The sequence below is a fragment of the Lichenibacterium ramalinae genome (genome assembly GCF_004137085.1).
Classification (GTDB): domain Bacteria; phylum Pseudomonadota; class Alphaproteobacteria; order Rhizobiales; family Beijerinckiaceae; genus Lichenihabitans; species Lichenihabitans ramalinae.
In genome coordinates this window covers 1-227,207 of the sequence record NZ_QYBC01000003.1, presented here as the reverse complement: position 1 = coordinate 227,207, position 227,207 = coordinate 1, and the positions used below count along the sequence as shown (strand labels likewise).

The window sequence follows — 227,207 nt, the reverse complement described above, 5'->3', positions numbered from 1 at the left end:
CCAAGGCGACCGTGCGGCGCTGGGTCGAGGAAGCGCTCGAGCGGCCCGTGCCGGCGGCGAGATGGCCGGAGCTCGCGAGCCAGGGCCCGGCCGCCTTCGCGGCGGCGCCGGAGGTCCACGAGTACCTCTTGTGGCGGTTCGAGCCCGTCACGAGCCTCGTCGCCGAGATCCGCGAGCGCGCCGCGCCCACCACCGACATCCTGACGATCGACCTCGAGGATGGCTGGCTCGGGGGCAGCGACCTCGGGGCGGTGACCTCCGTCTGCGATGGCGCGATCCTGTGTGCCTACGACATGAGCCCCGAACGGGTATCGGCGATGCTGCACGCGGGGCGGGCCACGGTGGGGCCCGACAAGTTCCTCGGCACCGGATTCAGGCTCGTGGTGCCCGAGATGCGGGGCGCCGCCGACGTCGCCGCCCGCACCGCCGCCGCGATCGCGGCAGGCTGCGACGGGATCAACTACTACAATTACGGTCTCGTCCCGCGGGCGAGGCTCGACTGGATCCGGCAGGGGCTCGACCGCGGCCTCGCGTCGTGACGGCGTCCGGCCATGCCGCGCGGGTCAGGCGATCCGCCGGTCCCCGCCCGCGTGGCCCAGGCGACGCGCATGCGCGACCAGGAGCGACAGACAGCGCTTGCGCTGCATCGCGTCGCTGTCGACGGGAAGGACGATGCACAGCGTCAGGTCCGCCCGCCCTTCCCGTCCGAGGATCGGCACGGCCTGGCACCACGTGAAGCTGCTGGCGAGTCCGGTAGTCTCGGAGAAGCCGTCGCGGCGGGCCTGGGCGACGTCGTCGAGGAAGCGCTGGACCGGCAGGGCGCTCCCGTCCGGGAGGCGGAAATCCTCGGGAGGGATGAAGGAGCGGATTTCCCCATCCGACAGGTGCCCCAGAAGCACGCGCCCCGAGGCCGTCCAGGGCAGAGGAACCTCAACGCCCACGTCGCTGGTGATGTGGAATATGCCCGTCCCGTCGCGGCTGTCGAGCACCACGTACTTGTTGCCGCGCAGGGCACAGCACTGCACCGTGGCACCCGTCTCCGCCGACAGCGCGTCGAGCGCCTCGCCGGCGCGTCGCAGGCCGGCATCGCCCTCGAGGTAGGCGGCGCCGAAGAGGTGCATGGTCCGGCCGAAGAACACCTGCCCGCCGGAACCGACCGGCTCCAACATCCGGGCGTCGGTCAACCGCTTCACGATCTCGTAGACGGTGGACCGCGGCGCGCCGAGGTGTCGCGCGATCTCGCCGGCGCTCATCGGTTGCCGGCGCACCAGCAGCAGTTCGAGCAGCCCGATCGCCCGATCGATGCCGCGCTGGCGATCGATCGAGGACGACGATGTGCTGGGACGGGAGACGTCCACCTCACGATCCTGTCCCGTCCGTCGCGGCATTCTCGCAACCTCTGTTTTCGTCGCGAAAGCTCTTGCGAGCCCTCAAGGACGCGTCTAGCATCCAGCTGTCTAATATACAGAATGAGTGTCCGATATTTCGGACGGCGTCAAGATCTGACCCAACTGGCGCCCGAGCTGCGGCGCCGGTCGCCATATTCGCTCAGCTTCCGTGCAGACCGAGGGACGTTCATGTCGAAGATTTCTGTCGTTTCAGCCGTCGTCGCAGTATCTGCTCTCATGTCCAGCATCGACTGCGCACAAGCAGCCAGCAAATGCGTCAAAGGTGAGCACAAACCGCCATTTTCTCTCGGTTGGGCCAACATCTATTCGGTGCCGACCTGGATGAAGCAGACGACGGACACGATCACCCAGGAAGTGGACCAGCTCAAATCTCAGGGACTCGTGTCGAAACTCATGATCACGGACGCGCAGGGCAACGCCAACACGCAGATCCAACAGATCCAGTCGATGATCGACGCCAAAGTCGACGCCATCCTGATCGACGCCGGATCGGCCACGGCCCTCAACCGCGTCATCGCGGACGCCTGCGGCAAGGGCATCGCGGTGCTGAACTTCGACAGTCTCGTCGACACGGACGAACTCACCGCCAAGATCGACACGGACCAGCTCGAATGGGGCCAGGCAGCCGCGGACTGGATGGTCAAGCAGATCGGGGGCAAGGGCAAGATCATCGTGATGAATGGCCCAGCTGGCATCTCGGTCAGCGACGACAGGCGAAAAGGGGCCGAGAGCGTGCTCAAGGCCCACCCGGACGTGACCGTGCTGGCGGAAACCAACACCGAGTATAACGTCGCGCCAGCCCAGGAAGCGATGACCAACCTGCTCTTCGCCAATTCCGACATCGATGGCGTGCTGGCGCTCGGCGGGTCTCTCTCGGCTGGTGCCGTGCTGGCGATGGACAAGCAGGGACGAGCGCTCGTCCCCATGACGGGGGAGAACTACCGGCAGTTCCTGGAGCTTTGGAAGGACAAGGGGCTGAAGGGCTGGGCCACCATGCAGCCGAACTGGCTCGGCGCGCTCGCCGCCTATACGGCCGTCCAGGCGCTGCAGGGCAAGGACGTCCCCGCCTTCGTCAAGGTGCCGTTGCCGGTCATCGACGACGCCAGCCTGGCGAGCTACATCGACCGCGCCAAGGACTTCCCGTCGGACGGCTACATCTACTCGCGCTACGACCAGGCGATGTTCGCCAAGCTGTTGGCCCAGAAGTAGGCGGCGGCGCCGTGGCACCGCCCATTCTCGAAGCCCGCGAGGTGTGGAAGGGTTTCTTCGGCAATCCCGTGCTGAAGGGTGTCTCCATCGCGCTGGAGCCGGGCAGGGTCCACGCGCTCCTGGGCGAGAACGGCGCCGGCAAGTCCACCCTGATCAACATCCTGTCGGGAGCGCTGTCGCCCGATGCCGGCAGCCTGCAGCTCGACGGGCGTGCCGTGTCGCTGACACCCGCGGCGGCCCGCCGCCACGGCATCGCGGTGGTGCAGCAGGAACTCAGCCTGACCACGCACCTGTCGATCGCCGAAAACATCGGCCTCGGCGCCTATCCCCTGCGCTTCGGCCTCGTCGACTACCGGGCCCTGGCACGGTCCGCCGACGAGCTGTGCCGCAGCGTCGGCCTCGACGAAGATGTCGCGCGGCCGGTCGGCGAGCTGTCGCTCGGGCGGCGGCAACTCGTCGAGATCGCCAAGGCGCTGTTCCGCAAGCCGCGTGTGCTGATCCTCGATGAGCCGACCTCTTCGCTGTCGGCGCACGAGACCCGAACCCTGATCGGTCTCGTGACTGCGCTCAAGCGCGCCGGCACCGCCGTCCTCTATATCTCGCACCGGCTGGCCGAAGTCACGGAGATCTGCGACCACGTCACGGTCCTCAAGGACGGGGCCTGCACGGCGGATCGGCCCCTCGCGGGCGTCGACGCGGCCGGGCTCGTGCGGCTGATGGTCGGTCGCGATCCCGGAGACCTGTTCCCGCGCTGGGACGCGTGCCCGGCTGCGCAGCCGGCGGTCTCGGTGCGAGGTTTCTCGGCGGGGCGGACCATGGAGGTCGACCTCGACATCCACCCTGGCGAGGTCCTGGGCGTCGGCGGGCTCGTGGGCCAGGGGCAGGAAGACCTGCTGCTCGGGCTCTACGGCGCCATCCCGGCATCGGCCGCGAGCGCGGTCTTCGCGGGCCGGCCGGGCCTGCCAGGCGGCGTCACGCGGGCGAACGCGCGCGGCGTCGCCTACATTCCGGCCGACCGCAAGCGTGAGGGCGTCCACCTCACCCATTCGATCGCCGACAACCTGCTGCTTCCCGGCCTCGCCCGGGGCGCCGGCTGGCGGCGACGGGCGCGCGGTGCGGAAGCCCGCCTCGCCGCCACACTGGCCGGCCGCCTGTCCGTCAAGGGCGACCTCGACCGACCCGTGCAGGCGCTGTCGGGCGGCAATCAGCAGAAGGTGGCGCTCGCCCGCTGGATGCCGCTCGACCCCGGCATCCTGCTGCTGAACGACCCGACCCGGGGCGTCGACATCGAGACCAAGCGGGAGATCTACGCCATGCTGCGCGGCTTCGCCGCCGAGGGGCGGGCCATCCTGCTCGCCAGTTCCGACACGCCGGAATTGGTCCACCTATGCGACCGCGTCGCCGTGATGCGCGACGGCCGCATCGTCGCGATCCTGGAACGTCGCGACATCTCGGAGGAGCGCATCGTGGCGCTGGCCATGGCGGCCGACGGCGTCGGGAGGGCCGCATGACCTCGGCTTCGGCTGCAGGCCCCCGGCGGAGCCTCTACTGGTCGGTCCAGGCCCGGCGGAACCGAGGGATCCGCGGCCTCGCGGTCGTGGTGGCGGGCTTCCTGGCGCTCTACGCGGCGCTCTTTCCCGGGCTGCTCACACTGGCGGGCTTCGCCAAGTTCAGCCAGACTTGGTTTCCGCTGGCGCTGACCGGCATGGCGCAGGCCATGCTGATGCTGGCCGGCGGGATCAGCCTGTCGATGGGCGCGACCGTGAGCCTCGGCGCCGTGGTGGCGGCCAGCGTCATGGCGGGGTCGCTCGGGGTCGCGGGTGGCATCGCCGCTGTGGTAGCGACCGGACTCCTCGTCGGCGCCGCGACAGGCTTCATCGCGGTGCGCCTGCGCCTCCCCGCCATCATCGTGACCCTGGCGGGCTCGTTCATCGTCGGGGGCGCCGCCCTGCTTGTCCTGCCGCGGCCCGGCGGGAGCGTGCCGCCCTGGCTGTCGGACCTGTTGGCGGGCAGCACCCCGACGGCTTTCGCATTGCTCGTCGTGGTCATGCTGCTGTGGAAGCTCTACGCCGCGACGCCGCTGGGCCTCAGCCTCTACGCGGCCGGCGAGAACCCGGTCGGGGCCCATCGGTCCGGCGTGCCGGTCGAAGCCGCGCTGATCTGCGCCTATGCGATCAGCGGCACCCTGGCGGCTTTGGCTGGCCTGTTCGTGGCGGCCCAGACGGGGTCGGGCGATCCGGTCATCGGCCAAGCCTTCACGCTGAACTCGATCGCTGCCGCGGTGCTCGGCGGGGTGGGGTTCCTCGGCGGCCAGGGGACGATGCGCGGCGCCGTGATGGGCAGCCTGCTGCTCACCGCGATGATCAACGTGATGTTCTTCCTCGGTCTGCCTCCCGTGGCGCAATACATCGCCCAGGGACTCATCATCGTGGGTGCCGTGGCGCTGCCGCAGGTCGCGGAACGCCTGCGACGCCCCCGCAAGCGGAGGTCGACATGACGGTTCGGGATCGACACCGGGCGATGCTTCCGGGCCGGCCCGCCGCGGGACTCGCTGTTCTGTCGCGCAACCGCCCTTTTCTGACGCTGCTGATCGTCGCCGCGGTCTGGCTCGTGGCCAGCGCCACGAGCCGCGGTTTCGGCAGCTGGGGCCACCTGCGCTACCTCGTGGAGCTCGCCGCCGTCATCGGCATCGTCGGGGCGGGGCAGACGCTGGTGATGATCGGTGGCGGCATCGACCTGTCGGTCGGCGCCATCCTCACCGTGACGGCGGTCGGGCTGCCTCTGCTGTCCAGCGGCGCGGATCCGAGCGGCATCGTGGCCATCCTTGGCATTCTGGGCCTCGCGTCGCTGATCGGCGCCGTGAACGGCGCCGGCGTGGTCTACCTTCGGGTTCACCCGATGATCATGACGCTCGCCACCGCGACCTTCCTGCAGGGAGCCCTCATCCTGCTCGCCGGTGGTAGCGCCGTGACGGTGCACAATCCGGCCGTGTACCTGCTCGGCAATGCGCGTCCATTGGGGGTGCCGGCCGGCGTGGTGCTCTGGGCCGTCGTGGCGCTGGCGACCGTCGCGGTTCTGCGCTGGAGCCGGTTCGGAGCCCGCGTGTATGCGCTCGGCGCCAATCCCCTCGCCACGGCCCTGTCGGGGGTGAACGTGCCGGCTACGAGCGTGGCGCTCTACGCGGCCAGCGGGCTGGCGGCCGGCCTCGCCGGAATCCTGGCGCTCGGCATGAACGGCCAGGGCTACGTCGGTATCGGCGACCCCTACGTGCTCACCTCGATCGCCGCGGTCGTGCTCGGGGGCACGTCCATCCTGGGTGGCCTTGGCGGCTATGCCGGGACCGTTCCGGGCGCCGTTCTGCTCGTCACCATCTCGGGCCTCATCACGGTGGTCAACGCCTCGCCGGGTTGGCGCAGCATCCTGTTCGGCAGCCTCATCCTTGTGTTGCTGCTCGTGTCAGGGCGCGAGGTGCCGCGCCGGTGAGCCGATACCATGCAGCCCGTAGGTCCGCGCCGCCGTTCCACAGAAGAGCGCGTGCTGCTCCTCAGCCGACAGGTCGGCGGTGATCGTGCGGAAGGCGTCCCAGACCTCGTCGAAGGTGGCGTGGAGCCCCGCCACGGGAAAGTCGCTGCCCAGCATGGCGCGGGCCGGCCCGAAGCAGTCGAGACAGGTGAGGGTCACCTCCGCCAAGCTGTCGATGGTCCACTCGTGATCGTAGGCCACGAGGTCCGACAGCTTGATCCGCAGGTTGGGCAGTCGGCCGAGGGCCGCCAGCCCGTCGCGCCAAGCCCCCAGACCAGCCCGGGTGCGGTCGATCGGGCTGCCGCAATGGTTCAGAACGAAGATCTGATCCGGAAAGTCGGCTGCGAGCCGGGCCGCCTCGGGCAGCTGTGGGGCGAAGACCATGAGGTCGAAGGCCAAGCCGTGGGCGGCGAGGCGCCCGAGGTTCGCCCGCCATCTGGGGTCCCCCATCAGGTCTCCTCGCGCCGCGAAGCGTCGCCCCGGGTCCTCGTCCCAGCTCAGGATGTCGCGGATCCCGACGACGCGCGGGTGGGCGGCGAGCCGGGCGATGAGCTCCGGCGCCGTCTCGTCGGCGAGCGCCACGCGGGCGACGTAGCGTGCCGCGATGCCGCCGGACTTATCGAGGCCGTCGAGCCAGAGGATCTCGCCGAAAGGATCGGAGGCGAGCCACCCGGCCTCGACATGGACCGTGGCCACGATCCCGTGCCGGTCCGCATCTCGGGCGTAGTCCACGGGCAGGTAGTCTCGCTGCAGCGGCGCGAGATCGCCGAGCCCGCCGCGCGCGCCGGCTTGCGGGGCGAGCCAGGGATGACAGCCGAGCCGAAGGTCCCAAAGGTGGTGGTGGGCGTCGACGATGGGGCCGGCATAGGGGTGGGACATGGGCTCACCGACGACATTCCGATGCCGGAACCCTGCCACGATCCGCCCGGCATCGTCCAACCCGGCTGCCGCCGTCCGCCCGCGGCGACGCCCTCACGAGGAGGATCACCATGCATTCCGGTATCCGTCACACGCTTGATTTCGAGGCCGACGGGAGACAGTCGGGGGTCTTGAGCGTGCCGCTCTCGGTCGACCGGTCGCCCTACTTCCACGTGCAGGTGCCGGTCTGCGTGATGCGCAACGGCGAGGGGCCCCGCATCCTGCTCATGGCCGGCAACCACGGCGACGAATACGAGGGCGAGTTCTGCTTGACGCGGCTGATCCGGCGGCTCGATCCGGCCCTGCTGCGCGGCACCGTGACGATCCTGCCCCTCGCCAATGCGCCGGCGGTACGGGCCGGCAAGCGGTGCTCGCCCATCGACGGCGGCAATCTCAACCGCGCCTTTCCCGGCGATCCCCGGGGCTCGGCCACGAGCCGCATCGCCCATGCTCTGGAGCACGACCTCTTCCCGCGGCACGACGTGGTCTTCGACCTCCATTCCGGCGGGACCTCGATGGCTCACCTTCCCTGCGCCCTGATCGAGAGCCAGGACGACGCGGCGCGGCAAGGCCGGGCCCTCGACCTTATGGGGAGCCTCGGCCTGCCGTTCGGCTTCGTGGCCGAGAACGGGCGCGATGCCCCGACCACCATGGGGGCGGCCCGGCGCGCCGGCATCGTCGGCATCAGCGGCGAGTTCGGTGGCGGCGGCACGACCACGCCAGCGACGATGAGGGCGACGGGCCGGGCGATCGACGCACTCCTCCTGCGTCTCGGGGCCATCGCGCGCCCGATCCTGGTCGACAGCCCTCAACCGCCCACCCCGCCGATGCAAATCCTGTCGCTGGCGCGCCACAGTCAGGCCGTCTATGCGTTCCGGGGCGGTTGGTTCGAGCCTGCCGTGGACCTCGGCGCCCGCGTGGCGGCCGGCGACTTGGCCGGCTGGTACCACGATCTCGAACGCCTGGACACGCCCGAGGAGCCGCTACGCTTCGAGGAAGGCGGGATCGTGATCTCCCACCGGCTCCACAGCCACGCCGTGGCGGGCGACTGTCTCATGCAGGTCGCCGAACCAGTTTTCCTTTGAGGATCCGAACCACAGGGGCGGCTCCCGCTTCGGTCACGTCAGACCATTTTCCTGCGATGGGGGTACATACTACACAGACTACGGTCCATTCAGATTTTCCAGGTCGATATCCTTCTAGGTATGAGAACGTTCGGAGGAAACGGGCCGTAAACTATGCATCGAAGCATCGCGCAACTGTACGGCAACGTTGACCCCTTTGGGGCGCACCCCAACAGGCCCGCTTGGACATACACAAAACCAACCGCTCCGACGGCTTTCATGTGTGGAGGCCCATCCGACCGATCCTGGGATGCACGGCGGGGAAGCTGCCGTCGGACGGCGGCGACGGCGCCCCGAAGCGCTCAGGGCGAGGCCGGAGGTCCGCCCTGTCGAAATTCCTGCGCCCGGAAAGGCGAACGCTCAGGCGGCTGCCCCCCGACCCACGAGCGTGGCGGCGAAGTCGCGGTAGGCGTGTAGCGGGCGGCCAAGGAGACCGGTCAGGCGCTCGCGATCACCCTCGTCAGGGATCATGCCGTCGCTGACGTAGCGCTCGGCCATGACGCGCATCTCATAGGCCATCCATCGAGGCATGAACGTCGCCATATTGGCCTCGAACCCGCTCGGATCGTCGCCGCCGTAGACGACCGGGCGGCCGAGCAGGTCGGTCCAGATCGCGGCGAGATCCGCGCCGGTGAGCGTGTCGGGGCCGACGAGGTTGATCGTCGTGATCGGTGGCCGGCCCGGTGCCTGGTCGCGGCGGATCAGCTCGATCGCGGCGACCTCGGCGATGTCGCGCGTGTCGACCATGGCGACGCCCTTGGATCCGATCGGCATCGGGTAGACGCCGTGGTTCACGATCACGTCCTTGATCATCACCTCATTGTCGATGAAGTAGGACGGGCGCAGGATCGTGGCGCTGAAGTCCAACTGCCCGAGCATGCGCTCGGCACCGAACTTCACGGCGAAGTGCGGGACGTTGACGGCCCGGTCGGCGTCGAACACCGACAGGTACACGACGCGATCGACACCCGCCGCACGGGCGATGTTCAGCGTGATGATCGCCTGGGTGAATTCATCGCCCGTCACCGCATTCAGCAGGAACAGCGTGCGGGTGCCGGCCAGGGCGCTGCGCAGCGCGTCGATGTCGAGGAGGTCGCCCTTCACGACCTCCACGCCCTCGGGAAAGCTGGCCTTGTCGGGGTCGCGGGTGAGGACGCGGACGCTCGCGCCGCGCTTGGCGAGCTGTTCGACGACGTTGCGGCCGACGCGGCCGGTGGCACCGGTGACGAGGATGGTCATGGGGATCGTTCCTTCGGGTTGAGCCATTGGGCTGACCCGAAGATGAGTGATCCACCTCGATGGCAATAGCTGCCATATCTGGACGCTCCGTCCCACGGGTGGAACACCATGGATCTGCTTGCCCTCGCCGACTTCATCCTCGTCGCCCGTCACGGTGGGATCGGAAAGGCCGCGCGGGCCGCCGAACGCCCGAAGGCGACGCTGTCGAGACGCGTGGCCGAGCTGGAAGCCAGCCTGAGATTGCGCCTGTTCGAGCGAGGAGCGCGCGACCTGAAGCTGACGCAGGAGGGACGGGCGCTGTTCGAGCGGGCCGGTGCGCTCTTGACCGAACTCGACGAGACCGCCGTGGTGATCGCGTCGGGAGGCGAGCGGCCCAGGGGGCGCCTGCGGATCAGCGCTCCCTTGCTGTTCTGCCAGACCGTGATGGGGAAGCTCGCCGCCAGCTTCGCCCTCGCCTACCCGGATGTCCGGCTGGAGGTCACGACGGAAGACCGGGCCGTCGACATGATCGAGGAAGGCTTCGACCTCGTGATCCGGGTCAACCCCGATCCGGACGAGCGCCTCGTCGGTCGCGTTTTCCTGCGTGACCGCCTGGTGGTGGTGGCGAGCCCCGACCTCGCCCGGCCCACCGAAGGCACGCCCGTTCCGGCCGTGGTGAGAAGAGCCGGCGACCGCGCGGATTGGCGGATCAAGAGGCCGACCGGCCACGGCACGATCGCGGTCGAGCCGGTTCTCGGCCTGGCATCGCTCGTCATGGTGCGCGATGCCGTGCGGGCAGGCGTGGGCGCGGGGCTCCTGCCCGTTTCGCTGGTGAGCCACGACCTCGCCGCCGGCAGGCTGGTCCACTGGGGCGACGTCGACGCGCCGGACGTCGCGCTGTGGACCCTCTACCCGACGCGCCGGCTGCTCAGCACGCGCGTCTCGGCCTTTCTCGACCATCTGAAGCGGGCCTTTCCCAACGGCACACCGGACGAGCTGGCCTCCTACGCCGAGGAATGAGGCCGCCCACACGGGGCACGTGCCCGTCCGGAAAGCGCGGGCGCGCCCGCCATCCCTTGAACGTCCGCTCTCGTGACACGAGGGCCACCTCGCCCAGGCGCTTTCGGATCGTCACCAGCCGGACGTCCCCTGTCCCTCGACGTGCCGGCAGGAGACCGCCGCAGACGGGCTCCGCGGGAGTTTCCCGATCGGTTCGCTTTGGGTCCACCCACAACGGACCAACGCCGCTTTACCGTTGGACGATTGCCAACCGATGCCTCACCGCCCGCCCATCTCCACACCTTTCCACGCTCAGAATGATGTCGACCCGGAAAACCTGAACGGACAATGGTTTGAAGTAGCAGACACGCCATCGCAGGGAATTGGGGCACGCCTGTCTATCCGATCTGCGTCGCCCTCCTTCATATGTGGAGGTGATAGGACACCACTTCTGGGGATCTTCAGGCCGAGACCGTCGTTCCGAGTCTGCGCGACGCTGACAGTGCATGATGCAAAAAGCGTCAACGCTGCCCATGCGAACTTCATCATGTGTCTCCTGATTGTGATGCTGACAGAGCCTTCAGCGACTACAACCCTCATGGGTTCGATTTTATGACGCCGTGAATGCGATCATGCGAGGCTGGGCTCGGACCATCACCACGACGGCGCTCTTCACGGTGTAGACCAGACGCCGCGGGGGCGACCGGCTCCTGGCCTTCACCGCATTTCCGGCCTGGGTCATGCCAACCAACACCGCCTGCGAACGTGATCTGCGGCCCGCCGTGCTCCAACGCAAAAACGCCGACGACTACGGCGCCGTGTGGTCTCCCGTGGGCGAAGCCGACGTCCGTACCGTGGTGCCACCGCGCGCCTGACCTGCGATGCCGGCACGTTCACCACCGTGCGGGGAACCATCAGCACCTGAGGACGCTCGGCCGAGATTCGCACGCCGTGGGCATCTTTCAACGTCCGGTCCTCCCTTCTCGTCGTGCGCTCGGGTGACGTCGAGGCAATGAGCCGCATCGCTCCCGCAAGCGCCGTCAGCATCGCTGCAGATGCTAGGCCGCAGGCAATCACCACGCCGTCCTTCCCATCGGGCACCCGCGTGGGATCTCTGTGCGGACAAGCTCTGGCGAGCTTCAAAACGACGCCCTGGCCCCGCAGGCGCGGGCGTTGCATCATGGCGGCATGATTCAGTCTTCCCGCATCAAGGTCCTGAAGGACGGCCCCGAGAACCCGAAGGGCCGCTACGTGCTCTATTGGATGGGGCTGTCCCAGCGCGCCGTGTTCAACCCCGCGCTGGAACACGCCGTCGACGAGGCCAATGCGCGGAACCTGCCCACGGTCGTGTGCTACGGCATCGCCGAGGGCTTCCCCGAGGTGAACGCCCGGCACTGGACCTTTCTGCTGGAGGGCCTGGCGGAGATCGGGCCGGCGCTGGAGAAGCGCGGCATCGGCTTCGTGGCCCGGCGCGAGGGGGGGCCGGTCGGGACGGCGCTGGCCTATGCCGCCGATGCCGCCCTCGTCGTGCTGGACCGCAACTACCTCAAGCCCATCCGGGCCTTCTACGAGGACTTCGTCGCCCGCGCGCCCTGCCGCGTGGTGCAGGTCGAGGGCGACGTCGTGGTGCCGGTCGAGACCGCGTCGCCCAAGCACGATTACGCGGCCCGCACGCTGCGGCCCAAGATCTATCGCCTGTGGGAGCCGTATCTCGAGCCGCTGGCGCCGCGGAAGCCGCGCCGTCCCGCGCGGGGCCTCGGTCTCGCCGGCACGCTCGACCTGTCCGACATCCCGCGCCTCGTCGCCGGCCTCAGGTGCGACCAGGGCGTCCGGCCGGTTAAGCGCTTCAAGGGCGGCCACGGCGAGGCGGAACGGCGGCTGAACGCCTACCTGGCCGGGCCCTTCGCCCATTACGCCACGGTGCGGGGCCGGCCCGAGGCGGGGGCGGCGTCGCATATGAGCCCCTACCTGCACTACGGCCACATCTCCCCCGTCGCGATCGCGCTGGCGGTGAAGGCCGCCGAACGCGGCGACGCCGAGGACCGGGCCGCCTACCTCGAGGAGCTGGTGGTGCGGCGCGAGCTCGCCATGAACCACGTCTTCTACGAGCCCGCCTACGACGACCTCGCGGGCGTGCCGGACTGGTGCCGCAGGACGCTCGCCGAGCATGGCCGGGACAAGCACCCGCATCTCTACACGCGCGAACAGTTCGAGGCCGGCGAAACGCACGACCGCTACTGGAACGCCGCCATGCAGGAGATGCGCGAGACCGGCTACATGCACAACCACATGCGCATGTACTGGGGCAAGAAGATCGTGCAATGGTCGCGCTCGCCGGAAGACGCCTGGGACATCGCGCTGCGGCTGAACAACAAGTATTTCCTCGACGGGCGCGACGCCAATTCCTTCACCAACGTCGGCTGGCTGTTCGGCCTGCACGACCGGCCCTGGGGCGCGCAGCCGGTGTTCGGCACGGTGCGCTCGATGAGCGAGGCCAGCCTGAAGAAGTTCGACGCCGACGCCTATGTGGTCGAGGTCGCGGCGCTGGCCGCCGCCGAGCGGGACGAGGCGTGAGCGCGCCCTTCACCTTCGCCATCGCGCTGACGCCGCGGGCCAATGCCCGCGACTGGGCGCGCGTCGAGGCGTTGCTCGACCTGACGCTCGCCTCGCTGCGGGCCCAGACCGACCCCGACTGGCGCGCCCTCCTCGCCGTGCACGACCGGCCGCGCATCGCCGTGCCGGACCCCCGGGTGGAGCTCGTCGCGGTGGATTGGCCCGTGACGCCGCCGGGGCCGCACAACGACGATTCCGGCCGCAAGAAACACCGGCTTTCCGACATCGTCCGCGACCGCGGCGGCGGCTTCCTGATGATCCTCGACGCCGACGACTGGGTCGATCGCGACATCGTGGCGGCGGCGCGGGCGACGGTGGGGGAGGCGCATGTCGGCGCCCTGGTCGAGGACGGGCTGGCGCTGGACTTCGCGACGCTCCGCGCCGCCCCCCTGCCCCATCCCGCGCTGGAGGGCCTGCCGTTCCACCGCTTCTGCGGCTCCTGCGGGGTGGCGCTGATCCGCCCCGGCGCCGGACCGGAGATCCGCCGCGACCCCTTCGCGGTGCTGCGCTCCCACCACCGCTGGGTGGAGGTGGCGGCCGAGCACGGCGCCGCCCTCGCCCGCCTGCCGGTGTCGGGCGCCTACCTGGTCAACACGGGGGAGAACCATTCGGACCTCCACGGCCCCCATGCGGACTGGCGGCGCGGGTTCGTGGCCCGGGTCAACGCCGTGGGGGCGCGGCTCGACGCCCGGGGGGCGGCGCGCTTCGGGCAGGACCTCGCGGCGCTGCAGGTCGCGGCGGACCGGTTCGGGCCGCGGTGACGCCGCGCCCGCGTCAGCTCCGCGGCTTGAGGTTCTCGGGGTCGTAGAGCGCCGTGTAGCCCACGGCCGCGACTTCGACGGGGAAGCGGTCGCCGAAATATTCGACGTCGAGCCGGCGTCCCTGCTGGGCGTGGGACCAGGGCAGGTAGGCGAGCGCGATGGTCTTGCCGACGCTCGGGCCGTAGGCGATCGAGGTGGTGAAGGAGCGGCGGCCGAGCGCGTCGACCAGGGTCTCGCCGGTGTCGGGATCGAGGACCGGCAGGATGCCGACCGGGTAGCGGGCCACGCCCCTGCCGTCGCGGTTGTCCGTCATCACCAGCGTGCAGAGCATGGCGGGCTGGTGGGGGCGGGCGCGGTGTTCGAGGTGCTTCGCCTTGCCGCGGAAATCCGCCTCCTTCACCTTGGGGCGGGCGAGGCCGGCCTCGAGGAGGTTGTAGTCGGTCAGGAGGTCGGCGTTCTGCAGCCGCAGGCTCTTCTCCAGGCGGCGGCTGTTGGCATAGGTCTCGATGCCGACCGCGATGGCGCCGGTGGAGCGCAGCGCGTCCCACACGGCGAGCCCGTCCTCGTAGGCCATGTGCAGTTCCCAGCCCTGCTCGCCCACGTAGGAGATGCGGAAGGCCGTGACGGGCTTGCCCGCGATGGTGACGGGCCGGATGGCGGCGAAGGGGAAGGCCTGCGGGGCGAGGCCGTCCGGGTCGTCCACCACCTTCTGCAGGTTGACGCGGGCGTTGGGGCCCCAGATGCCGATGGTGACGTAGCGCTCCGACACGTCCGTCACCGTGACGTCGAAGCCGCGGTCCTGGGCGACGCGGCGCAGGTAGAGGTCGTCGCGCGGGCCGGCGTCGGCGCCGTCCACCACGCGGCAGCGGTCGGCCATGCGGAACACGGTGAGGTCCGCCCGCACCATGCCGTCGTCGTCGAGGAAGTGGGTGTAGATGCCCTTTCCGACATTGGCGTCGCCGCCGATCCTGGCGGCGCAGACCCATTCCATCATGGCGACGTGGTCCGGGCCCGCGACGTCGAGGATGGCGAAATGCGACAGGTTGACGAGGCCGCAATCGTCGCTCATCGCGAGTTGCTCGGCGTTGGACACGCGCCAGAAGTGGCGGTTGTCCCACGCGTCGGGCCGCACCGGCACGCGGTCGGCGTAGCGCTCGATGAGGTGGGCGTTGGCGGCATAGCCGTGCGCCCGCTCCCAGCCGCCGAGTTCCATGAAGTGGCCGCCGAGCGCCTTCTCCCGCTCCCAGAAGGGCGAGCGCCGCACGTCGCGGCCCGTCGCGAAGGGCTCGCGCGGGTGGATGCCGGGGTTGTAGACCTTCTGGGCGGCCTCGGCGCAGCGGCCGGCGATGAACTCTTCCCCGAGCTGGTGCGGGTAGAAGCGCGCCACGTCGATGCGGGCGTGGTCGATCGGCGTCCGGCCGTCGGTCATCCAGTCGGCCAGGAGCTTGCCCATGCCGGGACCGTCCTTGACCCACACCCCGACGCAGTACCACAGGCCGCGATGCTTCCGGCTCTCGCCCACCATGGCGTTGCCGTCGGTCGTCACCTGCAGGAGGCCGTTGAAGGAGCGCCGCTCGTCGTAGCCGAGCTGCCCGAGGATCGGCGTCAGCTCGATGGCGCGCTCGAGCGGCGCCATGATGTGCTCGAGGTCGAGGTCCCGCTGCGAGGGCGAGATCCGCGCCTCGGCCTTGCCCAGCAACTCGCGCGGGTGGACGAGGCGGGGCGCGTGCTCCTCGTAATAGCCCCACTCGATCATGCCGCCCTCGGACGTCGTCGGGTCGCCCGTGTCGCGCATGTAGGCGGAATTGCCCTGGTCGCGCAGCAGCGGCCAGCCGATGTCCTTGCCGGTGCCGGCGAAGGCGTCGAAGGGCCCGAAGAACATCAGCGGGTGGTCGATCGGCATCACGGGCAGGTCCTCGCCCGCCATGGCGGCGACGGTGCGGCCCCAGAGCCCGGCGCAGACGACGACGTGCTCGGCCATGATGGTGCCGCGCGGCGTGACGACGCCGCGGATGCGACCGCCCTCCAGCACCAGCGCGGTCGCCGGCGTGTTGGCGAAGCTGCGGAGCGCCCCGTTCCGCTCGGCCCCGTCGACCAGCAGCCCCGCGACGGTCTGCGACCGCGGCACGACGAGGCCGGCATCGGGGTCCCACAGCCCGCCCTGGACCATGCTTTCCTCGACGAGCGGGAACTTCTCCTTGATCTCGGCGGGCTCCATCAGGCGGGCCCGCGTGCCGAAGGCCTTGCCCGACGACACCTTGCGGCGGATCTCCGTCATGCGCTCGTCGTCGCCGACCCTGGCCACCTCGATGCCGCCGATGCGCGCGTAATGGCCCATCGTCTCGTAGAAATCGATCGAGTACAGCGTCGTCCAGCAGGACAGGAAGTCGTGGCTGGTGGAGTAGCAGAAATCCGAGGCATGGGCGGTCGACCCGATGTCGGTCGGGATGCCGGACGCGTCGATGCCGACGATGTCGGTCCAGCCCCGCAGGGCGAGGTGATGCGCCACCGAGGCGCCCACGATGCCGCCGAGACCGACGATGACCACTTTCGCGTGTTCGGGGAACGCTGCCACGCTGGAATCCTCAGCTTCGTCGGGGTGGCCCGATTGAACAGCCGCACCGCCGCCGTGCATGCCGCCGTGAGACCGTTATTGACCCGCCCCCGACATGCCTCGCTCGCCATCGGCCGCACGGCACCGCGCCGCACGGCATCGCGCCGGGGTCGCCGGCACGGCGCCGCCTCAGCTGTTCGGGAAGGGCGTCCCCGTGAGCGTCAGCACCCCGCGGTAGACCACCGTGCCGCTGTCGTCGCGCACGCTGCAGACGACCTGGCGCTCGTCCGTGTCGCGCGGCTCGCTGGAGAAGACCGCCACGAGGGCCCGCAGCACCTCCGAGCGGGCGGCTTCGGCATCCTTCAGGTCGCAGCCGTCGATGTCGCGGGTCGTGTAATCGCCGTCGATGAAATCAAAGAAGAACATCGCCAATGATCCCTCTGCGGCGCTTCGGGGGGTTCAATGCCACGCTTCGGGGGCCCGCTTCGGGTCGCTTGCAGGTCCAGGCAGGGGCGGCGGCGCGCGATGCTGGAGAAGGCAGGCCGGTCGCTGCAGCGTCGGACACGCCATCCATCACATCACCTCACGGCCCCGTGCGCCGGGCAGGCGCGCGCGACGCCTGGTCGCCCGCTCGACCCTATACCCATCGCCTCCGGGGAACCAAGCGCAAAGGCGCCCCCGACGCGCTCGCCGCCCCCCCTCTATCGGTCGCGCCCGCCCGCGCCCGCCCGCGCCAGGACCGCGCCGACGAGCGGCGCCGAGGTTTCGAGCCGGCTCCACTCGGGTTGCCGGAGTTCGCCGCCCATGAAGACGTGCGGGCGCCGCAGCGTCGCCGGGCTGTCGGAGGGTTGCAGGGCCGCGAAATGGATCTCCTTCGGCCGGGCCCCGGCGACGATCCGGGCGACGTTGCGCTCCGTGATGCCGCCGCCCGGCATCACGATGACGCGCTCGCCGGCCCGCCGCACGAGGTCGGCGATCAGCGGCAGGCCCTCGAGCACGCTCGCTTCCTGGCCCGAGGTGAGGATGCGCTGCACGCCGAGGTCCACCAGGGTTTCGAGCGCGGCGACGGGGTCGGGCGTCATGTCGAAGGCGCGATGGAACGTGACCGACAGGGGCCCGGCGGCCGCCATCAGGGCCCGGGTGCGCGCGACGTCGACGCGCCCGTCGGCCTCCAGCACGCCGATCACGACCCCGTCGGCCCCCTCGGCCCGCGCCGTCTCGACGTCGGCCAGCATGGCGGCCATCTCGTCGTCGTCGAAGACGAAGTCGCCGCCGCGCGGCCGGACGATGACGTGCAGCCCGATGCCCGCCACCGTCCTGGCCTGGCGGATGGTGCCGCGCGAGGGCGTGATGCCACCCTCGAAGAGGTCGGCACAGAGCTCGACCCTGTGGGCGCCCGCCGCCTGCGCGGCCCGCACGCCCGCGACGGAATCGACGCAGATCTCGAACTTCATCCCGGCTCTCCCGCCCCGGCGCGACCGCGCCGTCCCGGTCTACCGGCAGGGCCACGGGCCGTCCACGCCCGCGGCCGGATCAGGGGGCCTGCAGGCCGCTCAGCCAACGGTCCGCCGAGCGCTGGAGGTGGCGGCGCATCGCGACCTCGGCGAGGAGCGGGTCGTTGGCGTCCAGCGCCGCCAGGATGGCCTCGTGTTCCGACAGGGCGGCCGCCCAGGTGTCGCGGTTCTCGAACCGCGTGCTGATCCGCGTCGACAGGCGGCTGTGGCGGCCGTCGAAGAGGTCGCCGACGATGCGGGCCAGCAGCCCGTTGCCGGACTGGCGCGCGATGGTCACGTGGAACAGGCGGTCGTCGGCGGCCGGGTCGTCGCCGCTCGCGACGGCGGCGCGCATGCGTTCCAGCGTGCCGCGCAGCGCCGCCAGGGTCGCCGGGGTCATGCGGGCGCAGGCCAGCACGGTGACGGGCCCCTCGATCGTCATGCGCCCGTGCATCAGCTCGGAGGGGCTTTCCCCCATGGCGAGCGTGGCGCCGGGCGCCCGGTCGGGGCCGGCCGTGACGTAGACGCCCGCGCCGAGCCGGATCTCGACCGTCCCCTCGATCTCCAGCGCCACCAGGGCTTCGCGCAGCGAGGGCCGCGACACGCCGAGCTGCAGCGCCAGGTCCCGCTCGGCCGGCAGCCGCGCCCCCATGGCGAACCGCCCGCCGCGGATCAGGGCCCGGATCTCGTCGGCGACCTGCTGGTAGATGCGGCGCGGATCCTGCCGCCGGCCTTCGCCCATGCCACCCTCCCGCGGCCGCACCAGCCTTGCGTCGATCTTCGCAGCTTTCGCCCGCTCGGCTTTCGGGTCGACGCAGCCCGAACCGGGGCACGGCGCGATCCCGCACCGCCAGGATACAACGGCCGGTCTGTCTGGCCAATCCCTGATTGGCTTGACAGTGCGGCGGGCGGCCGGGATAGTGGACGCAAAGGGTCGAGCCGACGCCGCCCGGCGTGGAACGGACCGGGAGGGGACGATGCTGACCGTCATCTGCGAGGCGCCTGGCGTCCTGAAGTCTGCCGACAGGCCGGCGCCCCAACCCGGCCCAGACGAGGTGCTCGTCAGGATCCGGCGGATCGGCGTCTGCGGCACCGACCTCCACATCTTCGAGGGCAACCAGCCCTACCTGTCCTACCCCCGCGTGATGGGCCACGAGCTCGCCGGCATCGCCGAAGCCGTGCCCGACGGCAGCCACGTCCGGGTCGGCGACGTCGTCTACATCATCCCCTACCTGTCCTGCGGCGGCTGCAGCGCCTGCCGGGCCGGCAAGTCGAACTGCTGCCGCAACCTCGAGGTTCTCGGCGTCCACCGCGACGGCGGCATGGCCGAATACGTCAGCCTGCCGCAGCGCTTCGTGCGTCCGGCGGCGGGGCTCGGGCTCGACGCCGCCGCCATGGTGGAGTTCCTGGCCATCGGCGCCCATGCGGTGCGGCGCAGCCAGGCCCGCGCGGGCCAGCGCGGCCTCGTGGTGGGGGCCGGGCCGATCGGCATCGCGGTGGCGCTCTTCGCCCGGCTCAGGGGCGTCGACGTGACGATGCTCGACGCCCGCCAGGACCGGCTGGACTTCTGCGCCGGCAGCCTCGGCCTGTCCTCGACCGTGAGGGTGGGGCCGGACGACGCGGACAGGCTGGCGGCGCTGAGCGGCGGCGACATGTTCGACCTCGTCTTCGACGCCACGGGCAGCGCCCGCGCCATGGAGCGGGGCTTCGGCTTCGTGGGCCACGGCGGCACCTACGTGCTGGTGTCGATCGTCCCCGGCACCATCGGCTTCTCGGACCCGGAGTTCCACAAGCGGGAAACGACCCTGCTGGGCAGCCGCAACGCCACGGAGGAGGATTTCGAGACCGTGGTGGCGGCGCTGCGCGACGGGCGCATCCCGGTCGAGCGGCTGAACACGCACCGCATGGCGCTGGCGGAAGCGCCGGCCGGCTTCGCCGGCCTGCTCGACCCGCGGGCCGGCGTCGTCAAGGCGCTGATCGAGGCGTGACGTTTCCCGGCCGGCGCCGCCGGGCCGCCTTTCCAACTCCGTGCCGCGGCGCGGCCCATCCTTCAAGGCGCCGCAGAGCGTCCCACGCGACCCGAACCTGAGGAAACCGACATGAAAGCGCTCGCCACCGCCACCACCGTCCTGCTCGCCATCGGCGCCGTCCCGGCTTCCGCGGCCGAGACCAAGGACATGAAGATCGCCCTGTCCAACAACTTCGCCGGCAACAGCTGGCGCCAGGCCATGCTGAAGAGCTGGGAAACCGTCACCAAGCAGGCCGTGGCGGACGGCGTCGTGGCGGAGGCGCCCGCCTTCACCACGTCGGAGAACCAGGCCACCGAGCAGGCGGCCCAGATCCAGAACATGATCCTGCAGGGCTACAACGCCATCGTGATCGACGCGGCCTCGCCCACGGCCCTCAACGGCGCCATCCGCCAGGCCTGCGACGCCGGCATCGTGGTGGTGACGTTCGACGGCATCGCCACCGAACCCTGCGCCTACCGCATCGCCGTCGACTTCAAGAAGCTCGGCGGCATGCAGGTCGACTACTTCAAGAGCCGCGGCATCAAGGGCAACCTGCTCGAAGTGCGCGGCCTCGCCGGCGTCTTCGTCGACGACGAGATCCACGACGGCATCGAAGCCGGCGTGAAGGCCGACCCGGACCTCAAGATCGTCGGCAGCGTCCACGGCAACTGGACCCAGACCGTGGCCCAGAAGGAGGTCGCCGGCATCCTGCCGACCCTGCCCGACGTGGCCGCCGTGGCCACGCAGGGCGGGGACGGCTTCGGCACCGCCCAGGCCTTCAAGGACGCCGGCCGCAAGACCCCGGTCATCTTCCTCGGCAACCGCGAGGACGAGCTGAGCTGGTGGAAGCAGCAGAAGGACGCCACCGGCTACCAGACCATGTCGGCCTCCATCGCGCCCGGCTCCTCCACCTTCGCGTTCTGGGTCGCCAAGAAGCTCCTGGCCGGCGAGAAGCTGCCCCAGGACATGGTGCTGCCCATCACGGTGGTGACGCAGGACAACCTCGAGGACCAGCTGAAGCACACCGAGAAGGGCAGCGTCACCAACGTCGAGTACAAGGAAGCCGACGTGTCCGGCCTCCTGGCCGGCCTCAAGAAGTGACGGCGGCCGGCGGGGGCGCGGCACCGGCGGCGCCCCCCGCCGGTGCGGCCGCGGAGGTCTTCGTCGACCTCCGCGGCATCGCCAAGAGCTTCGGGGCCATCCGGGCCCTGCGGCCCGTCGACGTCGTGGTCCGCCGCGGCGAATGCCTGGGGCTCGTCGGCCACAACGGCGCCGGCAAGTCGACGCTGATGAACATCCTGTCGGGCGCCCTGTCGGCGAGCGCCGGCACGCTCGCCATCGCGGGCGAGGACCTCACGGGGCGCTACGACGTGCGCGGCGCGCACCGGGCCGGGGTGCGCTGCGTCTTCCAGGAGCTGTCGCTCTGCCCCAACCTGTCCATCGCCGAGAACGCCCGCATCGCCCACCCGGCGCTGCACGGCTTCGGCTGGCGCCGCCGCGCCGCCGCGCTGATGCAGGCGGCGCTCGACGGCATCTTCCCGGGCCACGGCCTCGGCATGGGCGACGTCGTGGGCTCGCTGTCGATCGGGCGGCGCCAGATGGTGGAGATCGCCCGCGCCTTCACCGAGACGGAGGAGAGGGCCCGGCTCGTGATCCTGGACGAGCCGACATCCTCGCTCGACGCCACGGCGGCCGACCAGCTCGTCGCGGCGGCGCGGCGCTTCGCGGCCGCGGGCGGCAGCACGGTGGTGATCTCCCACAAGATCAACGAGATCCTGGCCGTGGCGGACCGCATCGTGGTCATGAAGGACGGGGCCGTGGTGGACGACCGCCCGCGCGCCGCCTTCACCCGCGAGGGCATCGTCGACGCCATGGGCCACGCGGTCGAGCGGGCCCGCTCGGTGCGGGCCTCGACGGCCACGGCCGAGACGATGGTCGAGGTCCCGGCTTCGCGCCGCGACGGCCTGACGTTCCGGGCGGCGCGCGGCGAGATCATCGGGCTCGCCGGGCTCGCCGGCCATGGCCAGACCGACCTGCTGCTCGCCGTCCAGGCGCGCCGGCGGGGAACGCGCGTCGCCGGGGACGTCGCCCTCGTGCCGGGGGACCGCAGCACCGACGGCGTCTTCCCGCTCTGGTCGATCGAGCGCAACATGTCGGCGCGCTGGCTGCCGCACCTGCGCCGGGGCGGCCTCATCGACCTCGGGCGGGAGCGGGCCGAGGCCGGGGCCTGGCGCGAGCGCCTGGCCCTCAAGACGCCCGATCTCCGCAATCCCATCCTGTCGCTGTCCGGCGGCAACCAGCAGAAGGCGCTCTTCGCCCGCGCGCTCGGCGCGCCGGCCCGGATCATCCTGATGGACGATCCCATGCGGGGCGTCGACATCGGCACCAAGCAGGACGTCTACGCCATGATCGCGACCGAGGCCGCCGCCGGCCGGACCTTCCTGTGGTACACGACCGAGATGGACGAGCTCTTCCACTGCGACCGCACCTACGTGTTCCACGACGGGTCGATCGTCGCGGAACTGGCGGCCGCCGAACTGTCGGAGACCGCCGTCGTGCAGGCGTCCTTCAAGGACCATTCCGTCACGGACCATGCCGTCAAGGATCCCGCTTGATGCCGCGCTTTCTGTCCTGGTCCGCCGCCGAACGCCTGCTGCCCGCCCTCACCCTCGCCGCCCTCCTGGCCGGCATCTTCCACCAGCAGCCGCGCGCCATGTCGTATTTCGGGCTCGACCTGCTGCTCAACCTGTCGATCCCCATCATCTTCGCGACGCTCGCCCAGATGATGATCATCGCCATCAACGACCTCGACCTGTCGATCGGCGCCTTCGTGTCGCTCGTCGCCTGCATCGGCTCGACGCTGCTGACGACGGAGCCGGTGCTGGGCGTCCTGGCGCTGCTCGCCGGCATCGCCGCCTACGGGCTCGTCGGCGCCCTCGTCGAATGGCGCCGCCTGCCGTCCATCGTGGTGACGCTCGGCCTGTCCTTCGTGTGGCTCGGCCTCGCCGTCATCGTGCTGCCGACGCCGGGCGGCCGCGCCCCCGCGGTCCTGTCGACGCTGGTGCGGGTGAAGCCGCCCTTCGCGCCGCTGCCCGTCTATGTGGCGGCCGTGGTGGCGCTGCTCGGCTGGCTCGCGGTGTCGCGGTCCTCCATGGGCGTCGTGCTGCGCGGTGCCGGCGGCAACCCGCGCTCGGTGGCGCGGGCGGGCTGGTCGATGCTGGCGATCCGCGTCTCCGTCTACGCCACGGCGGGCGTGCTCGGCACGCTGGCGGGCCTGTCGCTGTTGGGGCTCACCACGTCGGGCGACGCCAACATCGCGTCCCGCTACACGCTGGTGTCGATCGCCTCGGTGATCCTCGGCGGCGCGTCCTTCACGGGCGGCCGCGTGTTCCCGGTGGGCGCCGTGCTGGGCGCCATGACGCTGACGCTCGCCGCCTCGTTCCTGACCTTCATGCGCATCAGTCCGGACTGGCAGATCGGCGCCCAGGGCTTCATCCTCATCGCCGTGCTGGCGCTGCGGGCGCTGCTGACGCGCTGGAAGGAGACGAGCTGATGCTGGCCGCGCTGCGCGGGCGGATCGCCGCCGCCCCCTGGATCTGGTCCTTCCTCGGCACGGCCGCCACCTGGCTGGTGACGGTGTCGATCTCGGGCGGGCGCGGCGGGGAAGAGATCATCTCGGCCGCCCTCACCTTCTCGGCCTTCACCGTGCTGGTGTCGCTCGGGCAGATGATGGTCATCACCACGGGCCCCGGGAACGTCGACCTGTCGATCCCGTCGGTCATCGCCCTGTCGAGCGCCGTCGCCATGCTGGTCATGGACGAGCGGGCCGGCATGATCGTGCCGGGCCTCGCCGCCGCGGTGGCGGCGGGCCTCGCGGTCGGGGGCGCCAACTACGGCCTGATCCGCCTGCTGCGCATCCCGCCCATCATCGCCACGCTGTCGTCGAGCCTCGTCGTCATGTCGGTGGCGATCGTCCTCGGCCGGGGCCTGAAGATCAAGCCGCCGCAGGTCTTCGCCGATGCCGTGACGACCAAGGTCGCCGGCGTGCCGCTGCTCGCCATCGTGGCCCTGGCGGCGGCGGTGGCCATCGCCTTCGTGCTGGAGCGCACGCTCTACGGCCGCACCGTCTCGGCGATCGGCCAGAGCCGCCGCATCGCCCGCCTCGCCGGGCTCGACGTCGAGCGGGCGAGCCTCCTCACCTACATGCTGTCGGGGGGGCTGGCGGGCCTCACCGGCGCCCTCATCGCCGGCTTCTCGGGCGGCAACTCGCTCGACCAGGGCGCCGAATACCTGCTGTTGACCATCGCCGTCGTGGTGATCGGCGGCACCTCCGTGTCGGGCGGGCGGGCCAGCGTGCCGGGCATCTGGGGGGCGGCGCTCTTCATGTTCCTCATCGTCACCATGCTCAACGCCTCGGGCGTGTCGCCCGGCCTGCGCATGCTCATCACCGGCCTCATCATCATCGGGGTGATCGCGGTCGGCGGCAGCGAGCGCGCCCCGCGCTGACGGTGGCGGCGGCGTGGCGGCGTCCGCTCGCCGGCTCGCCATCTCGGCCGCATGTGCCTCCGGGGGCTCCACCCCGACGCCACCGGCCTGCGTCGGGGCGCCGCAACCGGGGACGGCGGTCGCCGCCGGCCGCCGCTGGTATGACGGGGGCCGAGCCGTCCGAGTCCGGGGGCCGGGAGGTCGGCATGAAGGTCGGGATCATCGGGGCGGGGCTGGCGGGGCTCAGTTGCGCGGCGCGCCTCGCCGCGGCCGGCCACGCGGTGGCGCTGTTCGACAAGGGCCGGGCCCCGGGCGGCCGCCTGTCGACGCGGCGCGCCGAGACGCCGCTGGGCCAGGCCCGGTTCGACCACGGCGCCCAATACTTCACGGCCCGCGATCCGGAGTTCGTCCGGCAGGTGGAGGCCTGGGCGCGCGACGGGCTCGCGGCGCCCTGGCCGGCGGCGGGCGAGGAAGCCTGGGTGGGGACGCCCGGCATGAACGCCCCCGCCCGCGCGCTGGCCTCCGGCCTCGCCGTGCATCGGTCGGCCCGCATCGCCGGCCTGCACCGCGCGGCGGCCGGCTGGCAGTTCCGCGGCGACGGCGTCGACGCCGGCCCCTTCGATGCCGCCGTCGTGGCGCTGCCGGCCGAGCAGGCCGGCCCGCTCGTGCAGAGCTGGAGCGCGGATTTCGCCGCCGCGGCCGCCGCCACGCCCGCAGCCCCCTGCTGGACCGTGATGGCGCTGTTCCCCGCGCGCCTGCCGATCCCGGAAGACGTCGTGACGCGGCAGGGTCCCATCGGCTGGGCGGCACGGGACTCGGCCAAGCCGGGGCGCGGCGGACCGGAATCCTGGGTGGTGCAGGCCAGCCCCGAATGGTCGCGCCAGCACCTCGAGGAGACGCCGCAGGCCGTCGCCCCGGCACTGCTCGCGGCGCTGGCGACCGTGGCGGGCCCGACCGCGGTGCCGGCGGCCTGGTCGGCGGCCCATCGCTGGCGCTACGCGCGCTCGGGCACGCTCGGGCGGGACGCGCTGTGGGACGCGAGCCTCGGCCTCGGGCTCTGCGGCGACTGGCTGCTCGGCCCCCGCGTCGAATGTGCCTGGCTGTCCGGCCACCGCCTGGCCGGGACGATGCTGGCAGGCTGAGCGGCGGCGCCGCCCGCGCCCGCCGTCAGCCCTTCTTCTTGGTCGAGATCGGCTCGGTCTGACCCTTGGACATCAGGCTCGCGGCCGGCACCGCGGCCGTCTTGGCCTTGGCGTCCTTCTTGGGCTTCTTCTTTTCCTTGTTGCTGCGCTGCTCACCACTCGCCATGGCGGACCTCCCTCGCGGATCATCTAGGGCCGGCTGATCCCTCGCCGAAACGCCACCATAGGCCGAGGGCGCGCAACCGCGCCAGGGGTCACGTTCCGTCCGGCGCCGGCCGCACCACGCCCGATGCGGTCCGGCCCGCGGCGGAGGCGGTTGCAGGCCCGGGCGGCGCGGCGCGGCCTGCTCGCCCGGGTGGAACCCGCGTGCGACGGCGCCCGTCCCCCTTCCCTCCCGCGCCGCGGCGGCGCAGAACATCGACCTGCAACGGCAGCCTCGAGGCTGCGGCACGGGAGGACGGACATGGCCAAGGAACGGATCGGCTTCATCGGCGTGGGGCTCATGGGCCACGGCATGGCCAAGAACATCGTCGAGAAGGGCCATCCCCTGACGGTCCTGGGCCACCGCAAGCGCGACGCCGTCGACGACCTCCTCGGGCGGGGAGCCACCGAGGCCGACAGCCTCGCCGACCTCGCGCGGCGCTCCGACATCGTGGTGCTCTGCGTCACCGGCTCGCCCCAGGTCGAGGCCGTGCTGACCGGCCCCGGCGGGCTCGCGACGGCGGAGCGGCCGGGCGGGGCGCCCCTGATGGTCATCGACTGCTCGACCTCGGAGCCGGCCGTGACGCGGCGGCTGGCGGCCGCGCTGGCGCCGCAGGGCATCACGCTGATCGACGCGCCGCTGAGCCGGACGCCGAAGGACGCCTGGGAGGGCACGCTCGACGTGATGGTGGGGGGCGACGACGAGGCCCTGGCGCGGGCCACGCCCGTGCTGTCGTGTTTCGCCGGTCGCGTCGTCCCGACCGGCCCGGTCGGCACCGGCCACACGATGAAGCTGCTCAACAACTTCCTGTCGATGGGCTATGCGGCGCTGTATTCCGAGGCCCTGATGATCGGCGCCAAATCCGGCCTGACGCCGGCGGTCTTCGACAGCGTCATCGCGGGCGGGCGGATGGACTGCGGCTTCTACCAGACCTTCCGGCGCTACGTGATCGAGCGCGACCCCGAGGCGCACCGCTTCACGCTCGACAACGCCCTCAAGGACGTGACGTACCTGGCGGGCTTCGCCCAGGCGCTCGGCGTCGCCAACCCGGTCGGCGCCGCCGTCCGCAACGCCTTCGCCCAGCCGGTGGCGGCCGGCCACGGCCAGGACTACGTGCCGACCCTGTCGGACCGCATCGCCGAGGCCAACGGCACCTCGCTCACGGCGAATCGCTCCGGGAGCGTCTGATCCGAAAGGCCGAGCCCCGTCAGGCGCCGCGCATGGCGGCGATGACGGCGGCCAGCTTGGCCTTGCCGCTGTCGGTGAAGGCGGCGCGCTCGCCCTTCTTCTCGGCGAGGCCGGCGGTCTCGAGTTCCTCGATGGCGGCAGGGTCGGCGGCGTGCCCGGCCCCGTCCTTGAGGACCACGTCGACCACGGCGTCGCCCGAGGACAGCTCGTGATAGGCGGCGAAGGCGAAGACCGCGATGGCCTTGTCGCTGAGGCTGCTGGACGCCATTGGAGTTCCCCTGCGTTCGATTGCTGATGCCAGCGGCAATGCCGCGGCGCCCCGCTTGGTTCGGCGCCGCGGCCCGGCGCGTTGCCGCAGTTGCGGGGCCGGGGCCGCGGCGCCAGATCAGGCGCATGACACCGCGGCGCGAAGACTTCCCGATATGAGGCGCGACGGCGAGGGACGAGGGCCGCCCCCGCCCCGGCCGGCCCCGGTCTGCCCGCTCTGCGACCGGCCCATCCCACCCGGGGCCAAGGCGAGCCGGCACCATCTCGTGCCGAAGCTGAAGGGCGGCGCCAAGCTCGGCACCATCCATCTCCACCAGTTGTGCCACAGCGCCATCCACGCCCGCTTCTCCGAGGCCGAGATCGCGCGCCGGCTGAGCGACGTCGAGAGCCTCAAGGCCGACCCGGAGCTGGCCGAGTTCCTGGCCTGGGTCCGGACCAAGCCGGACGACTTCCACGCCCCGACCCGCCTGACGCGGGACCGCCGCGACGGACGGGGCCGGCGCCACCGTTGAACCCTCGGGACGCGGCCCGCCGCAGTCGTGGCGGCGGCGCATCCTCCGCTGTACTTGCGCGGTGCTCCACCGTCGCAATGCGGCTGCGTCTCGGCCCCGGCCTGCGGGCCGAGATGCTGCCGAGGCTCCCGCCGCAGCCCTGTGGAGAGCGGGTTCGCCCGCGCGAAGCTCCGCGGCCGGCCCCGCCCCGGCGCCGGTCGAGCCCCGGCAACGCAGTCTCTCATTATCCACAGTGGAGTCGCGCCTAGACTATCGGGCGCCATGTCGACGATGATATCTTGCGTGACGAGATCAACTCTCCTAAATTCAGTACATTCCAGCTTCCCAGAACCAAGAGGCGCGCTCCCGAGTGCTCGCGCGGATGGCGAGACGGCCGGTCCTCAAAAGTGTGACAAAGATGAAGTTTCAACCCAAAAGGTTTACAGTCGAAGTGAAGCGCGGCACGAGTCGCGCGGCGTTCTCTTCGGCCGATGCCGGCCCGGACAAGTTCGGCGCCGCCGAAGCCATGCTGTTCGGCGCTGCGCCCAAGCCCCACACCGCCGAAGCCTCGCAGAAGGCCCGCCCCGCCGCACCGCCCCGCCGCATCCTCGAATCCCTGGCCGAGGCGCCGGCCATCCCCGTGATGCTGGCGGACGCGGAAGAGGAGGTCGAGCGTCCGCGCCGCGGCCGGAAGCCCGGCTCCAAGAACAAGCCGAAGGTCGCCGCCGCCGCCCTCGCGCCGACCCAGCCCGTGCTCAGCGCGGCGGCCCTGGCCTTCATGAAGGCGCCTGCCGCGGCGGCACCGGCCGCGCCGCTGCGCGCCGAGGCCGACCCGGCCCCCGTCGCGGCCCGGCCCGAGCCCATCCTGCTGCGTGAAGCCCGCCCGGCGGAATCCGCCGACGGCGAAAGCCGCCGCAGCCGCCTGCGCGAACGCTCCAGCATCATCCAGCGTTACGTGCTCGGCACGGCGCCCCAGCCCGGCCAGACCGGGTCGCTGCGGGCGCGCAAGCTGGCCCGCGCCGCGGCGTCGGCGCGCTGAAGCCCCCTCGGGCCCGCCCGGGAACCGGGCGGGCCCGCTGATGCCCATTGCGCCCGCCCGGGAACCGGGCGGCCCGCTGATGCCCATTGCGCCCGCCCGGGAACCGGGCGGCCCGCTGATGCCCATTGCGCCCGCCCGGGACCTGGGGGGCCGCTTCAGGCCCCGATGCCGCCGAGGCACAGGAACTTGATCTCGAGGTAGTCGTCGATGCCGTATTTCGAGCCCTCGCGGCCGAGGCCCGAGGCCTTGACGCCGCCGAAGGGCGCGACTTCCGTCGAGATGATCCCCTCGTTGATGCCCACCATGCCGACTTCGAGCGCCTCGGCGACGCGGAACACGCGGCCGACATCGCGGGTGTAGAAGTATCCGGCGAGGCCGAACGGCGTGTCGTTGGCCATGGCGATGGCTTCCGCCTCGGTTCCGAAGCGGAACAGCGGCGCCACGGGCCCGAAGGTCTCGTCCGAGAAGATGTCGGCGTCGCGCGGCACGTCGGCCAGCACCGTCGGGTCGTAGAAGGTGCCGCCGAGGGCGTGCCCGCCGCCGCCCGTCAGCACGCGGGCGCCGCGCTTCACCGCGTCGTCGACGTGGCGCTGCACCTTGCCGAGCGCGTTGCGGCTGATGAGCGGCCCTTGGGTGACGCCGTCCTCCGTGCCGTCGCCGACCTTGAGGGCGCGCACCGCCTCCACCAGCTTGGCGGCGAAGGCGTCGTAGATGCCGTCCTGCACGAGGAAGCGGTTGGCGCAGACGCAGGTCTGCCCGGTGTTCCGGTACTTGGACGCCATGGCGCCCGCCACGGCGGCGTCGAGGTCGGCATCGTCGAAGACGATGAAGGGGGCGTTGCCGCCGAGCTCCATGCTGGTCTTCTTGATGGTCGGGGCGCACTGCGCCAGCAGGATGGCGCCGACGCGGGTCGAGCCCGTGAAGGACAGCTTGCGCACCAGCGGGTTCGCGCAGAGTTCCTTGCCGCTTTCGGAGGCGTCGCCCGTCACGATGTTGCACACGCCCGGCGGCATGCCGGCGCGCTCGGCGAGGACCGCGATGGCGAGGGCCGAGAAGGGCGTGTCGTCGGCCGGACGGATGACGCCCGTGCAGCCCGCCGCCCAGCCGGGGCCGGCCTTGCGGGTGATCATGGCGGTGGGGAAATTCCAGGGCGTGATGGCGGCGAAGACCCCGATGGGCTCCTTCTGCACGATGATACGCCGGCCCGAGACGTTCTGCGGGATGGTGTCGCCGTAGACGCGCTTGGCTTCCTCGGCGAACCATTCGATGAAGCTCGCCGCATACAGGATCTCGCCCCGCGCCTCGGCCAGCGGCTTGCCCTGCTCCGCCGTCATGATGCGGGCGAGGTCCTCCTGGTTGTCGATCATCAGCTCGAAGAGCCGGCGCAGCACGGCGGCGCGCTCCTTCGCGGTCCTGGCGCGCCACCCCGCCTGGGCGGCATGGGCCGCCGCGACCGCGTCTCCGATCTCGGCGCGCGACAGCGACGGCACGTGGCCGAGGAGCGCGCCCGTGGCCGGGTTTGTCACCGCGATGGTGGCGCCGTCCCTGGCCGTGATCCAGCGCCCGCCGACGTGGTTGGCTTCGCGGAACAGGCCCGGGTCCTTCAGCGGCAGCGGCGCCGCGCTCGTGCCGTCGGTCGCATGGGTCATGCTGGCTGTCTCCGCGGATCTGTTGACGGCCCTCGGTCGGTCGCCGCCAATGGGGCTCGACACCCATGATCCATGCCGCGGCGGAGCGCAACGCATGACACCCTTCACGTTTCAAACCTGCCCCAACCTCGTCTTCGCGCCGGGGGCGGCGGCCCGCATCGGGGAGATCGTCGGGGAGGCCGGTGCGCGGCGCGTCCTGCTGGTGACCGACGCGGGCGTGCGCGGCGCCGGCCTGACGCGCGACGCCGAGGCGGCCCTGGCGGCGGCCGGCGTCGCGCTCTCGGTCTTCGACGGCGTGGTGGCGGACCCGCCGGCCGCCGTGGTGGAGGCCGCCGCCGCGCAGGCCCGGGCGGAGGGGATCGACCTCGTCCTGGCGATCGGCGGCGGTTCCGCGCTCGACACCGCCAAGCTCGTCGCCTACCTGGCGCGCTCCGGCGAGGCGCTCGAAACGCTCTACGGCGTCGACATCGCCAAGGGGCAGCGCCTGCCCCTGGTGCTGGTGCCGACCACGTCCGGCACCGGCTCCGAGGTGACGCCGATCGCCATCGTGACGACGCCCTCCGAGGAGAAGAAGGGGGTGGTGTCGCGCCGCCTGCTGCCCGACTGGGCCATCCTCGACCCCACGCTGACCCTGGGCCTGCCCGCCCCCGTCACGGCCGCCACCGGCATCGACGCCATGGTGCATGCCATCGAGGCCTATACCAGCCGCCACCGCAAGAACCCCATCTCGGACCAGCTCGCCCGCCAGGCCTTGGCGCTGCTGTCCGGCAACCTGCGCGCCGCGTGCCGCGACGGGCGGGACCTCGCGGCACGCTCCGCCATGCTGCTCGGCGCCTCGCTGGCCGGCATGGCCTTCGCCAACGCGCCGGTGGCGGCCGTCCATGCCCTGGCCTATCCGATCGGCGCGCTGTTCCACGTGCCGCACGGCCTGTCCAACGCCCTGGTGTTGACCGGCGTCATGCGCTTCAACCTGTCGGCGGCGGCGCCCCTCTATGCCGAACTCGCCCCCCTCCTCGATCCCGCGGCTGCGGGCTGCCCGGTGCCGGAGGCGGCCGAGCGTTTCGTCGCGGCGCTCGAAGACCTCTGCCGCGACTGCGGGGTGCCGGCATCGCTGGCGGCGGTCGGGATCGGCGCCGGCGACCTCGACCGGCTGGCAGGCGACGCCATGAAGCAGACGCGCCTGCTCGTGAACAACCCGCGCGACATGACGCTCGGCGACGCCAGGGCCATCTACGCGGCCGCGCTGGGGACGGGCTGACGCGCCGTCACGGCCGTGTCGTGCCGCCGGTCAACGCCGGAAGCGCCACACGCCGCTGCGCTTCACGTCGGCATCCTCGAGCGAGCGCATGACCGGCACGTCGTAGGCGGCGAGGCTTTCGAAGCGCGCCGCGTCGAAGTAGCTGCGCCCGGGGTCGCCCACCAGCACGCGCGCGCCGCGGGCCGCCAGCCCGGCGAGCCAGGCCGTCACGGCGCCGGCCGTGTCGCGCTCGTAGAAGATGTCGGCCGCCAGCACCACGTCCCAGCCCTCGTCGCGCCCCACGAGGTCGTCGCCCCGCGGCGCCACCGCCACGCCGTTCAGCGCCGCGTTCATGGCGATGGCGTCGAGCGCGAAGGCGTCGATGTCGGCGGCCTCGACGGCGAGCGCCCCGGCGCGGGCCGCCGCGATCGCGACGAGGCCCGAGCCGCTGGCGAAGTCGAGCACGCGGGCGCCCCGCACCGCCTCGGGACGGTCGACGAGGTAGCGGGCCAGCGCCTGGCCGCCCGCCCAGGCGAAGGCCCAGAAGGGCGGGGGCAGGTCGAGGAGGCCGAGGTCGGCCTCGGTCTTCTGCCACAGCTCGGTCGCGTCGTCGGCGAGGTGCAGGCGGATCTCGGGCACCTGCGGCACCGGCAGGACGCGGGTGTTGCGCCGGATGAAGTCCGCCCGGTCGCGGAGCGGCGTCATCGCGGCGCCCCCACGAGGCCGCGGTAGACGGCGACGAAATCGGCCGCGACCCGCGCGGTCGTGAAGCCGTCGAGCACCCGGGCGCGGGCGGCCCCGGCGAAGCGTTCGACCAGCGCCGGGTCGTAGGCCAGCGTCACGAGCGCGTCGGCCAGCGCCTCGGGATCCTCCGGCGGCACCACGAAGCCCTCGATGCCGTCGCGCGCGAAGGTGGCGCAGCCCGGCGTCGCCGTGGTCAGCACGGCGCGGGCCGCGGCGGCGCCCTCCAGCAGGGCGCGCGGCAGGCCCTCGCCCCCGCGCGAGGGCACCAGCACGACGTGGTGGCGGCGCCACACGGCGGCGATGTCGCCCGCATGGCCGTGCCAGGCCACGCCGGGCTCCTCGGACCAGCGGCGGAGCTGCTCCTCGGGGATGGCGCGCGGGTTCTCGGGATCGGGGACGCCGAACAGCGAGAGTTCCACCGGTGCCCCCGCGGCCCGGGCCCGGCGCAGCGCTTCCACGGCGACGTCGACGCCCTTCGAGTGGACCATGCGGGCCACCAGGGCCGCCCGGAGCGGCGGCATCGGCGGGAGGGGCTGGGCGAGCTCGCGCTCGGGATCGATGCCGGCGCCGCCCACCACCGTGACGCGGGGGCCGGCCGGGTCGAGCCCCAGCAGGGCGGGATCTTCCCGGTTCTCGAAGACGAAATGCGCCCGCCGCCCGCCGAGCGGCCCGCGCAGCAGCCAGCCCAGCGCCCCGCGGGCCAGGCGCGCCTTGACGGTCCGGCTCGCGCCGAGGAGCCCCAGGCCGGTGACGGCCTGCACGCGCCGCGGCACGCCCGCCAGCAGCGCGCCGAGGCCGGCCAGCACGATGAGCCGCACCGACACGAGGTGGACGATGTCGGGCCGCTCGGCCCGGAACAGCCGCGCGAAGGCCCGGGCATGGCCCACCATGGCCAGCGGCCCGAACTGCCCGCGCTCGTGGGCGGACGGGATGACGCGGACGCCCTCGGCCTCGATGCGGCGCCGCAGCGCCTCGTCGCGGAGCCGCACCGTCACGGCCACGTCGAAGCCCGCGCTCCGCGCCGCCGCCGCCACGGACAGGAAATGCGACACGAAGAACCAGTCTTCCGTGACGACGAAGAGCAGTCGGGGCGGTCGCGTCATCGGGGAACCGGCTGCGGCGGGGATGCCGCCCGGGCCTTGTCGAGGGATTTCGCCGCCAGCGTCAAGGCCGGGCCCGGCCCGGCCAGGCCCGGGCCGGGCGAATGCGCCCCGGCGGGTGGGGAACTTCGCTCGTGGCCTGTCGTTTCGCCAGTGTCGAAACTGTGCTGCTGCTCATCATCGTCGGCGGGCCAACCCTCCGCGCCAGAAGGGATTCAGCTTTTGGACAGACCCGTCTCGGTCAAGCTCGTGCTGCGCGCCGGTGCCCTCAACGGCGAGCGACCCGGCTGGGACGATCGCCGCGGCAAGCTCTTCTGGGTCGACATCCGCGAACCCGCCCTGCATCTCCTCGATCCCGCCTCCGGCGAGGACACGGCCTGGGAGTTGCCGGCCTGGATCGGCTGTTTCGCGCTCGACCGGGCGGGCGATGTCGTGGTGGCGCTGGCCACCGGGCTCTACCACCTGCGGCTCGAGACCGGGGCGCTGCAGCCCCTCGCCCACGCGCCCTTCGACCCGCGCCGTTTCATCTTCAACGACGGGCGCTGCGACCCGCGCGGACGCTTCTTCGCCGGCGCCATGTACCTGCCGCTGAAGCCCGGCGACCAGAGCGGCGAGCCCGCCGGCTCGCCGCTGTGGCGCTACGACGGCGGCGGGCGCTGGACCGCCGTGACCGACCCGGTCAAGACCTCGAACGGCCTCGCCTGGAGCCCGGACGGGCGCACCATGTACCATGCCGACACGGACCCCAAGGTCATCTGGGCCTACGATTACGACCTCGACAGCGGCACGCCGTCCAACAAGCGCGTCTTCGCCCGCCTCGACGTCGCCGACACCCAGGGTGGGCCCGACGGCGCCTCGGTCGATTCCGAGGGCTTCTACTGGACGGCGGTCTTCGCCAACGGCGCGCTGCTGCGCTTCGACCCCGACGGCCGGCTGGAGCGCCGCGTCCCCATGCCGGTGACCTATCCCACCATGCCGGTCTTCGGCGGGCCCGACCTGCGGACGCTCTTCGTCACCTCGGCCAACTGGCCGAAGCCGCCCGCCTGGCGCGCCGCCCATCCCGACGAGGGCGGCGTCTTCGCCCTCGACGCGCCGGTGCCGGGCCTTCCCCCCAACCGTTTCGACTTCGGAGCTCTCACGCCATGACCATGACCGTCGGCGATTTTCTCATCGAGCGCCTGCACGCCTGGGGCGTGCGCAAGATCTTCGGTTATCCGGGGGACGGGATCAACGGCGTGTTCGGCGCGCTGCAGCGCTGCGGCGGCAAGATCGAGTTCATCCAGGTGCGCCACGAGGAGATGGCGGCCTTCATGGCCTCGGCCTATGCCAAGTTCAGCGGCGAACTCGGCGTCTGCATCGCCACCTCCGGCCCCGGCGCCTCGCATCTCCTCACCGGCCTCTACGACGCCCGCATGGACCACATGCCGGTGCTGGCGCTGGTCGGCCAGCAGGCCCGCACCGCGGTGGGGGCGCATTACCAGCAGGAACTCGACCTCAACGCCATGTTCAAGGACGTGGCGGGCGCCTTCGTGCAGACCGCCATGGCCCCCGCCCAGGTGCGCCACCTCGTCGACCGGGCGATCCGCACCGCCGTGTCGGAGCGCGTCGTGACGGCGCTGATCCTGCCCAACGACCTGCAGGAACTGCCCTACGAGGAGCCCAAGCGGGCCCACGGCAACACCTTCTCGGGCGTCGGCTATGCCCGGCCCAAGACCGTCCCCTACGACCGCGACCTGCGCCAGGCGGCCGATATCCTCAATGCCGGCCAGAAGGTCGCCATGCTGATCGGCGCCGGCTGCGTCGACGCCGTCGACGAGGTGATCGCCGCGGCCGAGAAGCTCGGGGCGGGCTGCGCCAAGGCGCTGCTCGGCAAGTTCGTCCTGCCCGACGACCTACCCTGGTCGACCGGCACCATCGGGCTGCTCGGCACGGAAGCGTCGTCCAACATGATGGCGGAATGCGACACGCTGTTCATGGTGGGCTCGGGCTTCCCCTGGGCCGAGTTCCTGCCCAAGGAGGGCCAGGCCCGGGGCGTGCAGATCGACCTCAAGGGCGACATGCTGTCGATCCGCTACCCGATGGAATGCAACCTGCACGGCGACGCCGCCGAAACACTGCGGGCCCTGCTGCCTCTGCTCGAGAAGAAGACCGACCGCGCCTGGCAGGAGAAGGTCGTCGGCTGGACGAAGACCTCCTGGGACCAGGCGGCGGCCCAGGCCAAGAAGAAGGCCAACCCCGTCAACCCGCAGCGCGTCACGTCGGAGCTGTCGCCGCGCCTGCCCGAGCGCGTCATCGTCACGTCGGATTCCGGCTCCTGCGCCAACTGGTACGCCCGCGACCTCAAGGTGCGGCGCGGCATGATGGGCTCGCTGTCGGGCTCGCTGGCCTCCATGGGGGCGGCCGTCCCCTACGCCATCGCGGCGAAGTTCGCCCATCCGGACCGGCCCGTCGTGGCGCTGGTCGGCGACGGCGCCATGCAGATGAACAACATGGCGGAACTCATCACGGTGTCGAAGTACCACCACCTCTGGTCCAACAAGACCTGGGTGGTCTGCGTCTTCAACAACGAGGACCTGAACCAGGTGACCTGGGAGCAGCGCGTGATGGAGGGCAACCCGAAGTTCGTCGCCTCCCAGCAGATCCCCAACGTGCCCTACCACAAGTTCGGCGAGCTGATCGGCTTCAAGGGGCTCTACGTCGACGACCCCGAGATGCTGGGCGAGGCCTGGGACGAGGCCCTGCGCTCGGACAAGCCCGTGGTGCTGGAGGTGAAGACCGACCCAGAGGTGCCGCCGCTGCCGCCCTTCATCACCTTCCAGCAGGCCCGCAACTTCATGACGACCCTCGCCAAGGGCGACCAGCACGAGGGAAGCGTCATCATGGGCGCGGCACGCCAGCTCATCGGGTCGCTTCTGCCCGGCCACGCCGACAAGTGAACGACAACGCCCGGCAGGGCGCCGTGCCGGCGATGGGCGCCGCGCCGGCCATCGGCGCCGTGCGGGCCTCGGCCTTCACGGTGCCGACCGACGGGCCGGAAGCCGACGGCACCTTCGCCTGGGACAGCACCACGCTGGTGCTGGCCGAGGTGGAGGCCGGCGGCGAGACCGGGCTGGGCTTCTCCTACACGGGGGCGGCCGCCGCCGGCCTCGTCGCCGGCCCCCTCGCGGCGTCGGTCCGGGGCCTGTCCGCCTTCGATCCCCCCCGGGCCTTCGCGGCCATGCGGCACGCGGTGCGCAACCTCGGCCGCGCGGGGCTCTGCGCCACCGCCATCTCGGCCCTCGACCTCGCGCTCTGGGAACTCAAGGCCAAGCTGCACGGGCTGGCGCTGGCGACCCTGCTGGGGCAGGCGCGCGATGCCGTGCCGATCTACGGCTCGGGCGGCTTCACGAGTTACTCGGACGCACAACTCGAGGCGCAGCTCCGCTGCTGGGTCGAGCGCGACGGGTGCCGCTGGGTGAAGATGAAGATCGGCACCGATCCGTCGGCCGACCCGCACCGCGTCGCGGTGGCGAGAAGGGCCATCGGGGAGCGCGAACTCTTCGTCGACGCCAACGGGGCCTTCTCGGTGAAGGGTGCGCTGCGCTTCGCCGACATCGCCGCCCACCAGGGCGTGGCCTGGTTCGAGGAGCCCGTGACGTCGGACGACGTCGACGGGCTCCGGCTGGTGCGCGAGCGCGCGCCGGCCGGCATGGACATCGCCGCCGGCGAATACGGCTACACGCTCGACGACGCGCGCCGCCTGCTGGCGGCCGGCGCCGTGGACTGCCTGCAGGCCGATGCGACGCGCATCGGCGGGCTCACCGGTTTCCTGCGCGTGGCCGCGCTGTGCGAGGCCCATCACATCGACCTGTCGGGCCATTGCGCGCCCGCCATGCATCTCCACGCCGCAGCCGCGGCGCCGAACCTGCGCCACCTCGAGTGGTTTCACGATCACGCCCGCATCGAGCACCTGCTGTTCGACGGGGCGCCGCACCCGCGGGACGGTGCCGTCCGGCCGGATCCGTCGCGGCCCGGCCACGGCCTCTCCCTCCGCGCCGCCGACGCCGAGCCCTTCCGCGTCCATTGAAGGATCACGCCATGTCCGGCCCCACCCGCGCGGCGGATTTCGCCGACCTCGCCGACGATCCGGCGCCCGCCCACGTGGCCCGCGAGCCCGCGGGCCGGGACGGTGAGGTCCGAGGCCGGCGGGCCGCGCCGGCCTGGGCGGAGGCGCGCTTCGGCCTGCCGCTGCACGCCCCGGCGACGGGCGTCGCGATCGGCCCGGTCCGCATGATCCACGGCGCCGCCGCCATGCTGGCCACGTCGGTGCTGGCCGACAGCGGCATCGAGCACGACCGGGGCCAGTACCACAACCCCGCGATGTTCCTGCCGCTCGTGTCCTCGACGCTGTCGATCCTGGCGAGCCTCGACGGCGCGACGCGCGACGAGAAGCGGGCGCACCCGCTGCGCCTCGCCTCCTACGGCATCGCCATGACGGTGGGCCTGTTGGGCACCGGCTTCCACCTCTACAACATCACCAAGAAGCCGGGCGGCATCTCCTGGGAGAACCTGTTCTACCAGGCGCCGATCGGCGCCCCGGCCGCCCTGTCGCTGTCGGGCCTGCTCGGCCTCGCCGCCGAGGGCATCCGGCACGAGACGGCGGACCGACCCCCGACGCTGCTGGGACTCCCCGCCGCCCCGGCCCTCGCCGCCCTGACCAGCCTCGGCCTTCTGGGGACGACCGCGGAGGTGGCGCTGCTGCATTTCCGCGGCAACTTCCAGAACCCCGCCATGTACCTGCCGGTGCTGCTGCCCCCCATCGCCGCCGCCCTCACCGGGGATGCGGCCCTGCGGCCGGACCGGCGCGCGCGGCCCCAAGCCAAGCTGTGGCTCGGCATCACGGCGGCGCTCGGCGTCGCCGGCGTGGCGTTCCACGCATACGGCACGTCCCGCTACATGGGCGGCTTCAAGAACTGGCGGCAGAACGTGCTCGACGGCCCGCCCCTGCCCGCGCCGCCGAGCTTCTCGGGCCTCGCCCTCGCGGGCCTCGCCGCCCTGGCACTCCTCGAAAGGCACGGCGATGACTGAGCGCTCCTTCCCCGGCTACGACGTCCTCGACAAGCGCGACACGCCGTCCTGGAACGACGCCACGCGCAGCGCCATCGACGCGCGCCTGGCGGTGCCGCGCGAGCCGCGCTTCTTCTCCTCGGACGAGTTCGCCACGCTGGAAGCCGTGTGCGACCGCATCCTGCCCCAGCCGGCGGACCGCCAGGACCCCGTGCCGCTCGCCGCCTACGTGGACGCCAAGATCTTCTCCGGCCAACTCGACGGCTACCGCTTCGACAAGCTGCCGCCGCAGGGCGAGGCCTGGAAGATCGGGCTCGCCGCGCTCGATCACGAGGCGCGGGACCGCCACAACGCGCGCTTCCGCGACCTCAGCCGCGCCGACCGGGACAACATCCTGCGCGAGATGCAGCAGGGGCGCCTGGAGGGGGACCACTGGCAGGGCATGCCGTTGAAGCTGTTCTTCATGAAGCGCGTCGTCCACGACGTGACGGACGCCTATTACGGCCACCCCACGGCCTGGAGCGAGATCGGCTTCGGCGGGCCGGCGAGCCCGCGCGGCTACGTGCGCATGGACAAGAACCGCCGCGACCCGTGGGAAGCCGCCGAAGGCAAGCCCGGACAGGAAGAGCGCGCCCTCGTGGAGAACAAACATGTCGTCTGATCCCTTCGAGCGCCCCCGCGCCGCGAACGGCAGGGCGCCGGACGTCTTCAAGACGGGCGGCTGGATCCCGATGCGGCAGCACCGGGACGTCGACGAGGTGGACTTCGCCATCGTGGGCACGGGCGCCGGCGGCGGCACGCTGGCGGCGCGCCTGGCCGAGAAGGGTTTCTCCGTCGTCGCCTTCGACGCCGGCCCCTACTTCCGGCCGCTCGAAGACTTCGCCTCCGACGAGACCGCGCAGGAGAAGCTCTACTGGAACGACCCGCGCGTCGTGCAGGGCGCCGACCCGATCGTCATGGGCGGCAAGAACTCCGGCAAGACGGTCGGCGGCTCCATGGTGCATTTCGCCATGGTGTCGCTGCGCTTCCGGCCCGAATGGTTCAAGGCGAGGAGCACGCTCGGCTACGGCGCCGACTGGCCCATCGGCTGGGAGGAGATGTGGCGCTACTACGACCAGGTCGAGCGCGACCTTTCCATCTCCGGCCCCATCACCTATCCCTGGGGCCCGCCCCGGCCCCGCTACCCCTACCGCCCGCACCCGATGAACGCGGCTGCCGAGGTGCTGGCGCGCGGCTGCGAGGCCATGGGCATGAAGTGGACGCCGACGCCGCTCGCCACCGTGTCGGCGCCGCGCGGCGAAGCCCACCCTTGCGTGTACCGCGGCTTCTGCCGCTTCGGCTGTTCGACCAACGCCAAGCAGAGCACGCTGAACACCTACATCCCGCGCGCCATCCGGGCCGGCGCCGAGATCCGCGACCTCGCCATGGTGGGCCGCATCGAGACCGATGCAGGCGACCGCGCCACCGGCGTCCACTACCACCGGGACGGCCAGTGGCGCTTCCAGAAGGCCCGCAACGTCATCGTGGCGGGCTACGCCGTGGAATCGCCGCGCCTGCTGCTCAACTCGGCCACGGACCGGCACCGCGATGGGCTCGCCAACTCGTCGGGCCTCGTCGGCAAAAACCTGATGACCCAGCCCAACCAGGCGGTCTACGGCAAGTCGAAGGACGAGATCCGCTGGAACAAGGGCCCCCCGTCGCTCGCCATCACGGAGCACTGGAACTACGACGACGAGAAGGACTTCCACGGCGGCTATTGCTGGATGGGACAGGGTCCGCTGCCGATCGAGTGGGCCAAGACCATGACGACGTCGCGCGGGATCTGGGGCGACGAGCTGCGCCTGGCCATGCAGGACTATAACTACCAGGTCGGCGTCAAGATGGTGGGCGAGTGCCTGCCGAGCGAGAACAACCGCGTCGAGCTCGCCGACCAGAAGGACCGCTACGGCCTGCCGGTCGCCAAGATCACCTTCGGCTGGAGCGAGAACGACAAGGCGCTCATCCGGCACGCCCTCGACCAGATGGAGATGAGCATGGAGGCGGCGGGCGTCACCGACCTGTTCCGCCAGGAGGAGGACGCCAACCATCTCGGCGGCACCGTGAAGATGGGCGACGACCGCCGCAGCTCCGTGTTGGACGCCGACTGCCGCTCCTGGGACGTGCCGAACCTCTTCGTCTGCGACGGCTCGGTCTTCCCGACGGTCGGCGGCGTCAACCCCTCGCTCACCATCCAGGCGATCGCGCTGCGCACGGCGGACCGCATCGAGCAGCTGGCGGCCCACGGCGACCTGTGACGCCGCCGGGCCGCGGGCGCTCCGGGGCGGGAGCGCCGGCGCTCCCGCCCCGAAGTCCTCGAGCCTGCCCGCAGGCTCGCCGTTCAGGGCTCACATGAAGAGCCGGTCCTTCGGCATGCCGGCGTAGAGGGACGCCACCTGCTCCCCGTAGCCGTTGTAGATCACGGTCGGGCGGCGGTCGTCCGTGCCGATGACCTCCTCGGTGGCCTGGCTCCAGCGCGGGTGCGGCACCTCGGGGTTCACGTTGGCCCAGAAGCCGTATTCTTCGGGCGCCAGCGCCGCCCAGGTGGTCTCGGGCTGCTTGTCGGTGAAGGCGATCTCGACGATGGATTTCACGGATTTGAAGCCGTATTTCCACGGCACGGCGAGGCGCAGCGGCGCCCCCATCACCTTGGGCAGCGGCTTGCCGTAGGCGCCCGTCACCATGAAGGCGAGGTCGTTCGTGGCTTCCGCCATGGTGAGGCCCTCGACATAGGGCCATTGCAGGATGAAGCTGCGCTGGCCGGGCGCCATCTTGGGGTCCTTGAAGGTCTTCATCACCATGTATTTGGCCGAGCCGAGCGGCTTGGCGAAATCAACCAGCCGCTTCACCGGAAAGCCCGTCCAGGGCACCTGCATGGCCCAGGCCTCGACGCAGCGGTGCCGGTAGAGCCGCTCCTCCAGCGTCATGGCCTTGAGCAGGTCGTCGATCCCGACCTCCCGGGGCTGCTCGACGAGGCCGCTGAACTTCACCGTCCAGGGCCGCACCTTGAGCATCTGGGCGGCCTCGGCGACGTGCTTGGACGTGCCGTATTCGTAGAAGTTGTTGTAGTCGGTGTTGACCTTCTCGGGCGTCACCGGCCCGGAGATCTTGAAGGCCGGGTTGGCCTTGGCGGGATACAGCGCCGCCGAGGGATCGGGCGCGTCGGGGGCCGCGGGCGCGGCGCCGCTGCCGAAGCCCCAGGCCCGCGCCGGGGCAGTGCCGAGCGTGCCGGCCCCGAGCGCCGCCGCGCCGGCCAGGAGGGCGCGGCGGTTGAGGAAGACGTGTTCGGGCGTCGCGTCCCGCTCGGGGATCGCCCAGGACGGGCGGTTGCGGATCAACATGGGCTTCACTCCTGCTGGGACGGCGCCCGGCGCCGGGTCTGCCGAGACATATGGGGCCGGTGAGCCTGGAAAGCCCGGGGCGCTGCGGCGAAACGCCCGGTGCTATGGCGGAGCGAAACATTGCGATAGGTTCGCCGCGCCAGGTTCACCGAGGACGCCATGCACAGTGTCAAGCTTTCGGCCGACGTCACCGTCGCCAGCCAGCCCCATCTCCCGGAATTTCGCGACATCGCGGCCGAGGGTTACGTGGCGGTGATCAACAATCGGCCCGACGGCGAGGACCCGACGCAGCCCGGCTCCGAGGCCGAGGAAGCCGCCGCCGAGGAGGCCGGCCTCGCCTATGCCCACATCCCCATGGGCCACGGGCCGCTGGCCGAAAGCGACGTGCGGCACTTCCAATCCGTCGTGAAGGGCGCCGCCGGGCCGGTCCTCGTGCACTGCCGCTCGGGCACCCGCTCGGCCAACCTGTGGGCCATCGGCGAGGTGCTGGACGGCCGCATGGCGGTCGGCGACCTCGCGCCGCTCAGCCGCCAGATCGGCCTCGACCTGTCGGGCGCGGCGGGCTGGCTGCGGCAGCACGACGCCGACGGGGCTTAGCCTTTCCAAAGCTTCACATGCGCGGCGGTCATCTTTCCGCTTTGATCCGCCCCGACGAGGATGACGCCTCGCGGTGCCGCGACGACAGCCCGCATCCCATCGACGACCGGACGCGCCCCGGTCCCGCAAAGGTTGAGCCATGACGCATTTCGTCCAGGACGTGAAGGACATCTGGCGCCTCGCGGTCCCGTATTTCAGGCGCAAGGCGCCGGGCGAGATCCACCTCTGGTTCGTCGGGCCGGTCCGCATGCCGGAGAACTGGATCGGCATCGGCCTGCTCGCCTGCGTGGTGGCGCTGGAGGTCGGCGCCTCCTACATGGCGAAGCTGCTCAACAACTGGTCGCAGGGCTTCGGCGACGCCATCCAGGGCAAGGACTGGCACGCCTTCCTGGCCTCGTTGGGCGACTTCACCCTGATCGTCACGCCCTACCTGCTCGTCTATTCGCTGAACAACTACATCAACCAGGTGCTGCAGATCCGCTGGCGCAAGGCCATGACGGACGACTTCGTCGGCCGCTGGCTGTCCCCCGCCCAGCACTACCGCATGCGCCTCGTCGCCGGGCAGGCCGACAACCCCGACCAGCGCATCTCGGACGACATCCACCAGTTCGTCGGCAACACGATGGTGCTGGGCGTCGGCTTCTTCGGCAATTTCCTGCGGCTCGCCATCTTCCTGCAGGTGCTGTGGGTGCTGTCGACCGCCTTCCCGATGACGAGCTTCGGCCTGTCCTTCAACATCCCGGGTTACCTCGTCTGGCTCGCCGTGATCTACGCCGGCCTCGGCACCGCCATCACCTACCTGATCGGCCGCCAACTGGTGAACCTGAAGTACAACCAGGAACGGTTCGAGGCCAACTTCCGCTTCGGCATGGCGCGCATCCGCGAGAACTCAGAACAGATCGCCCTGCTGGGCGGCGAAGCCGCCGAGCGCAGCGCCCTCGACGAGCGCTACCAATCCATCCTGGGCAACGTCTACGGGGTGATCCGGCTGACGCTCAAGCTCAACTTCTTCTCGTTTTTCTTCGGGCAGTTCTCCAACATCTTCCCCTACCTGCTGCTGGGGCCGGCCTTCTTCTTCGGGACGGCGACCTACGGCACGCTGATGCGCAGCGTGTCGACCTTCGGACGGGTGCAGGACGGGTTGACCTGGTTCGCCGACAGCTTCCAGCAGCTCGCCAACTACCGCGCCATCGTGCAGCGCCTCGTGAGCTTCGAGGAGGTGATGGCCAGGAGCGACGCGGCGGCGGCGGCCAAGCCCAACATCGTGACCCGCCCCGGCACGGCCGAGGCCTTCGCGGCCGAGGGCATCGTGGTGAGCCTGCCCGACCGCACGCCGCTGACCGCCGTCCCCTCCTTCAGCCTGGCGGCAGGCGACCGCGTGCTGCTGTCGGGCCGCTCGGGCTCCGGCAAGACGACCCTGCTGCGCGCCTTCTCGGGCGTGTGGCCCTATGGCGACGGGCGCATCGACGTGCCGGACGGCACCCGCAGCCTGGTCCTGCCCCAGCGCTCCTACTTGCCGCTCGGCACGCTGCGCCAGGCCATCTGCTATCCCGACACGCTCGACGCCTACGCCGACGCCACGGTGCGGGACGTGCTCGGCGCCGTCGGCCTCGGCCACCTCGCACCCGAACTCGACCGCGCCGACAACTGGCCGCAGCGCCTGTCGGGCGGCGAACAGCAGCGCCTCGGCATGGCCCGGGCCATCCTGTCCAAACCCGACTGGCTGTTCCTCGACGAGGCCACCTCGGCGCTGGACGCCGACGCCGAGATCGCCCTCTACGACGCGCTGATCGACCGCCTGCCCGGCGCCGGCATCGTGTCCATCACCCATCGCCCGACGCTCGACGGCCTGCACAACCGCCGGGTGGAGATGACCAAGGGCCCGGGCGGCCTCTTCCAGGCCGGGGAAGCGCTCCCGGCCGCCGCCGAGTGACGGGCCGGGGCGGTGCCGTGACGGCGCGGTGGCCGCGCCGGGGTGGCGCCCCCGCCAGGAGCGTCCCGTTAGGAGCGCGGGCAGGAGCGCGGGCGCCGGTCAGCGACGGGGCAGCAACTTCTGCACTTCGGCCGCCGTGTCCTTCACGGCGGCGTCGGGCGTGGCGGTCCCTTCCACCACGCGCGACAGGTTGTCGACGATGGCCTGGGTGACGCGCACGCTGTTGGCGCCGGGGAAGGAGTACCAGGGGATCATGCGGTCCATCTGGTCGAGCCCGGCCCGGTAGAGCGGGTGGGTGGCGTAGAAGTCGCCGAGGTACTGGGGCGAGGTGGCGGCGAGGGCGTTGTTGGGCACGTAGCCGGTGCCCGGCACCACCACCGAGGCGCCGTAGGGGCCGGCGGCGAACTTGGCGAAGCGCCAGGCGGCGTCACGCTTGGCGGGGTCCTTGGTGAGGATGACGACGGCGTTGCCGCCGGTCGGCAGGCGGCCGTCCTTCGGGTCGAGCAGCGGGATCGGGGCGGTGCGGAGCTCGAACTTCCGGCCCACGTTGTCGATCGTGTTGCGCAACGCGCCCGTGGTCTGGAACTCCAGCCCGACCTTGCCGGCCACGAAGGCCTGCTCGCCCGCCGGCTTGGTGAAGGCCGGCATGCCGCCCTCCTTCACCATGCGGCCGACCAGCGCGAAGGCGGCCTGGCCGGCCGGCCCGTCGAACGTCACGGTCTTCTCGTCGGGCGACAGCATCGTGCCGCCGTCGCCGAACAGCAGCGCCGAGAACATCCAGTCGTCGCCCTGCCAGCGGAAGTCGATGCCGGCGTCCCCGTCGCCGAGCGCCTTGATCCTGCCGCCGAGCGCGATCACCTCGTCCCAGGTCTTCGGCGGGTGGTCGGGGTCGCCGCCGGCCTTCCGGACGAGGTCGGCGTTCATGTACATGATGGGGTTCGAGGTCGCGAAGGCGAGGCCCGCCTGCCGGCCGCCCCAGCGCGCCAACGACAGGATGTGGTCGGTGAAGCCGAGCTTCTCCATGTCGCCTTCCTGCGCGATCAGCGGCTGGAGGTCGGCCACGATATTGCGCTCGGACAGGATGCGCAGCCGGTTCAGCCCCACGAAGCTCACGTCGGGCAGGTCGGCGGTGCCGGCCTCGCGCAGGATCAGCTGCAGCCCGTCCTCGTAGGTCGGCGAGGGCGTGGCGAAGGCGATCTTCACGTCCGGGTTCTCGGCCATGAACTTCGCCGCCACCGTGTCCATCACGGCCTTGAAGAAGCCCGGCATCGGGTAGTGGACGGTGAGCGTCGTCTCGGCGCGGGCCTGCGGGCCGCAGAGCGCCGCCATCGCCAGTGCGAGCGCCGCCGCGGCGTTTCTGATCCTCGACATGCTGGGTCTCCTGTTGGACGGGCGCCCGTTATTTCAGGCCCGTCATGGTGATGCCCTCGACGAAGCGCCGCTGCGCGAACAGGAAGGCGAGCACGAGGGGAAGCGTGATGACCAGCGTGGCGGCCATGAGGGCGCCGTAGTCGGAGCCCGATTCCGCGGCGCGGAACGCGAAGAGCCCGAGCGGCGGCGTCGCCACCCGGTTGTCGGTGACGACGATCAGCGGCCAGAACAGGTCGTTCCAGTGGGCCACCACCGAGAAGATCGCGAAGGCCGTGACGGCCGGCCAGGAGTTCGGCACGACCACGCGGGCCACGATGCCGGCCTCCGACATGCCGTCGAGCCGCGCCGCGTCGAGCAGGTCGTCCGGCAGGGCGCGGAAGAACTGCAGGAACAGGAAGATGCCGAAGACCGAGACGGAGAAGGGCGCCACCAGCCCCGTGTAGGTGTTGACGAGGTCGAGCCGCCGGAACGCCACATAGAGCGGCAGGGCCGTAGCGTGGATCGGCACCAGCAGGCCGAGCAGCACCAGCCCCATCATGAGGCGGGCCGCGCCGAAGCGCAGTTTCGCCATGGCGTAGGCACAGGGGATCGCCACGGCGACCTGGATGACCAGGATGGCCCCGCAGACGACCGCCCCGTTGATGAGCAGCGTGCCGATGGGCACGCGGTGGAACGCTTCGCGCAGGTTGTCGAGCAGCGCCCAACGGTGCGGCAGAAGCCGGAGCGAGGAGGAGAAGATCTCGTCCCGGGGCTTGGACGCCACCGAAACCATCCACAGGTAGGGCGCGACCGTGACGAGCGCGGCGGCGGACAGGGCGGCAAGGCGCAGCGCGCGGCCGGCCGACAGGGCGGGCGCGCTCATGCGTAATGCGTCCTGCGGTCCTGGATGCGGTATTGCAGCAGCATCAGGCCGACGAGCAGCAGCAGGAACACCACCGTCATGGCCGAGGCGGCACCCACCCGCAGGTACACGAAGCCCTCGCGGTAGATGGTGAAGAGCAGCACCTCGGAAGCGCGGTTGGGGCCGCCCTCGGTGAGGGTCTGCACGGTCTCGAAGACCTTCACGGCGTTGATGATGCTGATGGTGACGACGAACAGCGTCGTGGGCCCGAGCATCGGCCAGGTGACGAGGCGGAAGCGCTGCCAACCGCTTGCCGCGCCATCCACCGCGGCGGCGGCGTAGAGGTCCCGCGGGATGGCGGTGAGCCCCGCCAGGAACAGCACCATGTTGTAGCCGACCGACTGCCACACGCCGATGAGCGCCAGGCTGGCCAGCACGGTGTCGCTGCTGCCGAGCCAGTTGGGCCCCGGCAGGCCGACGAGGCGCAGCAGCTGGTCGACGGGGCCGATGGTGGGGTGCAGCAGGTATTGCCACACCGTCGCCATGGCGACGATGAGCGACACCACGGGCAGGAAGAACAGCGTGCGGAACAGGGCGCGGCCGCGCGTCTCGGCCTCGATCAGCAGGGCGAGGCCGAGCCCGATCAGCACCGAGGCGGGCGTCACCAGCGCGGCATAGACCATGGTGTTGCGGAGCGAGCCGCGGAACCCCGCATCGCCCAGCAGGTCGCGGTAGTTGTCGAGGCCCACGAAGACCAAGGCGTCGTCGCCGAGCTGGTAATCGGTGAGGCTGAGCCCGAAGACGGCGAGCGTCGGCAGGATCACGAAGAGCAGGAGCAGCACCAGCGCCGGGGCCGACAGCGGCAGGGCGCCGCCGGCAGCGGGGCGCGGCGCCGGCCGGCGCGCCCCGCTGGGTCGGCCCGGCGCGCGTGCCGCGGATCGCAGGGCCTCGGCCATCAGCGGCCCGCCCCAGCGGCGATGCGGGCCGGCGCGGGCGCCGGCAGGCGGGCCCCGTCCGCCGCGAAGGCGAGCGCGGCGCCGGGCGCCGGCGCCAACGCCACGGGACAGCCCGGCCGCAGCCCGGCGGCGGCGGCGGGCGACATCTTGGCGACGGCTTCCTCCCCGCTCCCGGCGAGGCGGACGAAGACCAGGACTTCTGAGCCCAGGAACTCCAGCCGCGACACCGCCGCGGCGGCGACCTCCGGGCCGCAGGCGCGCAGGCCCAGCGCCTCGGGCCGGATGCCGAGCGTCACGCTCCCGGGCCCAGCCTCCTGCGGCGCGGCGGGGGCCAGCACCGCCGCGCCGTCAGCCGCGAGCCGGCCCGGCAGCAGGTTGATGCGCGGGTTGCCGACGAAGCGCGCCACCTCGACATGGGCGGGGTCGTCGTAGATCGCCTGGGGGGTGCCGATCTGCAGCAGCGTGCCGCCGATCATCACGGCGACCCGGTCGGCCATGCTCAACGCCTCGGCCTGGTCGTGGGTGACGTAGAGCGTCGGCACGCCGGCGCGCCGGTGCAGCTCGACAATCTCGCCCCGCGCGTGGACGCGCAGGTTGGCGTCGAGGTTGGACAGCGGCTCGTCCATCAGGAAGGCGCCGGGCTGGCGCACCATGGCGCGGGCGAGGGCCACGCGCTGGCGCTGGCCGCCCGACATCTGGCCGGGCTTGCGGTCGAGCAGGCCGTCGATCCTGAGGGAGGCCGCCGTGGCGGCGACGCGGCGCGCGATGTCGGCCCGGCGGGCGCGGCCGCCCGGCACCAGCGGGCCGAGGAGCGGCATGCGCTGCGCGCCCGACAGCTCCCGCATGGCCAGCGGCACGGCGATGTTCTGCCCCGCCGTGAGGTGGGGGTAGAGCGCATAGGACTGGAACACCATGGCGACGTCCCGCCCGGCGGCCGGCACGGCAGTGACGTCGCGCCCGCTCATCGAGACCGTGCCGGCGTCCGGACGGTCGAGGCCGGCCGCGATGCGCAGCAGGGTGCTCTTGCCGCAGCCCGACGGCCCCACGAGGGCGATGAACTCGCCCTCGGCCGCCTCGATGGTGACGCCCTTCAGCACCGCCTGGGCACCGTGGGCCTTGGCGATGTCCCGCAGCGCGAAGGCGCTCATGGCCGGGCCGGTGGGCCGGCGCCACCGTGGGGGTCGATCCAGGGATAGACCTCGCCCACCACGTCGTCGAGCCGGTGCGGCGCGAGTCCCGGCACCGCGACCGTCTCGCTGCTCACGGCATCGCCGAGCAGGTGCAGCACGGCGCCGAGGGTGCGGCGCCCCGGCATGTCGCGCTCCATCGGGCCGACCGTGAAGGAGGAGGCCGGCGCCCAGACCAGCGCGGTGCCGTCGAGCCGGCCCGCGAAGGCGACGTGGAGGTGGCCGCTGGCGAACAGCGCCACGTCGTGCCGGGCCAGCAGCGCGCGCAGGGCGCGGCGGGGCGCCGGCGGGACGCCCCAGTACCCGGTGTCGCCCTCCTCGGGGTCGTCGACGAAGAGCGGCTGGTGCGAGAACATCGCCACCCGCCGCCCGGCCCGTCCCTTGAGGCAGCGCGCCAGCCAGGCGGATTGCTCGGCCTCTTCCTCGCCGCCCGAGCCGCAAAGCAGGCTGTCGATGCCGACGATGCGCCAGGCGCCGTGGTCCTCGGCCCAGCGGTCGGGTCCGACGATGCGGCGCCAGCGGGCCAGCCGCGCGGCGTCGACGGGCTGGCGCGTGCCGGGCAGGTGGCCGATGTCGTGGTTGCCGGGCAGGCACAGCACCGGCACGGGCAGCCGCCGCACCAGCGCGGCCGAGAAGGACAGGTCCGCATCGTGGTCGGCACCGTCGACCGACAGGTCGCCCGTGTGGACCACGAGGTCCGGGGCGAGGTCGGCGATCCAGCGGGCGAGCGGCTCCCAATTGTCGTTGAAATGCGGCTTCGACGGGCTGAGATGCGTGTCGGTGATCTGGAGGAGCTTCATCGGGACCGCGGTGAAAGCGCTGCGCGGCGCCCGCGATCGGGCCCGCGCCGGCTCCGGTCCATAGGACCGTCTCATCTCAGTCTTGCGACAGGCGAGCCGATCGGGCTCATGCGGCCGCCGTGGCGGGATCCAGCCCGAGCCGGCCCGCGTTGTCGGACGATTCGCCGGCACGGCCGGCACCGCGGGGGAGCTTGCCATGGATTATCGTCGCCTCGGAGCCTCGGGCTTCACCGTGCCGGCCCTGAGCTTCGGCACCGGGACATTCGGCGGCAAGGGCGAGTTCTTCCAGGCCTGGGGGGCGACCGACGTCACGGAAGCCCGCCGCCTGATCGACATCTGCCTCGACGCCGGCCTCAACATGTTCGACAGCGCCGACATCTACTCGGCGGGCGCCGCCGAGGAGGTGCTGGGCGGCGCCATCAAGGGCCGGCCGCGCGATTCCATCATCATCTCGACCAAGGCGACCTTTCGCCTGGGCGACGGGCCGAACCAGGTGGGGTCGTCGCGTTACCACATCGTCGACACGGTGCACAAGCAGCTGAAGCGCCTCGGCACCGACTACATCGACCTGTTCCAGCTGCACGGCTTCGACGCCATGACGCCCGTCGAGGAGGTCTTGTCGACGCTCGACCAGCTCGTGCGCGAGGGCAAGATCCGCTACACGGGCGTGTCCAACTTCTCGGGCTGGCACCTGATGAAGTCGCTGGCCGCCGCCGACCGCCACGGCTTCCCGCGCTATGTCGCCAACCAGACCTATTATTCGCTGGTGGGCCGCGACTACGAATGGGAGCTGATGCCGCTCGGCCTCGAGCAGGGGGTCGGCGCCGTGGTGTGGAGCCCGCTCGGCTGGGGCCGCCTCACCGGCAAGATCCGGCGCGGCCAGCCGCTGCCCGAGACGAGCCGCCTGCACAAGACCGCCGATGCCGGGCCGCCGCTCGAGGACGAGTACGTCTACAAGGTGGTGGACGCACTCGACGCCGTCGCGGCCGAGACCGGCAAGACCGTGCCCCAGGTGGCGCTCAACTGGGTGCTGGGCCGCCCCACCGTCTCCTCCGTCATCATCGGCGCCCGCAACGAGGAGCAGCTGCGCCAAAACCTCGGCGCGGTCGGCTGGTCGCTGACACCCGAGCAGGTGAAGCGCCTCGACGACGCTTCGGCCAGGCCCGCCGCCTATCCCTACTGGCACCAGGCGGGCTTCGCCGAGCGGAACCCAGCGCCGGTCTGACGCGCCTTCAGCGCTCCCGGAACTGCGCCACGTGGTGCAGTTCCACCCGGGGCACGTCGCCCTCGTCGTGGAGCCAGCTCGCGATGGCCTCGAAGACGGCGCGGTGGCGCTGGAACCGGTCGACCAGCGGGTCGTCGTCCTCCGGGTCGAGGTCCTCGATGGCGCCCTCGTCGACGAAGCACTCGACCTCGGCCTCGCCGTCCCGCATGATGAAGCGGACCTCGAAGCGCTCCTCCTCGGCGGGCAGCCGGGTCGGTTTCAACGGCATGAGGGCCTCCGGGCTCGCGTGTCGACGCCGCGACGCGTAGCACGGCGGACGACGGGCGTCATGGCGGAGCGGCATGGGCGCCGGCGGGTGGCGGGTAGGCCCCCTGTCGCCGCCCACCCCGATCCGGTGTAGGACCGGACCCGACCGCCACGGACCCGACCGCCACGGACCCGACCCTCACGAGGCCCCCCATGCCGCTTCAGACCCGCAACGCCGTCGTCACCGGTTCGACCAGCGGCATCGGCCTCGCGATCGCCCGCGCGCTGGCGCGGGACGGCGCGGGCGTGATGCTGAACGGCTTCGGCGATGCCGCCGAGATCGAGGCCATCCGCGCCGCCCTGGCCGAGGAATGCGGCGTCGCCGTGCTGCATTCGGCCGCCGACATGGCGAAGCCCGCCGAGATCGCCGCCATGATGGCGGAGGCCGAGGCGAAGCTCGGCAGCGTGGACGTGCTGGTCAACAATGCCGGCATCCAACGCGTCTCGCCCATCGAGGACTTCCCGCCCGACGCCTGGGACGCCATCATCGCCATCAACCTGTCCTCCGCCTTCCACACGATGCGGGCCGCGATTCCCGGCATGAAGGCGCGCGGCTGGGGGCGGATCATCAACACGGCCTCGGCCCACTCGCTTGTGGCGTCGCCCTTCAAATCCGCCTATGTGGCGGCCAAGCACGGCATCGCGGGGCTCACAAAGACGGCGGCGCTCGAACTCGCCACCCACGGCGTCACGGTCAACTGCATCTCGCCCGGCTACGTCTGGACCCCGCTGGTCGAGAAGCAGATCCCCGACACCATGAAGGCCCGCAACCTCACCGAGGCGCAGGTCATCAACGACGTCGTGCTGGCGGCGCAGCCCACCAAGCGCTTCGTCACCGTGGAACAGGTGGCGTCCTTCGCCCTCTACCTCACGACGGAGGCCGCCAGCCAGATCACCGGCGCCAACCTCACCATGGACGGCGGCTGGACGGCGGCCTGATGCACGGCGGCCATCCCACTACGGAACTCGACGGCGGCGACGCGCATTAAAGCTTCGTTAAGCCGCCGCGACGCCGCGGCTCCGGGAGGACCGTGCCGTGACCTTCATCGCTCCCATGCCGTCCCTCGGGGCCCCGGCCTTCCCGTTCCTGGGGTTGCGCAAGCTCGCCAAGTCCCGCGTCATCCGGATCGGCGACGAGGCCAGTGCCCGCGCGGCGCTCGGCGCCGACGGCTTCGCGCCGACGCTGGCGAGCCCCGGCCGTTCCCTGGAAGATCTCGCCCGCATCGCTCTCGGCTGACATCGCGAGCAGGTCCGACGTCTCGTCGGCCCGGCCCTCCGCCTGCCTGAGGCCGAGGGCCGGGCCGTTCGGGGTCACATGCCGAGCTGGGCCATTTTGTAATAGCCGCTGTCGACCAGCACCTGCTTCCAGTTGGCCTTGGTGACGAGCACCGGGTCGAGCAGGTAGGTGGGGACGACCTTCTTGCCGTTGTCGTAGCTCTTGGTGTCGTTGATCTGCGGCTGCGAGCCCGTCAACAGCGCATCGACCATGCCGACCACGACCTTGGCGAGGTCGCGCGTGTCCTTGTAGATGGACGAAGTCTGTTCGCCGGCGATGATGGATTTCACGGACTGGATCTGACAGTCCTGGCCCGTGACGACCGGTAGCTTCATCCCGCCCGAGCCGTAGCCGACCCCCTTCAGCGACGAGATGATGCCCACGGCGAGGTTGTCGTTGGGGGCCAGCACAGCGTTGAGCGTCTTGCCGGTGTAGTAGGCCGACAGGAGGTTGTCCATGCGCGACTGTGCCGTCGCGGCATCCCACTTCGGTGTCGCCACCACCTTCATGCCCACCTGCCCGCTCTGGACCACGAGCTTCTTGGCGTCGATGTGGGGTTCGAGCACCGACATGGCGCCGTTGTAGAAGAAGTAGGCGTTGTTGTCGTCGGGAGAGCCGCCGAACAGCTCGATATTGAACGGGCCCTTGCCGTCCTTCAGGCCCAGCGCGTCGACGATGCTGGTGCCCTGCAGGGCGCCGACCTTCAGGTTGTCGAAGGTCGCGTAATAGTCGACGTTGGGCGAGTTGCGGATGAGCCGGTCGTAGGCGATGACCTTGATGCCGGCGTCATGGGCCTTCTGCAGCACGTCGGTCAGCGTCGTGCCGTCGACCGAGGCGATCACCAGCACCTTAGCGCCCTTGGTGACCATGTTCTCGATCTGGGCGAGCTGGTTGGGGATGTCGTCGTCGGCATATTGCAGGTCGACCTGGTAGCCCTTGTCCTGGAGCTGCCGGACCATGTTGTTGCCGTCGTCGATCCACCGTTGGGTGGTCTTCTCCGGCATGGCGACGCCGATCAGCCCCTTGCCGGCCGCCGAGGCCGCCCGCAGCCCGGCCGCGGAAGCTGCCACGCTGCCGAACGCGAGCGTGCCGAATGTCCTTCTCGTGATCATGCGATTCTCCCTGAAGACCGTGCGAGCGTTGTTCGACTCTTTGATCGCCGATGACGGCCACCTTGCCACTGCGTAGCAGTTTGAGGTACGTACTGCAACGAGTTCAAAACGGCGCCCGTCTTCGGGGCCGACTTCGAGCCGTTCGCGCGTGGCTTGCCAGGGCAGCACGACCTGCTCCGGCGCCCCAGGTTCCTGAGCGGCGTACATCAAGAAGGACACATCATGAGGCGGGGGCGGCCGGCGACGGCGGGAGACGTGGCGGCGGCGGCCGGGGTCAGCCTCGCCACGGTCGACCGCGTGCTCAATGGGCGCCCCGGGGTGCGGAGCGCCACCGCCGAGGCCGTGCGGGAGGCCGTGGAACGCCTCGGCTTCCGCCGGGACGTCGCGGCGGCCAGCCTCGCCCGCGGGCGGCGCTACCGCTTCCGCTTCCTCGTGCCCCGCCTGCCGCAGAACAGCTTCATGCAGGCGGTGCGGCGCGAGATCGACGCCGCGGCGCTGGGCGGGCTCGACCACCGCACCGCCATCGCGGTCGACGATTACGCCGCCTTCGATCCCGCCGACCTCGCCCGCCGGCTCGACGCCTGCCGGCGCGGGGAGGCCATGGGCGTCGCCGTCGTGGCGGTGGACGCCCCGGAGGTGCGCGCCGCCGTGGCGCGGCTGGCCGACGAGGGCGTGGCGGTCGTCACGATGGTGTCGGACGCGAGCCCGTCGCGCCGCACCTGCTTCATCGGGCCCGACAATGTCGCGGCCGGCCGGGTCGCCGCCACCCTGCTGGGCCGCTTCGGCGGGGGACGCCGCGGCCGCATCCTCACCGTGGCGGGGCGCATGACGCTGCGCGACCATGCCGAACGCCGCCTCGGCTTCGCGCAGGTGGTGGAGCGCGACTTCCCGCACCTGTCGCTGCTGCCGGTCGCCGAGGGCCTCGACGACTGGTCCGTCACCGGGCCGATGGTGGCCGAAGCCCTGCGGGCGGCGCCCGACCTCGTCGGCATCTACAGCATGGGCGCCGGCAACCGCGGCATCGTGGCGGCCCTGGTGGCGGCCGGGCGCGGCGCCGACGTCGTCGCGATCGGCCACGAGCTGACGCCTTTCATGCGCGAAGCCCTGCTCAGCGGCACCTTCGACGCCTGCATCAACCAGGACCCCGGCGACGAGGTCCGCCGCGCCGTGCAGACCCTCCGGGCCCTGGCCGACGGCGACCGCGACTTCCGCCCGGATCCCGTGCGGATCGACATCTACGTGAAGGACAACCTGCCGTGACGCTCTTTTCCGACCTGCCGACCGTCCGCTTCGAGGGGCCCGAGACGACGAACCCGCTGGCCTACCGGCACTACGACCCGGACCGGGTCGTGCTCGGCCGGACGCTGCGCCAGCACCTGCGGCTCGCCGTCTGCTACTGGCACAGCTTCGTGATGAACGGGGCCGACCCGTTCGGCGCCCCCACCATCGCGCGCCCTTGGATGACGGGCGAGCCGATGGCCGCCGCCCGCGCCAAGGCCGATGCCGCCTTCGACCTGTTCCGCGTGCTGGACGTGCCCTTCTACACGTTCCACGACCGCGACATCGCGCCGGAAGGCGATGGCTTGGCGGCGACGCTGCGCAACACGCGGGCGGTCGGCGACTACCTCGGCGAGAAGCAGGCGGCGAGCGGCGTCGCGCTGCTCTGGGGCACCGCCAACCTGTTCAGCCATCCGCGCTTCATGGCCGGCGCCGCCACCAACCCGGACCCGGACGTCTTCGCCTGGTCGGCCGCGACCGTGAAGACCGCCCTCGACGTGACGCACCAGCTCGGCGGCGCCAACTACGTCATGTGGGGCGGGCGCGAGGGCTACGAGACGCTGCTCAACACCGACCTCAAGCGCGAGCTCGACCAGATGGGCCGCTTCCTGTCCCTGGTGGTCGACTACAAGCACCGCATCGGCTTCGCCGGGCCGATCCTGATCGAGCCCAAGCCCAAGGAGCCCACCAAGCACCAGTACGACTTCGACGCCGCCACGGTCTACGGCTTCCTCCGGCACTACGGCCTCGAGAAGGACGTCAAGCTGAACCTCGAGGAGAACCACGCGCTGCTCGCCGGCCACAGCTTCGAGCACGAGGTCGCCGTGGCCAATGCCTACGGCATCTTCGGCTCGCTCGACGTCAACCGCGGCGACCCGCTGCTCGGCTGGGACACCGACCAGTTCCCGAGCGACGCGTCCCAGCTCACCCTGGCGTTCCACGAGATGCTGAAGGGCGGCGGGCTCACAACCGGCGGCCTCAACTTCGACGCCAAGATCCGCCGCCAGTCGATCGATGCCGAAGACTTGGTGCACGCCCATGTCGGCGGCATCGACATCTGCGCCGAGGCCTTCCTCAAGGCGGCGCGCCTGGTCGAGGGCGGCGGCCTCGCCGGGCCGGTCAGCGAGCGCTACGCGGGATGGTCGGCGCCCGACCACGCGGCGCGCGGCGCCACGCTGGAGGAGGTCGCCGCCGCCGCGGAAGCGCGCGCCGTGTCGCCCCAGCCGCGCTCGGGCCGGCAGGAGCGGCTGGAAACCGTCGTGGCCCGCGCCTAACCGGCACGGGACACGCCGGCCGGGTCCCAGGCCGCCCACCAGGCCACCGAAGCCGCCGGAGCCGCGCTCAGCGCCCCCTGTCCGGGACGGGGCGCGGCCCCTGGCTCAGCGAGCGCGCCGTCTCCCTGACGAGCGGCCCGAAGCGTTCGGCGAAGGCTTTCGGGGACCAGTCGACCGTCGAGGCCGCGATGTGGACGGCGGCGACCGGCTGTCCCGCCGCGTCGATCACGGCGGCGCCGGCCGTGATCTCCCCGGGCGTGGTCTCCTCCACAGCCATGGCGAAGCCGTCGGCCGCCGCCGTCCGGACCCGGTCCATGATGGCATCGGGATCGCAGATCGTGCGCGGCGTCAGGGGCGCGAGGTCCGACCGCGCGACGATCGACCGGGCCGCCGCCTCGGGGAGGCGCGACAGCACGGCCCGCCCGCCGGCGGTGCAGAACACCGGGATGCGGCGGCCGATCAGCGTGGCGGCGAAGTATTCCCGCTTGGTCTGCTGCCGGATCGCGTAGATCATCGTCGTATCGTCGTGCAGCGACAGGTTGGCCCGCTCGCCGCAGGCATGCCGCAGCTCGATCAGCGCCGGCGTCGCCCGTTCGACGAGCCCGTCCACCCGCAGGAAGTCGAAGGCGGCGTCGAGCACGCGCTTTCCCAGGCGGAACCGCCGCGTCCGCTCGTCCTTGTCGAGATAGCCGAGGCGCCACAGCGTGTGGGCGAAGCGCTGCGTCGCGCTCCTGTCGAGCCCCGACAGCTCCGCGAGTTCGGCGAGCCCGAGGTCGCCGCTCGCGCGGCCGAAGGCGTCGATCAACCGGAAGGCCTTGGCGACGGAAGCGACCTGGAGCGGGTCGTCGCGCGAGGGCTTGGCCGAAGGGTCGGCCGCGGGATCTGCCGAGGGTGGAGACCGACGCTCGATTGACACTTCGACCCCCGTCAAGCTACACTCGATATCACAATGCGATATGTAAGATCGCATTGCAAGCTGATTGTGCAGCGTGATGACCGATCAGGCAGGAGTGCTCCCGATGACGCTCACCTCCGCCAGGCCTGCCCCGGCCGCCGCCGTGACGGTCCACGACAGCCGCCGCGCCGTCCGGGCCGCCGTGATCGGCAACGTGCTCGAATGGTACGATTTCGCCGTCTACGGCTATGTCGCCACCACCATCTCGAAGACGTTCTTCCCGAGCGGCGACGAGGTCGGGGCGCTGCTGGCGACCTTCGCGACCTTCGGGCTCGGCTTCGTCGCCCGCCCCCTCGGCGGCATCGTCCTCGGCCGCATGGGCGACACGCGCGGGCGCAAGGCCGCGCTGCTGTTCACCATCTTCGCCATGGCGATCGGCACCGTGGGGGTGGGGCTCATCCCGGGCTATGCCACGATCGGCATCGTGGCGCCGCTGCTCCTCGTGGCGTGCCGCCTGCTGCAGGGCTTCGCGGCCGGCGGCGAATGGGGCGGCGCCACCGCCTTCATCGTGGAATGGGCGCCGAAGCACCGGCGCGGGTTCTATGCCAGCTTCCAGCAGGCCAGCGTGGCGGCCGGGCTCGTGCTCGGCTCCGGCGTGGCGGCGCTGCTCAGCACGGCGCTCAGCGCGGACCAGGTGGACGCCTGGGGCTGGCGCATCCTGTTCCTGCTCGGCGGCGCCCTGGTGCCGGTGGGCTTCTACATGCGGCGCAACATCGACGAGACCCCGGCCTTCCGCGCCGCCCATGCCGAACCCGCGCCACCGCCGGCCCGCGCCTGGGTGCTGGCCGCCAAGGCCTTCGGCTTCACCATCCTTTGGACGGTCTCGTACTACGTCATCCTCTACTACATGCCGACCTTCACCCAGAAATACGCCGGCCTGTCGCGGGTCGCGGCCCTGTGGTCGAACACCGTCGGCCTGGTGGTCCTGGTGGCGGCGGTTCCCGTGATGGGGCTCTGGTCGGACCGGATCGGCCGCAAGCCGCTGCTCCTCGCCTGCTGCGCGGCTTTCGCCCTGTTCACCTATCCGCTCTTCGCCCTCATGCTGTCGGGCGCCTCCCTCCCCGGCATCATCGCCATCCAGGTCCTGTTCGGGCTGATGATCGCCATGTTCTCGGGTCCGGGGCCGGCCGCCATCGCCGAGATCTTCCCGACGGCGTCGCGCTCCACCTGGATGTCGACCGGCTACAGCCTGGCGACCTGCATCTTCGGGGGCTTCGCGCCCTTCATCGCCACCTGGCTGATCGGCGTCACCGGTTCCCCGATCGCCCCCACCTACTACCTCATCGTCGCCGCGGTCGTGTCCCTGATCGTGATCGCGACCCTGCGCGAGACCGCTCATGACGACCTCCTCTGACACGAACGCCCCTGCCCTCACGACCCCTGCCCTGGACTTCTCCGGCCGCACCGTCGCGGTCAGCGGCGCCGCCGTCGGCTTCGGGCGCGCCATCGCGGACCGCTTCGCCGCCGCCGGTGCCCAGGTCTTCGGCTGCGACATCGCCGGGCGTGAGGGCGGCGACCCGCGCGTCGTCCTGGACGAGGTCGACCTCACCGACCGCGCCGCCGCCGCCGCCTGGATCGCCGCCGTCGAGGACCGCGCCGGCCGCGCCATCGACGTGCTGGTGTGCAACGCGGGCGGCGTCGCGGGCCAGACCGACCGGCCGATCGAGGAGGTGGCGGATGCCGATTGGGACCGCGTCGTCGCCGTCAACCTCGGCTCCACCTTCGCGCTCTGCCGCGCGGCCGCGCCCGGCATGAAGCGGGCGGGGTCCGGCGCCATCGTGACCATCACGTCGGGTGCCGCCCTCCAGGCCTCGCTCACCGGCATCCAGAGCTATTGCTCGGCGAAACACGCCGTGCTGGGCCTGACGCGCCAGCTCGCCCACGAGCTCGGCCCCTTCGGCATCCGGGTCAACAGCGTGGCGCCGGGCTTCGTGCGCACCAACCCGGCGACCGAGCGCCAATGGCTCTCCTACGGGCCCGAACGCCAGCAGCAGCTCGTCGACGCCATCGCGCTGAAGCGCCTCGGCACGGCGGACGAGATCGCCAAGGCCGTCCTGTTCTTCGCCTCCGACCTCGCGAGCTTCGTCAACGGGCAGATCCTGTCCGTCGACGGCGGCCGCTGAGGCGCCGGCATCCGACAACCATGCGGGGCCCGGCGGGCCCGGAGGAGGTCCCCATGAACGACGACGCGACGGGTCCGGGCGAGCCCTGGCAGTGGGAGGAGGCGCATTGGCGCCGCCTCGTCGACCAGGTGCGGGCCGGACGGCGGCTGGCGCCCGGGCGCTGGAAGGACGGGGCGCGCTGCGCCGTGGCGTTGTCCTTCGATTCCGACCACGAGACCAACGAGCTGCGCGAAGGCGGCAAGTCCATCGGCCGCATGGCCTGGGGCCAATACGGCAACCGCGTGGGCGTCCCGCGCATCCTGGAGCTGCTCGGCCGCCACGGCGTGAAGGCCAGCTTCTATGTCCCGGCCGTCGCGGCGCTGCTGCACCCGGACGAGCAGCGGCGCGTCGTGGCGGAGGGCCACGAGATCGGCATCCACGGCTGGATCCACGAGCTGAATTCCGTGCTGCCCTACGCGGTCGAGCGCGACCTGATGTTCCGGGCGACCGACACGCTGGAAAGCATCACCGGCATCCGCCCGGTGGGCCTGCGCACGCCCTCCTGGGATTTCAGCCCCAACACCTTGCGCATCGAGGAGGAGCTCGGCCTGCTCTACGACTCGTCCCTGATGGCCGACGAGGACTGCTACGACCTTCTGCTCGACGGCCGGAGCACCGGCATCGTCGAAGTGCCGGTGGAATGGATCCGCGACGACGCCGTGTATTTCATGATGCACCGCTTCCAGTCGCTCCGGCCCTACACGCCGCCGCAGGACGTCCTCGACATCTTCCTGCGCGAGTTCGAGGCCGCCCACGCGGCCGGAGGGCTGTTCCAGCTCACCATGCACCCGCACATCATCACGCCGCGCTCGCGCATCTGGATCCTCGAGGAGGTGATCCGGCACGCCAAGGCCAAGGGCGACGTCTGGTTCGCCACCCACGCGGAGGTCGCCGCCTTCGTCCGGACGAACGCGGCGGGCGAGGCGTGATGGACGCCGAAGGGCCGCACCGGCCCAAGCCGGCGCCCATGCCGATCTCCATGCCGATGTCCATGCCGACCGCCATGCTCGACACCCTCGCGTCCTGGGTCCGCACCGAAAGCCCGACGCACGACAGCGCCGGGGTGAACCGGATGGTGGACCTCGTGGCGGCGCAGGCCCAGGGCGCACCCGTCGCCGTCGAGCGCCTGCCCGGCCGGCAGGGCCTCGGCGACGCCCTCGTGCTCCGCGCCGGCCCGGCCACCACCGAGCCCGGCATCCTGCTGCTGGTCCACCTCGACACCGTGCATCCCCTGGGGACGCTCGACCGCCACCTGCCGCTGCGCCTCGAGGGCGACCGGCTCTACGGCCCGGGCGTCTACGACATGAAGGGGGGCGCCTGCCTGGCGCTCGAAGCCTTCCTGGAGGTCGCGCGCGCCGGCACCGCCCGCCGGCCTCTGGTCCTCCTCGCCACCCCCGACGAGGAGATCGGCTCGCCGACGAGCCGGGACCTGATCGAGGACCACGCCCGCCGCTCCGCCTATGCCCTCGTCGCCGAGCCCGCCCGCGACGGCGGCCGGATCGTCACGGCCCGGAGCGGCGTCGGCCGCTTCGACGTCGAGGTGCGGGGCCGCGCCGCCCATTCGGGCACGCGCCACCGCGACGGCCGCAACGCCGTCCACGAGGCCGCCCGCCAGATCGCCGCCATCGCGGCCATGACGGACTACGATCGGGGGGTGACGACGGCGGTCTGCACCATCGAGGGCGGCACGGCGGTCAACACGGTGCCGGCGCTCTGCCGCTTCACCGTCGACCTCAGGATCGCCAGCGCGGCGCAGGGCGACGCCATCGTCCCGGCCATCCTGGGCCTCGCCGCCACGCAGCCGGACTTCGCGGTCTCGGTCTCGGGTGGGCTGAACCGACCACCCTACGACAGGACGGCGGAGATCGACCGGCTCTTCGCCCAGGCCAAGGGTCTCGCCGCCGAGATCGGCATCGACCTCGCCTCCGTGCCCCGCGTCGGCGGCGGCTCCGACGGCAACTTCACGGCGGCGCTGGGCGTGCCGACCCTGGACGGGCTCGGCATCGACGGCGACGGGGCCCATACGCACGACGAATACGGCCTGGTCTCGTCGCTCGAGCCGAGACGGCAGCTGATGCGGCGCCTGCTCGAAACGCTGTGAGGCGCGGCGGACAAGGCCCCGTCGACGCCGCGACGGCGCCGACGGGGCCTCAAAGGTCGTGAACGCTCAGTCCCCGTCGTAGCCGTAGACTTCCGGCAGGATGAAGATGGCGGCGAGCAGCCCGCAGAGGGGGAAGATGCACACGAACAGCGTCGCGCCCGCCTGCCCCACCGCGTTGAACAGCTGCGGGAACAGGAAGATCGACAGGAAGGACGGCAGCTTCACGAACATGTAGGCGAAGCCGCTGGCCGTGCCGCGATATTCGGGCCGTGCCACCATGGTGGGGATCGTCATGCAGTTGGATGCGTCCCAGTAGTGGCCCCACAGCATGGCTGCGGCGGCGAAGGGCAGCACCAGGTTGTGGCCCGTCCAGATCGCCCAGGCCGCCACCAGCAGCGACACCAGCACGATCGAGAAGCCCGCGATGGAGATGCCGCGGTGGCCGATCTTGGGGGTGAGCAGCGGCCCGACCCAGCCCGACACGGCGGCGAGGCTGTAGAGGCCCATCAGCGCGAAATTGTTGCCGAGGACCGTCGACACCCCGACGGTGGCGAAGATCACCGGCAGGTAGAATCCGAAGGTGGCGAATTCGGACCCCTGGGCAAAACACGCGATCCAGCCGAAGATCGTGGCCCGCCAGCGGATCGGGTCCCGGCGCAGGTCGGCCAGGAAGGCGCTGGGGCGGGGCTTGGGCACCGCCACGTCCTCGTCGGGCAGCATCGGCAGGTCGTCGCCGTACATGGCGGCCGCGGTGCGCTTGGCTTCGCGGAAGCGGCCGTGGCGCACCAGCCAGACCGCCGTCTCGGGCAGGTCGTGGCGCATCAGCAGGATGATCAGGGCCGGCAGGGCGCCGAGGCCCAGCGTGATGCGCCACACGAGCTGGTGGTCGAGGTTGGCGAGCAGGAACACGGCGATGACCGCCAGGGTCAGCACCTCGCCCACCGCGAACATGAACTGCCAGCGGTTGCCCATCACCTCGCGCACGCCCTTGGGCATGGACTCCATGATGTAGGTGTAGCCGTTGGAGATGTCGGACCCGAGCGGGATGCCGAGCAGCAGCCGCACCACGACGAGCCACTCGACGCTGGTGACGAAGGCCTGGGCCACGGCGAGGACGATGAACATCACCATGGTGGTGAGGAACATGATGCGCCGGCCGACCTTATCGGCGAGCCACCCGCCCACGATCGCCCCGACCAGCGCGCCGCCCTGGGTGCCGGCGGCGGCGAGGCCGAGCAGCGCGGCGCTCGGGTTGTACTGCTCCTTGATGAAGATCAGCACGAAGGCGATGGAATAGAGGTCCCAGGCCTCGACCAGGATCGACGACAGCATCAGCCAGCCGACGCGGTTGCCCTTGGGATTGTAGTTCGACACGAGGTGCTTGACGGCACCGTCCATCACCGCCTTCTGCGGTATCGCCATCGACACGTGGTGTCCCCCCTCGGCTCGTCGGATGCCGGGTTCGGCCCGGCCTTGTCAGCAGGAGAAGGCCCGCGATGGACTGTTTCTGTCAAGACGCCTGGGACCGCCCGCGCCGATCGGGCGGGGGATAGCCGGCGAGCCCCGGCCGGCACCGGTGGCGTCAGATGTGCAGCGCTTCGCCGAGCGCCTTGAGGCTCGCCTCCGCGAAGGCCTCGCCCAGCGTCGGGTGGGCGTGGACCGTGCCGGCGATGTCTTCGAGCCGCGCCCCCATCTCGATGGCGAGGCCGAAGGCGGCGGCGAGTTCGGCGACGCCCCGGCCGGTGGCCTGGATGCCCAGGACCACGTGGTTGTCGGCCCGCGCCGTGACGCGCACGAAGCCCTCGTCGTCGCCGAGCGTCATGGCGCGGCCGTTGGCGGCGAAGGGGAAGAGCCCGGTCTTGACCGCCTGCCCGGCGGCCTTGGCCTGCTCCGGAGACAGGCCGGCCGCGACGATCTCGGGGTCGGTGTAGACCACGGCCGGGATGGTGCGGGGGTCGAAGACCCGGCGCCTGCCCGCCACGATATCCGCCACGGTCTCGCCCTGCGCCATGGCCCGATGGGCCAGCATGGGTTCCCCGGTGACGTCGCCCACCGCCCACACGCCCCGCATCGAGGTGGCGCAGCGCTCGTCGATGCGGATGAACGGCCCTTCCATGTCGAGGTCGAGCCGCTCGAGGCCCCAGCCCTCCGTCCGGGGCCGCCGCCCCGCCGCGACGAGGATCCGGTCCGCCGGCACCGCCCGGCGCCCCGCGGGCGTGTCGACGAGCAACGCGTCCCCGTCGCGGCCCGCCGCCCTTCCGCCCAGCATCAGCGTCACGCCATGGGCGTCGAGGCTGCGGCGCAGCGGGCGGACGAGTTCGGCGTCGTAGAGCGGCAGGATGCGGTCCGCCGCCTCCACCACCGTCACGGCGGCGCCGAGCTTGGCGAAGGCCATGCCGAGTTCGAGCCCGATATAGCCGGCCCCCACCACGGCGAGGCGCCGCGGCACCTCGGTCAGCGACAGGGCCTCGGTCGACGAGATCACGGGGCCGCCGAAGGGCAGGCCCGGCAGGTCGGCGGGCCGCGAGCCGGTGGCGAGGACCACGTGTTCGGCCCGCACCGTGTCGGTGCCGACGTCGGTGTCGACCCGGCAGGTCTTGCCGTCCAGCATGGTGCCGCGGCCCCGCAGGATCTTGACGCCGTTCTTCTTCAGCAGGGCGGCGACGCCGGCGTTGAGCCGCGCCACGATGCCGTCCTTCCAGGCGACGGTGCGGGCGAAGTCGAGCGTCGGCGTGCCGGTGCTGAGGCCGAAGGGCGAGCCCGATGCGTGGCGGAGTGCCAGGGCGTAGTCGCCGGCGGCGTGGATCAGGGCTTTCGACGGAATGCAGCCGACGTTGAGGCAGGTGCCGCCCACCTTGGTGTCCTCGACCAGCACGGTGTCGACCCCGTGGTGGCCGGCGCGGATCGCCGCCACGTAGCCGCCCGGGCCGCCGCCCAGCACCAGGAGTTTAGCGGCGATCTCCGCCATGGCGTCACGCCTCCATGAAGAGCAGGGCCGGGGTTTCCAGCAGCGCCTTCACGGCCTGGATGAAGGAGGCGGCCTCGTGGCCGTCGACCACGCGGTGGTCGAAGGAGGAGGACAGGTTCATCATCAGCCGCGGCACCACGCCCCCGCCGATCCACATGGGCCGCATCACCTGCCGGTTCACGCCCACGATGGCGACCTCGGGCCGGTTGACGACCGGCGTCGACGCGATGCCGCCGAGCGCGCCGAGCGACGTCACCGTAATGGTCGAACCCGAAAGCTCGTCGCGCGCCGCCGTGCCGTCGCGGGCGGCTTCGGCGAGGCGGCGGACCTCGGCGGCGCAGTTCCACAGGTCGCGCGCCTCGGCGTGGCGCAGCACCGGCACCACGAGGCCGCCGGCCGTCTGCGCCGCGATGCCGACGTGGACGGCGCCGAAGCGATGCACCACCTCGGCCTCGTCGTCGTAATGGGCGTTGAGGCCGGGGAAATCCGGCAGGGCGCGCACCAGGGCCTGGACCAGGAAGGGGATGAGGGTCAGCTTCGGCCGCGCCGCGCCGTGGCGCCGGTTCAGCGCCGCCCTCAGCTCTTCCAGCGCCGTCACGTCGACCTCCTCGACGTAGGAGAAATGCGCGACCCGGCGGGTCGACTCCGCCATGGCCCTGGCGATGCGGCGGCGCAGCCCCCTCACGGCGACGTCCTCGACGCCGGTCCGCTCCCGCGACCCGGCCGCCGGGGTCGGGGCGGCGTCGGCGCGCGCGACGGCGTCGAGGTCGTCGTGGGTGATGCGGCCCGCCGGGCCGGTGCCGCGGACCTGGCGCAGGTCGATCCCCGCCTCCAGCGCCCGGCGCCGCACGGCCGGCGCGGCCAGGGGCTTCTCGCCGGCCGCGCGCGCCATCCCGGCCGGCACCGGCCGGGGCGGAGGCCCCCGCAGGCTTGGGGGCGGCGACGGCAGGGGGCGGGGCGGCACTTCGGCGGGCGCCAGGACCGGCGCCTCGGGCGGGCGCGGCGGCGGCGGGGCCTCGGGCGCGGCGAGCCCGTCGGCGACGGGCTCGTTGGGAGCCTCGGGCGTGCCGCCCCCCACCTCCAGCCGCACCAGTTCGGAGCCCACCGCCAGCACGGTGCCGGCCGCGACGCCGAGCGCCGTGACGGTGCCGTCGGCGGGTGACGGGATCTCGACCGTCGCCTTGTCGGTCATCACGGCGGCCAGCACCTGGTCCTCGCGCACGGCGTCGCCGACCTTGACGTGCCATTCGACGACCTCGGCCTCGGCCACGCCCTCGCCGATGTCGGGGAGCTTGACGCTGCGGGTCGCCATGTCAGGCCTCCACGATCTGCAGCAGCGCCCGGGCCACGCGGACGGGGCCGGGGAAATAGTCCCATTCCTGCGCGTGGGGATAGGGCGTGTCCCAGCCGGTGACGCGCAGCACCGGCGCTTCGAGGTGGTAGAAACAGGCGCCCTGCACCAGGGCGGCGAGTTCGGCGCCGAACCCCGACGTCAGCGTCGCCTCGTGCAGCACGATGCAGCGGCCGGTCTTGCGCACCGAGGCCTCGATGGCGTCGAGGTCGAGCGGCACCAGCGTGCGCAGGTCGAGGATCTCGGCATCGACGCCGCAATCGGCCGCCGCCGCCTCGGCGACATGCACCATCGTGCCATAGGCCAGCACCGTCACGGCGGCGCCCTCGCGCCGGAGCGCGGCGCGGCCGAGCGGCACCGTGTAGTGCCCGTCCGGCACCTCGCCGAGCGGGTGTCGCGACCACGGCGTCACGGGCCGGTCGTGGTGGCCGTCGAAGGGGCCGTTGTAGATGCGCTTGGGCTCGAGGAAGATGACGGGGTCGTCGTCCTCGATGGCGGCGATGAGCAGGCCCTTGGCGTCGTGGGGGTTCGACGGCACCACGGTCTTGAGCCCCGCCACATGGGTGAACAGCGCTTCCGGGCTCTGGCTGTGCGTCTGCCCGCCGAAGATGCCGCCGCCCGCCGGCATGCGGATGACGAGCGGGGCGGTGAAATCGCCGTTCGAGCGGTAGCGCAGCCGCGCCGCCTCCGACACGATCTGGTCGTAGGCGGGGTAGACGTAATCGGCGAACTGCACCTCGACGCAGGGCCGCAGCCCATAGGCCGCCATGCCGACGGCGGCGCCCACGATGCCGAGTTCCGAGATGGGGGCGTCGAAGCAGCGGTTCGCCCCGAAGCGCTGCTGCAGGCCCTGGGTGCAGCGGAACACGCCGCCGAAATAGCCGACGTCCTCGCCGAAGACGACGACGTTGTCGTCCCGCTCCATCGCCACCGCCATGGCGTCGCGGATGGCCTCGATCATGGTGCGGCGGCTCAATAGCCCGCCTCCTGGCGCTGCCGGCGCAGGTGCGGCGGCATGGTGGCGTAGACGCCCTCGAACATGTCGCGCGCCGAGGGCCGGGGGCCCGAATGCAGCGTGCCATGCGCCTCGGCTTCCCGCTGCGCCGCCAGGATCGTGTCGAGGATCTCGGCCTCGCCCTGGCGGTGCCGCTCCTCCGACCAGGCGCGGCGGGCGATGAGGTGGCGCTTCAGCCGCTCGACGGGGTCGCCCAGCGGCCAGGCGTCGAACTCGGCCTTGGGCCGGTAGGCGGACGGGTCGTCCGAGGTGGAATGGGCTCCGGCCCGATAGGTGACGTATTCGATCAGCGTCGGCCCGAGGTTCGCGCGCGCCCGCTCGGCCGCCCAGCGCGCCACGGCGTGGACGGCGAGGTAGTCGTTGCCGTCGACGCGCAGCGCCGGGATGCCGAAGCCGTGGCCGCGCGCCGCGAAGGTGGCCGAGGAGCCGCGGGCCAGCCCCGAGAAGGTCGAGATCGCCCATTGGTTGTTGACGACGTTGAGCATCACGGGCGCCCGGTAGGTCGAGGCGAACACCAGCGCGGCGTGGAAGTCCGGCTCGGCCGTGGCGCCGTCGCCGATCCAGGCGGCCGCGATGCGGGTGTCGCCCTTGATGGCCGAGGCCATGGCCCAGCCCACCGCCTGGATGTATTGGGTGGCGAGGTTGCCCGAGATGGAGAAGAAGCCGAAGGCCTTCGACGAATACATGATGGGCAGCTGCCGCCCGTGCAGCGGATCCTCCGCGTTGGAGAAGATCTGGTTCATCATCGTGGTCAGGGGATAGCCGGCCGCCACCAGCAGCCCCGCCTGCCGGTAGGTCGGGAAGTGCATGTCGCCCGGCTCCAGCGCGCGCTGGACGGCGCAGGACACCGCCTCCTCGCCGAGGTGCTGCATGTAGAACGAGGTCTTGCCCTGGCGCTGCGCCATCAGCATGCGGGCGTCGAAGGCCCGCAGCGTCATCATGTGGCGCAGGCCCTCGAGCGCCTCGGCGTCGTCGCGCGTGCCGGCCCAGGGCCCGACGGCGCGGCCCTCGTCGTCGAGCACCCGGATGATGGCATAGGCGAGGTCGCGGATGTCGTCGGCCGCGACATCGATCGGCGGGCGGCGCACCGCGCCGGCTTCCGACGTGGCGATGTCGGCGAAGACCGGCGTCCCGCCGGGGCGCACCGCGGGCTCGGGGACGCGCAGGGTCAGGGGCCGGACGTCCGCCATGGGTTGCCTCCCGGTATTTCGGCGAGCCTAGGACGGGGCGTGGGGGAGATCAACGGGGGGTTCATCGCGCGCCGGCGCACCGCCGGCTCGCGTCGCGCTCAGGCGATCGGCACCGCCAGGGGCAGCAGGCGGTCCCGCGCGGCCCGGAGCAGCCGCTCCATGGCGCGCGACGCGCGCTCGGGATCCCGCGCCAGGATGGCGGCCCTGACGGCGTCGTGGGCCGCGAGGCTCTCGGCCGGGCGGATCGCATGGCGCTGCAGCATCTGCGACGACACCCGCAAGGCGGATTTCAGCGTGCTGCCGACCGTGACGAAGAGCCCGTTGTGCGAGGCCTGGATCACGGCGAGGTGGAAGGCGAGTTCGGCCTGCGCGGTCGCCTCGATGGCGAGGTTGGTTTCGAAGGCCTGAGCCAGTTCGCGGTAATGGTACTCCACGGCGGCGAAATCCTCCGCGGTACCGTCGCGAGCCGCCAGGTGGGAGGCACGAGGCTCGAGGCACAGGCGCATCTCGAAGATGTCGGCGACGATCTTGGCGTCGAACTGGGCCGACAACCGCCAGGTGAGCACGTCGCGGTCGAGCAGGCTCCACTCCGCGAACGGCAGCACGCGGGTGCCGACCTTGGGCGACACCTCGATGAGCCGTTTGGCCGAGAGATTCTTGACCGCCTCGCGCACCACCGTGCGGCTCACGCCGTAGGCGCGGCACAGTTCCGCCTCGACCGGCAGCGTGTCGCCGGGCCGGAACTCACCACCGACGATGCGGGCGCCGAGCAGGGCGGCGATCTGGGCCGACATGGTCCCGATGGGAATCAGCTCGCGTTCGAACATCCCGGGCCGTCCTTCCTTCGCTGGTAATTGCTATCGGTGGCTGAAAACCGGATTGACAAGGCCAAAGTCGGCCGACAGAATATCCATCATAACATAATATGAAAGACACGGCCTCGCAGCCTGCCTCGGGTAGGCGAGCTGGGCGGGCGCGGCCATCCCAGGGCCGGATCGGTGTCGGGAGAAACGCTATGGCAAGATGGACACGCGCGGCGGCCGCGTCGGCCTTGGCAATGCTCGCGCTCGGCGCAGGGGCAGAAGCCAAGACCAAGGTAACGTGGTGGGACTTCCTGTCCGGCGGCGACGGCCTGCGCATGAAGGCCATGATCCAGGCCTTCGAGAAGGACAATCCCGACATCGAGATCGATGCCACGACGCTCGAATGGGGCATCCCCTTCTACACGAAGGTACAGACCGCCGCGGCGATCGGGCAGGGTCCGGACATCATGACCTACGCTCTGTCGCGCATCCCACTCGGCGTCTCGACCGGGTCGCTGAGACCGTTCTCGGACGCCGAGTTGAGCAGTGTGGGGCTGGCCGCGAAAGACTATGTCCCGTCGGATTGGGACGCCGCGCATGTCGACGGCAAGCTGTATGCCGTGCCACTCGATATCCACTCGATCATCCTCTACTACAACAAAGACCTGTTGAAGAAAGCCGGGCTACTCGGCGACGACGGCAGGCCCAAGGGCCTGGACGGGCTGACAAACTTCGACGCCGCCCTCGCGAAGCTGACCGACCCCGCGAGCGGCCGATACGGTCTTTCGATCCACGACGGCCAGCCGGACGGCAGTTCGGTGTGGCGGATCTTCTATACGCTGCTCAAGCAGCAGAGCGGCACGTTCCTGAAGGACGGCAAGGTCCTCGAGGGCGAGAACGGCACCAAGGCCGAGACGGCGCTCGGTGCCATCGCCGACTGGGTGGGGCGGGGCTGGGCTCCGAAGGCGACGAGCTATCCGGCCTCGCTGGCGCTCTTCACGTCCGGCAAGGCCGCGATGCACGTCAACGGCGTCTGGGAGGTGCCGACGATGGTCGACCTCGCCAAGGCCGACAAGCTCGGCTTCGCGTGGGGCGCGGTGCAGTTCCCGACACTGTTCGACCGCCCCGCGACCTGGGCCGACAGCCACGCCTTCGCGGTCCCGGCCCGCAAGGGCAACGCCGTCTCCCCCGAGACCATGAAGGCCGTCATGACGGTGATCGCCTGGATGGACCGGCACGGCATCGACTGGGCGTCGGCCGGCCACATCCCGGCCTACAGGCCGGTGACCGACGGTCCGGCCTTCCTCGCGCTCAAGCCCAACGCCGATTATGCGGGGCTGGCCAGAACGGCGGAGTTCGACCCGAAATCCACCGTCACGGGCGTGGCATCCCCCACCTACGACGCAGCCACGAACTTCATGGAGCCGGCCGTCAACGGGCAGCTCGATGCCAAGAGCGCGATCGCTCAGACCCGCGATCAGATCCAGGACGCGCTGCAGTAGCCCGCCCCGGCGCGCCGGTCGGCGACCCGCCCCGGCGCTCCTCCGCTCCTCCGCTCCTCCGATCTCGGACAGAATCCGATGCCAGCTCCCCGCAGACGCGGCCAGGTTCGGGACGCCCTGATCTTCACGGGCCCCTTCGTGGCCGCCTATCTTGTGCTGTTCGTCTATCCTACGGCGAGGATGGTGTTGATGAGCTTCACCGACGCGCCGCTCGTGGGCGACGGCGGGTGGGTCGGTTTGAACAACTACTTCCGGCTCGGGCGAGACGCGCTGTTCCTGAAATCGGTCGGTCACACCTTCTACTTCGTGGCCCTCACCGTCGTCCCCACCACGCTGCTCGGCCTCCTGATCGCCATGGGCGTCCTGCGCCTCAGGGGAGCGCTGCAGCGCATCGCGCTCGCCGCCTTCTTCCTGCCTTACGTGCTGCCGGTTTCGGTGGTGTACCGCATCTGGGAGTGGATGCTCGATCCTCAGTTCGGCATCGTGCAATATCCGGTGCGGCTCATCATCGGCCACCCAGTCGCCATGTGGGCGGACCCACTCTGGGCGATGCCGAGCGTCGCCTTCATCACCATCTGGTGGACCAACGGCTTCAACGTCCTGCTCTTCGTCGCGGGCCTGCGCAACATCAGCCAGGACGTCCTCGACGCCGCAGCGCTCGACGGTGCCCGCGGCTCCGCGCGCTTCCGCCACATCGTCTGGCCCCTGATCTGGCCCGTCACCGCGCTGGTCCTGACCATTCAACTGATCCTGCAGCTGAAGATCTTCGATCAGATCTACCTCATGACGCAGGGCGGCCCGTTCAACTCGACCTATGTGGTCGTGCAGTACATCTACAGGCAGGCGTTTCAGAGCAACCATGGCGGCTACGGCGCGACCGTGGCGGTCGTGCTCTTCGCCGTCATCGCGGCCCTGTCGACGCTGCAGTTCCAGGCCGTGCGGGCGCGGCCGGCATGAGGCGGATCCGGCCTTTCCTCCTCACGGCCCTCACCCTCACCGCGGCCGGCTTCTGGTTCTTCCCGCTGTACTGGGCGGTGGTGACGTCGCTCAAGCCGGAGGACGAGGTGGTGCAGCCCGGCCTGGCTCTGCTGCCCCACACCTGGTCGCTGGGCTCCTATGCCTACGTGTTCCGCCACACCGCCATCCTGCGCTGGTACATCAATTCGACCGGGACGTCGGCGATCATCACCCTGGCGGTCATCGGCCTCAGCTCGTGCTGCGGCTATGCTCTGTCCCAGCTCCGCTTTCCGGGACGAGCCCTGCTCTACGCCACCATCCTCGCCAGTTTCATGGTGCCGATCCAGGCGATGATCGTCACGCATTTCGTCCTGATGAGCGACTTCGGCCTCATCGACAGCTGGCTCGGCGTCATCCTGCCTCAGCTCATCGTTCCCGTGACGGTGATCATCTACAAGCAGTTCTTCGACCAAATTCAAAAGGAGTTCCGCGAGGCGGCCTTGCTCGACGGCGCCAACGAGATCCAGATCTTCGCCCGCGTGTACATGCCGATGAACTGGGGCGTGACGACCGCGCTCGCCATCATCACTTTCATCGGGGCCTGGAACAACTTCCTGTGGCCGTTCCTCGTGGCGAATTCCAACGACAGTATGACCGTCACGGTCGGCATCACCCAGGTGCACGACAACTTCGGCGTCCAATACGCCCGCAATCTCGCCGGGGCCGTCATCGCGGCCCTGCCGGTCGCGGTCGCCTACCTCCTGTTCCAGCGCCGCGTCACCGAGGCCCTGATGCTTTCGGCGGGCATCAAGGGCTGAAATTCTTCTCCGATCGGAACCGTCCCATGATCCGTGCCAGAATCACCGTCGACCTCGACTTCGTGCTGTCCGACCTCGACCGCCGGGTCTTCGGTGCTTTCGTCGAGCATCTCGGGCGCTGCGTCTACGGCGGGATCTTCGAGCCCGGACACGCCACCGCGGACGAGCGCGGCTTCCGCGGCGACGTGATGGAACTCACCCGGGAACTCGGCGCCACGATCATCCGCTACCCGGGCGGGAACTTCATGTCGGGCTATGATTGGGAGGACGGCGTCGGGCCCGTGGCGGAGCGGCCGACGAAGCTCGATCTCGCCTGGTTCTCCACCGAGACGAACCGCTTCGGCACCAACGAGTTCATCGATTGGTGCAAGGCCGCGGGCGTCGAGCCCATGCTCGGCGTCAACCTCGGCACGCGCGGCATGGACGAAGCCCGCCAGTACCTCGAATATTGCAACCACCCGGGCGGCAGCCACTTCGCCGAATTGCGCCGCAGCCACGGCTACGAGGCGCCGCACGACGTGAAGTTCTGGTGTCTCGGCAACGAGATGGACGGCCCCTGGCAGATCGGCGCCAAGACGGCGGCGGAATACGGCCGCCTGGCGCACGAGACCGCCAAGGCAATGCGCTGGATCGACCCGACCCTGGTCCTGTCCGCCTGCGGCTCGTCGCACCGCCAGATGCCGACCTACGGCGCCTGGGAATACGAGGTGCTCGACCGCTGCTTCGAGGAGGTCGACGTCGTCTCGCTGCACACCTATTTCGCCAACAAGGCGGACGAGATCGACGAGTATTTCGGCGTCATCGACAGGATGGACCTCTTCATCAAGGAGGTGGCGTCGATCTGCGACGCCGTGGCGGCGAAGCGCCGCTCGTCCAAGCGCATCATGCTGAGCTTCGACGAGTGGAACGTCTGGTATAAAGCCAACACGATCGAGCACATGCGCAAGCCCGGCTGGCCCGTCGCGCCCGCGTTGCTGGAAGAAGTCTACAACATGGAGGACGCCCTGATCGTCGGCGGCGCCCTGATCACCTTGATGAACAACGCCGATCGGGTGAAATGTGCCTGCCTGGCGCAACTCGTCAACGCCATCGGGCCCATCATGACCGAGACAGGCGGCCCCGCGTGGCGGCAGACCATCTTCCACCCCTTCGCGCTCGCGGCGCGCCACGGCCAAGGGCGCGTGCTGCAGACCAAGATCGAGACGCCGACCGTGGCGACCAAGACGATCCAAGACATGCCGCTGCTTCTCGCCTCGGTGACGGAGGACCCCGCGACGGGTCGCCTGTCGATCTTCTCGCTGAACCGCTCGCCGACCGAGACGATCGAGGTCGACGTGGACCTCCATGGCTTCGATGCACGGATCGAACTCGTGGAAGCGCTCGAACTCCACCACGCGAACCTCAAAGCCACCAACTCCAAGGCGGCACCGGACACGGTCGTCCCCCTGCGCAACGACGAGGTCCAGGTTTCGGGCACGACGCTGCGGGCGAGCCTCAAACCGTTGTCCTGGAACGTCCTGGTGCTCCAGCAGGTCCGGACCACGCAGCCGGGGCCCGGACAGCACGCCCATCCTTAGGACAACATCGGCCTTCTTGAGGCCGCCTTGGCGGTCTCCAGCCGATGACACTGCGCCCGATTCGGCGCTGGCGACGTCTTCGGCCCCATCCGCCCGGCCAGCACCCTGGTGCAGGTCGTCGCCCTGACGCCCGGCATTGCCCGGGCCGAACGGCCTCGAGGGTGCCGGACGGCGGCCCCGTCCGCAGCGGGCCGCATCAGTTCGATGCGGTTGCCGAATGGGTCGTCGACACCGAAGCGCTCGTAGCCGGCGAGGGGCTGGTCGTCGACAGGTCGGCAGCCGCTGTCCGCCAATCGGGCCACCAGGAACGGGAGATGGGTCACGAAGGCCGGATGCGCCGGAGCCGAAACGGCGACGGTCGTCCGACGATCCCGCCCGAACAGAGGCGCGTCGCGCGTCGCAGGCGCACCATGCGCTGAACCGCCGGCCGCCCGGGCCGTTGTCGTGCCGGCCCCGCCACGGGAGCCGGCGAGGATCACCAGGCATGACGACACGGCCAGCAGCGCGACGCTTCCCCATGGGCGCGGAGATCCTCGAAGGCGGAGTATCGTTCCGCGTCTGGGCGCCCGACCACGACGACGTGACGCTGGTGCTGGAGGGCGGGGGCGAACATCGCCTGGCACCGGATGCGGACGGCTATCACGCCGTGCTGGTGCCCGGCGGCGGGGCCGGCGCCCGCTACCATTACCGGCTTGGTGCGGACGCGACCCTCTACCCCGACCCCGCCTCGCGGTCGCAGCCCGAGCGGCCCATGGGGGCATCCGAGGTCGTGGATCCGGGTGCCTTCGCCTGGACGGACGGCGCCTGGAAGGGCGTTACCATCGCCGGCCAGGTGCTCTACGAGATGCATGTCGGCACCTTCACGCCGGAGGGCACCTGGGCGGCCGCGGCTGAAAAACTGCCCTTCCTCAAGGACCTCGGCGTCACCGTGGTCAACATGATGCCGGTGAACGAGTTTCCCGGCCGCTTCGGCTGGGGCTACGACGGCGTCGACCTTTTCGCCCCGACCCACCTCTACGGCCGGCCGGACGACCTGCGCGCCTTCATCGACCGCGCCCACGCGCTCGGCCTCGGCGTGATCCTCGACGTCGTCTACAACCACATCGGCCCCGACGGGAACTTCCTCAAAGCCTTCGCCAAGGACTATTTCAACGACCTTCACTCGACCGAGTGGGGCGAAGCGTTGAACTACGACGGGCCGAACGCCATCGGCATGCGCGACCTCGCCATCTCCAACGCCGCCTATTGGATCGCCGAATACCACTTCGACGGGCTGCGGCTCGACGCCACCCAGAACATCTACGACGACTCGGACGATTACGTCGTGGCGGCGCTGGGGCGGGCGGCGCGGGCGGCGGCGGCGGGCCGCGACATCATCATCGTGGCGGAGAACGAACCGCAGGATTCCGACCTCGTGCGCCCGCTGGACCGGGGCGGCGCCGGGCTCGACGGCGTGTGGAACGACGACCTGCACCATTCCGCCATGGTGGCGGCGACGGGACGCAACGAGTTCTACTACGCGGACTTCGAAGGCACGCCGCAGGAGTTCATCTCGGCCGCCAAATACGGCTACCTGTTCCAGGGCCAGACCTATGGCGGCCACAACGGGCCGCGCGGCATGCTGGCGCTGGACCTGTCGCCCGACGCCTTCGTGACCTTCGTGCAGAACCACGACCAGGTGGCCAATGCGGCCCGCGGCTGGCGCCTGCACCAGTTGACCAGCCATCCCCGCGCCCGGGCGCTGACGGCGCTGTCGCTGTTGATGCCCGGCACCCCCATGCTGTTTCAGGGACAGGAGTTCTGGGCCTCGAGCCCGTTCCTGTACTTCGCCGACCACCGGCCGGAGCTCGCCAAGCTGGTGCGCGAGGGCCGCCACGCCTACATGGCCAACTTCCCCAGCATGGCGACGGAGTCCGGCCAAAAGCAGCTCGCCGACCCCGAGGCCGAGGACACGTTCACCCGCTGCAAGCTCGACTGGGCCGAGGCGGAGCGCAATGCCCCCATCCTGGCGCTGCACCGCGACCTGCTGGCGCTGCGCCGCAGCGACCCCGCCTTCAGCGCCCACCGCCGCCCGGCCGCCGACGGCGCCGTGATCGGGCCGGACGCCTTCGTGCTGCGCTTCTTCGAGGCCGAGGGCGACGACCGGCTGCTCATCGTCAACCTCGGGCGCGACATCGACCGCAAGAGCTTCCCCGAGCCGCTGGTGGCGCCCCCGCGCGGCCGCCGCTGGGAGGTGCTGTGGTCGAGCGAGGAGCCCGACTACGGCGGCACCGGCACGGCCGTGTTCGAGACCGCCAAGGGGTGGCACCTGCCCGCCAACACCGCGCTGGTGCTGAAGGGCACGCCCCTCGGTGACGGTGCGGGGCCCGGCGCGACGGCCTGAAGCAGTCCGCGATCAGGTCGATTCACCTGATCGCGTGAAGGTTCTGACAAAGACAACGAGCTGGAGCTGAAGCCGCGAGCCAGGGCGAGCCGCGACAGTTCTGGAAGGGACGCATCGCGTTCGCCCGAGGACCCCATCATGACCGAACCCCCGTCCCTGCGCGTGCTCGTCACCGGCGCTGGCGGCAATCTCGGGCGCAAGCTCGTCGCCCACCTCGCCGATGCCCCGTGGTGCACCGGCGTCGTGGCGCTGGACCTCGCGGCGCCGGGCGATGCCCCCCACCCCAAGGTCCGTCCCGTGGCGGCCGACCTCGCCCGCCGCTCGCCGGCGCTCGACGAGGCCATGGCGGGGGTCGACGCCGCCGTCCACCTCGCCGCCCGCAACCCCTACCCGGACGCCGATTGGGAGGACGGCGCCGCCTCCTTCGACATGACCCTGCAGGCCGTCGCGGCGCTGGCCCGCGGCGGCGGGGCGAAGCGCTTCGTCTTCGCCTCGTCGAACCACGTCATGGGCGGCTACAAGGAGGATGGCCTCGCGCCCGGCACGCTGTCGACCGCCCTGCCCCCGCGGCCCGGCACCCGCACGGGGCCCGGCGACGTGCCCCGCGCCTACGCGGCCGCCAAGCTGATGGGCGAGCGGCTCCTCGCCGCCCGGGCGGAGCACGGCGGGCTCACGGCCGTCAGCCTGCGGATCGGCTGGTGCCAGCCCGGCGACAACCGGCCCGAAACGCTCTCGGCGGCCGGGGTCCCCGGCGCCGCCGTCGGGACCGCGCCCGCAACGCCGGAAGCGGCGCGCGACCTCGCCTGGTTCCGGGCCATGTGGCTGTCCAACGCGGACTTCCTGCGCGCGGTCTCGGCCGCGCTGACGGCGGAGGCCGCGCCCTGGCCCGCCCCCGCCATCGTGGTCAACGCCATGTCGGACAACGGCGGCATGCCCTGGGACCTGGCGGAGACCCGGCGGCTCATCGGCTACGCCCCCCGGGACGATTCGGCCGCCCTGCTCGCCGGGGGCCGGGCATGACGGGCACGAGCCGCTTCCACGGGCTGCGCTGGGTCCGCATCATGGCGGTCTTCGGCTCGGAGGGCGTGTGGCAGATGGACGGGACCGAGGGCATGCTCGACGACCTCCCCGTGCCGACCGCGCTGCGCGACCGGATCGACGCCTGGCAGAGCCATTACGACGCCCACGACGACATGGACCCGGAGGCGCCGCCCCTCGACGTCGACCGGTTCACCGCCGAGGGCCTCGCCATCGCCCGCGCCGTCAAGGCCGCCCTGCCGGACTGGACCGTGGTGTTCCACGACGAGGCCAAGGCCCGGCGCGGCCTGCCGCGCGCCGCCTGCGAGGCGGAGGTGGCGGCTCCGGCGCGGTGAGGCCGGCAGGGCCGGCGGCATCGAGCTCCGGTTTGCCTGCCCCGGCGGGCTCTGGCAGAACGGCACCATGCTGGCCCTGCGCTCCGCCCTGTTCAATGCCCTGTTCTACGGCCTGCTGATCGGCCTGATGCTGATCGGCCTGCCGACCCTGGCGCTCGGCCGGCGCTCCATCCTGCGCCTCGCCAACGTCTGGGCTCGCGCCTCGCTGTGGCTGCTGCGAACGGTCTGCGGCACCCGCGTGGTGTTCCGCGGCCGCGAGCACATCCCGGACGGGCCCTGCATCCTGGCCGCCAAGCACCAGAGCTTCCTCGAGATCATCGCGCTGTGCAGCCTGTTCCCGGATTTCAGCTTCGTGTTGAAGCGGGAACTGACCCGCATTCCCCTCTTCGGCTGGTACCTGTCGGTGAGCCGGCAGATCGCGGTCGACCGCGCCCGCGGCCGCGCCGCACTGACGGAGGTGAGCCGCCGCGCCGTCGAGGTGCTGCGGGACGGCCGCACGCTCTTCATCTTCCCCGAGGGGACGCGGCGCCCGCCCGATGCCCTGCCCGAGTACAAGGCCGGCATCGCCTTCATCTACGCGGAAACGCAGACCTGCTGCCTCCCGGTGGCGATCAACACCGGGCTGTTCTGGCCGCGGCGCTCCTTCCGCCGACGCCCCGGCACCGCCGTGATCGAGTTCCTGCCCGTGATCCCGGCCGGGCTGCCGCGCGACGTCTTCCAGGCCCGCATGCGCGACACCATCGAGGGCGCCAGCCTTGCCCTGATGGCGGAAGCCGTCGAGGCTGACCCGAGGCTTGCGTCGGTGGCTCCGGAAGGCGCCGTTCCGGCGGCGTGACCGCTTTTCGCACGGGATAACGGTCGGGCGCCGGGTTGACCGTGACGGCCCAAAGGTTCTACCTTTGTTCTCACCAGACGCGGGGAGAACAAAGATGCAACATCAGGCCGTCGCCGCATTCTCCCGGCTCGAAGCTTCCCGCCTCGACGCCCCCGTCTTCGATGCGCCCCGCCGCGACACGTCCCGTCTCGTCGCGGCCTCGGCGGCGCCCCTGGCCGGCCTCGCCGGCACGGCGCTGGCCCGCCGCTTCCGCCACTGGCGCGGTGGCAGCGGCAAGCGCCACCTGTTCTCGGTCTTCCCGCTCGGCGCGCCCTGCCCGGGCGAGGAAGCGCCGCGTTTCGCCGATGCCGTGGTGCTGGCCGTGGGGCGGGACGCCGCCGGCGAGCCGTGCATCCTCGCCATGGACGAGACCGGCCCGCTGCCGGAGCTGTTCTACGACAGCGCCCGCTTCCGCGCCGCGCTCGCCGCGGGCGCCCACGAGGTGCACGTCCACCTGCTCACCGACAGCGCGGCCGGCCGTGCCGCCGTCCTGCGCGACCTCGAAGCCGCCTGACGGCCGAACCAGGACCGGCTCTCGAGCGGAGCGGATCCTCAGCCTTCCCCGGCCAGCGCCCGCGCCACGGCCGCCTCCAGCGGGCCACCCGTGTAGAGCAGCCCGCGGATCCCGGCCGCCCGCGCCGCCGCGACGTCGCTGGGCTTGTCGCCGATCATCGCGCTGCGGGCCGGGTCGACGGGCCAGGCGGCCATGAGGTCGACGATCATGCCGGGCCCCGGCTTGCGGCAGGCGCAGTCGCGCCGATAGGCGGCGAGGGGCGCGTCGGGCAGGTGCGGGCAGGTGCGCATGTCGTCGAAATGCGCCCCCTCGCCGGCCAACAGCCCGGCCATGTGGCGGTGCAGCGCCGCCACGTCGTCCTCCGTGTAGAACCCGCGCGCCACCCCAGACTGGTTGGTGACCAGGAAGGTGAGCGCCCCCGCCGCGGAGGCGGCCCGCACCCCGGCGGCCGCCCCGGGGAGCAGCACGAAGCGCGACGGGTCCCCCACGTAGCCGAGGTCGGCGTTGATGACGCCGTCCCGGTCGAAGAAGACCGCGGGCCGCAGGGGTCGACCGTGGCGCGGCCCGTCCGCCCTCATGGCGCCGGCGCGGCGCCGAAGATCTCGGCCTCGGCGAGCAGGCACAGGATGTGGCCGATGGTGATGTGCACCTGCTGGATCAGGAAGGTGCGCTCGCTCGGCACCCGCACCACCACGTCGCAGCAGCCCGCCATGGCGCCGCCGCCCGCGCCCGTCAGCCCCACGGTGGCGATCCCCATGTCCCGTGCCGCCGCGCAGGCCCGCAGGACCGAGGCCGAGTTGCCCGAGGTGGAGATGCCGAGGAACAGGTCGCCCGGCCGCCCGAGCCCCCGCACCTGGCGCTCGTAGACGTGGTCGAAGCCGTAATCGTTGGCGACGGCGGTGAGGATGGACGTGTCGGTGGTCAGCGCGATGGCGGCCAGCGGCGCCCGGTCGAACAGGAAACGGCCGACGATCTCCCCGGCGATGTGCTGGGCGTCGGCGGCACTGCCGCCGTTGCCGGCGACGAGCAGCTTGCCGCCGGCCTTGAGCGTGGCCGTGAGCGCGGCGGCGGCGCGCTGCACCGCCTCCAGCAATGCCGCGTCCCGCAGGCTCGCATCCATGAGGTCGCGCGTCTGTTGCAGCGTCTCGACGATGCGGCGCGCATCCCGGTCGGTCATGGCTCTCTCCTGCCGCGGGCGGCGCCGCCCTGCCCGGGGAGCGATGCCATCTCGCACCCGCCGCGGCAAGCTGCGGCATCGCGGACAGGAGGCTTCGGGGCCGCAACATCGGCGGCCCTGATCCGTTGTACCTGGTTCGCCCGTCCGGACAGCCCCTGGAGCCGACCGCCGCCATGTCCCATCCCGCGCTGACCGCCGGCCTGCTCGCTTCGGCCGCCCTGCTGGGCGGCTTCGCGCCGGCCCGGGCCGCCCCGCCCGAGGCGTTGACCCAGGCGGGCATCGACGGGGCCACCTTCGCGCCCCTGCCCGACGCGCCCGGCCGCGCCCCCGTGCCGGCCGTGGTCAAGGCGGAAGTCCTGCTCGACCGGGCCCGCTTCTCGCCGGGCGTCATCGACGGCATCGACGGCGAGAACTTCCGCAAGGCGCTGGCGGCCTACCAGCGACAGATGGGCCTGCCCGTCACGGGCCGGCTCGACCGGGCGAGCTGGGACAGACTGACGGCGGGCGCGCCGGCCCCGCTCAAGACCGCCGACGTGACCAAGGCGGAGGCGGACGGGCCGTTCACCGCGCAGATCCCGCGGGACTTCGAAGCGCAGTCCAAGCTCAAGCGCCTCGGCTATCACGACAGCACCGAGGCCCTGGCCGAGCGCTACCACATGGGCGAGGCGCTGCTGCGGGCCCTCAACCCGCACCGGCGCTTCACGGCCGGCCAGCGCATCCTCGTCGCCGACATCGACGGGGCCAGGCCGAGCGACAAGGTCGCCCGGATCGTCGTCGACAAGAGCGGCCACGACGTCGAGGCCCTGGCGGCGGACGGGCGGCTGATCGCCTATTACCCGGCCTCGATCGGCTCCGCCGAGAAGCCGGCCCCCACGGGCGACTACGTCATCCAGCGCATCGCCCACAACCCGGATTACACATACTCTCCGCGATATCACTTCAAGGGCGTGTCGGCGAAGACCGCCTTCACCATCGCACCCGGCCCCAACAACCCGGTGGGGCTGGTGTGGATGGACCTGAGCGCCGAGGGCGGCTACGGCATCCACGGAACGCCGGACCCGGATGCCGTCGGCAAGACCCAGTCCCACGGCTGCATCCGACTCACCAACTGGGACGCCCTGGACCTCGCCGCCATGGCCGACAAGGACACGCCCGTGACCTTCGGCGACGTTCCGGGATCGACGGGCCCGGTCGCGCCCCCGATGCCGGCCACGCTGCCCACCGCGGCCGCTCCGGCTCCACCGGCGGCGGCGCCCCCCGCCACCACGGCGGCGGCGGCGACCCCGTCGGCACCGGCAGCCTCGCCGCCGCCCTCAGCCCCCGAACCCCCGACCGCAGCCGCCGGGGCGCCGAAGCCCCAGCCCTGAGATTTGGAGAACGGCGCCGCACGGCGACGGCCGGGGGCGCGGCGGCGGACCGCCACGCCCCGCTCCGGCTCAGCCCTTGAGGTCGTCCGGCACCTTGCCGCCGTTCTCGGCGAGCTTCTTCATCACCTGGCTGTGCAGCCACACGTTCATCGCGGCGGAATCGTTGGTGTCGCCCGAATAATGCAGCTCGGTCGCCAGCTCCTTGCGGGCCGAGAGGCTGGAATCGAGGTCGAGCAGCTTCATCATGTCGACGATGGAGTGGCGCCAGTCGAGCTTCTGCGGGTTCTTGGCCGCGAGGCCCTCGAGCACGGCGGCGACGTCGACGCCCTGGACCGAGGCAGCCGCACCCGAGGCGGGAGCCGCCGCGGCGGTCGGGCTGCCGGCGGCCGGCGGGGTGGTGGCGCCGGCGCCCGCCGGGGCCGGATCGGAGGTGGTGGCGGCCGAAGCCGGGGCATCGGCCGAGGCGGAAGTGTCGGCCGAGGCGACCTGGGTCGGCGCGGCGGCGTGGTGGAAGAGCTTCGAAACGATGTTGCCGAAGATGCTCATGGGGCGATGTCCTGTCGTTGGAGTGGCCGCCGTCAACGCCGCTTGTGCCGAAAGGTGGCGTCGACGCCGCCGCGCGGCGGCACCGCGGGCCGGGTCGCCGGGAGACGGGAAGCCCGGTCCGCCGGTGCAGAGCTGCCGAGCGTCAACGGCTTGTCGCTTGCCTGACTTACGCGGCCGTGCTCGACATCGGTCCAGACGCGCCCGGGCGGGCACCGGCTGGCATGCCGCGTGCCTCCCGGGTCCCGCATCGGAGCCGCAACCCGCAACCCCGAACAGAAAGCGCATGCCTCATGACGAGTCGCGTCATCCCCGTCGACCCCTTCACCCTCGTCGTCTTCGGCGCCACGGGCGACCTCGCGCGGCGCAAGCTCCTGCCCGCCATGCTGCACCGTGACATCGCCGGCCAGCTTCCCTCCCTGGCCCGCATCATCGGCGTCGCCCGCCGGGAGATGGACCGGGGCGAGTACCAGGCCATGGCGCGGGAGGCCGTGAAGGGCGTCGACGCCGACGGCGCGCTCGATGCCTTCATCGAGCGGATCTTCTACGTCGCGGCCGATGCCGAAAGCGACGAGGGCTGGGACACGCTCACCGCGCTGGTCAACGAGCGCGAGGACGACACGGTGGTGTACTACCTGGCGACGGGCCCGGACCTGTTCGTGCCCATCGCCGAGAAGATCGGCACGCACGGCCTCAACCAGCCCCGCACCCGCATCGTGCTCGAGAAGCCGATCGGCAAGAACGCCGCCTCGGCCCTCACCGTCAACGAGGGCATCGGGGCGGTCTTCCCCGAGGCGTCGATCTACCGGATCGACCATTACCTCGGCAAGGAGACGGTGCAGAACCTCATGGCGCTGCGCTTCGCCAACGCCCTGTTCGAGCCGCTGTGGAGCGCCGCCCACATCGACAGCGTGCAGATCACGGTGGCGGAGGAACTCGGCGTCGAGGGCCGGGCCGGCTATTACGACAAGGCCGGCGCCATGCGCGACATGGTGCAGAACCACATGCTGCAGCTGCTCTGCCTCGTCGCCATGGAGCCCCCCTCCTCCATGCGGGCCGACGCGGTGCGCGACGAGAAGCTCAAGGTGTTGAAGGCGCTGAAGCGCATCGACACCTCCAACGCCGCCTCGGTGACGGTGCGGGGCCAGTACAAGGCCGGCGCCTCGGCGGGCGGCGCGGTGGCGGGCTACCTCGACGAACTCGGCGAGCCCAGCCAGACCGAAACCTTCGTGGCCATCAAGGCCGAGATCGGCAACTGGCGTTGGGCGGGCGTGCCCTTCTACCTCCGCACCGGCAAGCGCCTGCCGTCCCGCGTGTCGGAGATCGTGGTGAGCTTCCGCCAGGTGCCCCACTCGGTCTTCGACGGCGAGACGCCGCGGCCCAACCGGCTGCTGATCCGCCTGCAGCCCGACGAGGGCATCAAGCTGTTCCTGATGATCAAGGATCCCGGCCCGGGCGGCATGCGGCTGCAGCACGTGTCGCTCGACATGAGCTTCGCGGCGGCCTTCCAGGTGCGCAACCCCGACGCCTACGAGCGGCTGATCCTCGACACGGTGCGGGGCAACCAGACGCTGTTCATGCGGCGCGACGAGGTCGAGGCGGCATGGGCCTGGGTCGACCCGATCATCGAGGCCTGGCAGGCCTCCAGCGAACCGCCGCGCAGCTACACGGCCGGCACCTGGGGCCCCTCGGCCGCCATCGCCCTCATCGAACGCGACGGCCGCAGCTGGAGCGAAGGCGACGTCTGAACCGCCCGCCGGCCCGTTCCCGCCATGGCGACGTCGCGATTGACAGGCACGGGCCGGCCCTCTATCAACACGCCACGTTGGGGCTGTAGCTCAGATGGGAGAGCGCTGCAATCGCACTGCAGAGGCCAGCGGTTCGATTCCGCTCAGCTCCACCAGCGTTCCAAACTGTCCCTGAGAGAACCGCGTCCGATGGCGCTGTCGTGCCGGCACGACAGCAAGTGCTCGGACGTCTCCGCAACCTCCTGCCGCCGTCTCCGACAGACTGGGACGTCGATCCAGAGCGATCGCTTTCCGGACAGGTTGCGAGCCGTGGCATCGAGATCCGCATCACGGCAGGGGTGAAACGTGCAGGCCGGGTGCCGTGCACCCTTTGTGCCGTGCACCCTTGGTGCCGTGCACCCTTGGTGCCGTGCACCCTTGGTGCCGTGCACCCTTGGTGCCGTGCACCCTTGGTGCCGTGCACCCTTGGTGCCGTGCACCCTTGGTGCCGTGCACCCTTGGTGCCGTGCACCCTTGGTGCCATTCGTCTTCGGAGATCCTCGCCGGCCAGTGCCAGGCACGTCGTCCATCGGCTTGCGCCCGATCGGGCGCGAGCCGGCCTTCGGCCCGGCGGCTGAGGTCCGGGACGCGCCTGATGCGCGCGTGTGCGAAGGAGTGCGTCCGGTCAGGACATGGCGCTGGACGTTGCTAGGCGGCCTCGCGGCAGGATCTCGTCGTAGACGTCCATCGTATCGCGGTTCATGCGCTCCACCGTGATGTCGTCCGTATCGGCGGCGGCGGCGGCGGCGAGAGCGTGTCGTTTGGGCTCATCGTCGATCAGGTCGAGCAGCGCTGCGGCGAGGCTGTCGGGATCGGCAGGCGGCACGAGCATGCCCTTGGCTCCATGCCACAAAGCTTCGGGGATCCCGTCCACCCGCGTCGCCACGATCGCGCAGCCCATCTGCCGCGCTTCGCCCAGGACGAGAGGAAACGGGTCCTGGAGCGACGCCAGCGCGAAGATGTCGGTCGAGGCCAGGACCGACCGCGGATCGTCCAGATGGCCCGTAAAGTGGATGTGGGCGGCGCTCTTCTGCCGTGCCGCCAGGCTCTCATAGGCGTCACGCCGGGGCCCCTCCCCGACGATGTAGAGGTGGGCGTCGCTCCGGTTCTGGAAGACCTTCTCGAACGCCAGAATGAGGTCGCTGATGCCCTTGCGGTCATGAAGCCCCGCCACGGTCGCAACGGCCGGGTGCTCGAGTTTCACGATGTCCGTAGGGTAGTGGCTGCGTCGTCCGCCGCCGATCGTGCCGTTTCGGACGACTCGGAGCTTCCGCTCCGGTATGCCGCGGGACATCATCTGCAGCCTGACGGCCTCGCTGACGGCGATGGCGCGATCACCGACGCGCATGAGGCTGGATTGGCGATCGAACGCATTGTGGATGGTCGTCACCAGTCCGAATGGCGACAGGATCTGGACGAGCTTGGCGGCAAGTGCGGCAGCGACCATGTGGGCGTTGATCACGTCGGGCCTGAGACGCCTCACGATGGGGTGGAGGTCCTGCGCCATCTGGAGAACGCGAAAGGCTCCCTCCGCCTCTCGGACCTCATGAAACGTCACCCCGTGGCTGGCCAGGACGGGGCGGAAATCACAGCGACCGCTGACGAAGTGGACGTCGTGCCCCGTTCGAGCCTGCTCGCAAGCGAGATCGACGGCGACTGCGACGTGCCCGTTGGCCGTATGCGCATGGTTGAGGTAGTGCACGATCTTCATGTCAGCCATCCAAGGACACGCGGGCGGCGAGGAGGCCGAAGCAGAATTAATTTCCGCATCAACTGCCCAATGTGTTTCACGTTTCTCAGGAAATGAATTCGGCCGTTATTTTGTGTTGATTCGGGGTCATCGGCCATAATCGAGCAGGCTAGAATTCCGGCACTATAATGCCGGCTTGCGCGACATGGTAGCTCTTTGTCGGAGGGCGAATGAAAGCTCGACTCGCCGCTGCGGGGTCGGGCGGCGTGCACGGCGTTGTGGCCTGCACCGGGATGTCCTGTGGTCCCCGGCCCTCGGCGAGCCGTTCGACGCGGTGTTCCCGCTCCTCATGGTCGCGGCCCGCACCGTCACGCCTCTCCGGCACCTTCCCCAGGGCGCTTTCGCCATCGGCGAACCCGCTCCAGCTCCGAATCGACAGCGGTGTCATCGGCTTCGAGCCGCCAAGGCGGCTCGGAGAAGGCCCATACGGCTCCAGGCGGGGTTCGTCTTGGCTGTCGTGGCCAGGACATCACTCGAGGCCGCGGGGGCGGACTGGCTCACCGCGGCGACGAACGCGAGCGCTTGCTTCGATGCGCTGCCCCTCGGCGTGCCGGCCGCCATGCCCATCCCTGGTCCCGACAGGCCTCGAGATTGGCGGCCGCATTTCGAGGCGTCGGCTTGGTAGCCTGCCACCTGCTCGGCTATGTGGGATGGGTCCTCATGCGACGGGCATCGCCACCTCGACGGCCGCGACGATGTCGGCCGGCAGAACTCCGGGCACAGTCCCGCGCGGACTGCTCCCGTTGCTCGGCAGCCTCGGCATGTCGTCCCACGGTCAGTATCTGCTGCAAGCGATCACGTTCCGTCTGCTGCCTCGGGCCGTCTTCCAACTGAACGCGTCATCCGGGTGGCACCACTCATGGCCTGGGCCAGCTTGGTCCCCTTCGAACGCCCGGTCGAGCGCATGCCGCGCCACCACGCTCCGGCATGGCTCGTCGGCCGCAGTCCTGCATGAGCCGATCCACGATCGCGTGCTGCCGTGGACTCCTGCGAGATCTGTGGCGTTGAGCCCGTGATGGCGTTCCATTCCGCACCGGGATGGACGATCGACTTGGACCTTGCTGATGTGGTTTTGATGTGTCCTAAGCTCGCCCGATGCAGCCGGCTCCATCTCGACGGACGCCGTCACGACGGTATTGGTCCTGAAGGGCTTCTCACGGTGTGACGGGGAACTGCGGCTCGGCGTAGGAGGCCCAGGATGACCGCTCACCACCACGCCATCGGCCCCCATGAGCTCCGCGCCTTCACGCTCGTGGCAAGCCTGTCGTTCGTCTTCGTCACCAGCGCCGCCGCCCTGATGCTGCGGCCGCGATCCCGTCGGCGCCGCTGACGCCGCGCGCCGGAGCGGCAGGCTGCCCCCGACACACGCGGGGTGTCGCACGCGGGCCCGATCACCGGGCTTGAAGCGACATCGACGGTCCCGGAGCCGCATCGGCGTTCGCAGCCGATGGGCCTGCTCACGGTTCGGAAGGGGGAGCGACGTCGCCGAAGGCGAAAGCGCTCCAGCGACGGGGAAGCCGCGTCCGTTCCGGCCTCCCCCGTCGCCTCACACGCGAATCCGGGCTTCAGCGCTCGCCATGCCGCGACGCGAAGGTGCGCTGGAACTCGTCGATGATCGTGTCGTGGAACTTCGACAGCCAGCCTTCCGCCACCTTGGCGCGGTTCTCAGCCGCATCGGCGCGCTTCTCGGCGGCGACGATGCGGGTTTCCATGACCTTCACCTGGTCGGCATGGCGTTGCATCATCTCGGCCTGGTACTCTTCCGAGGCTGCCGCGCGCTCGTCCGCCATGCGGATCGCCTCGAAGGCCTCGCTGACGAGGTCGAGCGCCGAGGACCAGTCGCGCTTGCCTGCGTTCGCGCCCTCGGCGGCATTCTGGAGCAGCCTGTCCTTCATCGAGGACGAAAAATCCACCACACGGTCGGACGACACCCCGACGGGCATCACGACCAAGGCGGTGCCATCGGCGTCATCACGGCTCTGCATCACAGCGTCCACCATCGTACTCTCCTCAGGCAACTGGGGTCGAACTCTTCGGCCCGAACGACTCGGCCGTCACGCGCCCGCTTCGGGCGGCGTGAAGGCCATGACGTTGCTATCTGGGGGCCGGCCGGCCTCGAGTGCAGGAGCGTCGTCGTTCGTGCGCGTGTCGGCGCCGCCGGTGCGGCGTTTCAACTCGGTGTATTGGGCGAGCAGCGAGGACCGGCTCCGGCGCGCGATGTCGAGCGCGCCATGCGCCAGCGAACGCTCCGCCCGCTCGTTCTGCAGTTCCTCGATGGTGCGCCGGTGGGTGGCCTCGAACTCCGAACGCTCGAGCGCGAAGCGGGCGTTGATGCTCTCGATGCGGTCGAGCAGGCTGGCCGCCTTGCGGTTGGCGGCGTCGAACGCCCCGTCCTTGGCGGCCAGCGCCTTGGCGAGCATGTCGGCGCGGCTGGCGAGTTCGGCACCGGATCGCTGCGCATCCCCGAGCTGCGCGGTGTTGCGCGCCGAGGCTTCCAGCGCCGAGTCGAGCCGGCGCTCCAGCGACAGTCTCTCGGCGGCGGCATCGCGCGAGGCCTTCTCGGCGGCGCGAAACGCTTCCGACTTGTCGTGGAGCTGGTCGCGGAGATGGGCGATCAGCTTGTCGGTGTTGACGACATGGGCGTTCAACCCGTCGATCTTCATCGATTGAGAGGCCAGCTCCATCTCATGCGCGGCCCGCTCGGCCTCCCGCGCCGCCTCGCTTTTCTGCCGGGCCGCTTGTTCCACGGCGTATTTGCCCTGGACCAGCGCCGCCGTGCTGCGCGCCATCTGTAGCTGCGGCTCCAGGTCCGCCACGGTGCGGCTGAGGCCCGAGATCCTGAGCGACAGGGATTCCGCCAAGGCCTGCAGGCGGGACGCCTCGGCTTCCGTCAGCCCCAAGGTTTCGCGCGTCTCGGCGAGATCGCGATCACTGGCGACGCGCGCTTCCTCGGCCCTCGCCAGCTCGCCGCGCAGCGCGGCATTGTCGTCCGTCAGTGCTTTGGCGCGGTCCGCCTCGACGAACAGACGCGCCTCCAAGCTGTCGGCATGGCTCTTGAGGTCGGCGCCGCGGATGCGCAATTCGGTCACCTGCACGTCCTGGCGGCGCACGACCTCCTCGCGGTCGGACAGAGCCGACAGCGCGTCCTGGAAATCACCGAAGGTCTTGGCGCTGGTGAGCTGCAGGACGCCCAGCTCGGCCCGCACGGCGGCGCCGATCTCGCGCTCGCGCGCCAGCAGCGCTTCCACTTCCATTAGCCGCGCGCGGGACGCCGCGTGTTGGTCGACGAACCCGTTGAGCGGGCCGACGATGAGGTCGAACTCGGCCGACAGCGAGCGCAGTTCGTCGAGGCGCGTCGCCATGCGGTTCACGCGGTCGCGAACGTTTTCGCTCTGCTGCCCCAGCGCGTCGAGCGGTCCGCCGGCGGCGAGATGCACGGGCTCGTCGTCCGGCCCGGAAACAGCGGGTTGCGGCCGAGTCACCTCTCCCGTGGGCGCCTGCCTCCGCTTCAGGGACCAGCCTTCAAACATGACTTTCACGGGCTCCGCACGTCATCCGGTGCTGCTTTGCGGGCTCATACGCCTGACACGTCGTCCATCGCGACGAGAAGCGCCTTGTGAGCGCTCGAACTGCGTCCGAAGGCCGTCATGATCTTGGAATGCAGGCCCTGGGAGATGTCGAGCGCCTCGGCGGCTTGGCGCTCGGCCGCTTCCACGCGGTCACGCTCGGCCGCGAACTGGCTCTCGGCGCGTTCGGCGCGCTGCTGCATGGCGGCAAGGCGACGCTCCAGGTCCTGGACCTGGTCTTTCAGCCCGGCGGCCACCTGCTGCCAGTCGAGCATCTTGGCCTGCGCCGACACCACCGCCCCTTCGGCCCGCAGCGAGACGTCCTCGATCGTGGCTTCGAGCTGGTCGCGCCGGTCGTAGAGGATCTCCAATGCCTTGGCGGCACATTCGAGCAGGCTCAGAGCCGTCTCGTAGTTGCGCGGCGTCAACGCGACCGACTCGGCAGGGTCCGGCGTGGGCAGGCGTTCGAAGCGTCCTGGTCCGATCGACGCCTCGGAGGCACCGCCCGTGAAGACCGAGATCGCGCCCCGATCTGGCCTCAGCGGTGTCACCCTCAGAGCGGACGGAACGTTGGTCACTACGCGATCTCCGGTGCCTGCGCCGTTATCCAGCACCTTACGTTGAGATTGCGTGACTTGTATATGCGAAGGGTTCAGCCATCCTCGCCCATACGGCCCCTTGAACAGGTTTCGGAGCGCCCGACGCGCCGGATCGGCGGGTCGCCCGCGCCGGACCGACGCCATGACGCTGCGGCGGGATCGCGGGGTCGGACAGCGGGAGCAGGCTCCGCGGCGAGGGTCGCTTGTCGCGTCTGCGGTCTGGCGTGTGTCCGCTACGGCATGCCGAACGCGGAGAACCTTTCCGTCGATCTCGACCGATCGACAGCTTCCGGGCTCAGTGAGCGACGGCGCTGCTCCTGCGCCGTTGGCGCTTGACGCGCTTGCCGAGGCGGGTGCGGCATGCGTCGATCCTGGTCGCTTTGCCGCGGCCGAGCCTCAGTGCGGGATACACTCGCGCTAGAAGGTCGATGTAGTCCTGCAAGTCCTGGCACCGCCGGTGCAGTGCGCCTTCATCGGCCTTCGTAGCCGACTCGTCTCTCGTCAGGACGGTGGCGCGATGCAGCGAGTTCAAGGCTTCCAACTGTATGCTGTACTGGACCGACCGCAGCCTCTCATTGTCCAGGCACTGAAACACCTGATCGACCTTATCGAGCGCAGCGCTGAGGTCTTGGACCGTCAGGGCTCCGACTTCTCTCAACTGCTCAGGCGCGACGCGCGCACGGGAATTGTCGCGCGACACGAAGCCGAGAAATCGGTTCATGAACTGATTGATCTCTTCCTGTGCAGAATATGTCTCGCCGTCGTGCTGCAACTCTCTCCCGGCCTGAAATGCACTCATCATCGTTCTTCCATGGACGAGGCTGGAATCAACTATTGGCTGAATGCATTTCAAGGCAGGCAACAAGCACGACCCGTATCAGACATGCTTTCGGCCGAGTTCACCGAGCACCTTCTGGGTCGGGGAGCCGACGCCGAAAATGGTGAAGATGCCGTCGTGAAGCGTCCTGCTGACCTCCTCGAGTTCTTTGACACGCACCCTCGTCTCGTGCAGCGCCTGCTCGATCTGGCGATTGTTGTCCTCCAGATTGGCGGCACGGGCCGTTTCGGCGATCACGCGATCGGCGAGCTCAGCGCTTTCCTTTTCGGATTCGTCGCAATGCCGCTTCGAAACTTCAAGATCGTACTGCAGCTGCTGGATGATCTGATTCTGCCGCTCGACGTCGGCGTTCAGCTGCTCTTTGTTGCGCTCGGATTCCTGGAGTCTGTTGTAGACATCGGCAAACCCGGCGTTGACGTTCTCCAGCATGCCCAAGGCAGCGCCGTAGTTGCTGACGAAATCGCTTCGCTTGTCTGTCTCCGCTTCCGAGACGGAGGGTCGAAGGCTGTTGTTGTCCCTGGCGGCATCGATCCTGCGATGGATGTTGGCCGCCACCCCGAGTGAGCTGGAGATGTCGATCCTCGGAGCGAGGTTCTCTTCGGAGGCGCTGCCGCGTCCGTCCAGCATCCGCGATGCGTAAAACTTCGTCATTCCAGACATGTCTTAACCCCCTCGACTGAGAGGGTTAATAACCGATGAATGGTTACCCGAACGTTAACGGCCAAAAAAACACAAACGATCGCCGGATCGGTCGTGCCTGCCGTGGCATCGGATGAAATTCCTCAACGGCAGGAAGGTTGCACCGTGGCGCTTCAGTGATGGGCGGAGCCGACGATGCAGGCTGGAGAGCTCGGATCTACTCTCACGGTGATGGGAGCCGCGAGGGATCGGGTGTCGGCCATCGTCCAGGTGAGGCGCGGCGGTTCGGGCGGCACTGGACGAGCACCCACGCACCCGGCCTTCGCCTGAGCGGCTCGACGTCGTCGACCGCGCCAAGACCGGGACGGACTTGCCGGCCCATGTCGGGCGGGTCTCGCCCCTCGGGGTCTGAAGCTGGCGCGTGTCGCCAAGGGCCCGACACACGCTGCAGCGGTATCGGCTTTCGAGGTCGCCTCGACGACTCCGAACCGGTGAAACTGCTCTCGTGGCGAGAGTTGGAGCGCCTTCACCCACGACGGAAGCACTTCAGTCAGGCACTGGCGCTAGGACATCCAGACTGGAGCGTTCGAAGGGGCAGGACAGAAGCGCCTCACGGGCATGTCGCGAGGTCCCGCTGAAAGGCCATCACCATCTCGATCTCGCGTAACCGATAGAGGTTGCCGACATGTCTCATGATCGAGCCCTCCCGCAGCCATTCCAGCCGATGGAAGGTCTGACACGCCGCGTCTAGATAAGCTTTGGGATCTTCGAACAGCAGCGCCGAATGGATGATAGCGGCCAGCTTCGAATCTTTGACCTTGACGTCAAAATTCATGTGAAGTTTTGGCATGCCGACTATCACCCGTGTGGGATCGCAAGATGCATCGAATAGCCAGACTGGCTTAAGATCGCGTAAAAAGGCGCCGAACAGGCGTTCGACCATTCTGCACCGTCGGAGGTAACGGACGCGATCAGCCGCGGCAGAGCCGCCATCGAGCCCGGTTCCGCACCACGGCGGCGGCAACGACGTCGGATGTGATGTCGGCGACGGTGGTGTCACGCGGGTCGACCCTGGGGCGCGGGCAAACATCGACGGGCGGAACTGCGATTTTCCGTGCATCGGGACGCTTCGGTGCAGAGCTTACGCAGCGATCCTCACCGGCCGGCGCGCGACTTGCTCCGCAGGCGGCACCCGCCCGAGGTCCTCATCATGCCGTACCGCTTTCGACCCTTACCGCCCCATCGCGGCACAGCCGCTCACGACCTGTCCTTGCCTGAGATCGCGGTCTCGATCCTTCCCGCGGTCTTGGGCATGGCCGCAGTGGGCCTGATCGCACTGTTGATGTTGCTGTGACGCGAGACGTCGTGATGGCAGGAGAGCGCTTTCGCCTTCCGCTCCACGTCGCGTGCAGCCGGCGCGGTAACTCAATTTCGGCGTGGGGCTGTCGTTTCGGCGATTTATACTGTGAGGTCGTTACGGTCGCGTTGCGTCGCGATCTCCAGCGTGAGCGTCCCCATGATCTATGAACACACCACTCAGAAGCGCCACTTCGTCATCGAATGGGCGAGGCCGAACGCCTGGGGCGAGAATGGGGAGGGCAAATGGGTGGCGAGCTGCAACGGCGCGCAGCTCGTGGCCGGCGGCCATCCCGCGGCGGTCCTCAAAGCCCTGCTGAACGGCGACTGCATGCCGGCCCTGGACGGCGCCAACCCCGCGACCCTCGAACTGCCGCCTCACCTCGACGGATGGTCGACCGCCCGGTGAGCTCCGTCCTGCCGCGTCCTTCGGCCTTCGGCTGCCGGACCGGCACCGCCACGTGAAAGGTCGTGCTCGAAGATGGGTCCGGGCACGGCTTTCTGTCCGAAGTCGATGCAGGCTTGCCGAACCGGCGGTGCCACCTCATGCGATGGCTCCGCCTGGGTACGATGGCCCCCGACGGGGCGGGTGCGGGGCTGCGACCCGCCGAGGGCTCAGCCTTCCATGGGCTCCGTTTCGCCGAACTCGCGACACAGCGCCCGGGCGAAGGTCATGGCTTCGTCCCGATTGCCGTCGTCGTTGCTGCGGTTCGGATGGTTGACGCTGATCGTCAGGCCTGACGCCTCCCCGTTGCGGGCCAGGTGAAAGTCGCTGACGACGAGATCGGAATCGGCCACATGCCGGCCGATCGACAGCCAGATGACCTTGATTGGGTTCGTGTCCATCCTGCGTACTCCATGCCCGTCGCCGTTGTGGTGCACCAACTGGCGAGAGAGCAGGATCGTTCATCGCAACGAGCGCCAGAGTGGCGCGGGCGATCGGCCGAGCTTGGAGCAGGGCCGCCGAGCGGTCGAGGTGCCCGGCGGGGCTGCGGACGTCGAAGGCGAGAACGCTCTCGTCCGCGGCCCCGCTCTCGTTGTGGCGCGCGGCGTCGCGGCGGTTCACCGTCCGCCGGCCAGCCTCGTCCAAACGGATCGACGATGACGTCGGCGCCGGCATGGGGTTGCGGAAAGACGGTCCGACGTCGGACTGTCCCCCGTCAGATCGCGTCAGTCCGGAGATGCACCATGGTCGAAACGGTGACGATGCCCAGCATGGAGCTGCGCTTCCTCCAAACGCCGGAGACGACGCGAGGCAGCCTGACCATGTTCGAGATGCACCTGTTCCCCGGCAGCCGGATGCCGGTTCCCCACCACCACCGTGATTGGGAGGAGACAGTCTACGGCCTGACCGGGACGACGACCTGGAGCGTGGATGGTCAAAGCGTCGACGTCGGCCCCGGCGAGACCCTGCACATCCCGCGCGGCATCGTTCACGGCTTCACCAACGCAACCTCGGAGACCGCCGTCTGCGTCAGCGTCCTCACGCCCGGCGTGCTCGGCCCCGATTATTTCCGCGAGATGGCGGCGCTTGCCCAGGGCGGCAGACCCGATCCGGCGACGATGAAGCAGACGATGCTCCGCCACGGCCTCGTGCCGAAGGAGGGTTGATGCGGGTCCCGGCGGCGGCCCTCGCGGCGCCGAAGGGTGGCGGCGGGGCTGGACGACAGCTGGGGACGAGCGCCCGACCTTGACCCCGCCCAACTCGGTCTTCTCATCGCTCGCCCACTGGACCGCCCGGCAGATGGGGCGAGGCTCGACCTTCGCCCTGGCTTGCCTGACCGTCATGGGGTGGGCCGCCGTGGGGCCGGTCTTCGGCTATTCCGACACCTGGCAACTCGTCATCAACACGGGCACCACCATCGTGACGTTCCTGATGGTGTTCCTGCTCCAGCATGCGCAGAACCGTGACGCGGCGGCGATCCAGCTCAAGCTCGACGAGTTGATCCGCGTCGACCGCGACGCCCGCAACAAGATGCTGGCGCTGGAAGACCTCAGCGAGGCGGAGCTCGATCGGCTCAAGGCCGCCTTCTCCAGACTCGCCACGGGTGCCGGGACCGATATCGACGCGGCGCGCGGGGAGCTGGAGGATGCGAAGGACGGCATCGAACAGGCCCAAAGCGCCGTCGGCCGATCGAAAGGGATCGAGCCGTGAGACCGCCCGCCTGACGACGTCGGGCGATGCGCTCAGACGGGGTCGTCCCGCAACGACCGCCTGGGCTCCGAGGATAGGCCCGGCATCGTCGGCATCTCGACGACACGGTAGGGCGTCGACGCGATGCGGATGCCGGCCCCGTCGAACCGGTCCAACACTTCGCGGGCGATGAGGTCCTTGATGGCGCGAGTGCCGTGGTCTCGCGACATGAACCGCAGGTTCAGTTCCAGCCAGTTGGGCGTCAGGCGGTAGAAGACGCGGGGTTCGAAGTCGAGCCGTTGCAGTTCGAAGCGACGCTCGAGCGTCTTCGCCGCTTCGCTGGAGATCTCGGCGGGGTCGACGGCGTGGCGCCGCGCCGCGTCGAGCAGGACCGTCTCGACGAGGGCCCGGTCGTCCTCGTAGCGCACCGTGACGCTCATCTCCTCCCAGATGAAGGGGAACTCTCGCGTGTAGTTGTACACGGGCTCGTCGAAGATCTTGGCATTGGTCACGGTGACGATCCGCCCCGTGAACTGGCGGCTCTTGACCCAGACCGAAGGGCCGGCGTCGCTGCCGGGCGCGACGCCCATCTCCATCAGGGTCGTCTGGATGAAGCCCAGCGACAGCACGTCCCCCCGCACCCCGCCCATCGAGATGCGGTCGCCGACCGTGAAGGTGTCGCCGCGCAGGATGACGATATAGCCGGCGATGGCGGTCACGACGCGCTGCAGCGCGAAGGCCAGTCCGGCGCCGAACAGTCCGAGGGCGGTGGCCAGACGCGCCGGGTCGCTGAACCAGATCGACATCAGCCCGAAGACGATGACGACCGAGGCGACGAGGTTCAGTCCCTGGTGGGTCCAGAAGCGCGCCTGGCGGGCACGGTCGCCCTGAAGGAGGCTCCGCACGCCACGGCGCAGACCCGCTCGCAGGAGCAGCACGACCGCGACGAAGAGGATCGACAGGACCAGGCGCCGGCCGTTCTCGGCCGTGACCCCGACCCAATGCACACCCAGAAGATCCAAACGCCCGCTCCCATGCTCGCCGCCGCACCGCACGATAGAGCAACCCGGGCCGCTGCGATGTCCATGGCCCGCAGAAACAGGGCGTCGCCTTCACGCTCGTGCAAGCAGGGGGGCCGAACGGCATCGGCAAGGCGAGCCGGCCCTCGGATCGGCAGGGTCGTCGGCTCGCGCGGCGATTGCGTTCACGCTCCGCTCGGCCCAACGTGTTGCCGAAGCGGTCGACGCCGTCCTCGGGGACGGCGCCCCCCGTGGGCGTCGAGCGGCGCGACGCATCTCCAGACGAAAGGCGATCCCATGGTCCATCGGGACGACGACGGCCCGCAGGCGGTCCGGGCGCGGTATCCCCTCGCACACCTGCGCCAAACGCTTCAGGATGCCAGGGAGGCCGACGATGCCGACCGCATCCATCTCGCCCTGATCGAAGCCGTGGACGGCCTCGTCACCCATGCCGAACGGCAGGCCAGAGCCATCGACGAGCTGCGGAGCGACCTCCTCCACAAGCAAGGCATCGTCACCAGGATCGGCGGGGGTGACTTCCAAGCTGCGGCCCCGACCGACAAGCTCCGGGAGTTTGCATCGAGCTCGAACGGGGACCGGTGGTTCCTCGGCCGCGACGACGCGACCGGGGTCGCCCATGTCGTGCATCGTGCCAACCAGCCCTCGGGCGGCGCCGTGACCCACATCGAACTCGGTGCCTTCCTGAACCGCGGTCCATCGGCGCCCGAGATGCTCGGCCTTCTGAAGCTCATCGGGAGCCTCGTCGGCTGACCTCGATCCGCCCTAGTCGCCGATGGGCAGGCCGTCATCGCCGGTGGTCAGCCGCATCGGCCCGAGATTCTCTTCGGACTCGGCCACGTCGGCCGTCCTGGCGTCGGCCGCCGCCTTGGCGCAGGCTTCGAGCGGACCCGTGGCCTCGATGGTCTCATCGTAGAGCCTGTGGCCTGCCTCGTCCGCGACCGTGACCTTGAACTTCGGCATATCGAAAACTCCAGGCGATCAATGCGCCAGCCCAGGCCCTGTCCGGAGCCGGTGCCTGCCCGGGGCGCCTGCGAAGGGCGCCCCGTCTCGGATGCGATGGGACCGGCGAACTCACCCAAGCTCACCGGCCCTGTCGGTCGGGTTGGATCAGAACCGCTGGCCACCGCAGTTCTTGCGCTCCAGCCTCGTGGAGCGCTCGTTGTACGAGCAGGTGAAATGACCCATCTCGCGCCGCGCGATCGGCCGCGGGCTACGCATGGGAACCGTCGCCTCGTCCTGCAATGCGTAATACGGACTTCCGGCAAAGGCCGGCGCTGCGAGCCCGCATGTCGCCGAGACGGTGGCGACCGCGATCGCGGCAGTGAGTAGATTGCGCATTGAACGTCCTCGAACCGAAGGCGGTGGTTCCGCCTCCCGCTCGCTGAACGCAGCGTCCTGGAGCCGGGTTCACCTTCGACACGCGACCTCGTCGCCTACGTGACGCCGCATGCCGGCGCGACCGTCGAGGGGGGTCGCCCGGCGCGCTTAACCTCGATGCGGTCGATCAAGGTTTAACGGTATCGTTGACGATCGATGAAACACCCGACCCGCTTACCCGCTGGCGCCTCATGCGGCATGGTGAGCCTGGGTTTCGGAAAATCGATCACGCGACGATTTCATCGCTCCAGAGGCTTCCGTCGATGCTCAAGACCATCGCACTCTATGCGCAGACGACTTTCGAGGTTCTCATGTTCTTTGTAGAATACTGAGCGACGCACGCCGTATGTTCGTCGCGCGACGAGGCCGTAGCCGAGCCGTGGTCAAGCCTTGCCGATCCGCATGAGATGTCGGACGAGACCGCAAGTCGGGGCTCCGCTGCGACGACCGCCCGGCGCATCCTGACGGCGCATCGGCGTCCTCGGCGCCATCCCGGCGCTCCCAAGCTGGCGCGAGACCTCCGAAGGCGAAGGCACTCCGGACGAAAGGCGTCATCGACGTCTCGGCGGCTGCCGCCCGGGGACGGGGGCCGATCGAGCGAGGCTTCGTCGACCGCGGCACCGCGATCGCCGGTCCTCCGGTGATTTTGGGACACTTGGACAGGTTTTTGGGACGCTCGGGCCTGGACCGGACGGGCCATGGGACGCACGCTCGCCGCATGAGTCCCTCCCCCACAACAGCCGAGACCATCCGCGTGAGGTTTCTTGTCATCGCCGGCCTGATGGCCGCCCTATCGGCATCGCAGGCGCGGGCCGCCGAGCCGGAACTGTCCATCGACGCCAAGCGGATGCTGTCCTACGGCGCGCTCGCCGTCATGACGGGCATCTGCAAACCCGACCTCACGACGAGACAGACCGCCGAGATCCAGAAAGGCCTGCAGACCTCGGCGGAAGCCCAGCACGACCTGACACAGGCTCAGTTCACCGACCTGATGAAAGCCGTCGGCACCCAGGTCGGGCAGAACAAGGACCAGACCTGCGCCGCCCTCACCCCTGCATTCATCGACACCAGCCTCAAGAGCGCCGCCGACGGCAATTGACCCCGGTGGGGTCGACGCGGCCGCGCGATGCGACAGGGCCGCGGAAGGCGGCCGCGGTGCCGCCAGCTCAGGCCGGCCGGCGGACCACGAGGTCGATCTCGACGAGCGCGTCGTAGGCCAGGCCGGTCACGCCGACGCAGGTGCGGGCCGGCAGGCGACCCGGCGCGAAGTAGGAGCGCCAGGTCTCGTTCAGGGCCGGGTAGTCGTCCTTGAACCGCGTGAGGTAGATGCGGGCCATGGCGACGTCCTCGAAGCCGACGCCGAGCCCGTCCAGCACCAGGCGCAGGTTCTCCATCACGGCGCGCGTCTGCGCCACGATGCCGTCCGGCAACACGCCGGGAGCCTCGGGCGTGTCGGGCATCTGGCCGGTGACGAAGATCAGGCCGTCGGTTTCCACCGCGTGGCTGAAGGGCGCGACCGGCGTCGGCCCCCCTGGGATCATGTGAAACCGCATCGTTCATGCCTTTCCGGTTCGATCGGGACGCGAGGGCTGGGAAGCAGGCGCTTGCTCAGGATGGCGTGGACGCCCCAGTTGCCGTCCACCACCTGGGTGACGCCGAAATCCACCGCCGCCGAGATCAGCGCGACGGCCTCGTCCTCGTCGAGGCCGCCCGCCTGCATGAGGAAGCGCCGCGCCTTGCGGAACGCATCCTTCATGGCGAGGTCGAGCGAGGAGGTGGCATAGACGGCGCTCTGCCCCTTGGCGCCGAACTCGGCCAGGTAGTTCGGATGGCTGAAGCCGGTCAGCACCCAATCGGTCGGTGTCTCGATCAGCGGGTAGGTCAGGCCCGCGAAGGGGCGGCCATCGAGTTCGGCGCGCTTGTGAAGCACCACCGCGATCGTCCCCGTCATCGAGCATTCGATCGCGGTGCCGCTGAGTTCCCCGTCGCCTTGGGCGGCATGGGGATCGCCGATCGACAGGAGCGCGCCCGGGACCGACACCGGGAGGAAGACCGACGCCCCCTTGCCGAGCCGCCAATTGTCGAGGTTCCCGCCGAAGTAGGATGGCGGAACCGAGTCGACCAGGTCGTTCTCGCGCGGCGCGACCCCGATCACGCCGAAGTGGGGCCGCAGCGGCACGCGGATGCCGTCGAGGACGCCGTGGCGCCGAACGACGCTGCCCGGATCGACCGGCACACCGGGGTAGTCGTAGGTGCGATGCACCACGCCGGACGGGTCGGTCTGCGGCGTCCAGCGAAAGGAATGGAGCGCGCGGGCGTGGGGCTGCTCGGCACCGACATCGATCTCGTAGATGGTGACGACCTCGCGCGGCTTCGGCTCCGACAGGAGTTCGCCGTAGTGGTAGCCCCACCAGGCCGCCGCGCTCGAACCGAACACGCGGCCGGCGACGCCGGGGGCGCGGCTCGGCCGGGGCGCCATGTCGAGGATGCGGACCTCCAGCACGTCGCCGGGCTCGGCCCCCCGCACCGCGATCGGTCCGGTGCAGATGTGCACCCCGAAGCCCTCGCCCGCCCCGCGCCCGTAGACCGATGCGTCGAGCGGGCCGGCGCCGCGGCGGTCGACGGCCTTGCCGTCGCGGGTCCAACGGAACACCTCCTCGGCGCCGGGGTCGCCGGCGATCATCAGGGCCGGGTCGTCGGAGGCGTGCTGCGACAGCGTTTCGACCGTGATCGTATCGCCCGAGGCGACCTCCAGCACGGGTTTCAGCGCGCGGCTGAAGAAGCCCCAATGGACGCGATCCGCCGCGACGGCGAGGTGGTGATGGCGGGGCGCCGTTCCCGCGTCGATCGCCGGGACCTGGGGGGCGGAGGGACCCCGCCTGGTTTCCGGGCGCCGGACGCGCGTCTGCACGGCCGAGTCCTGCGGCCAGCCGCGTTGGACACCGGGGCTCGCCGCCTCCTTCGTGCGCTCGATCTCGCCTTGGCGAAACGCCCGTGGCGACAGCCCGAACCGGTCGCGAAAGGCACGGCTGAAGTGGGCCGCGTCGGTGAAGCCGCAGCGAAAGGCGATCTCCGACACCGTCTGGTGCGCTTCGGCGGGGTTCGACAGGTCGAGCCGGCTGCGCAGGAGGCGGCGTTCCCGCACGGTATGGGCGAAACTGTCGCCCGTTCCCTCGAACAGGCGGTGCAGGTAGCGTTCGGATATGCCGAGCGCCTCGGCGGCGCGCCCCGGGGTGAAATCCGGGTCGTCGAGGCGCCGCTCGATGGATTGGTGGACGCGGTGCAGCAGGGCGGCCTGCCCGGCGGTGGCGGCACTGGTCGCGCCGGCGCTCTCGTCGGCCGCCGCGGCCGAGCCGCGCAGCAGGGCGAGCAGCAGTTCGGCGAGGCCGGCCGCCACCGCCTCCCATTCCGGGTCGGACAGGGCGTCGAGCGCTTCGGCAGCGGAGGCGAGGCTGCCGGCCAGCACGCCCGCGAGGCCTTCGGCGGCCATCACCCGCGGCAGGATCTTGGAGGCCGTGCCGATCCTGCGGCCGCGGAAGGCCTCGTCCCCGGCCGAGAGGACCAGCGTCCGGCCGCCGTCGAAGATCGGCACCGGCGCGCCGCCGTGGCGCGGCAGCAGCGCGATCTGGCCGGCCCGCACGGGACGACGTTCGCCCCCCACGTCGAGGTTCGCACCCTCGTCGAGCGGGATCAGGATCAGCGGGACCCCGACGAACGGCACGGCGGCAGGCCGGACCATCGGCGACAGGATCTGCCGTTCGGCGACGAGGCGCCCGACCGTGATGCCCTCGCCCGTTCCCCTCAGGATCGCGGTGGCATGCGAACCCCACCCCGCGGACGGCGCGTCGGCGCTCAAGCCGAGTGCCGCCAGAACGCCGCGCCAAGCGGCACGGCGTTCACCGTCGGGGTAGGACTCGCTCGTGAACCGGCGCACGTTCATGCGTGGATCTAGCGGGCCTGCGGGCTGGATCGCAAGCGGCCGGGATCGGATCGCGCCGGGCCCGTGACGGGCCGGACCGGCGCGGCCGGGCACGGCGCCGCCATCAGGCCCCCGTGCAGGTGAACACGCTCTTGCGGATGGACCCGTGCACGCCCCAATTGGCGTCGACCACCTGCGTGACGCCGAAGTCCGCCGCCACCGACAGGAGCGCGATCGCCTCGTCCTCGCTCAACCCGTGCACCGTCATCAGGAAGCGGCGCAGCTTGCGGAAGGCGTCGCGCATGGCCTTGTCGAGGCTGGCATGGCTCGCCACGGCGGTCTGGGCGTCGGGGCCGAGCTCGGCGAGGTAGTTGGGGAAGGTGAAGCCGTAGACCGACCAGCGGTCGTCGGTTTCCAGCATCGGATGCGTGAGGCCCTCGAGGGCGGTACCGCCGAGGTCGCGCTTCTTGTGCAGCACGAATTCGAAGTCGCCCGTCAGCGAGGTCTCGATGGCGGTGCCGCCGAGCTCGCTGTCGCCCTGCGCGGCATGGGGATCGCCGACCGAGAAGAAGGCGCCGTCGACGGCGACGGGGTAATACATGCGGGCGCCCTTGCCGATGCGCCAGTCGTCGATGTTGCCGCCGGTGTAGCTCGGCGGGATCGAGGACACGAAGTCGGATTCGGAGGGCGCCAGCCCCATGGTGCCGAAATGCAGCCGCGCCGGCACGCGCACGTCCTTCAGGATGCCGTGGCGCTCGCGCACCTTGGCATGGTCCACCACCACCCCGGGATAGTCGATGGTGGGGTGGAGGATGCCGTCGGGGTCGGTCTGGGGCGTCCAGACGTAGTTGTAGACGGCGCGGGCGAAGGGCTCGCCCGCCGTGTCGAGCTCGAAGATGGTGATCACCTCGCGCCCCTTCGGCTCCTCGACGTGGTCGCCGAAATGGAAGCCCCAGGAGGCGGCGGCGTTGGAGCCGAAGCAGCGGCCGGCGTGGCAGGCGCTGCAGCTCGGGCGCGGGCGCACGTCGAGGATGCGGACCTCGAGGATGTCGCCGGGCTCGGCGCCCTCGATCGCCACGGGGCCGGTGAGCAGGTGGACGCCGAGCCCCTCGCCCGAGCCGCGCAGGAAGGGACCCTCGGTCGGGCCGGCGCCGCGCCGCGCCACGGCCTTGTGCTCCGCCGTCCAGCGGAACACGCTTTCGGCGCCGGGGTCGCCGGCGATCATGCGCTCGTAGTCGTCGCCGGCGTGGTGGGTCAGCGTCTCGATCGTGGCGCGGTCGCCGGAGCGCAGCGTCAGGGCCGGGGCGACGGCCTTGGAGAAATAGCCCCAATGAACCGTGGCGGGGGACACAGGCAGGGTGTGGTGCCGCATGGGCGTCGTCCTCAGGCCGGAAGTTCGGTGGCGCGGTCGGCGCTCATCGCCCGGAGGAACCGGGCGGTGAGCGGGTTCTTCGGGTGGCGCAGCACCTCGTGGGCGGGCCCTTCCTCGGCGATGGCGCCGCCGCCGAGGATCACCACGCGGTCCGCCACCTCGTCGGCGAAGCGCACCTGGTGGGTGGAGATGATCATCGTCAGCCCGTCCTCCACGGCGAGCCGGCGGATCACCTCCAGCACCTCGCCGACGAGTTCGGGGTCGAGCGCCGAGGTGGGCTCGTCGAGCAGCAGCACGCTGGGGTTCGGCGCGAGGGCGCGCGCGATGGCGACGCGCTGCTGCTGGCCGCCGGACAGGTGCCGCGGCAGGGCATCGGCGCGGTGGGCGAGGCCGACGCGCTCCAGGAGGGCGCGGGCGCGGCGCTCGGCGTCGAGCCGCGACAGGCCGTGCACCCAGCGCAGCGGCCCGGCGACGTTCTCCAGCGCGCTGAGGTGGCCGAACAGGTTGAAGCTCTGGAACACCATGCCGACGCCGACGTCGGCGCGTTCCTCCGCCAGGACCCGCGGGCCGACGGGGCGCCCGTCGGCACGGAAGCCCAGGCGCCGCCCGCCGACCCGCACGGTGCCGTCCTGCCAGGTTTCGAGCCGGTTGATGCAGCGCAGCAGCGTGCTCTTGCCGGAGCCGCTCGGGCCCAGCAGGGCCACGACCTCGCCCACCCGCACGGTGAGGTCGAGGGATGAGAGGATGGGCTGCTCGCCGTAGCGCTTCGTCAGCCCCGCGACCTCGACGGCGGGGTTGTTGTTCCGGATGGCGGCGGCCCGCTTCGCCCGGTCCGGCCGCGGCGCGGCGGGGACGGGATCGGGCCCCGCCGCCATCGGTGCCGGGGCGAGGGCGGCCGGGACCGTGGCGGGAACCGGCCGGCGCCCCGGCAGCAGGCGCAGCACCCGGCTCCGGGCGCTCGGCCGGTCGAGGTCGAGCCAGCGCTCGACGGCGATCTGGAGCAGGCTGACGGCCCCCGTCAGCACGAGGTACATCAGACCGGAGGCGAAGAAGATCGAGAAGAAGTCGAAGGTCGAGGAGGCGAGCTGCGTCGAGCGCAGCGTCAGCTCCTCGACGGCGATGACGGAGGCGAGCGACGAGTTCTTCAGCGCCGAGACCGTCTCGTTGCCGAGCGCCGGCACCATGGTGCGGATCGCCTGGGGGGCGATCACCCGGCGCATCAGCACGGCGGGCGTCATGCCGAGCGCCTGCCCGGCCATCACCTGGCCGCGGTCCACGCCGAGCACGCCCGAGCGCAGGATCTCGGCGATGAACGGCGCCTCGTTGGCGGCGAGCGCCAGGCCCGCGGCCCCGATGGCGCTGAGTTTCAGCCCGATGAGCGGCAGCGCGTCATAGGCGAAGACGAGCTGGAGGATCAGCGGCGTGCCGCGGAACACGATCGTGTAGGCCCGCGCCAGGGCGGCGAGGGGCCAGAAGCGGCTGAGCTGCATGGCGGCCAGGACCAGCCCGGCCGCGAGGCCCCCGCCGAGCCCCAGCGCCGTCACGGCGACCGTGAACCCGATGCCCTGCAGCAGGTAGGGCATGGCGAGGTAGTGGAGGAAGAGGTCCATCAGGGCCGGAGCCCCCGCCGCTCACCCCCGGCCGTGCGGGACCGAGCGACCGGCGGTGAACAGGAGAGCGGCATCCCGGCCCGGATCACTTGGCCATGACGAGGCGGGGCGCATCGAGCGTGCCGGCGCCGAGCGACCACTTCTCCAGGAGCCGGGTCTCGATGCCGGCCTTCTGGATCTCCGTCAGGGCCGCCAGGACGGCGTCGCGGAACTCGGGCTTGTCCTTCGGGACCGCGATGCCGACCGAGTAGGGCAGCGTCACCGCCGTCGCCTTCTCAAGCTTGTCCGGATAGGCCTTGACGGCCTGGTCCACCGTGTTGACATCGTTGATGTAGGTGTCGGCGCGGCCGGCCAGGATCGCCTGGATGCAGTTGGCGTTGTTGTCGTAGAGCTGGATCTCGGCCGCCGGCTTGTTCTGCGCCTTGCACTCGGGTGCGAGGTTCTGGATCAGCGGGATCTCGACGTAGCCGGTGTTCTCGGCGGCTGTCGTGCCGCACAGGCTGGCATTGATGCCGGAGATCTTCTTCGGGTTGCTCTTGGCGACCAGCACGCCGTCGAACACCTTGGAATAGGTGATGAAGTCGGCCGCCTTGGCGCGCTCCTCGGTGGCGTAGATGTCCGAGATGACGATGTCGGCCTGCCCGCTCGACAGGGTGGTGAGCAGCGCCGCGAAGGTCACGGGCTTGTAGGTGAGGGTGAACCCCAGGCAATCGCCGATGGTTTCGGCGAGATCGATGTCGAAGCCGATGTACTTCGAGGGGTCCTGCGGGTCGAGCGCCTCGTAGCCGGGCGTGTGCGGGTTCACGGCGTCGACCAGCGTCTTGCCCTTGAACTGTGGATACCGGCTCTGCAGGGCCTGGCAGGCCGGCGGTGCCGGCATGGCCGCCGCGGCCGCGGCAGCGGGCCCGGAGGACGCGGTGCCGGCCACGCAGGCCAGGGCCAGCGCCGACGCGGCGGTCAATCCGACCGTCGATGCGGCTCGCGCCCTCACGACCGCCGTCCGAAACGATGCTGGCACCATCACGCAATCTCCTTTGCAGTCCCGGAAGCGAAGAGGCGCCGGCCTGCGGCGCGTGTCCGAACCGTAGAAGAGAAGCTGGAATCGCACTTGCCCCACAGCGCACAATAAATTGCGTCGCAGCGCCCCGACACACTATAAAACCATGCCCGAAAGTTGTCGTTTCCGTCCAATCGGTCATCACGCTCCGGCTCGCCGACGCCATAACGCCGATACTCTAGGCATGGGAGTGGATTTTAGAGCCACAATGTCGTCGTTGGATGCATCACTGCTGAGATTTCAGGCAGGAGCGTGGGGCTTGAACTGCCGTCCCATCGGTGGTGCTCTCCCGATCCACGGGCCGCGGCCCGCAGACCAGGGAACCAGCATGTCGGACGTCACGCGGCGGAAATTCCTCGGTTCGGCCGGCATGGCCACGGCGGGGCTGGTCGCCTCCCCGGCGGTGCTGCGGCTGACGGCGCTCGGCGCCGAGGCGCCGATTCTGGTCGGCAGCCTGCACGATCAGTCGGGCGCGCTCGGCACCAGCGGCCAGCCCATGGTGCTCAGCGTCGAACTCGCCGTGGACGAGATCAACGCCGCGGGCGGTCTCCTCGGTCGCCCTCTGAAGATCGTCAGCTACGACCCGCAGTCCAATATCCAGCTTTATTCGCAGTATGCGCAGCAGCTGGCCCTGAAGGACAAGGTCGCGGTCGTGCACGGCGGCATCACCTCGGCATCGCGGGAAGCGATCCGCCCCGTGTTCGACCGGTTCAAGACGCTCTACTTCTACAACACGCTGTACGAGGGCGGCGTCTGCGACCGCAACGAGTTCTGCCTCGGCACCACGCCGGCCCAGACGGTGGAGAAGCTCGTGCCCAACGCCATGGGCAAGAGCGGCAAGAAGGCCTACATCATCGCGGCCGACTACAATTACGGCCAGATCACCGCCAAGTGGATGACCAAATACTGCCAGGACAACGGCGGCACGGTGCTGGCCACCGAGTTCTTCCCGCTCGACGTCACCAACTTCGGCCCCACCATCTCCAAGATCCAGGCCGCCAAGCCCGACCTCATCCTGTCGGCGCTGGTCGGAGGCAACCACACGGCCTTCTACCGCCAATGGACGGCGGCCGGCATGAAGGGGCAGATCCCCATCGCGTCGACCACGTTCGGCCTCGTCAACGAGCCCTCGACGCTCGACGCCAAGGAGAGCGAGGGCATCATGGGGGCCTACGGCTATTTCCAGGAGCTGACGACGCCGGCCAGCAAGGCCTACATCGACAAGCTCCACGCCAAATACGGCCAGGGCATCCCCTACGTCAGCGAGCTCGCCTGCGCGACCTACGAGGGCGTCCACATCTGGGCCGAGGGCGTGAGGAAGGCCGGCACGATCGACCGCATGAAGGTGATCGAAGCGCTCGAAGGCGGCATCTCCTACGACGGGCCCAGCGGCACCGTCACGGTGGACAAGCCGACCCACCACGCCATCCGCTCCGCCTATCTCGCCACCGTCCACGACAAGCTGTGGGACGTGACGGGCAGCTACCCGAACCAGAAGCCGCTCGACACCGCCGCGGTCTGCGACCTCGTCAAGAACCCCAACGACAACCAGCAATATGTCGTGAAGATCTGACGCCCGACCCAGGAGGCATCCATGGACCTCGCCGCCATCGTCGGGCTCAACGTGCTGAGCGGCATCGCCTCGCTGGTGCTGATCAGCCTGGGGCTCGCCATCATCTTCGGCATGATGAAGATCATCAACCTCGCCCACGGCGAGTTCCTGATGCTCGGCGCCTACGCGACGGTGCTGTCGACCAACCACGGCGTGAACATCTGGTTCGCCATGCTGGTGATCTCGCCCGTCTTCGTCGGGCTCGTCGGCATCCTGGTGGAACGGACGCTGATCCGCGTCCTCTACGGACGGCTGGTCGACACCATGCTGGCGACCTGGGGCCTCAGCCTGTTCATCGTCGGGCTGGTGACGATGATCTTCGGCAACACCATCAACGGCGTGCCGACGCCGCTCGGCGGGTTCCAGGTCGGCGCCTACCGGTCGGACCTCTACACGCCGTTCCTGGCCCTGGTCGCCCTGCTTCTGCTCTGCGGCGTCGTCGTCGTGCTGCGCTTCACGCGCTTCGGGCTGATCGCCCGTGCCACGATGCAGAAGCCCGACATGGCTTCGGCGCTCGGCGTCGATCCGGATCGCGTCTACATGGCGACCTTCGGCATCGGGGCGGCCGTGACGGGCCTCGCCGGCGGGCTGCTGGCCCCGGTCTCCGGCGTCGCCCCCACCATGGGGTCGGCCTTCGTCGCCAAGGCCTTCATCACCGTGGTCGGGGGCGGCGCCTCGATCCTCGCCGGCACGGCCTCGGCGTCGCTGCTTTTCGGCTCCATCAACCAGATGGGCTCCTACCTCACCACCCCGGTCTTCGGCGAGGTGATCCTGCTCGTCGCCGCGACGCTGCTGATCCGCGTGCTGCCCGAAGGCATCACCGGCCGCTTCTTCAGGGGGAGCCTGTGATCCGCACCGTCCTGTCGCTCCGCGTCACCCTGCTCTGCGCTCTCGGGGCGGCCGTCCTGGCGGGCTTGGCGCCCCAGTTCGTCGACACGTTCACGCTGCTCCAGGCCACGGTCTTCGTCGCCATGGCGGTGCTGGCGCTCAGCCTCGGCTTCATCTGGGGGTTCGGCGGCATCCTGTCCTTCGGCCAAGCCGCCTTCTTCGGGCTCGGCGGCTACGCCTACGCGGTCGGGGCGTTCAACTTCACCGACAGCACCGTGCCGGTGATCCTGTCGATGCTGGTGCCGATGCTCTTCGCCGCCCTGCTCGGCTATTTCATGTTCTACGGGCGCATCTCCAACGTCTACGTGGGGGTCATCACCCTCACGGTGACGCTGATCCTGTTCAACGTCGTCAACTCGACGGCGGGCGACGCCTACCGCATCGGCTCGGCGGCGCTCGGCGGCTTCAACGGCATCCCGTCGGTGCCGGGCATCACGCTCCCGTTCACCGGCTATGCCTTCGCGCCGGAGGACGATTGGTACCTCGCGGCCGGCTGCCTCATCGTGGTGTTCGTCGGGCTGAAGCTGCTGCTCGCCAGCCATTTCGGCCGCGTCGTGGTGGCCATCCGCGAGAACGAGGTCAGGGCGTCGCTGCTCGGCTACGATCCCCGGCTCTACAAGCTCCTGGCCTTCGTCGTGGGGGGCGGCATCGCGGGCCTCGCCGGCTGCCTCTACACGCTGTGGGGCGCCTTCATCAGCCCGACCATCTTCGGCCTCGCCACCTCGGCCCAGATCATCATCTGGGTCATGATCGGCGGCCTCGGCACGCTGATCGGCCCGGTGCTGGGCGCCGTCGCCATCCAGGTCCTGGTGACCGAGATCGGCGGCCAGCAGCTGCTCGACGCCAATTTCGTGCTCGGCGCCATCCTGCTGGTCTTCGTGCTGGTGCTGCCGGCGGGCGTCGTGCCCACCGTCGAGCGCGGCGTCGCGGCCCTGTGGCGCCGCGGCAGGCGCGGCCGCCCCGGGCCGGCCGAAGCCCCGGCGGCGCACCCCCTCCCCGGCAAGGCCCTGTCATGACGGCTCCCCTCCTCGAGACCCGCGGGCTGACGATGCGCTTCGGCGGCGTCGTGGCGGTCGACGCCGTCGACTTCACCCTCGAGGAGGGCGAGTTGCGCTGCCTCATCGGGCCCAACGGCGCCGGCAAGAGCACCTTCTTCAAGGTGCTGACCGGGCAGCTGCTGCCGAGCGCCGGCACGGTGCGCTACCGCGGCCGCGACATCGCCGGGGCGGCGCCCCATGCCATCGCCCGCGCCGGCATCGGCATCAAGCTCCAGACCCCGTCGGTGTTCAACGGCCTGTCGATCCGCGAGAACCTGTGGCTGGCGGCCCGGCGCAAGAACGGCGCGAAGCGGGCGGATGCGGTGGTGGACGGCGTCCTGTCGCTGATCGCGCTCGCGGGATCCACCGACCGGATCGTCGGCACGCTGGCGCATGGGCAGCGGCAGTGGGTCGAGATCGGCACGGTCCTGGCCGGGGAGCCCGACCTCATCCTGCTCGACGAGCCTGCCGCCGGCATGAACCACGACGAGGTCGGCCGCACCGCCGAGATCGTCCGCGCCATCAACCGGACGACGTCGCTCATCGTGGTCGAGCACGACATGGCCTTCATCCGCATGATCTCGGACCGGATCACCGTGTTCAACCGCGGCTCGGTGCTGATGGAGGACCGGGCCGACGCCGTCATGCGCGACCAGCGGGTGCGCGACGTCTACCTCGGCAAGAAGGCGGCCTGACCCATGCTGGACGTCGCAGCGCTCCAGGCCGCCTACGGCCGCGTCCCCGTCCTGATGGGGATCGATTTTCAGCTGAAGGCGGGCGAGTTCCTCGGCATCCTCGGCCACAACGGCATGGGCAAGACCACGCTGATGCGGACCCTGATGGGCTTCATCCCGCCCACGGCCGGCGGCGTCACCTTCCTCGACCACGACATCACCGACCTGAAGCCCCACGCGCGGGCGCGGCTGGGCCTCGGCTACGTGCCGCAGGGGCGCGAGATCTTCCCGGCGCTGAGCGTGCGCGACAACCTGCGCATGGGCTGCATGGCGGGCGGGCGCCAGAAGGGCAGCGGCGAGGACCGCGGCATCATCGACGAGACGCTGGAGCTGTTCCCGCGGCTGACGCGCCTGCTCGACCGGCAGGGCGGCGCGCTGTCGGGCGGCGAGCAGCAACTGCTCGCCCTGGCGCGCTGCCTGTGCACGCGGCCGAAGCTGATCCTCCTCGACGAGCCCACCGAGGGCATCCAGCCCTCGATCATCGAGGAGATCGCCGAAACCCTGCAGGGCCTCCGCGCCAAGACCGGGGTCAGCATGATCCTGGTCGAACAGAACCTCGACTTCATCGCCGCGCTGTCGAGCCGCGTGCTGGTCATCCAGAAGGGCCGGATCACGGGCGAGCTCAGGCCCGACCAGCTCGAAGACCCCGAGGTCGTGGCCGAGCTCGTCGGCATGGCGGCCTGAGCCGCCACCCCATCAAGGCAAGGAGGACATCATGGCCGTCGCCCGTCCCACGCTCGACCAGATGAGCGCCATCGCCGAATCCCTCGGCATGGACCTGTCGCCCGAGCGCGTCGAGGAGTTCCTCGGCCACATGGCCGGCAGCTTCGCCGCCTACGACCTCGTCGAGGCCATGCCCGACGAGGTCCCGCAGGTCACCTACCCGCGCACGCCCGGCCGCTTCCCGAGCCCGGAGGAGAACCCGCTCAACGCCTGGTACGTGAAGAGCGAGGTCAAGGGCGCGCCGGACGGCAAGCTCAAGGGCAAGACCGTCGCGCTCAAGGACAACGTGTGCCTCGCCGGCGTCCCGATGATGAACGGGGCGGCGAGCCTCGAGGGCTTCGTGCCCAACGTCGACGCCACGGTCGTGACGCGGCTGCTCGACGCCGGCGCCACGATCCTCGGCAAGGCGCATTGCGAGTACTTCTGCTTCTCGGGCGGGTCGCATACCAACGCGACGGGACCGGTGCACAACCCGCACCGGCGCGGCTATTCGGCCGGCGGCTCCTCCTCGGGCTCGGCCGCGCTGGTGGCGGCCGGCGAGGTCGACATGGCGATCGGCGGCGACCAGGGCGGTTCGATCCGCATCCCGGCCGCCTATTGCGGCATCGTCGGCATGAAGGCCACCCACGGCCTCGTCCCCTACACGGGCGTGATGCCGATCGAATCGACGATCGACCACACCGGCCCGATGACGGCGACCGTCGCCGACAATGCCCTGATGCTCGAGGTGCTGGCGGGAGCCGACGGGCTCGACCCGCGCCAATACGCGCCGAAGGTCGCCCCCTACACCCAGGCGCTGGGCCGCGGCGTCGCCGGCCTGAGGATCGGCGTCGTCCGGGAAGGCTTCGGCTTTCCCCAGAGCGAGGCGGACGTCGACGCCAAGGTCCGCGCCGCCGCCGAGCACCTGCGCAAGCTCGGCGCCGTGGTCGAGGAGGTCTCGATCCCGCTGCATCTCGCCGGCGCCGCGATCTGGACGCCGGTCGCCAGCGAGGGCGGCCAGATGCAGATGATGCTCGGCAACGGCATGGGCTTCAACTGGAAGGGGCTCTACAACGTCCCGTTGCTCGACGCCCATTCGGCCTGGCGCGACCGGGCCGACAGCCTGTCCGACACGCTGAAGATCACCATGCTGGTCGGTCAGTATTTCCTGACCCAGTACCGCGGGCGCTTCTACGCCAAGGCGCAGAACCTGGTGCGCCGGCTGAAGGGCGCCTACGACGCGGCGCTCGGCAGCTACGATCTCCTGCTGATGCCGACGCTGCCCATGAAGGCGACGCCGATCCCGCCGCCGGACGCGCCGCTCGGCCTCGTGCTGCAGCGCGCCTTCGAGATGCTGCCCAACACCGCGCCCTTCGACGTCACCGGCCATCCCGCCATGGCGGTGCCCTGCGGCATGGGCGACGGCCTGCCGATCTCCATGATGCTGATCGGCAAGGACTACGACGAGGCGACGATCTACGCCGCGGCCGCGGCCTTCGAGCAGGCCACCGACTGGAGGGCCCTGTGAGCGCCCTGCCCGAGGATCTCGCCTTCCGCGGCCTCGTCGAGGTTGGCGAGCAGATCGCGGGGGGCGCCCTGTCCTCGGTCGAACTCACCCGCGCCATGCTGGAGCGGATCGCCGCCCGGGACGGCGCGCTGCACGCCTACGAGACCGTGATGGCGGAAAGCGCCCTCGCCGAAGCCGCGTCGGCCGACCGCAACCTGGCGGCGGGCGGGTCGCGCGGACCGCTCCACGGCGTGCCGCTCGCCGTCAAGGACCTGCTCTGGACCCACGACGCCCCGACCGCGGCCGGCATGGCGATCCACCGCGGCTTCCGGGCGGGCGAGGACGCGACGGTCGTGGCGCGGCTGCGCGCCGCCGGCGCCGTGATCCTCGGCAAGCTCGCCATGACGGAGGGCGCCTATGCGGGCTACCACCCCGACATGACGGTGCCGATCAACCCTTGGGACGCCGAGGCCTGGCCCGGCACCTCCTCGTCGGGCTCGGGCGTCGCCACGGCGGCGGGGCTCTGCTACGGGTCGATCGGCTCGGACACGGGCGGCTCGATCCGCTTCCCCTCGGCCGCCAACGGGCTCACCGGCATCAAGCCGACCTGGGGCCGCGTCAGCCGCCACGGCGCCTTCGAACTCGGCGCCACGCTCGACACGATCGGCCCCATGTGCCGCTCGGCCAAGGACGCCGCCGCCATGCTGGGCGCCATCGCGGGCGCCGACCCGAAGGACCCCACGGCGCTGCTGGCGCCGGTGCCCGACTACCTCGCCGGGATCGACGGCGGCGTCGCGGGCCTCAGGATCGGCGTCGCGCCGGCCTTCATGGCGCTCGGCTGCGACGACGATGCGCTGGCGGCGGTGGAAGGGGCGCGCGACCTGCTGAGGACGCTGGGGGCCGAGATCGTCGAGATCGCCTTCCCGGACGCGTCGCAGATCCTCAGGGACTGGTTCACGCTCTGCGCCGTCGAGGCGGCGTCGTTCCATGCCGACACCTTCCCGTCGCGCCGGACCGATTACGGCTCGATCCTGTCGACCTTCCTCGATATCGCGGCGGGCGTGAGCGCGGTCGACATGCACGGCATCGCGGTGCGCCGGCTCGCGTTCCGCGGCCGGGTGGAGGCCGCCTTCGCCGGCATCGACCTCCTGCTCCTGCCCGTGCAGGGGCTGAGCGGCCCCACCATGGCGGGCGTGCTGGAGGCCGCCGAATCCGAGCGCGGCATCGCCAACCTGCTGCGCTACTCCTGCCCCTTCAACATGACGGGCCAGCCCACCATCACGCTGCCGGCCGGCGCCACGGCGGCGGGCCGCCCCGTCGGCGTGCAGCTCGTCGGCCGTCACCTCGACGAGGCGCTGCTGTGTCGCGCCGGCCATGCCATGCAGAAGGCCAGCGACTGGCACCGCCGCCGTCCAGGCCCGTCGGCCCAGCACTGACGGCGGCATCACGGGAGAAGCGCCATGGATCTCGGCCTCAAGGGACTGAAAGCCGTCGTCACGGGAGGCACCAAGGGCATCGGCCGCGCCATCGTGGAAACGCTGGCGCGCGAAGGGGCCGACGTCGCCTTCTGCGCGCGGGATGCCGCCGGTGTGGCGTCCGCCGAGGCGCGGGTCGCGGCGCTCGGCGTGCGGTGCTTCGGCGCCGCGCTCGACATCGCCGACGCTCCCGCCCTCAAGGCCTGGGTGGGCGAAGCCGCGGCGGCGCTCGGCGGCATCGACATCGTGGTGGCCAACGTCAGCGCACTTTCGATCGGCGCCGACGAGGACAGCTGGCGAAAGGGGTTCGAGGTCGACATGATGGGCTGCGTGCGGCTCGTCGAGGCCGCCATGCCGTCGCTGGCCACGAGCGCGGCCGCCAGCATCGTGACGATCTCCAGCGTGTCGGGCCGCGAGGTCGACTTCGCGGCGGGCCCCTACGGGGCCTTCAAGGCCGCCCTCATCCACTACACCCAGGGGCTGGCGTTCCAGCTCGCCGGAAAGGGCATCCGCGCCAATTCCGTGTCGCCCGGCAACACCTATTTCGAGGGCGGGGTCTGGAACCAGATCAAGGACGGCAATCCCGACCTCTACCGGACGGCCCTGGCCCTCAACCCGACCGGCCGGATGGGGACGCCGCAGGAGATGGCCAATGCCGCCGTGTTCCTGGCGAGCCCGGCGGCGAGCTTCGTCACCGGCACCAACCTCGTGGTCGACGGGGCGCTGACGCGCGGCGTGCAGCTGTGAGGAGCACGCCGGAGACGACGGTCGGCCCGGTCTGCCTCACCGCCGTCATCCCGTGCCTCCCCGGGACGGCCGATGCCGTCGAGGCCGCCCTCCTGGCCGTGGGCCTCGCGGTGGCGGCAGAGCCCGGCACGCTGGGCTACCGCGTCGTGAGGATCGACGGCGACGCCCCCGTGCTGCTGACGCATGAGCGCTTCCGCGACCGCGACGCCCTGCGGGCCCACAACGAGGGGGCCGCCTCCCAGGCCTTCTTCGCCGCGACGCGCGGCATGCTCGGCGCCGTCACGGTCCTGATCGGCGACGAAGTCCAGGACCACACGGGAGCGATGGCGCCGAGCACGCCCTGACATGGGCCGCCGGTGCCGTTCCACGATCAGAACGGCGCTCGTTTACGCAGCGAGAGGCCATAAAATCCGCAGCATGACAGCAACGAGGGGCTAGCGGGCGGCGTGAACACTCGATAGCTTCCGGTGGTCGGTGACGATCAGCAGCCGTGACGGGTGCAGCCGGCGCCGTCCACAGTCGACCCGCCTGGCAGTGCTGCCGAAAGCGGCGCGGTCGACCCGAACGTCTTCCCTCCTGGCAATGGCGCCACCCGCCGTCCGCTCCCGGACAGGCCCGCCACCGGAATCGTTCGACGTGACCGTCACCGCCTTCCCCATCGGCCTGCTCATCTCGACCGCGGGGCCCTACGCGGAAGCGTCGACCGGCATGCTGGCGGGCGCGCTCCTGGCCGTCGAGGCGGTGAATGCCGGTCCGCTGCCGGTGCGGCTCGTCCCCCGGTTCGGCGACCCGCGCGGCGAACTCGCCCGCTACGCGGCGCTCGGCGACGAGATGCTGGCCGCCGGCGTTCGCCACGTCGTCGGCTGCTATACGTCGTCGAGCCGCAAGGAGATCATCCCGCAGTTCGAGAAGGCCGATGCCCTGCTGTGGTATCCGTCGCATTACGAGGGCTTCGAGAGTTCGCCGAACGTCGTCTACACGGGGCCCGTCGCCAACCAGCACCTGCTGCCCCTGGCCGACTACCTGGTGCGGCACGTCGGCCAGACGGCCTTCTGCGTCGGCTCCAACTACATCTGGGCCTGGGAGAACAACCGCGTGATGCGCGACGCGATGGCGGCGGCCGGCGGCACGGTGCTGGCCGAGCGCTATTTCGCGGTGGGGTCGACGGATTTCGACCAGGTCATCGCCGCCATCCTGGCCGAACGTCCGGCCTTCGTCTTCAACACGTTGATCGGCGTCTCCTCCTACCGCTTCGTGCGCGACCTCCGGGCCGCCTGCGGGCGCCGCGGCCTCGACCAGCCCGCCGTGCTGCCGGTCGCGAGTTGCACGCTGTCGGAGCCCGAGCTCGCCGCCATCGGGCCGGGCGCCATGGACGGCCACATCACGTCGAGCGTCTACTTCGCCTCCCTGGCGTCGCCCGAGAACGATCGCTTCCGGGCCGCCTATGCGGCGCGCCATCCGGGCGGTCCCGCGGTGTCGGCCGACGCCGAAGCCACCTACGTGGCGGTGATGCTGCTGGCCCAGGCCCTCGCCGCCGCCGGGACGGACGAGATCGGTGCCGTCAAGGCGGCCGTCGGCCGCCAGGTGCTGCGGGCGCCCGGGGGCGAGGTCGCCATCGACCCCGAGACGATGCACGCGGCCCTGACGCCCCGCATCGGCCGCTCGAACGCCGCCGGCCAGTTCGACATCCTCGCCGAGGCGCCGGCGCCCGTGCGCGCCGACCCTTACCTCATCGGCAGCGCGTCGCGCTTCGGCGCGCTCGCGCCCCGCCCCCGGCTCAGGATCGCCTCATGACCGAGCGGCGCCTCATCCAGAACTTCCGCGGGATGCGCGCCATCCTGTGGGCCGGGCCCGACTTCGCCCCCGACACGCTCGACCGGACCCTCGCCAGGCTCGGCGTCGAGACGGCCCGCATGGAAGAGGTCGACCTCGCCGGGCTCGACCGCGACCGCGACGTGCTGTTCATCGACGGCGACCAGCCGCTCGCCCCCGAGGTCGTGCTGGCCCCGGGCAGCGCGCTGCCGCTCGTGCCGGGCATCGGCATCGTTGGCATCGAGGCGCCGAGCCGCCTGAAGCTGCTGACGGAGGCGGGCGTCACGGCCCTGCTGCGCAAGCCCGTGCATGCCGCGACCGTGTATTCGGCGCTGTTCCTCGGCGTGAACAACTTCCGCCGCCTGCGCGCGATGGAGACGCGCCTCGCCGAAGGGGAGCGACGGCGCAACGGCCGCCGCTTCGTCATCAAGGCCGTGGTGGCGCTGGTGCGCGGCCAGGGGCTCGACGACGACGAGGCCTATGCCCGGCTGCGGCGCGAAAGCATGCGGCGCCGCCTGGAGCTCGAAGAGTTCTGCGAAGCTCTCCTCCTGGAGGGCGGCGGCACGATACCGGCCGGATGGCCGACAGTTTCACGCGAACCGATGGACCACCGACATGCGACGTACCCTGATGATGACGGCCGCCGCGATGGCGTTGCTGATGCCGATGGCGGCCCATGCGGCGGACCCGATCAAGCTCGGCGTGCTTGAGGACCAGTCCGGCGACTTCGCCCTGGCGACTATCGGCAAGGTCCACGGCATCCAGCTCGCCACGGACGAGATCAATGCCGCGGGCGGCATCGCGGGTCGCAAGCTCGACCTCGTGATCTACGACACGCAGTCCGACAACACGCGCTACCAGGAGTTCATGCGCCGGGTGCTGCAGCGCGACAAGGTCGACGCGGTCTTCGCCGGCTTCTCCTCGGCCTCGCGCGAGGCCTACCGGCCCATCGTCGACCAGCTCAACGGCCTCGCCTTCTACAACAACCAATACGAGGGCGGCGTCTGCGACGCCCACATGATCGTCACCGGGGCGGTGCCGGAGCAGCAGTTCTCGACGCTGATCCCCTGGATGATGGAGAAGTTCGGCAAGAAGATCTACACGATCGCCGCCGACTACAACTTCGGACAGATCTCGGCGGAGTGGGTGCGCAACATCGTCAAGCAGAACGGCGGCGAGATGGTGGGCGAGGAGTTCATCCCGCTCGGCGTGTCGCAGTTCTCCTCGACGATCCAGAACATCCAGAAGGCCAAGCCCGATATCCTGATGACGCTGCTGGTGGGCACGGCGCAGTCGTCGTATTACGAGCAGGCCAATGCCGCGAACCTCCATGTGCCGATGGGCTCCTCGGTCAACGTCGGCCAGGCCTACGAGCACAAGCGCTTCAAGCCGCCGAGCCTCGCCAATATGTACGTGACGACCAACTGGATCGAGGAGGTCGACAACCCCGCCAGCAAGGCCTTCGTGGCCCGCTGGCACGCCAAGTTCCCGAACGAGCCCTACATCAACCAGGAGGCCGAGAACTCCTACCTGGCGGTGTATCTCTACAAGGAGATGGTGGAGCGGGCGAAGGGCTCGACCAAGCGCGACGACCTCCGGGCCGTCATCGCCAAGGGCGACGTCTGCTTCGATGCCCCCGAGGGCAAGGTGTGCATCGACCCGAAGAGCCAGCACATGTCGCACACCATCTACCTGGCGAAGGTCAACGACGACCACTCGATCAGCTTCCCCAAGGTGTGGCCGGACGTGAAACCCTATTGGCTGGGCGACTCGGGCTGCGACCTGACCAAGAAGAACCCGAACGCGCAATATACGCCGAGCAACCCGCCGCCGAAGAGCTGACAAGGGCGCAACCGTCGAGAGCCGGGGCCGCGGCGGCCGCGGCTCTCGACGGGCGTTTCTCGAAGGGGGACCACCATCCATGCCGGGCTTCGATGCCGTGATCGGCTTTCTCTACCAGTTCGGCGATGCCGCGGCCTTTCTGGTGCTCTGCGCCTCGGGCCTGGCGATCATCTTCGGCATGATGGGCGTCATCAACCTCGCCCACGGCGAGTTCATCATGGGCGGCGCCTACACCACCGTCACGGTCGCCAAGCTCGGCGTGCCGCTGCCGCTCGCGGTCCTGTGCGGCGCGCTGGCGGCCGGGGCGGCCGGCATGGTGCTGGAGCGTCTCGTCATCCGCCACCTCTACGGCCGCCCGCTCGACACCATCGTGGCGACCTGGGGCGTCAGCCTCATCGCGTCGCAGGGCACGCTGATCCTGCTCGGCCCCTCGCTGAGCGACATCTCGACCCCGCTCGGGTCGGTCGAGATCGGGGCGCTGTCCTATTCGGTGTATCGCTTCGTGCTGATGGGCGTCGCGGCCGCGATCCTGCTCGGCCTCTACGTGCTGTTCAACTTCACGCGCTTCGGCGTGCTGGCGCGGGCCACCATCCAGGTCCCCCACATGGCGGAAACGCTCGGCGTCGACACGCGGCTGATCTACAGCCTCACCTTCGGCATCGGGGCGGCGCTGGCCGGCGCCACCGGGGGGCTCTACGCCCCCACCATGACGCTGGTCCCGACCATGGGCGTGCAGTTCATCACCGAAGCCTTCGTCACCGTGGTGGTGGGCGGCGGCGACGTGTTCCTCGGCACGGCGCCGGCCGGCATCGTGCTGGGCTTCATCAAGAGCGGGATGACGACCTGGGAGGGGCAGCTCGCCGGCCAGATCGGCCTCCTCGTGGCCGTGATCCTCGTCATCCGGGTGCTGCCGCGCGGCATCTCGGGGCTGATGCTGCGCGAGCGCGCCTGAGCCATGGACCGGAGATCCCCCTTGCGCTTCCTCCGCCGCCTCGAAGGCCCGCAGACCCTCGGCCGCGGCCCCGGTTTCTGGGGCATCGCCGCCCTCGCGGTGGCGCTCGCCGCCGCCTATCCGCTGCTGACCGACGCCTACACGGTCGGCAACACCATCTACTTCTTCGACTGGGTGTTCATGGCGCTCGGCCTGTGCCTCATCTGGGGCTACGGCGGCGCCCTGAGCTTCGGCCAGACCGCCTTCTTCGGCCTTTCGGGCTACGCCTACGGCGTCGTGACGCTGGATTTCGGGGCCGACCACGGCCTCACCCTGGTGGCGACGCTGCTGGCGGTCGCGGCTTCCGCGCTCTTCGCCGCGGTGTTGGGGTATTTCCTGTTCTTCGGCCGCATCGGCGGCGTCTTCCTCGGCATCGTGACCCTGGCGGTGACGCTGGTCTTCGAGCGCTTCATGGCCCAGACGGCCGGGCCGGAATGGCACGTGGGGGCGGCGCGGCTCAACGGCTTCAACGGCATGAGCGGGATGCCGCCCCTGACGGTCCCCTGGCCCGGCGACGACCTCGTGCTGAGCCCGGACGTGCCCCTCTACTACGTGACCCTGGCCCTCCTGGTCGTGACCTACCTCGGCCTGCGCCTGCTGGTGAACTCGTCCTTCGGCAACGTCATCGTGGCGATCCGCGAGAACCCGCACCGCGCCACCATGCTGGGCTACGACGTGCGCAAGTACCAGCTCGCCACCTTCGTCATCGGCAGCGCCCTGGCCGGGCTCAGCGGCGTCCTCTACACGAGCTGGGGCCAGTACATCACGCCCTCCAGCATGGGGCTGACGGCCGCGGCCCTGCCGATCATCTGGGTCGCCGTCGGGGGACGCGGCGACCTCACCACGACGCTCGTCGGCACGCTGCTGCTGCTCGGCGCCTTCCAGTTCCTCACCATCTACGGCAGCCAATATGCCCTGGTGGCGATGGGCCTCCTGCTGGTCGTCACCGTGCTGCTGACCCCGGACGGGCTGGTGACGGCGCTGTTCCGCCTGCCGCGCAGGCTCGGCCGGCGCCGCCCCCGCGCCGCCGACGCGGTCGACCCCGGCCGGGAGGCGGCGTGATGGCCCTGCTCGAGACCCGCGGACTCAACAAGCGCTTCGGAGGCCTCCAGGTCACGTCGGACGTCGACCTGGCGCTCGAGGCCGGGGAGCTCCACTGCCTCATCGGGCCCAACGGCGCCGGCAAGAGCACGCTGTTCCGCCTGATCCTCGGCGAATTCCCGCCCACCAGCGGCGCCGTCTTCTACGATGGGCAGGACGTCACCCGGCTGCAGCCGCACGAGCGCATCCGCCGCGGCATCAGCGTCAAGTTCCAGGTGCCCGGCATCTTCGCGTCGCTCAGCGTCGCCCAGAACCTCGAGATCGCGCTCCAGCACCACCTCGCCGGGCACGGCCTGCGCGGGGAGGTCCGCCGCCTCCTCGGGTTCCTGAACCTCGCCGGCGCCGCGGCCGAGCCCGCCGGCAACCTCAGCCACGGCCAGAAGCAGTGGCTGGAGATCGGCATGGCGGTGAGCCTCAAGCCGAAGCTGCTGCTGCTCGACGAGCCGACGGCGGGCATGTCGCCCGAGGAGACCCGCGCGACGGGCGAGATGGTGCGGGCGCTGAACCGCGACGGCGTGACGGTGCTGGCGGTCGAGCACGACATGGCCTTCGTGCGCCAGGTGGCGACGCGGGTGACGGTGCTGCATTTCGGGCGCATCTTCGCCCAGGGGTCGATCGACGCCATCGTGGCCGACGAGCGCGTGGCCGAGATCTACCTCGGCCGCGGACACGGCGAACGGGGTGCCCCGCAGCCGGCGGGTGGGGAGGCGAAGCGTGGCTGAGGATCCCCTGCTGACGATCGCGGGCCTGCGGGCCGGCTACGGTGGCAAGCCCGTGCTGCAGGGGATCGACCTCGCCATCCCGCGGGGCGAGATCACGGCGGTGATCGGCCGCAACGGCGTCGGCAAGTCGACCCTGATCAAGGCGATCATCGGCCTGCTGCCGCCGAGCGCGGGGTCGATCCGTTTCGGGGGGCGCGAGATCGGAGCCCTCACGGCCCATGCCCGCGCGCGGCTCGGCCTCGGCTACGTGCCCCAGGGCCGCGACGTGTTCCCGCGCATGAGCGTCGAGGAGAACCTGAAGGTCGGGATGAGCATCCGGGGCGCTCCGAACCCCGACTACGACGCCATCTACGGCTATTTCCCCATCCTGCGGGAGCGCCGCCGCCAGGCGGCCGGGACGCTGTCGGGCGGCCAGCAGCAGCAACTGGCCATCGGCCGGGTGCTGGTGGGCGGCCCCAGCCTGGTGCTGCTCGACGAGCCGAGCGAGGGCATCCAGCCCTCGATCGTGCAGGACATCGCCCGGATCGGCGTCGACCTCAACCGCCGCACCGGCCTCACCATCGTGCTGGTGGAGCAGAACATCGACATGATCCGGGCCATGGCCCAACGCTGCTTCGTCATGGACAAGGGCCGCGTCACGGCCGAACTCACACCCGCCATGCTCGACGACCGCGACATCGTGCGGCGCCACCTCGCGGTCTGAGCCGGGCTTTCACGGAGGAGACGACGATGTCCTGGATCGATCAATCCATCATGGCGCGCCGCGGCGTCGCCGGCGGCAAGGCCGGCGCCGAGCACAGCCTCACCGAGGCCGCGCAGGGCAAGTACCACTACGTCTACGGCCCCTTCGCCGAGCCGGTCCTGCGCGTCGCGCCCGGCGACGTGATCTCGTGCGAAACCCACGACGCCTTCGAGGGCAAGATCCGCCACGAGACCGACGTGCCGAGCGAGATCCTCAACTTCCCCTTCCTCAACCCCCAGAACGGGCCGATCTACGTCGAGGGGGCCGAGAAGGGCGATTGCCTCGCCGTCCACATCAGGTCGATCCGGCCGCGCGGTCCCCAGCCCGTCGGCACGACCTGCCTCATCCCGGAATTCGGCGGCCTCGTCGGCACCGGCGCCACGGCGCTGCTCAACGCGCCGCTGGCCGAGCGCGTGAAGAAGGTCGAGGTGACGGCCGAGGGCGGGGTGAAGTGGAGCGACCGGCTCACGCTGCCCTACGAGCCCTTCATCGGCACCATCGGCACCTCGCCCGAGATCGAGGCGATCTCGTCCCTGGTCCCCGACTATTACGGCGGCAACATGGACCTGCCGGACGTCGCGCCGGGCTCGATCATCTACCTGCCCGTCAACGCGCCCGGGGCGCTGCTCTACCTCGGCGACTGCCACGCCATCCAGGGCGACGGCGAACTCTGCGGCGTGGCGCTCGAACACCCCAGCGTCACGACCGTGCAGGTCGACCTCATCAAGGGCTGGACGCTGCACTGGCCCCGGCTGGAAACCGCCGACGTTTTGATGACCATCGGCTCGGCCCGGCCCATGGAGGATGCCGCCCGCATCGCCTATCGCGAACTCATCCGCTGGATGGCGGCCGACTTCGGCTTCACCGAAGCCGACGCCTACCTGCTGCTGACCATGTGCGGCAAGGTTCGCCTCGGCAACATGGTGGACCCGAAATACACGCTCGGCGCCTCGATCGCCAAGCGCATCCTCGACGCATCGCGCTGAACCTCGCCCGTCTCGCCCCCGAAGGACGCAGAACCATGATGGCATCGGACCCGACCCACGACGCCGACCTCGGCTTCGACCTCGTCGAACTGACCGTCGAGACGGTGCAGGCCGCCTTCGCGGCCGGGACCGTGACGGCCGAGGCGCTGACCCGGGCGCTGCTCGACCGGATCGCCGCCCTGAACCCCGCCCTCAACGCCATCGTGTTCCTGAACCCGGACGCCCTCGCCGATGCCCGCGCCAGCGACGCGCGCCGGGCCGCGGGGGCGAGCCGCGGCCCGCTCGACGGCGTGCCGGTGGTGATCAAGGACCCGATGGACATGGTGGGCTTCCCCACGACGGCGGGCTGGCGGCTGCTGCACGGTGCCAGCGGTGGCGTCGACCTGATGCCGGCGACGGACAGCCCCGTCGTGGCGCGCATGAGGGCGGCCGGCACCGTCATGCTGGGCAAGACCAACGTGCCGGTGCTGAGCCACACCGGCAGCCATGCCAACGACAGCTGGGCGGGCCCGACCTACAATGCGGCGGGCCGCGACTTCCTGCCCGGCGGCAGCAGCGCCGGCACCGCCACCGCGGTGGCGGCGAGCCTGGCCGTGCTGGGCCTCGCCGAGGAGACCGGCGGCTCGATCCAGAACCCGGCCTCGGCGCAGGGTCTCGTCGGCATCAAGCCGACCTTCGCGCTCGTCCCCAATGCCGGCGTGATGCCGCTCTCGTCCAATCGCGACGTCGTGGGGCCCATCGCGCGCTGCGTGCGCGACGCGGCGCTCTGCCTCGACGTCTTGGCCGGCTACACGGCGGAGGATCCCAAGACCGTGGCGGGCGTCGGCCATCGGCCGAAGGGCGGCTACGCGTCCAAGCTCGACCCCGCCGCGCTCGCGGGCAAGCGGATCGGCCTCTACGGTCCCGGCTGGCGCGACCTGCCGCTGTCGGACGAGACCGCGGCGCTCTACGGCCGCGCCAAGGGCGAACTCGCCGCCTGCGGGGCCGTGCTGGTCGACGACCCCTTCCTGGGCTCGGGCTTCGCCGCCTTGCGGACCCCGACGCTGCCGGGCCACGAATTCGATGCGCGCGGCCTGGAGTCGGTGCCCTACGACCTCGAATGCTACCTGAAGCGCCTCGGGCCGGATGCGGCGCTGAGAAGCTTCGCCGACTTCGCCGCCGCCACGGCGGCCGAGGATGCCTTCGCGCCGGGCGGCGTGCTCGCCTTCATGCCCACCCTGCCCCAGTTCGCCGCCTGCCTGGCCGACCCCACCCGGCCGCCGGACCTGTCGGAGTTCATCGCGGCGCGGGAAGCCTACCTGCGGATCTTCGAGGAGGTCGTCGCGCGGGAGAAGCTCGACGCCCTCGTGTTCCCGCAGATGCGGAGCGCCCTCGGGGCGCTGCACGGCTCCGACACCATCCACGAGACCACTGTCAGCGAGATCAACATCGCCGGCCTGCCGGGCGTGACGGTGCCGGCCGGCGCCTACGCGTCGGGCGCGCCCTTCTGCCTGATCGTCGTCGGCCCGCGCTGGAGCGAGGCCGACCTGCTCGCCTACGCCTACGCCTACGAGCAAGCGACCCGCCATCGGCGCCCGCCGGCCTTCACGGCGGGCTGAGCGAGCGCCAGGGGCGCGGGCCGGCCTCGCGGGCGGGACCGCGCGAGCGTCGGGCGGCGGGCGGGTGTCGCCGACGAGCAGGACGGCGACGTCGACCTCGCCGGCAGCGCCCATGCGGAGCTGTCCCGGCTCACCCCCACGCGCGCGCTGCCGGGCGGCAGTTCCGTGGTGGAGGGCCGGCTCGCCGAGCAGCTCAGGGGTTCGCGCACGCCGATGCGCGAAGCGATCCTCCGGCTCGCCGCCGAGGGCCTGCTCGTCATACAAGGCTCCGGCACCGCCGAAGCTCCGACCATCGACCTGAAAGCGAGAAACCCCATGACGCTCGACCTCGCCATCCGCGGCGGCACCGTGGTGACCGCCGCCGACACGATGCGGTGCGACGTCGGCATCCGCGACGGCCGCATCGTGGCGCTCGGCGAGGACGTCGGGCCCGCGGCGCGCAGCATCGACGCCGCCGGGCTGCTGGTGCTGCCCGGCGGCATCGACAGCCACGTCCACCTCGACCAGTTCCAGGGCGAGGGCATCGTCATGGCGGACGGGTTCCGGTCCGGCACCGTCAGCGCGGCGGCGGGCGGCAACACCACTGTGATCCCCTTCGCCCTGCAGCGGCGCGGCGAAAGCCTGCGCGCCGCCGTCGAGGCCTATCACGCCAAGGCGCAAGGGGAAGCGCTCGTGGACTATGCCTTCCATCTCATCATCACCGATCCCACCCCGGGCGTGCTCGGCCAGGAGCTGCCGGCGCTCGTCAAGGACGGCTACTCGTCCTTCAAGGTCTTCATGACCTACGACGACATGGTGCTGAGCGACCGCGAGCTGCTCGACGTCTTCGCCGTCGCCAAGGCCGAGAACGCGCTCGTGATGGTGCATGCCGAGGGCTTCGATTCCATCCGGTTCATGGCCGACGGGCTCGAAGCCGAGGGCAAGACGGCCCCGGCCTTCCACGCGGCCGCCCGCCCCGAGACGGTGGAGCGCGAGGCCACGCACCGCGCCATCGCCCTGGCCGAGCTCGTCGGCATCCCCATCATGGTGGTGCACGTGTCGGGCCGCGACGCCATCGAGCAGATCGAATGGGCGCGGCGGCGCGGCCTGACGGTGCATGCCGAGACCTGCCCGCAATATCTCGTCCTCACCGCGGGCGACCTCGACCGGCCCGGCACCGAAGGGGCGAAGTTCGTGTGCTCGCCGCCGCCGCGCGACGCCGCCTCCCAGGCGGCCGTGTGGCGGGCGCTGGCCGGGGGCGCCTTCCAGACCTTCTCGTCGGACCATTGCCCCTTCCGCTACGACGATCCGGCCGGCAAAACCGGCCCGGCGGCGCGAGCCTCGTTCCGGGCGGTGCCGAACGGCATCCCGGGCGTGGCGGCGCGGCTGCCGATCCTGTTCTCGGAAGGGGTCGTCAAGGGCCGCATCACCCTGCAGGACTTCGTGGCCCTGACGGCCACCAACCACGCCCGCATGTACGGCCTCTACCCCCGCAAGGGCTCGATCGCGATCGGCGCCGACGCCGACATCGCGCTGTGGGACCCGGAGCGGCGCGTGACGCTGACGCAGGACCTCATGCACCACGGCAGCGACTACACCCCCTACGAAGGGCTTGAGGTCACGGGCTGGCCCGTCACCACCCTGGTGCGGGGCCGCGTGGTGTTCGACGGCGGCCGGGCGACCGCCGAGGCCGGCCACGGCATCTTCCTGCCGCGCGGCGCCTCGGGCGGATTGTGAACGGCCTGCGCCTCAGCCGATGAAACGCGCGATCGAGAAGCCGGACACGTCCCGGTCGGTCGCGCCGCGGTCGACGAGGTCCGCGGTGATCCGCCCCACGATGGGTCCCAGCGTGTAGCCGTTCGACGTCACGGCATGGAACAGGCCGGGCACGCGCGGGTCCTCCCCCAGGATCGGCGCGCCATCGATGTCGATGTTCATCGCCGCCCAGGAGCGCACGACGTGCAGGCGGTCGAGGCAGGGCACGACGCGCTGGGCCACCCACAGGTTGCCGGCGAGGCTCGCCAGCAGCGGACGGGGGTGGCGGTGGACCGGATCCAGCCCCGCCGTCCATCCGCCGCCGATGATGAAGGCGCCGTTGCCCGCCTGCTTCAGCGTCAGGTGCCGGTCGGCGTGGGCCACGAGGTGTCGGATGGTCGGCGCCGCCGGCTCGGTCACCACCATCTGCAGCGGCGCGCCGTGGACCGGCACGTCGACCCCCAGCATGCGGCCGACCACGGCCGCGAAGGCGCCCGCGGCATCGACGACCTTGCCGGCCCGCACGGGTCCGCGCGCCGTCTCGATGCGGAAGCCGCTCCCCTCCCGCGCGATCGCCGTCACGGCCGCACGGCGCAGCACGCGAGCCCCGGCAGCGGCGGCGGCTTCTAGGATCGCCTGCGTGGCGACGAGCGGGTTGATCTTGCCCTCGGCGGCGCAGAAGGCGGCCCCGAGGAAGCGCTCGGACAGGGCCGGTTCGCGCCGCCGCAGCGCCGCAGCGTCGATCAGTTCCGTCTCGACGCCCTGCGCCCGCTCGACGGCGGCCTTCGCGGCCAGGAAGGCGAGGTCGCGCTCGGTCTCCGCCACCATGAGGCCCCCCGTCATCGCCATCTCGAAGTCGGCCCCGAATTCGTCCTGGAGCGCCGCCCAGAGCGCGATCGCGTCGCGCTGCAGCGGCAGGGTGCGCGCCGCCGGGCCTGCGACACCCGCGGCTCGGGCGCCGTGGTCGAAGCTGAGCAGCTGAGCGTGGAGGCTTCCGGCATTGCCGCCCGACGCGAGGGCGTTCGGCTCGGACCGCTCGATCACCAGAACGTCGCGGCCGGCGCGGGCCAGGAACAGGGCGGTCGAGAGGCCCGCGATGCCGGCGCCGATCACCGCGACCTCGGTGTTCCGCGGCGCCTCTGCGGCGCCGTCCCCGCCGTGCCAGGCCGGCAGCAGGCTTCGCCGGTGCCCGCTCCATTCGGGCTGTTCCGCCGCGAGCGCCATCAGGGGCACGGGCCGCAGCGGCGCCTGCGGGGCGAAGCCGGCCCGCTCGTCGCCGGTGGAACCGCCGAGCAGCCCGGCGAGCGCTTCCGCGCAGTAGCGCCCCTGGCATCGACCCATCCCGGCGCGGGTCAGGCGCTTCAGCGTGGGCAGGTCGGCGACGGCGTGGCGGGCGATCGCGTCGCGGATCTGGCCCAGCGTCACGGCTTCGCAGCGGCAGACGGCCGTGGATGCATCGGCCCGCACGAGGTCGGGCGCGGGCGCGGCGAAGACCCGCCACAGGGCGGCTTGGAACGTCTCGTGCCGGGCGAGGCTCCGCCGCAGCGCGTCGTCGCGTCCCGGCACCTCATGGCCGAGGTCGCGCGCCGCGGCCCGGCCCGCCAGCTGTCCTTCGGCCTCGGCCACGCGGGCGCCCCCGAAGCGCCCCGCCTCGCCGGCGACGAACACGTCCGGCAGGGAGCTGCGGCCGTCGGGGTCGCGGAGGGTGCGGAGGTCGCCGCGTCCATCCGGCACCCGGCGACATCCGAGGAGGCGCGGAAGCTCGTCGGCCGGCGAGAACCCCTCGCCCATGGCGACGATGTCGGCCACGATCTCGACCGTCTGGGAGACTTCGGCGGTTCCATCGTCGTGCCGTGCGATCCGAACCCGTTCCGCCCGGTCGGCGCCGGCGATGCCGACGACGCGGCATCCCCAATGCACCGGCACGCCGGCGGCGCGCAGCCGCGCCACGGTGGCGGCTCCCACGATGGCGAGCTTGGGATCCGCCCGCAGCAGGGCGAGGCTCGCGGCCTGTGCGGGGGCCGGCGCGGCCTCGACGACGCCCACGACGCGCGCGCCGCGCCGGACCGCCTCCGCGGCGACCTGCAGGTTGAGGGGTCCGTTGCCGGCGACGAGGATGCGCCCCCGCGGCACTGCGCCGTCGGCGCGCAACATCGTCTGCAGGGCCCCCGCCGTCATCACGCCGGGCAGCGTCCAGCCGGAAAGCACCGGCGCCCGCTCGAAGGCGCCGGTCGCCACCACGAGGGCTCGCGGCACCAGGGCCAGCCCGGTCCCGTCGCGGAGCGCCGCGATCCTCAAGCGGCCGTCGCGGCCGCGCTCCGCGCCCCACACCGCCGTGCCGTCGAGGACCTCGACGCCGGCCGCGAGGGTGCGGGCGATCAGGGCCGCGCCCGCCCGGGCCTGGGCGTCCATGCGCCCGCGCTCGTCTTCGGTCGCGGGCTGCTTGTAGTACTGCCCGCCTGGCGAGACCCTCTCGTCGACCAGGATCACGCTCGCTCCGGCCCCGCGCGCCGCCAGCGCGGCGGCCAGCCCGGCCGGCCCGGCGCCGACCACGAGCACGTCGCAGGCGCGTTCCGACGGGGCGATGGTCGGCATGGCGAGGGCGCGCAGGGCCGGATCGCGGGGATCCGGCCGGAGCGGCTGGCGGGTCACGGCGAGACCGTCCCGCACCTTGGTCATGCAGGCCCGCCGGCCCGCGCGGCCATCCACCACGACGAGGCAGTCGTGGCACACGCCCATGCCGCAGAAGGCCCCCCTCGGCGAGCCGTCCTTGCCGGTGCCGAGCGTGAGCTCCCCGGCCGCCGCCAGTGCGGCGGCGAGGCTCTGGCCCGGCACGGCCGCGATGCGACGCCCCTCGAACGAGAAGGCGAGGCCGTGCGACCCGTCAGGCACCGCCGCCGAACCTCAGCCCGAACCCGTTCACCAAGGCCGCCATCGCGGCATCGACCTCGGCCGGCAGCGGCATGCGCGGCGGGCGCGGCAGGCCGACGTCGAGCCCCATGTGGCCGAGGAGCGCCTTCGAGGCCGCGACGTAGCGTTGACCGCCGACCGCCTCGATGACGGGGAGCCAGCGGAGGTAGAGCGCGTGTGCGTCCTTCACGCGGCCCTCGTCGGCCACGAGCGAGAACAGCGTCGCGAGGGGACCCGGCGCGACATTGGACGCCACCGCCACCCAGCCTTGCGCGCCCTCCACGAAGCTTTCGAAGCCGAGGATTCCGCCGAACACCGTCATGCGGTCGCCGCACAGGCGGATGATGTCGCGCACGCGCGTCACCTCCAGGGTGGATTCCTTGATGTAGCGGCAGGTCTCGCATTCGGCGATGCGCGCGACGAGCTCGGGCCTGAGGTCGACGTTGGCGGTGGCGGGGTTGTTGTAGACCATCACCGGGATCCCGACGGCCTCTCCGATCGTGCGGTAGTGGCGCACGATCTCGTCGTCGGTCGGCGTCGAGTAGAACGGCGGGATCACCATGACGCCGTCGGCGCCGAGCGCTTCGGCCTGGCGGCTCAGGCGCACCGCTTCGCGCGTGTCCTCGGCCCCGGTGCCGATCAGCACCGGCACCCGGGCGGCAGCCGTGCGGACCACCGTCTCGGCCACGGCGACGCGCTCGTCCTCGGACAGCGACAGGAACTCCCCGGTCGAGCCGAGCGGGATCAGGCCGTGGATGCCCTGCGCGATCTGCCAGTCGGTGAAGGCCGCGAGGGTCGGGAGGTCGAGGCCGGTGGCGGCGTCCCCGGGCGTGATCATCACCGTGTAGGTGCCGCGGAAGGTCTTCGTCATGGGGGTCTCTTCGGAGGATCAGGCGTCGGCGCGCATCGCCAGGGCGGCATCGGCCCGTCCGAACCGGCGTTCGATGCGGCCCTGCACGAGGCTCCAGGCGGTGGTCAGGGCGAGGTAGTAGAGGGACGCGACGGCGAAGAGCTCCAGCACCTCGAAGCGCTCCTGGACGAGTTCCTGGGTGCGGCGCAGCAGTTCCTCCATCGAGATGACGGAGGTGATGGAGGTCGTCTTCAGCAACCCGTTCACCGAATTGCCGAGCGGCGGCAGGATGACGCGCAGGGCCTGCGGCATCACGATCAGCCGCATGATCTGCCATTCGCGCAGGCCGAGCGCCCGGCCGGCGCCGGTCTGCCCCTCGGGGATGGCGGCGAGGCCCGAGCGGATGATCTCGGCGAGGTAGGCGGCCTCGTTCAGGGACAGGCCGATCAGGGCCGAGGTCACCACCGAGAACTTCAGCCCGAGCTGCGGCAGGCCCGTGTAGATCACGATGAGCTGCACGAGCAGCGGCGTGCCGCGGAAGAACCAGATGTAGAGCGCGGCCGGCATCGACAGCCAGCGTCGCCGCGACCGGCGGAGCAGGGCCAGGGCGAAGCCGAGCGCGAGGCCCAGCGCCATCCCGGCCGCCGTCAGCCACAGCGTCGCCCAGGCGCCGGCGAGCAGGTAGGGGCTCGCCAGGTATTCGAGGAAGCCCGATCCGTCCCAGGCCGTCACGGCGCGGTCCTCCGGGCCGTCGTCAGCCCGTCGGCCCCGCCACGGCGAGCGTGTCGACCGGCACCACGCCGTAGCGGGCGAAGAGCTTGCCGTAGGTGCCGTCGGCCTGCATCGCCTTCAGCGCCGCCAACACGGCCTCGGCCAGGGGCCGGCTCTTGAAGGCCAGCGCCACGGGGGTCGGATAGAGGCCCGAGATGGCGCGCTTGAAGTCGCCCCGGTCGGCGTAGGCCTTGGCGACGCTGTCGATCGACGTCACGGCGTCGACCTGGCCGGCGCGCAGCGCCTGATAGGCGAGCGCGAAACTGTCGAAGGTGCGGATCGTCAGGCCCTTGCCGCCCTTGGCCTTGAGGTCGGCGTCGAGCGCCTTGGTCTTGCTCTCCTCGAAGCCACCGATCTCGACGCCGACCGTCTTGCCGTCGAGGTCCTGGGGCGCCCGGATGGCATCGGAGGCGCCGGGCGGCACCGAGATCGAGATGGCCTGGCTCTCGTAGGGGATCATCTGCATGATCTTGGCGCGTTCGGGCGTGAAGAAGATGCCGGTATCGATGACGTCCCAGCGACCGGATTGCAGTCCCGGCACCATGGCGGCGAAGTCGATCTTGACGAACTCCGGCGCGAGGCAGAGGCGCTTCGCCAGGTCGCGGCCGAGTTCGATCCGCATGCCGACGAGGTCGCCGGATTTGTCGACGTACTGGAGCGGCGGCAGGGTCGGGTTGGTGGACATGACGAGGGTGCCGGCCTTGATCAGGTCGGCGTCCTTCACCCCGGGCGCACAGTCGGCGGCGCGGGCCGGCATCGCCAGCGGGAGCGCGGCGACGAGCAACGTCGCCATGGAAATCCGGGTCCGCATCGTCCACCTCGCCATCGTGCCACGTTTGGTATACCGTCAGCATACATTGCCCGTCTCGGGACGCAAGCCTGGCAGCGTCGGCCGGGCGCGGGTAGACCGCCCTGATCGGAGGGACGATAGGCGAGGAGCGCGCATGACAGACGGCGTGACCGGCAGGACGCCGGGGCCGATGAACCTCGGAAGCCTGGCCTATACGGCGCTGTCCGACATGATCCGCCACAAGCGGCTCCGGGCCGGGGACGCGATCGTGGAGGCGCGCCTCGCCGAAACGCTGGGCGTGTCCCGCACACCGCTGCGCGAAGCCCTCCAGCGCCTCGAGGCCGAAGCCATGGTGGTGCGGGCGGGACGATCCTTCGTGGTGCGTCGCGTGGACCTCGGCGAATATCTGAGGAGCCTGAAGGTGCGGCTCGTGCTCGAGCCCGAGGCGGCGGCGCTGGCGGTGGGGCGCGTGCCTGGCGTGCAGCTCGCGGCGGTGCGCGGCGAGATCCTGCAGCTGCTCGACGCGACGACCTACCATACGGACGCGCACTGGCGCTCCGACGACAACCTCCACACCATGTTCATCGACCATTGCGGCAACGAGGTCATGGCGAAGATCCTCAAAGGCCTGCGCGCCACGACGCGGCTTTTCGAGATCGACAGGCTCAAGGAACGGCTGAAGCCGGACTCACGCGAGCATCTCGCCATCGCCGACGCCATCCTGGCGGGGGACGAGGCCGGCGCGCGGCGAAGCGTGGCCATCCACATGCAGAGCCTCATCGACTTCGCGATCGACACCGTTCGCTGAGGCCGCGGGTCGCCTGCGCGCCCCCATCTCGGCTCCGTGACGGAAGGGTCCTGCAGCACGGTCTTCCGAGACGTCGTCGCCTGCATGGCGGCATGGCGGGCGGGCTCGCCCGTCAGGACGGTCGCCGACGTCTGACCCCACCGCCGCGCCGGCTCACCCGCGGCCGCCCACGCGGGCTTCGCAGCGGAACGACGCACCGCCGCCCAGGACGCGACGCGCCGGCCCCGGCGTAGGGCAGCACCGTCGTGCCGCTCGGAAACCCCACAAGCGGCGATCCGTCAGAACACCAGCCCGCGCTTGAGCATCCCGTGCACGCCCTTCTCGCCGTTCACCGCCTGCGTGACGCGGAAGTCCACGGCCAGCGAGCAGAGCTGGTAGGCCTCCTCGCGGCTGAGCCGGCTGCGGGCGCAGATGAAGGCGATCATCTCGCGCAGGGCCTTGCGCATCGCCTCGTCGAGGTCGGCGTCGAAGCCGAGCGAGATGAAATGCGTGGGCGTCTCGGCGCGGGGGTAGAGCAGCGGCGCGGCGCCGTCGGCGCGGCGGTGCAGCACGAACGTGAAGGTGCCGGTGAGGCACATCTCCAGGCCGTTGATGCACACCTCGCCGTCGCCCTGCACGCCGTGGCCGTCGCCCGTCGAGAACAGCCCGCCCGGCGCCCACACGGGCAGGAACAGGCTGGTGCCGGCGACGAGTTCCTTGCAGTCGATGTTGCCGCCATGCTCGCGCGGCTCGACGGTCGATATCCGCCCGTAGCGGGGCGGCGGCGCCACGCCCATCACGCCGAAGAAGGGGGCGAGCGGCAGCTCCAGCCCATGCGGCAGCGTGCAGGTGTTGCGGAGCCGGTCCACCGCGATGTGGCTGAGGAACGGGCGCTCGAAGTCGTGCGGCAGCGTCCCGGCGAGCGGGCGGAAGCCGCAGAAGCCCCAGTCGGCGCCGGGCACGATGGCGTCGACCCGGACCTCGAGCGTGTCGCCCGGCGCGGCGCCCGAGACCGCCACCGGCCCCGTCACGATGTGGCCGGGCGCGCGGGCGATGTCGGCCGCGTCGATCGCCAGCATGGCGGGGGTGGGGGCGAAGGGCGAGCCCTGGGGCGGGAACACCCGCCGCGCCCCGTTGACGGTCTCGATCTCGACGGTGTCGCCGGAGGCGACCGTCAGCACGGGCGGGATCTCGGCGTCGAAGATCCCGACCCGCACGGTGTCGGGGGCGGCGGCGAGGCGGTGGAAGGCCATGGGGGTTCGCGCTCAGTCGGAGAAGGACGCGCCCTGGAGCCGCACGAGCCCGTCGGCGAGGGAGCGGTAGCCGACCACGCGCTTCGACAGGCCGGCGATGTTGCGGGTCGTCCAAAGGTAGACGATGGGCTCCTCGACGCCGACGATCTTCCACACGGCGCCGTAAAGGTCGCGCCTCTTGGCGACATCGTCGGTGGCGCGGGCCTCGTCGAGCAGGCGGTCGACATCTGGGTTGTGGAAGGCCGCGTAGTTCATCGGGCCGCCGCCGTGCAGGAAGGCCCAGGTGTCGCTGTCGGGGTCGAGCAGGCCCGACCAGCCGATCTGGAAGACCTGGTAGTCGCCGCTGTGCAGCGCCGCGAGGCCCGAGCCGATCTCCATGGCCACGACCTTGACGTCGAAGCCCGCCTCGGCCGCCATGGATTGGATGACCTCGCCGACCTGTCGGTTCAGGGGGCTGTTGATGATGCCGAGCGACACCGGCACCCGGCCCGTCAGCCCGGCCTCGGCGAGCAGCTTCTTCGCCGCCGCGACGTCTCGCGCCGGCGGTTTCAGCCCCGGCAGGTTGAAGGGGCTGACGGGCGATATGGCCTGGGCGGTGGGCTGGTAGAGGCCGTTGAACACGACGCCGATCAGCGCGTCGCGGTCGATCGACAGCTCGAAGGCGCGCCGCACCCGGGCATCCCGCCCGATGGGCGAGTCGGCGCCCTTCCCGTTGCCGACGTTGAAGGTCAGGCCCTGGTAGCCCAGGGAGTCGGACTTCACGATCTTCAGCTTCGGCGAGGCTTCCACGGCCGGCACGTCGGTGGGGGCGATCTGCTCGACGAAGTCGGTGGCGCCGGCCTGCAGGTTGGTCAGCCGCACCGTGCTGTCCGGCATGATCTGGTAGACGACCTTGTCGAAGTGGATGTCCTTCGCGTCCCAGTAGCGGTCGAAACGCTCGAGCGTGATGTGGTCCTGGGCGACGCGCTCGACGAAGCGGAACGGCCCGGCGCATACCGGGTGGAGCGCGAAGCCCGCCCCTTCCTCGCGCACGGCCTTGGGCGACACCATCATGCCGGCGCGGTCGGTGAGTTGCGCCACGAAGGGCGCCGAGGCCTGTTTCAGCGCGACCCGCACGGTCAGGGGGTCCACCACGTCGACGTGATCCACCATGGCGACCTCGCTCCGGCGGAAGCTGCCGGGCTGGTTCAGGTCGCGGTCGAGGCTGAATTTCACCGCGGCGGCGTCCATCGGCTCGCCGTCCTGGAACAGCACGCCGGGGCGCAGGTGGATCACCACGGTCTTGGGATCCGGCGTCTCGGAGGACAGGGCCAGCATCGGCACGATGTTCAGGTGCTCGTCGATGTCGAAGAGCTTGTCGCACATGCCCGTGTAGACGACCGTCCCCATGAAGGTCTGCGACAGGGCGGGATCCAGCGTGTCGACGTCGCCGCGCAAGGCCACGCGCAGGGTCTGCGCCTGCAGGGGCAGCACCGTGGCGCCAAACGCGCCACAGGCTGCCAGGATCGCCGCCATCGTCCGCCGCATCGTGCTCCCCCGCTCCATCATGCGCCGCCTTGCATGCACCGGCCATGCCATCGGTCCGCATCGGGCCGGGATGGCATGCATGTTGCGAACCGGCATCCTCGACGCCGGCAGCCGGGCCGGGACGATCCCCGGGTCCCGCGACCCGGCAACCGACGCAGCCACGGAGCCGCGACATCTCCCATCATCCCACGATCCGAGACGGCGAGCGCCCGTGATGCGCGACCGCTTCCTGTCGCGCCTCCTCCAGGTGGTGCCGACCCTGCTCCTGGTGAGCCTCATGGTGTTCGGCCTGCAGCGCCTGCTGCCGGGCGACCCCGCCGTGGTGCTGGCCGGGGACCAGCCCGACCCGGCCGTGATCGCCGACATCCGCCACCGCCTGCTGCTCGACCAGCCGGTGGTGTTCCAATACCTGCACTGGCTCGGTGGCCTCCTGCGGGGCGACCTCGGCTTCAGCTGGCGCATCGGGGAGCCCGTCTCGGCGCTGATCGCGCAGAAGCTGCCGGTGACGCTCCAGCTCGCCACCATGGGGTTCGCGGTCGGCATCGGCATCGGCGTCCCGGCCGGCGTCGTGTCGGCGATGAAGCGCGACACGGTGTGGGACTGGGCCGCCAACGTGATCGGCCTCGCCGGCATTTCGGTGCCGAATTTCTGGATCGGCATCCTGCTCATCCTGCTGGTCTGCGTCGACCTCGGCTGGCTCCCCCCGTCCGGCTACGTGCCGCTCACCCAGGACTGGCGCCTGTCGCTCGCCACCACGGTGCTGCCGGCCTTCGTGCTCGGCACCAACATCGCCGCCACCATCATGCGCCACACCCGCAGCGCCATGCTGACGGCGCTGGACCAGGACTATGTCCGCACCGCCCGGGCCAAGGGGCTGGGCGAGCGCACCGTCGTGCTGCGGCACGCGCTGCGCAACGCCCTCATCCCCGTGGTGACGCTGGGGGCGCTGGAATTCGGCACGCTGCTGTCGGGCGCCGTGCTGATCGAGCAGGTGTTCTCCATCCCCGGCTTCGGCAAGCTCGTGGTGGATTCGGTGTTCAACCGCGACTACGCGGTCGTGCAGGGCGTCGTCATGGTGACGGCGGTGCTGTTCATCGGGGCGAACCTCGTCGCCGACGCGCTCTACCTCGTCATCAACCCGCGGCTGCGCGACGCATGAGCACCGAGCCTCTCCACGTCGCCCTCCCGCGCGGTCCCTCGGCCGCCGCACCGCCGGAGGAGGTCGAGACCGTCGCCGTGCCGCGCCCGGAACGGGCGACGACCCGCCGGCCCGCCCTCGCGGCGTTCCTGCGCCGGCCCGCCGCCGTGACCGGGCTCGCCGTGGTGGCGCTGTTCGCCGCCGTGGCGCTCGCGGCGCCGTGGCTCGCCCCCTACGATCCCGATGCCACGAGCTGGACGGCGATACGCAAGGCACCGAACCTCGCCCATTGGATGGGCACCGACGAGAACGGGCGCGACGTGCTGTCCCGGGTGATCTACGGCGCGCGGGCCTCCATGCTGGCCGCCGCCCTGTCGGCCGCCATCGCGGCGGCGGCGGGCGTGCCGCTCGGCATGTTGGCCGGCCTCGCCGGCGGCTGGGTCGACGCCGTCATCGGCCGGGTCGTCGACGCCATGCTGGCGGTGCCGTTCCTGATCCTCGCCATCGCGCTGGCGGCCTTCCTGGGGCCCAGCCTCACCGACGCGATGGTGGCCATCGGCGTGTCGGCGGCGCCGGCCTTCGTGCGGGTGGCGCGGGGCGCCGCCATGGACGTGGCGACCAACGGCTACATCGAGGCGGCGGTGTCGCTGGGCAATCCGCCGTGGCGGATCGCGCTCCGCCACGTTCTGCCCAACATCGCCCCGCCGCTGCTCGTGCAGGCGACGCTGGCCATGGGGATCGCGATCGTGGCGGAGGCGAGCCTGTCGTTCCTCGGCCTCGGCCAGCAGCCGCCCGAAGCCAGCTGGGGCTCCATGCTGAACGCGGCGCAGCGCTTCATGACGCTGGCACCCTGGCTGGCCGTGTTCCCCGGCTTGGCGGTGTTCCTCGCCGTGACGGCCTTCAACCTGCTCGGCGACGGCCTGCGCGACGCCTTCGACCCGCGAGCCCGATGACGCCGTCCACCGAGGCGGTCGGGTCGCGCTGGCCGGCATGGGGTCGTGGGACGCTGGGGACTCCGAGGGCCGGTGGTCGGGGACCGCCGTGGTGCTGGCGAGGCGTTCCCCCTCGGTCCGTGCGCCGCATCCCCTCCCGGGCTCCGGGCTGCTGGCCTTGCGATGCCGAACGCGTCCCGACGATCCAGGCCTGCGCGACAGCGGACCTGGCCCATGCGGGATCCCGGCGGCGAGGCTCCGCTCCGCCTGGGCTGCTGGCGACCCGCATCGATCATCCCTTCGACGGTGTCGTCCGGGACGCGCCCTCTGCCGGGGCGATCGACCCCTACGACCAGGTGGCCGAGCAACGCCGCGTGGCATAGTCGGTCGGCGTCATGGCGAACCGTTTGGAGAAGGCGGTCGTGAAAGCCGCGCTGGTGGAGAAGCCGACCTGGCGGGCGACGTCGCCGACCGGCGTGCTCCGGGCAGCGAGCAGTTCCAAGGCCCGCATCATGCGCGCCTCGCGGACCAGGTCGCGCCACAGGATGCCGAGTTCCGCCTGACAGTGCCGCTGCAGCGTGCGGGCGGACAGGCCCGCCGCCGAGGCGACGTCGTCGAGCGGCGCGTCGTCGAGATGGTCGCGCAGGTAGAGCACGGCACGGCGCATCGGTTCCGACCGGACGGCCGGCAGCCACAGCATGCGCGTGTTGGCGAACCACTGCCCGCAGAGGCCGGACAAGGTGCGAAAGAACAGCCGCGCCGTACCGCCGCTCGCGACGTCCGGCGGCGCCCAGAGGGTCGCCTGCAGGAGCATCTCGCGCGCCAGCGGCGTCGCGGCCGTCGTCCAGCAACCGTGGTGGTCCCAGGTCGCGTCCGAGGGTTCGAGATGCGCCACGAGCAGCCTCGTCTTCGGGGCCGAGCGGAGCCTGAAGGCACGGTCGGCGGGCACGAAGATCAGGTGGCCGGCCACGATCAACCACCCCCCGGAGGCCCCCTCGACGTCGAGCTGCCCGCTTTCGACCAGGATCAGCTTGTGCATCCTGTCGCCGAGCGACGCCTCGTCGACGTCGGCCGTCACGGTCTCGGCGAAGGGCGCGGCGGCTTCGGCCGCCGACAGCAGGCGATCCGCGGAGGCGTCCGGCTGGAACGGCTTGGTGACCCTTTCGAGCCGGTCGCGAGTGCTGACGCTCAATAAATACTCCTTGCCACAGTTTCTTTTCTGCGACAGCTTCGGGCTTAGAACGAGGCGAGCCGGATCACAAGGCACGCCGACGAGGAAACGCCAATGGTCGCTGCGCTCGCACCGGGAGGTGTCGGACGGGCAGGAAACGCGCTCCTGTCGATCGCCGGGCTGTCGAGAGGCTTCGGGCTCGGTCGCGGCGACAGGGTCGCGGCGACAGGGTCGCGGCGGTCGGGCCGCGCGGCGCCGGCCAGGAAGCGATGGGCCGAGGCCCGATCGGCGCAACGCCCACCATCGGCACCGTGGCGATCTCGGGACGGCCGGCCTGCGGGGCACGGCCGTGGCTGCCGGCATCCTCGCGTGACGCTGCCGGTCGCGGTCGGCAACGCGGGCTCCTCGCGGCGGCGCCGTCGCCTGCGGCCCACGCGGAGCCAGCCGAGCGGCATCGGCAGTCCATGAGCACGATCCGGGGCGGCGCTCGACCGCCGGCCCGGCCGACAGACAAGGGAGGACCGACATGATCGCACGCATCTCGATGACACTTCTGACGACCGGCGCGAGCCTGCTGATGGGCCAGGCGGCGCGCGCCGACGCCGTTTCCGACGCCAAATCCTTCGTGGCCGCCATGTCGGCGCCCGCCGCGCCTTGGGCTGGCCCCACGTCGGGTCCGAAGGCGGTTCCGGGCAAGTCCATCGTCTACGTCTCGACCGACCAGAACAACGGCGGCGCGCGCGGCGTCGGCGAGGGCATCAAGGAAGCCGCCGACGCCATCGGCTGGACGTATCGCCAGCTCGACGGCCAGGGCTCGGTGTCGGGCCGCACGAGCGCGATGAGCCAGGCGATCGCGTCCAAGGCCGACGTCATCGTGCTCGGCGCCATCGACGCGACCGAACAGTCGAGCGCCATCGAGGACGCCGCCAAGCAGGGCATCGTGCTGATCGGCTGGCATGCGGTGGCGCATTCGGGGCCGGATCCGAAGCTGTCGCTCTTCACCAACATCACGACCGACCCGCTCGAAGTCGCCCGTGCCGCGGCGTCCCTGCCCTGCAGCGAGACGAACGGCAAGGCCGGCGTGGTGGTCTTCACCGACAGCACCTACGAGATCGCGGTCAAGAAGGCCCGCGCCATGGAGGCGCTGATCAAGCAGTGCGGCGACAGCAAGGTCCTGGCCTTCGTCGACACGCCCCTGGCCGAAGCCTCGACCCGGATGCCGCAGCTGACGACCTCGCTCCTGCAGAAGTACGGCAAGAGCTGGACGCACTCCCTCAGCATCAACGACCTCACCTTCGACTTCATGGCGCCCTCGCTCGGTTCGGCCGGGATCGAAGGGGACGGTGCCCCGCTCGCGGTCTCGGCCGGGGACGGCAGCGGCGCCGCGTTCCAGCGCATCCGCCAGAAGGAGTACCAGGAGGCCACCGTCGCCGAGCCGTTGCGCCTGCACGGCTGGCAGATCGTCGACGAGGCCAACCGCGCGCTGAACAAGCAGAAGGACAGCGGCTTCGTGGCGCCCGCCCATCTCTTCACCGCCGCCAACATCGGCTCGGACGGTGGCCCGCAGGACAAGTACGATCCGGATAACGGCTATGCCGCGATCTACAAGAAGATCTGGAAGGGCCAGTAGGAACGCCGCGGGTCCGGGTGCCGGGCCCGCACGCCACCACGATCGACTCCGTCGGAGGATGAGCCATGTCACAGGACCTGCCGACGCCCGACTACGCCCGCAACCTCAAGCTGGTCGGTCACTCCGACCAGGGGGGGCGGTCGGACGGCGTCCAACTCATGATCAACAAGGGCTACGCCATCACGGGCCACATGTTCTCCAAGGGGTTCAGCGTCATCGACGTGCGTGACCCGCGACGACCGAACCCCGTGGCCTACGTGCCGGCGCCACCCAACACCTGGAACATCCACCTGCAGAGCTTCGGCGACCTGCTGCTGGTGATCAACGCCAAGGACATGTTCGCCTCGGCCGAGTTCCAGGACGAGCGAAACTACTACACGGGCGCGCTCGGCGAGAAGGTGGGCACGGCGTCGAATGCGTCGGCGACGCGGGACTGGACGGCCGGCATGGCGGTGTACGACATCGCCGATCCGTCCCGCCCGCGGCAGATCGGCTTCATGCCGGTGGCGGGGGGCGGCATCCACCGGATCTGGTACGTCGGGGGGCGCTGGGCCTACGTGTCGGCCCTGCTCGACGGGTTCACCGACTACATCTTCATGACGGTCGACCTGTCGGATCCGACCAACCCGCGCGAGGGCGGCCGCGTCTGGCTGCCCGGGATGAACACGGCCGCAGGGGAAACGCCGACATGGCCTCCCGAGCGACGGTTCGGGCTGCACCACGCCACCGTCAGCGGGACCACGGCCTACGGCGCCTGGCGCGACGCCGGCCTCGTCGTCATCGACGTGGCGGACCCGACCGCGCCGACGCTGAAGCTCCACCACAACTGGTCTCCCCCCTTCAACGGCGGGACCCACAACTGCCTGCACCTTCCCGCCCGCGACCTGCTGGTGGTGGCGGACGAGGCCGTGCTCGACGACTACGAGGACGGCTTCAAGCCCATCTGGCTGTTCGACGTCCGCGATCCGATGAAGCCCATCAGCATCTCGACCTGCCCGGAGCCGAACGACGCGGACTATCGCCGCAAGGGCGGCCACTTCGGCCCGCACAACATCTACGAGAACCGGCCGGACGGCTTCGTCAGCGACCAGCGCCTCTTCGCCACGCAGCAGAACGCCGGCATCCGCGTCTACGACATCGGCAACGCCTTCCGGCCCGAGGAGATCGCCGCCTTCGTTCCCCCGCAACCCGCCCGGCTGATGGACCACCGCCCGAACAGGTCGCGGGTCATACAATCCTGCGACGTTTCCGTCGACAAGGACGGCCTCGTCTATGCCAACGACTACAACGGCGGGCTCTACATCCTGGAGATGACGGCGTGAGGCCGGCGGCCCCGGGGATCGTCGATCGGGTCAGCCGCCCGTGCGGAGGCCCCCGCCGAGCTCGTCGGGGCCGCCCGCGTGCCGCGGAGGGCCGGCGATACGTCCACGACGGTCGATGTCGTCCAGGCCGTAACCCAGCGACGGGGCGACGCGCCGGACGAGCGGCTCCCACGTCCTGCGCTCGGCACCATAGCGGTCGATTCCGTCCGGCCGCGCCGCGATGCCGGCACGCTCGAGCGTGTCGACGGCAGCGGCATAGCTTTGCCGGTCCCGCCCAGTTGCGGCGGCTTCGGCCCGCTTCGGAACGGTCGGGAAGTTCCGATCCAACGTTTCCAACAGCAGCAGGGTGCCCTGGCGCAGCGACATGACCGCCGCGGAACGCACGAGCGAGCCGTATTGCTGACGGTCGATTGCGGTGCCGATCAAGGTCGTCAGGTCGAGAAGCACGAAGCCGAAGCGGGACACGGCATAGGCCGGGTCCTCGAAGCGGAAGTAGAAGAGCAGCGGGTAGAAATGGTGGGCTTCCTTGGTGGCGGCCAGCGCCCGTGCGAGGTTGCCAAGCTCGCTGACGGCGGTGCTGCAATCCCCGCCGGGCATGAGCCGGGCCAGCATCTCGGCGGCATCGCCGGTACGGCCTGTCATGAGGTCGATGGTGAGTGCCAGCGCGTTGCGGTCGCGCAGCGACGAATAGACCTGGACGAGGTAGCTCAGCACCAGCGACAGGACTGACGTGCCGACGAGCGAATCCACCAGAAAGAGGATGCGGGTGCCGGTGGTGTGCGGTGAGTATTCGCCTCCACCGACGATCGAGAGGCTGTTGCCGGCCACGAGAAGCGCCGTGACGAAATCGGTCGGGGTGGCGCCGCTCGAGGGCCGGATCGCCGTGCCGAGTCCGGGCTGGACCATGAGCGCCGCCGCGACCGTGAGCCCGAGCGCCCAGAAGCCGATCAGCAGAACCACGATCAGGGGGCCGGCCAGCGACAGGACGGCGCCGCGGCGCCTGCCCGACAGCGTGGCCAGGGCGCGAAGCGACGCCCAGACCGCCCGGTTCCAGGAGGGCGCGAGCAGTCCCGTACCGGCGCGCGCGTAGAGAACGGTCAGCACGATGTCGGCGAGGACCAGCAGCATCAGCGCCGCCCCGACCGCCGGTTCAAGCGTCATGGGCGGCGCCTCGTCTCGATGTTGCGCTTGGGAAGGGACGAGCCCGGTGGCGAGCGGGCGAAACCGGGTTCGGCGCCTCGATCATCGCGGGCCTCCGGCATGGGCGTCCGGCGCGGCCGCGCTTCGGGCTTCGGCGGATCCGCTCCGGCTCGCCATCGAGAGCAGCCTCGGCGGCCCGAAGACGACGCACGGGCGGTCCCGAGGAGGCCAGTCCCGTGTCAGGATGCGGCGGGAAGGGCTTTGGCGACCGTGCCTTCCGCCCGGTAGTCCGGTGGGATCGTGAAGTCCTGGCGGGCGAGGCCACGGGAGGCCTGCGGCCCGCCGGGCAGGCCGCTGCGTCCGGAATAATCGCGACCGGAGCCCGGTCCGCGGCGGTGCACGGCCTTCGTTCCCGCATAGGCGGCGATGTCGAGCAGCGTGATGCCGGCGACGAGCGCCGTCGCCACCGCCGCGTTGCGGCGCTTCGGGTTGTCGGGAGTGAGGGCCGAGGACAGGGTCGCCAGATCGAGCGCGTCGCCGGCGATCCTGGATGCGAGGCCGGCGGACTTGTCCACCGACAGGGTCGGCAGCGCGCTCGCCAACTCCCGTGCGCCGTAGCCGCGGACGAGAGCCTCCTTGCCGTGGAGGCCGAGCGTCCGGACGATGCGTCCCGGTGCCACCAGTTCGGTGACGCCGAGACCGATGGAGAACCAGCCGAGCGCACGCGCCAGCCGGTCGGCGCCGGACAGCGAACTCGGACCTTTGCGCAGGACTTGGGGATCGCCTTCGGACCGCGTGGTCTGCGCCAGTTTGGCAATCGACATGGTGGCTCCTCGTCAGGGCTGAAGCATGACCTTGATGCAGCCGTCCGCCTTGTCGCGGAACGTCGTGTACATCTCCGGTCCTCGGGCCAGATCGACCTTGTGGGTGATGACGAACGAAGGGTCGATCTGGTCCCGCTCGATCCGGCGCAGGAGATCGCCCGTCCAGCGCGGCACGTGCGCCTGCGCCATGCGGAAGGTCAGGCCCTTGTTCATGGCCTGGCCCATCGGGATCTTGTCGTCCAGGCCGAGGTAGACGCCGATGATCGAGATCACGCCCGCGGGTCGGCACACGTAGATCATCTCGCGGAGCACGTGCGGGCGATCGGTCTCTCCCATCAGCATCTGCTTGGCCCGGTCGAGCACCGTGTCGGGCTGCCCGAGGCCGACATGGCTCTCGGTGCCGACCGCATCGATGCACTTGTGCGGGCCCTTTCCGCCGGTCAGCGCGTTCAACCGCTCGACGACGCTGTCCTGCTCGAAATCGATCGTGACGGCGCCCGCGGCCGCGGCCATCGAGAGCCGCTCCGGCAGATGGTCGATGGCGATCACCTGCTCGGCCCCGAGCAGGACGGCGGAACGGATCGCCATCTGGCCGACGGGGCCGCAGCCCCAGATCGCCACGATGTCGCCCGGCTGGATGTCGGCCTGGACGGCGGCCTGCCAGCCCGTCGGCAGGATGTCGGACAGGAACAGCAGCTTCTCGTCGTCGATGCCGTCCGGCACCTTGACGTGGGTCGTATCGGCGAAGGGGACGCGCAGATATTCCGCCTGTCCTCCCGGGTAGCCGCCGGTGAGATGGGTGTAGCCGAACAGGCCCGCGGTCGTATGGCCGAAGACCTTGTCGCCGAGTTCCTTCTTGCGATTGGTCTGTTCGCAGACGGAGAAGTTGCCACGACGGCATTGCTCGCATTCACCACAGACGATGGTGAAAGGGATGACGACGCGGTCGCCCTTCCTGAGCTTGCCCTTCGCCTGGCTACCGACCTCGACGACTTCGCCCATCGCTTCGTGACCCATGATGTCGCCCGGCATCATCGCGGGAATGAGGTTGTGGAAGAGGTGGAGATCGGAGCCGCAGATCGCGCAGCTCGTCACCTTGATGATGGCATCGCGGGGATGCTCGATCGTCGGATCGGACACCGTGTCACAGCGGATGTCCTCCTTGCCGTGCCAGACCAGGGCCTTCATGCGAGTCTCCTCGATGTGTCGGGAAACCCTAACCCTGCGCCGCCTCGGGCCGGGATACGGGCGATCCCTAAGTGACACTCCGCAGGACGCGAGGTCGGGTCGGGAAGCTCGGCAGCGCATTCCGGGAGGGTCGGCGGGATCCCCGGCTCGTCCACCGTCGGACGACCGGACGGACACGGCAGGCCCCGCCTCCGCCGCACCGGCCCGGGATCGCGGAACAAGGCCGGGCCCTGCCGGCGGCCCCGGGCGGCGGACAGGTCCTGGGGAACCTTCCCTAGGCGGTAATTTTTGGACGGACGTCGGCAGTTCGTTCAAGGAGGCTGGCATGGCGCCGAAGCATCCGCCCTCGGCCGGTCGCAAGGATTTTGCAGGAGCCGACCTGGCCGCCATGGCTGCGGCGGCGGTCCGCCAGGCACCGACCTTCGTCGGCCTGTGTGACCCGGAGCTTCGCCCCTGCTTCCTCAACGCCGCCGGCCGCGAGATGCTCGGGCTCGGCCCGGAGGTGGACATCGCCGCCTACGAGGTGCTCGACTTCTTCACTCCGGCCCACCGTCGGGTCGTCGAAACCGTCGGGCTCGCCAGCCTCTCACGCGAGGGGCGCTGGGAGGAGCAGTTGCGTTTCCGCCACTTCACCGACCCGTCCAGGGAGACCGAGGTGCGTTGGTCGGCCTTCGCCTTGCGCGACGCGAGCGGCCGCACGATCGGCGTGGCCGCCCTCGCCACCGCCATCTCGGCCTTCGATCCTGCCGAGCGGGCTTTGCACGGCCAGCAGATGCTGCTCACGTCGATCCTGGACAGCATTCCGCTCGGCATCGGCATCTACGATCGCAGCGGCGACCTCACCACATCCAACCAGCGCCTGCGCGATGCCATCGGTGTCGCCCGGCTCCCCTCACGCGGCGCGACGTCGCCACAACGCTGGAGCCTGTACGGTCCCGACCACCGGCCCATCCCGCCCGACCGCCATCCAGGCGCCCGCGCCTTGCGCGGCGAGGCCGTGACGCCGGGGATGGATGTCCTGTCCGGGGGGCGAAACGCTCCCGAGCGTTGGATGCGGATCAGTGCCGTCCCGTTCCGACACGGGGGCGACGAGGCGGACGGGGCCGTCGTGGTCGTCCAGGATGTGGATGACCTCAAGCGCGCCGCCGAACGTTTCGCGGCGGCCGGGGCGGAACTCGCCGGCCGGTCCCGCTTCTTCGAAGCGACGCTCTCCTCCATTCCCGATTTCGTCTACGCCTTCGACCGGCAGCGGCGCTTCGCCTATGCCAACCCTGCGATGCTGGCGCTGTTCGGGCTTTCTGCGGAACAGATGATCGGCAAGACCTTCGCCGACCTCGACTACCCTGCGGAGCTTGCCGATCGCCTCGATGGCCATATCGATCGCGTCCTGGGAAACGGCGCCACCGTCGAGGACGAGGTCTTCTTCCGCAGCCCGGGTGGCGAGGAGGCCTATTTCGCCTTCCTGTGGGGGCCCGTCTACGGGGAGGACGGCTCGGTCGAGTCGGTGGTCGGCGTATCGCGCAAGACGAGCGAGCGCCGCGCCTTCGAGGAACGGCTGAAGCGGGACGAGGCCCGCCTGCGCGCCGCGACCGAACTGGTCGGCCTCGGCATCTACTCCTGGGACCCCGCCACGGGTGCGCTCGACTGGGACGACCGCCTCCGGGCGATGTGGGGGCTGCCGTCCGGGGCGCCGGTCGACATGGAAGTCTACGAGGCGGGCATCCACCGTGACGACCTGGCCCGCGTTCGCTCGGCGATCGCCGCCTGCGTCGATCCGGAAGGAGACGGACGCTATTCCATCGAATACCGCGTCATCGGGCGGGACGATGGCCAGACCCGCCACGTCGCGACCTCGGGCCGAACCGTCTTCGACCATGGCCGCGCGGTCGGCTTCATCGGAGCCGCGATCGACGTCACCGCCCAACGCCGCACCGAGGCGGCGGTCCGGACGAGCGAGTCGCAGTTCCGAAGCTTCGCCGAACACAGCAGCAACCTGATCTGGATCGCCGATCCGGCGGTCGGCGACATCACCTACCGGAGCGCAGCTTTCGAACGGATCTGGGGGGTGGCGTCCGAGGAGGGGCCGGTCGCGCTCGAGGACTGGATGACGACCGTCCATCCGGACGACCGGGACCAGGTCGAACGGGCGCTCGACAGTGTCAAGACCGGAGAAGTCGCGCATTTCGAGTACCGCATCGTCCGACCCAGCGACGGCTCGATCCGCTGGCTGCGCGATACCAGCTTCCCGATCCGCGACGAGCACGGCACCGTGACGCGGATCGGCGGCATCACCGAAGACCTGACGCAAGACGACACCCGGCACGTGTATGTCGTCAGCGCGACGGTCGAAGAGGCGCGTCGGCTGACGGGCCTCGCGCGCAGCGCCGGCTATCGCACCCGGAGTTTCGATGGCGCCCGCGCGTTCCTCGACATCGCCCCCTTGCTGGCCCCCGGTTGCGTCCTCGTCGACCTTCGAAAGGCGAGGCAGGAGGGCCTCTCGGTCGCACGCGAGCTCAAGGCGCGGTCGATCACCCTGCCCACCATCGTGCTCGACGCGCCCGACGCCGAGGTCGCCTCCGCCGTGACCGCCATGAAGGCCGGCGCGCTCGACTACATCACGCTGTCGGACGAGAACACGCTCCGCACGGCACTCGCGACCGCCATCGCGGAATGTCAGGCCGGAGCACGTCCGGCGACGCGTGATGAAACCGCCGGCGCCCGCATCGCAAGGCTGACGCGGCGAGAGCGCGCCGTGCTGGTCGGTTTGATCGAGGGTGGGACCAACAAGACGATCGCCCAGGACCTCGGCATCAGCCCGCGAACCGTGGAGCTTCATCGCGCCCAGCTGATGAGCCGCTTGAACGCGACCAGCCTGACGGAGCTGCTGCAGATCGCTCTGCTGGCCGGCCTGTCACCGACGCAGACGGCCGGTCGGACGACGCGCAAAGCGACATAGGCCGTCGCAATCGCTCCGCGGACAGGCGTTCGGGCTTCGCGCGTGGGGAGCGACGAGCCCCCGCAGGCTATCGAGCGACTCCACCCGACGGCGATCTGCTGGTTCTCCGGCAGAGCACCGCCGTGGCGCCGGGATCGTGTCGCCGGCGACGCCATGGAGGCGGCCTGCGGTCGATCCTTAGGGACTCCCCGGATAGCGCGACGGCCGACTGCAGGACAGCTTTCCGGCAGAGCATCGGCCCCAGGCCGGGAGAACCGCCATGAGAACAGTCGTCTATGACGGACCCCGCGACGATGCCGCGCGATAGATCGGGCTCCGATCACCGATGATCGACCTCGGACGGGACAGCGTGGATTGTTTGGTGGTCGGCGGCGGTCCGGCGGGATTGGCCGCAGCGACCTATCTCGGTCGCTTCCACCTGTCCGCCGTGGTCTGCGACACCGGCGAGAGCCGGGCCGCCCGCATCCCGTGCACGCGAAACCAGCCGGGCTTTCCCGACGGCATCGCGGGCGCCGACCTTCTGCATCGCATGCGCCGACAGGCGAAGCGTTATGGGGTCCGTTTCGACGAGGCGCGTGTGACGACGCTGGTCCGAGAGGATGGCCGATTTCGCGCCGACACGAGCGGGCGTGACATCGTCACCTGTCGCGTGCTCCTGGCGACCGGATTGCACAATCGTCGGCCCCATATGGATCGTCGGCTTCATGACGAGGCCCTGGCGCAGGGCAGGATCCGCTATTGTCCCATCTGCGACGGCTATGAGGTGACGGGCAAACGGATCGCCGTCATCGGCACCGGCGCGCACGGCGTGAGGGAGGCGGAGTTCCTGCGCTCCTACAGCCCGCATGTCACCTTGGTGTGTGCCGACGGACCGCACCGCCTCGACCGGCTGGCGAGAGAACGGCTGACCGTCGCGGGGATCGAGTTTCTCGACGGTCCGGCGTCGCACTTCGTGCTTCGGCGGGACAGCATCGCCTTCCAGGCCGGCGACCTCTGGGTCCAGGTCGACAGTGTCTACCCGGCGCTCGGCTCGGACATCCGCTCCGAACTGGGGACGGCAGTGGGGGCCGCACGGACGCGTGAGGGCTGCCTGCAGGTCGATGCCCATCAACGCACGACCGTGCCCGGCCTCTATGCGGCCGGCGACGTCGTGTCCGGACTCGACCAGATCAGCGTCGCGGTCGGCCAAGCCGCGCTCGCCGCGACAGCGATGCGAAACGATCTCAGCGATGCGGGTGTCGCCCGACGCTGAACGGCTGCCAGGTCGGACCCGCCCAAGGACCGAGAGTCTCAAACCATAAGGATGCTCGTTTTGCCGGATCTTTCGCCTCTGTCGGTCATCAGCGAAAACCTCGAGCGCACAGCCGCCGCAAAGGAATCCACGCGGCAGCGGGTCGCCAGGAGCCGCGCCTTGTGCGCCGAGGGTGCCGAACACGCCCAGCGGACCGTGGAGATCATTCGAGCCTCTCTCGGCGTGCTGAGATCCCTTTCGACGCCGGTCGGGGACCCATGACGGGCGGAGCCGGCCAGGTGTGCAGCGCTCCTCAGCGGACATCCGGCCGGTCCTCCCCACCGCAGCGGTGATCCGGCCTTCCGGCGGCGGAGCGCTGGAGCCACGTCGCGTGGGGGTGGCGGGTGAGACAGGGCGCCGATGAGGCGCTCAGTGCCGCTGCGAAAACCCGCCCTACTTTCAGCACACCGACCGACATGGAGGGCGGAAAGCTCGACTTCGACAAGACCCGGCCCAGTCTGCCGCAGGCGGGTCAGAAGAAACCGGGAAAAAACCAGTCGAGTGCTGACCGGTCGAGTGCTGATGGGCTCGCGACGGGGCGCGTGAAGTCACGCGGCACCTTCGACGCGCGCGAAGACGACTGCGCGGTTCGCCTCGGCTGACGCGGTCCTCGGCACGAAGACGTGCCTGCTCGCCATCGCCACGGCTTGCGCCTGAGACATAAACGTCACGCAGCATCCTTAGAGCTCGTCAATTCTGTCTGACGGGAACGCCATGACCAGCTTCAGCACGCCACCGGATCTCGTCGCAGGCCAGAGTCTCGGCGGCAACGACACGGGCACGGTTGCGAGCGGCTCGTCCGTGACGGTGTCGGCCGGCACGGCGGTGACGGTCGCACTCGCGACCGCACCACCATCGCCCAACACCGGCGTCCAGATCACGAACTCGGGCACTATCAAGGACACCAACGCGGACGGGCGTGCGATCAATGCCTCGGGCACATCGACTGGCGTCCGCATCCTGCGGGTGACGAACGGCTCGGGGGCCGTCATCACGTCGACGGACGATGCCGTCCGGGTCAACAGCGACCTCGTGGCGGGAAGCACCGTCGCGGTCGTCAACGACGGCACGATATCGAGCACGGCCACCGGCAGCAGCGGCGGCCAGGGCATCGATTTCAATGCCATCACCACGGCCGGCAGCGCCGTCACGATCACCAACCGCGCGACGGGCAGCATCACCGCCGCGGACAACGACGCCGTGAGGCCGGGCCAGAACGGCGACGTGGAGAACTCCGGTCAGATCACCTCCGGCGCCGCGGCGACCCCGTCCAGCCAACCGAGCGCGGACGGCATCGATTTCCAGGACAACCACACGGGAACGGTCCACAATTTCGGGGGAGGTGCGGTCAGCGGCGCGCGGCACGGCATCGCCGGCGGCACGAACACCACGGTCAACGTCACCAATGACGCCAGGGCCACCATCATCGGCAGGAACGGATCCGGCGTGGGCCTCGACGGCTCGGGGAGCGTGGTCAACTCGGGAACCATCACCGGCACGATCGACACGACATCGGCGCGCGGAGACGGCGACGGTGTCGACATCGATCTCACCGCCGCCGTCACCAACTACGGCACGATCCAGGGCCTGGGAGCGAAGGGCAACGACTCCGGCGGGCGCACCAACGCGGGCGAAGGCTTGTCGCTCGGTGGCGGCACGGTCGCCAACTACGGGTCCATCCTGTCATCCGCGATGAACCCCGACGGCATCACGGCGAATACCGGTGGCGCCATCGTCGTGAACAACGACGCGAATGCCAACCGGAGCGGAAACGCGTCGACGACGATCACGAACTTCTTCGGCGCCAGCATCACGGGCGGCAACAACGACGCGATCCGCCTCGAGAACAAGGGCAGCGCGGCGCTCGACACCGACCAGATCACCAACTACGGCACGATCACGGGCAACGGGACGATCCCCGACCCGAATGGGACCGTGACCTACGTGGCGCCGGCTGGACAGCCGAATGCGGGGCAGACGGTCGCCGACCCGAACTCCGTCGGGACCTTGGACGGCGTGACTTACACCGGCACCGGCTCCGCCCGCTTCGTCCGCGGCGACGGCTCGGCCATCCAGATGGGTGAGGGGGCCGACACCCTCACCGATTACGGCACCATCGTCGGAAACACCGGACGCGCCGTCAACCTCGAGGGCGGCGACGACACGCTGAACCTCCACACGGGGTCGACGATCTCGGGACGGCTCGACGGCGGCGCCGGCACCGATACGCTGAACCTCCGCCTCGACGATCGAACCGGGGCCGACATCACGCGCGGGGCGAACAGCGGGTCGACGTCCGGCACGCTGTCCGATGTGATCGATTTCGAGGTGCTGAATGTCCAGGGTGGCATCTGGTCCGTCATCGACGCCCAGGCCTATTCGGGTGGCGCGACGATCGCATCGGGTGCCACGCTGCAGGTCGGCAACGATGCCGCGACAGGGTCGCTCGCCGCCGACATCGCCGACGGAGGCAGCCTCGTCTTCGACCGCGCCGATGCATCGCGCTACAGTGGCGTGATCACGGGCGCAGGCAGCCTGTCGAAGCGCGGCGCGGGTACGCTGGCGTTGACCGGAAGCAGCGCTGGCTTCTCCGGTGCCGTCACGTTGCGCGCCGGTGTGCTCGAACTCGCGCAGCTCGACTCGGCCGGCACAGGCGGCATCGCCTTCACGACCGGCGCGCAGACGCTGCGGCTCGACGTGAACGGAACCTATGCCAATGCCATCTCCGGCTTCTCGACCGACGGCGACGTCATCGACCTCGCGTCCCTGAACCCGGCCGGCGCGACCGCGCGCTACAACGGCACCACCCTGACGGTGACGAATGGGGCCGACACCGCCACGCTGACCCTCGCCCCAGCACCCTCGGGGTCTCACTACAGCGTGCAGGGCGACGGCGGCACCGGCACCGACGTGGTGCTGGTCGCGGCCCAGGCTGATCCCCCCGCCGCCTCGACCACGCCCAGCGCCGGCTCGGACAGCCTCACGGGTTCGTCCGGCAACGATACGATCGCGGGCCTTTCGGGGAACGACACGCTGAACGGGCTCGGCGGCGACGACCTCCTGCTCGGCAACCAGGGCGACGACCTCGTCACGGCCGGCGATGGGATGAACACCGTGGCGGGCGGCATGGGCCGCGACCGCATCGCGGTCGGCAACGGCTCCAACCTCATCTACGGCGGCGAGGGTGCCGACACGATCGCGGCCGGCAACGGGGCCAACACGATCGTCGGCGGCACGGGCAATGCCACGCTGGATGCCGACGACGGCGCCGACAGCATCACGGTCGGGTCGGGCAACGACCTGATCCTCGGCAACCAGGGCAACGACACGATCGCGCTCGGGGGCGGCGCCGACACGGCGCTCGGCGGCATGGGCGACGACCTCATCACGTCCTCGGGTATCGGCAACGACCTGCTACTTGGCGGCGAGGGGTCCGACACGATCATGGCCGGGAACGGCGCCGACACCATCGTGGGCGGGACGGGCAACGGCTCGTCGGACAGCCTCGACGGGGCCGACGAGATCACCTCGGGCTCGGGCAATGACCTCATCCTCGGCAACGGCGGCAACGACTCGGTCGGGGCCGGCGCGGGCAACGACACGGTGGTGGGCGGCTTCGGCGACGACGTCGTGCTGGGCAATCAGGGCAACGACGTCATCCTGGGCAACCAGGGCCGTGACACGCTGTTCGGCGGCCAGGGTGCCGACACGCTGGTGGGGGGCCAGGGCAACGACGTCCTCTACGGGAACGAGGGCGACGACGTGCTGTATGGCAACGAGGGGCTGAACACCTTCGTGTTCAACCCGGGCGACACGGGTTTCAGGTCGGCTCTCGGCACGGGCGACACGGTGATGGATTTCGCCACGGGCACGAGCCGCATCGACTTCGCGTCGGGCCCGGCCGGGAGCGCGACGAACTTCGGGGCGACCGCGACGACCGCGACCGACTTCGCCGCGATCCAAGCTCTGGGACAGACGCTGATCGACGGCGGAGACGCCTATGCCTTCGTGGCGGACGGGACGGACGGCTTCCTGTTCACCACCGGCGGCACGGGGACGGCCATGACGGACGCCGTGAAGCTGGTGGGGGCGGGGACGGCCTCGTCGCTGAAGTACCAGGACGTCGCCCACGGCGCCCTGGCCTGAGACGGCCGGGCGAGGCACGACAGGACGGTGCCTCGCCCGGTCGTCGCGCCGGGAGCGGAGCGCGGCGGCCTGCCGGCAGCCGGAACCCGGCAGGCTCGGGACGGTCTGCCCCGGAGCTCGCTCGCGCCGAAGCGGGATGGCGGCTCCTCACCCCGGTTCCGGCCTCCGCCAAGCCGACACTGACCCAAGCCGACGCTGACACAAGCCGGCGCTACGAGGCCGACAGGATCTTGTGCAGGCGCGCGATCCCGCCCGGAAGGCCGCGGATGTGCAGGATGCGACCGTCGGCATCGAAGTCCTCGGAGAGCACGCGCGCGTTCTCGTAGACGACGCCGAGCAGTCCCTGCTTGGCGTAAGGCAGCGTGAGCCGGTCCTCCACCATGGCGGCCTCGAAGAAGGCGATCACCGTCGCGCGCAGCGCCGCCACGTCGGCGGCAGAACTCGCCGACAGGAAGATCGCATCGGGGTGGTCGTCCGCCAGGACGGCCCGGCCGGCGTCGTCCACGCGATCCATCTTGTTCAACAGCAGCATCGACGGCACCGCGTCCGCGCCGATCTCGTGCAGGACAGAGCGGGTGACCTCGAGTTGCGCCGCGTAGGTCGGGTCGGAGGCGTCGACCACGTAGAGCAGCAACGATGCATCGAGCGCTTCGGCCAGCGTCGACCGGAACGAGGCGACGAGGTCGTGCGGGAGCTTCTTGATGAAGCCCACCGTGTCGGAGACGAGCACACGGGGAGAGGTTTCCGGCCGCAGCGCCCGCACGGTCGTGTCGAGCGTCGCGAAGAGCTGATCGGCCACAAGCACCTCGCTCCCCGTGAGGGCCCGCATCAGCGACGACTTGCCCGCGTTGGTGTATCCGACCAGCGCGACCCGCAACTGCTCGCCCCGCGCGGAGCGCCGCTGTTCGTCGTCGCGCTGGATCTCGTCGAGCTGCGCCTTGAGTTCGGCGCGGCGATCCCGGACCTTGCGGCGGTCGAGGTCGATGTTGGACTCGCCCGCGCCGACGCCGCGCTGCCGGCCGCCTCCCGTCGAGGACTCCCGGAGGCGCGGGACCACGTATTGCAGCCGGGCCATCTCCACCTGGAGCTTCGCTTCGCGGCTGCGCGCGTGGCGGTGGAAGATCTCCACGATCACGCCGGTGCGGTCGAGCACCTCGGCACCGGTCGCCCGCTCCAGGTTGCGCGCCTGGCTCGGCGAGATCTCGTGGTCGACGATCACGACGTCGGCCGATGGCGGCATGTCCGACCCCGGCGCGTCCGGCATGGACGCCGGCTCGGCGCCCTCGTCGAAGCGCTCTCGCGCTTTCGATCGCGTTGCGGTCGCCATCGTGCCGACCACGCCCGTGCCGCCGGTGAGCGCCGCCAGGTCGTGCAGCCGCCCCTTGCCCAGCACCGTCGCGCCATCGAGCGCTTCGCGTCGCTGCGACAGGGTGCCGACGACCTCGTAGCCCAGCGTCTTCACCAGGCGGCCGAGTTCCGCGATGCTGGCTGCATGGGCGGCGTCATCGACGCCGGGAAGCTGCACGCCGACGAGGATGGCGTGCGGGACGGGACGTTTGGTTTCCATGCGTCTGCGTAGCACGGGCGGACGATCTCTTCCCGCTCCCTGTCCGCCTCGCATCACGCCATCGACCCATCGCGGCGTCGGCCCGTCGCGCGGATCGGCTGCGGATCGACCGTGTTCGCCTGAATTTGCGCGTTTCAGGCAAAATCATTGACCTATCTGCACACAGCGATCAGTATTGTCGTGGAAGCGGCGAAAAACCGCCCAGGACGCGCAACGCTTTGCTCGGTGCGTGCAGAGGAGGACGTGGACTGTGCAGATCCCCATCAAACGGTCCATCGACCGCGTCCCCGGCGGCATGATGGTCGTGCCGCTCCTGGTCGGGGCCCTGATCGCCACCTTCCTCCCCGGCACGCCCCAGTTCTTCGGCTCGTTCACCTCGGCCCTGTTCAGCGGGGCGCTCACCATCCTCGCGGTGTTCTACGTGTGCATGGGCGCCAGCATCGAGTTTCGTGCCACGCCCTACATCCTGAAGAAAGGCGGCACGCTGTTCGTCGTGAAGACCGCCGTGGCGGTGGTGCTGGGCATCGTGTTCGGCCACCTGCTGGGCGAGGCGCCAGTGCCGTCCGGCGTCTTCGCCGGCGTGTCGACCCTCGCCATCGTGGCGGCCCTGAACGACACCAACGGCGGCCTCTACATGGCGCTGATGGGCCAGTACGGGCGCCCGCGCGACGTGGGCGCCTACACGATCATGTCGCTCGAATCCGGCCCGTTCCTCACCATGGTGACGCTGGGCGTCGCCGGCCTGTCGGCCTTCCCGTGGCAGACCCTGGTGGGCAGCATCCTGCCGCTCGCCGTCGGCATGGTGCTGGGCAACCTCGACCGCGACATGAAGGCGTTCCTCGGCCGCGCCATCCCGGTCATGATCCCGTTCTTCGCCTTCGCGCTGGGAACGGGCCTCAACCTCGGCCGCATCTGGCAGGCCGGCCTGCTCGGCCTCGGCCTCGGCGTCGCCGTGGTGGCGATCACCGGCATCCCCCTCTTCTTCGCCGACCGCGCCACGGGCGGCACCGGTGTGGCTGGCGTTGCGGCCGCCTCGACGGCCGGCAATGCCGCGGCGGTGCCGGCCATCGTCGCGGCCGCCAATCCCGCATACGCCGCGTCGGCGGCCTCGGCCACCGTGCTGGTCGCCGCCGCCGTGGTGGTGACCTCGATCCTCGTGCCGATCCTGACGGCCTGGACGGCCAAACGCTTCGGCGACCCCGTCGCGGAACCGACGACGGCCGTCGAAGCCCCCGAATGGGCGCATTGAGGTGGGGGTCGACTGGCTCGTCCTGGCCGACGACCTGACTGGCGCAGCCGATTGCGGGATCGCTTTCGCGCGGCGCGGTGTCCGGTCGGTCGTGGCCTGGGGCGACCACGCGCCCGCGGCCGACGGCCGCCGGGGCGTCCTGTCCTACGACGTCGGCAGCCGGGGACTGTCGGCGGACCACGCCGCGGAACGCCACCGAGGCCAGATCGACCGTCTCCTCGGCGCCTCGACGCCTCTGTTCAAGAAGATCGACAGCACCCTGCGCGGCCAGCCCGCCGCCGAGGTCGCCGCCTGCCTGGCAGGCCTGCGCGCGAGGGGCGGCCGTGGTTTCGGTGTCCTGGCACCGGCTTTCCCCGCCACCGGTCGGACCGTCATCGACGGACGCCTCCGCGTCGCGGGGCGTCCGCTCGAAGAGGCGGAGGTTTGGCGGCGCGACCACAGCTACGCGTCGGCGGATCTCGTCGCCGTGCTGGCGAGCGCCGGCGTGGTCGGCGAAGTCCTGCCCCTGGCGACGGTCAGGTCGGAGGGCGATGCCTTGCGGCGGACCCTGGCGTCGCTCGCCACCCGGGGCGACGTCGTGGCGGTCTGCGATGCGGAGGTGCAGGACGACCTCGCGCGCGTCGCCGCCGCCTGCGCGTCTTTGCCGACCGCGACGCTCCACGTCGGCAGCGCGGGCTTGGCCCACGCCCTGGCGGACCTGACGTGCGGAACGGAGCGCGATCCATCGCGGGACGTCGGGCCACGGGAGGCGGGCGTCCGGCACGGGGGGACCCTGCTGGTCGTCGGCACGCTCGCCGCGGTGTCGCGCCGAGCCGCGCGTCGCACCGTCGATGCCGGGCATGCCCGCCACGTGCCCGTCGCTCCGGCGCTCCTCCTGAACGATGCGGACGCCGCGGGACGAGCGGCGCTGGTCGACGTCCTGTCCCGGATCCTGTCCTCGGGAAACGACGCGATGGTCGAGGTGGCGGTCGACGACAGCCCCGACCTGTCCATCGGTCCCCGCCTCGCGACGGCGCTGGCCGACGTCCTGTTCCCGGTCCTGTCCCAGGCCGGCGCCCTGGTGGCGACCGGCGGCGAGACCGCCGCGGCGCTGCTGACCCGCTTCGGCGTCACCGGCATCCGCCTCCTCGATGAGATCGAACCCGGCGCCTGCCTGGGCTTGACCTTGGGGGCCGTCTCACTCCCCGTGGTCACCAAGGCCGGCGCCTTCGGTGACGAGGGCAGCCTGACCCGCATCGCCGAGCACCTGCGCAACCCCCGACAGAATGGACCGACGCCATGACCCGTCCGACGATCGCCATCACCATGGGGGATGCGTCCGGCATCGGCCCCGAGGTCATCATGAAGGCCCTGTCGCGGGCTGACGTCCAGGACCTGTGCCGGCCGCTCGTGGTCGGCGACGCGGAACGCCTGAGGACGGCCGGTCGCATCGTCGGCAGCCCTCTCAAGGTTAATGCCCTCGCCCGAGCGGAGGCGGCGCGGTTCGCTCCCGACACCGTCGAGTGCCTGGACCTCGACATCATCCCGAAGGACCACCCGTTCGGCGAGATCTCGACGCTGTCGGGCGAGGGCGCCTATCGCTTCATCGAGAAGGCGGTCGAGGTGGTCCAGGCGGGTCAGGCCGACGGGATCTGCACGGCGCCGCTCAGCAAGGAGGCGCTCCACGCCGCCGGCCACAGGTTCCCGGGGCACACCGAGTTGCTGGCGGCGCTCACCGGCACGCCGGAGGTGTCGATGATGCTGGTGTCGCCGAAGCTGCGCGTGATCCACGTCACGACCCACATCGGCCTCATCGACGCCATCGCCCGCATCGAGCCGGGCCTCGTCGAGAGGGTGATCGGACGCGCCCACGAGACCCTGGTGAAGGCCGGCATCGCCGAGCCCCGCATCGGGGTCTGCGGCATCAACCCCCACGCGGGCGAGAACGGCCTGTTCGGCCGCGGCGAGGAGGCGGAGAAGATCGCGCCCGCCGTCGAGGCCTGTCGGGCCCGGGGCTGGGACGTGAGGGGCCCGCTGCCCGCCGACACCCTGTTCTTCCTCGCGGCCCGGGGCGACTACGACATCGTGGTCGCCATGTACCACGACCAGGGGCACGGCCCCATCAAGGTGCTGGGCCTCGAATCCGGCGTGAACATCACGGTCGGCCTGCCGGTGATCCGCACCTCGGTCGACCACGGCACGGCCTTCGACATCGCCGGCCGGGGCATCGCCGACGAGGGCAGCATGGTGGAAGCCCTCCGCCAGGCCGTCGACCTGGCTCCTCGGCGCGCGGCCGCCTGACGCGGGCCGGACGCCATGGCGAACGCGAGCCGCCGCGCCCTCCTGCTCGACCTGCTGCGCCGGGGCGAGGTCGACGTCGACGACGTGGCGAAGCGCTTCGACGTCTCGGCCTCCACGGTCCGGCGCGACCTTCGCCACCTGGCGGAGGCGGAGGGCGTCACGCGGACCTATGGCGGGGCCGTGCTGACGAGGCCCGCCGACGAGCAGAGCCTCCGGCAACGCGAGACCGTGAACGGCCCCCAGAAGGAGGCGATCGCCCGGGCGGCCCTGGCCTGTCTCGCCGATGACGACAGCCTCATCCTAGATGCGGGGTCGACCGTCGCCGCACTCGCCCGCCTGCTGGTCGACCGACGCCATCGCGTGGTCACGAACAGCCTCATCCTCGTGCCGATGCTGGCCGAGGCGCCGGGCATCCATCTGACCGTGCTGGGCGGCGCGGTCCGGACGACCAGCGCGAGCACCTCGGGGCACCAGGCCGTCGAGGCGATGCGGCGGGTGACGGCCGACAAGCTGTTCACCGGTGCCGACGGCGTCGTGGCCGGTCGCGGGCTCTGCGAGGCCAGCCCCGAGCAGGCGGCGCTGAAGGAGACCATGATGGCCCAGGCCCGGGACGTCTACGTCCTGGCCGATGCGTCGAAGATCGCGCGGGCGAGCCAGCAGCACTGGGCCCCGCTGCCTCCGCGCTGGACGCTGGTCACGGATGCGGCGGCCGACCAGGACCAGTGCAGCGCATTCGCCGCCGAAGGGGCTCGGATCATCCTGGCCGAGGTCTGCTGAGCGCAGTCGGGTGGTGGGACCGGTGCGGCGTTGTCCCGGACGGGGCACGCCGGCCAAGCCGAAGCGGCACCGCCGCGGGCGATGCGCGGCGGTCCTCGACAATCCCCGGACAGGTCCGACGGCGTGGGCTCAGCCGTTCCGCGCCCGGCCGGCAGGAACACGGTTGCCCCGGGGTCCCTTCAGGACCGACGTGTTGCCGCGGTCCTCCGCCACCAGTGTGCGCCAGCGATCCAGGCGTTTGGCATCGAGGGTCCCGTTCGCGACGGCAGCGCGGACGGCACACCCCGGCTCGTGCAGGTGCGTGCAGTCGGAGAACCTGCACGAGGGGGCCAGCTCGGTGATCTCGGCGAACAGGACCTCGATCCCATGGGCCGTATCGCCGACATTGAGCGTCCGCATCCCTGGGGTGTCGATGACCCATCCTCCGCCCGCGATGGCGTGGAGCGAGCGGGCGGTGGTGGTGTGACGCCCCTTGTCGTCGCGTGACCTGACGCTTCCGGTGAGTTGGGGACGCTCGTCCTCGCCGCCTGTCAGCGTGTTGACCAGCGTCGACTTGCCGACACCCGACGACCCGACCAGCGCGACGGTCTTCCCGGGGCCGCACCACGGGGCGAGCACGTCGAGCGCGCCGGGCGAGCGGGGATCCAGCGTCAGGACGGTCAGATCACGCTTCAGGGCGGCGGCCTGGCGACGGTGGAGGTCCGTGTCCGTGGCGGCCTCGCCCTTGGTGAACAGGATGACGGGGTCGATGCCGCCCTGGATGGCGAGGGCCAGGTAACGCTCCAGCCGGTCGAGGTTGAAGTCCGCGTTGTGCGACGTGACGATGAAGAGCGTGTCGACGTTGGCGGCCGCGAGTTGCGGCGCGGCGGCACCCGGAACGTGGCGCTCCATCACCGTCCTTCGAACCAGCCGGCGGACCAGGGTGTCGGTCCGTGGATCGACGAGGACCCAGTCGCCGACCGCGAACCTGCCGGTGTCGGTCAGGGGCGGGATCTTCAGCCTGACGGGTCCGGTCTCGGACAGGCCCGTCAGGCGTGCACGGTGGACTTCGGCGATGCGCCGGGGTTCCAGGCCGACCTCGTCCGGGACGCGCTGGTCCTCGAAGAACGTGCTCCAGCCCAACCCCCGAGGGTCCCGAGGGGCGATGGCGCGCACGTCGTCATGGTGCTCCGTCATGATCCGCGACGCGTCATATCGTTCCCCTTCTCGACAAGGATGCAATCCACCGCCGCTCGAACCCGTTCCAGCTTCGAGCCGACGCGTCGACGCGCAGGTCGACGGGGTCGCGGAGCGTGTTCGCCACTGACGACCGGAGGACGGCGTTGTCCACCGGCGATTTCAGCCCCGCAGGGGCACGCCGGCCCCGATGGCGACCGCGACGGTGACGGCATCCCGCGCTCCACCGCGTCCGCCTGAATGCCGGCCGCCGGGCAGGCGCCCCGGGGCCGCGCGCGGCATCGCGGATGGGTGCGGCTCCCGGTCCTCGTTCGACAGCGTGTCGCCCGGATCTCGCGCGGCGGCGCTCGGGGGAGATGCGGGTCGCGCGGCGTGGAGCCGTTCGGCGAGGTCGCCGGCGTCCATTTACATCCCCTTTCGGCCGACATAGCCTCGGCCGACGAGCCCGCGGTAGACGGGCCGAGGTGAGGGAGGATCAGGCTCCATGATCAAGCTGCATCGTCTGTGTGCGCCCGCTATGGTTGCCTTGGTTCCCTTCGCCGCCCAGGCTGCCGAACCGATCAAGATCGGCGTCATCGCCGAGAACTCAGCGATCAGCGGCATCGCTATTCCCAATGCCGCCCAGATCGCCGCGGACGAGATCAACGCCGCAGGCGGCATCGACGGGCGCAAGGTCGAGATCGTGGCCTACGACGACCACAACTCGGCCGCCGATGCCGTCCGGGCGCTGCAGCGGCTGGCGTCGCAGGACAAGGTGCAGGCCGTGATCGCCTCCTACACGAGCGAGGTCGCGCTCGCGCTCGAGCCCTGGGCCGGGCGGCTGAAGATGCCGACCATCACGCCCGGGGCCGCCTCGGACGAGATCACCAAGCGCGTCCACGACGACTATGCCCATCTGAAATACATGTTCCAGGGCTACTTCGCGTCGAGCTTCCTGGCACAATCGGTGTGCGACTCCGCCAAGGACCTGCTGGTGGACGGCCCCCTGCACGTCAAGACGGCGGCGATCTTCTCGGAGGACGCCGCCTGGACGGTGCCGCTGGACGCCACCTACGCGGCCTGCCTGCCCAAGATCGGCGTGAACGTGCTGGACACGATCCGCATGTCACCGGACACGACCGACTTCACGCCCATCTACAACGGCCTCGAGGCCAAGAAGCCGGACGTCCTCATAGCCGGGATCAGCCACGTCGGCGTCCAGCCCACGGTGCAATGGGCCAACCAGCAGGTGCCGATTCCCATCTACGGCGTCGTCTCGCAGGCGACGTCGACCACCTTCTGGAACGACACCAACGGCGCCGCCGACGGCGTCGTGCTGCAGAACATGGCGACCGAGACGGTCGCCACCACGCCCAAGACCGTGCCGTTCGCGCAGAGCTACATCAAGCGTTACGGCATCTCGCCCGCCTATCCCGGCTACACGACCTACGACGCCGTCTACTACATCGCGGAAGCGGTGAAGCGCGCCGGCTCGGACGAGGGCGACAAGGTCGTCGAAGCCCTGGAGAAGACGGATTGGACCGGGACGGTCGGCCAGATCAAGTTCTACGGCAAGGACGACAGCCACACCCACGGCATGGTCTACGGGCCCCAGGCCGTGAGCGGCCTCTTCGTCCAGTGGCAGGCCGGCAAGCAGGTCGCGGTCTGGCCCAAGGCCGTCGCCGGCGGCAACGCCCTCAAGTTCCCGGCCTTCGTCAAGGCTGCGGCGCCGTGAGGCCTCGGGCCTGACGGGGCGCCACCATGCTGGCGCTGCAGATCCTCGTCGACGGCTTCGCCATCAGCGCCCTCTACGGGCTCGGGGCCGTCGGCTTCACCCTCATCTTCGGCGTCTCGGGCGTCCTCAACCTGTCCCACGGCGCCATCATGGTCACCTCCGCCACGGTGGCCTGGGCGGTGGCGGAGCGGATGGGCGCCTATGGCGGGGCGCTCTGCGGGCTCGCGGCCGGGTTCGCCCTCGCCTTCCTCACCTATCTCGCCGTGGTGCGGCCGATCCAGCGCTCGCGCCGCATCCCGCCCGAGGAGACCGAGATCTTCGTGCTCACCGGCACGCTGCTCTGGGGCATCATGATCCAGGTCGTGATCGCTTACCTGACCACGACCAGCCCCCACACCGTGCGGCCGCTGATCGCGGGCGTGACGCAGCTCGGCGGCGTGCGCACCCCCACCAACGAGATCCTCACGGCCGTGCTGTGCTGGGTCGCCATCGGGGCCCTCACGGTGCTGATCGAGCGGACGCGGGCCGGCAAGGCGCTGATCGCCGCCTCGGTGAACCCGCGCGGCCTCACGCTGCTGGGGTTCGAGCTCGAGCGCATCCACCTCCTCGCCTGGGCCATCTACGGCCTGCTGGTCGGGGGCGCGGGGGTGCTGCTCGGCGCCTTCCTGGGAGCCTCGTCCGACAACGTCGGCACGCTGACGGCCAGCGCCTTCTCCATCGTCGTGCTGGGCGGGCTCGGCAGCGTCCCGGGTTCGCTGCTGGCCGCCTATTGCATCGGCTATCTCGAAACCGTGACGGCCTATCTCGTGTCGCCCTCGCTCCGCAACATCCCGGCGCTGATCCTGCTCGTCGCCGTGGTCTGGGTGCGGCCGCAGGGCTTCCTGGGGAGGCGTTGAGTGGCTGGGCTCGTCCGCTCCCGCCTGTTCTGGGGCAGCCTCGTCTGCCTCGCCGCCGCCGCGTTCTTTCCCCGCTTCGGCGGCGCCTACGAGATCGGGGTGCTGATCCCGGCCTTCTACTTCGCCGTCTTCGCGATGTCCTGGGACCTGCTCTTCGGCTTCGCCGGCGAGGTGAACTTCGGCCCGACCTTCCTGATCGGGCTCGGCGCCTATGGGGCCGGCATCGTCGATGCCCGGTTCGGCCTCGGCATCCCCCTGTCGGTCGCCTGCGGCACGGCGCTGGCCGTCGTCGGCGGGGTCGCGCTGGCGCTGCCGGCGCTGCGCCTTTCCGGCCCCTATTTCGGCCTCGTCACGCTGGTGGCGGTGCTGCTGCTCCAGCAGATGGTGACGGTCTTCGCCGACCTGTCGGGCGGCGAGATCGGCCTGTCGCTGCCCGACGTCCTGTCGATCGACGACATGACGAACTATTATTTCGCGCTCGCCTTCCTGGCCGTCAGCGGCGCCGTGCTGTTCGCCTTGTCGCGCTCGCCCGCCGGGCTGATCCTGCAGGCCTGCGGGCAGGATGCCGTCGAGGCCCAGGCGCTCGGCTTCAACGTCGCCAAGCACAAGCTGGCGGCCTTCGTGGTCTCGGCCTTCTTCTCGGGCCTCGCGGGTGCGCTCCTGGTGTTCTACTACGGGACGGCCTCGCCCGGGACCTTCATCGACATCGCGGTGGGCGTGCAGATCATCATCGCGGCGGTGTTGGGCGGCCGACGCACGATCCTCGGGGCGGTGCTGGGTGCGGTGTTCCTCGTCGTGGCGGGCGAGGTCCTGCGGCCCCTCGGGCAGCTCTCGACCTTCGTGGTCTCGGGCGTGGCGCTCGTCGTCATCCTGCTGGCCCCGGCCGGCGTGCTGGGCACGTTGCTCTACCGGCGAGGCGACGCATGACGCTGGAGTTCGCGCAAGGGCGCGTCGCGACGGCCCGGGACGAGCGTCCCGCCCTGCTCGAGGTCGACGGTCTGACAAAGCGCTTCGGTGGCCTCGTCGCCGTCAAGGACATGCGCCTCGCCATCCGCCCCGGCGAGATCGTCGGGCTCATCGGACCGAACGGCTCGGGCAAGTCGACGGTGATGAAGCTCGTCATGGGCATCCTCAAGCCCAATGCCGGCCGGGTGATGGTGGACGGCGTCGACGTCGCGGGCTGGCCGAGCCACCGCGTGGCGCGGCACGGCGTCGGCCTGGTGTTCCAACATTCCCGCCCCCTGCACCGGCAGACGGTGGGCGAGAACATCAGGCTCGCGCTCCTGCCCGATTCGCTGCTCAAGCTGATCGCCGACCCGCATGTCGAAGGTCGCGCCCGCGCCATCGCGGAGCGGGTCGGGCTCGGTGCCGTCTACGACCGCCGGCCCGCCACCCTCCCCTTCGCCGACCTGCGGCGGCTGGAACTCGCCAAGGCCATCGCCCGCGACCCCAAGGTGGTGCTGGTCGACGAGCCCTTCGCCGGGCTCACCGCCGGGGAGGTCGCGGACTTCTCGGCGCTGATCGCCTCCTTCCGCGCCGACGGCAAGGCGGTCCTGCTCGTCGACCACAACGTGAAGGGCGTGGCGGCGCTGGTCGACCGCGCCGTCGCCATGTATCTCGGCGCCTTCGTGGCCGAGGGATCGGCGGCCGAGGTCATGGCGGACCCGACGGTGCGTGCCGTCTACCTCGGCGGCGCCATCCAGACGGCGGCGCGGCGCGAACCCGGCCCGGCGACCGGTCCCGCCCTGCTCGAGGTGAAGGGCGTCTCCGTCCTCTACGGCAAGGCGCAGGCGCTCGACCGCGTCGACATCACCGTCCGGGAAGGAGAGTTCGTGTCGGTCGTGGGCCTCAACGGCGCCGGCAAGACGACGCTGTTCAACGCCATCTCGGGCCTCGTCCCCTATTCCGGCACGGTCTCGTTCGGCGGCGCGCCGCTCGCCGGCCTCAGCGCGGCGCGCATCGCCCGCGGCGGCATCGTGCAATGCCCGGAAACGCGGGAGCTCTTCAACACCATGAGCGTGCGCGAGAACCTCGACCTCGGCGGCGCCCACCTGCCCGCCGCCGAGCGCGCGCGCCAGCTCGCCTGGCTGCTCGACCTGTTCCCCATCCTGCGCTCCCGCGCCGCCCAGGCCGCCGGCAAGATGTCCGGCGGGGAGCAGCAGATGCTGGCGATCGCGCGCGCCCTGATGATGCAGCCGAAGCTGCTCGTGCTCGACGAGCCGACGCTCGGCCTCGCGCCCGTCATCCTGGAACAGTTGAGCCGTGCCCTGGAGCGGCTCCGCGCGACGACGCCGATCACGATGCTGCTGGGGGAGCAGAACGTGACCTTCGCGTTGCCGCATGCGGATCGCGTCTACGTGCTGGAACATGCCCGCGTCGTATGGGAGGGTCCGCCCTCGCGCTTCGCGGAGGAAGCGGGGCGCGCGTATCTGTAGGGGCGCGCCGGTCGGAGCCGACGCCGAGCGGGTCCCTGTCCCTGGCCGTCGTGCCCCACGTGTTCAGCCGCAGGCGCGCCGATGGTGCCATGCAGAACCACCTGCGGAGCGAGCCGATCGATGCGCTCGACATGGCCGTCGGACAACGCCGGCCGAAGGGGGTGGTCCGGCACTCCGATCGAGGGTGTCGGGACACGTGGTTCGTCTTGGGCCGTCGACACGAGGAAGCCGGTGTCCACCCCTCAATGGTTCCTGTCGGAGATACTGACGATCAGGAAGGTGTGGCATGCACGTCGACCCCGGGGCCGGCCCTCCCGCCGCCTGGCCCGTCATGGAGGCGTTCAACCGCAAGGCCATGGCCCGAGGAGCGGCATTCCACAGGGCTGAGCCGACCGCGTTTTCCACCGCCCTCCCCTGCCGCGGCGCCGCGGGCGCTCGAACCCGCACGCCCCTCCCCCGCACATGCCGTGTCCCGAACGCCTTCAGCCCCGCGCTGTCGGGCGCGGGGCTGATGGGTCGGTTCGGTGATGTGGTTGCGGGGGCTCGCAACCACCGAGGGACGCATCCGTCAGTGCTTGCCATCGATTTGGTGTTCAATCCCAATGCCGCTCGGTCCAGGTGACGAGGACGCAAGCTCGGCCCCAGCTTCATGCCGGGCTGTCCCGCCAAGTGGCATTCATTTTCAGGTTCAGGTTGCACGCGCTCAGCCACCGCTGGCAAATGAGTGACCTCGAAGGGAGCAGTGAGGATTCACTTCTCGCCATCGCCGAGCCTCGGTATATCGATCGTTGAAGGGTGTGTAGGCCTGCGACGGAATATGCCCCAGAGGAGGCCGGCTTTCGGCATCTCCTGAGTGCATGATGTGAACCAACCCAATTGGGTTAGGACGCCCTGGCTCATCACCTGCGATGATCCATCGTGGATGTCAGGCCAGGACGCGCATGCCATGAACCAGGACGTCGATGAACTGCTAGGCATGGGCTCCACGGAGTCATGCGGAACGGTGACGGCTGCCCCAATTGGGTCAACGAGCGTGCGCCGCGGGTACTCCTCCTCCGAGAGCGTTCTGGAGGCCGCAGGACGTGAGCTTCTGGGATCAATCACGAGCGGTGGACGCTGGGTCGATGCGCTGGATACAGCCCTACCCAGACTGAACTGCCTTGGCGGCACCCTATCGTGCATCATGCCGCCCCGCCTCTTCGGCGTTCCATCGAGCGATATGACGGAGACGTTCGAGGCCATCGCGGCCGGCAGAACGCCACCGTTGACGGAAGCGACGAGGATGATCCCTGCCCCGCACGACGGGTTTCTGTGCGACCAGATGGATGTTTTTCGCGAACCCCGTGAGCGGGATGCCTTCTACATGGATTTCATCCGGCCCAGAGGATTGGCGTATCAGGCGTCGGCCTACCTCGACGGGACCGGAAACGACACCGTCAACCTCATGCTGTTCAGGCCCCCGGGAAGTGGAGGCTTCAACCCCGGCGACCTCCACACCTTCAAGGCATTCCTGCCCTACATTCGAGCCGCTGCAATGGCGTCGCGAGCGAGGTTGCAACTCGAAGCCGATCGCCGCGCATCTCCGTTCCTGGGGAGGGGTGATCCCGTCCTCTACGTCGCTTACGACGGCACCGTTCACCGCCATTCCCCGGATGCCCTCACGGTCCTGGCCCCCGATGTGACGCTGAGGGACAGGCGTCTGGCAGTCTCGGTTCCGGGTTGCCAGAGAAAAGTCGACGGAGCCCTGACCACTGCTCTCTGGCAGCGAAGGCCGAGCCTGGTCACGCTCATCACGGACGATGCGAGGTCTCTGCGGCTCCTGGTTTTGCCAGTGCTTGGCCAAGCGCTCGATGTGTTCCGCGCCACGAGTGCCTTGGTCGTTGTACTCGACATCATGCGGCCGACGCACATTGACGAAGGTAGCATCGATCTTCTCGTCGCTACGACCGGCTTGACGCGCCGCGAGACCGAGGTAGCTCGTCTCGTCGCCAGTGGGTATACGCCTAGACAAGTCTCCGAGACATTGGGTATCAGCTATGAGACTGCGCGTATTCACCTCAAGGGCTCCTTTGGGAAGCTCGGTGTTCATAGCCAAAATGAACTGATCGCATTGGTGCGTCGCTTTTCAATGTTGTGATTTATTTATTGTTTTATAATTAATTAGATATAATATATTATAAATTATGGAAATAACCCAATTGGGTTAGGGGCAGTAGCCCAGCTTTCGTGGATAAGCAATCTACGCCACCGGTTGGCGCCGAGTTCCATGTATCACAACGTCCTGGCAGGGTATTGATCGACAAACATAGTCGGTCGAAGTTCTGCAGATCTGCTTCGACATGCAGAGGTCAGGATCAAAAAAAAGGATAACGCTGCCTTGGTGTACATCGTCCGAATGAATGGTAGCCAGATCACGCTGCAACCGATAGACGACGTAGCTCCAGTTGCCATAGTCGATCTGGTTAGACTCCACCAGATCTGGCGTGAGCAAGACTCATACAAACAAATTAGGGCTGAAAACGACGAATATGAAAGGGGATTGCGTACAGGAAACTTACAATACGTGCTGCCGACCATTGCCGTGAATACGGATAATATTAAAAGAAAAATACCGTTTCTTCCACCAAAATTCAAAATAGAAATAGGTTTTATCAATGGAAGGCACCGTCTCGATGCTTTCTATCGCATGGGAGCTCGAATTCTACCAGTCCACGCCACGAGTATCGAGTCAGCGCAGAATATTGAACACCACCTAGGTGCTTCACGAGAATTGATTGAAACTGAATGGATCAACAGGCCGGGACGGCCATTGTAGCTCTATTTCGTGGTATGTCAGGACCGAAAAAATGCGTCTCATGTTACTCGCCGCGGCGTCGATCGTCCTGATATACCCTTTAGCTTTGTGCGTTCAACATGGTTTGGCGATTTCGTTTTGGCCTTCCGAGGCCCTGTCGCCGAATGTGTGGTTCGGCGATTTCACGACCCATCCCAACCTCGGCCAAGTCGCCGAAGCCTACTGGGACGTCGCTACCGGGCAGTCGAAAGCCTTCGCCAACGGAGGCTGGTCCCTCGGTCCGCTGCTCGCTTTCTCGCCGCTCGCCTTGGCCATCCTGCTTCGCTTCACCCCGAAGCCGCCGATGGCCAAGCGGGATGTCGCGGGCACCTTCGGCGCGGCGCGGTTCGCCACCGCTGCCGAATGCGTAACCATGACCCGCGGTCTCGAACTCGGCATCGATCCGGCAAGCGGCCGCGCGGTGCGCATCGCCGCTGAGGGCACGCTCGTCACCATCGCGCCGCCCCGGACCGGCAAGACCTCCGGTCTGCTCATCCCCAATCTGTCCTATCCCGAGCCGGGCGCCTGGGCCGGGCCGGCCGTGGTGCTGGACTCCAAGGGCGAGGTCTACCGCGCCACCCAGGCGCGCCGCGAGCGCATGGGCCGTCGCGTGGTCTGCCTCGACCCGCTCGACCTCGTCGGCGGACAGGATACCTGGAACCCGCTCGCGACGCTGCAGGTTCAGGACATCCTCTACATGCAGAAGACCGCCCTGGCGCTGCTGCCCGAGAGCGGCTCCGGCGACAAGGCATCCGCCTACTTCCGCAACCGTGCCGTGGACCTCATCGTCGGCGCCATCCTCGTGTCTCTGCGTCTCGACCGCCGCACGGCCCCCGAGATCCACCGCCTGCTGTCGGACGCGGACGACTTCATCGAGCAGCTGAAGGCCGCGGGGGCGCAGCCGGCCGCACTCGCCGCCCTGGAGATCCTGGAGGCCGACCCGCGCACGCGGGATCCGATCCGCTCGACAGCCCTCCAAGCTTTCCAATGGCTGGCCGACCCCCGCATGCGCCACCTCGTCGGTGACAGCAGCTTCGACCTCGCCGAGCTGTCCAGGAACGAGGTCGACATCTTCATCGCCATCCCGCCCGAGCACAAACGCATCCTGGCCCCCCTGTTGCGCTGGCTTCTCTCCGATCTCTTCACCTCGATCCGACGGAACCGGCCGAAGGAGCGGGTCATCCTGTTCATCGACGAGGCCGCCGCTCTGGGCCGTTTCGACGAGATCCTCACCTCAGCCGCCGAGCTTCCCGGCTACGGCGCCAGCCTGTGGACCTTCTGGCAGGACCGTTCGCAGATCGTGTCGCTCTACGGCGAGGCCGGCGCCGCGACACTGGTCAACACCGCCGAGGTCGTCACCCTGTCCGACCTGTCGGCCGTCGACCCCGCCGAAAGCGACCGCTGGTCACGCGCCCTCGGCAACTACACCGCCCTGATCGACAGCTTCAGCCGGCCGACCGCCGGCCAAGGATCGTCCACGACGAGCAGCGGGCCCCAGCCCGCCCCGCTGATGAGCCAGGACGCCCTGGTGACCATGCCGGTCGACGAGCTGTTGGTGTTTCCCAACCGCTCGCTTGAGACGCGCCATCCCCTCCGCCTGCGCAAGACCGTCGCCCATACCGACCACCGCATCCGGCCGCTCGTCGCGGCCGTGGCGCCCGTCGGACGAGCACGCTGAGAGGGGCAGCGTGCCGGTGGACGTGGAGCGTCTCCGACGTGATGCCGCCGCGCTCGGCGGATCGCGCAACAAGGACGCGAGGTCGAGCGGCGCCATGGCCCTCGTGCGCGCGCATCTGGCGGAGATCGAGCGCCTCAGGGCCGAGGGCATCACCTGGACCGATATCGCGGCGGCGCTCGCCGCGCAGGGCGTGAGACGACGCGATGGCGGTCCCATCTCGGGCCGGCGCCTCACCGCGCTGATCGACTCCATCCGGCGGCAGGACGCCAAACGGCAGAAGGCCATGGCCCGGCGCATTTCGCGCGGCGACCTCGTGCCGGCGCCTTCGGCACGGTCGAGCCCGGCGCCCCAACCACTACGACCGTCCGGCCATCCGCCGGCCGAGCCCACCACGCCGACACCGCAACATCGCACTGCTGAACAGATGCGACGCGAACGCCTCGACGGCTTCTATGACATGTTGGACGGGAAAGAATCATGACGATGCGACGCGTGCTCCTGGTCGGCCAGGACAAGGGGGGATCAGGCAAGAGCCTAGTGGTGCGGGCCCTGGCCGAGTCGGTCGTGGCGGCACGGATCATCGAGCTCGAGGACGAGGCGCGGCTCGTCGAACTCGATGACCGGGTCCACTTCTTCCCCGTCCGCGCCGACAGGAGCGAGATCGATCGCACCTCGGGCGCCGCGGCCCGCAGCGAATACGATGCCGTGCTCGACCTGATCGCCCGTAAGGTCGCTCCGGACGCTCCAGGTCCCGAGCCGCTGATCGTCGACATCGGCGCCAACGCTTCGCGATCCTTTCTGCCCGAAATAGCCTCCCGGGCCGCACGCTACGGTCGGATCGGGGTCGAGTTCGCCATGCTGACCGTGATCACCGCCGAGCCGGGCGCGGCGGCGAGCGCCCCTGTCGTGCTCGACCTGGCCCGCCCCTTCGCCAAGCCACTCTTCGCGGTCGAGAACCAAGTCGAAGGTGCCGTCGACACCAAGATCCTGAAGGCGCTCGGCAAGGATGTTGTCCTCAGCCGCCTGCCCCGCCTCACGCTCGACCCTCAGGCCAACGGCTTGTTGCAGACGGGTGGGCTGCGCTTCATCGCCGAGCGGCTCGGCGCGGCCGAGGATAACCTGTCCGAGAAGTTCGGCTTCGCGGCGGCCGGCCGGATGATCCAGGACCTGACCGCCTTCCGCGCCCAGGCCATGCAGGCGGTTGCGCCGATGGCCGAGTGGCTGGAGCGGGGCGCCTGATGGCCCAGTCCCCCAAACCACCGACCTCGGAACAACGCCGGGCCGAAGCGGCCGTCGCCGCTGCCGCTGCTGCACGCGCGGCCAGCCGAACGACCGCGGAGGAAAGCCGCAAGCTGGCAGACCGGCTGCTCGCCGGCGGCGCCGAGGCGCGCTTCGAGGCCCTGTCGGATGGAGATCTTGCCCTGACCCAAGCCGACCGGCGCCGTCTCCTCGGCAGTCTGGCGGGCAAGGAACCGCCGCGTCGCGTCATCCCGGGCGGCACCGCCAGTCGCTGGGCGCTGATCCGCTCGCGGCTCCCCTACCGGATCGCCGCCCTGGCTTCGGCCGGGTTCATGGTCGTCGTGCTCGTCACCGGCATCCTGGTGGCGCGCGCCAACACGCCCCTCGGCATGGTGGTCAGCAATGCGAGGCAGGACTGGTCGGTCCCCTTCGCGCTGAAGGACGGCCAGGTCGCCTTCGATCGGCTCGAGGCGGGCAGGTCCTATGCCCTCGTGCGCCGGGATGGCAGCGGCGATGTCCTTCGTCGCTGGGCACCCGGGGCCGCCTATGCCGAGGCCCGAATCGCCACGGGCTACGTGCATGAAGCCCCGGGAGGGCTCGCCACCCCTCCTGCCGCGGGGCCTCCGACAGGATGGTAGTGCCTCCTGCGATGGAAGCCACCGGCGGCCACAAGGGGCCACCACAGGACCACCGGAAGGCCACAAGGGAAGGGGTATCACACCACACGCACTGAAGGTGCTCTGTGCCGGTGAACGTCCGAAATCAGCCTCAAACGGGGCTCAAAAACCGGATCCGAACCCGCAACAGCTCAAAGGCGGCTGCTCTCCAACTGCGCGTCAGGCGCTCATAGAAAACAACTCGTAGTTAACGGCGAACGGAAGCGCCGCGGGGCCGCACGAATGGCAGATACGGGTGGATAGCGGAACGGCCGCTTTCGGAGCGTCGTGAGGCAGAAACGGACAGTCGCGGAACGCTCGCCAGGAGAGTAGCCCGGATTGGACGAAGCTCACCAACAGGTATGGCCGCCATCGACGGTCAGGATCGTGCCCGTGCAATAGCTCGCTGCGTCGCTCGCCAAAAACAGAACCGCCGAAGCGATCTCGGCGGGGTCGGCAAAGCGGCCCATGGGAGTCGTGGCGAGGCAGGTGTCGCGAAGGTCGGGCCGGCTGCGCAGCAGTTCGGTCTGACTTGTCGCCGTGTAGCCCGGCGCGACGGCGTTGACCCGGACACCAGCCTCGGCCCACTCGACAGCCAGGGCCTTGGTCACCTGGTGAACTCCCGCCTTGCTGACCATGTAGTGAGCCGCCGCGAAGCCTCGGTTGACGATCTGGCCCGACATGGAGCCGATGTTGACGATCGCCCCCGCACGCCTCGCCACCATGTGACGGCCAAAGGCGCGGGAGCACCAGAACACGGCATTGGTGTTCACGTCGAGGATGCGGCGCCAGTCGTCGTCGCCCATGTCGATCGCGGCCCCGAGCGAGCCGATGCCGGCGTTATTGACCAGGATGTCGACCCGGCCATGACGGCGGGCCGTTTCGATCGCGGCAGCCTCGACGGCCGGGGAATCGGTCACGTCCAGTGTCATCGGAGTGGCTTTGAATCCCCTTCCCTCAAGCTCCCTTGCCGCCGCCAGGACTGCTAGCCGGTCGATGTCGGACAGGATCACCTCGGCGCCCGCCTCGCATAGCGCCCGCGCGATCGCTTGCCCTATGCCGCGCGCGGCTCCTGTGACCACGGCGACCTTCCCATCGAGCCTGAACCGATCGAGGATCATGGATATCTCCCTGAGGCTGGTGCCGGCGGACGGGCCGACGCTTGGTGTCCTGACTGACAGGTTTCGGACCAAATTTATTGAGGGGACCGACGAGAACCAGAGACATGGAACATCAGGTTAGGTCACTCTGGTGTCCGTTTGGGTCGCGATCGGCCCTTGCGGCCACAGGCGACTCGGTCCAGCTGTCGCTACAGTTCTGGGCCGCGAAGGCGGGGAGGACACAACCGTGAAGCAGATCCTGCGCGACGAGCCGCTCGACTGGCGCGGCGTCGCGGCCGTGGCGGACGGCGCCGATCTCGTCCTGTCCGCGGGAGCCTGGGCCGCCATCGCGGCGGCCGAGCGGATCGTCGCGGCCATCGCCGAACACGGGCCGCGCGCATACGGGATCAACACCGGCGTCGGTGCCCTTTCCGATACGCTGGTCCCTCGCGACCAGCAGGCGCGCCTGTCGCGCAACCTGCTGATGAGCCATGCCGTGGGCGTCGGTGAGCCGCTGCCCGAAGCCGACGTGCGCGCCATCATGACGGTGCAGGTCAACAACTACGCCCACGGCCGTTCGGGCCTGCGGGTCGAGACCGTAGAGGCGCTGCTGGCCCTGCTCGGGGCGTCCTGCTGCCCCGAGGTGCCGGCGCGTGGTTCGGTCGGCTACCTAACCCACATGGCCCATATCGGCCTCGTGCTGATCGGCGAAGGCCGGGCCCGCGTGGGCGGCCGCCAGCTCGAAGGCGCCGCCGCGCTGGCCGCCATCGGGCGGCGGCCGCTCAGCCTCGTCGCCAAGGAGGGGCTCAGCCTCGTCAATGGCACCCCCTGCGCGACCGGCCTCGCCTGCCTGGCGCTTCATCGGATCGAGCGCCTGCTCGAGGGCGCCAATGCCGTGGCGGCGCTGACGATCGAAGCGCTCGGGGCGGGCGTCGCGGCCTTCGACGCCGATGTGCTGGCGGTGCGGCGCTCGCCCGGCCTCCAGGCCGCCGGGGCGGCGCTCCGGGCGCGCCTCGCCGGCAGCGGCGCCCTCGACCGGGACGGCCGCATCCAGGACGCGCTCAGCCTGCGTGCCGTACCGCAGCTGCACGGCGCGGTCCGGGACGCCTGGGCGGCGGCCGGTGCCGTGGTGGACCGGGAACTCGCGTCGGTCACCGACAACCCTATCGTGTCGGGCACGCCGGAGGCACCGGTCGTGCGCTCCGAGGCCCATGCGGTGGCGCCCGCCCTCGCCCTGGCGCTCGACGGGCTCGCTATCGCGGTGGCGCAGCTGGCCGCCATGGCGGAGCGCCGGCTCGACCGCATGCTGAACCCGGCCGTGAGCGGGCTGCCGCCCTTCTTGAGCGGCGATCCCGGCGTCGGCTCCGGCTACATGATCGCCCAGTACACGGCTGCGGCCCTTGTCGGCGAGAACCGCCGGCTTGCCGCCCCGGCGAGCCTCGATGGCGGCATCACCTCGGCCCTGCAGGAAGACGTGCTGGCCCATCCGACCGCCGCCGCCACCAAGCTGCTCGCCATCGTGGACAATGCCGAGCGGATCCTCGGCATCGAACTTTTGGCGGGCGCCGACGCCCACGATCTCGCGGGCCGCCAGGACTGGGCGCCCGGCACCGCCGTGCTCCTGGCGCAAGTCCGCGCCCGCGCCGCGCCCTACCGCGACGACCGCCCCCTGGCCGACCACCTCGCCCTCGGGCGGGACCTCGTCAGGGCCGGGCTCGCCTCCGTGCCGTGAGGCGCGGTCAGCCCCGGGGCTCGGGCGCCGGGAAGCGCTCTAGCCAGTGGCGCGCGATGGCCTCCCGGGAGGCGATCCACACGCCCTCGTGGGCCTGCATGTGGTCGATCAGGCGCTCCAGCGCGCCGATCCGGCCCGGTCGGCCGACGATGCGGGCGTGGAGCCCGATCGACATCATCCGGGGGCGCCCCTCGAGGCCCGATCGATACAGCCAATCGAAAGCGTCGCGGCAGTAGCGCAGGAAGTCCTCTCCGGTTTCGAGCCCCTGGCTGCGGTTCATGCGGCTGTCGTTGTTGTCGAAACTGTAGGGCAGCACGAGGTGGGGCCGGCCCGACACGCGCAGCCAGTAGGGCAGGTCGTCGTTGTAGGCGTCGCTGTCGTAGAGGAAGCCGCCCGCCTCGACGGCGAGCCGGCGCGTGTTGAGGCTGGGCCGGCCCGTGTACCAGCCGACCGGTCGGCGGCCGACGAGGCGCGTGATCGTGTCGATGCAGCGCGCCATATCGGCGCGCTCCACCGCCTCGGGCACGAATTGATAGTCGATCCAGCGCTGGCCGTGGCACGCGACCTCCACGCCCCACTCGCGGAAAGCCGCCGCCACGGCGGGATTGCGCTCGAGCGCCATGCCGACCGCATAGACGGTGGCGTCGACCCCGCGCTCCTGCAGCAGGCGCATCACCGACCAGATGCCGACGCGGCTGCCGTACTCGAAATTCTGCTCGACATTCGGGTTGCGCTCGCCCGGCAGGGCGGCCGGGCGGTCCATGTCGGTCAGGGCACTCTCCGAGTGGGCGTCGCCGTGCAGCACGCTGTATTCGCCCCCTTCCTCGTAGTTCAGCACCAGCGAGACCGCGATACGGGCACCGCCCGGCCAGGCGGGATCGGGCGGATTGGCGCCGTAGCCGACGAGGTCGCGCGGATAGGGATGGGCGGTATCGAACATATTGGCCGGACTCCTGCATGCGACCGCGGCGGCGGCACCATTGACGCTACGGCCTGCCCGATGCTCATTTGTTGAGCGGGCGACCTCGCGTGTCAGGACAAAGGTTCATCGGCGATGAAGCAGTTCAAGTCCATCGATGCGCTCCGGCGCGGCCTCGGCGCGGTCGAGAACGACCTCGTTGACGAGATCCTGGCCGGGCGCCTCGACCGCCGGTCCTTCCTGCGCCACGGCAGCGTCATGGGCCTGTCGCTCTCAACCCTTGGGGGGCTCGCCGGCGCCGTCGGGCTCGTGGCGCCGCGGCGGGCGATGGCGCAGGGCAAGCCGGGCGACACCATCCGGGTCGCCATCGCGACCCCGGCCGGCGCCGTCGATCCCGTCACGGTGGCGGACGACGGCGGCCTCACCATGTTGATCCAGGCCGGCGAGTTCCTCTGCGTCACGCAAGCCGATCTCACGCTCAAGCCCGTCCTGGCGACGAGCTGGAGCCACAACGACGATTCGTCCGTCTGGACCTTCAAGCTCCGGCCGGGCGTCAAGTTCATCAGCGGCGGCACGCTGAAGGCCGACGACGTGATCGCCACGATCGACCGCCTGGCCGACCCCGCCAACGCGTCGAACGCGCTTTCGGCCTTCAAGGGCATCCTGTCCAAGGGCAACGCCAGGAAGGTCGACGACCTGACTGTGGAGTTCCACCTCGACGCTCCGTACGGCGCCTTCCCCTACGTGGTCTCGTCCGACAACTACAATTGCATCATCCTGCCGGCCAGCTACAAGGGCGACTACGAGAAGAACTGGGACGGCACCGGCCCCTTCAAGCTCGACAAGTTCACCCCCAAGGTCGGGGCGAGCTTCGTGCGCAACCCGGACTATTGGGGCGACAAGGCCCTGCCGGACCGGACGGAATTCACCTATTTCGACGCCCTACAGCCGCGCATCCTGGCCCTGCAGGGCGGACAGGTCGATCTCATCGACCAGCTGCCCGTGATCGGCGGCCAGGCCCTGCTCAACGACCCCAACGTCACAATCATCCGCGAGAAGAGCACCGCGCACCAGCAGGTGCACATGCGCTGCGACGCGGGCCCCTTTGCCGACAAGCGCGTGCGCCGCGCCATGGCGCTGACCCTGGATCGGCAGAAGCTCGTGGCGGGCCTGCTGCGCGGATACGGCGAGATCGGCAACGACACGCCCTTCGCCACCGTCTATCCCTCGGCCGCCCCCACTATCGCGCAGCGCAAGCAGGACATCGCCGAGGCCAAGCAGCTCCTCGAGGCGGCGGGCGTCGGCAAGGGCTTCAAGGTCAACCTCACCACCGAAACCTACCTCGAGATCCCGCAATACGCGGTGCTGCTGCAGAACTTCGCCCGGGCGGTCGGCATCGACATCGAACTCAAGATCGAGTCGCAGGACGCCTATTACGGCAAGGCGGTCTTCGGCCAGTCCGATTGGCTCGACAGCACCATGGGGATCACCGATTACGGCCATCGCGGCGTGCCCAACGTGTTCCTGCGCGCGCCGCTGCTCAGCGACGGCTCCTGGAACGCCGCGCATTTCAAGAACAAGGACTACGACGCGCTCGTGGACCAGTTCGGGCGGACGTCGGACGTCGGCGGCCAGCGCGACCTCGCCGCCAAGATCGAGACGCTGCTGCTCGACGAGACCCCGGTGCTGTTCGGATATTTCTTTGACTACCTCGTGCCGACCCGGAAGGGCCTCGCCGGCATCCCGCCGATCCCCAACCGCCTGTTCCTGGACCGGGCGGGCTTCGTCTGAGACGGCCGGGGCCGCGGCCGTGCTCGGGCTCCTGCTGCGTCGCCTGCCCTACGCCGCCGTGACGTTGTTCATCCTCAGCCTGCTCGTCTTCGCGGGCGGGCAGCTGCTGCCGGGCGACGTCGGCCGCGCCGTCCTGGGCCCGCTCGCGGATCCGCGCGCCGTCGCGGCCCTGAACCACCAGCTCGGCGCCGACCGCCCGGCGCTGGTGCAGTACGGCGAATGGATCGGCCGTTTCGTGCGGGGCGACATGAGCCAGTCCTTCGCGTTTCGGGCGCCCGTCGCGCCCTTCGTCGGAGCAGCGCTGTGGAACTCGTTGAAGCTCGGCGGCGTGGCCTTCACGCTTGTGGTGCCGCTCGGGATCCTCGGCGGCATCGTGGCGGCGCTGAACCGCGGCCGGCTTCTCGACAGGGCCATCGTGCTGGTCGGCCTGTCGGCCACGGTGGTGCCGGAATTCGTCTCCGGCATCGTGCTGATCCTGGTCTTCGGCATCGGGTTGAAGCTGTTCCCCATCTCGGCCACGCCCCCGCCGGGCGCGGGTGCCGCCGTGCAGCTCTATTATCTGGTGCTGCCCGCCATCCCGCTCGTCTTCATCGTCTTCGGGTACATCGCCCGCATGGCCCGGGCCGGCACGGTCGAGGCGCTCGACAGCGACTACGCCCGCACCGCCGTGTTGAAGGGCCTGCCGCGGCGCGACGTCGTGATGCGCCACGTGCTGCGCAACGCGCTGCTGCCCACCATCACGGTCGTGGCGTCGCAGACCGGCTATCTCGTGGGCGGCCTCGTGGTGATTGAGACGCTGTTCCACTATCAGGGCATCGGCAGCCTCATCTACACTGCGGCGCGCGGTCACGACTTCCCCATGTTGGAGGCCGGCATCATGACGGTCGGGGTCATCTACGTCTTGTCGACGCTGGCCGCCGACATGCTCCTCGCGGCCCTCAACCCGCGGATCCGGGCGGGAGGACGGGCGTGAGCGCGGTCGGCCTGCCGGCCGCCCGCCGCACGACGCTAGGCTTCGAGCGGCTGCGCCTGCTGCTGCGCTCGCCCGCCTTCCTGGTGGGGCTCGGGATCATCCTGTTCTGGGTGAGCTGCGCGTTGTTCGGCCGCCTCCTCGTCGACCCGCTGGCCGACGACATCCTGAACAGCCTGGCGCCGCCCTCGGCCGAGCACTGGTTTGGCACCGACGAGCTCGGCCGGGACATGTTTGCCCGCGTCATCGCGGGCTCGCGCGACATCCTCGTGGTGGCGCCGCTCGCGACGCTGCTCGGCATCGCGCTCGGCACGGCCCTCGGCCTCGTCATGGGCTTCTTCCCGGGCTGGGTAGACGACGTGCTGAGCCGCATCGTGGAAGCCGTGCTGGCGCTGCCGCTGCTCATCCTGGCGCTGCTGGCCCTCACGGCGCTCGGCGCCTCCAACGCCACCGTGGTGGCGGCGATCGGCCTCAGCTTCATGCCCATCGTGGCCCGGACGGTGCGGGCCGCCGTCATGACGGAGCGCAACCTCGACTACGTCGCGGCGGCGCGGCTGCGGGGCGAATCCGCCCTCCACCTCATGGGGTTCGAGATCCTGCCCAACATCCTACCCCCCATCGTGGTGGAGCTGACGGTGCGGCTCGGCTACGCGATCTTCACGGTGGCGACGCTGTCGTTCCTGGGGGTCGGCCTGCAGCCGCCCTCGCCCGACTGGGGCCTCGCCATATCGGAGAATTACGCGCTGATCGGCGGCGGCTACTGGTGGACGGTGCTGTTCGACGCCCTCGCCATCGCGTCGCTGGTGATCGCCGTCAATCTCGTGGCCGACGGGCTGGCGGAGGTCGCCGAATGACGCTGTTAGCCGAAGCCGACCGGGGCAGCGGCGTGAGTGGCACCGCCCTGAGGCCCGACGCCCTGCGCATCTCCGGGCTCGACGTGTCCTACCGGGTCCGCGGGCGGTCCCGGCCGGTGCTGCGCGGGCTCGACATCGCGATCCCGGCGGGCGGCACCTTCGGGCTCGTGGGCGAATCCGGTTGCGGCAAGTCCACTGCCGCCATGGCGGCGATGCGTTACCTGCCGCGGAACGGCCGGACCGACGCGGGACGCATCCTCGTCGGCGGCCGCGACGTCACGGCGCTGCCGGCCGCGGCGCTGCGCGACCTGCGCCGGCACAGCGTGTCGATGGTCTACCAGGACCCCGGCCGCGCGCTGAACCCGACGATCCGCATCGGTGCCCAGGTGGCGGAAATCTACGGGCTCGACGGTGCCGGCCCCGAGGAGGCCCGCGCCCGGGCGCTCGCCATGCTGGGCCGGGTGCGGATTGCCGATCCCGCCAGCGTCATGGAGCGGTACCCGCACCAGCTCTCGGGCGGCATGCAGCAGCGCGTCGTCATCGCCATGGCGCTGGCGGTGAGGCGCGAGCTCATCGTGCTCGACGAGCCCACCACGGGACTCGATGCCACGGTCGAGGCCGAGGTGCTCGACCTCGTCGAAACGCTGCGACGCGAGAACGGCACGGCGGTGCTGTTCATCGGCCACAATCTCGAGGTCATCGCCCGCATGTGCGCCGAGGTGGGCGTGCTCTACGCCGGGCGCCTCGTCGAGCAGGGACCCACCCGGGCGGTCCTCGCGAACCCGCGCCATCCCTACACTGTGGGGCTGCTGCGCTGCCTCCCGCGCCGCGGCCTCGACCGGCGGCGCGAGCGGCTCGACACGATCCCGGGCTTCCTGCCGACCGCCGCGACGGCGCCCGCGGGTTGCGTCTTCGCACCCCGCTGCGGCCTCGCCCGCGACGTCTGCCGGGCCGATCCGCCCCCACTGATCCCGCTCGGCGACGGCCGCTCGAGCCGCTGCCACTTCCACGCCGAGGCGCCGCACCTGCCCCGGAACGCGCCCGCCCAAGCCCCGGCCGCCCCGGCGGACCGCGCTGCCGACGCCCCGCTGCTCGCCGTGACGGGCCTGAACATGACATTCCGGCAGGGACGCCAGGCCGTCCAGGCCCTGCGGGACATCGACCTGTCAGTCCGGCCCGGAGAGACGCTGGGGCTGGTGGGCGAGTCGGGAAGCGGGAAGTCCACCCTGGCCCGCATCCTGCTCGGCCTCACGGTGCCGGATGCCGACAGCCGGCTCGCGCTCGACGGGGAGGCGCTGCTGCCGCTCGGCCGGCGGCGCGACCTCGCCGCGATCCAGATGGTGTTCCAGAACCCGGATTCCGCGCTCAACCGCGCCCATCCGATCGGCCGGATCATCGGCCGGGCCCTCGCCAAGCTCGCCGGCCTCGGGGGAGCGGCCCGGCGGGAGCGCATGCTGGCGCTCACCCGCGGCGTCCAGCTCGCCGACGCCTATCTCGCCGCCAAGCCCCGGCAGCTGTCGGGTGGCCTGAAGCAGCGCGTCGCGATCGCGCGCGCCTTCGCGGGGCGGCCCCGGCTCATCGTCTGCGACGAGCCCACGTCGGCACTCGACGTGTCGGTGCAGGCCGCCATCCTGAACCTCCTCGCCGATCTCCAGGCCGAACAGGGCGTGAGCTACCTCTTCATCAGCCACGACCTCGCGGTGGTGCGCTACGTGTCGGACCGGATCGCCGTGCTCTACCTCGGGCGCCTCATGGAGATCGGCCCGGCCGACCGCGTCTTCGCCGGCCCGCATCATCCCTATACCGAGGTGCTGCTGTCGGCCTCGCCGGGGCCGGACGGCGCGGTGAAGCGCGTCCCGCTGTCGGGCGAGATCCCGAGCGCGGTCGATCCGCCCTCGGGCTGCGTGTTCCACACGCGCTGCCCGCGCCGCATCGGACCCATCTGCGACACCGAGGAGCCGCCGCTGAGCCCGCGCCAGGACGGCCACGCCATTCGCTGCCACCTGGACTCGGCCGACCTCGGGCGCGAGACCGCCCCGTGAGCGGCGGGCGGCCCTTCGACCTCGCGGTGCGGGGCGGTCGCGCGGTCCTGCCCGACGGGGAGGCCGTGGTGGACATCGGCGTCCGCGACGGGCTCATCGCCGCCATCGGGCGCGACCTCGGCCCGGCGTCGCGCGACCTCGACGCGCGCGACCGCCTGGTGCTGCCCGGCGGGGTCGACACCCACTGCCACATGGACCAGCCGCCCTGGGACGGGATGGCGACCGCCGACGACCTTGCCAGCGGCACGCTCTCGGCACTCTGCGGCGGCACCACCACGGTCGTGCCCTTCGCCATGCAGCTCCGGGGGGCATCGCTGGCCGCCGCCGCCGCCGACTACCACGCCAAGGCCGCCGCCAAGGCGCATATCGACTACAACTTCCACCTCATCCTCGGCGATCCGACGCCGGAGGCGCTCGACCGAGACCTGCCGCGCCTCGTCGCCGAGGGCTGCACCTCCATCAAGATCTACATGACCTACGAGGGCCTGAAGCTCGACGACGGCGAGTTGCTGCGGGTGCTCGACGCGGCCCGCGCCCTCGGCGTCCTCGCCATGGTCCATGCCGAGAACGACGCCTGCGTGCGGTGGCTGACCGAGAAGCTCGTCGGCGCCGGATTGACGGCGATGCGCCACCACGCCGTGTCCCGCCCGGCCCTCGGCGACCGCGAGGCCGCGTTCCGCGCCATCGCGCTGAGCGAGATCGTCGAGGTGCCGATCCTGGTCGCCCACGTCTCGGCCGCCGGCGTCGTCGAGGAGATCCGGCGGGCCCAGGCCCGCGGCGTGCCGATCCTGGCCGAAACCTGCCCGCAATACCTCTACCTGTCGTCGGCGGACCTGGACCGGCCGGGGCTCGAAGGCGCCAAATGCGTCTGCACGCCGCCGCCTCGGACCGCCGTCGACCAGGCCGCCGTGCTGGAAGGGTTGCGAGACGGCACGCTGTCGATCTTCTCGTCCGACCACTCCCCCTGGCTCTTCATCGACAAGCTGCGTCATGGCGGAGGCTTCCACACCGTGCCGAACGGCCTGCCGGGCATCGAGACGCGGCTCGCCCTGCTGTTCTCCGACGCCGTGCGGGGCGGGCACCTGTCGCTCGCCGACTTCGTCGAGCGCACCAGCACGGCGCCGGCCAGGATCTTCGGCCTCGCCCCGCGCAAGGGCCTGCTCGCCGTCGGGTCCGATGCCGACATCGTCCTGTGGGACCCCGAGCGCGCCGTCACCATCACCAATGCCCTGCTGCACCACGCGAACGACCACACGCCCTACGAGGGGCGGGCCGTACGGGGCTGGCCCGTGACCACGATCGCGGCCGGCGAGGTTTTGTGGCACGAGGGCCGGGTGACGTCGCGCCCGGGCCGCGGCCGCTTCGTGCCGGCCGGCCTGCCGGTGCGGCCGGCCGATCGGCCGCAGAGCTGGCTTCGGTAAGACCGGCGGGCGCGGGAGAAACGGCCCCGCGCCCCGGAACCTCACGCGGCCAGAGCCGCCACGGCTTCCGCCAGGGCTCGGGTGGCGAGCGCGAAATCCGCCATGTCCATCGCCTCGTCGGGATTGTGGCTGCCGTTCCGGTTCCGGACGAAGATCATGCCGGTCGGCACGCCCATGGCGGCGAAGGTCGCGGCATCGTGCCCGGCCCCGCTCGCCATGGCCTGGGGCGGCAAGCCCAGCGAGGCCATGCCGGCGGCGAGAGCCTGCCGCAGGCCGTCGTCCATCACGGCGGGAGGCGAGTAGGTCGCCTCGCCCAGCGCGAAGCTCACGCGGTACTCGGCTTCCACAGCCGCGGCCTCGGCCCGGACCTCGGTCTCGAACGCCTCCATGGTGCGGTCGGACACGGAGCGGATGTCGATGACGAAGCGCGTCTCGCCCGCGACCTTGCTGGGACCGTGCTGGGCGGGGTCGGTCGTGAATTCGCCGGTGGTGACGACGAGGTCCTCCCCGGCCGCTTCGCGCGCCTGCCACGCGCGCTCGAGGCGGCCGAGTAGCGCCACCGAGGCCGCGACCGCATCCTGCCGGTAGGCCCGCGGCAGCGCGCCGGAGTGGCCCGTGGCGCCGAGGCAGCGGACGTGGCGCAGCCGGCGGCACCCCCGGATGCCCGTCACGACCGCGACCGGCCTTTCGAGATGGATCAGCACCGGCGCCTGCTCGATGTGGAGTTCGAGATAGGCAGCGAGCCGGGTGGGATCCAGGAGCCGGCGCCGGTCCCGGATGGCGCCGGCGTCGAACCCGCCGGCCGTCAGCGCCTCCTCGAGCGTCCGGCCGTCGTCCGCGCGACGGACCGCCAGGCAGGCGGGGTCGAGCAGCCCGAAGGCGCCGGCGCTGCCGAGATAGGGCACGTCGAACCAGGCCGACTCCTCGGCCCGGATCGCCATCACGGCGAGGTCGCGGGCCGGCGTGTGGCCGGCCCTCCGCCAGCCCGACAGGATCGCCAGGCCCGCCACGACGCCGGCGGCACCATCGAAATTGCCGCCCTGGGGCACGGAATCCAGGTGAGACCCCATCAGCACAGCCGGGGCCGCCCGATCGGTGCCCGGCAGCAGCATGGTGAGGTTGCCGATGGCGTCGATCGTGACCTCGAGACCCATGGACCGAGCTGCCGCGCCGGCGATATCGTGGCCGACCTGCTCGCCCGGGCCATAGCTGTCGCGCTCGATGCCGCGGCCGCGTCGCGTGCGGGCCGCCAGCGTGTCGAAGAGCTGTCCGGCGAGGTCGAGATCGGGCATGGGGGTCACGGACGCGTCCTTCGCGACGGGGCAGTTGAGGGGAGGAAACGGCATGGGTCAGCTCGACGGCAGGGTCGCGGTGGTGACGGGTGCGAGTTCGGGCCTCGGCCGCGCCATCGCGCGGGCCTTCGCGGCGGAGGGCGCGGCGGTCTGCGTGGCCGACGTCACCGAGACGCCGCTCGAGGGCGGCGAGCCGACCGCGGCCGAGATCGCGGCGGCCGGAGGGCGGGCTTTTTTCCTGCACACCGACGTGTCGCGCTGGGCCGATGTCGACGCCGTAGTCGGCGAGACCGTGGCGCGCCACGGACGGCTGGACATCATGGTCAACAACGCCGCCACCTTCTCGGGCACGGCGCTGCTCGACACCAGCGAGGAGCAATGGGCGACGGTCATGGGGGTCAACATGACCGGCATGTACCACGGCTGCAAACGGGCGGTGGCGCAGATGGTCGGCCAGGAGCCGCTGGGCGAGGCGCGGGGGCGCATCATCAACCTCGGTTCGCAGCAGGGCATCGTGACGTCGCCACGTGACTGCGCCTACGGCGTCAGCAAGGCCGGCGCCATCTACATCACGCGGCAGATCGCGGTGGACTACGCCGCGGACCTCATCGTGTGCAACTCCATCTCGCCGGGCAAGATCGTGACGGGCCGGCCTGGGATCGGGCTCGACCCGGCCCTCGTCGAGAACGCGCGGCGGCGCACACCTTGGCCGCGCCTCGGCCGCCCGGAGGACATCGCCAACGCGGCCGTCTTCCTGGCCAGCGACCGCGCCAGCTTCATCACGGGGTCGAACCTCGTGGTGGACGGCGGCTGGCTGGCGGCCTGAACCGGAGATCCCCATGACCCTCCTTGTGACCGGGGCGACCGGTTTCGCCATGAGCGTGCTGGCGCGCAGCTGGCTCGACCGCGACCCCGCCGCCCGCGCCGTGGTGCTGGACCGGGCGCCGCCCGACGCCGCCGCCCTCCGCTATTTCGCGCCCGTGGCCGACCGGCTGACCATCGTCACCGCCGACGTCACGGCGCCCGACTCATGGCGGGCCGCGCTCGACCAGCACGACATCCGCTACGTCGTGCACGGCGCCACGATCACGCCGATTTCGCGCGGGAGCGCCGCCGAGGCGGCCCGCGAACCCGAGGCCGAGCGGCCCCTCGACATCATGGAAGTGAACCTGATGGGCACCGTGCGCCTGCTCGAATGGGCGCGCGGCCGGCCGGGACTCGCCCGTTTCCTCTACGTGAGTTCGGGTGCCGTCTATCGACATCACGGCCCCGATTCGCCCGGGACACCGCTCCCGGAGGACGGCTATGTGGCGCCCAAGACCCTCTATGGCACGTCCAAGCTGGCCTCCGAACTGACCGTCGAGCGCTACAGCGCGCTGTTCGGCCTGCCGACCGTCTCGGCCCGGCTGTCGTCGGTGTACGGTACGATGGATCGGACGACCGCGTCGCGCGATTTCCGCCACTTGCCGAACCGCATTGCGCACCTGGCGCTGCGGCGCCCCGGGCCCATCAGCGCCAACGCGCTCGACGGGATCGGAGACTACATCCATGTCGAGGATGCGGCGCGCGGCCTCCTCGCCCTGCTCATGGCACCTCGGCTTCGTCATTCGGTGTACAACGTTGCGTTGGGAGAGCCCGTCAGCCTCGGCGACATGATCCGCTGGGCGGGGGAGCGCGTGCCCGGCGTCCGCGCCGAGACGGCCCCGGCCGGCGAGGCTGACATTCTGCAGGACTCGCCGTCGCGGGGCGGCATGTGGGGTCCCTACGACATCAGCCGCATCGTCGCCGAGACGGGCTGGCGACCTCGCCCGATGCGCGAGGCCTTCCATGCCTACATGCACTGGATCAGGGCCGAAGGAGCTTGGCTCACGGGTGTGCCGGACGGGAGGCCGACACGCGGCAGAGCCGTCGATTGAAACGAAAGATCGACGGCTGGACCGGGTGGACAGCGGGAGGGCTGGTTTTGGGTCAGGGCAGAAGGTAAGCGGACGTTAGGTGCCGCTCGCCAGTCTCGGTGTTTGAACCTGCGACGGCGACGGTCTGCACTCGACCGCCTCCCGCGGGCCCCTCGTATCGACGACGAGTAGTCACGGGCAGGACTCGACGTGCCTCCCGCCCACTGCGCCGCAGGTCCGAGGAGAGAGCTGCGAGCAGACGTTATACTCCGTCATGCACGGTTGAGGGCGCTCACCGCAGCTGGCGGCCCAAGTGTCACCACTCCCCATCTCTCCTACGTGACACTCATCGGGATCGAGCGAACAGGCGTTGGTCGCCTTCTTGATACATACCTGTGACGTAGTACGCGTCATCACCTGTATGTCCGAGTGACCTTTCACCATCGATTCGCTCATTCCTGCAAAAGAGCGATGTACTTCGTCGATTGCCTGGATTTTATCTCGCGTCTCCTTGGAATGATAAGTTACCATATAGACGAACCACTCCTCACCCGCAGTATCAGGTGGTCCATTTTTCTTATATGCAACCGTGAAAGGACCGATGAAACCGCTTGGATTCGGATAGACGGCGAATCGATAGGTCTCGGCGCCGTTCTTATTGAGGGCGTCAAGGTAGGTCATGCCAGCCGCGGCAATACTTCCCGCAGCGGCATTCGCACCCGACGTTTGGAAAACGACCAAGCCCAATTCGAGCACCTGCCCGCCGGACTGAGCTAAGGTATGAAGGTCGAAGTTGGAGTCGAGCGGTTTGACAAAAAGCATCGTCATGTCAAGCGTCTTCAACCACTTTTCGGCGACCGGTGTCGAGAAGAGCATGTTCGCCATGTCCTGCCATCTCTGCTGATTTTCCCACCAAGTCATACCAGTCCAGGTGCCCGCTCCTGTGTTCTCGGGAATGCCCTTGATCGAGTGCCATTCGCGCTCAACGAGCGGACCTGGCTGGGCGCTCAGCATCGCGATGAACTCCGAGCGCCACTTGAACATCTCAAGCTTGTCCGAGTGGGTGCGACGCAACGCGATCTCAAGCATCGGACCCGCGGGATAGCCGTCGACGCCGTCCTTGACGTCACGCCAGTTCGCAGGGAGTTGACTTGACTCAGCTACCGCCGGCGGCGCTTGACCAAGCACAGATGTCGCCGCAAGCGGGCTAACCAGAAGGAAAATCCCGGAAGCACATGTTAGAAGCATTCTCAGCGCATTAAATCGCGAGCGACGATCAGAACCGGACTCTTTGAACATGTCTTGCTCTCTTAAATTGTTTCACGCTTCGGATAAACGTCGTCGATCCCGATCGCCCTACACGAATGATAGATGTCCGACGATGTCACCGCACTTTCTTCCCCAGGTGACTGACTGTGCCTGTCAGGGGGAGAGGACGCGTTGTCAATAAACGCGGGACGGGTTCGTCGCCCGGTCGAGCGGCGACGGGGTCGGCCTTCTCGGCACTGATGTGCGAGATGCCGTGCCGTATCAGAAATTGCGTTGCACGGCCGACCTCGCCTTCACGCCCGGCTTCAGGCGCTCGTTCGGCCCATAATCCTCTGCCGGGTGGAAGAAGAGTGGCGGCGTCCTCGTGACGTTGCGGAGACGCAGGCGATAGTCGTCCAGATAGGCTTCCCGTCCAGCTTGCCCAACGCGGCCCGGCATGTAGGCGACGAACGGTGGCAACACGTCGAATCCTGTATAGCGGAGCAGCCCGTTGTGCACCGGCCAGAGCACGGCGAGAATGTCGCCGTCAACCCCGTCAGGGGCGTAGGTGTCGGCGGACGTTCCGGTCGTGGTCGCCACCATCGCCGTCTTCCCGCGGAACATACCCGTGTCGTACTTGCGGCCGCTCGCATAGGCGAACCCGCGCGCGAAGACGCGGTCGGCCCAGCCCTTGAGTATCGCGGGCACGCCGAACCACCACATCGGAAACTGCAAGATGACGAGGTCGGCTCGCTCGAGCTTGTGCTGTTCGGCCACAATATCGGCCGCCAGCGTATTGGACTCATAAGCCCTTGTCTGTTCCCTTGCGACGCTCAGAAAATCGCCGTCGACGCGCTCACCCGTGAAGTCGCCGGCGCCGACAACGGGATCGAACGCCATCGCATAGAGGTCGCTGACTGTGACCTCGTGACCGAGGGAGCGGAGGGTCACCGCTGCCGCGTCCTTCATGGCACCGTTGAAGGACCGGGATTCTGGATGAGCGTAGACAATCAGGACGTTCATGTGAGGCTCCGTCTGGTGACGTCGGACTAGAGCAGTATCGGCTTTCTCCGAGTCGCCTTGGCGACTCCAAGCCGATGAAACGAGGCGCGATTCGAGAGCTGGAGCGAATCTGCCAAAGGCGAAAGCGCTCTAGGAGACGGCACGCCGGTTTTGATTTACGTCAGGACCACGATCTTGCCGCCCGCCCTGTTCTCCTCCATGCAACGATGCGCTTCGACAATGGCATCGAGCGCAAAGGTCCTGCCGATGTGCAGCCGAAGCGTACCGGCCGCGATCTGGTCTACCAGTTCCTGCACCGGCGTCCGCATGAAATCCTTCGGCCCTCCGTCGTAGGTAGTCAGGCCCACGGCCGTCGGGATGACCTCCATAGGGCTGAAGTCGTCAAGCGACCACTTATTGCCCACCATGCCGGTCATGCAGACGAGGCCGGACGAGCGGGCGCAACGGAGCGAGTCCTTCAACGTCGTCGTCCCGACGAGTTCGAGCACCTTGTCGAACCCGTCAGGCCGCGCCTGGCGCACTATCCCCGCGATGGCACCGTCGTCGATGAAAACCTCGTCGGCACCGCTCGCGCGTAGCAGGTCGGCGCTGGCGGGGTTGCGGGTGGTCGCCGCGACCGTAGCACCTTGCGCCTTGGCGATGGCGGCCGCCGCGAGGCCCACAGAGGTTGTGCCGCCGCGGACCAGCAAGCTTTCGCCGGCCGCGAGGCGCAGGGCGGTGAAGAGCGAGCCCCACGCGGTCTGCAGCATCTCCGGGACGGCGCCGAGCACCTCCCAGGGGAGTTGAGTTTTCACCTCCTGTACCTGCCCGGCGGGTACGCAGGTGTATTCGGCGTAGCTGCCGTCGAACTGACGGCCCATCCCGCCCATAGCGGTCGCCACGGTGGCGCCCTCGGCGAAGTCGCCACCCGGCGCGGCCGCGACCGTCCCGACGGCCTCAATGCCGAGGATACGCGGGAACAGCACGCCCGGGGACAAGCCCTGGCGGGTGAACATCTCCGAGCGGTTCAGCCCAAAGGCCTTGACGCGGATCAGCACCTCGCCGGGCTTCGGGACGGAGACCGGCCGGTCCTCGATCTTGAGAACCTCCGGCCCGCCAGCCTCATAAATCACAGCGGTCTTCATCGTGGTCATGCGGCGGCTTCCTCTCACACTGCTTCGAGGAGTCAGCCCTCGCCCTGCACGGGATCGGTGTTGAAGATGTAGAGCGAGATCTTCCACGCCCCACCGATGTTATGGAGGACGAAGACCTCTCGATTCAGGTCGACGACCTCCTTGCCGCCCTCCATCACGCTCGCCCCCTTGTGGTGGAAGGTCCTCACAACGGCGGTGTCGCCGACGACGTCGATGCCGGCATAGCCGAACACCGTCGTGAATTGCGCGACCCTGAACAGGGCATCGTATGCGCCCTTCTTCTCGTCGACCGTTGTGAAAGTCGGCTTGTCGTTCCATTCAGCTACGCTGCCAGGCGCGAAGAGGGCAAGGATGCCTGCCGTGTCGCCTGCGTTCAACAGGTCCTCGTAGCGGTGGACGACATCGTAGGCGGCGTGCTGTCCGGCGCTCACAGCCGGATCGGTCGAGAAGGCGAAGGCCGGCACAGTCTCAGCGGCCCAGGCCGGTGTCAGGCCGTAAGCGAGGGCCGCACCCAGGAGAGCCACGGCTGGCCGCAGAGGTAAGGTCTTTTTCATGGGATCCGGTCTCCTCGGTATTATCAGGATTCGGGTTCGCGCAACGGCACGACGCGGCACAACGACAGCAAGCCATCAAGGCCGGCGGTCGGGGCACCGCGTTCGGCGAGGAGCAGGAAGCCCCCCGCCATGGCGGGGCTCTTAAGGAAATTGATCATTTGGTTTTGGTCGGCGAAGGCGGTGTGGAAGATCAGCGCCGCCAGCAGGCACCAGCCGGCCGGGACCAGGCCCAGCGGGCGAAGACCGAAGCCCAGCACCAGGCGCATGCCGCCACTGATCTCCAGTGCGGCCGCGGGCCCGATGAAAATGCCTGGAACACCGTATGCCGCCATGTAGGCCTGCGTCGCCGCCTTAACGGTGACCTTGCCGAGGCCCGACAGCCGGAATAGCACCGACATCAGGAGCCGGGTGGGAAGGTCGATCCAACCCGGGAGGCAGCGCGGTCCTGCCCGCATCAAGCGTCTTCCGTCCCTACTGTGACCTCGCCGCCGTCCGGGTCGCTCTCGAAATGCCACACGCCCTTGGTGCGGAACGACATGGCGGTGGCGAACGTGTCCTCCATGAATTGCATGTAAGCGAGCTTGCCATTCGTGACCTTGGCCAGGATGGCGAAAGGCGTCGTAACGGTACGGCCGACCTTCGTCGACGTGTAGGTGAAACGGCTGAACACGGCGACGTTCTCGCCGGAGCCGAACACGTCCAGCATCTCGAAGGCCTGGACCTTCCAGAACCGGCCTACCTTGACGAAGGTGTCGACGATGCTCTTCGCGCCGTGGCCGGTGCCGCACCACGGCATCAGCTTCTTCAGATCGGGATTGTCGTAATTCAGCGATACGTAGGTGGCGTCCTCCGCCACGAGGCGGCTGACCGTGTCGAGGTCGGTCGGCGTCGCTAGGATTGCTCGTACGACGTCGACGGGATCCTGGGTGGACATGCGTCTCCTCCATGGTCGTGGTCAGGCCAGCATGCCGCCGTCGACGTTAAGCGCGACACCTGAGACGTAGGTGGCGTCGGGCCCGGCCAGGAACGCCACCGCGCCGGCGACCTCGTCGGACGTCCCGTATCGCTGCAGCGCCGTGAGACCCGCGAGCGTCGGGGCGTGTATGGAGGCGGCTGGGTTAGTGTCGGTGTCGATGGGCCCTGGCAGCACGGCATTCACGGTGATGCCGCGGCTGCCGAGGTCGCGGGCCCAGGCCCGGGTGTAGGCGGCGACGGCGGCCTTGGTGGCGGAATAGTCGCCCCAACCCGGCAGCGGTGATGCGCTGCCGAACACGCTGCCGATATTGATGATGCGCCCGCCCTGCGCCATCAGCGGAACCGCGGCACGCACGGCCGCGGCTACGCCCCTCACGTTGATATCAAACTGCCGGTCGAAGGCGGCGAGGTCGAGCGATGGGTCGTCGACCTTGCCCATCAGCGACAGGCCGGCGCTGTTGACGAGGATGTCCAGCCGTCCGAAGGCGTCGCGGGCGGATGCCACGAGCCGGGCCACCTGGCCGGCGTCGGCCTGATCGGCCTTGAACGCGAGAGCGCGACCGCCGGCATCCTCGACCGTCTTCGCGACCTCCGCAGCCCGCTCCTCCGAGTCGACATAGCTGAAGGCCACGGCGGTTCCCTCGGCCGCGAGGCGCCTTACGATAGCGGCACCGATGCCGCGTGAGCCCCCTGTCACCAACGCGGCCTTTCCGGATAACCGATACGTCATCTTCCTCTCCCGTAGGTTTCTGGCGATGTGCCGCATCCGAGCCGATCGAGCGGCATCCCGACTCGGCGTGGTATCGAACCTGCAGCCGGGCGCTGTGACCCATCGTCGATTCACGAGCCGCCCAGGAAAGATCACCGCCGACGCGACGATCACGAGCCAGGCGGGTTGATCGGCGAGAAACTGTAGCGCGAGATGCGCCAACGTCCGTCGGACCCCTTCCTCATGACGAAGAGTTCCTGATTGGCTTCCGATACGGTCTTCCCGGTCGAGCGGTGAAGCGTCGTTCCCGCGGAGTTGGTGCGGACGAAGGCCCAGTCCGGGGCCGCCATGACGACCTCGGCGATGTTGAATTTGACGTCGAACTTCATCTCGCGAAAAAAGCCCTCGTAGGCCTTCTCCAGTGCGGACTGTCCGATGCTGGAGGGGCTGAACGGCGCCATGCAGATCCCGTCCTGTGTGTAGAGCGGAAGCACGGCGCTCACCTTCCCGCTATTCAGCGCAGTGTTGTACGATGCCAGGGTGATTCGGATCGCCGCTTCGTCCTGTGCCATCGTGCTGGCCTCCATCATCGCAGGGGAACCCTGGGTCGTCTGCGCTTGCGCAGATCCGAAGGATATGCCGCCGAGCAGAACTGCTACGATCATCATCTTCGACGGGTAAGGAGAAAGCATCGAAATTCTTTCTTCTTCGACTTTCGCCGGCCGGAAGCTATGTGAATCGGCGGTGCACAACTAGCCGGCAAAAATGAGAAAAGGATTCTCAGGAATGGGACGGCGATGACGGACCTCAACGCCCTCATGATCTTCGCCAAGGTCGTCGAGGCCAAGAGCTTTTCGGAAGCGGCGCGCCGCCTCGCCATGCCGGTCTCGACCGTGAGCCGGCGGGTGGCAGATCTCGAGGAAGAGTTCGGGACGCGTCTCTTGGTGCGCTCCACCCGCAGCGTTCGCCTGACGGAGAGCGGCACCAAGGTCATCCAGCAGGCGCGATCCCTCGCCGAAATCAACGACGCGCTCGACAGGGTGAAGGCAAACCGCCGAGCCGAAAGATCGGAAACGCTTCGGCTGTCGGCTCCTCCCAGCATCTCCGATACCGTGCTGGCGCCGCTGGTCACCGCCTTCCAACTCGCCTTTCCCGACATCGGCGTGAAAGTCTTCATCTCGGGACGGATCGGCGACGCGTTCGCCGAGGGGGTCGACCTGGAGGTCAAGATCGGCCCCCGGCGGGATACGGAACTCGTCCGTCAGCCTTTGATCTCCTACCGACACCAAATTGTCGCGAGCCCCGACTACCTCCGGGGCGCGAAGCCGGTGCTGGCGCCGCGCGACCTGCTCGGCCACCCGCTGCTGGCCTTCGCCTTTCCGAGCATCGAGAGCACGTGGACCCTCACCGAGATCAGCGGCTGCGGGAAGGAAACGCTGCGCTTCCGCCCCCAACTCGCGATCGGCGACTATGCGGGGCTCACCTCGATCATGTTGGCTGGCGGCGGCATCGGCGACCTCCCACCGGTAGTGCAGCCCGACCTCATGCGCGACGGACGTTTGGTCGAGGTGCTGCCGGCCTGGACGTTGCCGGTCTTCGACCTGTCCCTGGTCCACCCGCCGACCCGCACGCCGTCGCAGCCCATGCGGGCCTTCAAGGATTTTGCGGCCAGCATGGTGCCGAAGCTCTTCCCCGATCTTCCGATCTGAACAGGGTGACACGATGGGCCAATCTCATTGAGCGCGCAGGGCCTGCTCGGCTTCGCCACGGCGGTTCTGTGCGGCGGCATCGCCGCGCCGTTGATCTTCCCTCGCTGGCCGGTCTGGGCTCGCGCCCTATGGCGGGTGGCAACGCTGGCTCTGCTCACACTGCTGGTACAGCGCATCTTCGGCTCTCCCCTCCAACCGGAACTCCGCGCCGAAGGACCCTGGGAGCGGGCATGGCAGCAGGCCGTGGAGGCCGGCTGGTGGGTCGCGGCGGCCCGCAGCCTCGCCGGCGTCGCCCGCCTCCTGCTCTCCCTACAGAACCGCTCGCGCGAGACGCAGATCCTGTCCGACCTCGTCGGCGCCGCCATCTACATCGCGACGGCGCTGGCGGTGGTGGATGTGGTCTTCGCCGTCCCGGTGGGTGGGCTCATAGCCACCTCGGGCGTGATCGCGGTCGTGATCGGTCTCGCTCTTCAGAGTACGCTGTCCGACCTGTTCTCCGGCATCGCGATCGACATCGAGCGCCCTTACCGGGCCGGCGACGTGCTGTCGGTGGAGGGCGGTGTGGAAGGGCGCGTCCGTGAGGTGAACTGGCGCTCAACCCTCATCGCGACCGGTAACGGCGATGTCGCCGTGGTGCCCAACAGCGTCATGGCCAAGTCGCGGCTCGTCAACCACAGCCTCCCCGCGCCACTGCGCCGTACTGCCATCGAGGTCCGGCTCGACCCTCGGATCCTGCCTGACCGGTGCCGCGCGGCCCTGGACGCGGCTGTGGTGGCTTGCCGCCTCCCCCTGGCGGATCCGCCTCCCACCGTCGCCCAGACGGCGCTAAGGGGCGACGGCGCCGTCTACGAGATCGCCTTCTCGGTCCCGAGCGCCGATGTCCTGGGGTCGGCACGAACCGAGATGCTGGCCCAGGTGCAGCGCCACCTCCTGCACGCCGCCATCCCGCTCGCCGTGGACGGCCTCGCAGAGGTCCCGTCTCTGCCGGTCCCGACGGCGGCCGACCTCCTCGCGCGGTCGGACCTGTTCGGCATCCTCGCCGAGCCCGAGCGCGACCTGCTCGCCGGGGCGATGAGCGTGCTTCACCTCGCGCCTGGCGAGGCCCTGTTCGCCCAGGGCGACGAAGCCCAGGCGCTCTTCGTCCTCGCTTCGGGCACGGTCGGCATCCTACGGCGCAACGCGGACGGGACTGAGTTCACCTATCGCCTCAGTCCGGGCATGGCGCTGGGCGCGATCAGCCTCATCACCGAGGCGCCTTACGCCGTCGCCGCGACGGCGCTGACGCCGGTGAAGGCCTTCCGCCTCGACCGAGCCGCCATCACGGTCGCCATCACCGGGCGTCCGAGCTTGACCGAGGGGTTGGAAGAGCTGGCACGGCGCGGACAGGCGGCGATCAGCGCGGACTTGGCGGCCGCGCGCGACCATCGGGACGAGCAACCGGACTTGTTCCTGTTCCGGATGCGCGGCTTCCTCCAGAAGCTCGCCGCCGGCCTCGGCCCGCCGCCGACGCGGTGAGCGCGAAAAGCTTCGCGCTTCTTGCCTCCCCGTCTCACGGCCGGTCGGTTCGACCTGCGCCGTAGCTCCGATGCTCCGACCCTGTCCCGATGTTTCTGGTCAATCCCGGGTAGTAAGACCTCACGCGGGCGCACTGCTGCCGACCCTCGACGGCTTAGGCATTGATTGCGACGGCGCCCACACGCATCAGGAGCACTGATCGGTGTTCTCCATTGAACCGAGGAGGCGATTGAAGCGGCGCAGCCTTAAGGCTTGCTGAAGGCAAGCGTTTGCGAAGCAGGCGTCGTTTGCTCCTGGGGTGGGACGTCCTGGACGCAGATCGGAGCCTGACCCTGAAAGAGCAGGTTCGATCGAGGCGAGCCACTGTAGCCAATGGATATTCGTCTTGACGTTCGATGGTCTGTCCCCGTTTCCACTACTGGCGCGATCTCGTCGACGTCACTGTTGGTCCGTGAAGCCATGGACGAATCTAGCCAGATTTCCGCCCAGCGCCGGGCTGAGATAGCCTCCCTCCTGGACGAGCAAGGTTGGGCGCTCGAGTGCAGCGAGGCGTCGCCCCGCTTCCGAGAACCCGTTATCGGTGATCTTGAACGCCGCCGACGGATCGTGCTCGCCGGCATCGAATCCGAGCGACACGACGAGGGCATCGGCGCCGAAGTCGTGCGCCCGGGTCACCGCCGCGGCGATCGCCGACAGCCAGGGGCCGTCGGGTGTCGCGAGGCCCAGGGGTTGATTGAAGTTGAGGCCGCGGCCGGCTCCTTCGCCGACCTCATCGGCATGCCCCGCGTAATAGGGAGCCGACAACCGCGGATCGATGTGAATCGAGCAGACCAGCACATCCGCCCGCCCCCAGAAGATGAACTGCGTTCCGTTGCAATGGTGGACGTCGATGTCGATGATCGCGACGCGGCCATAACGCTTGGTCAACTGCTGGGCCGCGATGGCGGCGTTGTTGAGAAAGCAGACGCCGGTCATCAGGTCGGGATAGGCGTGGTGCCCGGGGGGGCGGCACAGGGCGTAGACCGGGCCGCTCGACGCCGAAACCCGCTCGGCCCCATGGACGGCGACCTGCGCGCTGGCGAAGACGGCGGGCCAGGTGCCTTCCGTGATGGGGCACGAGGTCGAGTTCGAGTACCAGCCGAACTCGCCGAGCAACTCGGTCGGCTTGCGATGCATGCGGTGGGTCGGATGGACGTTGGGGATCGCCACCGGGCCGTAGTCCGGATGCTCCCGCCAACGTCCGTAGACGGTCCTCAGAAACTCCACATAGGCCGGATCGTGGACGTCGGTGATAGCGTCGCCACGGTCGAGCGGGGCTTCGACGATGTCGTGCCGGCCTTGGCGCATGACGTCGAGGAAGATGCGATATCGTTCTGCACGATCGGGTTGCGGGATGAACTTGCCGGTCCGGAATACCTCTGCCGGGTCGTGGAGGGCCTGATCGGGATGGTGGATGACGAGCATGGGTCAAAGCCTTCTCGAAGTGGCAACGCGTCTTTGGGCGTCAGTCCAGCGATCGCCCCCTTGTCTCAGGCGTCAGGGCGAGATGCGTGATCAGGGTGATGAGGCAGATGGCCATGACGTAGAGCGCGATGTAGAGCGGACCGCCGATCCCCTGCAGCCACGTGGCCGCCGCAGGTGCCGTGCCGCCGAAGATCGCCGCGCAGACCGCATACGGGATGCCGATGCCCGAGGTCCGGACGCGCGTGGGGAAGAGTTCGGCGAAGACGGTGCCGAGAACGGCATTGTTGAGGGACACGAAGATCGATCCAACGACGGCCACGAAGGCGTAGGTAGCAAAGCCGAGTGAAGGCACTGCCAGCAGGGACAGCAGCGGGTAGGTGAAGACGAGGAAGCAGGTCGCGGCGGCGATCAAGAAGGGCTTGCGCCCGATACGGTCGGAAATGGCGGCGAAGATCGGCACCCCGAGGCAGTAGGCGATGCTGGCGAGGATGCTGCCGACGAAGCCTGATGTGCGGTCGAGATGTCCGACGAGGTTGGCGTAAGTCGGGAGAAAAATCAGCCAAAGGTAGTACTGCACCCCGTTCATTTGAACGACGAAGACGATAAAGACTTCCTTGGGGAACTGCCGGATCGATTTGACGATCGAGCCCAGCCTGATTTCGGCGCTTGCCTTCATATTCTCAAACGCGGGCGTCTCCGGAATGCCGCTGCGAAGGTAGAAGCCGAAGAGCGATAGCAGTGCACCGAGCAGAAACGGCAGGCGCCAGCCCCACGCGGTCAGCTCCTGCGGCGGCAGGGCGGCTGTGGTCAAGCTTGAAACCGCGGTCGCGGCCAGCACCGCGAGGCCAATCGAGAGTTGCTGAGGCGAGGCTGCCAAGGCTCTGTGGCGCGCACTGGCGTGCTCGTTGAGGAACGTGATGGCGATCTGATATTCGCCGCCGGCCGAGAAGCCCTGCAGCAGGCGTGCCATGATGATGATCGACGGCGCCGCGAGACCGATCTGGGCGTAGGTCGGGCAGAGTGCGATGACGAGGCTGCCCAGTCCTGCCAAGACGATCGACACCGACAGGAGTCGGCGCCGCCCGTACTTATCGGCCAGCGGAGACAGCACGAAGGCTCCGATTGGTCGACCGATGAAGCCGATCGCGAAAGCGGAGAAGCTCGCGATCAGGGACGCCGTCGCGTTGTCGGCCGGGAACATCTGGGCCGCGAACACGCCGGCCAGGAAGCCGTAGATGCCCCAGTCGTACCATTCGATGAAATGGCCAATCGCGCCGCCGATCAAAGTCCGCCCGCGCCGACCGCTCACGGCCGGGAGGGGATCGATCCGATGGAGGTCCGCCCTGTCACTCATCGTTCAGTCCTCGTTAGCGCCGGGATCAAGGGGTGCGGCGCGGCCGCAACCATCGACGAGCCCGGACAGCCTCGCGTCTATCATCTCGGCGAGCAGGCCGAGATGGCGTTCGAAGTAGGCGGCGTCGTCGTGCAGGAACCGTTCGAGGCTGAGGCCCCGGATCGCGATCAGCATAAATTCGAAGAGCGCAATGGCGTCGGGCCGGCCCCGATCCGAAGGGACGAACTGCTCAATCCAGGGATGGACGACGGACCGGACCGTGTTCCGGCGGTGCTCGACGACACGCTCATGAAGCGCTTCGCTGGCACGCGTTCCGATGATGATTTCCCAAACGGCCCAATAGGCCTCGTCGCCATAAGCCTGCCAGAGATGATCGACAAGGTGCCTCGCATCGAAGCCTGCGCCCGCTCCGGTGGGACCCCTCTCAAGCAGGGAGCGGACCCGCGCCGTCGATGCATCGAGGACGGCGATCATGAGATCGTCCTTGCCGGAAAAATGATGGTGAAGCGCGCCCGTCGTGACTCCGGCGCGCCGTGCGATCCGGGCCGTGGTAGTTCCTGCAAACCCCTCGGATTGCAGCAACGACACGGTGGCGTGCACCAGCAATGCGCGCGTTTCGCTGCTCCGTTCCGCCTGTCGCCGCCGCTCGTTCAAGGCCGATACTGCTCCTCCGGAGATACATACCAATCGATATGTATGCTCCGACCTTGTCAAGGGCTCTGGAGCATGTCAGCGCTCGACCACTTGCCCTTTCCATGGTCGGGCTCGCTGGTGGTCTCGCTTCGACCCGATGGGGACGGGACTCGTCGGCACTGCACCGATGAGCCATCCGCGGTGCCCATGCCGGAGCAGGGATGGCGGGGGCCGTGGTTTCTCCACAGAACATCGGCGGTCTCAGCGAAGGGACCTTCCATCCGGTCGCGGGACTGAACATCACCTGTTGAATTTCGAAAGGGGCCGAGCCCGGGCCGTCGATGCGCGTCACTGCTGGCGTACACGGCTCGCAGTTCCGCTCGATCAAGGCGGCATTTCGGATCATCAGAACCGACTCTGAGGACATCCAGCGCACAGTCATCGTACCCACATGCCGAACCGAACCGAGGGTGACTATGGGGCCACGTCGCACCCGCGGACGGCCTCTGGTGTCCAGCCAAGCCCCCCCCGAAAATTGATTGAGGCTGGCGGAACTTCAGGCGCGATACTCGACATGTGAGAAATATTACTATCGTCGATATTCTCCAAATGCACCGCTTTGATCATGTATCTGTTGGTGAGCCCGTCGATGAACAGTGGTGACACCCTGCTTTGGGTTAGGACGCCTATTTCGGTGGGTCGAGGACCGAAACGCGAGGATCCCACCAGCGCGGCGACGTGCCTAGCTTATGACGATCCTTGACCGGCTCGGGTCGACGGATCAAGTCGGGCTAACCTCTGCTTCAGAGAAGGCCACATCGCCCCCGCAACGACCGGGATGGGTCGACACCGGCCCGCAACCCGCGATGGATCCTTCACATCGTATGCGGTCTGTGCGCCGGCGTCGTCGACATGAGCCGTGCGGAGCACCGCCGGAGGGTTGGAAGGAATCGCAACTGTGACCGAAGCCCATGGGTGTCCCGATGCGAAGCCCGGCCGTCCTGCGGCAGATGTTGACGCCGTCGCTCTTGCCGCATTAGCGCGGGCGGGCACGGCTGGATCTCCCGCGGCTCTGCGCGGACGATCCTGTCCATGTCCGGCTTCGCAAACAGATCCGACCTGACGGTCTCACCGTTGCCTGACGGCCCAAGCGTTCAGGGGACCGCCACTCCGAACACCGTCCGAGTCGTGGCGTTGCCCAGCGCCGTCGCCTTTACCGATCGTCCAGCCGGTCGGCATGCCGCTGCGGAAGAGCCTAGAACTGCTCCTTGTCGTAGAGAGCCTTGGCGTTGGTTTGGTCGATCCGCTGGCTGGGCACCATGACGTTCCGGGGTACCGACGTCGCGCAGTCGATCAGGATCTTCTTGGCGAGGTCCAGCGCCTCGGCGGCGCCGGTCGGATAGGTGAAGGTGGCGGCCCATTGGCCGTCGGCCACGGAGCGGATGCCGCCCGACGGACCGGGCAACCCGTCCGTGCCGATGATCTTGACCTGGTCGGCCTTTTCGGCCTGCTTCGCCGCGATGTAGGCTCCGGCCGCCGCGAGGTCGTTGGACGTGTAGACGAGCTTGATGTCCGGGTGGGCTTGGAGCATGGCGCCGAACACCGTGACGGCCTTGTCCTCCTGCCAGTCGACGGGCTGGACAGCCACGAGCTTGAGCTTGGCATTGTCCGCGAGGCCGTCCTTGAAGCCCTCCAGACGCTCGATCGCTGGTGAGGAGGACGGCAGGCCTTCCAAGATCGCCACCTCGCCGCCGTCCGGCAGCAGCGTGTTGGCGGCGTATTGGCCTGCCTCCTTGGCAATCTGACGATTGTCGCCGCCCACAAAGGCCGTGAAGTCGTCGCCGACCGTCTTGCGGTCGAGTTCGATGACCGGAATGCCCTTCTTGATTACGTTCGTCACGGCAGGGGTCAGCGGTGCCGACTCGAAGGGCGAGATCATCAGCAAGTCGACCTGCTTCGTCACGAAGTTTTCCACTTGGCTGACCTGCGTATTTACGCTGGCCTGACCGTCTGCGATCGTCAGTTTGAACTTGGGGTATTGTTTGACCAGGCGCTCTAGCTCGTGGTTGACGTGCTCGCGATACGGCTCTTTGAAATTGGCTTGGCTGAACCCGATGACGTAGTCGTTGTTCGGTCCGCAATCCTTATAGATTGGCTTGCCGTCGGCCGCGCAAGCGAGTGTCGTTGACGTCAGCAGCGCTGCGGCGGCGAGGGTCAGGGTCTTCATCGCGTCTTCTCCCGTGAAGGCCGCCGGTTTCTCCCGGTCGGCTGCTTGGTTCAGCGGCCTCCCGAGCCACTGTTGACGAAGGTCTGCAACGCCGCCGCCATTACGATGATGGCCCCGGTCGCGAGGAGCTGGAGCGCAGCCGAAACATCGTTCAGCTCGAGGATGTTGGCCAGCGCGCCGAGCATCACCGCACCCGCGATGGTGCCCACCATGGAACCCGCGCCGCCGAACAGATCCGTGCCGCCGATGACCACGGCTGCGATGGCGTTGAGCTCATAGCCAGTGCCGTCGTTGGGGCTGCCGAAGGAGAACTGCCCGGCGTGGACGATGCCGGCCACGGCCGCCATCAGTCCCGTGATGGCATAGACCGAGATCTTGACGGCCTCGACCGGGATGCCGCTCAGCCGCGCGGCCTTCTCGTTGCCGCCCACCGCGAAGACGTAGCGACCGTAGCGGGTATTGTTCAGCACGAAGGTCGCCAGAGCGGCCAGAACGAGGAACACCAGCGTCGCCACGGGAAACACCCCGCCGATGCGCTCGCCCAATATCGCGAAACCGACCGGCGCTTTGCCGGGGCCGGCGCCATAGGAGATGTTGATGAAGCTGTTGCCCGAGGCGATCAGCGACAGCCCGCGCGCCGCCTGAAGCCCCGCCAACGTGACGATGAACGCCTGGATGCGGGCCTTTGTCGAGATAAAGCCTTGCACGGCGCCGAAGAGGATGCCTGTCGCGACCACGAGGGACAGCGTCGTCCATAGGCTCCAGCCCTCGTTCACGAGAAGCTCCGCCGTCAGCACCGAGCACAGGCCCAGCACGGCTCCGACCGAAAGGTCGATGCCCGCCGCTATGATGACGAACGTCATCCCCAGGGCCAGGATGCCGGTTTCGGCGATGGAGCGGATGATATTGGCAACGTTGTCGGTTTGCAGGAACAGGATGTGGCCGTGGCGCCGCGGTGAGAAGCCGATGCCGGCGGCAATCACGATCACCAGGCCGAGCAGACTCTGGAAACGCACGAGGTAAGCGAGCGGGCTACGTCGGGGGCGTTCCAGAGCGGCCGGAACGGTCGAGGTGCTCATGCGGCCCGCTCCTCGTCGCCGGACTCGCAGACCGCCCGCACGGCGTCCTCGCCAGCATCAGCTCCGAAGGCATGGACGGTGCGCCCGGCCCGCATCACCACGATGCGGTCGCAGAGTCCGAGCAGTTCGGTCAGCTCGGAAGAGGCCACGAGCACACCGAGGCCCTGCTCCGCGAGGCCGCGAAGGCGCCGGTAGATTTCGGTCTTGGCGCCGACGTCGACGCCCCGGGTCGGCTCGTCGAGCAGCAGCAGGGACGGACCGTTCATCAGCTCCTTGGCGAAGACCACCTTCTGCTGGTTGCCGCCCGACAGATTGACCACCTTGGCGGCCGGAAGGCGCGGACGGACGTCGTAGTTCTCCATCGCCTCAGCGACGCGCCGCCGCTCCAAGCCGCGGGACGCGAGGCCGAATGGCGTGACCCGCCGCCAGATCGACATCAGAGTGTTCTGCGCCACGGTGTGGTGCAGAACGAGGCCGGTGCCGCGGCGATCGTCCGTCACGTAGGCGATGCCGGCCCGCCGTGCGGCCCCGATCGTGCCGAGCCTGGCCGCCGCCCCACGCATTTCCACGGTACCGCTCCAGCGCCCAACTGCACCGAAGCCGTAAAGCGCGCCGAGCAGTTCCGTGCGGCCGACGCCCATCAGGCCGGCGAGCCCAACGATCTCGCCCTCGTGGACAGTGAGCGACACGTCGCGCGGCGCCTGCCACCCCGCCCGGGGGCGAGCGGGATCGAAAGCCGCGCGGTGGAGGTGCAGGATGGGTTTGCCGACGCGGCTCGCGCGGGGCGGGAACAGGTCCGACAAGGGACGTCCGACGAGCAGGCGCACCAGTTCGGCTTGGGGCGCCTGCGGTGGACACTCGCCCACAACCTGCCCGTCGCGCATGACCGTGACACGGTCGGCGATGCGGGCCACCTCCTCCAGCCGGTGCGAGATGTAGACCACGCCGACGCCACGGGCCTTAAGGTCCCGCACGACCCGCATGAGGTGGTCGGCCTCGACGGACGAGAGGGCGGCCGATGGCTCGTCCATGACGAGGATGCGGGCGTCGGCGGCAAGTGCCTTGGCGATCGCGACGAGCTGCCGCTCTCCGATCCTGAGGCTTGAGACGAGCAGCCCCGCGTCGAGGGCCACTCCCGCCTTGGCGAGCAACTCCTGCGCGGCATCCCGCATGCGCCGGCCCTGCAGCACGCCCGCACCCGTGATCTCGTTGCCGAGGAAAAGGTTTGCCGCGATGTCGAGCCCAGGGACGAGGTCGAGTTCCTGAGGGATCATGGCGACCCCGGCCGCGTGAGCATCGCGCGGGCTCGCGAATCGCACCGGTTCGCCCGCGATGCGGATCTCGCCTGCGTCCGGCACGATCGCGCCCGACAGGACGCCCATCAGTGTCGACTTGCCGGCACCGTTCTCGCCCAGCAGCACGTGGACCTCGCCGGCCGCGAGCGTGAAATCGACACCCTTGAGGGCATGGACTCCGCCGAACCACTTCTGAACGTCGTGCAGGCCGAGCAGGGCAGGACTCACGGGCGGACCCGCCGGTGGGGCGCCATGGATCGGGACAGGCCGATCTCCATTCCATCCCTCCCTGGTCCTCCGATCATGCTCATTAAAGACGGAGTCTTGATCGGGCTGCTAGTCAGCAGCTTTCCCCAAGATATCGAAGATCTGCGCCCTTGCAACCGTTTGCTGGATTCCTGCGACGCCGCTTTTCGAGCGCTTGTCACATGGACACTCTTCCTAGATGGATCAGACGAACATGAAAGCGGACGCAACCTCCGACGAGGTGATGCGATTGCGGCCCGCTCGCTTAGAGCAATACAGCGCTGCGTCGGCAGCCTTGACGAGTTCGCCGGCGTCGAGGCTGTCCAGAACGGCGGTCGCCGCGCCCAAGCTCACCGTCACCACGGCCGCTGCCGATGAACCTCTGTGCCCAAGGCCGAGGTTTTCCACAGCACGTCTTATGCGCTGGGCAGTTATGGCGGCACCACTCTGATCAGTGTCGGGCAGGATGACGGAGAACTCCTCGCCACCATAACGGGCGACGGTGTCGCCAGCACGTTTCACCGCGCCTTGGATCGCTTCGGCAACGGCCTTGAGGCAGGCGTCGCCACGCTGGTGTCCGTATGTGTCATTGAAGCTCTTGAAGCAGTCGACGTCGAGCATGAGCAGGGACAGCGGAGACCCGGCGCGCGACGCGCGCCGCACCTCGGCCATGAGCGTTTCATCGAAGGTTCGGCGGTTGGCCAGTCCCGTAAGGGCGTCCTTAGCAGCAAGAGTTGCCAAAGTCCGCTGCTGCTCGTGCTGGGCCGTGATGTCCCGGACTGTCTCTACCACGGCGATGAGCGACCCGGAATCATCGTAGATCGGACCGGCATCGATCGCGAGATACAGGCGTCGGCCGAGTCGCGGCATGACGCACCAGTTCTGGACCGACACACCGAAGTCGCTCATGCCGTATTCGTTCCAATCGGCATAGAGCGCGCCGATGGACGCGAAATCACCCCTGGCGAGGAGATCTGCCAGACACGGGCGCGGCTCCGGATAGAATGCACTCCAATGATCGGATGTGTGCAACACGGTTTCCGCACTGACGCCGGTCAACCTTTCGCAGGCCTTGTTTCAAACGAGGACGCGCGACTCGACGTCGATCACGAATGTTGGTACGACCAAGTGCTCCATCAGCTTAATGGCGAAGCTTTTATCCGTATCCGGCCTATGTTCGACCGTCCATCCAGACATGATGAGGCACCTCGATGCGATGTCGACCGGTCGCACATCTCCGCCGCGCTGGCGAACCTTGTCAGTAAAATCTACTTCACTCACTAACGAAAGCTTACAAAGCTCGCCTTTCGACGGAGCGCGCCTTCGGTGCATTGCGTAGGCAGGTCAGGAAAATCACGCGCTCGCCGGCGTGTAGATCGGCGTCGACCGGGACGCCCAAGTGACGCTGAACCCCGTCGACCTTGACCGCACCCGCGGCGACCGCGTCGAAGTGGAGGCCGGCCCGTCACCCGCCGACCGGCTGATCGACGCTCCGCTCCACTCGGGTCGACGGAGACGGGCGACGCGGTCGCGGAGGCGGGGCAGAAGCCCTGCGGTCCGCCCGCCGATAGGCCCATCACATCCTGCAAGCTCCGGCCTCCGTGTCCGGGTAGGCCCGGGCGGCCGCCACCGTGTCAACCACCCTGAACCAGGCGTGCGGTGCCCGAAGCTGCTCGGGCGGCAGGACGTCCACCACGTAAAGGTCGTGCGTCACCATGTGGTCGCTCGCCCGCCAAGTGGCGTGGCGGGCGAACATGTCGTCGAACGTGCGATCGTCGAGCACCTTCACCACCGCGTCGGCGTCCGTCGTGCCGGCGGCCCTGACAGCTTCGAGCCACTGCGTCGTCGCGGAATAATCGGCCGCCTGCGCCGCGGTCGGCCGGAGCCCGCCGTGCGCGGCGGCAAAACGGTCCGCCCAGGCCCGCGCCCGGTCGTCCATGTCCCAGTACCACGGCACGGTGGCGCGCACGCCGGCGTAGCCGCCCCGCGCCCGGTCCACGTCGGACAGGTAGAGCAGCGCGGTCGTGAGGTGGGCCGGCGCCCCCGCGGCGTTGACCTGGGTGACCTTCTCGTCAGCATCCGCGCCGGCGCTGAAAATCCCGATCACGTCGGGCTTCAACGCCCTGGCCTCGCTCAGCACGGGGGAGAGGTCTGGCGCTCCCACCGGGACCACGAAAGACTTCAGCACGGACCCACCCTGCGCGGCGATGTGGGGCGTGAAGGCCGCGACGGCGCTCCGGCCGAAATTGGCGTCCGCCACCACGGCGACCCAGCGCTTGCCGTCAGGCAGGCGGGCGACGCTGTCTGCAGTCGCGGCGGCGATCGCGGACGCGTCGAACGAATAATGGTAGGTGTATCCGTTACAGGCGCTCCGCGTCAGGGCCGGCGTCGCGGCCAGCGTCACGATTTCGAGGCGGTGGCGCTCGGCCGCGACCTTCGAAGCCGCGATCGCGATCGGCGAGTTCTGGACGTCCATCAGGAGGTCGGCGCCGGCGTCGAAGGCGCCCTCGGCCAAGGCCCTCACCCCGTCCGGCTTGTTATGGTCGTTGCGGGCATCGACCACGACCGGGCGCCCCAGCACACGTCCGCCGAAGTCTTCGACCGCCATGCGGGTCGCGTCGACGCCGCCCGAGCCGGAGCGGGCGTCGTAAAGGTTGCCGTCGAGGTCGGTGATCACCGTGATCCTGACGGGCACGCCGTCGCGGTCCTGAGCCCGTCCGGCGTCCGGCGCGCCGGCCACAGCGAGGAGCGCGGCGGTGGCCGGAAGGAGCGCACGAAGCGAGGGCATCCGGGGTGGCGTCGACATGGCAAGTCCTCGATCGATCGCTTCGAGGGCCAGTGCGCGGCGCCTCGCCCCCCAGTGCCACGTCAACGGCCGTCCGGCGCATTTGGGTCGAACACCGCACCGTGAAGCGGTGCGGCAGCGCCTTCGATGGGTCTGGTCGCGTCCGGCGCTCGGAACGCGTCCCTCAGGCCGATGCAGGGGATGTCCGCCTCCGTCCTGATGCGGATTGCATCGGCGGTGGCGGACGGTGGGATAGCGGCCGACCTGTTCCTCGGCCCCATGGTGGGGCGCCTGTCGCGCCTCGCCCGAGCCGTCAGCCGCGCGACCCGGAACGACCGCTTCGAAGCCGCATTCCGAGCTGTAGAGACGACGACCTTGGGTCGAGAGCGGCGTCCCCGCGCGGGGGGGGGCGAGGGTGGGTGGGGGCGAGGGTGGGTGGGACGCCGAAAGGCCGCGTTACGAACCGGGCATCGCATAGCTCACGATCCAGTACGGTGCAGCGCCGTCCGAACGCCGACTGCGGGCCCCTGTCATGGAGGAGCCCATGGGCAGCCTAGCCGACGTGGTTGCGATATCGTCGCTGTACGCCGTGAACGTCGAGCACAAAGGAGGCATCGATTTCCGGCCGCATCCTCGCTATCTATCGCTCGTAAGGGACGACGAGCCTGGAACCGGGGTGGAGGATGTCGGACGCGATCGAGATCGCCCATGGGCCCTTCGGCCGTGTCGCCTTGCTCGACATGGATCGAGGGCTGGTGCGCCACGCCCATCCCCACTGTCACGTTCTCCTTAAAGTTGAAGGTGACGACACGCAGTTTCTCGTCGGCGATCACATCGTGTCTCTGACAGACGATCAGGCCGTGCTCGTCAACGCCTGGGAAACGCACAGCTACGTTCACGACCCGAACCGCGACAAGGCCATCATCCTGGCCCTCTACATCGAACCGGCTTGGCTCGGGGCCTTCCGCACCAACTGGGTGGCCAGCGGGGCGCCAGGCTTTTTCGCCGAGCCCACCGGCACCGTGACGCACACGATCCGGCGTTTTGCCCACGACCTCGCGGCCGAGATGGTCAGTGATCCGGATTCCTCGCGCATCCAGGACGACCTGCTGTCGGGATTGATGGTGGCAGCACTGGAGCGCTTCACGGCGTGGCGCGAGGTCGGCACGTCGTTGCGCGATCGCGCGCGCCGCAGCAATCCCGACCACCGCATTCGTCGCGCCGTGGCGAAAATGAAAGGCGAGCCCGGCTTGCTCGACGGTGTCGAGGCTTTGGCGCGGGACGCCGGCCTGTCACGAGCCCATTTCTACCGACTCTTCGAGCAATCAACGGGTGCCCCGCCTCACGTCTTCCTGAATGGGATCCGCATCGAGCGTGCAGTCGCGGCCATTGTCCAAGGACATGGCAGCCTAGCCGAGATCGGAGCCGATCTCGGCTTCGCCGCACCCAACCATTTCTCGCGCTTTTTCCGAGATCATTCTGGCGTGTCACCGAGCGCCTTCCGGGCCCTCGCTCGTCGGGCCGCCAACGTCGCCGCGCCCGAGATTTGAGACGTTTCGGTCAGCCGTGAGACGCGGCGGCATGGCACGACGTCCTTTGAACAGCCAATCTCACCCCCGAACGGCCCCCCGGAGCGGTCGAACGGCTCCTGCCGTGCTCGCCCGGATCGCAACGATAGGCGGATCCAAAGGATCTGTCGGGATGTGCCGACCGGGAGAGTATCTTGGGTATCCAGGGCGAGCAGTTCATCAGGCCATCCGTGGAGCGCGTCGAGGACGCGACTCTCCTATCGGGAGGTGGTCGTTACATCGACGATCTTGGCACGCGGCCCGGCACACTGCATGCCGCGATCGTTCGGTCGCCCCACGCCCATGCCGACCTCCTCGCCATCGACAAGGCGGCCGCGCTGACCCTGCCGGGCGTCGTCGCGGTCATCACGGGCAGCGACCTCCTCGACATCACGACGGGTCTCGTGCCGGCCCTGCGCGTCTCGGTCGATGCGCGCGCCATCGCGGTCGACCGCGTTCGCTACGTCGGTGAGCCCGTCGCCATCGTTCTGGCGGCGGACCGCTACCGGGCGGAAGACGGTGCCGACCTCGTGACCGTGCGCTATCGGGGCCGCCCGGCCGTGGTTGACCCCGAGGCGGCTCTCATTCCGGATGCGCCTGTTCTACACGGGGACGTCGGGTCCAACCTGATGAGCGACCGGAGCTTCGCTTACGGCGACCCGGATGGGGCCTTCTCGACAGCCTTGCACAGCCTTGCCGTGACGGTCCGTTATCCTCGCAACACCGGCTCGCCGATGGAGTGCTACGGGGTCGTGGCCGAATATGATCCCCACGAGGATGCCTATGACGTCCTCGCCAATTTCCAGGGGCCGTTCAGCATCCACGCCGTCATCGCCCGTGCCCTGAAGGTGCCCGGCAACCGCCTGCGCCTCCGCACTCCGCCGGACAGCGGCGGCAGCTTCGGCGTCAAACAGGGCGTCGCGCCCTATGCGGTGCTGATGGCGGCGGCGGCCCGGGTTGTCGGCCGGCCGGTGAAGTGGGTCGAGGATCGGCTGGAGCATCTCGCTGGCTCGGTCTCGGCCACCAACCGCGTCACCATCCTCACCGCCGCCTTCGACGCCGAGGGCCGTGTGGCGGCGCTCGACTGGGACCAGCTCGAGGATTGCGGCGCCTATCTTCGCGCGCCCGAGCCCGCCACCCTCTACCGCATGCACGGCAATATGACGGGCGCTTATGCGATTTCGCACGTGCGGATCCGCAACCGTGTCGTGCTCACCAACAAGCTCCCCACGGGGCTCGTGCGCGGCTTCGGCGGTCCCCAGGTCTACTATCCATTGGAGCGGTTGATGCAGCGCATCGCCCGCCATCTCGGGCTGGACCCCCTCGACGTCATCCGTCGCAACCTGATACCGGCCGACGCCTTTCCGTACCGGACCGCCACTGGCGCGCTCTACGACTCTGGAGACTATCGGCAAGCACTCGACATCGCGGTGGGCGACGGCGGCCTCTCTGCGCTCCTGGGCCGACGCGACGCGGCCCGCGCCGAGGGGCGCATCTACGGCATTGGGTTCACGGCGGCGGTCGAGCCCAGCGTGTCCAACATGGGCTACATCACGGCAGTTCTGACTCCGGCGGAGCGCGCCAAGGCGGGACCGAAGAACGGTGCGCAATCTACCGCCACGATCACGCTCGATCCCGTCGGCACCGTCACGGTGCAAGTCGCCTCCGTGCCGCAGGGCCAGGGCCACCGCACCGTTCTGGCCGGGATCGTGGCCGACATCTTCGGCATCCCTCCCGCCCAGGTGCGGGTCACGACCGACCTCGACACCGCCAAGGACGCCTGGTCGATCGCATCCGGCAACTACTCGAGCCGCTTCGCCGCCGCCGTCGCCGGCGTGGCGCATCTCGCCGCAACCCGCCTGCGCGACAAGCTCGCCCGCATCGCGGCGGCGCAACTGAACCTCAAGGCCGAGGACCTCGTCTTCGCGGGTGGGCGGGTGTCGTCGCGCACCAATCCTGATGCCTTCCTGCCGTTCGCCCGCGTCGCCGCGACGAGCCACTGGTCGCCCGGCCTCGTGCCCGACGACGTGGGTTCGGCGATCCGCGAGACGGCCTTCTGGACACCGCCCGAACTCACCGCGCCCGATGCCGAGGACCACGTCGCCTCGTCGCTCTGCCACGGTTTCATCTTCGATTTCTGCGGCGTCGAGGTGGACCGCGCGACCGGCAAGCTCCGCATCGACCGTTACGTGACGATGCACGACTGCGGCGTGATTCTGCACCCCGGGATGGTCGAGGGGCAGGTGCGTGGCGGCTTCGTCCAGGCGCTCGGCGCGGCCGTCTACGAGGAGCTCGTCTACGGCGAGGACGGCGCCTTCCTGTCGGGCACGCTCGCCGACTACCTATTGCCCACCGCCACCGAGGTGCCGGATCTGCGCATCCTCCACTTCACGAGCCCCTCGCCCTTCACGCCGCTCGGCGCCAAGGGCGTCGGCGAGGGCAATTGCATGTCGACGCCGGTCTGCCTCGCCAATGCGGTGGCGGACGCGCTCGACCTCGACACCCTCGACCTGCCTCTGACGCCCGCGAAGCTTCGAGCCCTGGTGGCGGAGGCGGACGAGGTGCCGCCGCCGGCCGGCCACCGCCCGGCCACGCCCGCCGCGAAGCCCGGCGACCGCACGCTGCGCGGTGCCGGCGCCACGGTCGTAGCGGCGGCGCCCGAGGCGGTCTGGGCCCTGCTGCTCGATCCTGACGTGCTGGCTTCCGTCATCCCCGGCGCCCACGGCGTCAAGAAGCTGTCCGACACCCATTTCACCGCCGACGTCACCCTGGGGGTCGGCCCGGTGAAGGGCCGCTACGCGGCCGACATCACCCTGTCGGACCTCGATCCGCCACGTGGCGCCACCCTCACCGGCACGGTGTCGGGCGGGCTCGGGGACGGCGGCGGCACGGGGCGCGTCACACTGGAACCCGACGGCTCCGGCGGCACCCGCATCGGCTACACCTACGAGGCCGCGGTCGGCGGCAAGGTCGCGGCCGTCGGCGGGCGTCTGCTCGACGGCGCCGCCCGCGTCGTCATCGGGGGCTTCTTCGCGGCCCTGGCCCGACGGGCGGGCGGCACAGGCCAGCCTGGCCTGATGCGGCGCCTGCTGGCCCGGGTCTTGGCCTCGACGGGCGTGAGGCCATGAAGCCTCCCGCCTTCGACTACATCCGCGCCGCCCACCTCGACGAGGCGCTCGGCGCGTTGCACGCCTCGGGCGGGGACGCCCGCATCCTGGCGGGCGGCCAGTCGCTGATGCCCATGCTCAACATGCGGCTGACCCGGCCCGCCGTGCTGATCGACATCATGCGCCTCGACGCGTTGGCTCAGCCGCGGCTCGAGAAGGGTGCGCTGGTGGTGCCAGCGGGGGTGCGACAGGCGGCACTGCTCGATCGCGCCACGCTGGTCGACGAAGTGCCGCTCCTCGCCCAGGCCCTGCCCTGGGTCGGACATGCCCAGACGCGGGCGCGAGGCACGCCCTGCGGCTCGGTCGCCCATGCCGATCCCAGCGCCGAAACGCCGCTCTGCCTGCTCGCCCTGGAAGGCGAGGTCCGGTTGCGATCGAGGAAGCGCGCGCGAGTCGTCAAGTCAGTAGACTTCTTCACCGGCATGATGGTGACCGCCAGGGCCGAGGACGAGATGGTGGAGGCGATCGCGCTGCCGCTGCGTCGGCCCGGCACCGGCTACGCCTTCGCCGAAGTGGCGCGACGCCACGGCGACTACGCCATCGTGGCCTGCGCGGCGACCGTGGACAGCCGCCGGATCAGGCTCGCGGTCGGCGGCGTCGCCGATCGCCCCACCGCCCGCGACCTGCCGCTCCTCGACGGCTCCGCCCTCGACGACGCTTTGAACGCTTTCGCCTGGGACCTCGGAGCGGGCGAGGATGTCCATGCCACGGCGCGCTACCGGCGCGACCTCGTCCGCCATCTCGGCCGGCAGGTGATCAAGGAGGCTCTGCGATGCCGAAACTGAGCGCCGCGTCCCGCCACAGCGTCTCTTTCACGGTGAATGGCGTGGCGAGGAGCGTCGAGGTCGAATCGCGCACGCTGCTCACCGACGCGTTGCGCCACGGGCTCGGGATGACCGGCACCCACGTCGGATGCGAACACGGCGTCTGCGGTTCCTGCACGGTCGCGATCGACGGCACCATGGCGCGTGCCTGCCTCACCCTGGCGGTGGCGGCCGAGGGATGCGACATCCGCACCGTCGAGGGTTTGGGCCTCGGACCGGGCCGGCTCGGGGTTCTGCAGGCCGCCTTTAAGCGGCATCACGCCCTCCAGTGCGGCTTCTGCACGGCCGGCATCCTCATGTCGCTCGACACCTACCTGCGCCGGCACCCGGACCCGTCGCGGGAGGAGCTGACCCTGGTGATCGGCGGCCATCTCTGCCGCTGCACCGGCTACGCCCCGATCGTGGCGGCCGCCCTCGACGCCGCCGCCGAGCTGCGCGGCGCGCAGAAACACCCGGAGGAGACAGCCCATGCTTGACCTCGGCACGAGCTTCCTGGCGAGCGTGTCGCGCGACCCCGAGGCCGTCGCGGTCGTCGACGGCAACACGCGCCTCACCTATGCGGCGTGGTATCGCGCTATCTCGGCGGCCGTGACGGGCCTCGGCGAGCTCGGCCTGACGTCGGGCGACCGCCTCGTCACCGTCCTGCAGAATCGCTGGGAAGCGGCGACCCTGCACTGGGCCTGCCAGTTCGCCGGCGTGGTCGTCGTGCCGTTGAACTGGCGCACCACGACCGACGAACTCGACCATGCCCTGTCGGACTCGGAAGCCAGCGCAGTCTTCTACGAGCCGGTCTCGGCCGCCGCCGTCGCGGCGAGCCCTGCGGCAGCGGCCCTGCCGCGGGTCGTGGTGGGCGCGGCGGCGCGACCGGGCGAGACCGCCTTCACCGACATCGTCGCCCGCGATGCCGCTCCGGCACGGGCCCTCGCCTCGGCCGAAGCCCTGTCGTTGATGCTCTACACGTCGGGAACGACCGCGCGGCCCAAAGGCGTGCCGCGGCGCCACAGGGCCGAACGCGCCGCCGCTCTGGCCCATGTGGCGCAGAACCTCTACGGGCGGGGCGAACGGACGCTCGGAGTGATGCCGCTCTACCACACCATGGGGGTGCGCTCGCTCCTCGCCATGTCGTTGATCGGGGGCACCTTCGTGTGCCTGCCGCGCTTCAGTGTGTCGGAAGCGCTGCGCCTCATCACGGCTGAGCGGGTGACCAACCTCTACCTCGTGCCGACCCTCTACCACGACCTCGTGCATCACGCCGATTTCAGTGTGACGGACGTGTCCACCGTGCGCAAGCTCGGCTTCGCCGGCGCCTCGATGACCGATGGTCTGCTGGCCCGGCTCGAAGAGGCGTTCCGCCCGGATCTCTTCGTCAACCACTACGGATCGTCGGAAGTCTATACGTTCACGATCGACCAGGACGCGCCCCGGAAGCCCGGCTCGGCCGGCCGCGCCGGCCTCAACACCATGGTGCGCGTGGTGCCCTTCGGCGCGCTGGATCCCGCCGCGACGGCGGGCCCGGGCGTCGAGGGCGAGATTGCCGTCATCGCGGGCGGCGACGAGGCCTTCGAGGGCTACTGGCGCCGGCCCGAGGCGGACGCCAAGGCCTTTCGAGGCGGATGGTACTTCACCGGCGACACCGGCTACGCCGACGCCGACGGCGACATCTTCGTCACCGGTCGGATCGACGACATGATCATCACGGGAGGCGAGAACGTGTCGCCCGTCGAGATCGAGAGCTGCCTGTCGCTGCACCCGGCCGTGTCCGAAGTGGCCGTGGTGGGCTTACCGGACGAGCGCTGGGGCAAGATCGTCGCGGCCTTCGTCAAGCGCCGCGCGCCGGTCGACGCCGCGGACCTCGACGCCTATTGCCGGGCCGCCGGCCTGCCGAGCCACAAACTGCCCCGCCGCACGGTCTTCGTGGCCGAGATCCCGAAATCCCCGGTCGGCAAGCTGCTGCGGCGCCGGCTCGTGTCGGGCGACTACGCGCTCGAGGCCGCGTCGCCCTTCTCCCCTTCCTCCTTCGTCAAGGCCCTGACATGACAGATCCCCGCCTGACCGATCTCGACGGTTTCCGCGTCGCGATCGACCCCGCCCGCGAGCGCGCCGACATCGTGCTCGACCGCCCGCCGATGAACGTCATCGCCATGCCGCAGCGTGACGAACTGCGCCTCGCCTTCGAAGCGCTCGACGAAGACCCGCGCGTGCGCGTCGTCGTGCTGCGCGCCGAGGGCGAGCATTTCTCTTCCGGCGGCTACATCAAGGGCTTCCTCGACGCCTCGCCCGAGCACGTGTCGCACCTCGCCTGGAACATCGCAGCACCGGCGCGCTGTTCCAAGCCCGTCATCGCGGCCAACCGGGGCTACACCTTCGGCGTGGGCTTCGAGATCTCGCTCGCCTGCGACTTCCGTGTCGTATCGGAAACCTGCCGCTACGCTTTGCCCGAGCAGAAGCTCGGTCAGATCCCGGGCTCGGGCGGCTCCGCCCGGCTCCAGGCTATCGTCGGCATCGCTCGAACCAAGGACATCGTCATGCGGTCGCGGCGCATCCCGGGCCGTCAGGCGCTCGACTGGGGCATCGCCACCGACTGCGTGCCGGATGCCGACCTCGAGAAGACCGTGGACGCGCTGGTAGACGAGCTCCGGGCTTTTTCCCCGCTGGCCCAGCGCACCGCCAAGAAGTTGCTGAACGACAGCGAGAACGCCACCGTGGCGACCGCCATCGAGCTCGAAGGCCATTGCTATAGCCGCCTGCGGCAGTCGGACGATTTCCGCGAGGGTGTGACGGCCTTCCACGAGAAGCGAAACCCAACCTTCCGCGGGACCTAAACGGGTCTTGCCGTAACCCACCCCGCCGGCGCGCTGCCGGCGGTCCACCGCAGCACAACGACGGCCAAAGGCCGCGAACCCCGGCCGCACCGCGTCCGGGTAACGACGTCGCATGTCCTGAAACTGCGCCGCACCATGAGGGGGAAACGATGACCGCCACGACAGCGCTAGATGAAGATGTCCTCGCGAAGCCGACGAACCGGCAGGTCGCCGCCGCCTGTGCGGCCTCGCTCTTCGGATGGGGGCTCGATCTCTTCGATCTCTTCATCCTGCTCTACGTGGCGCCGGTCGTGGGCGGGCTGTTCTTCCCGGCCGATGAGCCGATGCTGTCGCTCGCCGGCGCCTATGCCTCCTTCGGCGTGACTCTGCTGATCCGCCCCTACGGTTCCGCGCTCTTCGGCTCCTATGCGGACCGTTTCGGTCGCCGCCGCACCCTCATGATAGCGGTGATAGGCGTCGGCCTGTCGACGGCGGCCTTCGGCCTGCTGCCCTCGGTGGCGCAGGTCGGCTGGGTCGCGACCGCCATTTTTCTCGCATTCCGCCTCGTACAAGGCATTTTCGTGGGCGGCGTCGTCGCGGCCTCGCACACGATCGGCACGGAAACCTTGCCGGAACGCTGGCGCGGCCTGATGTCCGGTGCGGTCGGCGGGGGCGGCTCCGCCATCGGCGGCCTGCTGGCCTCGCTGGTCTTCTTCGTCGTGTCTCTGATCGCTCCCGGGCCGGCCTTCGCCGCATGGGGCTGGCGGCTGATGTTCTTCTCGGGCCTCCTCACGTCGATGGTCGGGTTTCTCCTGTTCCGCAATCTCGAAGAATCGCCGATCTTCGCCCGCCTGCAGCGGCAGAAGACGCTGCGGGGCTCGGCCGGAACCGTGGCTTCTCCCATCCGGCTTCTACTGTCGCCTGCCCACCGGCGAAACTTCCTCGTGGCCGTCATGCTGTCCTTCGGCGGAGGTGCCGCCTACTACCTCACCTCCGGCTACCTCCCGAGCTTCCTGAAGCTCGTCAACGGCGTGGCCAATGCGAACGCATCGCTGATGCTGGTGGGCGCCAACGTGGCCGCGGGCCTCGGCGCCTGCGCGGCCGGCGAGCTCAGCCAGCACTTCGGCCGGCGCAGGGTCTTCCTCGTCATGGGGGTGGTCCGGCTGGTCGCCTTCCCGGTCCTGTTCCTCGCCATGGGTTCGAGCACGGACATCACGCTTCTCACCGTCTACGCCCTGCTTCTCTCCTTCACTGCCAACGCCAGCTACGGGCCGCTGCTGATCTACCTGAACGAGAGCTTCCCCACGGCACTGCGCGCCACCGGCACGGGCCTGTCGTGGAACGTCGGCTTCGCGCTCGGCGGCATCCTGCCCACCTTCGTGTCGCTGGCGGCGGGGGCATCGAGCCGCATCCCGGTCGTGCTGGCCGCCTTCACGGTCGGCGTGACGCTGGTGTACCTCGCAGGCGCCCTGATGACGACGGAAACGCGCGGCAACCTCGAGCGGATGTGACGGACGTGCAGGACCGCGCCATGAGCGACGATCCGCTGTGGGGCTTCGCGCTGGGCTTCTATGCCCGGCCCGGCATGGCGGCGGCCTGCATCGCCTTGCAGGACGAGGCCGGCTGCGACGTCACGCTGGTGCTCTGGCTCCTGTGGTGCGCCGAGACCGGGCGCCCGCTCGACGCGGGCGTGATCGCCGCCGCGAACGCGCGCCTCGCGCCCTGGCGCGCCGCGGTGGTCGCACCGCTTCGCGCCGCGCGGCGAGCCATGAAGGGCGGCCTGCTGCCCGGCATCGACACGGACGCCTGTCGTGAACGGGTAAAGGGGGTGGAGTTGGAGGCGGAGCGGCTGGCCTTGGCGGCGCTGTCCGCCATGGCGCCGGAGGCATCGAGGGTCGAGGCCGGTGCGGCGGCCCGCAACCTCGCGCTTTACGCCGACCATGTCGGGCGCGGGCTGCCGGCCGCGGCTGTGCGGGCCCTCCTCGGGACGTGAGGGCCGGGGACACGGTGGCGTGTCGTGGTCCTCGGATGCGGGACCACGGTCATCCCCTCACGTCGATGGGCGCTCCTCACCCTTCCAACGCCTGACCCCGCCCGAATCGATGTCGAAGAGATCGAGCATCCTCCCCACCGTGTGGTCGACCATGTCGGCGATGCTCGCCGGTCGCGCGTAGAAGGCCGGCACCGGCGGCGCGATGACGGCGCCGAGGTCGGACAGGGCCGCCATACTGCGGAGGTGCCCCGCATGCAGCGGTGTTTCGCGCACCATCAGCACGAGCCGCCGCCGCTCCTTCAGCACCACGTCGGCGGCCCGCGTGAGCAGGCCCGATGTGACGCCGCTGGCGATCTCCGACATGGACCGGATTGAGCAGGGCGCCACCACCATGCCGCGGGTGCGGAACGAGCCCGAGGAGATCGCCGCGCCGATGTCGGCCTGCGCGTGGCAGCGCGTGGCCAGCGCCCGCACGGCCGCGACCTTGAGGTCGGTTTCGTGGGCCAGCGTCACCTCGGCGGACCGCGACATGACGAGGTGGCTCGGGATATCGAGGTCGCGCAGGATTTCCAGAACCCGCACGCCGTAGATCACCCCGGACGCCCCCGAGATCCCGACCACGAGGGGGACGTTGGCGCTCATGGCACAGCCCGGACGTCGATCCGGCGCTGGGCGGCGTGCTGCGTTTCCATCCCCGAACCTCTCTGCTGGAGCTCTTCTGGACCGGGCCTGTGTCGCCGTGGACGGACGCCTGTCACCAAAGAGCGTTACGGAGGGCCCCTTGGCATGTCGAATCAGGATGGTTGATGGCCGCCATCAGCGATGCAGCGCGCGCGCCGCCCATCACGGCCCGGCCGTGATCCTGTCGCGGAGGCCCAGCGTGGCGGCGGCGAGTTCTTCGGTCAGGGTGGCGACGAATGTCGTCGCGGCCGTGCTCAGCGGCATGTCGCGGCGATGCACAATGGCAAGCTGGCGGACCAGGGAGGGCTCACCGATGCGATAGGCCCTCAGCGATCCATCGGCGAGATGCCGGGAGACCGCGATGGCCGGCAGGATGGTTAACAGGGCGGACCGCCTCACGACCTCGGCGATCGCCGGCACCAGATCGAGTTCGAGCTTCGGGGAGAGAGCGACGCCCTCCGCCCTCAACCACAGATCCAGGGCCGAGCGGAGCCCGTTGCGCGGCGAGGGCAGGAGCAGATCGAAGCGCGCGAGGTCGTGCGGACGCAGCGGGAGCGGGACCGTCAGTTCCGTGTCGCGCCCGCCCACCAGGACCATCTCCTCACGGCACAGGGCTTCGACCACGAGGCCGAGCGGTCGTTCCGGCCGGTTGATCACGGCGAGGTCGAGCGAGCCGTCCCCGACCCCCGCGATGAAGCTCGACGTCGTGCCGTCTGCCAGCGACAGCTCGACATCCGGGTGAGCCTGGGCGAAGCGCAGGAGCACGCTTGGTACCACGCTCATCGTCAGCGACGACAGGATACCGGCCGTGACGCGGCCCGACACGGCGGTCGACAGGCGCGCCATGGCGGCATGCGCCGCCGCGACGTCGTCGAGGATGGGGCGGACGAGGCGGTGCAGCGCGCGGCCGGCGACTGTGGGCACCACGGCCTTGGGCTGCCGGTCGAACAGGATCTGGCCGAGTTCGCGCTCCAGCTTGGCGATCTGCATGCTCAGCGCGGGCTGGACCACGTGGACCCGCTCCGCCGCCCTCGTGACGCTGCCCTCCTCGTAGAGCGCGACGAAATAGGAGATCTGACGAAGGTCCATGGCCCCGTTCCCGTGATGGCGCGCATCAATATTCCTGATTTTGCAAGGGCCCAAGCGGGGCCTACCCCTGGTGTTCAGACGGCATCCGAGATCGTCGCCCTGGAGGAGCCCCCCATGAGCCGACCCGCCCCCGTCCGATCGCTCCGCGCCTGGCTCCAGCGTCTGGCGGGCGACGGGCGGCTCGCCGTGGCCCGTCCGGGCATCGACCTGAGGCACGAGGCCGCCGCGGTCGCCAACCGCCTCGATGGCAGGAGCGCCACGCTGTTCCCGCGGCCGGGCGGCCATCCCGGCACGATCGTGTCAGGGCTCGTGTCGAGCCGCGCCTGGATGGCGGAAGCGCTCGGCACCACCGAGGACGACCTCATCGCCCACTACACCCGGGCCGCCGCCGGCCCGATGCCCTGGTTCGAGCTGCCGACCGGCCCCGCCCAGCAGGTCGTCCACCGGGACGACATCGACCTCCTGAAGCTCCTGCCCGTGCCGACCCTGAACGAGCACGACAGCGGCCCCTACATCTCGGCCGGACTGATGATCTCGCGCGACCCCGAGACGGGCGTACAGAACGTGGCCATCCTGCGCTGCCAGATTAGCGGGCCGGATCGCATCGGCGTGCTCGTTCTCCCACGCCACACCGACAATTTCTATCGCAAGGCGGAGGCGGCCGGCCGCGGCCTGGAGGTGGCGCTGGTGGTGGGGGTCGATCCGGCCTGCCTCCTGGCCTCGCAGGCGATTGTGCCGCTCGGCCACGACGAGCTGGAGATCGCCGGAGCGCTCACGGGCACGCCGCTCGAGGTCGTCCGATGCCTCACCAACGCCGTCCGCGTGCCGGCCGAGGCCGAGATCGTCATCGAGGGACGCCTGCTGCCCGAGGTGCGCGAGCCCGAAGGTCCGTTCGGCGAGTTCCCGCAATATTACGGCGAGCGTGCCGAGCGCCACGTCATGCAGATCGATGCCGTGACGCATCGCGAGAGCCCCATCTTCCACATGATCGTGGGGGGCGGCCTCGAACACCTGCTCCTGGGCGCCATCCCTCGCGAAGCGACCATCCTGGCCACGCTGCGGCGCAGCTTTCCGGGCGTCGAGGACGTGCACCTGTCGCTCGGTGGCGTCGGGCGCTACCACCTCTACGTCAAGCTGAAGAAGACGCAGGACGGCGAGGGCAAGAACGTCCTGCTCGGCGCCTTCGCGGCTCACTACGACATCAAGCAGGCCGTGGTGGTGGACACCGATGTCGACATCCACGATCCGCGAGAGGTGGAATGGGCGGTATCGACGCGGTTCCAGGCCGATCGCGACCTCGTCGTCGTCACCGAGGCGCAAGGCTCGAAGCTCGACCCCTCGGCCCGCGACGGCGTCGGCGCCAAGATGGGCCTCGACGCCACCGTGCCGGTCGGGGCACCGCCGATGAAGTTCAAGCGCATCGCCGTCCCGGGCCAGGCGAAGGTCGACCTAGCCGCCGCCATCGACCGCGACGCCGACTGGCGCACCGCCGCAGGGCTGTCCCATGGCTGAGCTCCCTCGAGAGGTCGACGTGCTGGTCGTCGGCGGGGGCTCGGCGGGATGCGTGGTGGCGAATCGCCTGTCGGCCGACCCGGGCCGCCGCGTCCTGCTGGTGGAGGCCGGCGTCGATACGCCGCCCGGGCGAGTGCCGCCCGAGATTCTCGACAGCTATCCCATGCCGCTGTTCCACGGCGACCGCTACGTCTGGCCCGGCCTCGATGCCGCCGTGACGACGGATGCGGCCGGGCGGCAAAGACGGCGCGCCTACGAACAGGGTCGGGTGATCGGTGGTTCGTCGAGCGTCAACGTCCAATCCGCCAACCGCGGCCTGCCGCGCGACTACAACGCCTGGGCGGCGCTCGGCGCGACCGGCTGGGGTTGGGACGAGGTCCTGCCCTACTTCCGCAAGCTGGAGACGGATCTCGACTTCGATGGCCCGCTGCACGGCCGGGACGGACCGCTGCCGATCCGGCGCATCCTCGAGCCGGACTGGCCGCCCTTCGCCCGAGCCGCTGCCCGCGCCTTCGACGCGAGTGGCCTACCGCGCCGCACCGACCAGAACGGCGAATTCGAGGACGGGATCTACCCGACGGCCTTCTCAAACCGGGACGACGCCAGGGTCTCGGCCGCCGCCGCCTACCTCGATGCTGCGACGCGCGACCGCGCGAACCTCGCCGTCGCGGCCGAAACGACGGTCGTGGCCCTCTCGACCGCGGGGCGTCGCGTGACGGGCGCTGTCTTGCGTCGCCCGGACGGCTCCGAACGCGTCGTCTCGGCGCGGCATGTCGTACTCTGCGCCGGTGCCCTGCAGTCGCCGACCCTGCTGCTGCGGGCCGGAATCGGACCTGCCAAACACCTTCGGGAGTGCGGGATCGCGATCGTCGCCGACCGGCCCGGCGTCGGCGCCAACCTCCGCGACCATCCCGCCCTGACGATCGCTCAGCACTTGCCGCGCGCCCTGCGCCTTCCCGTCGCGTATCGGAGGGCGAGCTTTCTCGCGCTGCGCTACTCGTCGGGTCGCCCTGGCGGCAGCGCCTCGGACATGTACCTCACCGCGTCGGCCCGTGGCGGCTGGCATGCTCTCGGCCGCAGTCTGGCGCTCTATTTCCTTTGGGTGAACCAGCCCCATTCGGTGGGCCGCCTGCGCTTGCGCCCGTCCGACCCCGCCGGTCTCCCCGACATCGACCTCGGGCTCCTGTCGGACCCGCGCGACCTCGATCGCCTCGCGTCCGGCGTGCGCATGCTGGTCGGCCTCGTGGTCTCGCGGCATCTCAATCCCAACCCGCACGAGCTTTTCCCGGCGAGCTTCTCCCCCGCGATCAAGCGGCTCAGCGCCGTGACACCGCGCAATGCCGGCCTGACGGCGCTCTTGGCACGGCTGCTCGACGGTCCGGCCCCGCTTCGGCGATCGATGCTTCGGGCTTTCACGGGTGGGAGCGACCTCGTATCGCTGTGTCGTGCCGGCGGCGAACTGGAGGACTACGTCCGGAACAACGTTTTCGGGGTTTGGCACGCCAGCGGAACCTGCAAGATGGGCGACCCGGCAGATCCAAAAAGCGTCGTCGATCCGCGAGGACGCGTCATCGGGATAGACGGGCTGACCGTCGTCGACGCTTCGATCATGCCGCGCCTCCCCAGCGCCAACACCAACGTGCCTGTGCTGATGGCAGCCGAAAAGATCGCCGACGTCCTGATCGCACGGTGACGCGAACGTCCCCTCCACGACGTTTCAAACCTATCCAGCTTGGCCGTGACGGGGGCAAGCCGCCGCGGGGGGATCAGATGAGCCGACCGCCGCGACCCGTGGCGGACGAACGGCGGAACACCTCCCAGAGCGGCCCGATTGGCAATTGACCGCCGCCCAGGGCCCATCGCCGATGCCCGGACCGCTCGCCATCATCCGCGTCGTGGACCTGACCTCGATGATCTCGGGGCCGCTTGCCACCATGATGCTGGATGACCAAGGGGCGAGCTTCAATAAGGTCGCGGCGCCAGGCAGCGGAGCCCACACGTGTCCGGCGCCAACCGGCGCAGCGGCGCTCTTCGCCAGTGCCCAAACCGGCGAGGGTAAGCACGTTCGCCTGTCGATGCTCGACGCCGTAGTGGCCTTCCTCTGGGTCTCCGGACATGGGCAGCCGCACTTCCGTGGGCGACAGCCTGCCTCAGCAGGAAGCGGCGAGCTTCGTCGACCTGATCTACGACACCGGTGACGAGCCCATCAGCGTCGCGGTGTGGTCCGAACGTGAATGTCACGCCCCAGCCCAGGCGGTCGGACGGCCAAACTGGTTGGACAATCCCCGTTTCCGAACCGTCGCGGACCGCCAGCGGAACATCGACGCCCGCCTCGCCCTGACGCAGGAGGTGCTGCTGGCGCGGACTGCCCGCCCCCGACTGGCTGGAGCGGCTCGCCACCGCCGGCGCGCCATGCACCCCGTTCTGACCCGCAACGCGACGCTCGACGACCGGCAGGTCCGGGCCCACGGCATCGTGACGGGACTCGACCATCCGCGCGCTTTTCAGGCACCCCGGCGACGGTCGACGCGCCCGCGCCGGACTACGGGGGCAAACGCGGAAGCGGTGCTGCGCGAGGTCGGCGTCAAGGCGGGGCGTTTCGCCCCGACGTCGCCGCATGGCTGCACGGCGCACCACAAGTGGTTGCTCTGGCAGGTCGGCAATTCGGCCCGATGGCGGGCCAGCTCAGCCACTTCCGCAACTACGCGCTCGGCGAGCATATTTATTCGCTCGACCGCTACGCCGCCGAGTACCGCCGCTACCTCGATATCCTGGAACGCCGCCTGGCGGGGTGCGACTACATCCTGGGCGATTATGGGATTGCCGATCTGGCATCCTGGCCCTGGGTGCTGATCGCTAAGCCGCTCGGGCAGTCGCTCGACGATCTCGCCAACGTGTCGCGCTGGCGCGCCGCGATCCACGACCGGCCGGCAGTGCGGCGCGGCATTGAGCTCGCTGAAGACCTGCGCCGCTCAGCATCGCCTACAGATGAGGAGCGCCGCATCCTGTTCAATCAGTCCGCGCGGTCGTGAGCGCGACGCTGGGCAGTCGGTGGCCGGCTTGGTGTGAGCGTCAGTTGGCGATCTATCTAAACGTCTGGTTCAGGGGACGCCCCGATCTGCGTCGAACGACCGGCGTGGGTCGTGAAGAGACGATTGCTCTCACACAATCATGGAGCGACAGAGGCCTTGCGTTGGAGGAGAACAAGGGAGAGGGGTCTTCGACGCCATTCTGCAACCTCCGCTCAGGCAAACTTCACGTCTTTTCGGGCGATCACAGTCAGCCAGGGGGACCGTCCAAATGGGCAGTCAGTGCGGTCTCGACAAAGCGCGCAGCTTGGAGAGCCGCACCATCCATCCCGATCCCTGCGATCACCTGCACGCCGAGCGGCAAGCCTGCCCCCGGCACCGGTATCGTGATGCAGGGGACCCCGAGCAGCGTCCAAAGGCGGTTGAAGCGGGAATCGCCTGTCGACCCATAGCCGGCCGGCGCTGGGCCGGTCGCAGGCAGCGTCAGGATGACGTCGACATCGTCGAACAGGGAGGACGACCGGCCGCGGGCCTCCCTCGCCACGCGCATCGCGGCATCGTAGACGGGAGGCGTCACCGACCGGGCGGCATCGAGATGAGCGCGCAGCATCGGGGCGAGCGCACCGCGGTGGCTGTCGTATTCCCAGCGCAATGCCTGCACTCCCTCAAAATCCTGGATCGCGCCATGTGCCGCGAAGGCCTCGGCGAACACGTTCGGCAGGTCGAGGTCGCTCACGATCGCGCCTGCGCCCTCCGCCGCCGCGGCGGCCCGCCGGAGAGCCGCCATGCCTTCCGGCTCGGGCGCGTCGCAGAAGGGGGGGACCACGACCCCGATGCGCGGCGCGTGGCCCGCGGCAACACGGTCGAGATCCGGCCGCCCGGTCATCAGCGCCAGCGCGTAGGCGGCGTCGGCCACGCCCGCCGTGAAGAGGCCGAGCGTGTCGAGCGTCCAGGAGAAGCACTTCATGCCGACCGTCGGGAGCAGGCCGAAGGAGGGCTTTACACCCACCACGCCGCAGTAAGCGGCGGGCCGGATCACCGAGCCTCCGGTCTGGGTGCCGAGCGCCAGCGGCAGCATGCCGGCCGCCACCGCCGCCGCCGACCCAGCCGACGAGCCACCCGGCGTGTGGCCGGGCGCGCGCGGGTTGCGGGTCGCGGCCGGGTCGAGGAAGGCGAAGGCCGTCGTGGCCGTCTTGCCGAGCGGGACGGCCCCGAGCGCTCTGAGCCGCGCCACCGCGGGAGCGTCGGCGCGAGGATGCCAGCCGTCGTAGATGGAAGATCCCATTCCGGTCGGGAGGTGGGCCGTGTCGATGACGTCCTTGACGCCGACTGCTATTCCGGCGAGCGGCCCCAGGCGGGGCACGACGGGGGAGGGATCGAGGCTCGCGAAAGCGCCGACCGCCGGCTCACACTCCGCGATGGCGTCGCGCACGAGGGCGATCGCGTCCTCGGGTGTCAGAGCGCCGGATGCGATGCGGGCGCACAGGGCGAGGAGCGACAGCATGGGTCCGTCCTGGATCGTGGTCACGGGGAAGGGAAACATCGGGGTCGCCCCAACACGGCCTCGCACCAGGCGGCGACGCGCAGCAGGGAAAGGTCGCCCCGATACCGGCCAACGAGCTGGAGGCCGAGCGGCAGCCCGCCCACCGTCTGGCCGGCCGGCAGCGCGAGCGCCGGCACGCCGAGGCAGGTCCAGGGCACGCAGAAGCCGGGGTCGCCCGTGAAGGCCAGCCCGCGGGGTGCCGCGCCGGGCGCCGGCAGGGTGAGGACGACGTCGTGGGGGCCGAGCGCCGCGTCGAAGCCGTCGCGCAGCTCCGCCTGTCGCCGGAGCGCCGCCGCGTAGGCGGGAGCGGGTAACCCCGCCCCCTCGGCCACGAGGTCCTTCAGGTGTGCGCTGGTCCTGTCGGGGTGGAGCGCGACGAGCGCCGCGAAGATCGCCGACGCCTCAACGGCCAGGATGGTGCGGGCTTCACGCGCGAGACCCTCGATATCGACCGGCAGCGCGTAATCTTCGACCGCGGCGCCGGCCGCCGCGAAAGCGCGGGCCGAATCCTCGACCAGCGCCCGCGCGTCGGCATCGGCCCCGCTCCACAGCGGCGTGCGGACGAGCGCGATCCGCGGCGGCCTGTCCAGCGGCAGGAGCCCCGCCGCGGGGTCGATCGCGAAGGGCGGCGGCGGCAGGCCGTGCCGATCCCGCGCATCGACCTCGGCGAAGAGCGACAGCGCGTAGGCGGCGTCCCCGACCGAGCGGGTGAAGAATCCGACATGGTCGAGCGAGCCCGCGAGCGGATGGACGCCGACGCGTGGCACCGCGCCGAAGCTCGGCTTGAGCCCGACGACGCCGCAATAGGCGGCCGGTCGCACGATCGAGCCGAAGGTCTGTGTGCCGAAGGCGAGGGGCGCCAGCCCCGCCGCCACGGCTGCGGCCGAGCCGCTCGACGAACCGCCGGGCGTGTGGGCGAGGTCCCAAGGGTTTCCGGTTGGCCCGGGCTGGCGCCAGGCGAATTCCGTCGTCACGGTCTTGCCCAGCACGCTGCCGCCGAGCGCCTTCAAGCGCTCGACCACCCAGGCGTCCGCGTCGGGAACGCGATCGGCGTAGACCGGGGAGCCGTTAGCGGTGGGAAAGTCCCGCGTGGCGACGATGTCCTTCACCGCTACCGGCACGCCCGCCAGCGGGGCGTTGAGCACCGACATCGCGTCTTTGCCGGGCGCATCGCCGGCCAGCACCGTGAAGGCGCGGAGCGCGGGATCGATGCGTCGCGCCCGCGTCAGCAGCGCGGCGCGGTAGGCGGCCGCATCGAGCGCGCCCGACCGTAACGCCAGGACGGCCTCGGAAAGGCCGAGCGCGTGAGACTCCATCCCGCCGTTCCTACTTGATGTCCATCGCCTTTGTGATGAAGGTGCGGTCGACGAAGCCCTTGTAGTCCGGCTGAGCCGCGAGGTTGCCGAGCGCGATCTGGGTGTCGAGCGCCAGGTTCAGGGCGGCGGGCGCGATGTCGACCCCATCGGGGTAGACGTGGTCGGCCAGCATGCGCTTGACCGCGCTCTCGACCACGGCGGGGTCGAGGGTGGGGAACTCCTTCTTGGCCACCGCTACGGCCTCCTCGGGCCGGCTCTGCATGAGCTTCAGGGCCGCCTCCATCCCGTCGACGAAGGCTTGGGCCACGGCGGGATCCACGTCCTTTCGGGCACTGACGGCCGAAAAAGCGTAGGGGCCGTAGCGCTCGGGAAAGCCCAGCACGACCTTCATGCCCTTGGCGACGACTTGGTCGAGGCCGGGCTCGTACATGACGCCGACCTTCGCCTGGCCGGCCAGCAGCGGACCGGGCTCTGCTCCCAGTTGCACCTGCAGCAAGTTGACGTCGTCCTTCGACATGCCGTTCTCCTTCAGCAGCTTCAGGAACAGCGACGTCGAGGTGGTGGGCATCAGGCCGGACACGACCGTCTGGCCCTTGAGGTCGTGCACGTCCTTGAAGGCGACGCCCGGGGCCGTGACGATCCAAACGGCAGCGCCGTTGACGACGTTGGAGATAATGCCGACCGGCGCGCCCTTCGAGGCCGCGACCGCGGTCCATTCCGGGCCGTGGATCGAGAACTGCGCACTCTTCGAAATCACGGCCGAGAGCGCCACGCTGGGGGCGCCCGCGGTCTCCTTAGTGACGTCGAGCCCCGCCTTAGCGAAGAGCCCGTCGTCGAGCGCCACGTAGAGCGGCAGGTAGAGCATCGACTGGAAGGCCTGGGACACGGTGGCCTTGAGGTTCGACGCCCGGGCCGGGGCGACGGCGGTCGGCACTGCGGCCATCACGGCCGTGGCGAGGAGGAGGGCGGAGCGCAGGGATTTGATCATGGGTTTGTCCGTAAGGGCTCGTCCGGCCGGGGCGCAGTGGCCCGGGCGCGGCAGGGGGAAAGGAACTCGAGTGGGGTCAGACCTGCACTTGGCCGGCGGTCGACACTTGACGCCAGGGGAGGATGCGACGCTCGACGAGGTCGATGAGGTGGTAGAGCACGAAGCCGACCGCCATCAGCACGAAGAGACCGACCCATACCGAGTCGAGGTCGTAGAGCGACGAGGCCGTGTAGATCATGTGGCCGAGGCCGCGCTGGGACGAGATGAACTCGCCCACGACCGCGCCCACCAGCGCGAAGCCGATGTTGATGCGGAACAGGCCGATGATGGCGGGCAGCGTCGAGGGGACGATGACGCTGCGGAAGATGCGGTTCTTCGTGGCTCCCATGGACGCCAGCAGCGCCTGGAGGTCCGGGTCGGCATCCCGCGCCGCGCCGTAGGCGGCGATCAACGCCACGAGCGCCGTCAGCGACACCGCCAGGGCCACCTTGGACACGAGGCCCGTGCCGAACCAGAGAATGACGATCGGCGCCAACGCGATCTTCGGTACCGAGTTGATCGCCACGATGAAGGGCTCGACCACGCGTGCCACGAAGGTCGAGTACCAGAGGCCGAGGCCGATGGCCGAACCCGCAACCGTGCCGATGACGAAGCCCAGGATGGCCTCGACCAGGGTTGTCCAGGTGTCGATCGCGAGGTCGCCACTGGCGAGCTGGGCGTGGAACATCCGCCAGATGCCGAGCGGAGCGCCGACCAGGAACTCGGTCAACCAACCGGCGTCGACCGCCGCCTGCCAGCATGCCAGGACGATCGCCACGGCGGCGATCTGGATCAGCCCGCGGCCGAGCGTCGTGTCGATCGCACGTGCCATGGGACCCGGACCGCGGCGCACCGGTGCGACCTTCGGCTGGTCGAGGGCGTGGCTGCTCATCAAGCGACCTTTCTGCGTGTCTGGATGTCGAGTTCACCGCAAAGCGTATGGAAATAGTCGGAGAAGGCGGGGTCGCTGCGGGCACCGATCGGCGATCGGTCGGCCAGCACGATGTCGTGCACGGCCTTCACCCGCGTCGGGCGATTGCCGAGCACCACGACGCGCTTCGACAGCGCCACGGCTTCGTCGATGTCGTGGGTGACCAGCACGACCGTCTTGTTGAAAGTTTCCACAGCGTCGAGCAGCACGCCTTCGAGGTAGAGGCGCGTCTGATAGTCGAGGGCCGAGAACGGCTCGTCGAGCAGGAGGATGTCTGGGTCCGTGATGAGGGTTCGGATCAGCGCCGCACGCTGGCGCATGCCACCCGACAGGGTTTTGGGATAGGCGTTCTCGAAGCCCGACAGGCCGAACGTGGAGAGATACTCCCGCGCCGTGTCGAGCGCCTGCTTCGGCTCGACGCCCTTCATCTCGAGGCCCAGCATCACATTGCCGAGCACCGTCCGCCAGGGGAACAGAAGGTCCTTCTGCATCATATAGCCGACCCGGCCGCGCAGGCCTGCCACCGGTTCGCCGCGGAACGTCATGCTGCCCGAGTCCGGCTCGAGAAGCCCCGCGATGACGTTGAACACGGTGGTCTTGCCGCAGCCGCTCGGCCCGATGATGCTGACGAAGTCGCGCTCGTGGATGTCGAAGTCGAGGCCGTCGAGGACCGGCACCGGACCACTCCTGGCCGGAAAGCTCTTGCGGATATCCCGCAAGCTCAGTTGAATCGTCCGGGACGTGTCGTTCGCCGTCATGCTCGCTCCACCGCTGTATGCAATCCAGCAAGAATCGCACCAGACGGTCGGTGGAGGCCCTCGCGTCGACAAATTCAGGAGCAGTCCTTACCGCCCGTTTCGGGCGGCGGCGCAGCGTTCGCCACCGGCTGGCATGATCAAAGGCCAGGCGACGCCGCTGACCGGAACATCCGTCTCGAGGGTGCCCCAATCGGCTCGCTACGGCTGGGGAGGGTCGACTCCGGCTAGCAACGGCTAAACGGCGAAGCAGGGTGGATAGCGGAACGGCTGCTCTCGGACGAGCCCCCGACCAAAGCAGACCTTCGACAGAACGGGACCCCAATTAGACGAAGCAGCGATCGCGTGACACGTCGACGAGGAGAGCAAAAGCTTGCGACGCCTGACGCCGCTGCTTTGGGTGAAAGGCTGTTATCCCGTCTAGGGCGGCAACGAATTATCCAGAACGGCGAAAGAAGGTCTTGGCGGCCACGGTCAACAACACCTATGTTCAGCGACATACGCAAGCCCGAACCCTGCCAGAGTTGCTTTCGTGACCCCGAAGAACCGTTCTTTGCTTTTCTGGGATCGCAACGGAAAGTACAAGAAAATCTACTTTAAACTTTTTGTGATGCCCCTTGCTCGTCTACGTCGAATACGGCACGAGCTATATGATACCGGTCGCGCCGACGTCGCAGTTCGCTGGAGGGATCAGGCCACTTGAGGCAAGCGTTCCAGAAGCTTACCGAGCGTAACAGGATAGTCGCGCACCTGAACACCCGTGGCGTTATAGACCGCATTGGAGATGGCCGCTCCAACTCCGCAAAGTCCGAGTTCCCCTACACCCTTGGCCTTCATGGGATAGGCCTTGTCAGTCTCGTTGAGGAAAACGTTCTGGTGCGGGATGTCGAGGTGTACCGGCACCTCGTAGCTCGCCAAGTCGTGATTGACGAAGAGGCCGAGCCGCTGTAACTACCCAGGGGGTGCGCAGGTCGGCTGAGGGCTGTTAGGCGCCGATGGTGCCCAGCACGGTGCTGAAGGTGCT

The 227,207-nt window shown here is 70.0% G+C and carries 201 protein-coding genes, 1 tRNA gene and 2 pseudogenes (1 of these 204 running past the window's edge); 119 read left to right on the top strand and 85 right to left on the bottom strand.

Annotated elements, in window-relative coordinates; translation table 11 throughout:
- Positions 1–539: the 3' end of a hypothetical protein gene (locus D3272_RS05240; protein WP_129218088.1), read on the top strand. The gene continues 652 nt to the left of window position 1, outside the view; only the last 539 of its 1,191 coding nucleotides appear in the window; the start codon falls outside the window, past its left edge; the stop codon is at positions 537–539.
- 24 nt (positions 540–563) lie between these two features.
- Here the strand turns inward: D3272_RS05240 and D3272_RS05235 are convergent, their stop codons facing one another.
- The gene (locus D3272_RS05235; protein WP_245496393.1) at positions 564–1,358 is read right to left on the bottom strand and encodes an IclR family transcriptional regulator; all 795 of its coding nucleotides are present in this window, start codon (positions 1,356–1,358) and stop codon (positions 564–566) included.
- Between the two features lie 267 nt (positions 1,359–1,625).
- On the opposite strand from D3272_RS05235, the gene D3272_RS05230 reads away from it, so the two are divergent.
- From D3272_RS05230 to D3272_RS05215, 4 genes are read left to right on the top strand one after another with little or no spacing between them, the layout of a single operon-like run.
- A complete protein-coding gene (locus tag D3272_RS05230) occupies positions 1,626–2,618 on the top strand; it encodes an ABC transporter substrate-binding protein (RefSeq protein ID WP_245496407.1) in 993 nt (330 codons plus the stop codon).
- A gap of 11 nt (positions 2,619–2,629) precedes the next feature.
- Positions 2,630–4,129, top strand: coding sequence for a sugar ABC transporter ATP-binding protein (locus D3272_RS05225; RefSeq protein ID WP_245496392.1), 1,500 nt, complete (start codon positions 2,630–2,632; stop codon positions 4,127–4,129).
- Positions 4,126–5,115, top strand: a complete 990-nt coding sequence (locus D3272_RS05220) for an ABC transporter permease (protein ID WP_129218085.1) — start codon at positions 4,126–4,128, stop codon at positions 5,113–5,115. Before D3272_RS05225 ends, D3272_RS05220 begins: the two co-directional genes overlap by 4 nt.
- A 23-nt stretch (positions 5,116–5,138) precedes the next feature.
- Positions 5,139–6,101 carry an ABC transporter permease gene (locus tag D3272_RS05215; RefSeq protein ID WP_129218162.1) on the top strand — a complete coding sequence of 321 codons (963 nt, stop codon included), beginning with the start codon at positions 5,139–5,141 and terminating at the stop codon, positions 6,099–6,101.
- Here the strand turns inward: D3272_RS05215 and D3272_RS05210 are convergent.
- A complete protein-coding gene (locus tag D3272_RS05210) occupies positions 6,075–7,019 on the bottom strand; it encodes an amidohydrolase family protein (RefSeq protein ID WP_129218084.1) in 945 nt (314 codons plus the stop codon). The two genes, D3272_RS05215 and D3272_RS05210, sit on opposite strands and share 27 nt — an antisense overlap.
- Before the next feature lie 110 nt (positions 7,020–7,129).
- On the opposite strand from D3272_RS05210, the gene D3272_RS05205 reads away from it, so the two are divergent.
- The gene (locus D3272_RS05205; RefSeq protein ID WP_129218083.1) at positions 7,130–8,143 is read left to right on the top strand and encodes a succinylglutamate desuccinylase/aspartoacylase family protein; all 1,014 of its coding nucleotides are present in this window, start codon (positions 7,130–7,132) and stop codon (positions 8,141–8,143) included.
- Positions 8,144–8,542: 399 nt separating this feature from the next.
- On the opposite strand, the gene D3272_RS05200 is transcribed toward D3272_RS05205, so the two are convergent.
- Positions 8,543–9,421 carry an SDR family oxidoreductase gene (locus tag D3272_RS05200; RefSeq protein ID WP_129218161.1) on the bottom strand — a complete coding sequence of 293 codons (879 nt, stop codon included), beginning with the start codon at positions 9,419–9,421 and terminating at the stop codon, positions 8,543–8,545.
- A 108-nt stretch (positions 9,422–9,529) separates the two neighbouring features.
- Here D3272_RS05200 and D3272_RS05195 point away from each other — a divergent pair, with 108 nt between their 5' ends.
- From D3272_RS05195 to D3272_RS05185, 3 genes are all read left to right on the top strand, one after another.
- Positions 9,530–10,420 carry a LysR family transcriptional regulator gene (locus D3272_RS05195; RefSeq protein WP_129218082.1) on the top strand — a complete coding sequence of 297 codons (891 nt, stop codon included), beginning with the start codon at positions 9,530–9,532 and terminating at the stop codon, positions 10,418–10,420.
- Positions 10,421–11,587: 1,167 nt separating this feature from the next.
- Positions 11,588–12,973 carry a deoxyribodipyrimidine photo-lyase gene (locus tag D3272_RS05190; protein ID WP_129218081.1) on the top strand — a complete coding sequence of 462 codons (1,386 nt, stop codon included), beginning with the start codon at positions 11,588–11,590 and terminating at the stop codon, positions 12,971–12,973.
- Positions 12,970–13,773 carry a hypothetical protein gene (locus D3272_RS05185; RefSeq protein ID WP_129218080.1) on the top strand — a complete coding sequence of 268 codons (804 nt, stop codon included), beginning with the start codon at positions 12,970–12,972 and terminating at the stop codon, positions 13,771–13,773. The genes D3272_RS05190 and D3272_RS05185 overlap by 4 nt, the downstream gene beginning before the upstream one ends.
- A 13-nt stretch (positions 13,774–13,786) precedes the next feature.
- Here the strand turns inward: D3272_RS05185 and D3272_RS05180 are convergent, their stop codons facing one another.
- The 4 genes from D3272_RS05180 to D3272_RS05165 form a co-directional block, all read right to left on the bottom strand.
- Positions 13,787–16,348, bottom strand: a complete 2,562-nt coding sequence (locus D3272_RS05180; protein WP_129218079.1) for a GcvT family protein — start codon at positions 16,346–16,348, stop codon at positions 13,787–13,789.
- Positions 16,349–16,516: 168 nt separating this feature from the next.
- Positions 16,517–16,753, bottom strand: a complete 237-nt coding sequence (locus D3272_RS05175) for a DUF6894 family protein (RefSeq protein ID WP_129218078.1) — start codon at positions 16,751–16,753, stop codon at positions 16,517–16,519.
- 275 nt (positions 16,754–17,028) lie between these two features.
- Complete coding sequence (locus D3272_RS05170) at positions 17,029–17,781, bottom strand: copper homeostasis protein CutC (RefSeq protein ID WP_129218077.1); 753 nt, start codon at positions 17,779–17,781, stop codon at positions 17,029–17,031.
- Between the two features lie 79 nt (positions 17,782–17,860).
- On the bottom strand, positions 17,861–18,562 hold the full coding sequence (locus D3272_RS05165; RefSeq protein WP_129218076.1) for a FadR/GntR family transcriptional regulator: 702 nt from the start codon (positions 18,560–18,562) through the stop codon (positions 17,861–17,863).
- Between the two features lie 235 nt (positions 18,563–18,797).
- Between D3272_RS05165 and D3272_RS05160 the strand changes: the two genes are divergently transcribed.
- From D3272_RS05160 to D3272_RS05135, 6 genes are all read left to right on the top strand, one after another.
- On the top strand, positions 18,798–19,808 hold the full coding sequence (locus D3272_RS05160; protein ID WP_129218075.1) for a zinc-binding alcohol dehydrogenase family protein: 1,011 nt from the start codon (positions 18,798–18,800) through the stop codon (positions 19,806–19,808).
- A 111-nt stretch (positions 19,809–19,919) separates the two neighbouring features.
- Positions 19,920–20,930, top strand: a complete 1,011-nt coding sequence (locus D3272_RS05155) for an ABC transporter substrate-binding protein (RefSeq protein WP_129218074.1) — start codon at positions 19,920–19,922, stop codon at positions 20,928–20,930.
- On the top strand, positions 20,927–22,444 hold the full coding sequence (locus tag D3272_RS05150; protein WP_129218073.1) for a sugar ABC transporter ATP-binding protein: 1,518 nt from the start codon (positions 20,927–20,929) through the stop codon (positions 22,442–22,444). Before D3272_RS05155 ends, D3272_RS05150 begins: the two co-directional genes overlap by 4 nt.
- Positions 22,444–23,382 carry an ABC transporter permease gene (locus tag D3272_RS05145; RefSeq protein WP_129218072.1) on the top strand — a complete coding sequence of 313 codons (939 nt, stop codon included), beginning with the start codon at positions 22,444–22,446 and terminating at the stop codon, positions 23,380–23,382. The genes D3272_RS05150 and D3272_RS05145 overlap by 1 nt, the downstream gene beginning before the upstream one ends.
- A 2-nt stretch (positions 23,383–23,384) precedes the next feature.
- Positions 23,385–24,335: an ABC transporter permease gene (locus D3272_RS05140; protein WP_165361237.1), complete on the top strand. Its 951-nt coding sequence runs from the start codon at positions 23,385–23,387 to the stop codon at positions 24,333–24,335.
- Positions 24,336–24,520: 185 nt separating this feature from the next.
- Positions 24,521–25,456: an NAD(P)/FAD-dependent oxidoreductase gene (locus tag D3272_RS05135; RefSeq protein ID WP_129218070.1), complete on the top strand. Its 936-nt coding sequence runs from the start codon at positions 24,521–24,523 to the stop codon at positions 25,454–25,456.
- Between the two features lie 25 nt (positions 25,457–25,481).
- Here the strand turns inward: D3272_RS05135 and D3272_RS27180 are convergent, their stop codons facing one another.
- Complete coding sequence (locus tag D3272_RS27180) at positions 25,482–25,622, bottom strand: hypothetical protein (RefSeq protein ID WP_165361224.1); 141 nt, start codon at positions 25,620–25,622, stop codon at positions 25,482–25,484.
- A 297-nt stretch (positions 25,623–25,919) separates the two neighbouring features.
- Here D3272_RS27180 and D3272_RS05130 point away from each other — a divergent pair, with 297 nt between their 5' ends.
- On the top strand, positions 25,920–26,846 hold the full coding sequence (locus tag D3272_RS05130) for an NAD(P)-dependent oxidoreductase (RefSeq protein ID WP_129218069.1): 927 nt from the start codon (positions 25,920–25,922) through the stop codon (positions 26,844–26,846).
- A gap of 19 nt (positions 26,847–26,865) precedes the next feature.
- Here the strand turns inward: D3272_RS05130 and D3272_RS05125 are convergent, their stop codons facing one another.
- Positions 26,866–27,114: a hypothetical protein gene (locus tag D3272_RS05125; protein WP_129218068.1), complete on the bottom strand. Its 249-nt coding sequence runs from the start codon at positions 27,112–27,114 to the stop codon at positions 26,866–26,868.
- Between the two features lie 154 nt (positions 27,115–27,268).
- Here D3272_RS05125 and D3272_RS05120 point away from each other — a divergent pair, with 154 nt between their 5' ends.
- Both D3272_RS05120 and D3272_RS05115 read left to right on the top strand, forming a co-directional pair.
- Entirely contained in the window at positions 27,269–27,625 is a 357-nt protein-coding gene (locus D3272_RS05120) for a restriction endonuclease (protein ID WP_129218067.1), read from the top strand.
- Positions 27,626–28,022: 397 nt separating this feature from the next.
- The gene (locus tag D3272_RS05115; RefSeq protein ID WP_129218066.1) at positions 28,023–28,643 is read left to right on the top strand and encodes a hypothetical protein; all 621 of its coding nucleotides are present in this window, start codon (positions 28,023–28,025) and stop codon (positions 28,641–28,643) included.
- Positions 28,644–28,798: 155 nt separating this feature from the next.
- Here D3272_RS05115 and D3272_RS05110 read toward each other — a convergent pair whose 3' ends face one another.
- Complete coding sequence (locus D3272_RS05110) at positions 28,799–30,292, bottom strand: NAD-dependent succinate-semialdehyde dehydrogenase (protein ID WP_129218065.1); 1,494 nt, start codon at positions 30,290–30,292, stop codon at positions 28,799–28,801.
- 94 nt (positions 30,293–30,386) lie between these two features.
- Between D3272_RS05110 and D3272_RS05105 the strand changes: the two genes are divergently transcribed.
- Positions 30,387–31,550, top strand: a complete 1,164-nt coding sequence (locus tag D3272_RS05105) for an iron-containing alcohol dehydrogenase (protein ID WP_129218064.1) — start codon at positions 30,387–30,389, stop codon at positions 31,548–31,550.
- A 30-nt stretch (positions 31,551–31,580) separates the two neighbouring features.
- On the opposite strand, the gene D3272_RS05100 is transcribed toward D3272_RS05105, so the two are convergent.
- Together D3272_RS05100 and D3272_RS05095 are read right to left on the bottom strand one after the other, a co-directional pair.
- On the bottom strand, positions 31,581–32,234 hold the full coding sequence (locus D3272_RS05100) for a class I SAM-dependent methyltransferase (protein WP_129218063.1): 654 nt from the start codon (positions 32,232–32,234) through the stop codon (positions 31,581–31,583).
- Entirely contained in the window at positions 32,231–33,376 is a 1,146-nt protein-coding gene (locus tag D3272_RS05095) for a glycosyltransferase (protein WP_129218062.1), read from the bottom strand. The genes D3272_RS05100 and D3272_RS05095 overlap by 4 nt, the downstream gene beginning before the upstream one ends.
- Before the next feature lie 219 nt (positions 33,377–33,595).
- Between D3272_RS05095 and D3272_RS05090 the strand changes: the two genes are divergently transcribed.
- The 6 genes from D3272_RS05090 to D3272_RS05065 are packed head-to-tail and all read left to right on the top strand — an operon-like array spanning position 33,596 to position 40,713.
- Complete coding sequence (locus D3272_RS05090; RefSeq protein WP_165361223.1) at positions 33,596–34,519, top strand: SMP-30/gluconolactonase/LRE family protein; 924 nt, start codon at positions 33,596–33,598, stop codon at positions 34,517–34,519.
- Positions 34,516–36,309: a thiamine pyrophosphate-requiring protein gene (locus D3272_RS05085; RefSeq protein ID WP_129218060.1), complete on the top strand. Its 1,794-nt coding sequence runs from the start codon at positions 34,516–34,518 to the stop codon at positions 36,307–36,309. The genes D3272_RS05090 and D3272_RS05085 overlap by 4 nt, the downstream gene beginning before the upstream one ends.
- A 32-nt stretch (positions 36,310–36,341) precedes the next feature.
- Positions 36,342–37,439 (top strand): enolase C-terminal domain-like protein, encoded by a 1,098-nt coding sequence (locus D3272_RS05080; protein ID WP_129218160.1) that lies wholly within the window; start codon positions 36,342–36,344, stop codon positions 37,437–37,439.
- A gap of 11 nt (positions 37,440–37,450) precedes the next feature.
- On the top strand, positions 37,451–38,440 hold the full coding sequence (locus tag D3272_RS05075; RefSeq protein ID WP_245496391.1) for a hypothetical protein: 990 nt from the start codon (positions 37,451–37,453) through the stop codon (positions 38,438–38,440).
- Positions 38,433–39,080: a gluconate 2-dehydrogenase subunit 3 family protein gene (locus D3272_RS05070; protein WP_129218059.1), complete on the top strand. Its 648-nt coding sequence runs from the start codon at positions 38,433–38,435 to the stop codon at positions 39,078–39,080. Before D3272_RS05075 ends, D3272_RS05070 begins: the two co-directional genes overlap by 8 nt.
- Positions 39,070–40,713: a GMC family oxidoreductase gene (locus tag D3272_RS05065; protein WP_129218058.1), complete on the top strand. Its 1,644-nt coding sequence runs from the start codon at positions 39,070–39,072 to the stop codon at positions 40,711–40,713. Before D3272_RS05070 ends, D3272_RS05065 begins: the two co-directional genes overlap by 11 nt.
- Positions 40,714–40,803: 90 nt before the next feature.
- Here the strand turns inward: D3272_RS05065 and msrP are convergent, their stop codons facing one another.
- Entirely contained in the window at positions 40,804–41,796 is a 993-nt protein-coding gene (msrP, locus tag D3272_RS05060; protein WP_129218057.1) for a protein-methionine-sulfoxide reductase catalytic subunit MsrP, read from the bottom strand.
- A gap of 159 nt (positions 41,797–41,955) precedes the next feature.
- Between msrP and D3272_RS05055 the strand changes: the two genes are divergently transcribed.
- Positions 41,956–42,393 (top strand): protein tyrosine phosphatase family protein, encoded by a 438-nt coding sequence (locus tag D3272_RS05055; protein ID WP_129218056.1) that lies wholly within the window; start codon positions 41,956–41,958, stop codon positions 42,391–42,393.
- A 139-nt stretch (positions 42,394–42,532) separates the two neighbouring features.
- Positions 42,533–44,326: an ABC transporter ATP-binding protein/permease gene (locus D3272_RS05050; protein ID WP_129218055.1), complete on the top strand. Its 1,794-nt coding sequence runs from the start codon at positions 42,533–42,535 to the stop codon at positions 44,324–44,326.
- A 99-nt stretch (positions 44,327–44,425) separates the two neighbouring features.
- Here the strand turns inward: D3272_RS05050 and D3272_RS05045 are convergent, their stop codons facing one another.
- The 5 genes from D3272_RS05045 to D3272_RS05025 are packed head-to-tail and all read right to left on the bottom strand — an operon-like array spanning position 44,426 to position 49,481.
- Positions 44,426–45,697 carry an ABC transporter substrate-binding protein gene (locus D3272_RS05045; RefSeq protein WP_129218054.1) on the bottom strand — a complete coding sequence of 424 codons (1,272 nt, stop codon included), beginning with the start codon at positions 45,695–45,697 and terminating at the stop codon, positions 44,426–44,428.
- A 28-nt stretch (positions 45,698–45,725) separates the two neighbouring features.
- Positions 45,726–46,559, bottom strand: a complete 834-nt coding sequence (locus D3272_RS05040; protein ID WP_129218053.1) for a carbohydrate ABC transporter permease — start codon at positions 46,557–46,559, stop codon at positions 45,726–45,728.
- Positions 46,556–47,494 (bottom strand): carbohydrate ABC transporter permease, encoded by a 939-nt coding sequence (locus D3272_RS05035; protein WP_129218052.1) that lies wholly within the window; start codon positions 47,492–47,494, stop codon positions 46,556–46,558. The genes D3272_RS05040 and D3272_RS05035 overlap by 4 nt, the downstream gene beginning before the upstream one ends.
- Complete coding sequence (locus D3272_RS05030) at positions 47,494–48,642, bottom strand: ABC transporter ATP-binding protein (RefSeq protein WP_129218051.1); 1,149 nt, start codon at positions 48,640–48,642, stop codon at positions 47,494–47,496. The genes D3272_RS05035 and D3272_RS05030 overlap by 1 nt, the downstream gene beginning before the upstream one ends.
- Positions 48,639–49,481 (bottom strand): metallophosphoesterase family protein, encoded by an 843-nt coding sequence (locus D3272_RS05025; RefSeq protein ID WP_129218050.1) that lies wholly within the window; start codon positions 49,479–49,481, stop codon positions 48,639–48,641. The genes D3272_RS05030 and D3272_RS05025 overlap by 4 nt, the downstream gene beginning before the upstream one ends.
- A 196-nt stretch (positions 49,482–49,677) precedes the next feature.
- Between D3272_RS05025 and D3272_RS05020 the strand changes: the two genes are divergently transcribed.
- Positions 49,678–50,706 carry an aldo/keto reductase gene (locus tag D3272_RS05020; RefSeq protein WP_129218049.1) on the top strand — a complete coding sequence of 343 codons (1,029 nt, stop codon included), beginning with the start codon at positions 49,678–49,680 and terminating at the stop codon, positions 50,704–50,706.
- Between the two features lie 7 nt (positions 50,707–50,713).
- On the opposite strand, the gene D3272_RS05015 is transcribed toward D3272_RS05020, so the two are convergent.
- A complete protein-coding gene (locus D3272_RS05015; RefSeq protein ID WP_165361222.1) occupies positions 50,714–50,974 on the bottom strand; it encodes a DUF1488 family protein in 261 nt (86 codons plus the stop codon).
- 191 nt (positions 50,975–51,165) lie between these two features.
- Here D3272_RS05015 and D3272_RS05010 point away from each other — a divergent pair, with 191 nt between their 5' ends.
- Together D3272_RS05010 and D3272_RS05005 are read left to right on the top strand one after the other, a co-directional pair.
- On the top strand, positions 51,166–51,951 hold the full coding sequence (locus tag D3272_RS05010) for a 3-hydroxybutyrate dehydrogenase (RefSeq protein ID WP_129218047.1): 786 nt from the start codon (positions 51,166–51,168) through the stop codon (positions 51,949–51,951).
- A 97-nt stretch (positions 51,952–52,048) separates the two neighbouring features.
- Positions 52,049–52,249 (top strand): hypothetical protein, encoded by a 201-nt coding sequence (locus D3272_RS05005; RefSeq protein ID WP_129218046.1) that lies wholly within the window; start codon positions 52,049–52,051, stop codon positions 52,247–52,249.
- A 74-nt stretch (positions 52,250–52,323) separates the two neighbouring features.
- On the opposite strand, the gene chvE is transcribed toward D3272_RS05005, so the two are convergent.
- Positions 52,324–53,400 carry a multiple monosaccharide ABC transporter substrate-binding protein gene (chvE, locus tag D3272_RS05000; RefSeq protein ID WP_129218045.1) on the bottom strand — a complete coding sequence of 359 codons (1,077 nt, stop codon included), beginning with the start codon at positions 53,398–53,400 and terminating at the stop codon, positions 52,324–52,326.
- A gap of 222 nt (positions 53,401–53,622) precedes the next feature.
- Between chvE and D3272_RS27860 the strand changes: the two genes are divergently transcribed.
- Complete coding sequence (locus D3272_RS27860) at positions 53,623–54,660, top strand: LacI family DNA-binding transcriptional regulator (RefSeq protein WP_245496390.1); 1,038 nt, start codon at positions 53,623–53,625, stop codon at positions 54,658–54,660.
- Positions 54,657–55,952, top strand: coding sequence for a xylose isomerase (xylA, locus tag D3272_RS27855; protein ID WP_245496389.1), 1,296 nt, complete (start codon positions 54,657–54,659; stop codon positions 55,950–55,952). Before D3272_RS27860 ends, xylA begins: the two co-directional genes overlap by 4 nt.
- A gap of 67 nt (positions 55,953–56,019) precedes the next feature.
- On the opposite strand, the gene D3272_RS04990 is transcribed toward xylA, so the two are convergent.
- Entirely contained in the window at positions 56,020–56,883 is an 864-nt protein-coding gene (locus D3272_RS04990) for an IclR family transcriptional regulator (protein WP_207210126.1), read from the bottom strand.
- An 88-nt stretch (positions 56,884–56,971) separates the two neighbouring features.
- Here D3272_RS04990 and D3272_RS04985 point away from each other — a divergent pair, with 88 nt between their 5' ends.
- The 4 genes from D3272_RS04985 to D3272_RS04970 are packed head-to-tail and all read left to right on the top strand — an operon-like array spanning position 56,972 to position 61,170.
- Positions 56,972–58,261 (top strand): MFS transporter, encoded by a 1,290-nt coding sequence (locus D3272_RS04985; protein ID WP_129218043.1) that lies wholly within the window; start codon positions 56,972–56,974, stop codon positions 58,259–58,261.
- Positions 58,245–59,030, top strand: a complete 786-nt coding sequence (locus tag D3272_RS04980; protein WP_129218042.1) for an SDR family NAD(P)-dependent oxidoreductase — start codon at positions 58,245–58,247, stop codon at positions 59,028–59,030. Before D3272_RS04985 ends, D3272_RS04980 begins: the two co-directional genes overlap by 17 nt.
- Positions 59,031–59,083: 53 nt before the next feature.
- Positions 59,084–59,998, top strand: a complete 915-nt coding sequence (locus tag D3272_RS04975) for a polysaccharide deacetylase family protein (RefSeq protein ID WP_129218041.1) — start codon at positions 59,084–59,086, stop codon at positions 59,996–59,998.
- A 38-nt stretch (positions 59,999–60,036) separates the two neighbouring features.
- Positions 60,037–61,170: a M20 family metallopeptidase gene (locus D3272_RS04970; RefSeq protein WP_129218157.1), complete on the top strand. Its 1,134-nt coding sequence runs from the start codon at positions 60,037–60,039 to the stop codon at positions 61,168–61,170.
- A 66-nt stretch (positions 61,171–61,236) separates the two neighbouring features.
- Here D3272_RS04970 and D3272_RS04965 read toward each other — a convergent pair whose 3' ends face one another.
- The 6 genes from D3272_RS04965 to D3272_RS04940 all read right to left on the bottom strand — a co-directional run bounded on the left by D3272_RS04965 (position 61,237) and on the right by D3272_RS04940 (position 68,521).
- Complete coding sequence (locus tag D3272_RS04965; RefSeq protein WP_129218040.1) at positions 61,237–62,592, bottom strand: MFS transporter; 1,356 nt, start codon at positions 62,590–62,592, stop codon at positions 61,237–61,239.
- A gap of 160 nt (positions 62,593–62,752) precedes the next feature.
- Positions 62,753–64,138, bottom strand: a complete 1,386-nt coding sequence (gene lpdA, locus D3272_RS04960; RefSeq protein WP_129218039.1) for a dihydrolipoyl dehydrogenase — start codon at positions 64,136–64,138, stop codon at positions 62,753–62,755.
- Positions 64,139–64,142: 4 nt separating this feature from the next.
- Positions 64,143–65,450: a dihydrolipoamide acetyltransferase family protein gene (locus D3272_RS04955; RefSeq protein ID WP_129218038.1), complete on the bottom strand. Its 1,308-nt coding sequence runs from the start codon at positions 65,448–65,450 to the stop codon at positions 64,143–64,145.
- 1 nt (position 65,451) lies between these two features.
- Positions 65,452–66,465, bottom strand: a complete 1,014-nt coding sequence (locus D3272_RS04950) for an alpha-ketoacid dehydrogenase subunit beta (protein ID WP_129218037.1) — start codon at positions 66,463–66,465, stop codon at positions 65,452–65,454.
- Positions 66,462–67,694 carry a thiamine pyrophosphate-dependent enzyme gene (locus tag D3272_RS04945; RefSeq protein WP_129218036.1) on the bottom strand — a complete coding sequence of 411 codons (1,233 nt, stop codon included), beginning with the start codon at positions 67,692–67,694 and terminating at the stop codon, positions 66,462–66,464. The genes D3272_RS04950 and D3272_RS04945 overlap by 4 nt, the downstream gene beginning before the upstream one ends.
- Before the next feature lie 98 nt (positions 67,695–67,792).
- Positions 67,793–68,521 (bottom strand): FadR/GntR family transcriptional regulator, encoded by a 729-nt coding sequence (locus D3272_RS04940; RefSeq protein ID WP_165361221.1) that lies wholly within the window; start codon positions 68,519–68,521, stop codon positions 67,793–67,795.
- 188 nt (positions 68,522–68,709) lie between these two features.
- On the opposite strand from D3272_RS04940, the gene D3272_RS04935 reads away from it, so the two are divergent.
- From D3272_RS04935 to D3272_RS04895, 9 genes are all read left to right on the top strand, one after another.
- Positions 68,710–69,999, top strand: a complete 1,290-nt coding sequence (locus D3272_RS04935) for an extracellular solute-binding protein (protein ID WP_129218035.1) — start codon at positions 68,710–68,712, stop codon at positions 69,997–69,999.
- Between the two features lie 78 nt (positions 70,000–70,077).
- Complete coding sequence (locus D3272_RS04930) at positions 70,078–70,956, top strand: carbohydrate ABC transporter permease (protein WP_129218034.1); 879 nt, start codon at positions 70,078–70,080, stop codon at positions 70,954–70,956.
- Positions 70,953–71,774 (top strand): carbohydrate ABC transporter permease, encoded by an 822-nt coding sequence (locus D3272_RS04925; RefSeq protein ID WP_129218033.1) that lies wholly within the window; start codon positions 70,953–70,955, stop codon positions 71,772–71,774. Before D3272_RS04930 ends, D3272_RS04925 begins: the two co-directional genes overlap by 4 nt.
- A 29-nt stretch (positions 71,775–71,803) precedes the next feature.
- Positions 71,804–73,351, top strand: coding sequence for an arabinosylfuranosidase ArfA (gene arfA, locus D3272_RS04920; protein ID WP_428977963.1), 1,548 nt, complete (start codon positions 71,804–71,806; stop codon positions 73,349–73,351).
- Positions 73,352–73,835: 484 nt separating this feature from the next.
- Positions 73,836–75,734 carry a malto-oligosyltrehalose trehalohydrolase gene (gene treZ / locus D3272_RS04915; RefSeq protein ID WP_129218031.1) on the top strand — a complete coding sequence of 633 codons (1,899 nt, stop codon included), beginning with the start codon at positions 73,836–73,838 and terminating at the stop codon, positions 75,732–75,734.
- A 138-nt stretch (positions 75,735–75,872) separates the two neighbouring features.
- Complete coding sequence (locus tag D3272_RS04910; protein ID WP_129218030.1) at positions 75,873–76,754, top strand: NAD-dependent epimerase/dehydratase family protein; 882 nt, start codon at positions 75,873–75,875, stop codon at positions 76,752–76,754.
- Positions 76,751–77,107 carry a hypothetical protein gene (locus D3272_RS04905; RefSeq protein WP_129218029.1) on the top strand — a complete coding sequence of 119 codons (357 nt, stop codon included), beginning with the start codon at positions 76,751–76,753 and terminating at the stop codon, positions 77,105–77,107. Before D3272_RS04910 ends, D3272_RS04905 begins: the two co-directional genes overlap by 4 nt.
- 67 nt (positions 77,108–77,174) lie before the next feature.
- Positions 77,175–77,942, top strand: a complete 768-nt coding sequence (locus tag D3272_RS04900; protein ID WP_129218028.1) for a lysophospholipid acyltransferase family protein — start codon at positions 77,175–77,177, stop codon at positions 77,940–77,942.
- A 94-nt stretch (positions 77,943–78,036) separates the two neighbouring features.
- Complete coding sequence (locus D3272_RS04895; RefSeq protein ID WP_129218027.1) at positions 78,037–78,495, top strand: hypothetical protein; 459 nt, start codon at positions 78,037–78,039, stop codon at positions 78,493–78,495.
- A 38-nt stretch (positions 78,496–78,533) separates the two neighbouring features.
- Here D3272_RS04895 and D3272_RS04890 read toward each other — a convergent pair whose 3' ends face one another.
- Both D3272_RS04890 and D3272_RS04885 read right to left on the bottom strand, forming a co-directional pair.
- The gene (locus tag D3272_RS04890) at positions 78,534–79,073 is read right to left on the bottom strand and encodes an HAD family hydrolase (RefSeq protein WP_129218026.1); all 540 of its coding nucleotides are present in this window, start codon (positions 79,071–79,073) and stop codon (positions 78,534–78,536) included.
- Positions 79,070–79,672, bottom strand: coding sequence for an SIS domain-containing protein (locus D3272_RS04885; RefSeq protein ID WP_129218025.1), 603 nt, complete (start codon positions 79,670–79,672; stop codon positions 79,070–79,072). Before D3272_RS04885 ends, D3272_RS04890 begins: the two co-directional genes overlap by 4 nt.
- Positions 79,673–79,845: 173 nt before the next feature.
- Between D3272_RS04885 and D3272_RS04880 the strand changes: the two genes are divergently transcribed.
- A complete protein-coding gene (locus D3272_RS04880; RefSeq protein ID WP_207210125.1) occupies positions 79,846–81,039 on the top strand; it encodes a L,D-transpeptidase family protein in 1,194 nt (397 codons plus the stop codon).
- A 69-nt stretch (positions 81,040–81,108) separates the two neighbouring features.
- Here D3272_RS04880 and D3272_RS04875 read toward each other — a convergent pair whose 3' ends face one another.
- Positions 81,109–81,585, bottom strand: coding sequence for a DUF3597 domain-containing protein (locus D3272_RS04875; protein ID WP_129218024.1), 477 nt, complete (start codon positions 81,583–81,585; stop codon positions 81,109–81,111).
- Positions 81,586–81,875: 290 nt separating this feature from the next.
- Between D3272_RS04875 and zwf the strand changes: the two genes are divergently transcribed.
- Complete coding sequence (gene zwf, locus D3272_RS04870; RefSeq protein ID WP_129218023.1) at positions 81,876–83,330, top strand: glucose-6-phosphate dehydrogenase; 1,455 nt, start codon at positions 81,876–81,878, stop codon at positions 83,328–83,330.
- A gap of 79 nt (positions 83,331–83,409) precedes the next feature.
- Positions 83,410–83,485, top strand: a tRNA-Ala gene (locus D3272_RS04865).
- Between the two features lie 509 nt (positions 83,486–83,994).
- On the opposite strand, the gene D3272_RS04860 is transcribed toward D3272_RS04865, so the two are convergent.
- Positions 83,995–85,080, bottom strand: a complete 1,086-nt coding sequence (locus D3272_RS04860) for a glycosyltransferase family 4 protein (RefSeq protein WP_165361220.1) — start codon at positions 85,078–85,080, stop codon at positions 83,995–83,997.
- A 1,237-nt stretch (positions 85,081–86,317) separates the two neighbouring features.
- Between D3272_RS04860 and D3272_RS28180 the strand changes: the two genes are divergently transcribed.
- Positions 86,318–86,449 carry a hypothetical protein gene (locus D3272_RS28180; protein ID WP_281010627.1) on the top strand — a complete coding sequence of 44 codons (132 nt, stop codon included), beginning with the start codon at positions 86,318–86,320 and terminating at the stop codon, positions 86,447–86,449.
- Positions 86,450–86,684: 235 nt separating this feature from the next.
- Here the strand turns inward: D3272_RS28180 and D3272_RS04855 are convergent, their stop codons facing one another.
- The 6 genes from D3272_RS04855 to D3272_RS04830 all read right to left on the bottom strand — a co-directional run bounded on the left by D3272_RS04855 (position 86,685) and on the right by D3272_RS04830 (position 91,704).
- A complete protein-coding gene (locus tag D3272_RS04855) occupies positions 86,685–87,119 on the bottom strand; it encodes a hypothetical protein (protein ID WP_129218021.1) in 435 nt (144 codons plus the stop codon).
- A gap of 54 nt (positions 87,120–87,173) precedes the next feature.
- Complete coding sequence (locus tag D3272_RS04850) at positions 87,174–88,556, bottom strand: hypothetical protein (RefSeq protein WP_129218020.1); 1,383 nt, start codon at positions 88,554–88,556, stop codon at positions 87,174–87,176.
- Between the two features lie 137 nt (positions 88,557–88,693).
- Positions 88,694–89,299, bottom strand: coding sequence for a hypothetical protein (locus D3272_RS04845; protein WP_129218019.1), 606 nt, complete (start codon positions 89,297–89,299; stop codon positions 88,694–88,696).
- A 280-nt stretch (positions 89,300–89,579) separates the two neighbouring features.
- Positions 89,580–90,086, bottom strand: a complete 507-nt coding sequence (locus D3272_RS04840; protein WP_129218018.1) for a hypothetical protein — start codon at positions 90,084–90,086, stop codon at positions 89,580–89,582.
- A gap of 75 nt (positions 90,087–90,161) precedes the next feature.
- On the bottom strand, positions 90,162–90,773 hold the full coding sequence (locus tag D3272_RS04835) for a hypothetical protein (protein ID WP_129218017.1): 612 nt from the start codon (positions 90,771–90,773) through the stop codon (positions 90,162–90,164).
- A 598-nt stretch (positions 90,774–91,371) separates the two neighbouring features.
- Positions 91,372–91,704 carry a hypothetical protein gene (locus tag D3272_RS04830; protein ID WP_129218016.1) on the bottom strand — a complete coding sequence of 111 codons (333 nt, stop codon included), beginning with the start codon at positions 91,702–91,704 and terminating at the stop codon, positions 91,372–91,374.
- Positions 91,705–92,277: 573 nt separating this feature from the next.
- Here D3272_RS04830 and D3272_RS04825 point away from each other — a divergent pair.
- Entirely contained in the window at positions 92,278–92,526 is a 249-nt protein-coding gene (locus D3272_RS04825) for a hypothetical protein (RefSeq protein WP_129218015.1), read from the top strand.
- 206 nt (positions 92,527–92,732) lie between these two features.
- Here the strand turns inward: D3272_RS04825 and D3272_RS04820 are convergent, their stop codons facing one another.
- Complete coding sequence (locus tag D3272_RS04820; protein WP_129218014.1) at positions 92,733–92,963, bottom strand: hypothetical protein; 231 nt, start codon at positions 92,961–92,963, stop codon at positions 92,733–92,735.
- Between the two features lie 342 nt (positions 92,964–93,305).
- On the opposite strand from D3272_RS04820, the gene D3272_RS04815 reads away from it, so the two are divergent.
- Positions 93,306–93,728 (top strand): cupin domain-containing protein, encoded by a 423-nt coding sequence (locus D3272_RS04815; RefSeq protein WP_129218013.1) that lies wholly within the window; start codon positions 93,306–93,308, stop codon positions 93,726–93,728.
- Between the two features lie 79 nt (positions 93,729–93,807).
- Positions 93,808–94,272, top strand: coding sequence for a low affinity iron permease family protein (locus D3272_RS04810; RefSeq protein ID WP_281010624.1), 465 nt, complete (start codon positions 93,808–93,810; stop codon positions 94,270–94,272).
- A gap of 32 nt (positions 94,273–94,304) precedes the next feature.
- Here D3272_RS04810 and D3272_RS04805 read toward each other — a convergent pair whose 3' ends face one another.
- Positions 94,305–95,273: a mechanosensitive ion channel family protein gene (locus tag D3272_RS04805; RefSeq protein ID WP_165361219.1), complete on the bottom strand. Its 969-nt coding sequence runs from the start codon at positions 95,271–95,273 to the stop codon at positions 94,305–94,307.
- Positions 95,274–95,567: 294 nt separating this feature from the next.
- On the opposite strand from D3272_RS04805, the gene D3272_RS27850 reads away from it, so the two are divergent.
- A complete protein-coding gene (locus D3272_RS27850; RefSeq protein ID WP_245496388.1) occupies positions 95,568–96,041 on the top strand; it encodes a hypothetical protein in 474 nt (157 codons plus the stop codon).
- 12 nt (positions 96,042–96,053) lie between these two features.
- Here the strand turns inward: D3272_RS27850 and D3272_RS04795 are convergent, their stop codons facing one another.
- Both D3272_RS04795 and D3272_RS04790 read right to left on the bottom strand, forming a co-directional pair.
- Positions 96,054–96,251, bottom strand: coding sequence for a hypothetical protein (locus D3272_RS04795; protein WP_129218012.1), 198 nt, complete (start codon positions 96,249–96,251; stop codon positions 96,054–96,056).
- Positions 96,252–96,398: 147 nt separating this feature from the next.
- Complete coding sequence (locus D3272_RS04790; protein ID WP_129218011.1) at positions 96,399–96,629, bottom strand: hypothetical protein; 231 nt, start codon at positions 96,627–96,629, stop codon at positions 96,399–96,401.
- Between the two features lie 793 nt (positions 96,630–97,422).
- On the opposite strand from D3272_RS04790, the gene D3272_RS04785 reads away from it, so the two are divergent.
- Entirely contained in the window at positions 97,423–97,767 is a 345-nt protein-coding gene (locus tag D3272_RS04785; RefSeq protein WP_129218010.1) for a hypothetical protein, read from the top strand.
- Positions 97,768–97,834: 67 nt separating this feature from the next.
- On the opposite strand, the gene D3272_RS04780 is transcribed toward D3272_RS04785, so the two are convergent.
- From D3272_RS04780 to D3272_RS04760, 5 genes are all read right to left on the bottom strand, one after another.
- On the bottom strand, positions 97,835–98,221 hold the full coding sequence (locus D3272_RS04780) for a RidA family protein (RefSeq protein ID WP_129218009.1): 387 nt from the start codon (positions 98,219–98,221) through the stop codon (positions 97,835–97,837).
- Positions 98,206–100,608, bottom strand: coding sequence for an acetamidase/formamidase family protein (locus tag D3272_RS04775; protein WP_129218008.1), 2,403 nt, complete (start codon positions 100,606–100,608; stop codon positions 98,206–98,208). Before D3272_RS04775 ends, D3272_RS04780 begins: the two co-directional genes overlap by 16 nt.
- A gap of 103 nt (positions 100,609–100,711) precedes the next feature.
- Complete coding sequence (locus tag D3272_RS04770; protein WP_129218007.1) at positions 100,712–101,959, bottom strand: acetamidase/formamidase family protein; 1,248 nt, start codon at positions 101,957–101,959, stop codon at positions 100,712–100,714.
- Positions 101,960–101,970: 11 nt separating this feature from the next.
- Positions 101,971–103,569 carry an amino acid ABC transporter permease/ATP-binding protein gene (locus D3272_RS04765; protein ID WP_129218006.1) on the bottom strand — a complete coding sequence of 533 codons (1,599 nt, stop codon included), beginning with the start codon at positions 103,567–103,569 and terminating at the stop codon, positions 101,971–101,973.
- An 85-nt stretch (positions 103,570–103,654) separates the two neighbouring features.
- On the bottom strand, positions 103,655–104,530 hold the full coding sequence (locus D3272_RS04760) for an ABC transporter substrate-binding protein (protein WP_245496387.1): 876 nt from the start codon (positions 104,528–104,530) through the stop codon (positions 103,655–103,657).
- Positions 104,531–104,954: 424 nt separating this feature from the next.
- On the opposite strand from D3272_RS04760, the gene D3272_RS04755 reads away from it, so the two are divergent.
- The 19 genes from D3272_RS04755 to hydA (D3272_RS04665) all read left to right on the top strand — a co-directional run bounded on the left by D3272_RS04755 (position 104,955) and on the right by hydA (D3272_RS04665) (position 124,838).
- Positions 104,955–106,199 carry an urea ABC transporter substrate-binding protein gene (locus tag D3272_RS04755; RefSeq protein ID WP_129218004.1) on the top strand — a complete coding sequence of 415 codons (1,245 nt, stop codon included), beginning with the start codon at positions 104,955–104,957 and terminating at the stop codon, positions 106,197–106,199.
- 21 nt (positions 106,200–106,220) lie between these two features.
- On the top strand, positions 106,221–107,087 hold the full coding sequence (locus tag D3272_RS04750; protein ID WP_129218003.1) for an ABC transporter permease subunit: 867 nt from the start codon (positions 106,221–106,223) through the stop codon (positions 107,085–107,087).
- Positions 107,084–108,142, top strand: coding sequence for an ABC transporter permease subunit (locus tag D3272_RS04745; protein WP_129218002.1), 1,059 nt, complete (start codon positions 107,084–107,086; stop codon positions 108,140–108,142). The genes D3272_RS04750 and D3272_RS04745 overlap by 4 nt, the downstream gene beginning before the upstream one ends.
- The gene (locus D3272_RS04740) at positions 108,139–108,858 is read left to right on the top strand and encodes an ATP-binding cassette domain-containing protein (protein ID WP_129218001.1); all 720 of its coding nucleotides are present in this window, start codon (positions 108,139–108,141) and stop codon (positions 108,856–108,858) included. Before D3272_RS04745 ends, D3272_RS04740 begins: the two co-directional genes overlap by 4 nt.
- Positions 108,859–108,861: 3 nt before the next feature.
- Positions 108,862–109,581, top strand: a complete 720-nt coding sequence (locus D3272_RS04735; protein WP_129218000.1) for an ABC transporter ATP-binding protein — start codon at positions 108,862–108,864, stop codon at positions 109,579–109,581.
- Between the two features lie 31 nt (positions 109,582–109,612).
- Positions 109,613–111,127, top strand: a complete 1,515-nt coding sequence (locus D3272_RS04730) for an amidase (protein WP_129217999.1) — start codon at positions 109,613–109,615, stop codon at positions 111,125–111,127.
- Positions 111,124–112,542, top strand: coding sequence for an amidase (locus tag D3272_RS04725; RefSeq protein ID WP_342634162.1), 1,419 nt, complete (start codon positions 111,124–111,126; stop codon positions 112,540–112,542). The genes D3272_RS04730 and D3272_RS04725 overlap by 4 nt, the downstream gene beginning before the upstream one ends.
- A gap of 24 nt (positions 112,543–112,566) precedes the next feature.
- Positions 112,567–113,328, top strand: a complete 762-nt coding sequence (locus D3272_RS04720) for an SDR family NAD(P)-dependent oxidoreductase (RefSeq protein ID WP_129217998.1) — start codon at positions 112,567–112,569, stop codon at positions 113,326–113,328.
- On the top strand, positions 113,325–113,672 hold the full coding sequence (locus D3272_RS04715; RefSeq protein WP_129217997.1) for a putative quinol monooxygenase: 348 nt from the start codon (positions 113,325–113,327) through the stop codon (positions 113,670–113,672). Before D3272_RS04720 ends, D3272_RS04715 begins: the two co-directional genes overlap by 4 nt.
- Positions 113,673–113,964: 292 nt before the next feature.
- Complete coding sequence (locus D3272_RS04710) at positions 113,965–115,122, top strand: transporter substrate-binding domain-containing protein (RefSeq protein ID WP_165361218.1); 1,158 nt, start codon at positions 113,965–113,967, stop codon at positions 115,120–115,122.
- Positions 115,119–115,850: an ANTAR domain-containing protein gene (locus D3272_RS04705; RefSeq protein WP_129217995.1), complete on the top strand. Its 732-nt coding sequence runs from the start codon at positions 115,119–115,121 to the stop codon at positions 115,848–115,850. Before D3272_RS04710 ends, D3272_RS04705 begins: the two co-directional genes overlap by 4 nt.
- Positions 115,771–116,982, top strand: coding sequence for an urea ABC transporter substrate-binding protein (locus tag D3272_RS04700; protein ID WP_428977962.1), 1,212 nt, complete (start codon positions 115,771–115,773; stop codon positions 116,980–116,982). Before D3272_RS04705 ends, D3272_RS04700 begins: the two co-directional genes overlap by 80 nt.
- Positions 116,983–117,061: 79 nt before the next feature.
- On the top strand, positions 117,062–117,934 hold the full coding sequence (locus D3272_RS04695; RefSeq protein WP_129217993.1) for an ABC transporter permease subunit: 873 nt from the start codon (positions 117,062–117,064) through the stop codon (positions 117,932–117,934).
- 3 nt (positions 117,935–117,937) lie between these two features.
- A complete protein-coding gene (locus D3272_RS04690) occupies positions 117,938–119,035 on the top strand; it encodes a branched-chain amino acid ABC transporter permease (protein ID WP_129217992.1) in 1,098 nt (365 codons plus the stop codon).
- Complete coding sequence (locus tag D3272_RS04685) at positions 119,035–119,796, top strand: ABC transporter ATP-binding protein (protein ID WP_129217991.1); 762 nt, start codon at positions 119,035–119,037, stop codon at positions 119,794–119,796. Before D3272_RS04690 ends, D3272_RS04685 begins: the two co-directional genes overlap by 1 nt.
- On the top strand, positions 119,789–120,499 hold the full coding sequence (locus D3272_RS04680) for an ABC transporter ATP-binding protein (protein ID WP_129217990.1): 711 nt from the start codon (positions 119,789–119,791) through the stop codon (positions 120,497–120,499). The genes D3272_RS04685 and D3272_RS04680 overlap by 8 nt, the downstream gene beginning before the upstream one ends.
- 26 nt (positions 120,500–120,525) lie before the next feature.
- Positions 120,526–121,524: an acetamidase/formamidase family protein gene (locus D3272_RS04675; protein ID WP_129217989.1), complete on the top strand. Its 999-nt coding sequence runs from the start codon at positions 120,526–120,528 to the stop codon at positions 121,522–121,524.
- A 38-nt stretch (positions 121,525–121,562) separates the two neighbouring features.
- On the top strand, positions 121,563–123,122 hold the full coding sequence (locus tag D3272_RS04670) for an amidase (protein ID WP_129218151.1): 1,560 nt from the start codon (positions 121,563–121,565) through the stop codon (positions 123,120–123,122).
- Between the two features lie 120 nt (positions 123,123–123,242).
- Positions 123,243–124,838: a dihydropyrimidinase gene (gene hydA, locus D3272_RS04665; RefSeq protein WP_342634163.1), complete on the top strand. Its 1,596-nt coding sequence runs from the start codon at positions 123,243–123,245 to the stop codon at positions 124,836–124,838.
- Positions 124,839–124,850: 12 nt separating this feature from the next.
- On the opposite strand, the gene D3272_RS04660 is transcribed toward hydA (D3272_RS04665), so the two are convergent.
- Genes D3272_RS04660 through D3272_RS04645 form a run of 4 tightly spaced genes read right to left on the bottom strand, consistent with a single transcriptional unit; the run spans position 124,851 to position 130,180 of the window.
- On the bottom strand, positions 124,851–127,748 hold the full coding sequence (locus tag D3272_RS04660; RefSeq protein WP_129217987.1) for an FAD-dependent oxidoreductase: 2,898 nt from the start codon (positions 127,746–127,748) through the stop codon (positions 124,851–124,853).
- Positions 127,741–128,637 (bottom strand): dihydrodipicolinate synthase family protein, encoded by an 897-nt coding sequence (locus D3272_RS04655; RefSeq protein WP_129217986.1) that lies wholly within the window; start codon positions 128,635–128,637, stop codon positions 127,741–127,743. The genes D3272_RS04660 and D3272_RS04655 overlap by 8 nt, the downstream gene beginning before the upstream one ends.
- Before the next feature lie 18 nt (positions 128,638–128,655).
- Positions 128,656–129,348: an amino acid ABC transporter permease gene (locus D3272_RS04650; RefSeq protein ID WP_129217985.1), complete on the bottom strand. Its 693-nt coding sequence runs from the start codon at positions 129,346–129,348 to the stop codon at positions 128,656–128,658.
- A gap of 22 nt (positions 129,349–129,370) precedes the next feature.
- Positions 129,371–130,180 (bottom strand): ABC transporter substrate-binding protein, encoded by an 810-nt coding sequence (locus D3272_RS04645; RefSeq protein WP_428977961.1) that lies wholly within the window; start codon positions 130,178–130,180, stop codon positions 129,371–129,373.
- A gap of 151 nt (positions 130,181–130,331) precedes the next feature.
- On the opposite strand from D3272_RS04645, the gene D3272_RS04640 reads away from it, so the two are divergent.
- The gene (locus D3272_RS04640) at positions 130,332–130,985 is read left to right on the top strand and encodes a GntR family transcriptional regulator (protein WP_129217983.1); all 654 of its coding nucleotides are present in this window, start codon (positions 130,332–130,334) and stop codon (positions 130,983–130,985) included.
- Positions 130,986–131,263: 278 nt separating this feature from the next.
- Here D3272_RS04640 and D3272_RS04635 read toward each other — a convergent pair whose 3' ends face one another.
- Positions 131,264–132,217 (bottom strand): acetamidase/formamidase family protein, encoded by a 954-nt coding sequence (locus D3272_RS04635; RefSeq protein ID WP_129217982.1) that lies wholly within the window; start codon positions 132,215–132,217, stop codon positions 131,264–131,266.
- Positions 132,218–132,229: 12 nt separating this feature from the next.
- Positions 132,230–133,765: an ABC transporter substrate-binding protein gene (locus D3272_RS04630; RefSeq protein ID WP_245496385.1), complete on the bottom strand. Its 1,536-nt coding sequence runs from the start codon at positions 133,763–133,765 to the stop codon at positions 132,230–132,232.
- Positions 133,766–133,958: 193 nt separating this feature from the next.
- Here D3272_RS04630 and D3272_RS04625 point away from each other — a divergent pair, with 193 nt between their 5' ends.
- Together D3272_RS04625 and D3272_RS04620 are read left to right on the top strand one after the other, a co-directional pair.
- Positions 133,959–134,903: an ABC transporter permease gene (locus D3272_RS04625; protein ID WP_129217981.1), complete on the top strand. Its 945-nt coding sequence runs from the start codon at positions 133,959–133,961 to the stop codon at positions 134,901–134,903.
- The gene (locus D3272_RS04620) at positions 134,900–135,835 is read left to right on the top strand and encodes an ABC transporter permease (RefSeq protein WP_129217980.1); all 936 of its coding nucleotides are present in this window, start codon (positions 134,900–134,902) and stop codon (positions 135,833–135,835) included. Before D3272_RS04625 ends, D3272_RS04620 begins: the two co-directional genes overlap by 4 nt.
- Positions 135,836–136,160: 325 nt before the next feature.
- On the opposite strand, the gene D3272_RS27175 is transcribed toward D3272_RS04620, so the two are convergent.
- Positions 136,161–137,006 (bottom strand): helix-turn-helix transcriptional regulator, encoded by an 846-nt coding sequence (locus tag D3272_RS27175; protein ID WP_165361216.1) that lies wholly within the window; start codon positions 137,004–137,006, stop codon positions 136,161–136,163.
- Between the two features lie 505 nt (positions 137,007–137,511).
- Between D3272_RS27175 and D3272_RS04610 the strand changes: the two genes are divergently transcribed.
- Both D3272_RS04610 and D3272_RS04605 read left to right on the top strand, forming a co-directional pair.
- Positions 137,512–138,615 carry a substrate-binding domain-containing protein gene (locus tag D3272_RS04610; RefSeq protein WP_129217978.1) on the top strand — a complete coding sequence of 368 codons (1,104 nt, stop codon included), beginning with the start codon at positions 137,512–137,514 and terminating at the stop codon, positions 138,613–138,615.
- Between the two features lie 65 nt (positions 138,616–138,680).
- On the top strand, positions 138,681–139,937 hold the full coding sequence (locus D3272_RS04605; RefSeq protein ID WP_129217977.1) for an LVIVD repeat-containing protein: 1,257 nt from the start codon (positions 138,681–138,683) through the stop codon (positions 139,935–139,937).
- A 30-nt stretch (positions 139,938–139,967) separates the two neighbouring features.
- Here the strand turns inward: D3272_RS04605 and D3272_RS04600 are convergent, their stop codons facing one another.
- The 3 genes from D3272_RS04600 to D3272_RS04590 all read right to left on the bottom strand — a co-directional run bounded on the left by D3272_RS04600 (position 139,968) and on the right by D3272_RS04590 (position 143,089).
- Positions 139,968–141,098: a two pore domain potassium channel family protein gene (locus D3272_RS04600; RefSeq protein ID WP_207210124.1), complete on the bottom strand. Its 1,131-nt coding sequence runs from the start codon at positions 141,096–141,098 to the stop codon at positions 139,968–139,970.
- A 218-nt stretch (positions 141,099–141,316) separates the two neighbouring features.
- Complete coding sequence (locus D3272_RS04595; protein WP_129217976.1) at positions 141,317–141,901, bottom strand: hypothetical protein; 585 nt, start codon at positions 141,899–141,901, stop codon at positions 141,317–141,319.
- A 12-nt stretch (positions 141,902–141,913) separates the two neighbouring features.
- Positions 141,914–143,089 carry a zinc-dependent alcohol dehydrogenase gene (locus tag D3272_RS04590; RefSeq protein ID WP_129217975.1) on the bottom strand — a complete coding sequence of 392 codons (1,176 nt, stop codon included), beginning with the start codon at positions 143,087–143,089 and terminating at the stop codon, positions 141,914–141,916.
- Between D3272_RS04590 and D3272_RS04585 the strand changes: the two genes are divergently transcribed.
- The 4 genes from D3272_RS04585 (at position 143,001) to D3272_RS04570 (ending at position 151,482) form a co-directional block, all read left to right on the top strand.
- Positions 143,001–146,045, top strand: coding sequence for a PAS domain S-box protein (locus D3272_RS04585; protein WP_129217974.1), 3,045 nt, complete (start codon positions 143,001–143,003; stop codon positions 146,043–146,045). The genes D3272_RS04590 and D3272_RS04585 overlap by 89 nt on opposite strands.
- A gap of 325 nt (positions 146,046–146,370) precedes the next feature.
- Positions 146,371–147,297: an NAD(P)/FAD-dependent oxidoreductase gene (locus D3272_RS04580; protein WP_129217973.1), complete on the top strand. Its 927-nt coding sequence runs from the start codon at positions 146,371–146,373 to the stop codon at positions 147,295–147,297.
- Positions 147,298–147,680: 383 nt separating this feature from the next.
- A complete protein-coding gene (locus tag D3272_RS04575; RefSeq protein ID WP_129217972.1) occupies positions 147,681–147,938 on the top strand; it encodes a hypothetical protein in 258 nt (85 codons plus the stop codon).
- A 112-nt stretch (positions 147,939–148,050) separates the two neighbouring features.
- Positions 148,051–151,482, top strand: a complete 3,432-nt coding sequence (locus D3272_RS04570) for a beta strand repeat-containing protein (protein WP_129217971.1) — start codon at positions 148,051–148,053, stop codon at positions 151,480–151,482.
- A gap of 211 nt (positions 151,483–151,693) precedes the next feature.
- On the opposite strand, the gene hflX is transcribed toward D3272_RS04570, so the two are convergent.
- Positions 151,694–153,064, bottom strand: a complete 1,371-nt coding sequence (gene hflX, locus D3272_RS04565) for a GTPase HflX (protein WP_245496384.1) — start codon at positions 153,062–153,064, stop codon at positions 151,694–151,696.
- 235 nt (positions 153,065–153,299) lie between these two features.
- Between hflX and D3272_RS04560 the strand changes: the two genes are divergently transcribed.
- The 4 genes from D3272_RS04560 to D3272_RS04545 are packed head-to-tail and all read left to right on the top strand — an operon-like array spanning position 153,300 to position 157,355.
- Positions 153,300–154,298: a 2-keto-3-deoxygluconate permease gene (locus tag D3272_RS04560; protein ID WP_129217970.1), complete on the top strand. Its 999-nt coding sequence runs from the start codon at positions 153,300–153,302 to the stop codon at positions 154,296–154,298.
- Between the two features lies 1 nt (position 154,299).
- Positions 154,300–155,580: a four-carbon acid sugar kinase family protein gene (locus tag D3272_RS04555; protein ID WP_129217969.1), complete on the top strand. Its 1,281-nt coding sequence runs from the start codon at positions 154,300–154,302 to the stop codon at positions 155,578–155,580.
- Positions 155,577–156,578: a 4-hydroxythreonine-4-phosphate dehydrogenase PdxA gene (gene pdxA / locus D3272_RS04550; RefSeq protein WP_129217968.1), complete on the top strand. Its 1,002-nt coding sequence runs from the start codon at positions 155,577–155,579 to the stop codon at positions 156,576–156,578. The genes D3272_RS04555 and pdxA overlap by 4 nt, the downstream gene beginning before the upstream one ends.
- Positions 156,579–156,593: 15 nt before the next feature.
- Positions 156,594–157,355 carry a DeoR/GlpR family DNA-binding transcription regulator gene (locus tag D3272_RS04545; protein ID WP_129217967.1) on the top strand — a complete coding sequence of 254 codons (762 nt, stop codon included), beginning with the start codon at positions 156,594–156,596 and terminating at the stop codon, positions 157,353–157,355.
- 129 nt (positions 157,356–157,484) lie between these two features.
- On the opposite strand, the gene rsgA is transcribed toward D3272_RS04545, so the two are convergent.
- Positions 157,485–158,531, bottom strand: coding sequence for a ribosome small subunit-dependent GTPase A (gene rsgA / locus D3272_RS04540; RefSeq protein ID WP_129217966.1), 1,047 nt, complete (start codon positions 158,529–158,531; stop codon positions 157,485–157,487).
- A 517-nt stretch (positions 158,532–159,048) separates the two neighbouring features.
- Here rsgA and D3272_RS04535 point away from each other — a divergent pair.
- From D3272_RS04535 to D3272_RS04490, 10 genes are all read left to right on the top strand, one after another.
- Entirely contained in the window at positions 159,049–160,245 is a 1,197-nt protein-coding gene (locus D3272_RS04535; protein ID WP_245496383.1) for an ABC transporter substrate-binding protein, read from the top strand.
- 26 nt (positions 160,246–160,271) lie between these two features.
- Positions 160,272–161,141 (top strand): branched-chain amino acid ABC transporter permease, encoded by an 870-nt coding sequence (locus tag D3272_RS04530; protein ID WP_129217964.1) that lies wholly within the window; start codon positions 160,272–160,274, stop codon positions 161,139–161,141.
- On the top strand, positions 161,142–162,068 hold the full coding sequence (locus D3272_RS04525; RefSeq protein ID WP_129217963.1) for a branched-chain amino acid ABC transporter permease: 927 nt from the start codon (positions 161,142–161,144) through the stop codon (positions 162,066–162,068).
- Entirely contained in the window at positions 162,065–163,576 is a 1,512-nt protein-coding gene (locus D3272_RS04520; protein ID WP_129217962.1) for an ATP-binding cassette domain-containing protein, read from the top strand. Before D3272_RS04525 ends, D3272_RS04520 begins: the two co-directional genes overlap by 4 nt.
- A gap of 946 nt (positions 163,577–164,522) precedes the next feature.
- Positions 164,523–165,713, top strand: a complete 1,191-nt coding sequence (locus D3272_RS04515; RefSeq protein WP_165361215.1) for a helix-turn-helix transcriptional regulator — start codon at positions 164,523–164,525, stop codon at positions 165,711–165,713.
- A gap of 240 nt (positions 165,714–165,953) precedes the next feature.
- Complete coding sequence (locus D3272_RS04510; protein ID WP_129217960.1) at positions 165,954–166,391, top strand: hypothetical protein; 438 nt, start codon at positions 165,954–165,956, stop codon at positions 166,389–166,391.
- 145 nt (positions 166,392–166,536) lie between these two features.
- Complete coding sequence (locus tag D3272_RS04505) at positions 166,537–168,087, top strand: type IV secretory system conjugative DNA transfer family protein (protein ID WP_245496382.1); 1,551 nt, start codon at positions 166,537–166,539, stop codon at positions 168,085–168,087.
- A 10-nt stretch (positions 168,088–168,097) separates the two neighbouring features.
- Positions 168,098–168,568, top strand: coding sequence for a hypothetical protein (locus tag D3272_RS04500; protein ID WP_129217958.1), 471 nt, complete (start codon positions 168,098–168,100; stop codon positions 168,566–168,568).
- Positions 168,565–169,326, top strand: a complete 762-nt coding sequence (locus D3272_RS04495) for a hypothetical protein (RefSeq protein WP_245496381.1) — start codon at positions 168,565–168,567, stop codon at positions 169,324–169,326. The genes D3272_RS04500 and D3272_RS04495 overlap by 4 nt, the downstream gene beginning before the upstream one ends.
- Positions 169,326–169,964, top strand: a complete 639-nt coding sequence (locus tag D3272_RS04490; protein WP_129217957.1) for a hypothetical protein — start codon at positions 169,326–169,328, stop codon at positions 169,962–169,964. The genes D3272_RS04495 and D3272_RS04490 overlap by 1 nt, the downstream gene beginning before the upstream one ends.
- Positions 169,965–170,332: 368 nt before the next feature.
- Here D3272_RS04490 and D3272_RS04485 read toward each other — a convergent pair whose 3' ends face one another.
- The gene (locus D3272_RS04485; RefSeq protein WP_129217956.1) at positions 170,333–171,103 is read right to left on the bottom strand and encodes an SDR family NAD(P)-dependent oxidoreductase; all 771 of its coding nucleotides are present in this window, start codon (positions 171,101–171,103) and stop codon (positions 170,333–170,335) included.
- A gap of 226 nt (positions 171,104–171,329) precedes the next feature.
- Here D3272_RS04485 and D3272_RS04480 point away from each other — a divergent pair, with 226 nt between their 5' ends.
- Entirely contained in the window at positions 171,330–172,814 is a 1,485-nt protein-coding gene (locus tag D3272_RS04480; protein ID WP_129217955.1) for an HAL/PAL/TAL family ammonia-lyase, read from the top strand.
- A 7-nt stretch (positions 172,815–172,821) separates the two neighbouring features.
- On the opposite strand, the gene D3272_RS04475 is transcribed toward D3272_RS04480, so the two are convergent.
- Positions 172,822–173,754, bottom strand: a complete 933-nt coding sequence (locus D3272_RS04475; protein ID WP_129217954.1) for a polysaccharide deacetylase family protein — start codon at positions 173,752–173,754, stop codon at positions 172,822–172,824.
- Positions 173,755–173,868: 114 nt separating this feature from the next.
- Between D3272_RS04475 and D3272_RS04470 the strand changes: the two genes are divergently transcribed.
- From D3272_RS04470 to hydA (D3272_RS04450), 5 genes are read left to right on the top strand one after another with little or no spacing between them, the layout of a single operon-like run.
- A complete protein-coding gene (locus tag D3272_RS04470) occupies positions 173,869–175,524 on the top strand; it encodes an ABC transporter substrate-binding protein (RefSeq protein WP_129217953.1) in 1,656 nt (551 codons plus the stop codon).
- Between the two features lie 19 nt (positions 175,525–175,543).
- Positions 175,544–176,497: an ABC transporter permease gene (locus tag D3272_RS04465; RefSeq protein ID WP_129217952.1), complete on the top strand. Its 954-nt coding sequence runs from the start codon at positions 175,544–175,546 to the stop codon at positions 176,495–176,497.
- 11 nt (positions 176,498–176,508) lie between these two features.
- Positions 176,509–177,348, top strand: coding sequence for an ABC transporter permease (locus D3272_RS04460; RefSeq protein WP_165361235.1), 840 nt, complete (start codon positions 176,509–176,511; stop codon positions 177,346–177,348).
- Positions 177,345–179,390: a dipeptide ABC transporter ATP-binding protein gene (locus tag D3272_RS04455; RefSeq protein WP_129217950.1), complete on the top strand. Its 2,046-nt coding sequence runs from the start codon at positions 177,345–177,347 to the stop codon at positions 179,388–179,390. Before D3272_RS04460 ends, D3272_RS04455 begins: the two co-directional genes overlap by 4 nt.
- Positions 179,387–180,811 carry a dihydropyrimidinase gene (gene hydA, locus D3272_RS04450; RefSeq protein WP_129217949.1) on the top strand — a complete coding sequence of 475 codons (1,425 nt, stop codon included), beginning with the start codon at positions 179,387–179,389 and terminating at the stop codon, positions 180,809–180,811. The genes D3272_RS04455 and hydA (D3272_RS04450) overlap by 4 nt, the downstream gene beginning before the upstream one ends.
- A gap of 41 nt (positions 180,812–180,852) precedes the next feature.
- Here the strand turns inward: hydA (D3272_RS04450) and D3272_RS04445 are convergent, their stop codons facing one another.
- Positions 180,853–182,103 carry a Zn-dependent hydrolase gene (locus tag D3272_RS04445; RefSeq protein ID WP_245496399.1) on the bottom strand — a complete coding sequence of 417 codons (1,251 nt, stop codon included), beginning with the start codon at positions 182,101–182,103 and terminating at the stop codon, positions 180,853–180,855.
- A 52-nt stretch (positions 182,104–182,155) separates the two neighbouring features.
- Here D3272_RS04445 and D3272_RS04440 point away from each other — a divergent pair, with 52 nt between their 5' ends.
- Both D3272_RS04440 and D3272_RS04435 read left to right on the top strand, forming a co-directional pair.
- A complete protein-coding gene (locus D3272_RS04440) occupies positions 182,156–182,929 on the top strand; it encodes an SDR family NAD(P)-dependent oxidoreductase (RefSeq protein WP_129217947.1) in 774 nt (257 codons plus the stop codon).
- A 13-nt stretch (positions 182,930–182,942) separates the two neighbouring features.
- The gene (locus D3272_RS04435) at positions 182,943–184,019 is read left to right on the top strand and encodes an NAD-dependent epimerase/dehydratase family protein (protein WP_129217946.1); all 1,077 of its coding nucleotides are present in this window, start codon (positions 182,943–182,945) and stop codon (positions 184,017–184,019) included.
- A gap of 171 nt (positions 184,020–184,190) precedes the next feature.
- On the opposite strand, the gene D3272_RS04430 is transcribed toward D3272_RS04435, so the two are convergent.
- From D3272_RS04430 to D3272_RS04395, 8 genes are all read right to left on the bottom strand, one after another.
- On the bottom strand, positions 184,191–185,297 hold the full coding sequence (locus tag D3272_RS04430) for a hypothetical protein (protein ID WP_129217945.1): 1,107 nt from the start codon (positions 185,295–185,297) through the stop codon (positions 184,191–184,193).
- 231 nt (positions 185,298–185,528) lie between these two features.
- Positions 185,529–186,269 (bottom strand): NAD(P)H-dependent oxidoreductase, encoded by a 741-nt coding sequence (locus D3272_RS04425; RefSeq protein WP_129217944.1) that lies wholly within the window; start codon positions 186,267–186,269, stop codon positions 185,529–185,531.
- 155 nt (positions 186,270–186,424) lie between these two features.
- Positions 186,425–187,402, bottom strand: a complete 978-nt coding sequence (locus D3272_RS04420; protein ID WP_129217943.1) for a zinc-binding alcohol dehydrogenase family protein — start codon at positions 187,400–187,402, stop codon at positions 186,425–186,427.
- Between the two features lie 32 nt (positions 187,403–187,434).
- Positions 187,435–187,956, bottom strand: a complete 522-nt coding sequence (locus D3272_RS04415) for a YybH family protein (RefSeq protein ID WP_129217942.1) — start codon at positions 187,954–187,956, stop codon at positions 187,435–187,437.
- A 23-nt stretch (positions 187,957–187,979) separates the two neighbouring features.
- Positions 187,980–188,411, bottom strand: a complete 432-nt coding sequence (locus D3272_RS04410) for a DoxX family protein (protein WP_129217941.1) — start codon at positions 188,409–188,411, stop codon at positions 187,980–187,982.
- Positions 188,411–188,890: a nuclear transport factor 2 family protein gene (locus D3272_RS04405; RefSeq protein ID WP_129217940.1), complete on the bottom strand. Its 480-nt coding sequence runs from the start codon at positions 188,888–188,890 to the stop codon at positions 188,411–188,413. Before D3272_RS04405 ends, D3272_RS04410 begins: the two co-directional genes overlap by 1 nt.
- A gap of 21 nt (positions 188,891–188,911) precedes the next feature.
- Positions 188,912–189,661: an SDR family NAD(P)-dependent oxidoreductase gene (locus tag D3272_RS04400; RefSeq protein WP_129218147.1), complete on the bottom strand. Its 750-nt coding sequence runs from the start codon at positions 189,659–189,661 to the stop codon at positions 188,912–188,914.
- A gap of 149 nt (positions 189,662–189,810) precedes the next feature.
- Positions 189,811–190,332 (bottom strand): YybH family protein, encoded by a 522-nt coding sequence (locus tag D3272_RS04395; RefSeq protein ID WP_129217939.1) that lies wholly within the window; start codon positions 190,330–190,332, stop codon positions 189,811–189,813.
- A gap of 105 nt (positions 190,333–190,437) precedes the next feature.
- Here D3272_RS04395 and D3272_RS04390 point away from each other — a divergent pair, with 105 nt between their 5' ends.
- Together D3272_RS04390 and D3272_RS04385 are read left to right on the top strand one after the other, a co-directional pair.
- The gene (locus tag D3272_RS04390; RefSeq protein ID WP_129217938.1) at positions 190,438–191,349 is read left to right on the top strand and encodes a LysR family transcriptional regulator; all 912 of its coding nucleotides are present in this window, start codon (positions 190,438–190,440) and stop codon (positions 191,347–191,349) included.
- A 27-nt stretch (positions 191,350–191,376) separates the two neighbouring features.
- Positions 191,377–192,864, top strand: coding sequence for a mechanosensitive ion channel family protein (locus D3272_RS04385; protein WP_129217937.1), 1,488 nt, complete (start codon positions 191,377–191,379; stop codon positions 192,862–192,864).
- 438 nt (positions 192,865–193,302) lie between these two features.
- Here the strand turns inward: D3272_RS04385 and D3272_RS04380 are convergent, their stop codons facing one another.
- From D3272_RS04380 to D3272_RS04345, 8 genes are all read right to left on the bottom strand, one after another.
- Positions 193,303–194,328, bottom strand: a complete 1,026-nt coding sequence (locus tag D3272_RS04380; RefSeq protein ID WP_129217936.1) for a histone deacetylase family protein — start codon at positions 194,326–194,328, stop codon at positions 193,303–193,305.
- Positions 194,329–194,368: 40 nt separating this feature from the next.
- Positions 194,369–195,682 (bottom strand): MFS transporter, encoded by a 1,314-nt coding sequence (locus D3272_RS04375; RefSeq protein WP_129217935.1) that lies wholly within the window; start codon positions 195,680–195,682, stop codon positions 194,369–194,371.
- Positions 195,683–195,685: 3 nt separating this feature from the next.
- Positions 195,686–196,336: a TetR/AcrR family transcriptional regulator gene (locus D3272_RS04370; RefSeq protein ID WP_165361214.1), complete on the bottom strand. Its 651-nt coding sequence runs from the start codon at positions 196,334–196,336 to the stop codon at positions 195,686–195,688.
- 1,234 nt (positions 196,337–197,570) lie between these two features.
- Entirely contained in the window at positions 197,571–198,542 is a 972-nt protein-coding gene (locus D3272_RS04365) for a substrate-binding domain-containing protein (RefSeq protein ID WP_129217933.1), read from the bottom strand.
- A 50-nt stretch (positions 198,543–198,592) separates the two neighbouring features.
- Positions 198,593–199,621, bottom strand: a complete 1,029-nt coding sequence (locus tag D3272_RS04360) for an ABC transporter permease (RefSeq protein WP_129217932.1) — start codon at positions 199,619–199,621, stop codon at positions 198,593–198,595.
- Complete coding sequence (locus tag D3272_RS04355) at positions 199,618–201,144, bottom strand: sugar ABC transporter ATP-binding protein (protein WP_129217931.1); 1,527 nt, start codon at positions 201,142–201,144, stop codon at positions 199,618–199,620. Before D3272_RS04355 ends, D3272_RS04360 begins: the two co-directional genes overlap by 4 nt.
- 222 nt (positions 201,145–201,366) lie before the next feature.
- Complete coding sequence (locus D3272_RS04350) at positions 201,367–202,221, bottom strand: GGDEF domain-containing protein (RefSeq protein WP_207210122.1); 855 nt, start codon at positions 202,219–202,221, stop codon at positions 201,367–201,369.
- Positions 202,222–202,738: 517 nt separating this feature from the next.
- Positions 202,739–203,857, bottom strand: coding sequence for an ABC transporter substrate-binding protein (locus D3272_RS04345; RefSeq protein ID WP_165361213.1), 1,119 nt, complete (start codon positions 203,855–203,857; stop codon positions 202,739–202,741).
- A gap of 773 nt (positions 203,858–204,630) precedes the next feature.
- Between D3272_RS04345 and D3272_RS04340 the strand changes: the two genes are divergently transcribed.
- The 8 genes from D3272_RS04340 (at position 204,631) to D3272_RS04305 (ending at position 214,300) form a co-directional block, all read left to right on the top strand.
- Complete coding sequence (locus D3272_RS04340; RefSeq protein WP_129217929.1) at positions 204,631–205,497, top strand: helix-turn-helix transcriptional regulator; 867 nt, start codon at positions 204,631–204,633, stop codon at positions 205,495–205,497.
- Between the two features lie 173 nt (positions 205,498–205,670).
- Entirely contained in the window at positions 205,671–208,643 is a 2,973-nt protein-coding gene (locus tag D3272_RS04335; protein ID WP_129217928.1) for a xanthine dehydrogenase family protein molybdopterin-binding subunit, read from the top strand.
- Complete coding sequence (locus D3272_RS04330; RefSeq protein ID WP_129217927.1) at positions 208,640–209,467, top strand: FAD binding domain-containing protein; 828 nt, start codon at positions 208,640–208,642, stop codon at positions 209,465–209,467. Before D3272_RS04335 ends, D3272_RS04330 begins: the two co-directional genes overlap by 4 nt.
- On the top strand, positions 209,455–209,982 hold the full coding sequence (locus tag D3272_RS04325; protein WP_129217926.1) for a (2Fe-2S)-binding protein: 528 nt from the start codon (positions 209,455–209,457) through the stop codon (positions 209,980–209,982). The genes D3272_RS04330 and D3272_RS04325 overlap by 13 nt, the downstream gene beginning before the upstream one ends.
- The gene (locus tag D3272_RS04320) at positions 209,975–211,543 is read left to right on the top strand and encodes an AMP-binding protein (protein ID WP_129217925.1); all 1,569 of its coding nucleotides are present in this window, start codon (positions 209,975–209,977) and stop codon (positions 211,541–211,543) included. Before D3272_RS04325 ends, D3272_RS04320 begins: the two co-directional genes overlap by 8 nt.
- A complete protein-coding gene (locus D3272_RS04315; RefSeq protein WP_129217924.1) occupies positions 211,540–212,328 on the top strand; it encodes an enoyl-CoA hydratase/isomerase family protein in 789 nt (262 codons plus the stop codon). The genes D3272_RS04320 and D3272_RS04315 overlap by 4 nt, the downstream gene beginning before the upstream one ends.
- A 149-nt stretch (positions 212,329–212,477) precedes the next feature.
- Entirely contained in the window at positions 212,478–213,818 is a 1,341-nt protein-coding gene (locus D3272_RS04310) for an MFS transporter (protein ID WP_129217923.1), read from the top strand.
- Positions 213,819–213,838: 20 nt separating this feature from the next.
- Complete coding sequence (locus tag D3272_RS04305) at positions 213,839–214,300, top strand: TIGR02444 family protein (RefSeq protein ID WP_129217922.1); 462 nt, start codon at positions 213,839–213,841, stop codon at positions 214,298–214,300.
- A 57-nt stretch (positions 214,301–214,357) separates the two neighbouring features.
- Here D3272_RS04305 and D3272_RS04300 read toward each other — a convergent pair whose 3' ends face one another.
- Positions 214,358–214,942, bottom strand: coding sequence for a UbiX family flavin prenyltransferase (locus tag D3272_RS04300; protein WP_129217921.1), 585 nt, complete (start codon positions 214,940–214,942; stop codon positions 214,358–214,360).
- A gap of 201 nt (positions 214,943–215,143) precedes the next feature.
- Entirely contained in the window at positions 215,144–216,070 is a 927-nt protein-coding gene (locus D3272_RS04295; protein WP_129217920.1) for a LysR family transcriptional regulator, read from the bottom strand.
- 114 nt (positions 216,071–216,184) lie between these two features.
- Here D3272_RS04295 and D3272_RS04290 point away from each other — a divergent pair, with 114 nt between their 5' ends.
- The 5 genes and pseudogenes from D3272_RS04290 to D3272_RS27840 all read left to right on the top strand — a co-directional run bounded on the left by D3272_RS04290 (position 216,185) and on the right by D3272_RS27840 (position 220,614).
- The gene (locus D3272_RS04290) at positions 216,185–217,582 is read left to right on the top strand and encodes a UbiD family decarboxylase (RefSeq protein WP_129217919.1); all 1,398 of its coding nucleotides are present in this window, start codon (positions 216,185–216,187) and stop codon (positions 217,580–217,582) included.
- Positions 217,575–219,275, top strand: a complete 1,701-nt coding sequence (locus tag D3272_RS04285; protein ID WP_129217918.1) for a GMC family oxidoreductase — start codon at positions 217,575–217,577, stop codon at positions 219,273–219,275. The genes D3272_RS04290 and D3272_RS04285 overlap by 8 nt, the downstream gene beginning before the upstream one ends.
- Positions 219,276–219,447: 172 nt before the next feature.
- Positions 219,448–219,780 carry a CoA transferase gene (locus tag D3272_RS04280; RefSeq protein ID WP_129218146.1) on the top strand — a complete coding sequence of 111 codons (333 nt, stop codon included), beginning with the start codon at positions 219,448–219,450 and terminating at the stop codon, positions 219,778–219,780.
- Positions 219,698–220,102 (top strand): annotated as a pseudogene (locus D3272_RS28360) (CoA transferase); the annotation flags it as partial. The gene D3272_RS04280 and the pseudogene D3272_RS28360, both read left to right, overlap by 83 nt.
- Positions 220,103–220,254: 152 nt before the next feature.
- Positions 220,255–220,614 carry a glutathione binding-like protein gene (locus D3272_RS27840; RefSeq protein ID WP_129217916.1) on the top strand — a complete coding sequence of 120 codons (360 nt, stop codon included), beginning with the start codon at positions 220,255–220,257 and terminating at the stop codon, positions 220,612–220,614.
- A gap of 247 nt (positions 220,615–220,861) precedes the next feature.
- Here D3272_RS27840 and D3272_RS04265 read toward each other — a convergent pair whose 3' ends face one another.
- From D3272_RS04265 to D3272_RS04240, 6 genes and pseudogenes are all read right to left on the bottom strand, one after another.
- Entirely contained in the window at positions 220,862–222,115 is a 1,254-nt protein-coding gene (locus D3272_RS04265) for an amidase (RefSeq protein ID WP_129217915.1), read from the bottom strand.
- A 20-nt stretch (positions 222,116–222,135) separates the two neighbouring features.
- Complete coding sequence (locus D3272_RS04260; RefSeq protein ID WP_129217914.1) at positions 222,136–223,470, bottom strand: amidase; 1,335 nt, start codon at positions 223,468–223,470, stop codon at positions 222,136–222,138.
- 10 nt (positions 223,471–223,480) lie between these two features.
- The gene (locus D3272_RS04255) at positions 223,481–224,458 is read right to left on the bottom strand and encodes an ABC transporter substrate-binding protein (protein ID WP_129217913.1); all 978 of its coding nucleotides are present in this window, start codon (positions 224,456–224,458) and stop codon (positions 223,481–223,483) included.
- 76 nt (positions 224,459–224,534) lie between these two features.
- Positions 224,535–225,389 (bottom strand): ABC transporter permease, encoded by an 855-nt coding sequence (locus D3272_RS04250; RefSeq protein WP_129217912.1) that lies wholly within the window; start codon positions 225,387–225,389, stop codon positions 224,535–224,537.
- Positions 225,389–226,186, bottom strand: a complete 798-nt coding sequence (locus D3272_RS04245; RefSeq protein WP_129217911.1) for an ABC transporter ATP-binding protein — start codon at positions 226,184–226,186, stop codon at positions 225,389–225,391. Before D3272_RS04245 ends, D3272_RS04250 begins: the two co-directional genes overlap by 1 nt.
- A gap of 687 nt (positions 226,187–226,873) precedes the next feature.
- Positions 226,874–227,128: pseudogene (locus D3272_RS04240) on the bottom strand (xanthine dehydrogenase family protein molybdopterin-binding subunit); the annotation flags it as partial.
- Positions 227,129–227,207: the final 79 nt, after the last annotated feature.

What these genes read in the sequence shown, in the direction of transcription:
- D3272_RS04835 (WP_129218017.1), bottom strand. Translation starts at nt 90,773, where the DNA reads ATGACGAAGTTTTACGCATCGCGGATGCTGGACGGACGCGGCAGCGCC.
- D3272_RS04940 (WP_165361221.1), bottom strand. Translation starts at nt 68,521, where the DNA reads ATGTTCGAACGCGAGCTGATTCCCATCGGGACCATGTCGGCCCAGATC.
- D3272_RS04305 (WP_129217922.1), top strand. Translation starts at nt 213,839, where the DNA reads ATGAGCGACGATCCGCTGTGGGGCTTCGCGCTGGGCTTCTATGCCCGG.
- D3272_RS04955 (WP_129218038.1), bottom strand. Translation starts at nt 65,450, where the DNA reads ATGGCGACCCGCAGCGTCAAGCTCCCCGACATCGGCGAGGGCGTGGCC.
- D3272_RS04285 (WP_129217918.1), top strand. Translation starts at nt 217,575, where the DNA reads ATGGCTGAGCTCCCTCGAGAGGTCGACGTGCTGGTCGTCGGCGGGGGC.
- D3272_RS04515 (WP_165361215.1), top strand. Translation starts at nt 164,523, where the DNA reads ATGAACCAGGACGTCGATGAACTGCTAGGCATGGGCTCCACGGAGTCA.
- D3272_RS28180 (WP_281010627.1), top strand. Translation starts at nt 86,318, where the DNA reads ATGACCGCTCACCACCACGCCATCGGCCCCCATGAGCTCCGCGCCTTC.
- D3272_RS04610 (WP_129217978.1), top strand. Translation starts at nt 137,512, where the DNA reads ATGATCGCACGCATCTCGATGACACTTCTGACGACCGGCGCGAGCCTG.
- D3272_RS05115 (WP_129218066.1), top strand. Translation starts at nt 28,023, where the DNA reads ATGAAGTTTCAACCCAAAAGGTTTACAGTCGAAGTGAAGCGCGGCACG.
- D3272_RS04655 (WP_129217986.1), bottom strand. Translation starts at nt 128,637, where the DNA reads ATGACGAAGACCTTCCGCGGCACCTACACGGTGATGATCACGCCCGGG.
- D3272_RS04910 (WP_129218030.1), top strand. Translation starts at nt 75,873, where the DNA reads ATGACCGAACCCCCGTCCCTGCGCGTGCTCGTCACCGGCGCTGGCGGC.
- D3272_RS04390 (WP_129217938.1), top strand. Translation starts at nt 190,438, where the DNA reads ATGACGGACCTCAACGCCCTCATGATCTTCGCCAAGGTCGTCGAGGCC.
- zwf (WP_129218023.1), top strand. Translation starts at nt 81,876, where the DNA reads ATGACGAGTCGCGTCATCCCCGTCGACCCCTTCACCCTCGTCGTCTTC.
- D3272_RS04905 (WP_129218029.1), top strand. Translation starts at nt 76,751, where the DNA reads ATGACGGGCACGAGCCGCTTCCACGGGCTGCGCTGGGTCCGCATCATG.
- D3272_RS05170 (WP_129218077.1), bottom strand. Translation starts at nt 17,781, where the DNA reads ATGAAGTTCGAGATCTGCGTCGATTCCGTCGCGGGCGTGCGGGCCGCG.
- D3272_RS05190 (WP_129218081.1), top strand. Translation starts at nt 11,588, where the DNA reads ATGATTCAGTCTTCCCGCATCAAGGTCCTGAAGGACGGCCCCGAGAAC.
- D3272_RS05220 (WP_129218085.1), top strand. Translation starts at nt 4,126, where the DNA reads ATGACCTCGGCTTCGGCTGCAGGCCCCCGGCGGAGCCTCTACTGGTCG.
- D3272_RS04410 (WP_129217941.1), bottom strand. Translation starts at nt 188,411, where the DNA reads ATGCGGGCAGGACCGCGCTGCCTCCCGGGTTGGATCGACCTTCCCACC.
- D3272_RS04400 (WP_129218147.1), bottom strand. Translation starts at nt 189,661, where the DNA reads ATGACGTATCGGTTATCCGGAAAGGCCGCGTTGGTGACAGGGGGCTCA.
- D3272_RS04620 (WP_129217980.1), top strand. Translation starts at nt 134,900, where the DNA reads ATGAGCACCGAGCCTCTCCACGTCGCCCTCCCGCGCGGTCCCTCGGCC.
- D3272_RS04320 (WP_129217925.1), top strand. Translation starts at nt 209,975, where the DNA reads ATGCTTGACCTCGGCACGAGCTTCCTGGCGAGCGTGTCGCGCGACCCC.
- D3272_RS05080 (WP_129218160.1), top strand. Translation starts at nt 36,342, where the DNA reads ATGGGCGCCGCGCCGGCCATCGGCGCCGTGCGGGCCTCGGCCTTCACG.
- msrP (WP_129218057.1), bottom strand. Translation starts at nt 41,796, where the DNA reads ATGTTGATCCGCAACCGCCCGTCCTGGGCGATCCCCGAGCGGGACGCG.
- D3272_RS04880 (WP_207210125.1), top strand. Translation starts at nt 79,846, where the DNA reads ATGTCCCATCCCGCGCTGACCGCCGGCCTGCTCGCTTCGGCCGCCCTG.
- D3272_RS04985 (WP_129218043.1), top strand. Translation starts at nt 56,972, where the DNA reads ATGACGCTCACCTCCGCCAGGCCTGCCCCGGCCGCCGCCGTGACGGTC.
- D3272_RS04260 (WP_129217914.1), bottom strand. Translation starts at nt 223,470, where the DNA reads ATGGAGTCTCACGCGCTCGGCCTTTCCGAGGCCGTCCTGGCGTTACGG.
- D3272_RS04380 (WP_129217936.1), bottom strand. Translation starts at nt 194,328, where the DNA reads ATGCTCGTCATCCACCATCCCGATCAGGCCCTCCACGACCCGGCAGAG.
- D3272_RS05205 (WP_129218083.1), top strand. Translation starts at nt 7,130, where the DNA reads ATGCATTCCGGTATCCGTCACACGCTTGATTTCGAGGCCGACGGGAGA.
- D3272_RS04925 (WP_129218033.1), top strand. Translation starts at nt 70,953, where the DNA reads ATGAGGCGGATCCGGCCTTTCCTCCTCACGGCCCTCACCCTCACCGCG.
- D3272_RS04930 (WP_129218034.1), top strand. Translation starts at nt 70,078, where the DNA reads ATGCCAGCTCCCCGCAGACGCGGCCAGGTTCGGGACGCCCTGATCTTC.
- D3272_RS04605 (WP_129217977.1), top strand. Translation starts at nt 138,681, where the DNA reads ATGTCACAGGACCTGCCGACGCCCGACTACGCCCGCAACCTCAAGCTG.
- D3272_RS05040 (WP_129218053.1), bottom strand. Translation starts at nt 46,559, where the DNA reads ATGAGCGCGCCCGCCCTGTCGGCCGGCCGCGCGCTGCGCCTTGCCGCC.
- D3272_RS05045 (WP_129218054.1), bottom strand. Translation starts at nt 45,697, where the DNA reads ATGTCGAGGATCAGAAACGCCGCGGCGGCGCTCGCACTGGCGATGGCG.
- D3272_RS04935 (WP_129218035.1), top strand. Translation starts at nt 68,710, where the DNA reads ATGGCAAGATGGACACGCGCGGCGGCCGCGTCGGCCTTGGCAATGCTC.
- D3272_RS04600 (WP_207210124.1), bottom strand. Translation starts at nt 141,098, where the DNA reads ATGACGCTTGAACCGGCGGTCGGGGCGGCGCTGATGCTGCTGGTCCTC.
- D3272_RS05030 (WP_129218051.1), bottom strand. Translation starts at nt 48,642, where the DNA reads ATGAGCGCCTTCGCGCTGCGGGACATCGCCAAGGCCCACGGTGCCCAG.
- D3272_RS04975 (WP_129218041.1), top strand. Translation starts at nt 59,084, where the DNA reads ATGAACGACGACGCGACGGGTCCGGGCGAGCCCTGGCAGTGGGAGGAG.
- D3272_RS05095 (WP_129218062.1), bottom strand. Translation starts at nt 33,376, where the DNA reads ATGACGCGACCGCCCCGACTGCTCTTCGTCGTCACGGAAGACTGGTTC.
- D3272_RS05135 (WP_129218070.1), top strand. Translation starts at nt 24,521, where the DNA reads ATGAAGGTCGGGATCATCGGGGCGGGGCTGGCGGGGCTCAGTTGCGCG.
- D3272_RS27850 (WP_245496388.1), top strand. Translation starts at nt 95,568, where the DNA reads ATGGTCCATCGGGACGACGACGGCCCGCAGGCGGTCCGGGCGCGGTAT.
- D3272_RS04490 (WP_129217957.1), top strand. Translation starts at nt 169,326, where the DNA reads ATGGCCCAGTCCCCCAAACCACCGACCTCGGAACAACGCCGGGCCGAA.
- D3272_RS04290 (WP_129217919.1), top strand. Translation starts at nt 216,185, where the DNA reads ATGAGCCGACCCGCCCCCGTCCGATCGCTCCGCGCCTGGCTCCAGCGT.
- D3272_RS04675 (WP_129217989.1), top strand. Translation starts at nt 120,526, where the DNA reads ATGTCCTGGATCGATCAATCCATCATGGCGCGCCGCGGCGTCGCCGGC.
- D3272_RS04425 (WP_129217944.1), bottom strand. Translation starts at nt 186,269, where the DNA reads ATGAACGTCCTGATTGTCTACGCTCATCCAGAATCCCGGTCCTTCAAC.
- D3272_RS04740 (WP_129218001.1), top strand. Translation starts at nt 108,139, where the DNA reads ATGACGGCTCCCCTCCTCGAGACCCGCGGGCTGACGATGCGCTTCGGC.
- D3272_RS04520 (WP_129217962.1), top strand. Translation starts at nt 162,065, where the DNA reads ATGACGCTGGAGTTCGCGCAAGGGCGCGTCGCGACGGCCCGGGACGAG.
- chvE (WP_129218045.1), bottom strand. Translation starts at nt 53,400, where the DNA reads ATGATCACGAGAAGGACATTCGGCACGCTCGCGTTCGGCAGCGTGGCA.
- D3272_RS27860 (WP_245496390.1), top strand. Translation starts at nt 53,623, where the DNA reads ATGAGGCGGGGGCGGCCGGCGACGGCGGGAGACGTGGCGGCGGCGGCC.
- D3272_RS04690 (WP_129217992.1), top strand. Translation starts at nt 117,938, where the DNA reads ATGGACCGGAGATCCCCCTTGCGCTTCCTCCGCCGCCTCGAAGGCCCG.
- D3272_RS04900 (WP_129218028.1), top strand. Translation starts at nt 77,175, where the DNA reads ATGCTGGCCCTGCGCTCCGCCCTGTTCAATGCCCTGTTCTACGGCCTG.
- D3272_RS04830 (WP_129218016.1), bottom strand. Translation starts at nt 91,704, where the DNA reads ATGGTCGAACGCCTGTTCGGCGCCTTTTTACGCGATCTTAAGCCAGTC.
- D3272_RS04315 (WP_129217924.1), top strand. Translation starts at nt 211,540, where the DNA reads ATGACAGATCCCCGCCTGACCGATCTCGACGGTTTCCGCGTCGCGATC.
- D3272_RS27840 (WP_129217916.1), top strand. Translation starts at nt 220,255, where the DNA reads ATGGCGGGCCAGCTCAGCCACTTCCGCAACTACGCGCTCGGCGAGCAT.
- D3272_RS04250 (WP_129217912.1), bottom strand. Translation starts at nt 225,389, where the DNA reads ATGAGCAGCCACGCCCTCGACCAGCCGAAGGTCGCACCGGTGCGCCGC.
- D3272_RS04765 (WP_129218006.1), bottom strand. Translation starts at nt 103,569, where the DNA reads ATGGACCTCTTCCTCCACTACCTCGCCATGCCCTACCTGCTGCAGGGC.
- D3272_RS04455 (WP_129217950.1), top strand. Translation starts at nt 177,345, where the DNA reads ATGACGCTGTTAGCCGAAGCCGACCGGGGCAGCGGCGTGAGTGGCACC.
- D3272_RS04730 (WP_129217999.1), top strand. Translation starts at nt 109,613, where the DNA reads ATGGCCGTCGCCCGTCCCACGCTCGACCAGATGAGCGCCATCGCCGAA.
- D3272_RS04325 (WP_129217926.1), top strand. Translation starts at nt 209,455, where the DNA reads ATGCCGAAACTGAGCGCCGCGTCCCGCCACAGCGTCTCTTTCACGGTG.
- D3272_RS05200 (WP_129218161.1), bottom strand. Translation starts at nt 9,421, where the DNA reads ATGACCATCCTCGTCACCGGTGCCACCGGCCGCGTCGGCCGCAACGTC.
- D3272_RS04855 (WP_129218021.1), bottom strand. Translation starts at nt 87,119, where the DNA reads ATGGTGGACGCTGTGATGCAGAGCCGTGATGACGCCGATGGCACCGCC.
- D3272_RS05010 (WP_129218047.1), top strand. Translation starts at nt 51,166, where the DNA reads ATGCCGCTTCAGACCCGCAACGCCGTCGTCACCGGTTCGACCAGCGGC.
- D3272_RS05055 (WP_129218056.1), top strand. Translation starts at nt 41,956, where the DNA reads ATGCACAGTGTCAAGCTTTCGGCCGACGTCACCGTCGCCAGCCAGCCC.
- D3272_RS04770 (WP_129218007.1), bottom strand. Translation starts at nt 101,959, where the DNA reads ATGCGGCACCACACCCTGCCTGTGTCCCCCGCCACGGTTCATTGGGGC.
- D3272_RS04485 (WP_129217956.1), bottom strand. Translation starts at nt 171,103, where the DNA reads ATGATCCTCGATCGGTTCAGGCTCGATGGGAAGGTCGCCGTGGTCACA.
- D3272_RS05025 (WP_129218050.1), bottom strand. Translation starts at nt 49,481, where the DNA reads ATGAAGCTCCTCCAGATCACCGACACGCATCTCAGCCCGTCGAAGCCG.
- D3272_RS05155 (WP_129218074.1), top strand. Translation starts at nt 19,920, where the DNA reads ATGAAAGCGCTCGCCACCGCCACCACCGTCCTGCTCGCCATCGGCGCC.
- D3272_RS04700 (WP_428977962.1), top strand. Translation starts at nt 115,771, where the DNA reads ATGATGACGGCCGCCGCGATGGCGTTGCTGATGCCGATGGCGGCCCAT.
- D3272_RS05130 (WP_129218069.1), top strand. Translation starts at nt 25,920, where the DNA reads ATGGCCAAGGAACGGATCGGCTTCATCGGCGTGGGGCTCATGGGCCAC.
- D3272_RS05065 (WP_129218058.1), top strand. Translation starts at nt 39,070, where the DNA reads ATGTCGTCTGATCCCTTCGAGCGCCCCCGCGCCGCGAACGGCAGGGCG.
- D3272_RS04965 (WP_129218040.1), bottom strand. Translation starts at nt 62,592, where the DNA reads ATGGCGATACCGCAGAAGGCGGTGATGGACGGTGCCGTCAAGCACCTC.
- D3272_RS05105 (WP_129218064.1), top strand. Translation starts at nt 30,387, where the DNA reads ATGACACCCTTCACGTTTCAAACCTGCCCCAACCTCGTCTTCGCGCCG.
- D3272_RS04945 (WP_129218036.1), bottom strand. Translation starts at nt 67,694, where the DNA reads ATGGCGGACGTCCGGCCCCTGACCCTGCGCGTCCCCGAGCCCGCGGTG.
- D3272_RS04415 (WP_129217942.1), bottom strand. Translation starts at nt 187,956, where the DNA reads ATGAAAAAGACCTTACCTCTGCGGCCAGCCGTGGCTCTCCTGGGTGCG.
- D3272_RS04860 (WP_165361220.1), bottom strand. Translation starts at nt 85,080, where the DNA reads ATGAAGATCGTGCACTACCTCAACCATGCGCATACGGCCAACGGGCAC.
- D3272_RS04585 (WP_129217974.1), top strand. Translation starts at nt 143,001, where the DNA reads ATGATGGCATCGCGGGGATGCTCGATCGTCGGATCGGACACCGTGTCA.
- D3272_RS04685 (WP_129217991.1), top strand. Translation starts at nt 119,035, where the DNA reads ATGGCCCTGCTCGAGACCCGCGGACTCAACAAGCGCTTCGGAGGCCTC.
- D3272_RS04775 (WP_129218008.1), bottom strand. Translation starts at nt 100,608, where the DNA reads ATGAACGTGCGCCGGTTCACGAGCGAGTCCTACCCCGACGGTGAACGC.
- D3272_RS04535 (WP_245496383.1), top strand. Translation starts at nt 159,049, where the DNA reads ATGGTTGCCTTGGTTCCCTTCGCCGCCCAGGCTGCCGAACCGATCAAG.
- D3272_RS05120 (WP_129218067.1), top strand. Translation starts at nt 27,269, where the DNA reads ATGAGGCGCGACGGCGAGGGACGAGGGCCGCCCCCGCCCCGGCCGGCC.
- D3272_RS04750 (WP_129218003.1), top strand. Translation starts at nt 106,221, where the DNA reads ATGGACCTCGCCGCCATCGTCGGGCTCAACGTGCTGAGCGGCATCGCC.
- D3272_RS04640 (WP_129217983.1), top strand. Translation starts at nt 130,332, where the DNA reads ATGACAGACGGCGTGACCGGCAGGACGCCGGGGCCGATGAACCTCGGA.
- D3272_RS04310 (WP_129217923.1), top strand. Translation starts at nt 212,478, where the DNA reads ATGACCGCCACGACAGCGCTAGATGAAGATGTCCTCGCGAAGCCGACG.
- D3272_RS05230 (WP_245496407.1), top strand. Translation starts at nt 1,626, where the DNA reads ATGTCCAGCATCGACTGCGCACAAGCAGCCAGCAAATGCGTCAAAGGT.
- D3272_RS04405 (WP_129217940.1), bottom strand. Translation starts at nt 188,890, where the DNA reads ATGTCCACCCAGGATCCCGTCGACGTCGTACGAGCAATCCTAGCGACG.
- D3272_RS05100 (WP_129218063.1), bottom strand. Translation starts at nt 32,234, where the DNA reads ATGACGCCGCTCCGCGACCGGGCGGACTTCATCCGGCGCAACACCCGC.
- D3272_RS04670 (WP_129218151.1), top strand. Translation starts at nt 121,563, where the DNA reads ATGGCATCGGACCCGACCCACGACGCCGACCTCGGCTTCGACCTCGTC.
- pdxA (WP_129217968.1), top strand. Translation starts at nt 155,577, where the DNA reads ATGACCCGTCCGACGATCGCCATCACCATGGGGGATGCGTCCGGCATC.
- D3272_RS05070 (WP_129218059.1), top strand. Translation starts at nt 38,433, where the DNA reads ATGACTGAGCGCTCCTTCCCCGGCTACGACGTCCTCGACAAGCGCGAC.
- D3272_RS04470 (WP_129217953.1), top strand. Translation starts at nt 173,869, where the DNA reads ATGAAGCAGTTCAAGTCCATCGATGCGCTCCGGCGCGGCCTCGGCGCG.
- D3272_RS04580 (WP_129217973.1), top strand. Translation starts at nt 146,371, where the DNA reads ATGATCGACCTCGGACGGGACAGCGTGGATTGTTTGGTGGTCGGCGGC.
- D3272_RS05085 (WP_129218060.1), top strand. Translation starts at nt 34,516, where the DNA reads ATGACCATGACCGTCGGCGATTTTCTCATCGAGCGCCTGCACGCCTGG.
- D3272_RS04440 (WP_129217947.1), top strand. Translation starts at nt 182,156, where the DNA reads ATGGGTCAGCTCGACGGCAGGGTCGCGGTGGTGACGGGTGCGAGTTCG.
- D3272_RS04265 (WP_129217915.1), bottom strand. Translation starts at nt 222,115, where the DNA reads ATGCTGTCGCTCCTCGCCCTGTGCGCCCGCATCGCATCCGGCGCTCTG.
- D3272_RS04695 (WP_129217993.1), top strand. Translation starts at nt 117,062, where the DNA reads ATGCCGGGCTTCGATGCCGTGATCGGCTTTCTCTACCAGTTCGGCGAT.
- D3272_RS04590 (WP_129217975.1), bottom strand. Translation starts at nt 143,089, where the DNA reads ATGAAGGCCCTGGTCTGGCACGGCAAGGAGGACATCCGCTGTGACACG.
- D3272_RS04530 (WP_129217964.1), top strand. Translation starts at nt 160,272, where the DNA reads ATGCTGGCGCTGCAGATCCTCGTCGACGGCTTCGCCATCAGCGCCCTC.
- D3272_RS04625 (WP_129217981.1), top strand. Translation starts at nt 133,959, where the DNA reads ATGCGCGACCGCTTCCTGTCGCGCCTCCTCCAGGTGGTGCCGACCCTG.
- D3272_RS04885 (WP_129218025.1), bottom strand. Translation starts at nt 79,672, where the DNA reads ATGACCGACCGGGATGCGCGCCGCATCGTCGAGACGCTGCAACAGACG.
- D3272_RS04705 (WP_129217995.1), top strand. Translation starts at nt 115,119, where the DNA reads ATGACCGAGCGGCGCCTCATCCAGAACTTCCGCGGGATGCGCGCCATC.
- D3272_RS04795 (WP_129218012.1), bottom strand. Translation starts at nt 96,251, where the DNA reads ATGCCGAAGTTCAAGGTCACGGTCGCGGACGAGGCAGGCCACAGGCTC.
- D3272_RS04395 (WP_129217939.1), bottom strand. Translation starts at nt 190,332, where the DNA reads ATGCTTTCTCCTTACCCGTCGAAGATGATGATCGTAGCAGTTCTGCTC.
- D3272_RS04630 (WP_245496385.1), bottom strand. Translation starts at nt 133,765, where the DNA reads ATGATGGAGCGGGGGAGCACGATGCGGCGGACGATGGCGGCGATCCTG.
- D3272_RS04780 (WP_129218009.1), bottom strand. Translation starts at nt 98,221, where the DNA reads ATGCGGTTTCACATGATCCCAGGGGGGCCGACGCCGGTCGCGCCCTTC.
- D3272_RS04445 (WP_245496399.1), bottom strand. Translation starts at nt 182,103, where the DNA reads ATGCCCGATCTCGACCTCGCCGGACAGCTCTTCGACACGCTGGCGGCC.
- D3272_RS05050 (WP_129218055.1), top strand. Translation starts at nt 42,533, where the DNA reads ATGACGCATTTCGTCCAGGACGTGAAGGACATCTGGCGCCTCGCGGTC.
- D3272_RS04840 (WP_129218018.1), bottom strand. Translation starts at nt 90,086, where the DNA reads ATGATGAGTGCATTTCAGGCCGGGAGAGAGTTGCAGCACGACGGCGAG.
- D3272_RS04890 (WP_129218026.1), bottom strand. Translation starts at nt 79,073, where the DNA reads ATGAGGGCGGACGGGCCGCGCCACGGTCGACCCCTGCGGCCCGCGGTC.
- D3272_RS04815 (WP_129218013.1), top strand. Translation starts at nt 93,306, where the DNA reads ATGGTCGAAACGGTGACGATGCCCAGCATGGAGCTGCGCTTCCTCCAA.
- D3272_RS05195 (WP_129218082.1), top strand. Translation starts at nt 9,530, where the DNA reads ATGGATCTGCTTGCCCTCGCCGACTTCATCCTCGTCGCCCGTCACGGT.
- D3272_RS05015 (WP_165361222.1), bottom strand. Translation starts at nt 50,974, where the DNA reads ATGCCGTTGAAACCGACCCGGCTGCCCGCCGAGGAGGAGCGCTTCGAG.
- D3272_RS05075 (WP_245496391.1), top strand. Translation starts at nt 37,451, where the DNA reads ATGTCCGGCCCCACCCGCGCGGCGGATTTCGCCGACCTCGCCGACGAT.
- lpdA (WP_129218039.1), bottom strand. Translation starts at nt 64,138, where the DNA reads ATGGCGGAGATCGCCGCTAAACTCCTGGTGCTGGGCGGCGGCCCGGGC.
- D3272_RS04280 (WP_129218146.1), top strand. Translation starts at nt 219,448, where the DNA reads ATGCCCGGACCGCTCGCCATCATCCGCGTCGTGGACCTGACCTCGATG.
- D3272_RS04735 (WP_129218000.1), top strand. Translation starts at nt 108,862, where the DNA reads ATGCTGGACGTCGCAGCGCTCCAGGCCGCCTACGGCCGCGTCCCCGTC.
- D3272_RS05215 (WP_129218162.1), top strand. Translation starts at nt 5,139, where the DNA reads ATGCTTCCGGGCCGGCCCGCCGCGGGACTCGCTGTTCTGTCGCGCAAC.
- D3272_RS04255 (WP_129217913.1), bottom strand. Translation starts at nt 224,458, where the DNA reads ATGATCAAATCCCTGCGCTCCGCCCTCCTCCTCGCCACGGCCGTGATG.
- D3272_RS05125 (WP_129218068.1), bottom strand. Translation starts at nt 27,114, where the DNA reads ATGGCGTCCAGCAGCCTCAGCGACAAGGCCATCGCGGTCTTCGCCTTC.
- D3272_RS04435 (WP_129217946.1), top strand. Translation starts at nt 182,943, where the DNA reads ATGACCCTCCTTGTGACCGGGGCGACCGGTTTCGCCATGAGCGTGCTG.
- D3272_RS05110 (WP_129218065.1), bottom strand. Translation starts at nt 30,292, where the DNA reads ATGACCCATGCGACCGACGGCACGAGCGCGGCGCCGCTGCCGCTGAAG.
- D3272_RS04495 (WP_245496381.1), top strand. Translation starts at nt 168,565, where the DNA reads ATGACGATGCGACGCGTGCTCCTGGTCGGCCAGGACAAGGGGGGATCA.
- D3272_RS04595 (WP_129217976.1), bottom strand. Translation starts at nt 141,901, where the DNA reads ATGTCGATTGCCAAACTGGCGCAGACCACGCGGTCCGAAGGCGATCCC.
- D3272_RS04365 (WP_129217933.1), bottom strand. Translation starts at nt 198,542, where the DNA reads ATGAAGACCCTGACCCTCGCCGCCGCAGCGCTGCTGACGTCAACGACA.
- D3272_RS05020 (WP_129218049.1), top strand. Translation starts at nt 49,678, where the DNA reads ATGGATTATCGTCGCCTCGGAGCCTCGGGCTTCACCGTGCCGGCCCTG.
- D3272_RS04755 (WP_129218004.1), top strand. Translation starts at nt 104,955, where the DNA reads ATGTCGGACGTCACGCGGCGGAAATTCCTCGGTTCGGCCGGCATGGCC.
- D3272_RS04980 (WP_129218042.1), top strand. Translation starts at nt 58,245, where the DNA reads ATGACGACCTCCTCTGACACGAACGCCCCTGCCCTCACGACCCCTGCC.
- D3272_RS04245 (WP_129217911.1), bottom strand. Translation starts at nt 226,186, where the DNA reads ATGACGGCGAACGACACGTCCCGGACGATTCAACTGAGCTTGCGGGAT.
- rsgA (WP_129217966.1), bottom strand. Translation starts at nt 158,531, where the DNA reads ATGACGGAGCACCATGACGACGTGCGCGCCATCGCCCCTCGGGACCCT.
- D3272_RS05035 (WP_129218052.1), bottom strand. Translation starts at nt 47,494, where the DNA reads ATGGCCGAGGCCCTGCGATCCGCGGCACGCGCGCCGGGCCGACCCAGC.
- treZ (WP_129218031.1), top strand. Translation starts at nt 73,836, where the DNA reads ATGACGACACGGCCAGCAGCGCGACGCTTCCCCATGGGCGCGGAGATC.
- D3272_RS04295 (WP_129217920.1), bottom strand. Translation starts at nt 216,070, where the DNA reads ATGGACCTTCGTCAGATCTCCTATTTCGTCGCGCTCTACGAGGAGGGC.
- D3272_RS04875 (WP_129218024.1), bottom strand. Translation starts at nt 81,585, where the DNA reads ATGAGCATCTTCGGCAACATCGTTTCGAAGCTCTTCCACCACGCCGCC.
- D3272_RS04340 (WP_129217929.1), top strand. Translation starts at nt 204,631, where the DNA reads ATGTCGGACGCGATCGAGATCGCCCATGGGCCCTTCGGCCGTGTCGCC.
- D3272_RS04820 (WP_129218014.1), bottom strand. Translation starts at nt 92,963, where the DNA reads ATGGACACGAACCCAATCAAGGTCATCTGGCTGTCGATCGGCCGGCAT.
- D3272_RS04475 (WP_129217954.1), bottom strand. Translation starts at nt 173,754, where the DNA reads ATGTTCGATACCGCCCATCCCTATCCGCGCGACCTCGTCGGCTACGGC.
- D3272_RS04430 (WP_129217945.1), bottom strand. Translation starts at nt 185,297, where the DNA reads ATGTTCAAAGAGTCCGGTTCTGATCGTCGCTCGCGATTTAATGCGCTG.
- D3272_RS04635 (WP_129217982.1), bottom strand. Translation starts at nt 132,217, where the DNA reads ATGGCCTTCCACCGCCTCGCCGCCGCCCCCGACACCGTGCGGGTCGGG.
- D3272_RS05165 (WP_129218076.1), bottom strand. Translation starts at nt 18,562, where the DNA reads ATGGGCGAAGGCCGGCGGCAGGATCCGCGCCGCATCTACCAGCAGGTC.
- D3272_RS04375 (WP_129217935.1), bottom strand. Translation starts at nt 195,682, where the DNA reads ATGAGTGACAGGGCGGACCTCCATCGGATCGATCCCCTCCCGGCCGTG.
- D3272_RS04825 (WP_129218015.1), top strand. Translation starts at nt 92,278, where the DNA reads ATGATCTATGAACACACCACTCAGAAGCGCCACTTCGTCATCGAATGG.
- D3272_RS27180 (WP_165361224.1), bottom strand. Translation starts at nt 25,622, where the DNA reads ATGGCGAGTGGTGAGCAGCGCAGCAACAAGGAAAAGAAGAAGCCCAAG.
- D3272_RS05145 (WP_129218072.1), top strand. Translation starts at nt 22,444, where the DNA reads ATGCCGCGCTTTCTGTCCTGGTCCGCCGCCGAACGCCTGCTGCCCGCC.
- D3272_RS04330 (WP_129217927.1), top strand. Translation starts at nt 208,640, where the DNA reads ATGAAGCCTCCCGCCTTCGACTACATCCGCGCCGCCCACCTCGACGAG.
- D3272_RS04300 (WP_129217921.1), bottom strand. Translation starts at nt 214,942, where the DNA reads ATGAGCGCCAACGTCCCCCTCGTGGTCGGGATCTCGGGGGCGTCCGGG.
- D3272_RS04970 (WP_129218157.1), top strand. Translation starts at nt 60,037, where the DNA reads ATGCCGATCTCCATGCCGATGTCCATGCCGACCGCCATGCTCGACACC.
- D3272_RS04545 (WP_129217967.1), top strand. Translation starts at nt 156,594, where the DNA reads ATGGCGAACGCGAGCCGCCGCGCCCTCCTGCTCGACCTGCTGCGCCGG.
- D3272_RS05175 (WP_129218078.1), bottom strand. Translation starts at nt 16,753, where the DNA reads ATGTTCTTCTTTGATTTCATCGACGGCGATTACACGACCCGCGACATC.
- D3272_RS04360 (WP_129217932.1), bottom strand. Translation starts at nt 199,621, where the DNA reads ATGAGCACCTCGACCGTTCCGGCCGCTCTGGAACGCCCCCGACGTAGC.
- D3272_RS04895 (WP_129218027.1), top strand. Translation starts at nt 78,037, where the DNA reads ATGCAACATCAGGCCGTCGCCGCATTCTCCCGGCTCGAAGCTTCCCGC.
- D3272_RS04570 (WP_129217971.1), top strand. Translation starts at nt 148,051, where the DNA reads ATGACCAGCTTCAGCACGCCACCGGATCTCGTCGCAGGCCAGAGTCTC.
- D3272_RS04720 (WP_129217998.1), top strand. Translation starts at nt 112,567, where the DNA reads ATGGATCTCGGCCTCAAGGGACTGAAAGCCGTCGTCACGGGAGGCACC.
- D3272_RS04645 (WP_428977961.1), bottom strand. Translation starts at nt 130,180, where the DNA reads ATGGCGACGTTGCTCGTCGCCGCGCTCCCGCTGGCGATGCCGGCCCGC.
- D3272_RS04790 (WP_129218011.1), bottom strand. Translation starts at nt 96,629, where the DNA reads ATGCGCAATCTACTCACTGCCGCGATCGCGGTCGCCACCGTCTCGGCG.
- D3272_RS05210 (WP_129218084.1), bottom strand. Translation starts at nt 7,019, where the DNA reads ATGTCCCACCCCTATGCCGGCCCCATCGTCGACGCCCACCACCACCTT.
- D3272_RS04420 (WP_129217943.1), bottom strand. Translation starts at nt 187,402, where the DNA reads ATGACCACGATGAAGACCGCTGTGATTTATGAGGCTGGCGGGCCGGAG.
- D3272_RS05160 (WP_129218075.1), top strand. Translation starts at nt 18,798, where the DNA reads ATGCTGACCGTCATCTGCGAGGCGCCTGGCGTCCTGAAGTCTGCCGAC.